The organism is Glaciecola sp. KUL10 (genome assembly GCF_003203515.1).
Lineage (GTDB): Bacteria > Pseudomonadota > Gammaproteobacteria > Enterobacterales > Alteromonadaceae > Glaciecola.
Genome location: NZ_BGNG01000003.1, coordinates 57672 through 288357, shown reverse-complemented (window position 1 = coordinate 288357; position 230686 = coordinate 57672). Strand labels below are relative to the sequence as shown.

208 protein-coding genes, 4 tRNA genes and 1 pseudogene (1 of these 213 running past the window's edge) are annotated in these 230686 nt (G+C 41.2%); 159 read left to right on the top strand and 54 right to left on the bottom strand.

Features of this window, described 5'->3' with window-relative positions; all coding sequences use genetic code 11:
- Positions 1 to 153: the end of a recombinase RecA gene (gene recA / locus KUL10_RS07515; protein ID WP_110428293.1), read on the top strand. 879 nt of this gene lie to the left of the window's left edge; 153 of the gene's 1032 nt are visible here — the last part of the coding sequence; the start codon falls outside the window, past its left edge; the stop codon is at positions 151 to 153.
- A 300-nt stretch (positions 154 to 453) separates the two neighbouring features.
- Here the strand turns inward: recA and KUL10_RS07510 are convergent, their stop codons facing one another.
- From KUL10_RS07510 to KUL10_RS07495, 4 genes are all read right to left on the bottom strand, one after another.
- The gene (locus tag KUL10_RS07510; protein WP_110428292.1) at positions 454 to 2565 is read right to left on the bottom strand and encodes a S9 family peptidase; all 2112 of its coding nucleotides are present in this window, start codon (positions 2563 to 2565) and stop codon (positions 454 to 456) included.
- Between the two features lie 111 nt (positions 2566 to 2676).
- Positions 2677 to 3768, bottom strand: a complete 1092-nt coding sequence (locus KUL10_RS07505; RefSeq protein WP_110428291.1) for a glycosyltransferase family 2 protein — start codon at positions 3766 to 3768, stop codon at positions 2677 to 2679.
- A gap of 76 nt (positions 3769 to 3844) precedes the next feature.
- On the bottom strand, positions 3845 to 4180 hold the full coding sequence (locus KUL10_RS07500; RefSeq protein WP_110428290.1) for an EscU/YscU/HrcU family type III secretion system export apparatus switch protein: 336 nt from the start codon (positions 4178 to 4180) through the stop codon (positions 3845 to 3847).
- A 26-nt stretch (positions 4181 to 4206) separates the two neighbouring features.
- Complete coding sequence (locus KUL10_RS07495; protein WP_110428289.1) at positions 4207 to 6597, bottom strand: flagellar hook-length control protein FliK; 2391 nt, start codon at positions 6595 to 6597, stop codon at positions 4207 to 4209.
- A gap of 233 nt (positions 6598 to 6830) precedes the next feature.
- Between KUL10_RS07495 and ccmA the strand changes: the two genes are divergently transcribed.
- From ccmA to KUL10_RS07445, 10 genes and pseudogenes are all read left to right on the top strand, one after another.
- Positions 6831 to 7460 (top strand): cytochrome c biogenesis heme-transporting ATPase CcmA, encoded by a 630-nt coding sequence (gene ccmA / locus KUL10_RS07490; protein ID WP_110428288.1) that lies wholly within the window; start codon positions 6831 to 6833, stop codon positions 7458 to 7460.
- Complete coding sequence (gene ccmB, locus KUL10_RS07485) at positions 7454 to 8125, top strand: heme exporter protein CcmB (protein WP_110428287.1); 672 nt, start codon at positions 7454 to 7456, stop codon at positions 8123 to 8125. Before ccmA ends, ccmB begins: the two co-directional genes overlap by 7 nt.
- Entirely contained in the window at positions 8125 to 8904 is a 780-nt protein-coding gene (locus KUL10_RS07480; RefSeq protein WP_110428286.1) for a heme ABC transporter permease, read from the top strand. Before ccmB ends, KUL10_RS07480 begins: the two co-directional genes overlap by 1 nt.
- Positions 8904 to 9191: a heme exporter protein CcmD gene (gene ccmD, locus KUL10_RS07475; protein WP_110428285.1), complete on the top strand. Its 288-nt coding sequence runs from the start codon at positions 8904 to 8906 to the stop codon at positions 9189 to 9191. Before KUL10_RS07480 ends, ccmD begins: the two co-directional genes overlap by 1 nt.
- Positions 9191 to 9661, top strand: a complete 471-nt coding sequence (ccmE, locus tag KUL10_RS07470; RefSeq protein ID WP_110428284.1) for a cytochrome c maturation protein CcmE — start codon at positions 9191 to 9193, stop codon at positions 9659 to 9661. The genes ccmD and ccmE overlap by 1 nt, the downstream gene beginning before the upstream one ends.
- Positions 9662 to 9664: 3 nt before the next feature.
- Positions 9665 to 11711: pseudogene (locus KUL10_RS07465) on the top strand (heme lyase CcmF/NrfE family subunit).
- Positions 11708 to 12322, top strand: coding sequence for a DsbE family thiol:disulfide interchange protein (locus tag KUL10_RS07460; RefSeq protein ID WP_110428283.1), 615 nt, complete (start codon positions 11708 to 11710; stop codon positions 12320 to 12322). Before KUL10_RS07465 ends, KUL10_RS07460 begins: the two are co-directional and overlap by 4 nt.
- Entirely contained in the window at positions 12319 to 12810 is a 492-nt protein-coding gene (locus KUL10_RS07455; protein ID WP_110428282.1) for a cytochrome c-type biogenesis protein, read from the top strand. Before KUL10_RS07460 ends, KUL10_RS07455 begins: the two co-directional genes overlap by 4 nt.
- Positions 12807 to 14090, top strand: a complete 1284-nt coding sequence (gene ccmI / locus KUL10_RS07450; RefSeq protein WP_110428281.1) for a c-type cytochrome biogenesis protein CcmI — start codon at positions 12807 to 12809, stop codon at positions 14088 to 14090. The genes KUL10_RS07455 and ccmI overlap by 4 nt, the downstream gene beginning before the upstream one ends.
- Complete coding sequence (locus tag KUL10_RS07445) at positions 14087 to 14917, top strand: VacJ family lipoprotein (protein WP_233499743.1); 831 nt, start codon at positions 14087 to 14089, stop codon at positions 14915 to 14917. Before ccmI ends, KUL10_RS07445 begins: the two co-directional genes overlap by 4 nt.
- 40 nt (positions 14918 to 14957) lie before the next feature.
- Here the strand turns inward: KUL10_RS07445 and KUL10_RS07440 are convergent, their stop codons facing one another.
- From KUL10_RS07440 to KUL10_RS07425, 4 genes are all read right to left on the bottom strand, one after another.
- Positions 14958 to 16274, bottom strand: a complete 1317-nt coding sequence (locus tag KUL10_RS07440) for a sulfotransferase domain-containing protein (RefSeq protein WP_110428280.1) — start codon at positions 16272 to 16274, stop codon at positions 14958 to 14960.
- 56 nt (positions 16275 to 16330) lie between these two features.
- The gene (gene galE / locus KUL10_RS07435) at positions 16331 to 17350 is read right to left on the bottom strand and encodes a UDP-glucose 4-epimerase GalE (protein WP_110428279.1); all 1020 of its coding nucleotides are present in this window, start codon (positions 17348 to 17350) and stop codon (positions 16331 to 16333) included.
- Positions 17351 to 17363: 13 nt separating this feature from the next.
- Positions 17364 to 17678, bottom strand: coding sequence for a DUF6170 family protein (locus tag KUL10_RS07430; RefSeq protein ID WP_110428278.1), 315 nt, complete (start codon positions 17676 to 17678; stop codon positions 17364 to 17366).
- 104 nt (positions 17679 to 17782) lie between these two features.
- Positions 17783 to 19279, bottom strand: coding sequence for a peptide MFS transporter (locus tag KUL10_RS07425; RefSeq protein ID WP_110428277.1), 1497 nt, complete (start codon positions 19277 to 19279; stop codon positions 17783 to 17785).
- Between the two features lie 547 nt (positions 19280 to 19826).
- On the opposite strand from KUL10_RS07425, the gene wecA reads away from it, so the two are divergent.
- The 9 genes from wecA (at position 19827) to rfbB (ending at position 29145) form a co-directional block, all read left to right on the top strand.
- Entirely contained in the window at positions 19827 to 20888 is a 1062-nt protein-coding gene (gene wecA, locus KUL10_RS07420) for a UDP-N-acetylglucosamine--undecaprenyl-phosphate N-acetylglucosaminephosphotransferase (protein ID WP_110428276.1), read from the top strand.
- A gap of 140 nt (positions 20889 to 21028) precedes the next feature.
- The gene (locus KUL10_RS07415; protein WP_110428275.1) at positions 21029 to 22741 is read left to right on the top strand and encodes a polysaccharide biosynthesis/export family protein; all 1713 of its coding nucleotides are present in this window, start codon (positions 21029 to 21031) and stop codon (positions 22739 to 22741) included.
- Between the two features lie 3 nt (positions 22742 to 22744).
- Positions 22745 to 23530, top strand: coding sequence for an ABC transporter permease (locus tag KUL10_RS07410; RefSeq protein ID WP_110428274.1), 786 nt, complete (start codon positions 22745 to 22747; stop codon positions 23528 to 23530).
- A complete protein-coding gene (locus KUL10_RS07405; protein WP_110428273.1) occupies positions 23527 to 24177 on the top strand; it encodes an ABC transporter ATP-binding protein in 651 nt (216 codons plus the stop codon). Before KUL10_RS07410 ends, KUL10_RS07405 begins: the two co-directional genes overlap by 4 nt.
- Positions 24178 to 24237: 60 nt before the next feature.
- Entirely contained in the window at positions 24238 to 25725 is a 1488-nt protein-coding gene (locus KUL10_RS07400; RefSeq protein ID WP_110428272.1) for a lipopolysaccharide biosynthesis protein, read from the top strand.
- 21 nt (positions 25726 to 25746) lie between these two features.
- Entirely contained in the window at positions 25747 to 26628 is an 882-nt protein-coding gene (rfbA, locus tag KUL10_RS07395) for a glucose-1-phosphate thymidylyltransferase RfbA (protein WP_110428271.1), read from the top strand.
- A gap of 3 nt (positions 26629 to 26631) precedes the next feature.
- A complete protein-coding gene (rfbC, locus tag KUL10_RS07390) occupies positions 26632 to 27183 on the top strand; it encodes a dTDP-4-dehydrorhamnose 3,5-epimerase (protein ID WP_110428270.1) in 552 nt (183 codons plus the stop codon).
- A gap of 5 nt (positions 27184 to 27188) precedes the next feature.
- The gene (gene rfbD, locus KUL10_RS07385; protein ID WP_110428269.1) at positions 27189 to 28052 is read left to right on the top strand and encodes a dTDP-4-dehydrorhamnose reductase; all 864 of its coding nucleotides are present in this window, start codon (positions 27189 to 27191) and stop codon (positions 28050 to 28052) included.
- A gap of 16 nt (positions 28053 to 28068) precedes the next feature.
- Complete coding sequence (rfbB, locus tag KUL10_RS07380; RefSeq protein WP_110428268.1) at positions 28069 to 29145, top strand: dTDP-glucose 4,6-dehydratase; 1077 nt, start codon at positions 28069 to 28071, stop codon at positions 29143 to 29145.
- Between the two features lie 17 nt (positions 29146 to 29162).
- Here rfbB and KUL10_RS07375 read toward each other — a convergent pair whose 3' ends face one another.
- From KUL10_RS07375 to KUL10_RS07350, 6 genes are read right to left on the bottom strand one after another with little or no spacing between them, the layout of a single operon-like run.
- A complete protein-coding gene (locus KUL10_RS07375; protein ID WP_158525337.1) occupies positions 29163 to 29945 on the bottom strand; it encodes a bifunctional 2-polyprenyl-6-hydroxyphenol methylase/3-demethylubiquinol 3-O-methyltransferase UbiG in 783 nt (260 codons plus the stop codon).
- A gap of 38 nt (positions 29946 to 29983) precedes the next feature.
- Complete coding sequence (locus KUL10_RS07370) at positions 29984 to 30592, bottom strand: hypothetical protein (RefSeq protein ID WP_110428266.1); 609 nt, start codon at positions 30590 to 30592, stop codon at positions 29984 to 29986.
- The gene (locus KUL10_RS07365; protein ID WP_233499742.1) at positions 30589 to 32769 is read right to left on the bottom strand and encodes a type II and III secretion system protein; all 2181 of its coding nucleotides are present in this window, start codon (positions 32767 to 32769) and stop codon (positions 30589 to 30591) included. Before KUL10_RS07365 ends, KUL10_RS07370 begins: the two co-directional genes overlap by 4 nt.
- Before the next feature lie 18 nt (positions 32770 to 32787).
- Positions 32788 to 33246 (bottom strand): hypothetical protein, encoded by a 459-nt coding sequence (locus tag KUL10_RS07360; protein ID WP_110428265.1) that lies wholly within the window; start codon positions 33244 to 33246, stop codon positions 32788 to 32790.
- Complete coding sequence (locus tag KUL10_RS07355) at positions 33239 to 33820, bottom strand: hypothetical protein (protein ID WP_110428264.1); 582 nt, start codon at positions 33818 to 33820, stop codon at positions 33239 to 33241. Before KUL10_RS07355 ends, KUL10_RS07360 begins: the two co-directional genes overlap by 8 nt.
- The gene (locus tag KUL10_RS07350) at positions 33817 to 34722 is read right to left on the bottom strand and encodes a hypothetical protein (RefSeq protein ID WP_146216764.1); all 906 of its coding nucleotides are present in this window, start codon (positions 34720 to 34722) and stop codon (positions 33817 to 33819) included. The genes KUL10_RS07355 and KUL10_RS07350 overlap by 4 nt, the downstream gene beginning before the upstream one ends.
- 215 nt (positions 34723 to 34937) lie before the next feature.
- On the opposite strand from KUL10_RS07350, the gene KUL10_RS07345 reads away from it, so the two are divergent.
- The 11 genes from KUL10_RS07345 to KUL10_RS07290 all read left to right on the top strand — a co-directional run bounded on the left by KUL10_RS07345 (position 34938) and on the right by KUL10_RS07290 (position 47364).
- Entirely contained in the window at positions 34938 to 36557 is a 1620-nt protein-coding gene (locus tag KUL10_RS07345) for a GspE/PulE family protein (RefSeq protein ID WP_233499741.1), read from the top strand.
- Positions 36554 to 37741, top strand: coding sequence for a type II secretion system F family protein (locus KUL10_RS07340; protein WP_110428262.1), 1188 nt, complete (start codon positions 36554 to 36556; stop codon positions 37739 to 37741). The genes KUL10_RS07345 and KUL10_RS07340 overlap by 4 nt, the downstream gene beginning before the upstream one ends.
- 68 nt (positions 37742 to 37809) lie before the next feature.
- Positions 37810 to 38178 carry a type II secretion system major pseudopilin GspG gene (gene gspG, locus KUL10_RS07335; protein WP_233499740.1) on the top strand — a complete coding sequence of 123 codons (369 nt, stop codon included), beginning with the start codon at positions 37810 to 37812 and terminating at the stop codon, positions 38176 to 38178.
- Positions 38179 to 38231: 53 nt separating this feature from the next.
- Positions 38232 to 38612: a prepilin-type N-terminal cleavage/methylation domain-containing protein gene (locus KUL10_RS07330; RefSeq protein WP_110428261.1), complete on the top strand. Its 381-nt coding sequence runs from the start codon at positions 38232 to 38234 to the stop codon at positions 38610 to 38612.
- A 3-nt stretch (positions 38613 to 38615) separates the two neighbouring features.
- Positions 38616 to 39062, top strand: coding sequence for a type II secretion system protein J (locus KUL10_RS07325; protein ID WP_110428260.1), 447 nt, complete (start codon positions 38616 to 38618; stop codon positions 39060 to 39062).
- A 6-nt stretch (positions 39063 to 39068) separates the two neighbouring features.
- Positions 39069 to 39659, top strand: a complete 591-nt coding sequence (locus KUL10_RS07320; RefSeq protein ID WP_110428259.1) for a type II secretion system protein J — start codon at positions 39069 to 39071, stop codon at positions 39657 to 39659.
- Positions 39646 to 40578, top strand: coding sequence for a hypothetical protein (locus KUL10_RS07315; protein WP_110428258.1), 933 nt, complete (start codon positions 39646 to 39648; stop codon positions 40576 to 40578). Before KUL10_RS07320 ends, KUL10_RS07315 begins: the two co-directional genes overlap by 14 nt.
- Before the next feature lie 355 nt (positions 40579 to 40933).
- Positions 40934 to 42295, top strand: coding sequence for a hypothetical protein (locus KUL10_RS07310; RefSeq protein ID WP_110428257.1), 1362 nt, complete (start codon positions 40934 to 40936; stop codon positions 42293 to 42295).
- A gap of 64 nt (positions 42296 to 42359) precedes the next feature.
- Positions 42360 to 43742: a hypothetical protein gene (locus tag KUL10_RS07305; RefSeq protein ID WP_110428256.1), complete on the top strand. Its 1383-nt coding sequence runs from the start codon at positions 42360 to 42362 to the stop codon at positions 43740 to 43742.
- A gap of 307 nt (positions 43743 to 44049) precedes the next feature.
- A complete protein-coding gene (locus tag KUL10_RS07295; protein WP_146216763.1) occupies positions 44050 to 44577 on the top strand; it encodes a hypothetical protein in 528 nt (175 codons plus the stop codon).
- Between the two features lie 3 nt (positions 44578 to 44580).
- Entirely contained in the window at positions 44581 to 47364 is a 2784-nt protein-coding gene (locus KUL10_RS07290; RefSeq protein WP_110428253.1) for a hypothetical protein, read from the top strand.
- Here KUL10_RS07290 and KUL10_RS07285 read toward each other — a convergent pair.
- The gene (locus KUL10_RS07285; protein ID WP_110428252.1) at positions 47330 to 48100 is read right to left on the bottom strand and encodes a sulfotransferase; all 771 of its coding nucleotides are present in this window, start codon (positions 48098 to 48100) and stop codon (positions 47330 to 47332) included. The genes KUL10_RS07290 and KUL10_RS07285 overlap by 35 nt on opposite strands.
- A gap of 158 nt (positions 48101 to 48258) precedes the next feature.
- Here KUL10_RS07285 and KUL10_RS07280 point away from each other — a divergent pair, with 158 nt between their 5' ends.
- From KUL10_RS07280 to KUL10_RS07225, 12 genes are all read left to right on the top strand, one after another.
- Entirely contained in the window at positions 48259 to 49176 is a 918-nt protein-coding gene (locus KUL10_RS07280; RefSeq protein WP_110428251.1) for a glycosyltransferase, read from the top strand.
- Positions 49177 to 49235: 59 nt separating this feature from the next.
- The gene (locus tag KUL10_RS07275) at positions 49236 to 50294 is read left to right on the top strand and encodes an HAD family hydrolase (RefSeq protein WP_110428250.1); all 1059 of its coding nucleotides are present in this window, start codon (positions 49236 to 49238) and stop codon (positions 50292 to 50294) included.
- Between the two features lie 8 nt (positions 50295 to 50302).
- Positions 50303 to 52270 (top strand): rhamnan synthesis F family protein, encoded by a 1968-nt coding sequence (locus KUL10_RS07270; protein WP_199509202.1) that lies wholly within the window; start codon positions 50303 to 50305, stop codon positions 52268 to 52270.
- Positions 52271 to 52272: 2 nt separating this feature from the next.
- Complete coding sequence (locus KUL10_RS07265) at positions 52273 to 53253, top strand: hypothetical protein (RefSeq protein ID WP_110428249.1); 981 nt, start codon at positions 52273 to 52275, stop codon at positions 53251 to 53253.
- Positions 53243 to 54463, top strand: a complete 1221-nt coding sequence (locus tag KUL10_RS07260) for a glycosyltransferase family 2 protein (RefSeq protein WP_110428248.1) — start codon at positions 53243 to 53245, stop codon at positions 54461 to 54463. The genes KUL10_RS07265 and KUL10_RS07260 overlap by 11 nt, the downstream gene beginning before the upstream one ends.
- A 14-nt stretch (positions 54464 to 54477) precedes the next feature.
- The gene (locus KUL10_RS07255) at positions 54478 to 55377 is read left to right on the top strand and encodes a glycosyltransferase (protein ID WP_110428247.1); all 900 of its coding nucleotides are present in this window, start codon (positions 54478 to 54480) and stop codon (positions 55375 to 55377) included.
- Between the two features lie 43 nt (positions 55378 to 55420).
- Positions 55421 to 57148 carry a glycosyltransferase family 2 protein gene (locus tag KUL10_RS07250; protein ID WP_110428246.1) on the top strand — a complete coding sequence of 576 codons (1728 nt, stop codon included), beginning with the start codon at positions 55421 to 55423 and terminating at the stop codon, positions 57146 to 57148.
- A 33-nt stretch (positions 57149 to 57181) separates the two neighbouring features.
- Complete coding sequence (locus KUL10_RS07245) at positions 57182 to 58066, top strand: glycosyltransferase (protein WP_306305326.1); 885 nt, start codon at positions 57182 to 57184, stop codon at positions 58064 to 58066.
- A complete protein-coding gene (locus KUL10_RS07240; protein WP_110428245.1) occupies positions 58063 to 58923 on the top strand; it encodes a glycosyltransferase family 2 protein in 861 nt (286 codons plus the stop codon). Before KUL10_RS07245 ends, KUL10_RS07240 begins: the two co-directional genes overlap by 4 nt.
- Before the next feature lie 113 nt (positions 58924 to 59036).
- Positions 59037 to 60377: a UDP-glucose/GDP-mannose dehydrogenase family protein gene (locus KUL10_RS07235; protein ID WP_110428244.1), complete on the top strand. Its 1341-nt coding sequence runs from the start codon at positions 59037 to 59039 to the stop codon at positions 60375 to 60377.
- A 17-nt stretch (positions 60378 to 60394) separates the two neighbouring features.
- A complete protein-coding gene (gene galU, locus KUL10_RS07230) occupies positions 60395 to 61294 on the top strand; it encodes a UTP--glucose-1-phosphate uridylyltransferase GalU (RefSeq protein ID WP_110428243.1) in 900 nt (299 codons plus the stop codon).
- Positions 61295 to 61422: 128 nt separating this feature from the next.
- Entirely contained in the window at positions 61423 to 62247 is an 825-nt protein-coding gene (locus tag KUL10_RS07225; RefSeq protein WP_158525335.1) for a 2OG-Fe(II) oxygenase, read from the top strand.
- A gap of 77 nt (positions 62248 to 62324) precedes the next feature.
- On the opposite strand, the gene KUL10_RS07220 is transcribed toward KUL10_RS07225, so the two are convergent.
- From KUL10_RS07220 to queF, 5 genes are all read right to left on the bottom strand, one after another.
- Positions 62325 to 62645 carry a ComEA family DNA-binding protein gene (locus KUL10_RS07220; RefSeq protein ID WP_110428241.1) on the bottom strand — a complete coding sequence of 107 codons (321 nt, stop codon included), beginning with the start codon at positions 62643 to 62645 and terminating at the stop codon, positions 62325 to 62327.
- A 191-nt stretch (positions 62646 to 62836) separates the two neighbouring features.
- Positions 62837 to 63844, bottom strand: a complete 1008-nt coding sequence (locus KUL10_RS07215; RefSeq protein ID WP_110428240.1) for an isocitrate dehydrogenase — start codon at positions 63842 to 63844, stop codon at positions 62837 to 62839.
- Between the two features lie 141 nt (positions 63845 to 63985).
- Positions 63986 to 65350 carry a nucleotide 5'-monophosphate nucleosidase PpnN gene (gene ppnN / locus KUL10_RS07210; protein ID WP_110428239.1) on the bottom strand — a complete coding sequence of 455 codons (1365 nt, stop codon included), beginning with the start codon at positions 65348 to 65350 and terminating at the stop codon, positions 63986 to 63988.
- Between the two features lie 28 nt (positions 65351 to 65378).
- A complete protein-coding gene (locus KUL10_RS07205) occupies positions 65379 to 66884 on the bottom strand; it encodes a GGDEF domain-containing protein (protein WP_110428238.1) in 1506 nt (501 codons plus the stop codon).
- A 5-nt stretch (positions 66885 to 66889) separates the two neighbouring features.
- A complete protein-coding gene (gene queF, locus KUL10_RS07200; protein WP_373415177.1) occupies positions 66890 to 67741 on the bottom strand; it encodes an NADPH-dependent 7-cyano-7-deazaguanine reductase QueF in 852 nt (283 codons plus the stop codon).
- A gap of 128 nt (positions 67742 to 67869) precedes the next feature.
- On the opposite strand from queF, the gene syd reads away from it, so the two are divergent.
- Entirely contained in the window at positions 67870 to 68445 is a 576-nt protein-coding gene (syd, locus tag KUL10_RS07195; RefSeq protein WP_110428237.1) for a SecY-interacting protein, read from the top strand.
- Here the strand turns inward: syd and KUL10_RS07190 are convergent.
- Complete coding sequence (locus tag KUL10_RS07190; protein WP_110428236.1) at positions 68402 to 68719, bottom strand: hypothetical protein; 318 nt, start codon at positions 68717 to 68719, stop codon at positions 68402 to 68404. The two genes, syd and KUL10_RS07190, sit on opposite strands and share 44 nt — an antisense overlap.
- Positions 68720 to 68955: 236 nt before the next feature.
- On the opposite strand from KUL10_RS07190, the gene KUL10_RS07185 reads away from it, so the two are divergent.
- Positions 68956 to 69330: a DUF3192 domain-containing protein gene (locus KUL10_RS07185; protein WP_110428235.1), complete on the top strand. Its 375-nt coding sequence runs from the start codon at positions 68956 to 68958 to the stop codon at positions 69328 to 69330.
- Positions 69331 to 69549: 219 nt separating this feature from the next.
- Complete coding sequence (locus KUL10_RS07180; protein WP_110428234.1) at positions 69550 to 70185, top strand: GNAT family N-acetyltransferase; 636 nt, start codon at positions 69550 to 69552, stop codon at positions 70183 to 70185.
- A 571-nt stretch (positions 70186 to 70756) separates the two neighbouring features.
- Here the strand turns inward: KUL10_RS07180 and KUL10_RS07175 are convergent.
- Together KUL10_RS07175 and KUL10_RS07170 are read right to left on the bottom strand one after the other, a co-directional pair.
- Positions 70757 to 71062, bottom strand: coding sequence for a DUF3301 domain-containing protein (locus KUL10_RS07175; RefSeq protein ID WP_110428233.1), 306 nt, complete (start codon positions 71060 to 71062; stop codon positions 70757 to 70759).
- The gene (locus KUL10_RS07170) at positions 71016 to 72107 is read right to left on the bottom strand and encodes a DUF3549 family protein (protein WP_110428232.1); all 1092 of its coding nucleotides are present in this window, start codon (positions 72105 to 72107) and stop codon (positions 71016 to 71018) included. Before KUL10_RS07170 ends, KUL10_RS07175 begins: the two co-directional genes overlap by 47 nt.
- A 148-nt stretch (positions 72108 to 72255) precedes the next feature.
- Here KUL10_RS07170 and KUL10_RS07165 point away from each other — a divergent pair, with 148 nt between their 5' ends.
- On the top strand, positions 72256 to 73029 hold the full coding sequence (locus KUL10_RS07165; RefSeq protein ID WP_110428231.1) for a pseudouridine synthase: 774 nt from the start codon (positions 72256 to 72258) through the stop codon (positions 73027 to 73029).
- A 39-nt stretch (positions 73030 to 73068) separates the two neighbouring features.
- A complete protein-coding gene (locus tag KUL10_RS07160; RefSeq protein WP_110428230.1) occupies positions 73069 to 73521 on the top strand; it encodes a flavodoxin in 453 nt (150 codons plus the stop codon).
- An 83-nt stretch (positions 73522 to 73604) separates the two neighbouring features.
- On the opposite strand, the gene dapD is transcribed toward KUL10_RS07160, so the two are convergent.
- The 3 genes from dapD to map all read right to left on the bottom strand — a co-directional run bounded on the left by dapD (position 73605) and on the right by map (position 77945).
- Entirely contained in the window at positions 73605 to 74429 is an 825-nt protein-coding gene (gene dapD / locus KUL10_RS07155) for a 2,3,4,5-tetrahydropyridine-2,6-dicarboxylate N-succinyltransferase (protein ID WP_110428229.1), read from the bottom strand.
- Positions 74426 to 77059: a [protein-PII] uridylyltransferase gene (gene glnD / locus KUL10_RS07150; protein WP_110428414.1), complete on the bottom strand. Its 2634-nt coding sequence runs from the start codon at positions 77057 to 77059 to the stop codon at positions 74426 to 74428. The genes dapD and glnD overlap by 4 nt, the downstream gene beginning before the upstream one ends.
- Before the next feature lie 91 nt (positions 77060 to 77150).
- Positions 77151 to 77945, bottom strand: a complete 795-nt coding sequence (map, locus tag KUL10_RS07145) for a type I methionyl aminopeptidase (RefSeq protein WP_110428228.1) — start codon at positions 77943 to 77945, stop codon at positions 77151 to 77153.
- A gap of 335 nt (positions 77946 to 78280) precedes the next feature.
- Here map and rpsB point away from each other — a divergent pair, with 335 nt between their 5' ends.
- The 17 genes from rpsB to tilS all read left to right on the top strand — a co-directional run bounded on the left by rpsB (position 78281) and on the right by tilS (position 98296).
- Positions 78281 to 79015 carry a 30S ribosomal protein S2 gene (gene rpsB / locus KUL10_RS07140; RefSeq protein ID WP_110428227.1) on the top strand — a complete coding sequence of 245 codons (735 nt, stop codon included), beginning with the start codon at positions 78281 to 78283 and terminating at the stop codon, positions 79013 to 79015.
- Between the two features lie 114 nt (positions 79016 to 79129).
- Entirely contained in the window at positions 79130 to 80002 is an 873-nt protein-coding gene (gene tsf / locus KUL10_RS07135; protein WP_110428226.1) for a translation elongation factor Ts, read from the top strand.
- 518 nt (positions 80003 to 80520) lie between these two features.
- Entirely contained in the window at positions 80521 to 81267 is a 747-nt protein-coding gene (pyrH, locus tag KUL10_RS07125) for a UMP kinase (RefSeq protein WP_110428224.1), read from the top strand.
- Positions 81268 to 81279: 12 nt separating this feature from the next.
- Positions 81280 to 81837 carry a ribosome recycling factor gene (gene frr, locus KUL10_RS07120; RefSeq protein ID WP_110428223.1) on the top strand — a complete coding sequence of 186 codons (558 nt, stop codon included), beginning with the start codon at positions 81280 to 81282 and terminating at the stop codon, positions 81835 to 81837.
- Between the two features lie 45 nt (positions 81838 to 81882).
- Positions 81883 to 82617, top strand: a complete 735-nt coding sequence (uppS, locus tag KUL10_RS07115; RefSeq protein WP_110428413.1) for a polyprenyl diphosphate synthase — start codon at positions 81883 to 81885, stop codon at positions 82615 to 82617.
- Positions 82610 to 83473 carry a phosphatidate cytidylyltransferase gene (locus tag KUL10_RS07110; protein ID WP_110428222.1) on the top strand — a complete coding sequence of 288 codons (864 nt, stop codon included), beginning with the start codon at positions 82610 to 82612 and terminating at the stop codon, positions 83471 to 83473. The genes uppS and KUL10_RS07110 overlap by 8 nt, the downstream gene beginning before the upstream one ends.
- 56 nt (positions 83474 to 83529) lie before the next feature.
- Positions 83530 to 84711, top strand: coding sequence for a 1-deoxy-D-xylulose-5-phosphate reductoisomerase (gene ispC / locus KUL10_RS07105; protein WP_110428412.1), 1182 nt, complete (start codon positions 83530 to 83532; stop codon positions 84709 to 84711).
- Positions 84711 to 86063, top strand: a complete 1353-nt coding sequence (gene rseP / locus KUL10_RS07100; RefSeq protein ID WP_110428221.1) for a sigma E protease regulator RseP — start codon at positions 84711 to 84713, stop codon at positions 86061 to 86063. Before ispC ends, rseP begins: the two co-directional genes overlap by 1 nt.
- A 31-nt stretch (positions 86064 to 86094) precedes the next feature.
- Entirely contained in the window at positions 86095 to 88578 is a 2484-nt protein-coding gene (bamA, locus tag KUL10_RS07095) for an outer membrane protein assembly factor BamA (protein ID WP_110428220.1), read from the top strand.
- Positions 88579 to 88670: 92 nt separating this feature from the next.
- Positions 88671 to 89186, top strand: a complete 516-nt coding sequence (locus KUL10_RS07090) for an OmpH family outer membrane protein (protein WP_110428219.1) — start codon at positions 88671 to 88673, stop codon at positions 89184 to 89186.
- 173 nt (positions 89187 to 89359) lie between these two features.
- Complete coding sequence (gene fabZ / locus KUL10_RS07085; RefSeq protein ID WP_110428218.1) at positions 89360 to 89806, top strand: 3-hydroxyacyl-ACP dehydratase FabZ; 447 nt, start codon at positions 89360 to 89362, stop codon at positions 89804 to 89806.
- Positions 89806 to 90576, top strand: a complete 771-nt coding sequence (lpxA, locus tag KUL10_RS07080; RefSeq protein ID WP_110428217.1) for an acyl-ACP--UDP-N-acetylglucosamine O-acyltransferase — start codon at positions 89806 to 89808, stop codon at positions 90574 to 90576. The genes fabZ (KUL10_RS07085) and lpxA overlap by 1 nt, the downstream gene beginning before the upstream one ends.
- A 39-nt stretch (positions 90577 to 90615) precedes the next feature.
- On the top strand, positions 90616 to 91791 hold the full coding sequence (gene lpxB, locus KUL10_RS07075; RefSeq protein ID WP_110428216.1) for a lipid-A-disaccharide synthase: 1176 nt from the start codon (positions 90616 to 90618) through the stop codon (positions 91789 to 91791).
- The gene (gene rnhB, locus KUL10_RS07070; RefSeq protein ID WP_110428215.1) at positions 91788 to 92396 is read left to right on the top strand and encodes a ribonuclease HII; all 609 of its coding nucleotides are present in this window, start codon (positions 91788 to 91790) and stop codon (positions 92394 to 92396) included. Before lpxB ends, rnhB begins: the two co-directional genes overlap by 4 nt.
- A gap of 14 nt (positions 92397 to 92410) precedes the next feature.
- Complete coding sequence (gene dnaE / locus KUL10_RS07065; protein WP_110428214.1) at positions 92411 to 95872, top strand: DNA polymerase III subunit alpha; 3462 nt, start codon at positions 92411 to 92413, stop codon at positions 95870 to 95872.
- A gap of 41 nt (positions 95873 to 95913) precedes the next feature.
- Positions 95914 to 96870 (top strand): acetyl-CoA carboxylase carboxyl transferase subunit alpha, encoded by a 957-nt coding sequence (accA, locus tag KUL10_RS07060; RefSeq protein ID WP_110428213.1) that lies wholly within the window; start codon positions 95914 to 95916, stop codon positions 96868 to 96870.
- Positions 96871 to 96931: 61 nt separating this feature from the next.
- Positions 96932 to 98296 (top strand): tRNA lysidine(34) synthetase TilS, encoded by a 1365-nt coding sequence (gene tilS / locus KUL10_RS07055; RefSeq protein WP_110428212.1) that lies wholly within the window; start codon positions 96932 to 96934, stop codon positions 98294 to 98296.
- A 60-nt stretch (positions 98297 to 98356) separates the two neighbouring features.
- Here the strand turns inward: tilS and KUL10_RS07050 are convergent, their stop codons facing one another.
- Entirely contained in the window at positions 98357 to 99265 is a 909-nt protein-coding gene (locus KUL10_RS07050) for a GGDEF domain-containing protein (protein ID WP_233499739.1), read from the bottom strand.
- 191 nt (positions 99266 to 99456) lie between these two features.
- Here KUL10_RS07050 and KUL10_RS07045 point away from each other — a divergent pair, with 191 nt between their 5' ends.
- Both KUL10_RS07045 and ylqF read left to right on the top strand, forming a co-directional pair.
- Positions 99457 to 101430, top strand: coding sequence for a monovalent cation:proton antiporter family protein (locus KUL10_RS07045; protein ID WP_110428210.1), 1974 nt, complete (start codon positions 99457 to 99459; stop codon positions 101428 to 101430).
- A 140-nt stretch (positions 101431 to 101570) separates the two neighbouring features.
- A complete protein-coding gene (gene ylqF / locus KUL10_RS07040; protein WP_110428209.1) occupies positions 101571 to 102563 on the top strand; it encodes a ribosome biogenesis GTPase YlqF in 993 nt (330 codons plus the stop codon).
- 172 nt (positions 102564 to 102735) lie between these two features.
- Here the strand turns inward: ylqF and KUL10_RS07035 are convergent, their stop codons facing one another.
- The gene (locus KUL10_RS07035) at positions 102736 to 102963 is read right to left on the bottom strand and encodes a hypothetical protein (protein WP_110428208.1); all 228 of its coding nucleotides are present in this window, start codon (positions 102961 to 102963) and stop codon (positions 102736 to 102738) included.
- Between the two features lie 431 nt (positions 102964 to 103394).
- Here KUL10_RS07035 and tadA point away from each other — a divergent pair, with 431 nt between their 5' ends.
- Positions 103395 to 103892, top strand: a complete 498-nt coding sequence (gene tadA / locus KUL10_RS07030; RefSeq protein WP_110428207.1) for a tRNA adenosine(34) deaminase TadA — start codon at positions 103395 to 103397, stop codon at positions 103890 to 103892.
- 31 nt (positions 103893 to 103923) lie between these two features.
- Here the strand turns inward: tadA and KUL10_RS18720 are convergent, their stop codons facing one another.
- Both KUL10_RS18720 and mltF read right to left on the bottom strand, forming a co-directional pair.
- Positions 103924 to 104076: a hypothetical protein gene (locus KUL10_RS18720; protein ID WP_199509201.1), complete on the bottom strand. Its 153-nt coding sequence runs from the start codon at positions 104074 to 104076 to the stop codon at positions 103924 to 103926.
- A 384-nt stretch (positions 104077 to 104460) separates the two neighbouring features.
- Positions 104461 to 105894 carry a membrane-bound lytic murein transglycosylase MltF gene (mltF, locus tag KUL10_RS07025; RefSeq protein WP_233499738.1) on the bottom strand — a complete coding sequence of 478 codons (1434 nt, stop codon included), beginning with the start codon at positions 105892 to 105894 and terminating at the stop codon, positions 104461 to 104463.
- A gap of 262 nt (positions 105895 to 106156) precedes the next feature.
- Between mltF and purL the strand changes: the two genes are divergently transcribed.
- Positions 106157 to 110044, top strand: coding sequence for a phosphoribosylformylglycinamidine synthase (gene purL / locus KUL10_RS07020; RefSeq protein ID WP_110428206.1), 3888 nt, complete (start codon positions 106157 to 106159; stop codon positions 110042 to 110044).
- A 619-nt stretch (positions 110045 to 110663) separates the two neighbouring features.
- Positions 110664 to 111353: a crotonase/enoyl-CoA hydratase family protein gene (locus KUL10_RS07015; protein ID WP_110428205.1), complete on the top strand. Its 690-nt coding sequence runs from the start codon at positions 110664 to 110666 to the stop codon at positions 111351 to 111353.
- A gap of 69 nt (positions 111354 to 111422) precedes the next feature.
- Here the strand turns inward: KUL10_RS07015 and smrA are convergent, their stop codons facing one another.
- From smrA to KUL10_RS07000, 3 genes are all read right to left on the bottom strand, one after another.
- Positions 111423 to 112010, bottom strand: coding sequence for a DNA endonuclease SmrA (gene smrA, locus KUL10_RS07010; RefSeq protein WP_110428204.1), 588 nt, complete (start codon positions 112008 to 112010; stop codon positions 111423 to 111425).
- Between the two features lie 150 nt (positions 112011 to 112160).
- Complete coding sequence (locus tag KUL10_RS07005; protein WP_110428203.1) at positions 112161 to 113309, bottom strand: DUF418 domain-containing protein; 1149 nt, start codon at positions 113307 to 113309, stop codon at positions 112161 to 112163.
- A gap of 280 nt (positions 113310 to 113589) precedes the next feature.
- Complete coding sequence (locus KUL10_RS07000; RefSeq protein WP_110428202.1) at positions 113590 to 114267, bottom strand: type 1 glutamine amidotransferase domain-containing protein; 678 nt, start codon at positions 114265 to 114267, stop codon at positions 113590 to 113592.
- 307 nt (positions 114268 to 114574) lie between these two features.
- Between KUL10_RS07000 and KUL10_RS06995 the strand changes: the two genes are divergently transcribed.
- Positions 114575 to 115468: a LysR family transcriptional regulator gene (locus tag KUL10_RS06995; RefSeq protein ID WP_110428201.1), complete on the top strand. Its 894-nt coding sequence runs from the start codon at positions 114575 to 114577 to the stop codon at positions 115466 to 115468.
- 38 nt (positions 115469 to 115506) lie between these two features.
- On the opposite strand, the gene KUL10_RS06990 is transcribed toward KUL10_RS06995, so the two are convergent.
- A complete protein-coding gene (locus KUL10_RS06990) occupies positions 115507 to 117006 on the bottom strand; it encodes a wax ester/triacylglycerol synthase domain-containing protein (RefSeq protein WP_110428200.1) in 1500 nt (499 codons plus the stop codon).
- A gap of 135 nt (positions 117007 to 117141) precedes the next feature.
- Between KUL10_RS06990 and KUL10_RS06985 the strand changes: the two genes are divergently transcribed.
- The gene (locus KUL10_RS06985; protein ID WP_110428199.1) at positions 117142 to 117906 is read left to right on the top strand and encodes a ParA family protein; all 765 of its coding nucleotides are present in this window, start codon (positions 117142 to 117144) and stop codon (positions 117904 to 117906) included.
- Between the two features lie 18 nt (positions 117907 to 117924).
- Here KUL10_RS06985 and KUL10_RS06980 read toward each other — a convergent pair whose 3' ends face one another.
- The gene (locus KUL10_RS06980) at positions 117925 to 119139 is read right to left on the bottom strand and encodes a DUF445 domain-containing protein (RefSeq protein ID WP_110428198.1); all 1215 of its coding nucleotides are present in this window, start codon (positions 119137 to 119139) and stop codon (positions 117925 to 117927) included.
- Positions 119140 to 119389: 250 nt separating this feature from the next.
- Between KUL10_RS06980 and KUL10_RS06975 the strand changes: the two genes are divergently transcribed.
- Together KUL10_RS06975 and KUL10_RS06970 are read left to right on the top strand one after the other, a co-directional pair.
- A complete protein-coding gene (locus tag KUL10_RS06975) occupies positions 119390 to 120862 on the top strand; it encodes a DUF3336 domain-containing protein (RefSeq protein WP_110428197.1) in 1473 nt (490 codons plus the stop codon).
- A gap of 68 nt (positions 120863 to 120930) precedes the next feature.
- Positions 120931 to 122004: an ion transporter gene (locus KUL10_RS06970; RefSeq protein ID WP_373415179.1), complete on the top strand. Its 1074-nt coding sequence runs from the start codon at positions 120931 to 120933 to the stop codon at positions 122002 to 122004.
- Between the two features lie 43 nt (positions 122005 to 122047).
- Here the strand turns inward: KUL10_RS06970 and KUL10_RS06965 are convergent, their stop codons facing one another.
- A complete protein-coding gene (locus tag KUL10_RS06965; protein WP_110428195.1) occupies positions 122048 to 122761 on the bottom strand; it encodes a hypothetical protein in 714 nt (237 codons plus the stop codon).
- 144 nt (positions 122762 to 122905) lie between these two features.
- On the opposite strand from KUL10_RS06965, the gene KUL10_RS06960 reads away from it, so the two are divergent.
- From KUL10_RS06960 to fadD, 3 genes are all read left to right on the top strand, one after another.
- Positions 122906 to 124525, top strand: a complete 1620-nt coding sequence (locus tag KUL10_RS06960) for a GMC family oxidoreductase (protein ID WP_110428194.1) — start codon at positions 122906 to 122908, stop codon at positions 124523 to 124525.
- Between the two features lie 103 nt (positions 124526 to 124628).
- A complete protein-coding gene (locus tag KUL10_RS06955) occupies positions 124629 to 125021 on the top strand; it encodes a phasin family protein (protein WP_110428193.1) in 393 nt (130 codons plus the stop codon).
- A gap of 223 nt (positions 125022 to 125244) precedes the next feature.
- Entirely contained in the window at positions 125245 to 126903 is a 1659-nt protein-coding gene (fadD, locus tag KUL10_RS06950; protein ID WP_110428192.1) for a long-chain-fatty-acid--CoA ligase FadD, read from the top strand.
- An 88-nt stretch (positions 126904 to 126991) separates the two neighbouring features.
- Here the strand turns inward: fadD and KUL10_RS06945 are convergent, their stop codons facing one another.
- Positions 126992 to 127525 carry a hypothetical protein gene (locus tag KUL10_RS06945; RefSeq protein WP_110428191.1) on the bottom strand — a complete coding sequence of 178 codons (534 nt, stop codon included), beginning with the start codon at positions 127523 to 127525 and terminating at the stop codon, positions 126992 to 126994.
- 26 nt (positions 127526 to 127551) lie between these two features.
- Positions 127552 to 127899, bottom strand: a complete 348-nt coding sequence (locus KUL10_RS06940) for a phasin family protein (RefSeq protein ID WP_110428190.1) — start codon at positions 127897 to 127899, stop codon at positions 127552 to 127554.
- 302 nt (positions 127900 to 128201) lie between these two features.
- Between KUL10_RS06940 and KUL10_RS06935 the strand changes: the two genes are divergently transcribed.
- On the top strand, positions 128202 to 128819 hold the full coding sequence (locus KUL10_RS06935) for a TetR/AcrR family transcriptional regulator (protein WP_158525334.1): 618 nt from the start codon (positions 128202 to 128204) through the stop codon (positions 128817 to 128819).
- Here KUL10_RS06935 and KUL10_RS06930 read toward each other — a convergent pair.
- The 7 genes from KUL10_RS06930 to KUL10_RS06900 all read right to left on the bottom strand — a co-directional run bounded on the left by KUL10_RS06930 (position 128816) and on the right by KUL10_RS06900 (position 135427).
- A complete protein-coding gene (locus KUL10_RS06930) occupies positions 128816 to 129514 on the bottom strand; it encodes a hypothetical protein (protein WP_110428188.1) in 699 nt (232 codons plus the stop codon). The genes KUL10_RS06935 and KUL10_RS06930 overlap by 4 nt on opposite strands.
- Before the next feature lie 54 nt (positions 129515 to 129568).
- Positions 129569 to 130741: a hydroxymethylglutaryl-CoA reductase gene (locus KUL10_RS06925; RefSeq protein ID WP_110428187.1), complete on the bottom strand. Its 1173-nt coding sequence runs from the start codon at positions 130739 to 130741 to the stop codon at positions 129569 to 129571.
- 173 nt (positions 130742 to 130914) lie between these two features.
- Positions 130915 to 132141 (bottom strand): NAD(P)/FAD-dependent oxidoreductase, encoded by a 1227-nt coding sequence (locus KUL10_RS06920; protein WP_110428186.1) that lies wholly within the window; start codon positions 132139 to 132141, stop codon positions 130915 to 130917.
- 182 nt (positions 132142 to 132323) lie between these two features.
- On the bottom strand, positions 132324 to 133463 hold the full coding sequence (locus KUL10_RS06915; RefSeq protein ID WP_199509200.1) for a topoisomerase IV: 1140 nt from the start codon (positions 133461 to 133463) through the stop codon (positions 132324 to 132326).
- Positions 133464 to 133474: 11 nt separating this feature from the next.
- Complete coding sequence (locus KUL10_RS06910) at positions 133475 to 133885, bottom strand: phosphate ABC transporter substrate-binding protein (RefSeq protein ID WP_110428409.1); 411 nt, start codon at positions 133883 to 133885, stop codon at positions 133475 to 133477.
- Positions 133886 to 134332: 447 nt separating this feature from the next.
- Positions 134333 to 135142 (bottom strand): SDR family oxidoreductase, encoded by an 810-nt coding sequence (locus KUL10_RS06905; RefSeq protein WP_110428185.1) that lies wholly within the window; start codon positions 135140 to 135142, stop codon positions 134333 to 134335.
- A gap of 209 nt (positions 135143 to 135351) precedes the next feature.
- Positions 135352 to 135427 (bottom strand) — tRNA-Arg (locus tag KUL10_RS06900).
- A 490-nt stretch (positions 135428 to 135917) separates the two neighbouring features.
- Here KUL10_RS06900 and KUL10_RS06895 point away from each other — a divergent pair.
- Positions 135918 to 137702 carry a vanadium-dependent haloperoxidase gene (locus tag KUL10_RS06895; RefSeq protein WP_110428184.1) on the top strand — a complete coding sequence of 595 codons (1785 nt, stop codon included), beginning with the start codon at positions 135918 to 135920 and terminating at the stop codon, positions 137700 to 137702.
- Between the two features lie 103 nt (positions 137703 to 137805).
- Complete coding sequence (locus tag KUL10_RS06890) at positions 137806 to 138366, top strand: hypothetical protein (RefSeq protein WP_110428183.1); 561 nt, start codon at positions 137806 to 137808, stop codon at positions 138364 to 138366.
- 39 nt (positions 138367 to 138405) lie between these two features.
- Here the strand turns inward: KUL10_RS06890 and KUL10_RS06885 are convergent, their stop codons facing one another.
- The gene (locus KUL10_RS06885; protein ID WP_110428182.1) at positions 138406 to 139614 is read right to left on the bottom strand and encodes a flagella assembly protein FlgT; all 1209 of its coding nucleotides are present in this window, start codon (positions 139612 to 139614) and stop codon (positions 138406 to 138408) included.
- A gap of 316 nt (positions 139615 to 139930) precedes the next feature.
- Between KUL10_RS06885 and KUL10_RS06880 the strand changes: the two genes are divergently transcribed.
- From KUL10_RS06880 to KUL10_RS06870, 3 genes are all read left to right on the top strand, one after another.
- Complete coding sequence (locus KUL10_RS06880) at positions 139931 to 140446, top strand: LPP20 family lipoprotein (protein WP_110428181.1); 516 nt, start codon at positions 139931 to 139933, stop codon at positions 140444 to 140446.
- Between the two features lie 203 nt (positions 140447 to 140649).
- Positions 140650 to 141804, top strand: coding sequence for a methyl-accepting chemotaxis protein (locus KUL10_RS06875; RefSeq protein WP_146216761.1), 1155 nt, complete (start codon positions 140650 to 140652; stop codon positions 141802 to 141804).
- The gene (locus tag KUL10_RS06870; RefSeq protein ID WP_110428179.1) at positions 141801 to 142640 is read left to right on the top strand and encodes a nitrate- and nitrite sensing domain-containing protein; all 840 of its coding nucleotides are present in this window, start codon (positions 141801 to 141803) and stop codon (positions 142638 to 142640) included. Before KUL10_RS06875 ends, KUL10_RS06870 begins: the two co-directional genes overlap by 4 nt.
- Positions 142641 to 142718: 78 nt before the next feature.
- Here the strand turns inward: KUL10_RS06870 and flgN are convergent, their stop codons facing one another.
- The 3 genes from flgN to flgA all read right to left on the bottom strand — a co-directional run bounded on the left by flgN (position 142719) and on the right by flgA (position 144276).
- Positions 142719 to 143144 carry a flagellar export chaperone FlgN gene (flgN, locus tag KUL10_RS06865; protein ID WP_110428178.1) on the bottom strand — a complete coding sequence of 142 codons (426 nt, stop codon included), beginning with the start codon at positions 143142 to 143144 and terminating at the stop codon, positions 142719 to 142721.
- A 9-nt stretch (positions 143145 to 143153) separates the two neighbouring features.
- Positions 143154 to 143489 carry a flagellar biosynthesis anti-sigma factor FlgM gene (gene flgM / locus KUL10_RS06860; protein ID WP_110428177.1) on the bottom strand — a complete coding sequence of 112 codons (336 nt, stop codon included), beginning with the start codon at positions 143487 to 143489 and terminating at the stop codon, positions 143154 to 143156.
- A 127-nt stretch (positions 143490 to 143616) separates the two neighbouring features.
- On the bottom strand, positions 143617 to 144276 hold the full coding sequence (gene flgA, locus KUL10_RS06855; protein ID WP_233499737.1) for a flagellar basal body P-ring formation chaperone FlgA: 660 nt from the start codon (positions 144274 to 144276) through the stop codon (positions 143617 to 143619).
- Between the two features lie 192 nt (positions 144277 to 144468).
- On the opposite strand from flgA, the gene KUL10_RS06850 reads away from it, so the two are divergent.
- From KUL10_RS06850 to flgL, 13 genes are all read left to right on the top strand, one after another.
- Positions 144469 to 145404 carry a chemotaxis protein CheV gene (locus KUL10_RS06850; RefSeq protein ID WP_110428175.1) on the top strand — a complete coding sequence of 312 codons (936 nt, stop codon included), beginning with the start codon at positions 144469 to 144471 and terminating at the stop codon, positions 145402 to 145404.
- Positions 145374 to 146237, top strand: coding sequence for a protein-glutamate O-methyltransferase CheR (locus KUL10_RS06845; RefSeq protein ID WP_233499736.1), 864 nt, complete (start codon positions 145374 to 145376; stop codon positions 146235 to 146237). Before KUL10_RS06850 ends, KUL10_RS06845 begins: the two co-directional genes overlap by 31 nt.
- A 94-nt stretch (positions 146238 to 146331) precedes the next feature.
- The gene (gene flgB, locus KUL10_RS06840) at positions 146332 to 146730 is read left to right on the top strand and encodes a flagellar basal body rod protein FlgB (RefSeq protein WP_110428173.1); all 399 of its coding nucleotides are present in this window, start codon (positions 146332 to 146334) and stop codon (positions 146728 to 146730) included.
- A 2-nt stretch (positions 146731 to 146732) separates the two neighbouring features.
- Entirely contained in the window at positions 146733 to 147158 is a 426-nt protein-coding gene (gene flgC / locus KUL10_RS06835; protein ID WP_110428172.1) for a flagellar basal body rod protein FlgC, read from the top strand.
- Positions 147159 to 147188: 30 nt separating this feature from the next.
- Positions 147189 to 147875: a flagellar hook assembly protein FlgD gene (locus tag KUL10_RS06830; RefSeq protein WP_110428171.1), complete on the top strand. Its 687-nt coding sequence runs from the start codon at positions 147189 to 147191 to the stop codon at positions 147873 to 147875.
- Positions 147876 to 147892: 17 nt separating this feature from the next.
- Positions 147893 to 149275, top strand: coding sequence for a flagellar hook protein FlgE (gene flgE, locus KUL10_RS06825; protein ID WP_110428170.1), 1383 nt, complete (start codon positions 147893 to 147895; stop codon positions 149273 to 149275).
- Positions 149276 to 149499: 224 nt separating this feature from the next.
- Entirely contained in the window at positions 149500 to 150243 is a 744-nt protein-coding gene (gene flgF, locus KUL10_RS06820; RefSeq protein WP_110428169.1) for a flagellar basal-body rod protein FlgF, read from the top strand.
- A 34-nt stretch (positions 150244 to 150277) separates the two neighbouring features.
- Positions 150278 to 151066, top strand: coding sequence for a flagellar basal-body rod protein FlgG (gene flgG, locus KUL10_RS06815; protein WP_110428168.1), 789 nt, complete (start codon positions 150278 to 150280; stop codon positions 151064 to 151066).
- Positions 151067 to 151079: 13 nt separating this feature from the next.
- A complete protein-coding gene (gene flgH / locus KUL10_RS06810) occupies positions 151080 to 151790 on the top strand; it encodes a flagellar basal body L-ring protein FlgH (protein ID WP_110428408.1) in 711 nt (236 codons plus the stop codon).
- Between the two features lie 80 nt (positions 151791 to 151870).
- Positions 151871 to 152941 carry a flagellar basal body P-ring protein FlgI gene (locus KUL10_RS06805; protein WP_233499751.1) on the top strand — a complete coding sequence of 357 codons (1071 nt, stop codon included), beginning with the start codon at positions 151871 to 151873 and terminating at the stop codon, positions 152939 to 152941.
- A 1-nt stretch (position 152942) separates the two neighbouring features.
- Complete coding sequence (gene flgJ / locus KUL10_RS06800) at positions 152943 to 153887, top strand: flagellar assembly peptidoglycan hydrolase FlgJ (protein WP_110428166.1); 945 nt, start codon at positions 152943 to 152945, stop codon at positions 153885 to 153887.
- The gene (gene flgK, locus KUL10_RS06795) at positions 153884 to 156043 is read left to right on the top strand and encodes a flagellar hook-associated protein FlgK (protein WP_110428165.1); all 2160 of its coding nucleotides are present in this window, start codon (positions 153884 to 153886) and stop codon (positions 156041 to 156043) included. The genes flgJ and flgK overlap by 4 nt, the downstream gene beginning before the upstream one ends.
- 4 nt (positions 156044 to 156047) lie before the next feature.
- Complete coding sequence (gene flgL, locus KUL10_RS06790; RefSeq protein WP_110428164.1) at positions 156048 to 157277, top strand: flagellar hook-associated protein FlgL; 1230 nt, start codon at positions 156048 to 156050, stop codon at positions 157275 to 157277.
- 28 nt (positions 157278 to 157305) lie between these two features.
- Here the strand turns inward: flgL and KUL10_RS06785 are convergent, their stop codons facing one another.
- Both KUL10_RS06785 and KUL10_RS06780 read right to left on the bottom strand, forming a co-directional pair.
- Positions 157306 to 158538: a hypothetical protein gene (locus KUL10_RS06785; RefSeq protein WP_110428163.1), complete on the bottom strand. Its 1233-nt coding sequence runs from the start codon at positions 158536 to 158538 to the stop codon at positions 157306 to 157308.
- The gene (locus KUL10_RS06780; RefSeq protein ID WP_110428162.1) at positions 158528 to 159298 is read right to left on the bottom strand and encodes a methylamine utilization protein; all 771 of its coding nucleotides are present in this window, start codon (positions 159296 to 159298) and stop codon (positions 158528 to 158530) included. The genes KUL10_RS06785 and KUL10_RS06780 overlap by 11 nt, the downstream gene beginning before the upstream one ends.
- Positions 159299 to 159724: 426 nt before the next feature.
- On the opposite strand from KUL10_RS06780, the gene KUL10_RS06775 reads away from it, so the two are divergent.
- The 46 genes from KUL10_RS06775 (at position 159725) to KUL10_RS06540 (ending at position 212059) form a co-directional block, all read left to right on the top strand.
- On the top strand, positions 159725 to 160561 hold the full coding sequence (locus tag KUL10_RS06775) for a flagellin (protein WP_110428161.1): 837 nt from the start codon (positions 159725 to 159727) through the stop codon (positions 160559 to 160561).
- Between the two features lie 400 nt (positions 160562 to 160961).
- Positions 160962 to 161789: a flagellin gene (locus tag KUL10_RS06770; RefSeq protein WP_110428407.1), complete on the top strand. Its 828-nt coding sequence runs from the start codon at positions 160962 to 160964 to the stop codon at positions 161787 to 161789.
- A 368-nt stretch (positions 161790 to 162157) separates the two neighbouring features.
- Entirely contained in the window at positions 162158 to 162988 is an 831-nt protein-coding gene (locus KUL10_RS06760) for a flagellin (RefSeq protein WP_110428159.1), read from the top strand.
- A 1247-nt stretch (positions 162989 to 164235) separates the two neighbouring features.
- Complete coding sequence (locus tag KUL10_RS06750; RefSeq protein ID WP_110428157.1) at positions 164236 to 165075, top strand: flagellin; 840 nt, start codon at positions 164236 to 164238, stop codon at positions 165073 to 165075.
- Between the two features lie 83 nt (positions 165076 to 165158).
- Positions 165159 to 165602 carry a flagellar protein FlaG gene (locus tag KUL10_RS06745; protein ID WP_110428156.1) on the top strand — a complete coding sequence of 148 codons (444 nt, stop codon included), beginning with the start codon at positions 165159 to 165161 and terminating at the stop codon, positions 165600 to 165602.
- Positions 165603 to 165616: 14 nt separating this feature from the next.
- Entirely contained in the window at positions 165617 to 167077 is a 1461-nt protein-coding gene (gene fliD / locus KUL10_RS06740) for a flagellar filament capping protein FliD (RefSeq protein ID WP_110428155.1), read from the top strand.
- Positions 167078 to 167151: 74 nt separating this feature from the next.
- The gene (fliS, locus tag KUL10_RS06735) at positions 167152 to 167580 is read left to right on the top strand and encodes a flagellar export chaperone FliS (protein WP_110428154.1); all 429 of its coding nucleotides are present in this window, start codon (positions 167152 to 167154) and stop codon (positions 167578 to 167580) included.
- Complete coding sequence (locus tag KUL10_RS06730; RefSeq protein WP_110428153.1) at positions 167580 to 167900, top strand: hypothetical protein; 321 nt, start codon at positions 167580 to 167582, stop codon at positions 167898 to 167900. Before fliS ends, KUL10_RS06730 begins: the two co-directional genes overlap by 1 nt.
- A complete protein-coding gene (locus KUL10_RS06725) occupies positions 167901 to 171503 on the top strand; it encodes a 6-hydroxymethylpterin diphosphokinase MptE-like protein (RefSeq protein WP_110428152.1) in 3603 nt (1200 codons plus the stop codon).
- Positions 171504 to 171560: 57 nt separating this feature from the next.
- On the top strand, positions 171561 to 172559 hold the full coding sequence (pseB, locus tag KUL10_RS06720) for a UDP-N-acetylglucosamine 4,6-dehydratase (inverting) (protein ID WP_110428151.1): 999 nt from the start codon (positions 171561 to 171563) through the stop codon (positions 172557 to 172559).
- On the top strand, positions 172556 to 173701 hold the full coding sequence (pseC, locus tag KUL10_RS06715) for a UDP-4-amino-4,6-dideoxy-N-acetyl-beta-L-altrosamine transaminase (protein ID WP_110428150.1): 1146 nt from the start codon (positions 172556 to 172558) through the stop codon (positions 173699 to 173701). Before pseB ends, pseC begins: the two co-directional genes overlap by 4 nt.
- A 97-nt stretch (positions 173702 to 173798) precedes the next feature.
- Complete coding sequence (locus tag KUL10_RS06710) at positions 173799 to 174650, top strand: pirin family protein (RefSeq protein ID WP_110428149.1); 852 nt, start codon at positions 173799 to 173801, stop codon at positions 174648 to 174650.
- Positions 174651 to 174839: 189 nt separating this feature from the next.
- Positions 174840 to 176312 carry a sigma-54 dependent transcriptional regulator gene (locus KUL10_RS06705; RefSeq protein WP_110428148.1) on the top strand — a complete coding sequence of 491 codons (1473 nt, stop codon included), beginning with the start codon at positions 174840 to 174842 and terminating at the stop codon, positions 176310 to 176312.
- A 144-nt stretch (positions 176313 to 176456) separates the two neighbouring features.
- Positions 176457 to 177638 (top strand): PAS domain-containing sensor histidine kinase, encoded by a 1182-nt coding sequence (locus KUL10_RS06700; protein ID WP_110428147.1) that lies wholly within the window; start codon positions 176457 to 176459, stop codon positions 177636 to 177638.
- Entirely contained in the window at positions 177635 to 179014 is a 1380-nt protein-coding gene (locus KUL10_RS06695) for a sigma-54 dependent transcriptional regulator (protein WP_110428146.1), read from the top strand. The genes KUL10_RS06700 and KUL10_RS06695 overlap by 4 nt, the downstream gene beginning before the upstream one ends.
- A 206-nt stretch (positions 179015 to 179220) precedes the next feature.
- Complete coding sequence (gene fliE, locus KUL10_RS06690) at positions 179221 to 179553, top strand: flagellar hook-basal body complex protein FliE (protein ID WP_110428145.1); 333 nt, start codon at positions 179221 to 179223, stop codon at positions 179551 to 179553.
- A gap of 17 nt (positions 179554 to 179570) precedes the next feature.
- Positions 179571 to 181262, top strand: coding sequence for a flagellar basal-body MS-ring/collar protein FliF (fliF, locus tag KUL10_RS06685; RefSeq protein WP_110428144.1), 1692 nt, complete (start codon positions 179571 to 179573; stop codon positions 181260 to 181262).
- A 23-nt stretch (positions 181263 to 181285) separates the two neighbouring features.
- Positions 181286 to 182332 (top strand): flagellar motor switch protein FliG, encoded by a 1047-nt coding sequence (fliG, locus tag KUL10_RS06680; protein ID WP_110428143.1) that lies wholly within the window; start codon positions 181286 to 181288, stop codon positions 182330 to 182332.
- Positions 182332 to 183129, top strand: coding sequence for a flagellar assembly protein FliH (fliH, locus tag KUL10_RS06675; RefSeq protein WP_110428142.1), 798 nt, complete (start codon positions 182332 to 182334; stop codon positions 183127 to 183129). Before fliG ends, fliH begins: the two co-directional genes overlap by 1 nt.
- A complete protein-coding gene (gene fliI / locus KUL10_RS06670) occupies positions 183110 to 184483 on the top strand; it encodes a flagellar protein export ATPase FliI (RefSeq protein WP_110428141.1) in 1374 nt (457 codons plus the stop codon). Before fliH ends, fliI begins: the two co-directional genes overlap by 20 nt.
- Before the next feature lie 12 nt (positions 184484 to 184495).
- Positions 184496 to 184948, top strand: a complete 453-nt coding sequence (gene fliJ / locus KUL10_RS06665) for a flagellar export protein FliJ (RefSeq protein ID WP_110428140.1) — start codon at positions 184496 to 184498, stop codon at positions 184946 to 184948.
- Between the two features lie 289 nt (positions 184949 to 185237).
- Positions 185238 to 187592, top strand: coding sequence for a flagellar hook-length control protein FliK (locus tag KUL10_RS06660; RefSeq protein ID WP_110428139.1), 2355 nt, complete (start codon positions 185238 to 185240; stop codon positions 187590 to 187592).
- A gap of 72 nt (positions 187593 to 187664) precedes the next feature.
- Positions 187665 to 188174: a flagellar basal body-associated protein FliL gene (gene fliL, locus KUL10_RS06655; protein WP_110428138.1), complete on the top strand. Its 510-nt coding sequence runs from the start codon at positions 187665 to 187667 to the stop codon at positions 188172 to 188174.
- A gap of 78 nt (positions 188175 to 188252) precedes the next feature.
- Positions 188253 to 189311, top strand: coding sequence for a flagellar motor switch protein FliM (fliM, locus tag KUL10_RS06650; protein ID WP_110428137.1), 1059 nt, complete (start codon positions 188253 to 188255; stop codon positions 189309 to 189311).
- Positions 189312 to 189327: 16 nt separating this feature from the next.
- Positions 189328 to 189783 carry a flagellar motor switch protein FliN gene (gene fliN / locus KUL10_RS06645; RefSeq protein ID WP_110428136.1) on the top strand — a complete coding sequence of 152 codons (456 nt, stop codon included), beginning with the start codon at positions 189328 to 189330 and terminating at the stop codon, positions 189781 to 189783.
- 112 nt (positions 189784 to 189895) lie between these two features.
- Entirely contained in the window at positions 189896 to 190255 is a 360-nt protein-coding gene (gene fliO / locus KUL10_RS06640; RefSeq protein ID WP_233499735.1) for a flagellar biosynthetic protein FliO, read from the top strand.
- A gap of 16 nt (positions 190256 to 190271) precedes the next feature.
- The gene (gene fliP / locus KUL10_RS06635) at positions 190272 to 191018 is read left to right on the top strand and encodes a flagellar type III secretion system pore protein FliP (protein WP_110428406.1); all 747 of its coding nucleotides are present in this window, start codon (positions 190272 to 190274) and stop codon (positions 191016 to 191018) included.
- 1 nt (position 191019) lies between these two features.
- Positions 191020 to 191289: a flagellar biosynthesis protein FliQ gene (gene fliQ / locus KUL10_RS06630; protein WP_110428134.1), complete on the top strand. Its 270-nt coding sequence runs from the start codon at positions 191020 to 191022 to the stop codon at positions 191287 to 191289.
- 27 nt (positions 191290 to 191316) lie between these two features.
- Complete coding sequence (fliR, locus tag KUL10_RS06625; protein ID WP_373415178.1) at positions 191317 to 192072, top strand: flagellar biosynthetic protein FliR; 756 nt, start codon at positions 191317 to 191319, stop codon at positions 192070 to 192072.
- A 45-nt stretch (positions 192073 to 192117) separates the two neighbouring features.
- Positions 192118 to 193248 carry a flagellar biosynthesis protein FlhB gene (gene flhB / locus KUL10_RS06620; protein WP_110428132.1) on the top strand — a complete coding sequence of 377 codons (1131 nt, stop codon included), beginning with the start codon at positions 192118 to 192120 and terminating at the stop codon, positions 193246 to 193248.
- A 502-nt stretch (positions 193249 to 193750) separates the two neighbouring features.
- On the top strand, positions 193751 to 195850 hold the full coding sequence (gene flhA / locus KUL10_RS06615; protein ID WP_110428131.1) for a flagellar biosynthesis protein FlhA: 2100 nt from the start codon (positions 193751 to 193753) through the stop codon (positions 195848 to 195850).
- 32 nt (positions 195851 to 195882) lie between these two features.
- Positions 195883 to 197322 (top strand): flagellar biosynthesis protein FlhF, encoded by a 1440-nt coding sequence (flhF, locus tag KUL10_RS06610; RefSeq protein ID WP_110428130.1) that lies wholly within the window; start codon positions 195883 to 195885, stop codon positions 197320 to 197322.
- Positions 197319 to 198170, top strand: coding sequence for a MinD/ParA family protein (locus KUL10_RS06605; protein ID WP_110428129.1), 852 nt, complete (start codon positions 197319 to 197321; stop codon positions 198168 to 198170). The genes flhF and KUL10_RS06605 overlap by 4 nt, the downstream gene beginning before the upstream one ends.
- 11 nt (positions 198171 to 198181) lie before the next feature.
- Positions 198182 to 198910 carry an RNA polymerase sigma factor FliA gene (locus KUL10_RS06600; protein ID WP_110428128.1) on the top strand — a complete coding sequence of 243 codons (729 nt, stop codon included), beginning with the start codon at positions 198182 to 198184 and terminating at the stop codon, positions 198908 to 198910.
- 44 nt (positions 198911 to 198954) lie between these two features.
- The gene (cheY, locus tag KUL10_RS06595; protein WP_110428127.1) at positions 198955 to 199338 is read left to right on the top strand and encodes a chemotaxis response regulator CheY; all 384 of its coding nucleotides are present in this window, start codon (positions 198955 to 198957) and stop codon (positions 199336 to 199338) included.
- A 29-nt stretch (positions 199339 to 199367) separates the two neighbouring features.
- A complete protein-coding gene (locus KUL10_RS06590; RefSeq protein ID WP_110428126.1) occupies positions 199368 to 200114 on the top strand; it encodes a protein phosphatase CheZ in 747 nt (248 codons plus the stop codon).
- An 11-nt stretch (positions 200115 to 200125) separates the two neighbouring features.
- Positions 200126 to 202420: a chemotaxis protein CheA gene (locus tag KUL10_RS06585; protein ID WP_110428125.1), complete on the top strand. Its 2295-nt coding sequence runs from the start codon at positions 200126 to 200128 to the stop codon at positions 202418 to 202420.
- 61 nt (positions 202421 to 202481) lie between these two features.
- Positions 202482 to 203657: a chemotaxis response regulator protein-glutamate methylesterase gene (locus KUL10_RS06580; protein WP_110428124.1), complete on the top strand. Its 1176-nt coding sequence runs from the start codon at positions 202482 to 202484 to the stop codon at positions 203655 to 203657.
- Complete coding sequence (locus KUL10_RS06575; protein WP_110428123.1) at positions 203614 to 204387, top strand: ParA family protein; 774 nt, start codon at positions 203614 to 203616, stop codon at positions 204385 to 204387. The genes KUL10_RS06580 and KUL10_RS06575 overlap by 44 nt, the downstream gene beginning before the upstream one ends.
- Complete coding sequence (locus tag KUL10_RS06570; protein WP_110428122.1) at positions 204374 to 205135, top strand: chemotaxis protein CheW; 762 nt, start codon at positions 204374 to 204376, stop codon at positions 205133 to 205135. The genes KUL10_RS06575 and KUL10_RS06570 overlap by 14 nt, the downstream gene beginning before the upstream one ends.
- A gap of 45 nt (positions 205136 to 205180) precedes the next feature.
- Positions 205181 to 205672, top strand: a complete 492-nt coding sequence (locus KUL10_RS06565) for a chemotaxis protein CheW (RefSeq protein WP_110428121.1) — start codon at positions 205181 to 205183, stop codon at positions 205670 to 205672.
- 431 nt (positions 205673 to 206103) lie between these two features.
- Positions 206104 to 206544 carry a DUF2802 domain-containing protein gene (locus KUL10_RS06560; protein WP_110428120.1) on the top strand — a complete coding sequence of 147 codons (441 nt, stop codon included), beginning with the start codon at positions 206104 to 206106 and terminating at the stop codon, positions 206542 to 206544.
- Positions 206545 to 206704: 160 nt separating this feature from the next.
- The gene (gene metA, locus KUL10_RS06555; protein WP_110428119.1) at positions 206705 to 207628 is read left to right on the top strand and encodes a homoserine O-succinyltransferase; all 924 of its coding nucleotides are present in this window, start codon (positions 206705 to 206707) and stop codon (positions 207626 to 207628) included.
- 136 nt (positions 207629 to 207764) lie between these two features.
- The gene (locus KUL10_RS06550; RefSeq protein WP_233499750.1) at positions 207765 to 208805 is read left to right on the top strand and encodes a homocysteine S-methyltransferase family protein; all 1041 of its coding nucleotides are present in this window, start codon (positions 207765 to 207767) and stop codon (positions 208803 to 208805) included.
- A gap of 9 nt (positions 208806 to 208814) precedes the next feature.
- Complete coding sequence (metH, locus tag KUL10_RS06545) at positions 208815 to 211448, top strand: methionine synthase (protein WP_110428117.1); 2634 nt, start codon at positions 208815 to 208817, stop codon at positions 211446 to 211448.
- 5 nt (positions 211449 to 211453) lie between these two features.
- The gene (locus KUL10_RS06540; RefSeq protein ID WP_110428116.1) at positions 211454 to 212059 is read left to right on the top strand and encodes a DUF938 domain-containing protein; all 606 of its coding nucleotides are present in this window, start codon (positions 211454 to 211456) and stop codon (positions 212057 to 212059) included.
- 117 nt (positions 212060 to 212176) lie between these two features.
- Here KUL10_RS06540 and KUL10_RS06535 read toward each other — a convergent pair whose 3' ends face one another.
- Both KUL10_RS06535 and KUL10_RS06530 read right to left on the bottom strand, forming a co-directional pair.
- Positions 212177 to 214261 (bottom strand): M13 family metallopeptidase, encoded by a 2085-nt coding sequence (locus tag KUL10_RS06535; protein ID WP_110428405.1) that lies wholly within the window; start codon positions 214259 to 214261, stop codon positions 212177 to 212179.
- A gap of 81 nt (positions 214262 to 214342) precedes the next feature.
- Positions 214343 to 215533, bottom strand: a complete 1191-nt coding sequence (locus tag KUL10_RS06530; protein WP_110428115.1) for a GNAT family N-acetyltransferase — start codon at positions 215531 to 215533, stop codon at positions 214343 to 214345.
- Between the two features lie 47 nt (positions 215534 to 215580).
- Here KUL10_RS06530 and KUL10_RS06525 point away from each other — a divergent pair, with 47 nt between their 5' ends.
- The 17 genes from KUL10_RS06525 (at position 215581) to KUL10_RS06445 (ending at position 229468) form a co-directional block, all read left to right on the top strand.
- Positions 215581 to 216036, top strand: coding sequence for a regulatory protein RecX (locus KUL10_RS06525; protein ID WP_110428114.1), 456 nt, complete (start codon positions 215581 to 215583; stop codon positions 216034 to 216036).
- Between the two features lie 131 nt (positions 216037 to 216167).
- Positions 216168 to 218759: an alanine--tRNA ligase gene (gene alaS, locus KUL10_RS06520; protein ID WP_110428113.1), complete on the top strand. Its 2592-nt coding sequence runs from the start codon at positions 216168 to 216170 to the stop codon at positions 218757 to 218759.
- A gap of 287 nt (positions 218760 to 219046) precedes the next feature.
- Positions 219047 to 219238: a carbon storage regulator CsrA gene (csrA, locus tag KUL10_RS06515; RefSeq protein WP_110428112.1), complete on the top strand. Its 192-nt coding sequence runs from the start codon at positions 219047 to 219049 to the stop codon at positions 219236 to 219238.
- 192 nt (positions 219239 to 219430) lie between these two features.
- Positions 219431 to 219523, top strand: a tRNA-Ser gene (locus tag KUL10_RS06510).
- Between the two features lie 78 nt (positions 219524 to 219601).
- Positions 219602 to 219678: transfer RNA gene (locus tag KUL10_RS06505), tRNA-Arg, on the top strand.
- Positions 219679 to 219738: 60 nt separating this feature from the next.
- Positions 219739 to 219815 (top strand) — tRNA-Arg (locus KUL10_RS06500).
- A gap of 278 nt (positions 219816 to 220093) precedes the next feature.
- Positions 220094 to 220369 (top strand): OadG family protein, encoded by a 276-nt coding sequence (locus KUL10_RS06495; RefSeq protein WP_199509199.1) that lies wholly within the window; start codon positions 220094 to 220096, stop codon positions 220367 to 220369.
- 24 nt (positions 220370 to 220393) lie between these two features.
- Positions 220394 to 222181: a sodium-extruding oxaloacetate decarboxylase subunit alpha gene (gene oadA / locus KUL10_RS06490; RefSeq protein WP_110428110.1), complete on the top strand. Its 1788-nt coding sequence runs from the start codon at positions 220394 to 220396 to the stop codon at positions 222179 to 222181.
- Positions 222182 to 222184: 3 nt separating this feature from the next.
- Positions 222185 to 223315: a sodium ion-translocating decarboxylase subunit beta gene (locus KUL10_RS06485; protein ID WP_110428109.1), complete on the top strand. Its 1131-nt coding sequence runs from the start codon at positions 222185 to 222187 to the stop codon at positions 223313 to 223315.
- Positions 223316 to 223548: 233 nt separating this feature from the next.
- The gene (locus KUL10_RS06480; protein WP_199509198.1) at positions 223549 to 224370 is read left to right on the top strand and encodes a transketolase; all 822 of its coding nucleotides are present in this window, start codon (positions 223549 to 223551) and stop codon (positions 224368 to 224370) included.
- Complete coding sequence (locus tag KUL10_RS06475; RefSeq protein WP_199509197.1) at positions 224360 to 225328, top strand: transketolase family protein; 969 nt, start codon at positions 224360 to 224362, stop codon at positions 225326 to 225328. The genes KUL10_RS06480 and KUL10_RS06475 overlap by 11 nt, the downstream gene beginning before the upstream one ends.
- A complete protein-coding gene (locus KUL10_RS06470; protein WP_199509196.1) occupies positions 225325 to 225966 on the top strand; it encodes an acetyltransferase in 642 nt (213 codons plus the stop codon). Before KUL10_RS06475 ends, KUL10_RS06470 begins: the two co-directional genes overlap by 4 nt.
- 12 nt (positions 225967 to 225978) lie before the next feature.
- Complete coding sequence (locus tag KUL10_RS06465) at positions 225979 to 226221, top strand: acyl carrier protein (RefSeq protein ID WP_110428107.1); 243 nt, start codon at positions 225979 to 225981, stop codon at positions 226219 to 226221.
- A gap of 137 nt (positions 226222 to 226358) precedes the next feature.
- Complete coding sequence (gene fabZ / locus KUL10_RS06460; RefSeq protein WP_110428106.1) at positions 226359 to 226808, top strand: 3-hydroxyacyl-ACP dehydratase FabZ; 450 nt, start codon at positions 226359 to 226361, stop codon at positions 226806 to 226808.
- Positions 226808 to 228400, top strand: coding sequence for a GMC family oxidoreductase (locus KUL10_RS06455; RefSeq protein WP_110428105.1), 1593 nt, complete (start codon positions 226808 to 226810; stop codon positions 228398 to 228400). Before fabZ (KUL10_RS06460) ends, KUL10_RS06455 begins: the two co-directional genes overlap by 1 nt.
- Positions 228401 to 228416: 16 nt before the next feature.
- Positions 228417 to 228761, top strand: a complete 345-nt coding sequence (locus KUL10_RS06450) for a hypothetical protein (RefSeq protein ID WP_110428104.1) — start codon at positions 228417 to 228419, stop codon at positions 228759 to 228761.
- Positions 228758 to 229468: an SDR family NAD(P)-dependent oxidoreductase gene (locus KUL10_RS06445; RefSeq protein WP_110428103.1), complete on the top strand. Its 711-nt coding sequence runs from the start codon at positions 228758 to 228760 to the stop codon at positions 229466 to 229468. The genes KUL10_RS06450 and KUL10_RS06445 overlap by 4 nt, the downstream gene beginning before the upstream one ends.
- 35 nt (positions 229469 to 229503) lie before the next feature.
- Here the strand turns inward: KUL10_RS06445 and KUL10_RS06440 are convergent, their stop codons facing one another.
- Positions 229504 to 230640, bottom strand: a complete 1137-nt coding sequence (locus tag KUL10_RS06440) for a DegT/DnrJ/EryC1/StrS aminotransferase family protein (RefSeq protein WP_110428102.1) — start codon at positions 230638 to 230640, stop codon at positions 229504 to 229506.
- Between the last annotated feature and the right edge of the window lie 46 nt (positions 230641 to 230686).

Below are 230686 nucleotides of genomic sequence, written 5' to 3'. Positions count from 1 at the left end.
GGTGACCGTATTGGGCAAGGTAAAGCGAATGTGGTTAAGTACTTAAAAGAGCATACTGACTTAGCGCAAGAGATTGAAGCGAAGATCCGTGCAGAGTTATTATTGCCAAAAACTAAAAAAGAAGACGAGCCTGAAGCAAAAGCTGAAGCTTAGGATTGGTATAACTTAGTTAAATAGCCAAGTTACATAATCTAGGCATAGCAATTAGACGAATGAATTAATGCTAATTGCTAAGCCCATATTTATTAAACGGTAAAATTTTCGTTGGCTTAGCGCCGCTTTTAACCACTGCTCATTGAGCAGTGGTTTTTTTGTTTTAGCTTAAGTGGTTTCTTGAATCGAAACTGACTTTGAGTAAATTGTCTTTTGAAAAAGACCTTTTTCAATGTTTGATAAAGGCCCTTTTTATTGAATACAAGCAACTACACTTCATTAAAGGTGAGTAGCTAAAATCTACTTCTTATACTTTTCAAACCAAGCGACTATGTTCCCAATTTTTTGAATCAGATGACTCGGTCTCGCGGCAATACCATGTGATGCACCTGGGATTCTGACCATTGCTGAATCAATCTTTTGTAAGCGAAGGGCTTGATAATATTGTTCGGTTTCACTCATTGGCGTTCGATAATCAGCCTCACCGGTTAATAGCATGGTGGGTGTTTTCACATTACCGACCAATGACAATGGCGAATGTTTCCAAAGATGCTCATTAATATTCCATGGCATATCAGGCATCCAATACTGACTAAAATAGGGATAGGCATCTGCGGTTAAGGCAAAACTCATCCAGTTAATCACTGGCTTTGCGACCACTGCGGCAGCAAATCTATCTGTTTTACCTATGCTCCACGCGGTTAAAACGCCTCCGCCCGAGCCGCCAGTAATGAATAGATTATTAGTATCGATGTAACCTTTCGCAATTACTGCATCAACTACATCCATTAGATCTTGGTAGTCATTGGAAGGGTAATTGTGATGTATCTCATTGCCAAAATCTTCGCCATAAGATGAACTTCCTCTTGGGTTTGCCCATGCCACAACATAGCCTTTTGCTGCCATTAGTTGCACTTCCATACTAAAAGTATCGCCGTAGGCAGCATGAGGGCCACCGTGAATCTCTAGGATAAATGGATATTTTTTAGTTGGGTCAAAGTCAGGTGGTAAGGCAATCCACGCGGGGATGTTGAGTTTGTCGATACTGCTACTCACCTCAATTGCATGTGTTTTTGCAAGCGCTTTATGAGCAAATGCATCTTCATTAAGGCGCGTTAGTTGAGTTTGTTTTTTACCGTCTAGTAACCATATATCAGCAGGGCGCTGAGGATCATTTTTGGTAAACGCTATGTCACCCGATTTGTTGATGGTAAAATCGCCTGAGGTATAGGGTCTGCCAATTGCTTGTCCACCCAATGACAGATCGTACTCTTTTAATTTTCCTTTTATGCTGACATAAGCAAGTTTGGTTTCGCCCTCATCAATGTAGCTAAAATATAAGCCTTTTGAATTATGAGCCCATTGCACGTCTTGTATTGTTCGATCAAATGTTGGGGTCAGTGAAGTCGCTTCATTTGAATCACTGCCATTTAAAGCTTTGACCATTAATTGATTGACTTGAAATGATAACTTTCTGTCATTTACCCATAAAAACGCAATGTGTTTACCATCAGGGCTCAACATGGGGGCGCTTTCTGGGCCTTCAATACTGGTGATTTTTTCAACCGCACCTGTATCGATACTGACACTGAAGATATCGCTTTGAAGTGGTCTAAGTGCAGCATCGGGATGGCGATCGGCACTGAAGAAAATAGCGCTACCATCTTTGCTGTAGCTTAATCTACCTGAGTGATTAAAGTCGCCTTGAGTGATTTGTCGTGGTGTGCCACCTATTGCATCAATCACGTAAAGCTGTGAAAACCCTGCTTGATTAAAACCTCTGCCATCGCTTCTGTATAAGGTGGTATCGATGACTTTTGCTTGTCCGGCCCATTCGGCATTCTTTGGTTTTGCTGGCATATCTTTGAACAAAATAGTCGACGCAATTGGCGTGAACATTGAAAATGCAAGCGACTGCGAATCTGGCGACCAAGTAATGCTATTTGATGAATATTCGAGTTGCGTCACTTTTACGTCTTCGCCACTTTGCAACCAACGAATATACAACTGAGTACTGCCATCTTTATTCGATAAATAAGCGAGCTTACGACCGTCCGGTGACAATACGGGTGAATAGTGTCTATCGCTGTCAGAAATTAGTGGTTTGTTATCGCCTGTTTTTAAATCCACAAACCATATATTTGTGTTTAAACGGTCGCTTTGTATATCCATGGACCGGCGTTCGTATATAAGGCGTTTGCCATCATGCGTGAAAATAGGGTTTGCAGCGTATTCGATATTGAATACGTCTTGGTAATCAATCTTTTGTAATTTTACAACTTCATTCGATATCTCTGCTGCGATACTTACTTTTAATGGAGCCACAACGATAGCGGTGATGCTTAATATACTACAAACTGTCGCTATTAAACGTTTGCTGATTAAATTGCTACTTACCGATTTTAATGCCATATGCCGCTCTTTTATTAATGCTATTAGTAATAGGACTATAGTTTACGAGACGAATTGACATTAAGCACGCCAAGTGCTCAAAAAAACTTTATATCTAACGAAAATTCAGGCTTATTTATGTTGCATTTTGAATTCGTTGTAAGCGTCTATGACACCTTTGTCAGTAACATTCCTAAGTATTTTTTTGAGTGTGTCAGACTCTTCAATGGGGGCGTTTTGGATTTTTTGTATAGCTTCATTGTAGCGTTCTATAACAGATTGTTGAGCCTCTTCTAAAAAAGAATTCAAAGTGTATTTTTGGAAAAAGATTTCTCGTTGCCGTTGATAATTTTCAATAGCATCTTGCGGAATTGAAAGTGTCTCAGCATTTTCGTCACTGAGTATTCCGCCTCTGTTATCTTTAAATATTGAGTTTTTCTGAGATCCCGGTATCGGTCGTCCTCTTGTTAATGAAGCGATGTACTCTACCTCATGTCGTAAAATACGATGCAATACAAAGTAGTCTTTTAGAGGTTTTAAAAGCTCCTCTGCAGGAACAAGAGACATTGATAAAGGTGAAGTCACCTTAAAAGTGGTTTTATCAGCTAAGCGATAATTGGCGCGCTCACTATACACGTTATGGGGATTGAACTGCTTAATCTTTAAGTCAGTTTTAACCAAAGACTTTACTTGTCTTGCTCGTTTGTGATGTATTAGTGCGTCACAAAACGGCGCTGAAAATATTTTTTCTTCTTTGAGTTTCAATACCCACTCGAAGCAACATACATCTGCATCAATAAATGCTACCACATCGTTAATATGCGCGGATAAACACGTTGTAGTAAAATATTCATCTATATCCAAAAACATTACATGCGAGAAGCCTTGTTTTTTTGCATGTGACATTTCAATTTCATAAATAAGGTTTTGAGGGGACCGTTTTGTCTGTTGGAAATAATTATCACCATCTTCGATACGAACCTGAGTGTTTTTTGTTAACAGCTCTTTTAGTTTCCATGAATTGTCGTAACTGTTGTTCACATATATTACTAGTTCAGAAAACCCAAAAAACAAATGATGAAAAATCCAGTCGGGTAGGTATGCCGCTTCATTTTTTGCAATAGCTACAAGTTTGACGCGTAAATTAGTGTCATTAGGCTGAATGAATAATGGAGTTGAAAAGCGATTTTTAAGCTTACGGCCGATGTTCCCGAAAAAGTTCATTTGCTAATGTGGCTTCCTTTATTTGAAGACCGCGAGTGTACGAAAACCTTGCCTTAAGTGCATTAGTTTTTCTTAATTATTCTTTGATATCTACTTTTTGCGCTGCATTTTGCCAGGATTCAGGAAACTTACCTTGAAGCAAGTAAGAAAAAGCAATGAGCTCTGCAATTACATGGAATAATGCTTCTGGAACCTCTTGTCCAAGATCTAACCTAGCTAATAAATCAACTAATCCTTTGTCTTGATGAATCATTACATCGTGTTCTTGAGCTAACGCTAGAATTTCATCAGCTAGCTCACCAAAGCCCTTAGCAATAACAGTAGGTACTTGATCGCCATCTAATTCATTGTATCTGAGCCCAACAGCATGCTTTGGTTCATGAATTTGATGCGGATTAAAATTATCATTCATTAAGTGTAATCTCTGGGTTTACAATTCTATGCGTCTGTTTCAAATACTGAGAAATGGGTTGAATTCAAAGTCTTTGGAATTTTACCCAACTGGCACCCTTTGTTTATTAAATCTATTCCAAGGCTAGATAATCTTTGCTTCAGCTTGGGTAAATGCTCAAGTACTTGGTCTTTTAACGATTCACTGGATGTGTATATTTGTAAATCAATTTGGTTTTCAATGAGCAGTGTTTTGGCCAACATCTCGCCTTGCTCTCCAACTTCAAACTTCATGCTCAAAGACCATCTTTTTTGCTTTTCTTGATGGTTATTCTCTTCTTTACTATCGTCAAATTCACGCTTAATGCTCAGTTCAATATCTTTTCCATGCTTATAGAATAAGTTAGGAAATGAATAATAAAGACTATCTTGACCCTGAACGCTTGTATCGGCGCTTTTCAGTTTATTTTGCTGGTGGTTAGCCAGCATTTTGGATATTTCAGCGCTCAACATGTGCTTTGCATCAAACTGGTTAAATTCTTGGCTGAGCTTTGCTCCTTGCGCAGGGCTTAATGTTGGAATTAACTGCTTGACTAGATCGGGAATAGCCTGCTGAACTTTACTTGCGTGAAGGTTTGATAGTTTTTGAAGTCTAGAGGCAAGTGCCACCTGCAACAAAGTGACGAGGGCATTTAAAAAGCCATTTTGAGTGTTAGAGGTAATTGCATTCAAAGGTGCGACTGTTATGGGAGCAATTAATAGTTGGCGTATCGTATTGGCATTATTAATAGAAGGTTCGGAATCTAATTTTGGCAATTTATCTTTGACTGCGCTCAATAGCCGTTGTAATTCAGGAGACCACGACTCTGTATCACCAAGTGCGTTTAGAATATTATTGAATGTTACACTTTGTTCAGTTGTTTTGGGTAAGACTTGTTTTGCAATTTCACTGAACATGCTTTGAATACTTGCAGTGTTAGTTTTAGTCCCAAAACGATTTATAAGCAGCTCTCTGATTTCAGAAGATGGATGTTTAATTTCTTGCAGCAACGATTGCACTAATAGGTTACTTGTTTTGATGTCGCGATCAAAGGCTGCGTATGAAGATGATTGTTGCAATGATGGCTTTTTACTTGAGTCAGTACTTGTAAATACGTCTGCTGAAGACGGAGTTTGAAGTGCCTTTGCAGCCGCGATGATGGCACTTGGACTGTAAATAATATTACTTTTTATTGCATGACTACTATGAGTTAATGCGACTTTTTTCTCGAAGAAAGTGTTTGAATTTACTTCTGTAGGGCTTAATTTTGGCGTGCTCAAATCGACTTGTTCTTTACTGTTTGGCTTTGAATCAGGCGTTACACCCGATATCAGTAGTGAGGCTTGTTTATGGTTTAAGTGCACTAAGCTTTGCCTTTTTACTATTTGTAAAAAGACATTGTTTTGATTGCTGACCAACTGGGCACTAACGCCCTTCTCTAGTGCTTTTTCGGTTAGATGTAATTGCTCGATAACTTGAGACTTCAAAAGCTTGCTTTCAGTTGCTGGTAACTTGTCTAGTATTTGCTTTTCAAGATTAAACGCTAGCGGCTTTGAATTTACTATTTTTGATTGGCTGTCTAATACAGACGAATTCTTCTCTGGATTCCCGTAAACGATGGGTAATTGGATTTTGTTTAAAACGTTTTTTGTCAGAGAGCTCAACAATCTGTTCACTTGCTCTTGTTTTTCCTTCGAGCCTTGGTCATTGGTGGAAAGAGACAAAACCTTCACTTTGTCATTCACAATTTCAGCTCTTATATTCAAGTTTTGTCCGGGTTTGAGCTGATTGATTACGTTGCTGGGTAGCGTGATTTTAACTTCTGAAGCAGGAACGGAACCGATACGTGGTAATTGCAAAAGTACTTGATTGCCAATAATATTTTTAATAGCCGCTTGAATTGTAAAGCTTGTTTTTGAGTGCTGAGAAGTATTAGCAATACTGTGTAAAATATTAAATAAAGCTTTAGCTTGGGTGGTACTTAAAGGAATAGTAGCTTGTTGAGTCTGTGTATCGAATTGTGGTAGCAACAAAGAGCTGACGGCGCTGCTGGATTTGTTTAGTGGGCTTAGTAAAAAAGGGCTTAATTGCGAATTTAATACTTGTGAACGCCCACTATTTGATGATTCATTTGCTTGGTTTGACCCTTTGTTTTGGTATACCAAAACAAAACTTTGTCCTACTTTTAAATCATACTTATTACTAAACTGCTCTAACGGTATTGCAACGTTTTTTTTATTATTGATATTGGTTAATGTCACTAAATTTGGCGTTAGTTCGCTAACCACGACTCGTGTGGCCGCCGAGCTGGCTTGACCTCTACTAGTGATTGCAATACTGGCGTTAGTGTTACCTGGATTGCCAGTAGGATTCACTGGTTTTGGTATGAAATCAGACATTAGTCAGTTTTGAGACCAAGTTTTTTAAACTTAAACAGATAAGCTTAAATAGACTTAGTACCGTGTATTCATTAATCAACATAGCTCGATTTTTATTGATACTCATCAAATTTGCATAGAATTAATACAAAAAACAACAGCAAAAGTCGATCCAACTCTGCAGCATTCTCGTTTTTTATGATACCATTTCAAGCCATTGTTACGTTTTATTTCAAACACATGAGTGAATTTTCTTGAGTATATTAAGCGCACAAAAAATCACCTGCGAAAAAAGTGATAGGACGCTGTTTTGTGATTTAGATCTCGAACTTAATAATTTCTCTCTAGTACATTTGACGGGAGACAATGGAGCGGGTAAAACAAGTTTATTGAGAATTTTAGTAGGGCTGAGTCAAGCAAATAACGGCACTGTAAAGATTCAAGGTCAAGATGTTCATGCTGAACAACACATTGCTTGTGAATCAGTTGTGTACATTGGCCACAAGTTAGGATTTAGTTCAGTGTTATCCGCAATTGAAAATTTGCAATTTTGGGCCAGTCAACAAGCGCTCGATTTAAAACGTGAAGCAGTCTTAAATGTGCTTGATATCTTAGAGTTAACAGGTTTAGAAGACATCCCCATTAAACATTTATCTGCTGGACAACAACGTAAAGTGGCGTTAGCTAAACTTTGGTTAAAACCGCACAGCGCGCTTTGGGTTTTAGACGAACCGTTTACTGCACTTGATGTACATATGATTGCCTGCATCGAGCATAAGATATCCGAATTTGTCAATCAAGGTGGTGCAGTTGTGATGACGTCTCATCAACCGCTCAGATTATCCTGTAATACTACCGTTATGCATTTGGAATACAAATGGTAAGTGCGGTTTTATTTTCAGTTGTTAAGCAAGACTTAGCGGTTGCAGTTCGACAACGTGCAGAACTTGTACAACCAATTATGTTCTTTGTATTGGTCGTCACACTGTTTCCTATTGCGGTGGGGCCCAGTCCAGAAACACTTCAACGCATTGGTGGTGGAGTTGTTTGGGTTGCGACAATTTTAGCGCTTTTAATGGGCATGGAACGTTTGTTTAGAGATGAATTTAACGATGGCACGCTCGAGCACTATCGTTTTTCTCCTTGTCCGTTTTATTTGATCGTTAGCGCTAAAGTTATTACGCATTGGTTTATTCAAATTATGCCTTTGCTATTAGTGTCACCAATTTTAGTGCTTTTTTTAAATATGACAGCGCAGATGTACTGGGCCTTAATTTTGACGCTAGTGTTTGGTACGCCCTTAGTTTCTTTTGTCGGTGCAATTGGGGTTGCTTTGACGCTTAGTTTAAATAGAGGTGGCGTGCTATTAGCCTTGCTGCTGTTGCCTATTTTTATACCGTTACTTATTTTTGCCACTTCTGCTATCGATTCCGCTAGCATGAATCTGGCTTATCACCCGCAAATTGCTATCATTGCGTCCTTGATGCTTTGTGCAGTTGCACTTTGCCCGATAGCGATTACATACTCATTAAAGGTCAGTCAGAACTAATGTGGAAGTGGATTAATTCATTCGCAAAGCCAGAAAAAGCATATTGGCTAGCAAGTGCAATGCAGCCTTATTTTTTTGCTATTGCGTTATTAGGTTTAACAGTGGGAATTACATGGGGGCTAGTGTTTGCGCCTGCCGACTACCAACAAGGTGATAGTTATCGCATTATCTATATTCATGTACCTAGCGCAATCTTATCTCAAACGGCCTACATTGCGATGGCGACTGCTGCTTTAGTTGGAATCGTGTGGCAGTGGCGCACCGCGTTTATGTTCATCAGTGCAATTGCTCCGGTAGGCGCAGTAATATGTTTTATATCGTTATTCACTGGCGCAGCATGGGGCAAGCCGATGTGGGGTACTTGGTGGATTTGGGATGCACGCCTAACTTCGCAGTTAATCTTATTATTCCTGTACCTAGGTGTTATGTCGCTTTACCTTGCGTTTGAAGACAAACAACAAGGTGGTAAAGCGGCCGCCATCATGGCTTTGGTTGGCGTCATCAACATACCTATTATTAAATACTCGGTTGAATGGTGGAATACGCTGCATCAAGGCGCGACGATCAGTAAATTCGACCAACCCTCTATGCCTGCGGAAATGCTCTGGCCCTTGTTAATTAGCATATTGGGTTTTGTTGGTTTTATCGGCATTATCACGCTCATTCGTTTTAAGAATGAAATGATAATTCGAGATAAGCATCGCCCCTGGGTGATGCAAATGTTTGCTGAAAATAGTGAACTTCAGCGCCTGTCTGCGTCTAAGAAGGAGGTCAACTAATGCAGTCTCAGTTCGATTCTTTCAGCGCTTTTTTAAACATGGGTGGCTATGGTTTTTTTGTGTGGTTAGCTTTTGGGATAACCGCCTTATCAATGTTATTAATCACTGCGCATAGCCTGTTTGTTAAACAGCAAATCAGGAAAACAGTAGCGCAAGAGCAAGCGCGTGCGATACGAATATTAGAAGCGCGAGAAAAGCGCAAACGAGCGCGACAGGCAAAAACAGTCGAGCAGACTGAGTCGTCAAAACAAACGAATTCCAATTTAGATATAGAGCAAAAAGACTAATGAATCCAAGACGTAAACAACGATTAATTTCCGTTGGTAGTATTGCGATGTTGATTACAGCCGCGGTAGCGACCATGCTATATGCTTTGCAAGATAGTATTGATGTATTTTATACGCCTACAGAAATTTTGCAGGGCAAGCAAAAAACAGGGCAAAAGCCAATTGTGGGACAGCGCTTGCGTATTGGTGGCATGGTGGTTGAAGGCAGTGTGTCACGTGACCCTGAGAGTTTGGCAGTGTCTTTCGATTTAGTCGACACGGGTCCAATTGTGACGGTTCAATACAACGGTATTCTCCCTGATTTGTTTCGTGAGGGGCAGGGAATAATGGCGACCGGCATTTTGCAAACTGAAAATCTTATTGTCGCTCACGAAGTGTTAGCAAAGCACGACGAAGAATACATGCCTGCTGAACTGGCCGAACAGTTAAAAGGGATCAAGCACGTTAAACCCACTGATGCGGGGTACTAAATAATGATCCCAGAACTTGGTAACGTCAGCTTAATTATTGCATTAATGCTGTCTATTTTGCTTGCAATCTATCCTTTGTGGGGCGCACAAACTAATAACGAAAAACTAATGCTTACCGCAAGACCACTTGCACTTGGGCTATTTGTGTTTACTGCGATTGCATACGCTTGTTTAACGTATTCTTTCGTGACTGATGATTTTAGTGTTGCTTATGTTGCGCAAAACTCCAATTCATTACTACCGACCTACTATAAAGTCACAGCGGTATGGGGTGGTCACGAGGGCTCATTTCTACTTTGGGTGCTGATATTTGCTGTTTGGACGCTTGCTGTCGGCGCGTTTTCTAAAGGTATTCCACTGCAAATGCTAGCAAGAGTGCTAGCCGTGCTAGGCATGGTGAGTATTGGTTTCTACCTGTTTATGCTATTGACCTCCAATCCCTTTGATAGCATGTTGCCGTTTTTCCCAGTCGACGGTCGTGACCTCAATCCTTTGTTACAAGACTTCGGGATGATCATTCATCCACCAATGCTTTATATGGGCTATGTGGGTTTTTCAGTCGCCTTTGCCTTTGCAATTGCAGCGTTGATTGGCGGTCAACTTGATTCAACGTGGGCAAGATGGTCTCGTCCTTGGACGATTGCGGCCTGGTCGTTTTTGACAATTGGAATTGCGCTGGGCAGTTGGTGGGCGTACTACGAACTGGGTTGGGGTGGCTGGTGGTTCTGGGATCCCGTCGAAAATGCTTCATTTATGCCTTGGTTAGCGGGTACAGCGCTGATGCATAGCCTTGCAGTGACTGAAAAACGAAAATTATTTAAATCATGGACGGTCTTTCTAGCCATTTCTGCATTTTCCTTAAGTTTACTCGGGACCTTTCTTGTGCGTTCGGGGGTGCTCGTATCAGTGCATTCATTTGCTAGTGATCCGTCGCGTGGAATGTTTATCTTAGGGCTGTTAGTTATTGTTATTGGCGGTTCGCTTCTACTGTACGCAGTGCGCGCATCTCAACTACAAAGTTCTGGTCGCTACGAGTTGTTTTCTCGTGAAATGATGTTGATGGGGAATAATGTTTTGTTGGTCGCCGCGACAATCGTTGTGCTCTTAGGGACATTATTTCCGCTCATACACAAAGAAATTGGCTTGGGCACCATATCAATCGGCGCACCATTTTTTTAATCAGATGTTTACTCTGCTAATCGTACCTTTTGTTTTCTTTATGGCCGTTGGTCCACTTAGCCGATGGAAGAAGCAAAAACCGTCTGACTTGCGAAACCAATTATTAGCAGCCTTTGTGTTAGCGCTCAGCGCAGCGATTTTGGTTAATTTCTCATATGACGAGCCGACTTATATGGGCGTATTGGGTATGCTTATCAGTTTTTGGATTCTGATTGGCACTGTGCTTGAAGTTAAGCAGCGTGTTGATGCCGATAATAAACATACTCAAGAGCAATCTACCTTGAGCTCATTGAAAAAGCTGACGCCAAGCCATTGGGGCATGATCCTCGGTCATGTGGGCTTTGCCGTTAGTGTGATTGGCATTACTTTAGTGAGTAATTACGAGCTTGAGCGTGACGTTCGAGCTCGCGCAGGCGATACAATCGAAATTGCTGATTACCAAGTTAAGTTCAGCGGTGTGAAAGACATAAAAGGCCCTAATTATACCGCAGATAGGGGGATTTTTGATGTGTATAAAAACGCGGAATTCGTCAATCATTTAGAGCCTGAAAAACGCTTTTATCCCGTGCAAAGAACCACAATGACCGAGGCGGGTATTCATACCACGCTGACTCGCGACCTTTTTGTTGCCTTGGGTGAACGATTTGATGATAACTCATGGTCAATAAGGTTGTATTACAAACCGTTCGTTGTCTGGATTTGGGGTGGTGCCTTTATTATGTGCATCGGCGGTGTATTTTCGATGTGTGACAAACGGTATCGAATCAAAAAGGTAGCGAAGTTAAAAGGTGTATTTTCGAGCAAAGTATCTGTCGATAAATCAAAGATTGATAGTTTAGCGACGCCAGTGGTGAAAGAGGTTAATTCGTGAAGCGACTGAGTTATTTACTTTTACCTTTAGTGCTGTTTCTAGGGATAGCGGTCTTTTTATTCCAAGGATTGTTTTCTGATCCTAGAGAGCGTGAATCTACTGCGCTTGAGCGACCTTTTCCTGAGTTCAGTTTGCCAGATTTGATGGACGAAACCAGTCAATATGATAACAGTGTGTTCGACGGGCAGTTGACACTGATTAATGTGTGGGGAGTCTGGTGTGTGACTTGTGCGATTGAGCTACCTTATTTAGAGAGCCTTAGAAATCAAGGCTATCGAATTGTAGGTTTGTATTACGACCAAGATCTCGACCCCAACTACGGTACTAAGACTATTCAACGTGTAAGACAAGAAGTTAAGCAAACCCTAGGGAAATACGGCGATCCATATCAATTTAATATTTTTGATGTGTATCGAGACACTGCGTTAGATTTAGGGGTGACAGGTGCACCCGAAACTTTTTTAGTTGATCAAAATGGTGTGATTCGTGTTCATCACTTGGGTGACATAAACGAGCGTGTTTGGCAAAACAAGTTTTTGCCTATTATCAACACTATCAAAGCGGCTACTTCGCAAGATAGTGAAGAAGAACGGGAAGTAGAGTCTTTATGAATCGAATATGGATACTAGTATTTGTTCAGGTGATGTTATTCTCTTCGGCAATCGCTCAAGAGGGTGTTTCAACTGACAATGCGGCAACACAAGAAGACGATTATGCTGAAAATTATCAGTTTGATGATCCTAATCAGCGAAAAACATTTTTAGAGCTTACGGCTGTATTGCGTTGCCCAATGTGTCAAAACCAAAATATTGCTGACTCAGATGCAATGATTGCACATGACATGCGTCGAAAAGTCTATCAATTGATGCAAGAAGGGCAGAGTAAAACGCAAGTCATTGATTTTATGAAACAGCGTTATGGCGATTTTGTTTATTACCAACCTCCTGTGAATAGCGTGACTATTTGGTTATGGGTGTTGCCGATAATGTTTGCCTTTGTGATGCTGTTCGCTTTCATCTTGCGAAAGAAAAAGGCTAACCCCCAAAATTTACAAGAAAAGCTCGCACAAGCTGATCGTTTATTAAAGGAAAATGAGTGAGTATTTTTTATATCATTTCAGCCCTACTGTTTTTATTTGGGCTGGTTTTTGTGTTTTATCCTTGGCTAAAACGATCTTCAGTACAACGAGTTGAAGTTAACAACGTCAATGTTATCAGGGCCAGAATAGAAGAAATTAAAAAAGAAGCCGAAGAAGGGCTGATTAATCAAGACGAAATGCAGCAATCGATTGACGAGATGAAGCTTGCACTAGTTGATGAAACTCAAAATCAAAGCAATAAGTCCACTCATTCTGCTATTAAGCCGTTAATTATTGGTGCTATCCCTACACTTATTATCGGTATATGGGTATATGTGGATGCCAACCAATTAAGTGGCCTGTCGCAATTACAATTTGCGATAAACAACACGCAAGAGCTAAATAATCGAATCGTATTACAACCTGCTAATGACGTTTCGCCGCAAGAGTTTCAAAAATATGCGCTGGTGATACGACAACAGCTGCGCAAAAAACCAGATGATGCGATAGGGTGGACATGGTTGGGCAGAATCAATATGACCTTGGGGCAGATGGAAGAAAGTGTTAATGCCTTTAAAAAAGCGCTTACTTTAAAACCTCAAGACGATGAATTGCGTTCTCGATATGCACAAGCAGCCATGATGCGAGGTGACGAAGAAGGATTAGCAATTGCCTTTAATCAACTTGAATATTTGATTCGAAAAGCACCTCAAGAACGCCAATACCGATTATTGATGACAGTGGTGGCTGCTCAATCAAACAATGCTGAGGTTGCTTTTTCTAACTTTGCATTGATCAAAGATCAACTCGATCCCAGCAGCAGCTTGTTTCAGTCGCTTTCTACTCAGCTTAGAAGTATGGGCGCGCCAGAGAGTTTATTTGATTCACAAGCTAGTGATGCAGGCATACAGCCAGAAAATAACAATAATGTGAACAACGAGCCAAAAACAACAAAACTGGAAGTGATGGTCAGCGTTGCCGAGTCTATACAGGCTAAACTTCCCAGCGAAGGTTTTTTGATTGTGTTTGCACAAGATGCAAGTGGTCAAACACGATTACCCTTAGCGGTAAAACGCGTTACCTTACCCGAATTTCCTTTCGTTTTGTCCTTGAGCGAAGAAGATGCAATGCTTGAAAACTTTTCGCTGAAAACAGCTGAACAAGTTAAACTCACCGCGCGTATATCAATGGATGAAGACGTGATGCCGAGCAGCGGCGAGCTTCAAGGCGAACTTGAGCTATTACAAATGTCTGCTAAACCTAATATTGTAGAAATTATTATTGATAAGGAATTACCTTGATTTCCAATTTTCCAATTTTAACCAAAGCATGTATTTTGGTTGTTGTGTTATCTCTTGGCGGCTGCGCAACCAGCGAACGACAAGCGCAAATTGATGCGGCCAAGAATATTGATAATACTCGTCAAGACAATAACTCACCGCAGGTACAAAATCCGGACCCATTAGAAAGCCTCAATCGGGTTGTTTGGGATTTTAACTTTGAGATATTAGACAAATACTTGCTAAAACCGCTGACGCAAGGATATGTGGCTCTCACACCGCAATTTTTAAGAACGGGGTTGCTAAATGCTTCTGAAAATTTAGAGGAGCCTGCGAATACTATAAATAACTTATTTCAGGGCAAACCACAGGACTCCGCCGCTAGTTTAGGGCGTTTTGCTATCAACTCAACAGTTGGATTGTTAGGTTTTTTTGATGTTGCGAATAAAATGGGTTTGCCTAGAAAAGAAGAGGACTTTGGACAAGTATTGGGAGTGTGGGGTATCGGAACCGGGCCTTATTTAATGTTGCCCGCGCTTGGGCCGAGTGATGTTAGGAGTTTAACTGGTCGTATTGTCGATAATGTTTACTGGCCACTAAGTGTTTTAGAAAGCCAATATGTGATTGCTTCTAATGTCGTCGGTGTATTGGAAACTCGTGCCGTTTTATTAGAACAAGAAGCGCAACTTGAACGCGCTTTAGATCCATACTTATTCGTCAGAGATGCGTATTTTCAACGACTAGCTTTTGAGGTGACTGACGGAAAGACACCGATGCGGTCTGAAGAGGAAGTAGAAAAAGAGAGTGACGACTTTGCAGAGTTTGAAGGACTATTAAACGATCTTTAATCTAGTATCAGGTACAAGCTTATTTTTACTTGTACCTGATTTAACGCTGCTTGATAGCCTTTTCTATTTTCTGTTTAAGCTCTTTTATCACTGGTCCATTTGGGCGGATATCTTCAGCTTTCACAATAAAACCGTAGGCGCTCTTTAAATCCCCCCTTTTGTATAATAAAGAGGCAAACTCTCGATATACATCAACTTGCTTATACTCTAAGATTTTATTGAGTTCTTTTTTGTCAAAAAATGCATCTTCATAGTATTTTACTTGATGAAGCGGGACATCAAACAAACTTAACAGTTTCTGCTTATCAGCGTTTATCACCCCCCAATTTTTGCGAACAATCGCATTTTTTACTTTTTTGTATAGAGATGGTTCTCTTAGCTTTATATTTTCAATTAACTCAATCTGTGCTTTCAAGTCTTCAAAGGGCGAGCTTTGAGACGTTTTCGTCATTTGATTATCAGCGTCGAAAGAGAAGTTGTGCAAAGTTTGGATGCGTTCAATATCTTGTTTAAATTTTGCATATAGTTGCTTAACAAGCGCTACAGGAAGAGCATCTTGAACTTTTCGGCTTGGAAGTTGACTATTGTCAGACTGTTGTTGAAAAAACAGGTCAATATGGCTATTCAGTGCTTCATCTTCACTACTTAGTACATAATTCAAGAGTCTTTTAAGTTCTAGGTAGTCGGCGGTATAACTGCTATTTATGCGTTTTTTAGTCAACCTACTTTCTATCGCTTCTTCAGATATTCCAAGGAATGTTAAAAATTGATGTATAGCGGAGTTTTTTCCAGAAATACTGGAATCGTAAGGCAATATAGTAACCTGATCTTTAAATTCAGTAGACCAGTCTAGTAGTGATTTGCCAGAGAGAATTGGTTTTTTGGCGCGAACAGACTTTTCTGTGTATTCGAGTAGACTTTCTTTCAGGAAGTGACGTTTAACCATTTGATTATACGAAGAAAATAAATTATCCACTGGATGTCGATAAAAACCGACTACCCTTAAAGGTAATTCATCGCAAATTTTTTTAAACTCTTTGTGTAACAAATGAGAGCCTTCATTTGATAATAAAAGAGTTTTGTTATTTTTATCTGCTTCGTTTAAATAAAACTGCAAAAGTGTTTTTGCGTCACTGTATTTTTTCTCAATTAGTAAATGATAAAGATCTGAATGTCCTCCTGAAATACCATTAGCGTCGAGACTATGAAAGGGGTAGTAGAAGCCATGCTCAAGCAACCATGCTTCGTTCTCAAGGCAAAACTTTTGAATGGCAGAAGACCCTGTCTTAGGCATGCCGATGTGCAATATGGCTTTACATTCACTATCAACAAATTCACTTGATTGTGATGTCGCCATATAACGATGTTTTCTTAACTTGTTTATAAATTTCTTTGCTATCAAAACATCTACTTCTATTTTGGGTAGCCATCAGGATTCATCGACTGCCAACGCCAAGAGTCTTGACACATTTCGTCTAAACCTTTTTTTGCGCTCCAATTTAAGACTTCAGAGGCGTATTGGGGATCTGCGAAGCAAGATGCGACGTCTCCACTTCTTCGATCAACTACTTTGTAAGGGATCTTTTGCCCACTGGCTCTTTCAAATGCCTTTATCATATCGATAACTGAATAGCCTTGACCCGTGCCGAGGTTAACAGTTAATAAACCAGCGTCGCATGAGAGCTTTTCGAGTGCTTGTAAATGCCCTTTAGCCAGGTCATCTACGTGGATATAATCACGCACACCGGTTCCATCAGGAGTGTCGTAGTCATCTCCAAAAACACTTAGATGTTCGCGCTTTCCAGTTGCTACCTGAGTAATGAACGGCATTAAGTTATTCGGAATTCCGTTTGGATCTTCTCCGATTAAACCAGATATGTGAGCACCTACAGGGTTGAAGTAACGCAATAATGCTATATTCCAACTGGAATCGGATTTATACAAGTCTTTGAGTATCAACTCTACCATTAGTTTTGATTGCCCGTAGGGATTTGTTGGAACACCTGTCGGTAACTGTTCGTGAAGTGGTAATTCTATTGGGTCACCGTAAACAGTAGCTGAAGAACTAAATACAATGTTTTTGACGCTATGCTTTTTCATAACGTTACATAAATTAACAGAGCCGAAAACGTTGTTTTCATAGTACATCAAAGGCTTCTCTACAGATTCTCCGACCGCTTTTAAGCCAGCAAAGTGAATAACCCCATCTATTTCGTGATCCGTAAATACTTTATCTAAAAAAGCTTGGTCACGGATATCACCCTGATAAAAAGTCACTGTTTTACCAGTTATCGCTTCGACTCTTTGTAGGCTCTCCAGTGACGAGTTAGTTAAGTTGTCGATTACTACTACGTCGAAGTTTGCTTCCAATAACTGCAAAATAGTGTGGCTACCAATATAGCCGCAACCGCCGGTCACTAAAATAGATTTCATTTATATTACCTTTCTAATCTTCTGTAGATTGACTGTTTTGTTTGATGATTTCGTCTAGATAACGAACGCTTAATGAGTATTGAATAGGTTTTACAAATAAGGGGTACAAAAGCAGTATAAGCATAGCCCAAGCCAATGAAATAAAGTTTTCACTGGTCTTTAAAATTAGCGCGAACGTGGGTATTAGTACTAATAATTTCAATACATTGAGTATGGTTTTTTGAGGCACAGATAATTTTTTACTTGCCTCTTCAAGCAATGAAAGCCTCTCTGTTAACCCTTTGTTTTCTAGTCCCGGTATTTTCTTTGTTGAGGTATAGATTTTCAAGGTGTGACCTCTGTTTGGAATAAGGCTAGGGAGAAATTACGGCAAGTATAAGCCGATGCAAAAGCAGGCACAATAAAAAGTGCCTTTTATCTTATTAATAGTATTTATTTTTCGGCTTCTGCTAGCTTTTCCCACTTCCCAGTTTTATAAGAAAGTAAAAACAGCACCGCACCAATGGCAATACTGAATAAAACGATTTGCATGTAAAGCCCAGGCATTTGGTCGACGTTGTTTGGATCAAACTGACCTGCAAATAGCCCTGCAATTATGTTACCCATGGAGTAGGTAAGGACGAATACCCCCATCATTTGCCCTGCAAACCGGCGAGGTGAAAGTTTACTAACAGCACTTAGTGCAACTGGGCTGAGACATAACTCGCCAACAGTATGTAAAAAGTAGGTTGCGACAAGCCAATAAGGGGCAACTTTTAAGCCCGATGCAGCAAGTTGCGCGGCAAAAAACATTACAATGAAACCTGTGGCCATAATAATTAAGCCTAATGCACACTTGATACTATAACTGGGCTCAATCATGCGTTTTGATAAGTTTATCCACATTGCAGCAAAAAAAGGTGAGAGTAAAACAATAAAAATTGAATTGGCAGATTGAAACCACGCGGGTGGAATTTCAAAGGAACCAATAAACCTATCGGTATAGTCACGTCCAAATAAGTTTAAAGACGAACCTGCTTGCTCAAATCCAGCCCAAAAACATGTTGATGCAATACATATTAAAAATAATGCCCCCATTCTTTTTTTCTCGGCTTCATTTAGTTTGCCTAAGAAGAAAATATACGCAAAATAAAACAAAAAAATTGCTGTAATAATAACAACAACCTTTTGGGCCACTAAAATAGGGTTAAAACTTATCGTGCCAGCAAATACTAATATTGTTGTAGCGGCAATCAGTCCCAAAACCAAAGTGATCGCCGTCCAAGCTCGTTTTTCTGCTTTTGGTGAAAGTGGCTCTACTGGTGAATCAGATACTCCTGCTATGTTGGATGCTGTGAGTCGGTATTGCAATAAACCTAGCCCCATGCCAATCGCTGCGGCACCAAATGCCCAGTGATAGCCCATATTTACTTGTAACCAACCGCAAACAAAGTAACCAATTATTGAACCGAGGTTGATACCCATATAATACAAGGTGTATGCGCTATCTCGACGTTTGTCTTTGGCTGTATATAGTTCTCCAACCATAGCGCCGATATTTGGCTTTAATAGGCCGGTCCCTAACACTACGAAAATTAACCCGATAAAAAAGCTGGTTGTAGAAGGGATCGCAAGGATGATATGACCCAACATTATAATTACGCCGCCATAGAAGACTGCTTTCTGTCCACCGATTAAGCGATCGGCTATCCAACCTCCTGGTAATCCAAAAAAATAAACCGAACCTGTATAAAGCCCATAGATTGCTCCAGCCGTTGCGACGGTAAGTCCTAGACCACCCTCTTGCATTGCAGCAGTCATAAAAAGCACTAGCATCGCGCGCATTCCATAAAAACTCATTCTTTCCCACATTTCGGTGAATGCTAGTGTGGAGAGGCCTTTAGGATGTCCAAAAAAGCTAGTGTCATCTGTTCTTTCGATTGCGTTCATCAATCTTCCCTTTTTGTTATTATTTTTTGTAGCAGTAGCTTACCTGAAACAAAAGATAAGCTAAATAGAAAACCAAACTGCAATCTCAATCTATCATTGATATTTAACGGTAATAAAAAGCGTAAAATAGACTTAGAGTGATCGCATTAACAACTACTTGCTATATACGAATAAAAACGCGGGGCATCTTACTTGCTAGAAAAATCGACTACTCTTGACTTAGATAGCATCTTGGTATGTCTGTAATTTGCGTCAGTTTTATGAAGAATTAAAAATTTTGACCAAAATAGTGGAGTTTTTATAACAATGTGACACATATTAGGTTAAGATCAATACGTTTAGATTCAAGTAGCTAGCTTACAAGTCGATAAATTATCGCGTTGTAGTATAACTAGCGAAAACTTGGCGCAGGGAATGCATAAAATAACAACGTATAATAAGCAGTGATTTTTTTGCTGATAAAAATGTTGTACTTTAAAAATTTTAGTATTTTTAATAATTTGAATAAAAAAATAATTAGCACACAAAACGGAAGAATCAAATAAACATGCCATACATTGAATATCTACCAATTATAGTGACAGCGCTTGTTACTAGCTGTTTGCTTGTTGTCATGACTCCAATGGCTCACTATTTTGGTTTGGTTGACTCTCCTTCACTTCGAAAACAACACTCTGGACATGTGCCTTTGACCGGTGGCTTGGCAATGTTTATGGGGATTGTATTAGCAAGTTTTGTAACAGATTTGGTGTTTCAAAACGAACCAATGTTCTTCACCGCGGCCGCATTCATTGTATTGCTTGGGATGTTGGATGATAAATTTAATCTGAGCGCAAAAGGTCGGCTATTTTTTCAGTTCGTGGTTGCCTTTATTATGGTGTGGGTTGCAAACAACTACATTGTTAATCTTGGGGATTTATTTGGTACAGGAAATATTCAGATTCCATCTGTTGGATATCTATTCACCATGATTTGCGTTGTCGGCGTTATAAATGCCTTTAATATGATCGATGGCATTGATGGACTCGCCGGCGGTATGAGCTTGTTGGTTTTGTTCGGTGTTGTTTTTCTAATGCTTTACAGTGGAAATGGTGTCCAAATAACTGAGCCATTGACGATAATGGCAGCAATTGTGCCATTCCTAGCGTTTAATCTGAGCGTTAAAGGTTTTAAGGGAAATAAAATATTCTTGGGTGATGCCGGAAGCATGTTTATTGGCCTTGCCATTGTCTGGATGCTTGTTGAGCAAACTAGTGGTTCTGAAAGCTCTTTGCGGCCGATGACCGCAGTTTGGATTATTGGATTGCCATTAATGGATATGGCTGCGATCATGTTCCGCCGAGCGAGAAAAGGGCAATCAGTTTTAAAGCCTGACCGTCAGCATCTTCACAATATTTTCTTAAGGGCGGGGTTTTCTGAGCGGCGCTCACTCGCTACTATCTTGATGCTAGGCTCTGTGTTTGTTTTGATTGGTGTATTATCTGAAGTATATCAATTACCTGAGTCACTAATGTTTTATGGGTTTTTGGTTGTATTTGTATTATATACAGCAGTGATTATGCACGTGTGGCGTATTTTGAGAATCCTTAAGCGTTTCGGGCTCCTTTAGGAATATGCTTTAAAACTTTCGATCTGTATATGACGCAACTTATGTTATGCTCGAAAAAAGCATAATAATAAAACTGCTGGGCGCTCGAGTATTGCTTGCATAAGCTAAAATCTCCCCCAGCCATAATTGTCAAAGCGCATATGAATAAAGTAAATTTAGTATTAATACTAGTATTGTTCCCTCTCTATAGCTGGTCGCAAAGTCTTTCAGAACAGAATCAACAGGCACGAGAGATAAATCAAGCCTCAAACCTACCTTTAGAAAACTTTATATCCTCGCAAGGGACTCAACCACGACAAACTGCATCTTTGGGAGGAAATAACTTTTTAACGTCTGATGGTGTCATTCCATTTGGGGCTAACCTTTTTCTTCCAAATAATGCTTCTTTCCAACGAAGTGGGGTCAATCCTGAGTATTTAATTGCAGTAGGCGATAAAATCTCAGTTCAATTATGGGGTGCGGTAAATCTTTCTCAGATCTATACTGTTGATACTCAAGGCAATATTTTTATCTCTTCTGTTGGTCCTTTAAAAGTTCAAGGTTTGTTTGCTAAGGATTTAAATACAACTATTACTAGTAAAATTAGACAGGTGTATACCGATAATGTAGAAATATATGTGAACTTGCTTGCATCAACGCCTGTCAGCATATTCGTCACCGGAAAAGTAAATAAACCAGGGCAATATGCGGGTAACGCTTCAGATTCAATATTGTTTTTTTTGAGACAAGCTGGTGGTATTTCTTCAGACTTGGGTAGCTATAGAAATATTGAAGTGATTCGTTCGAGCGAAACCGTTGTTACTATCGATTTGTATAGTTTTCTTACTCAAGGGGAACTCATAAATCATTCGTTTCAAGACGGTGATGTTATTTTAGTAAAAGAACGCTCTGATGCCATTACTGTTGAAAAACCAGATACTTCGCAGCGCACGCTCTTTGAGCTTTCAAACGCTGATGCGACCGGGCAATCAATTACAAGCTTAGCACAACTAAGCCCCAGAATTAGTCACGTGGCGGTTACCGGTGTCCGGAATAATAAACCAATTTCAGTTTACCTCTCAATGGATGACTTTTCAGATTTTCGACTTCAAAATGGTGATTCACTAATATTTAATGACGATATAAAACCTGAAGTTATTAGTGTAAAGCTAAAGGGCCAGTTTCTCGGACCATCACTATATACTCTTCCCGACAACACCACGTTAAAAACGTTACTTGAGAAAGTTGAATTCGACGAAAAGCAAGCTGATTTGAACTCAATATATATCGTTAGAGAAAGTGTTAAAAAACAGCAAAAAGTATTGTTAGAAGAAAGCTTAGCGAGATTGGAAAGGCTGATATTTACCGCTCCGGCCTCTTCAGACGGAGAGGCACGATTGCGGGCTCAAGAAGCACAATTGGTTGCTCAGTTTATTGACAGAGCTAGAAAAGTTGAACCTAAGGGTAAGGTGGTTGTTTCAATCGATGGCAAAGTCAGTGACGTGCGTCTAGAGCAGGGTGATGAAGTCGTTATTCCTCAATTCAGCGATCTTATCAATGTATCTGGAGAAGTTATGCTCCCTCAAGCACTTGTTTTTAAGCCTGACGCCAGTATCAGTGATTACGTAAATTGGGCGGGTGGATATACTGACCGAGCAAACAAAAATGCCATAGTTCTGATACATCCGAATGGTCAAACTTCGATCGTTAATCATGATCATTATTGGTTTGGAAGTGGAGCTGAAACCAAACTCAAACCAGGAGATCAATTACTTATCACTCCTAAAGCTGATAGTAAGCTAATGCAAACCTTCAAGGATGTGACGCAGATTATCTTCCAAATTGCTGTGGCGGCCAACGTAGCAACTAATTAATAAATGGCTAAGGTAAACGTAAGAAATCATTGGCAAATATGGAAAGACGTTGTCTTTGCGCTTTTTGTTCGCGAGATTAGGACTGGCTTTAGTGACAAGTTGGGATTAAGTTGGGCGATTGTTAACCCAATAGCTTTTATTTTTATCCTGTCTTTTTTGCGAGGGCGTCTCGATGGAGGCGAAACTCATGGAATGCCGACGTTCGTGTTTATGGCCCATGGGATGTTAATGATCCAGTTGTTTCTTACTATGTTCAATTCTTTAGTCCGGGTAGTAAAAAAAGCCGCACCATTATATGCGTTTAGGCAGGTACAACCGATCAGTCCAGTACTTGCTGCGTCAATGTTTCAAGTAGTGCTTGAAGTATTTATCGTCTTGGGCGTGTGCATATTAATGTTTTTACTGAGCATAGAGTTGCGAATGGATAATTTTCTATTGTTTGCGTCTAACTTTGCGAGTCTAGTAGTTTTCACATTTGCGATTGGCCTGTTATTTGGACTTGCAACTTGTTTTGTACCTGAAATACTTAAGCTTCAACAAATCCTTACACGACCATTATTTTTTATATCTGGCGTGTTTTTTTCAATGAAAGACGTCCCACAAGAATATTGGTGGTTGTTCGATTGGAACCCAATCTTACATACGATTGAACTTAATCGATACGCGGCATATTCAAGTTATGGAAGTGAAGGTGTAGATTATAACTACTTACTGCTAGTGACCTTATTCACACTTTGCATTTCATTTTTGTTCTATCGTTCTTCTTGGAAAGCGGGAATATCAAGATGATTGAACTTAAAAATGTTGATAAATACTACCCAAGTGGATTGGGTAAACAGTTTGTATTTCGCAATCTTACTTTTGACATACCGACCAATACCAATCTTGCGTTATTGGGGAAAAATGGAGCGGGTAAATCTACATTATTCCGAATGTTAGCAAAGTCCGAATACCCTAATGCAGGCTCTATATCCACTCAAAAGAATATCTCCTGGCCCGTCGCTTTGTCTACAGGAATTCATCCGGCAATGACTGGAAGAGAAAATACTCGTTTCATTGGTAAAGTAAACGGCGTTGAAGACTTAGACCTGTATGAAGATAAAGTTTTGAAATTCTCTGAGTTAGATAAAAAATTTGATTTGCCAGTGGGGACATACTCAAGTGGGATGCGCCCCAGGTTAGCATTTGCGTGTTCCATCGCTATCGATTTCGATGTGTATCTGATTGATGAAGTAACATCAGTTGGAGACGCAGGTTTCAAGCGTCGAGCAAGAAAAGCATTATTTAACAAATCAAAAACAGCGAGTGTTATCATGGTGAGTCATTCCATGTCAGAGGTTCGATTGTTCTGTGACAGTGCAATTGTATTAGACAAGGGGAAACTTGAATTTTTTCATGATATAGAGCATGCCATTGAGGTTTATGAGCGATTGTAATTAAATTTTGGCTATATCGATGAGTCAACGGATGTACTTTGTAAAAGGCAAAACGAATAAATGACAGTGTTACAAGACGACCCAGCTATTTACATCAAATCTTTAAGTAAAGAAAATCGTGATAATCTTGATTTTTTGCTTGAGCAAATTGATGTTTATTGGCAAACGCATCCCAAAATTATTAATCATTTGTTTTCTAGGTGTAAAAAGCTTGCATCTGATAGAGGGGATACAAAAACTGTCTCTAAGATTGACGCACTTCGTCTCAGGTGGGAAGTCGAATCAGAGGACGGGACTGAAATCGAGGCAATATTAGGCCGAAAAAGTCAAAAAATAACACCAGTCAATGCGGGAAATCAGCACCAAAATAATTCATTGACTGCGAAGGGGCCGATAAAAGCGGTACGAGCTTTCGCTGCAAATTATGGATTGTTAGTATTTGTGATAATTCCTGTTCTGGTTTTTGCTTTGTACTTATTAATGATTGCGACTCCACGTTTTGAATCTCAAGCGCAACTCGTTATCAAACAAGCAGATGGTGCTATGTCAACAATTGATCCATCCTTGGCATTGCTAAGTGGGTTTGGCAATACCCAAAACAATAGCGATACCGAACTAGTTAAAGCGTATATTTTATCGAGCGATATGATAGCGTTTTTAGAGCAAGAAATTGAATATACTGAACACTTCCAAGTGCATAGCTGGGATCCATTCAGTAGACAAACGAGCGATGCAAGCAAAGAAGATAGATTCGATTATTTTCAAAAGCATGTAGTGGTAGAGATTGATCCCAATTCGTCCATTATTTCAGTGCGCGCACAAGCTTTTGAGCCTGACTTTGCAAATTTGATTACTAACACAATCGTAAAACAAGCAGAAGCTTTCATAAATCAAATTGGACATGATTTGGCTAAAGCGCAATTGTCATTTGTGCAAAATGAACATGAACTCACGCAGGAAAAGCTTCAAAATGCTCAGCGGCGATTACTAGCATTTCAGCGTAAATATAACTTACTCGATCCAGAAGCTGAGGGCGTCGCGTTACAACAAATTACGTTCGAACTAGAATCTCGGATAGCGACAAAAACAGCTGAACTCAATGCTTTACTTAGTAGTATGTCCACAAGTGCACCGCTGGTCATTCAAACAAAAGACGAACTAAGTAGCCTTGAGCAGCAATTACGTTCTGAGCGGGAGCGACTGACGCGTTCCGTTGCATTTGAGTCAAACGTAGACCTTAGTAATTCCGAACATCAAAGCGGCGAAGGTGAGCTCGGCGTTAATGCGATATTGTCAAAGTTTAGTGACTATAAAATTGATTTAGAGTTTGCTTTGCAGTCCTACTCAGCTTCAAAACTTTCACTAGAGCAGGCTAGAATTCAAGCTTATAAGCAATTAAAATACTTAGTAACAATTGAGTCTCCTACATATCCCGAGGAAGCAAAATACCCTAAAGTGTTTTATAATCTCGTGCTGTTATTGGCTGTTTTACTTGCTGTATATTTTATCGGAAAAATGCTGATTGCTACTGCTGAAGAGCTCAAATAATTGTAAAAGGAAAAAAAATTCATGACTAAAAAAGGAATTATTCTGGCAGGTGGGTCAGGTACTCGACTTCACCCTCTAACACAAGTGGTCAGTAAACAACTGATGCCTGTGTATGATAAACCAATGATTTACTATCCAATATCGACATTGATGTTAGCTGGGATAAGCGAAATCCTTATTATTTCTACACCTGCAGAGCTTCCTCGATTCAAAAAGCTATTAGGAGACGGAAGTCACTGGGGCGTAAGTTTTGAGTATGTTGAGCAAGCATCGCCGGACGGCTTGGCTCAAGCATTTATACTTGGCGAGTCGTTTATCAATAATGACCCCTGCGCCCTAGTTTTAGGGGATAACCTTTTCTATGGCCATGATCTTCCAGTGTCTTTGAAAAATGCTGCTCAGCAAACGTCTGGCGCAACTGTTTTTGGATATCATGTGCACGATCCCGAGCGCTATGGCGTCGTCGAGTTCAATGATGATTGGCGTGCTGTCTCTATTGAAGAAAAGCCCCTCAACCCGAAAAGCAATTATGCGGTTACAGGCTTGTACTTTTATGATAATCAAGTCGTTGAACTTGCTAAATCTGTTCCGTTATCAGCCAGAGGCGAATATGAAATTACAGACCTAAATAACTTGTATTTAGAGCAAGGCAACCTTCGAGTTGAACTAATGGGAAGAGGGTCTGCGTGGCTAGATACTGGTACAATAGATAGTTTACTAGATGCATCAGTATTTATTTCTGCAATTGAAAAACGTCAAGGGCTGAAAATTTGTTGCCCCGAAGAAATTGCATATCGTCAGGGCTTTATTAATGAAACTCAACTAGAGTCACTTGCTGCTCCATTGATAAAAAGCGGGTACGGTCAATACCTAATGAAAATATTAAATGAGAAAATTAAGTAATTTATGAAAGTAGTTAACACAGATATACCAGACGTTAAAATTATAGAGCCTCGCGTTTTTGGTGATGACCGTGGTTTCTTTTTAGAAACTTTTAGAGATGATTGGTTTAGAGAAAATTGTGCAGACGTGACCTTCGTGCAAGATAACCACAGTAAGTCTTCTCAAGGAATACTGCGCGGTTTGCATTATCAACTTGAACATACCCAAGGTAAATTAGTAAGAGTGACGCACGGAAGCGTTTTTGATGTAGCTGTAGATATGCGTAAAAATAGTGTCAGTTATGGACAATGGTTTGGTACTGAGTTGTCAGCCGAGAATAAGCGTCAAATGTGGGTGCCTGCTGGTTTTGCACACGGATTTTACGTGACAAGTGAGAGTGCTGAATTTTTGTACAAGTGTACCGACTATTATCATCCTGAATCTGAGGTCTCACTTGCGTATAACGACACTAAGCTATCTATCGACTGGCCACTAGTAAATGGGAAGGCGCCTTCTTTATCAGCGAAAGATGAGCAAGCTCATAGTTTTGATACTGCTCCTAAGTTTGAAGGTTAAGTTTAATGTTAGCGATAATAGGTAAATCCGGCCAGCTATCTCAGGCTCTCCAAGAGTTGTGCACGTCAATTCAGCAACCCATGATAGCCTTTGGAAGAAATGATATCGACTTGCTTGACATCGAAAGTGTTCTTGAAGCTTTTCATACGCACTCGGTTTCCGCTGTCATTAACGCATCAGCGTACACAGCAGTTGATAAGGCGGAAACAGATCAACAGGCTGCATTTGCTCTAAATGATTTAGCGGTAGGTAACCTTGCAGAAGCAAGTAAGAAGCAAGGAATACATTTAGTGCATGTATCAACAGATTATGTATTTGCAGGGGATAAAGGAAGTCCATATCAACCCGATGATGAGCTTGCACCGAATGGTATATATGGCGCCAGTAAAGCGGCAGGTGAGAATAATCTCCTTTCGAAGTATGGCGAAAACTCATGTGTATTGCGTACTAGTTGGGTGTATTCAAAATTTGGCAATAATTTCGTTAAAACCATGTTGCGTTTGATGAAGGAAAAACCTGCTTTGGGTGTCATTGATGATCAGATCGGTTCACCTACGTCAGCGACCACACTTGCTGAAGTATGCCTAAAAGCATCACAATCAAAATTAATAGGTGTTCACCATGTTAGCGATGAAGGAGTTGCTTCTTGGTACGATTTTGCGGTTGAAATTCAACGGCAAGGTTTAGACAAAGATATATTGGTAAACAAAATACCGATCAAACCAATATTAACGTCTGAGTATCCAACTCACGCAGCCAGACCACATTATAGTGTGTTGTCTAAAAGTTCTCTAAAGAAAGCGCTTAACGATATAGAACTACCTCATTGGCAACATGCGCTAGCACTAGTCATCAATGACCTAGCATAAATTTATTGGAAGAATTATGAGTAAAAAATTATTAGTTACCGGCGGCGCTGGGTTTATTGGTGCCAATTTTGTGCATTATTGGTTAGGTAAATACCCTGATGATGAAGTGACTGTGTTGGATGCATTAACTTACGCTGGCAATATTGAAAGTTTATCTGTAGTAAATGACAATCCCCATTTCTATTTTAAGCAAGGTGATATATGTGATACTGATTTGGTTGAAGCCTTAATGGTGGAGCGCAGTATTGATACGATCGTGCATTTTGCAGCTGAATCCCATGTGGATAGGTCGATTACCGGTCCTGATGCATTTATAGAAACTAATATCTTAGGAACTTATTCCCTATTAAAAGCAGCAAAGAAATTGTGGATAGATACTCCCAAGGAGCAAGGTCTACCAGAAACAAAACATCGTTTTCATCACGTTAGCACTGATGAAGTATACGGTACGCTCTCACCCACTGATCCTGCGTTTACCGAAGATACGCAATACGCACCTAACTCACCATACTCGGCAAGTAAAGCTGCCAGTGACCATCTCGTGCGTGCGTATCATCATACTTATGGGCTTCAGGTGAGCACAAGTAATTGCTCCAATAACTATGGCCCTTATCACTTCCCTGAGAAATTGATTCCATTAGTTATTACTAATATATTGCATGATAAGCCACTCCCAATTTACGGAGACGGTCAGCAAATTAGAGACTGGTTGTATGTCGAGGACCATGCTGTTGGTATCGATTTAGTTATTAACAAAGGTATTGTAGGAGAAAATTACAATATTGGCGGTCATAATGAATGGGCTAACATTGATATCGTGAAGTTGATTTGTGAACTTATGGATAAGGCCTTTGCTGCTGACCCTTCGTTGATCCACAGATTTCCACAGGCTAAGCAAGTTTCACAAAACAACTCTAAGTCTTTAATTACCTATGTGACAGATCGTTTAGGCCATGACAGGCGCTATGCGATAGATGCTAGCAAAACAACTAACGAGCTTGGTTACAAACCCTTCGAATCCTTTGAATCAGGTATTCAAAAAACATTGAAATGGTATCTTGATAATGAGAAGTGGTGGAGGCCGTTACTGTAGCTAAAAAACGCTGTTATTCAGCGTTTTTTAGCGACTACCGAGAAAAAAGTCCTATATTTGGGGAAGAGTTTGAGAAACCTATTTCCCCAAGTTCTCTTTGACTCCGAATCAGATTGCCATTCACCTCTGTAAATAATCACTTCTGTATCAAAACCGATATGTGACAAAAAGGTAATGACTTCATTTGTGCTATACAGACGAATATGACCCATATGTCCAATAAGCTCAAGCTTCCTATATTCGTTAAAAAGGTTACAAGGTAATTTGTTTTTGAAAACAAAGTTGTACCACCCCTTCCAAGACATTAAATTAGGTGTTGATAGCATTATTTTTCCACCGGGTTTTAACACTCTATGAACTTGCCTGAGTGTGAAAATCGGATTAATACGAAGATGTTCGAACACTTCGTTAAATATGGCTGCATCAAAAGTATTGTTTTCAAATGGTAATGCTTGGGTCTCAAAGTCAATGCGTTTAACATCAAGTTTATGTTTGTGGATTGAACCTGCAAACCGACCGGGTTTTAGGTCAAGTCCAGTGACCTCATACCCTTTGTTTTTTAATACGGTTGTCAACAAAAAGGGAGCTGAACCGAATTCTAATATCTTGTCACCCTGTTCACAGAATTTCTCAGTGTAGTCAATGTCGTAAGATAATCGTTTGCGTTGGCTATTTGCATACTTTTTGTACCAATCGACTATTTCAGGATCTTTGGGGTGAATTTGTTGGCTAATAGCTTTAAGTGCGTCGTAACTTGATTGAGTTACCTGCCAGTTTTCTGAGATTGTTTTTATTTTCAATATCGTTCCTTGAACTCAATTTAATTGCTAATCAGATGCTATTGATTTGGGGCGGGCGCAACTTTAATAATACCTTTGATAGGTGTTCCGTCGCTTTCCAATGTTTCAAGTACTTTAAATCGTTTTTTAACGGTAGGACGCTCAGCACTGACTAAACCTTCAACAATATAAGCAAAATCAACTCTCATCATCCAATCCTCTTCACCGTTATACACGACCATGCCTAAGGGGAAGTTAACCGTCACCGCGTCTAGGGCTTTTCCACTTTCTGCTTCATTAGTCACCGCTGCATCAACAAACTTGGCTTCCGCAGTCGGTTCATTGAGGCAGGAAATCCGCTTAACAATCGATTCGTAGTCTTGTCTTATAATTTCAGTACTGACATCCTCGGTCAGAAAGTCTGGAAAATTTGTGCCGCGACCTAATATGTGAATGCTTGGGAGTAGTTCGTTAGCACATTCAAAGCCAGTGACCTCAATCGTATTGATATCTAACTTTTCGATTGCAGCACTCACCTTCTCTGCATAGGTCATATTCGTTGAGGTAGTTTCTTCGCTTTGTTGTTCATTGGTGCAAGCACTTAACAAGGCGATTGACGCGATAGAAATAATAAATTGAGATGTTTTTATAAATGTGTTTTTTCTCATAGGGATAACTCTTCTATTCTTGAACGTTGTAATTCGTCTGTTAGATCTTGTCCTTCCTCTGGCGAGCTAATGATATATGGAATAATCATTACCATGAGTTCAGTTCGGTCCTGTGAATTTGTATCTGTTGTGAAAAGCTTGCCTAAAATAGGCAGTTTGCCTAAAACCGGTATACCTCGCGTTCCCTCTGAAGTAGAGGACGATATCAATCCACCGATGAGTACCGAGCCACCATCTTTGAGTGTTACTGTTGTCGATATTGAGCGATTTAGAATAGTCGGATTGCCGTCACCGGTCGTGTCCGATGCTTCACTAAGTGATTGATTAATTTCAATATCTACAAACCCAGAGGCGTGAACTGTTGGCTTTATATCTAAAATAACACCTGTTTTCCTATAGCTTTGGTTCGATACGATCTGAGAATCACTCGAAACAGTGCTTTGTGCTGTGACAGTTGTTACAGGAATCTCATTACCCACATCAATCGATGCTTGTCCGCCACTCTTGACCATGATTCGAGGTCTTGAGCGAATATTGGCTTTACGGTTTTGATAAAACGCATTCACCAGCGCGCGTGTCTGACCAGCGCTTTCAAGGCCAAGGTTAAACCCTGAACCACCTATACTTAAGGCGTTTAAGGTACCAAAACTGAGGTCAAAGCCGCCTAAGACACTGTTTGCAAGCCATTCAACACCAGTGGATTCATTGTCGTTTAATTGTACTTCCACCAACATGACTTCTACCATGACTGAGGGAGCTGGTTTATCCAGGTTCTTAACAATGGGTAGTATTTTTAGCCATTGTTTACCACTGCCACTAAATAAAATTGTGTTGAGTTGCTCGTCTACCGTAAATCGACCAAAAGAATCGTCGGCAGTACCACTTGTTGGTGGTTGTGTTCTATTGGTGACCGTCTGCCGTTGACCCGTTGCAGAGATAGTTTGATCACCTATCGCATTTCCAGACAACGACGACTGTGAAATTCCGACCGCGTTAGCAACGCCTAGGTTACTCAAAATGTTGACAATGTGTGAAGCAGAGGTGCTTTGGACCTGATAACTAAATAACCCTTGTTCTATTTCGCTTTGACGCTCAACTTCTAATTGTCTTACCCAATTTATCACATGGTTAAGGTTGTCTTGTGAGCGAGTGAATACGACTAATTGTCCTACTGACTCTAAGGCTAACAATCTTATTGCTCCGCCTCCTAAGCTAGCACCTTGCTTCACTGCAAAGCCTTCAGTGCTTAACACTTGTTCAAGGTTGTCAGCTAAATCTTTGACATTACCTGTGTTTGGAGTGACTACTCGAGAATACAAACCGGCCATTGATGGTTTATCAAACAATTCTGCGGCGGCGATCGCTTGCTCAAGTTTGTTTTTTGTTGCCGTTATTATTAGTGAATTCGAAAAAGGATCGTCTTTAATATCAAGTTCGTTTCGTTTGAATAGCGGTTGAATATAGCCTCTTAAGACAGACGTTGATAAGGATTTTACTTGGTAAATATAGAACAAAGGCCTGTTAGTCTGAGGTACTTCTGGTAAGGTTCTTCCGCTCACCATAAGAGGTGTATCACCCTTGCTCGCTTCTTGTGAATAACTAAAGGTTAGTATTTCGTTATCAAATGAAGTTGTGACTCCATATGATTCTAAGGTTGTTGAGGCTATGCGATATAGTGCTTGTTGATCGACAGCGTTTGATAAGCGCATAGTGACTAAGTCTTTAGCATTGTTGACTTGGGGTTGAATCACAAAACTTAAGCCTAACTGATTACCAAATACTTCATTTATAAAAGTACCAACTGGCATATTGTTGAATGCGAGCCTTTCAATTTTCTGTGTGTTATCAAGCATTGGTAGTACTGCTTCTGAAGCGATAACAGACTGCTGACTGACGCTCAATGTTGGTGTTTTCTCAATTCTCAAGGATTCATTAGTGTTGAGTGTTTCAGTCGGGCCGTTACTCTCAATCAATGTAATGCTATCACTGTCAACTAACGTTGGTTCTCTAAGGGCCGTTGAAAACACTTCGGGGTCATCCTTGGATAACTGATATGCTGGTCCTCTCATATTGGCGCAACTAGTCGTTAAGCCAACTAACATCACTAATAGTATCGGTTTACCTAACTTGCTTAGTGAACAGTTTAAATTAGGGGTTATCTTCGATTGAGTTTTCATTAAATATGTGCTTTTGTCTTATTCGAATAATTCAAGGGTATGAGTAGCTTGATTCGAAATATTTTGCCAAGTAATTTTGGCATCTGATATTTCTACTAGTTCCCACTGCTCAAATAATAAATCTTTTAATTTTACATTTCGTACTGTTTCTTGTGAGTCAATAACGATAAGTGCTTGAGGTTCATTGGTCTCCAACACGCCAATGAGCCTTACATTTTCAATACCGACAATTATGGGGGCTTTATTGTCTTGTGACGATTCCTCAGTGTCCACGCTAATGTCTTGTGACTGCTTTTTCACGTCAAACGCTTTTATCATTCTTATTTGAGCGGACCATCCACTTTGAGGCTTCATTTCATTTAGTGTGTAGTTTGCCGGCACGTTAGATGTCGATTTTGTTGACGCTGGTATTGAGTTGTATATTGCAACAAATAGGAGCCCACTCACTACTATTGTAGCTAAACCAGACCTAGTCATTGTTTGACTCCAAAAACTGAAAATCTATTACAATCTCAACTCTATCCGATGTTCTTGGAGAATATTGGAAAGTGTATAAGCGTTGATTTGCACTATTCTCTATTTTTTCGAGTAGTGTGACTAAATTAGCCGCTTCTAATTGGCCACTGGCCTGAACCCTAATCGTGATAACCTCATAGGAGGCCAGTGTAAGGCTATCATTGCCAATTAAATTCATCCTTAGTGATTTAAAAACGTCAGCAACAAGGCTTTCCATTTGTTTTAAAGCATCAGCTTCTGCAACACTCACAGAGTTCACGGTCTGCATTTGTTTCAAAATAGAATCAAACGCTGTATCTATTTCTGAGATGGTTTTTTCACTGAGCGGATGAGCTTTGACGTTTTCGAGTTTCTCCATCAACTCATAAGATCGGCTAAGTTCATTTGACTGTGAATTCACGGCAACGATGAGTCTCTCACAAAGTGAAATCGCTAAAATTAGCATGACTACTAGCAACAACCACTGTAATCGGGTTTGGTTCTTTACCTGTAAGTACAGGTCACTATTCTTGAATGAATTTACAAGTTGATTCATTTTATACCCACCTCTATCACCCATGTTTGAGCTAGGCTATGCGGGCGGATATTAACTCGTTCGAACTCGATTTGCTCTTGAAGTTGTTCAACAACTCTAGATACATCGACTTCAGCGCTGTAAAAAACTAGCTCGATCGTATTCGTTTGCCAAACAATATCCAGAATATTGATGTCTTGTGTATCTTTGAGTGCTGTAAACACAAGTCCTATACTGTGTGCAAACACAGTTTTTTGGTTGCGCCAATTTTGTATATGCTCAACAAACCTAAACTTTGTGTTTGCTTGATCTTGGGCATTTAGTATTGGACCGATTTCATCATTTAATTTGGTGTTTCTATTTTCAACAAACTGAGCTTGAATATAAACACTTGTCACCAAAAAGAAGTGATAAGCAAAGACACTTAAAAATACAATTGACATCAGGACGAAGTATGTTTTTGGTTTGTCCAGCAACTCTTTGATATCTCGATGGGTGCACCAGGATTGCTCGAGTCGCAGTGCTTTATGTTCGATATCTCCAAAATAGTTTTCACTATTGCTAAAACTTGCACAGTTAATTAACACTGATCCTTTCCACGTTTGTTTGTACAAGTATTCGGACGACTTTACAAAGTGCACGCCATCTTCTAAAGCATTACAGCATGACGTTTCTGGTAAGCCGTGTAGTGGCTCTTTACTAAACCACATGCATAGACCAGTTTCGATTAGTTGCGAGTGGCAATAAGCACTTGGAAACGGTGCTTTTGTTTCTTTTTTAAGTTCACACCACTTGTGTCGTTCAGCCTTATCAAGCCCACTAGGAAATGGTTCAAAAAAATAAAATGTAGCGGTTGTTGAATCTACACTTTCACTTTTTTGCCATATGAGATGTTCGAGTTTTTTTAAACTATTTTTAAGCAAGTTTTTCACTCAAGTAAGATTTACTGGCCACTTTGAGAACAAAGCTCTTGTTTTTTTAATTTGTGGTGTAATATACACTAAATATACTTGGTTGATAAATAGATGTTTAATATCAAAAAAAATAATGAGACTAGTGATCTGTGACTGGCTTGATTCCGAATTTTTCAGCAAAAGATAAGCAAGTTTATCTGACAAAAATAAGTTCAAAATTTAGCTTGAATGAACAGCAAGAATTTAATCTTGAACGATTGCTCAGCGAGGACGTATCGCTGCTGTTTAGTGCACCAAATCAATTGGGTATTTGTGCAGAGGATGAAGCTTACCAATTAATAGCCGAAACAATGGGCTTTGACTTAGTCGCTAATAATGCTCAAGTACCAAATGCGTCTGACATAATTTCATCAGTAAGTCAGGCTGGGCTGAGCGCAGATTGGTGCGTGATGCACGGTATTTTCCCGCTAATAAAGTCATCACAAACCTCAATTATTACAAATGATTTTCTAAAACACGACATAATCGGTGTGTTAATGAGCGCCTTAAATGTGGGTGACGATGTTGAGATAAAGCTGATTACGCCTTCAATGCTAAATAGTTTAGTTGACGAAGTTGAGCGTGAGAGAGCCGTTAGTGAACTTTTATCAAGTAAAATTTCTAGTTCAGCTGCCTTGGCAGAAGAAGCGCCGATCATCAATTTGGTGAATGGCATTATAGATCGCGCCATCATCCAAGAAGCTTCAGATATACACATTGAGGCTGGCGAACAATCCTTTAACATTCGCTTGAGAATAGATGGAAAAATGCAATCTTTGATGCATCAACCGATGTCCCGGTTTGCAGCCGTCGCTTCAAGGATTAAATTGCTATCAGATTTAGATATTGCCGAGCGTAGGTTACCACAAGACGGCAGATTCTCTGTTCAATCTGGCCCATTGGCATTTGACATTCGCGTTTCAACTGCGCCTGATGTTCATGGAGAATCAATAGTGCTAAGGCTATTGCCCAAAAAGCGAGATCAATTGTCGTTAGATAATTTGGGGTTTGAACAAAGCGATTTGAATAAAATCAAGCAATGGGGAGCACTGCCTAATGGAATAGTTTTGGTGACTGGACCGACGGGTTCAGGAAAGTCCACAACCCTATATGCATTGCTTTCAGAGATTAAAACTGGAACTGAGAAAATTGTGACGGTGGAAGACCCGGTGGAGTATCAGCTTGAGGGTATCACCCAAGTTCAGGCGAGAAGCGATATTGGTTATACCTTCGCAAAGGCATTGAGAACGTTTTTACGCCAAGATCCAGATGTTATTATGGTGGGTGAAATTAGAGATAAAGAAACAGCTGATATTTCGGTTCAATCTTCTCTTACGGGTCATCTAGTTTTGTCAACCTTACACACCAATGATGCGTGTTCAGTCTTTCCACGCTTAAGTGATATTGGTATTGAGCCATATCTCGTGGCTGCTACTGTCCAAGGTGTACAGGCTCAACGTTTGGTTCGCAAGCTATGCGAAAAATGTAGCGAACCTACTGTTCCTCCGGAGTTTCTGACAAATACTGCTTATACTGATTCTAACTGGCGAAAACCAAAAGGTTGTAGTCACTGCTCAAATAAGGGCTATAAAGGTAGAATTGGGATTTATGAACTGGTGGAAGTCAGTGCTAGTTTAAGAGAATTAATTGCTAATGGTGCAAGTCTTGAATCATTAAGAGCTCAAGCAAAAAAGGACGGTGCTAAATTTTTGTTCGATGATGGTTTGATAAAAGCCTCGAGAGGCATCACAAGTGTGGATGAAGTGTTAAGGGTTTGTTCAACTAACGAAGAGACGAGCGTGTGAAATTTCGATATCAAGGCATTCACAAGGGCACCCAACAGAAGACACAAGGCTTGATTGAGGCAAGCTCTAAAGCTGAAGTACTATCCAAACTATCACAAGAAATCGAACTATTTGATGTTCAAAGAGAGCAAATCCATCAAAAGGCTGTTAAAAAACTCAAACTCAAAGATTTGCTTGTGCCACTGCAAGAGCTTGCGACACTGAGTGAATCAGGTGTTAGCTTAATTGATTCGTTGGCTGCAATAGCTGAGAACAGCGAGTACCAAGATCTTAGCCGAGGCTTTCACGAATTAGTAGTTGCTATAGAGTCAGGAAGCCGTTTCTCTGACGCCATTGAACGCTCGAAAATGCCTTTTCCCGAGTATGCAGCGCAATTAATCAAAGCAGGGGAGTTATCTGGCCAACTGGCTGCTTCGTTGCGCAGTATAGCCGACCAAATGGCTTATGAAATAGGCGTGGCAAACGATATTCGAAGCGCACTAGCCTATCCGATTATCTTAGTTCTTTCTGGTTTAAGTGCGATGCTGATTATATTTTTCGCTGTGGTCCCCAAATTTAGTCACTTGCTTGATGCGGAGCAGGAATTACCTACCCTAGCGGTGATAGTGCTTAGCGCTGGTAAAGCTGTAAATGACTCTCCTTTTGTAATTCTGTTTGCTTTGAGTCTAATATTGATTGGCATCGTGGCTTTGATTCAAAATAAAACTCTAAGAGCAAAAGCATTAGAGATATCATTATCAATGCCTGTGGTCGGTCAATGGCTTGCCGAGCAAGATGCTGCAAAGTGGTCATCTTTGTGCGCGGCGATGCTAAAGGCAAAGGTTGGGTTGGTTCCAGCATTGCAACTTGCAGCAAACGCTTGCACGTTTCAAACGCGAAAACGTCGAGCAGAAGAAATGGTTAAACAGATTGAGTCTGGTGACGCATTTGATGAATCTTTAAAAAAAGCAAATTTAGTATCGTCCACTTCTTTGAATCTTATTTCAGTTGGTGATAAGACGGGTAATTTAGCTAAAATGTTAGAGGCAGTTGCCAATCTGCACGATGAATCATGTAAAAGAAAAATGAAACAAGTGCTCACGCTTATGGAACCGATCGCTATATTAGTTGTCGGTGTTTTGATAGGAACGATGGTGTTGGGAATAGTGCTCGCAATCACTGCATCAACAGACATTGCGATATAGCACTAATAGTTGCGTGTTAATTACGAACAAAAAGCCTAAAATTTAGCAGTAATCAAAAGGAAGCATAAATGCGATTCATCTCCAGAAAAATTTTCACAAAACGTCAACGCGGATTTACAATGATAGAGCTATTGGTAGTTTTAGTTATATTGGGCTTACTTGCGGGGCTCGTAGGGCCTCAGTTTTTTGGGAAAGTTGATTCATCGAAAGTACGCACCGCCGAAACTCAGGTCAAAATGCTCAAGATGGCCTTGCAAACATACCGATTGGATGTTGGTAGCTACCCTGACAGCCTTGCAGAACTAACCACAAAACCTGCCAATAGCAGTAGTTGGGCAGGGCCATATCTAGATGAAAATCTACCAGATGACCCCTGGAATAATAGTTACGTTTACGAGAAAAATTCCTCTGCCCCCCAAGGTTTTTTACCTATATAGTCTAGGCGCCGACGGGCAAGCGGGTGGAGAAGAATTTAATGCAGATGTAGGTTATGTTGCCAGTCAATAAGCCGGTTCCAGGTTTTTCAATGATAGAGCTCATAGTTGTGCTGTTAGTGTTGGCATTATTAAGCGCTGTTACGCTTCCGAATGTTTTTAAATGGTACGAAAGTCGACAGAAAGCACAATTAAGAAACGAACTCATAGCCAGCATCGCTAATTTGCCACTATATGCATATAGCCAGCGAAAAACGCTCATTATTGCAAATAGCAGCGAGTTTCCATTTGAGCTCCCACAAGATGTGTTTCTTACGTTTCAACCCAGCCTAATTGTAAAAGCAAATGGTTATTGTATGCCCGCCACTCTGGAGGTTAAAAAAGATCAAGAAACTATGAGTCTTACCATCGAGCCTCCATATTGTAGAGTGAAATAAGCCATGGTTAAACTTCAACACGGCTTTACGTTGATTGAAACCTTGGTCGCTATGGTTATTCTTTCAATTTCATTTGTTGCTATTTGGGACTGGCTGAGCACCGCTAATCAGACTACGAGTAAAATAGAAGAAAACATCGTCTTACCTGAAACAATTCATCAATTTCATTCTTTTTTGATGACAATTTCATTTGATAACCAAAATGAAGGTATATTCGAGATAGGTGAGCACTCCGTTCATTGGCAGGCGAAGCTCGTGCAAAAAAGTGATGAGTTTTTGTATCGCAGACAAACAAATTGGATCGTCGCAAAATATGCTGTCGATTTTGAGGTACATAGTCAGCTGGGCGTAATGTTCGATAATACTTTTATTATTATTAGACAGTGGGAGGACCCCAACGCCTTTGATACTTCGATTTTTTCAGGTCGCCGCATTGGCAGCAATGGGTAAGCATTAATGAAGTCTAAAGGATTTAGCTTGATTGAATTGTTAGTGGTCATGGTGATTATGAGTCTCGTGACCAGTTTGTTGGCCGTTGGATTAAGCGCGACTACTCGCAATTTTGAGCGGCTGAATACTCGGTCACTGATAAATAATCATTCAAATCTTTCTTTGGTATGGTTGAGAGAGAGTATATTTGATGCTGTACAATACCATCCAGAATCCCCAGTCTTTAGTGGGACATCAAACTCATTATCTTTCATATCTGCAAGTGCCCCTGATGCTGCTAATGGACAAGCGACGCACCTTATTTGGTCGTTGAAGAAGCAAGGCGATTCAACTTTCTTGAGTTATGCAAGCGCTTTTTCTACTGAGATAAACTTCACGAAGATGAATAGCAATAGTTACTTTGAGTATTACAGTAATCAAAAATGGGGGGCTGCTTTTGTTCCTACTGCGGCTGCTTTGCCTGATGCTATTAGGTTAATTGAAAATGAAAGGGTAGTAATGTTTGCCCATTTAAGAAAGCCTGGCTTGGCAGTTGTACCCGCTGAGATGGCCGCATTTGGTGCCTATGAATTTGGACAGTCTGATGACACCTTTTAGTACCTTGCGTCCTCAAAGAGGGGCAATACTTTTGATTGTACTTGTGTCGATCATGGTTTTGACTCTCATGATTGCGGCCGCTTCAAGGTTAATAGACGGCAAAATCGAAACGGCAAAGTTTGCAAGAGAAAGCGCAAACGATATCGTGTTGACCAAAAATAAAATTGCGGAGTTACAGTATGTGGTAGCTACTCATCCATTAAATTCGGCCGGTTTTCTTAGGCGAATCCCAAATAACCCGGCTGAAATTCAGTCTATGACAGAAGTCTCGGGTCGAGAAATTAAGGTAAATGGAACATTTAATGAAGATAGCAACGGGCTGAGGTATTCTATTCAAGCTTCAACAGGATTATTACCGATTAACAGTGCCGACCAATTTTGGTTGCGAAGCTTTTTGATAAATAGCGGTGCTTCACTATCAGACGTAAACCGCTTGCTTGATGGTTTGTACGATTATGCCGATGCTAACAGTAGGCCAAAACCCTTAGGTCACGACCAAAAGAAGACTCCGATTAATCAATTTGAAATCCAGACGCAACTGCACCCAAACTATTTACTACAAACATGTGGCGAACTTTTTAATATAAAGGTGTGGAGAGATTATCCGCTCACTCAATCAGTCGTTGATGTGTGCAGTGTTTCTAGAATTCCTAGTTTAAACCTCAATTCAATACCAAAGCGCCTCTTTATGCGCTTGTTTCCCAATGCTGAGCGCGGTCCTTGGGAAACCGAAAAAGGGGTGTTTAGTAACGACAAAGCTGTATTGAATTCGATAACTGAAATAATTTCAGTGCCTGATGAGTACTACTCTTTGCTGTTAAACGAATATTTTATACTAAACGTGAGTATCGGAAACTATACTCAAAGTGCAGCGATTAGAAGGGGGGTAGAAAAAATTCCACCTATACTTCCAAAATAATTCTAAGTATAGTTGGTTCTCGGCCGATACTTCACTTGTTGAAGCGGCTCAAGCGAGTAATATTTTTAATTTATTGATATAAAACAATGTTTCGCGTTGCAAAACAAAATTTTTCTGATATAAATTAATGTGAGCGGCACAACGATAAGCAAACGCATTGCACAAAAAAGCAGCTCGCGGCAAATTAGAGTTGTTCAGCAAAACATAAAAGTTTGTATTTTAAGTTAAAAAAGTTGAATAGCTCAAAACTGTGTTGTACCTTATAGGGGATGTCTGGTGCTTTGCATTCAGAATACCGTGTTGGCAAGTGCGCCACGACAAACAAAAACTACTTAACACTCTCAGGAGTATTTAAATGCTAAACAAAAAAATCTTGGCGACAGCGGTAGCCGTTGCCTTTTCTACAAGCGCTGTTGCAACTATCGATCTGGATGCAGCTTCAAGCGCTACTGGTACGCTTACATTGGCAAACGAGTCATTTTCTAGCTCAGATTTAAATGGTGACGACCGTCTGGTTATCACTAACAATACTAATGCGCTAGATATCGTCAAGGAAGTTGGCTTTACTGTTGGTCAAGGTGCAACTCGCTTTGTACGCATTGACTTGGATGGTGGCGTTTTTAACGCGGCTCCGACACTTACAACTGACGGTGATGGTTCATCTCCTGCAGATTTCAGTGCAAGCATTTCATCTGGCGGTACTGCTGGTGATTCTTTCGTTATTTTCGAAGTAAATGACCCTGACGAAGATATTTTACAAGATGACGTGTTTACGATTGCAGCTGCTACGTTTGCAGCTGATACCGGTACAGCGTTATCAGTTCGTTATCGTTTATTCGAAACGGGTGCAGGCGCAGTTAACCAGCTTGATTCAGCAGAGCTTGTTGATGACAGTGCTAACATGGTTGTGTTCGCTAATGCAGCGACTGGTGTTTACACTTCTGCAGATACGTTAACTGCTACTGTAGCATCTCAGTTTAAAGCATGGGAGCTTGAGACCAACGTGGCTACCGCTACTGTTGGTGAGTTAGGTACAATTGATCATGACTTAGGCATCGCGAGTGGTACTTACGTCGAGGCAGATGGTACTTCATTTGGTGCGGACGACTTGTTCAGTGGCTCAGCTCAAGACATCACTATCTCTGGTGATTTTACTTTCGGTGACTTTGACCTTGGTCAAGCAGGCGACTGTTCAAGCCTTGAAGATGGTACTCCAGCTCTTAATGATGACAAAGATGAAGCTGTATTTAGTATCTCTGACATCACATCTGATAACTTCACGTTATGTGTAACTCTAGACGGAACTACTGATGTTGCGCTTAAAGGTTCATACGAAGGTGAATTAGCGACTGATGACTTAGTAGGCGCACTTGGTACAATCGTATATGATACGACTACTATCGAAGTTCCTTACGTTTCAACTTTCGACGGCGTTAACCAAAGAATTTACATCGTAAACGATGGTTCTTCATCAGCGCTTTACACAATTACTTTCATCACAGAAGACGGTGTTGAAGCTACAGCAACTGCTGCAGCTACTGGCACAGCAGCTGGTGACGAAGTAACGATGCTTAAAGTTTCTGATTTAGTAACGCTAACTGGTGGCACACGTGCTGCAGCTACTATCGAAATCGAAGCAACTGATGCTGACGTAAGTGCATCAACTCAAATCGTTAACCGTTCAACTGGTGGCACAGACACTGTTGTTCTTAACTAAGAGTTTTTCTTAAGTTGACCAAAAGCCTTCGCTATGCGAGGGCTTTTTTTTTGAAAGAGAGATTATGATACAAAAACTATTGCGATTAATAACTTGTTTTGTTTGCTTAGCATTGTTTAATGTAAGTCTGCAATCTTCCCCTGTGCTCCTAGACAATGGTGAAACTAGAGTTTATGCATTTGAGTCTTTAGCATCGGTTGATGAAGCAGTTGTGATTGCAGATACCAGTGATGAACTTGAACTGTCAATGACGGTGGATTTCTCTATTTCGATAGACCCTAAATATGCTCGAATAGATTTAATTAATACTAGCTTTGAGGCTGCGCTCGACTCTTCTGGTTTTAATTCAGACCCTAATTATGAATCCCTTCTTCTTTCAGGTGGACAGGTAGGCGATACCTTTGCAATCATCAGTTTGACTGCTTCCACCTCTCAAGGACCCAATACTGAATTAGTTTTATCCTCCTCAAGCTTTTTGATTGACGCCCCTCAAAGCCCAGCGCAAATAAGGTATCGCTTGTATGACAGTGCCGGTGCAGCCGTAAATTTAGGTGATGAAATAGTTTCAAAAACGTTTACTTTCGCAGAATTTAAAACGGGTATTAGTGAGTTTTACGTGACTTCGAGCACCCAATATGTGGATATTAATGAAGACTTTCTTCGATTTAAACCGAGTTTTCGCTCTCCCTTTAGCTTTGAGTTTGGAGATGCAACTGAAACATTAGCTTCGGTAGCATTCTTTGACCAGTCTAGATTGATTTCAAGTGACTTGTTAGATTATCAGACAAGTCTAGCAATTACTGATATAAGAGGTCTTTTGATTAACTATGATTCAAGTGCAGATACTCTTCAAATTAGCGGCACATTTTCATCGCTGAACACATTTTTAGCTCAAAATGAAGATTGCACAGGTTCTCAAGTTGCCTTATCTCCAAACAATGGGGTTGCTCTGTTTAGTTTAGATGACTTGGTTACTCAACCCTATTTCTGTTTACAGGCTACTTCAAATACTGATGTTATCTCAAGAAGCGAGTTTACTTTAGACTTAGGCTTTGGACCCGAACCTCGTCTGCTTGCAAAAGTGTTATATAACGCTGTATCTATTGATTTTCCATATATCACTGACTTTGAGAATTTGAGGCAACGTATTTACATGACTAATTTTGCAGATAGAGAAGTTAAATACTATTTCGAATTTATAAGCGAGACGGGCAGTGAAAACCAATTTACCCTAACTGACACCGTGGCGGGAATGGTGCCTGCAAAATCTACTTTAAAATTGAACTCAACGGATTTGGTGGATATTTTTTCTGGGGTTGCTCCTAGGATCAGTGCTCGTTTGTATATCGACACTACTCCTTCTGAAATCGCGGTTGCCACTCAATTGATTTCCTTGTTAAGTGATGCACCACCAGTAACAAGTGAATTGGAAATTAGGTCTAATTAATTGTGCCTGGCATTAAGTTAATTACGGGAATTCCTAGGTCAGGGACGACCTTGTGCTGTAACATAATTAATCAGCAAGCCAATACAATTGCTCTTCATGAACCAATTGATCCTTCAAGTGTTACTGTTAAAGAAAATGTGATCGAAACCCTAGACAAAAAATTAAAGCTCTTAAAACAGCCATTTTTCGAGGTGAAGCCTTTGAACACGGTGATGTAGAAGGTACAACCATATCGAACCCCGTTTCGACTGAAAGGAGTAAGTTAACAGGTAAAAGAATTACTTCTGCATCGAGAGGGTTGATTAACTTGACTGAATATAAGGGTACAGCGTTTAATCTATTTGTTAAACAAAACGCTTTGTTTACTGCCAATTTGACATCCTTAAATGAACATTATGCAGTTACCTGTATTGTTCGCAATCCTGTCGATGTTTTCATGTCATGGTGGAGTATTAACCTTCCTGTTTCAAAAGGTAGATTACCCGCGGCTGAAAAGTTTGATTCTGATCTTGCAAAGACTCTTGAAAAAAATGGTGTGTTCTGGCGTCAAATGCGGATATACGAATGGTTTTGTCATCAGTTTAAACACTCTAAATCACCAGTTATCAAGTACGAGGATATAATAAGCAGTGGAGGTAAGTGCCTTTTTGATGCTTGTGAACTAAATGAAGCTAAACTAGAATCTTTAAATACCCCTGAACGTCAATTTAAGCCAGAGGAATTAAAGATTTTGAAGAATCAATCTAAGGCTATTCTTAACTTAAATACCCAAGGTTTTTATAGCTTAAATGATATAAGCGGGCGCTTAAATCAATTACTCAGTAATATTGATTAAGAAATGAAATCATTTTATCTCGTTACTGGGTTTCATCGCTCTGGAACTTCATTGTTGGCTCAAACACTCACCGCTAATGGTTTTAATATGGGCGATGAATTAATGGGCGCTACCTTCAGTAACCCCCTCGGTCATGTCGAAGATATGCCTGTGGTTAGGTTGCATGATAAAGTCTATTCACTAAACGGGGTGGATTGGCGGTATCATGATTCTTCTCCTTTAATTAAGCCCATTTGGTTGCCAAACTACATAGCAAGCTATCTCGAGCAAAGAAATCGTTCAACTAAACAGTTAATTGGTGTAAAAGATCCAAGAGCCACTCACTTTTTAAAAGATTGGCAAGTCGCAGCTAGCGCTAAACAGCATTCACGCATCAAGTTTGTGTTCGTTTTTCGTCATTGGCGTACTGCTTGTTTTTCTTTGCTCAATCGACACGCTAGGCATTTACTTAACAATGCGCATCCTATTGCAAGAAATACCTTAAACTTTAGTTTTTGGCAGCAACCGAGTTTGGCTTATAAAATGTGGCTTAGTGCTAACCAACGCATTTTAGAGTTCATAAAAGAGCATCCGCAAGACTGCTTTCTTATTTCTCAAGAAGCTTTTGCAGCAGGCGCATTTGCTCAATTAAATGCGAGTTCAAAGTCTCTCGATACGCTCGATAAACTTAACGCTTTTGGTTTAACACCAAATCATTTTAGTTTAAGTACTTATAGACCAGACCTACTTACTAGCGTGCCGACAGATATACATCTAGCCCATCTTGATTGTCGAGAAATTCAAGCCTTAGATGACTTATACAGTGAGTTAAATAAAGTTGCTGACGTTACTCATTCAAATCAGCAACACCAGTTCTCAAGTTCGCGCACGGCATTCAACCCCAAACTAGTTGCCAGTTCAAATGAAAACCGTTCAAAACCTAAAGTGATGAGTGTTGAAAATGTTTTTGCTGAAACGCGTTTCCATTTCGAAAAATTAACGTGGTCTGAGTTTGCAGGTGCGTTGTTGCGAATACCTATTAGAAGAGTTCAACCATCATGGTTTTATGCGGTATTAGAACGTGATCTTGGTGATGATTTTAAACAGCATGCAGACGATTACTTTTCTATCGCCAAGGTAGCGCATCGCCAAGGTCTATGGCTGGTAACAAAAGTATTAAAGATGAGAGCAATGCTTTGCTGGGCTATTGATGAGAGCCTTGGTTGGCAAATTAACAAATGGACTCTATTTTGTGAACAGCAACCAGATTGGCTAGACTTGGACGATGAACAACTGGTTAATGCCAATCCGTTTTCAACTAGACAGCTAAATGACCTCCCAAAGTATTACTCTGAAGCGTATCAAAAAGAATTGGAACTCAACTCAGACAATCACATTGCACTTACCATTGAATTACTGACTGAAAGTAGGGCCCATCCAAACGAATACATAGCACAAGCAAATAGCTTTGCAGTTAGCCCTATAGAAGCCCATTTACGAGAATTTTGTTTGTTTAAAGCGGCGAGGTTACTTTTTAGCACTTATCGAAAAGTAGACGGTGAATACTGGGATTATAGTAAGTGTTTAATCTTGTTGCATCAGCATTATGTGCAGCTCGGTGTTTTTAAGTTAGCAACTCATTTACTCAATGCAATTGCCAAATTTAAGTCAATTCCACATGAATCCATACAGAGCTACACCTTGCTAATCGATGGTTTAATTGCCGAAGCCCGTTTAATTGATGCTAAGAAACTGTTTGCTGAATTACAGATAAACTTGCCGATGCATGATTGGCAAAAGGTAGCAGACACTCTTGATGACTTTGAACGAAAATCCAAACCTCACTTAGGCCTTAAACATAGGTTCGCTTTGCAGCCGCACTCCTTAGACTACAGTAACATCTTATCTATCGGCTACGAAAACGAGCAACTTGGCGCGGTGCTAGATTTACTCAATCTGAGAGTTAACTTTTTGGCCAAAGATAATGCAAAATGGTTACGTGATGCAACAAGCCTGATAGCTGAACAGCCAGCTGATACGCTCTCTATGATTATTTATAAACATTGGGGCAAGGTATTTCCACTCAATATCGTTAATTATGTATTAGAAAATGGCTTTGAAGGCCGATCACGTAATGTCGTTTTGAACCAAACTCCGTGCGTTTCGTTTAGACGTAACGACTGTGTGTTCGCGATAAACATCGAATCGATTGAATCTTTTGAGTGTTTTGCCTGCTTATTTGCCGAGCTATACCAAGATGCACTATTAAACAATACTAGTGCCAAGCTAATGCCAAAGTTTGCATTGTACTCTCATCAGGAGAAACAGGCGGACATCGAAAAAATACTCGAGGCATATAATTTAAAAGGATTAGTTGAATTTCACCACAAACTTAAAAGGCCCCAGAGTTTAAGTTGCAGTGTCCTGTTGAATAACCTCGTTTCACGCACAACTGCCAAAGTCATTGGGCTTATCCAATGTAATGATACTAGAGCCTCAAAAGATAGAAATCGAGAAGTGCTTACATGGTATAGCCTTTTAGGCTATGAATTTGGCGGAGTTGAGCACTTTGAACAAAGCGAGTTAGAAGCGGTTTTACCGAGTTACCACCCTGACACATTACTTGATATACAGTCTTATCCAATTTATTACCCGACCCAAAAAAGTTTTATGGTGAAGAGCAGTTTTTTGAGGGCTGTATTGAAAAACGAGTACTCGGATGAGCACTCGTTTTTGATTAATTTAGTTTCTAAAGCCAAAGGTCGTATTCAGTTTATGCATCACCTAATGTCTGAGCATTTTGTATAATCGTATCCCAGCTTCGGCGATTCTCTTTTTTTATTTTGAAATATGCTTTCGCATATTGCTTAGCTAGTCGATTAATGAAAGTGTTCGGCAATGATTCTCCTTTAAATATCTCTCTGGCTTTTGTCTTATGCTTTGTTAGCTCTAAAAAAGAAAATATTTTTTTCATTGTTTCTTCGTGTCGTTCACGCAAGTCTTGATTATATAGCACTAATACTTGATTCGCGGGAATAGTCTGAAATAACGAGTTTAACTGAGTAGAATAAAGACCTCTGCTGAGGTATGACTGGGTACGCAAGGGAGAAGTAAATCGCCAATCGCTAGTGTGCTTTTGCAATCTTAGTTGCTCGAACAAAAAACTCAACAACATGTTTTTGGCTTCTTGTTTACGAACGAAGGACATTTGATAGTGAGAAATCGCGCGCTCTACTGGATCACGTAGCACGACTATAAATTTTGCATTGGGATTATAACGATAACAATGTGCTAAAAAAACGGGATTGAAAAGAGTAATAGGCGTAGCGTCTAGGGTGTATTTCTGACCTTGATAGTCGGTACTCAAGGTTTTATATTTGTTTTTTGCAAATTGCATCTTATGTGTGGCACGCAAAAAAGCGGGGTCATCAAAGACATGTGCTTCTTTATTTTTCAGTAAAAAAATATCAGGATGCTCATCCAAAAAACTTGAAAGCGCCGTTGTCCCTCCTTTTTGTACGCCAATGATGTGTAAATTAACCACGGTTCCTCATTTTTAAATTTACATGTTTAAAGAATACTGATTTGATTGTCTCGCAATTAATTACTAAGTTAGCATATTCTTGATATGAACTATGTCGGATTTGAAATTTAATTAACTGAATTGCTAAAATTGTAATATTAAAATAAAGGCGTTAATACTTGAAAATCGTTAGTTTTTACCGTGATTATATGGGGTACACGGGAGGGCACCAAAAAGTGTTCGATTATTTACAGCATTGCAGTGCGCATCCGCACTTTGATTCTGAATTATATATCCAAAGCCGAGATGAGCTACAAAGCCCTTTTGATGTCATCAAGCAACGTTGGCAGCAGCAATATCAACCGGACAAAGCTGATGTTATATTTCTTGCTGGGCTAGATTGGCGTGCCTACCAACCCTTTTTTAATGAGCATCAGCCAAAAATAAACCTGATTCAACATTTGAGACATGCCGATCCAAGTCAGGCACACTTTGCTTTTTTGAAACATAAAGCAATTAGAATATGTGTTTCAAAAGCTGTCGAGGAAGCCATAAAACCATTTGCTAATGGCCCCGTCATAACAATCAAGATGGGGCATGAAATACCTGAATTGCTTGTGTCTGACAAAGACATTGATTTATATATACTGGCAAACAAGAAGCCCGGTTGGGGAGAACACTTAGCAAAGTACGCTAATTCACTTGGTTTTAGAGTTAAATTAACAAAACAGACTGTTCCGAAAGAAAACGTGTTTGCTGATATGGCGCGTGCAAATATTTCCTTAGTGTTACCCAATAAAACCGAGGGTTTTTATTTGCCGGGTATTGAAGCAATGAGTCTTTCTAATGTTGCGATAGTGCCTAATTGTGTTGCAAACCTCGAATACATGAAAAAAGGTAGCAACGCTATACTTTGCGCGAACACACTTGATGGTTGTAAAAAAGCGATACACTTAGGATGGAACATGTCTAAGAGCGAAGACATTAAAATTCGGGCAGAGAAAGGTAAACGTATCAGCTGCTCTTACAATCTCAATAATGAAGCCTTACGTTTTCACAATGTACTGAATGAACTTGATAATCTTTGGCGAAGCTAGCGCGTTTTATGCTAACATTTGCCGAATAATATCAACCACTCATCTAAAGTTAATAATAAATGATAAATAAACAAAAGGTGCTGGGCGATTTCGGCTTTGAGTTCCTTGGCCCAATCTGTAGTGAGTATTTCCACCAGTTAAATGAAGTCTTAAAAGTAAACCCAGATGCACACATTTTATTTCTCGCCCGAGAAGGCTATTTTTTTAATGATGTATATTCCAAACTGATCTCACACAACCTCATTGCTCAAAACACGTATGATTATTTTCTGGCATCAAGAACCTTTCTTTTCAGAATATGCATAGCAGATCCGAGTACTTGGGAGTTTAGTTTAAAGCACAATTTTGAAGGGACGCTTGATCGCTTGCTAGTTGCTCGTTTTGGTTTTACTCATCATGTAGCACTTGAGATTTTTACTGAAGATGAGCTAGCAAAAGAATATTCACTACCCAATGATTTTGAAGAAATTACCACGCTATTTTCAATGAAACTGGCGGCCTTGTCTAAAGCGGTAGCAAAGAGCAGAAGTAGCTATTTTGATTATATTCGAAGTCTTTCATTGCCAAGAGATAAAAAGCTTATTTTGGTAGATGTTGGTTACTCTGGCACTATTCAAAAATTGCTCACGCATCTACTGGGGCAAAGTACACATGGTTTGTATTTTATTACCACCAAAGCGGGTGACTACAATTACCACGGTAAAACGGCGACAATGGAATGCGTTTTTAAAGACCGAGTTAAAATGGGCGATGGCTACCATATGTTAGACAAGTCTCTTTTTTTAGAAGCATTGCTCACCTCACCTAATGGCCAGTTTGTCGATATTGAGAAATCAAGCATTCCCGGTGCTGCTCAGTTTATCAAATTTTATGGCAGGCACTCGTACACGCAAGCTAATTTCGCCGAACTTGAGATGATCTTTAATGGAGCAACGGACGCAGTCGTTAGCTACTTAAAAAATGGCGTCAGATTTACCTTGGATGAAATAGAGCACTTGTATAAGCACTATACAACTAAGAGCCAGTTCATTCCGGCAGCGGTAAGACCCTTATTTGACGTAGACGACGCTATTTCAGGCAACGGAAACGTAAATCCTCTTAATTTGTTTAAAGTGTAGTACCGATAATGACAATCAATGACGATAAAAAGATAGAAGATACTATCGATTCCAATCCAGCGCTAGACACGTCACCAAGCAAGGAAGAGCAAGAAAAAGAGCACTTGGCAGCGATAAGAGCTCACGAATTAAATTATTGTAGACAAAGAGGCCTATTCAATAGGGTATATTACGAAGCCCATTGTGGTGCATTTCCGACAGAAATGGCAGCGTTTGAGGACTACTTACATAAGTCAACGTTTTCAAACGTGAACCCATCAGCGCTTTTTGATACTGAAGGTTACCAACGCGCTAACATCGATGTGTATCACGCTGGTACTAGTCCTCTTTTGCACTATATTTACCATGGTGAGAAAGATAAACGTAGGCGCTTCAACGCGATTCAACGTTGGGTGCCCAACACTTTCATGGTGCCAAAGGAAACGAAAAACTGGTCGCAACAAAGTATCGCGATCTGCTTGCATGTTTTTTATCCTGACTTTATTGAAAAGTTTGCAAATTCCCTCTCTCAATTACCCTGCTCAGTGGATGTGTTTGTCACTTGTGCGAGCAAAGAGATAGAAGCTGAGGTCAAGTCTACTTTTTCAACACTAAATACGGTTAATAAAGTCACTACCGCAATTGCGCCAAATCAGGGGCGTAATTTTGGGCCATTTTTAGTGGAGTTTTCAAAACAACTTTTAGAATACGATTTGATGTGTCACCTTCACTCCAAAAAGTCATTGTACTCAGGAAGAGAACAGACACAGTGGTTTGATTATCTGCATCAATACTTGCTCGCTGATAGGCATGTTTTATCTTGTATCTTGAGACTCTTCGATGAACATAAAGACCTAGGGATGTACTATCCCACATCTTTTTGGATGATGCCTAGCTGGGTGAACCATTGGACTTGCAATAAGTCTCATGCGCGTCCTTTTATTGATGAATGGGGTATTGAAATTGACTCCAACTTTTTAAGCTACCCAGTGGGTGGTATGTTCTGGGCCCGTCCTAAAGCCCTAAAACCTCTTTTCGAAAAAGAGTACGAGTATCAAGATTTTCCAGTTGAGCCCTTGCCAAATGATGGTTCGTACTTACACGCGTTAGAGCGGGCTATTGGTCTTTTGGTTGAAAAGCAAGGCTACCAACAGTTCTTTTATCACCCACCTTCAGCCAAATTCACGGTGGATAAAACCTACGCCTTTACCAATTATGCTAAACCGCCACATCAACTGCTTTCAGAATTAAGAAATTTCGAAATAATTTCATTTGATGTGTTTGATACCATTTTGCGAAGAGAATACATCTTCGCAGATTATGCTAAATTTCAAGTAGGTAAGCATCTGGTTGATTTGGACTTAGTATCATCTCCAGAGGCCTTTGTTGAGCTGCGAAACGAATCAGAGTTGCAGTGTAGAAAAAATAAGAATTTTGTTGGCGATGTGGATATTGTGGAAGTATACACTGAAGTCGCACAAAGACTTCATTGTGAAACTGCGCAAGCACAAGAGTGGATGCAAATGGAGTTTGAATATGATTTGCAGTCCATCTCTGGCAAAGACGAAATGGTTAACTTGGTCAATCAGTTGAGTGACGTTGGCAGAGAAATCTGGTTTGTTAGTGATACTTACTATACTGAGCATCAAATCAGTTTGATGCTTCGGCATATCGGAATTTCCGTTCACTATAAACTGTTTGTTTCTAGTGAACTGGGTTTGAGGAAGGACAATGGCAGTATGTGGAAAATGCTTCGCGAGACAATTGACCAGTTAGGAAAAAGCATTGTGCATGTTGGCGATAATGTAATTTCCGATGCTCAAGTCTGCGGTGACTATGGATTCACAAATATGCATATTTTGCACCCTGAAGATAAATGGCTCGCTGCGGGTATGAAGCCAAACGCAGTGACCAAACACAAGCTTGATGAGCCAGATATAATTAAATGGGGAAGCTTAATGAGTAAATACGGCCGCTATCCTCTTTTTGGAAATTAATAATGAATACAATTTTTTTGCACGTCGGTCCGCATAAAACAGGTACGACGGCACTTCAAAAATTCATGCTTGATAATCAAGCGAACTTGTTCAAACAAAATTTGGTCTATCCAAAGCGTTACGTTCAGATTTTTGGGCATCACAAATTTCGTGACAATATTGTCAACCGCGAGATTACAAAAGATGATGTGGCATTTTTTAAAGAAACCGACAACAATTTCTTACTTTCAAGCGAAGACTACATATCGTTATCAAAAGAAGATTTTGAATACTTTAAGCAATGCTTCGAAGGGTTTGAAATTAAAGTAATCTACACGTGGAGAAGAGCGAGTTTAAAGCTATTTTCAATTTGGCAAGAAGTGATAAAACATGGTGGAACAATTGATTTTTTCCAATATTACCATGAACATTTGGCTCGTCCTGGCACCAGTCAAATGTTGTCGCCGGATTTGAAGGTAGGGATGTTTTCACAAGTGTTTGGTATCAATAACGTCTCGGTATTGGATTATGAAAGTAGTGTGGGCAGAGATACGCTCATAAACGACTTTTTAAGCCTATTGGATATAAAGTGGGATGATTCTTTTGCGATATCTGAACAAAGCGCTGAGTCTACAAACAAGTCAATGACATTGGCTGATGTGGAAATCGTTCGTGCATTAAATATACTCGCAAAACAAGCCGGTATCCTTGATGGTGGAAATATCAGATTAGCTTATTTGAAACACAAAGATACACTCGTTCTTGATTCGTTGGTTGAGTTGATTAGGGAACACACTGTTCAAATCAACGTTGGGAATTATTTTATAGACGTTCGCTCAGAAAAAGTAATGTCAGATAAATACGGCGCCCATGTTTACAATTATCAGAATGCGGTTAAACGAAAAGAAATTCAAATTGCCAGTTCGGAATGGTTTCTCAGCAGCAATGTACAAAGTCTTCTAAATGATATATTGCAAAACTTAGCGATATCAGATGCTCAGTAGTAGTGAATCGACGAACTGCAAAGTAAAGCTTGTCGCAATTGCAAAAGATGAATCAGCATATTTCGCTGAATGGTTAATTCATCATCTTAATTGTGGTTTTGATGCGATCGATATTTATATTAATCGAACAACCGATAATAGTCTTGAGTTGCTAAAAAAGGTGTCAGAAGCTTATCCTCAAGTTAGTTTTGTAAAAGCTGATTGGGTGGATGGGGCAGGTCCCAAAGCAGCCGAAAGACTTCAGTTTATTATTTATGCGATGGTGTTAGAAGAGCTTAAAAACAAGGGTGAATACACCCATGTTTGTTTTTTAGATATCGATGAATTTTGGGTTCATCAAGGTGACCAAAGCAATGTGAAAAGCTTCATAGACAGTTTTAATCCTAATGATGTGGTTTACTTAGAGTGGTTGGTTGATTTTGGCCGCGATATTCCATTTAGTTTACTCTCTGACAAAATGGAAGGGTATTTGTCCCCTTTAGGTAAGTGCATTTATCCTGTAGGTGTCAGTATTGACCAGGTTCGTCTGCATATTTCGAGTTTTAAAAATAATCAGAAGGTGGTACTCGCGGATAACAGCGAATATCAAGAGCATAGTGAGAAACAACAAGCATTGTGCGATACAGGAAGCTCATTAAAACAAAGCTTTGTGTTTCACCGGGCTAATAGAAGCCAAATGGAATATATATCATTAACTTTAAGGGGGCGTCCAAGCAGTACTTTTCCTTTCAAAGAAAATCGCAATGGTCTTCCAGATGATCAAAAACAACGTTTAACGGTTACCTTAAAGGGCGCGCTGTATCAGAATAGAACCGAGTTGTTCGACCAATTCTTGTCAGTCTGCAATATTCACGATGATTATCACACAGCTAAAGCGTTTGTCGAGGCTAGATACAACAAAACGCTTGAGCAGGTGAAGTGCTTTGTGAACGACCACTATGAAGTAATGCTGAGTATCTTCGCGGGTGTAAAAGACAAACACCTTACTCAGTTCTTCACTGAGTATCGACGTCAACAAGTACTTGCTCGCCCAAACGACGCCGATTTACTTCGAGATTTAGCTGTACAAGCTTATCATCAAGATATCGATGAATGTGTTGACCTTATTAATCAAGCTAAAAGTTTGAGACCTAATGGACCGATGATTAATAAACTTAGAGAGCGATATTTGTTGGCGCAACTTGCTCAAAAGCAAGATCAGTCCATGTAGCGCAAGGAAACCGTATGGCAAAGTTTTGTATCGCTTCACCTCACAAAGATGAGACTTGGTATGACTATCGTTTATACGTCAATCTCAAAGAAATGCTCGAGAGTATGGGACATGTTCATCAAGCGGGAGCCAAAAATAGAGTTTATTTTCTAGGTGGTCCTCTCAAGCAACATTATCCCAAGGTCGGGCAGTTCGACCCTTCCGCAAATAATATTGCATTGATTTATTGTCATTTCCAAAAATTGAATTCCTTAAATCAATTTTCGCGCGTCTTTGTTCCAAGTGAAGGTGTACTAGATTACTATGCTGCAAAAGCTAACACTTCAAACGAGTCATTAGCTTTTGAAACAAAGCATCCTATTGAAATATTGAGACCTTTTTCTTCGCTTAAACCGAGCGAAAAACACAAACCTAAATATACTTGTGATATTGCGTTCATGGGAACTCCCCGTGTACGTCCAATTGTTGAAGCAATTATTGATATTGTAGAAAAATATCAGTTAAGGCTGAAAATCATCGGCCCTAATTGGTCTCTTTACCCAGGCAATCCAGCAGCAAAAAAATATTGGGTGGCTAAAAGTGTGCCTTATGAAGAAATTCCCTTACTTGCTAAAGAAGCCAAAATTAATCTCAACGATCATCACCACAATATGAACGATACTGGTGCAGTCAGTCATAAATATGTGGATTTGATTAGTGCTGGTGGTTTTGTGCTTTGCGATAATAACTCAGATGCAAAAAGTTGGTATCGAGGTGAGACTTTTACAGACCACGCTTCGTTAGAAGCTTTGGTATTGCACTACCTCAAAAATGAGGATGCAAGAGCACAACAACAAGCTCGACAGTATGAAGTCGTTAAGCAACAAACTACACGTAATGCTGCTCATTGCATTGCACGCTACTTTTTAGAGTAGTCGAGCGTTTGTCGTTTCATAGATCTTAAAGAGAAAAAGTGCAATGCATTATCTAGTAAAAGTAATATGGCTGTTAGTCCAATTCTTTCCAGAATGGGCTAGGGAACCTTTTAGAAAAAGTGTTTTATTAAGCAGCTGGTATACCGCTTTGCTATGCAAAGTTGGTATGCACCCCTCGGTCAACGCTACGTTAGCTGAAGCGAGGCAGGTAACCATTAGTGACGAACCTCTCGACGAAGATTATTCAAGAAATATGCGATATCAACAACGCTTGATTGATGATCGACTTAGTGAAGTTTCTATCGTTACGCCTGTTCATACTGTGCTGCTTCTTGTTGATGATTGGGACGGTGATATGTGCCACTGCTCTCTAAAGTCAATAAATCAGCAAACTGTTTTGCCAGAAATGATCGTGTTACTTTGTCAGCCAAAACAACGAGCGGTGGTTGAGTCCTATATTACTTCGCTAAATTGGTTGCTGACGGATATCGAAGTTGTGTGTGATTTGGCTAAAGTTGATATGAGATTAAAAAAGACATCTGGCTTTGTCTTATATCAAGGCGAACGCCTGCACTCTGATTGTTTTGCATATATCGCTACTTGTAAAATTCAAACGGATTTTATATACGTGGATACTGATACTCAGGCTGTCCAAAATCGTTACGCTCCCAGGTTCTTACCTGATTGGAACCCAGACCTTCAATTATCTACAGGCTATATTCGCACTGGGTTTTACTTTGCAAGGTTAACTCATATTGACTCGCTAATTGCTTCGAGAGATTCAGTTGCAAACTTTTTTAAGCAAGCGTATTTGCAAGATATGGCAATAAAAGTTGGGCATATTCCTTTAGTGCTGCTACATCATCATAAGCTTACTGAACCAGATGAGCAAATCGTGGACGATACGTCCAAACTATTTCCGTTGAGTGAGCAACCAATGGTTAGCATGATAATACCAACATACAATGCTAAAGACTTAGTCGAAGCTTGTTTGACCTCTATATTGGATAAAACCGATTACCGAAATTTCGAAATATTACTAATTGATAATCGATCAGATGACCCCGAAGCGATTACATACTTTGAAAGTGTGAACGAGCTTCCGAATGTAAGAGTATTAAAGTATCCTCATCCCTTTAACTATTCAGCTATCAATAATTTTGCAGTTGCGCACGCAAAAGGTGAAGTCATTGCTTTAGTGAACAATGACATTGAAGTGATAAACGGTAATTGGCTTGAAAAAATGCTTGTCCATACTTTACGTCCAGATATCGGATGCGTCGGCGCAAAACTACTTTTTGCTAATGGATTGGTGCAACATGCTGGTGTTGTTATGGGATATGGAGGTGGCGCAGGGCACGCACATAAATATTTTCAACGCGATGCGCCTGGATATATGAACCGAGCAATTGCTACTCAAAATTTCAGTGCGGTGACTGCCGCTTGCCTATTGGTGGAAAAGAAGGACTATGAAAACGTGGGCGGGTTGAACGAAAAAGAATTAACGGTTGCATTTAATGATGTAGATTTCTGTTTGCGCATAAATCAGTCTGGTAAACGCAATTTACTTTGTGCAGAAGCAGTGTTGTTTCATCATGAGTCTATTTCACGGGGGCATGACGACACTTATGAGAAAAAGAAACGCTTTTTTGCTGAAGTAGAGTATTTACAGACAACTTGGAAAGCTTACATAGAACACGATCCCGCATATAATCCAAATTTAACGCTTAAGTATGAAAATTTTACTATCAATAATGAATTAACCCATTAAAATGTGACGTTGATTTTTTAATAGTAATTCGCTTTGCCACAAACATACAAAATACAAAAAGAACATCAAGTAGATATTCAGCCACAAGCTATAGTAGCGATGGCAGTTTATAGAGCTGATAAAGAGTTATGGCTTGAGCAGGCCATACAAAGTATCTTAGATCAAAGCTATACAGGCTTTGTTTTTGCTATTGTGATCGACGGTCCAGTGTCCAACGACCTTCGTGAAATTGTCACTCGCTTTGCTAAACTTGATAAGCGTATCATGGTCGTGGAATGTGTTGAAAACCAAGGTCTTAGCAGAGCTATGAATTTTGTTATTGACTGGAGTCTAGCAAGTTCACCTGTCTATTTCTTTAGAATGGATGCAGACGATATTAGCGAGCCAGAGCGTTTTCAAACTCAAATAGAATTTTTAGAAGCGCATCCGCACATTGATGTTTTAGGCAGTGCACTGTGTGAGATTAATGAGGCAGGTAGGATTGTTGGCGCCAGAACGTTGCCAGTGAGTGATAAAGCTATCAAACGAATGCTTCCAAAAAGATGTTCTCTAAATCATCCAACCGTTGTTTTACGTTTCAATGTTTTCAAACATGGCTTCAGGTATAGCGAACATCTGCTTAATACACAAGATTACTTTTTATGGTCAGAACTAGCTAGTGCGGGTTTTAAATTTACAAACTTAACAAGTGCGCTTTTGAAGTTCCGTCGCGTCGATGATTTTTATAAAAGAAGAGGATTTAGTAAATCTGTAAATGAATTCAAAGCAAGGATTTATGCAATGCGCTTGTTAAAACGAACTCGTGTACGTTATTTAATTTATGCAGTTTCTGTACTTTGTCTTCGTCTAATGCCGTCATTTGTTGTAAAGTTTGCATATAAGATCGACCGTTTCTTTTTGAATAGAGGAAATAAATGAGAGTTGGTGCTGTGATAGTACTTTACAACCCTTCGCTTAAAGAGGCGAATGAGCTTATTAATACCGTGTCAAAAATGGTTGATACGTTGAGCATTGTGGATAATAGTTTAGTCGCTTCAAAAGTAACCCTTCCTCCTGAAAATACACATTACCACCATTTTAAATCGAATAAAGGGGTGGCTGCGGCTCAAAACGTTGGTTTGTCAGATTTACTCGCAGATGAGTGCGCATACGCTTTGCTACTTGACCAAGACAGCGAAGTTCCCTCAAGTATGGTCCCCCAACTGGTCAACAAATTAAGGGCATACCCTGACAGTTTAGTTGCGGTTGGTCCAAGGATAGTTTGTTCATTTACCAATGATGAACAGCATCCCAAGGTTCAAAAAGCCTTGTTAACAGAGAATGAACTGTCATTTGTACCACAAATAATAAGTTCCGGTATGATGATATCGCTTGCCAAGCTTAGCGCTGTAGGTTTAAAAGAAGAAAGCCTATTTATTGATGGCGTCGATCATGAATGGTGTTGGCGTGCAAGGTTGAACTCCTACCAGATAGCGATAGCTAATGATGTTAAAATGCGTCACACAATGGGTGAGCATCGCAGCAATTTTTTGGGCGTGACATATAAAGTCGGTAAACCAATAAGACTTTACTATCAGTTTAGAAATATTTTCATTTTATCGAGGAGAGAATATGTCCCTCGATATTGGAAGCTCAGGAATTTGGGTATTTTGCCCTTGCGAGTCCTCGTGAATTTGTTGAATGAAAAAGACAAAATACTTCGCGCTAAATATATGTGGCAAGGAATTTGCGACGGAATTATGAAAAGAGCGGGTGCTTACAAGGTATGGCACTAAACAAATAGCTTTTTACATCAATATTAACAAGACTGATTTCACCGTTTTGTAATGTTCAAGTTTTATAGTCCGCGGTATTAAGCATTGATACTGTGATTAAAAAAGGAAGGAAAATGAAAGTAACAGTTTTCGGTATTGGTTATGTTGGGTTAGTACAAGCCGCAGTTTTAGCTGAGGTAGGTCACGACGTCGTATGTATTGACGTTGACCAACAGAAAGTAGATAACTTGGAAAAAGGAATCATTCCTATCTACGAACCTGGACTAACACCCCTTGTACAATCTAATTTTGAACAGGGCAGAGTTAAGTTCACCACTGATGCAGCGATGGGCGTAGAGCACGGCGACGTAGTTTTTATTGCAGTTGGAACGCCTCCAGATGAAGATGGTTCAGCGGATTTAAAATATGTCTTAGCGGTTGCAGAGACCATCGCAACTAGTATGCAATGTCATAAAATCATCATTAACAAATCAACTGTGCCAGTTGGAACCGCTGACCGTGTTACTGCAAAGGTTACTGAAACACTTAACAAACTAAATAAAGATGTTAGTTTTGATGTCGTATCAAACCCTGAATTTTTAAAGGAAGGCGCTGCAGTCAATGATTGTATGCGTCCAGATAGAATCATTTTAGGAACAGACTCAGAGCAAGCCGAAAAGAAGCTCAGAGAACTATATGCGCCATTTAATAGAAATCACGACAAGATTATCGTAATGGACGTTCGCAGTGCAGAGCTGACCAAATATGCCGCAAATTGTATGCTTGCTACTAAAATTAGCTTCATGAATGAAATGGCTAATCTAGCAGAACTCATGGGAGCGGATATTGAAAACGTTCGCAAGGGTATTGGTAGTGATCCGAGAATAGGTTATCAATTTATCTATCCTGGCTGCGGATATGGCGGTTCTTGCTTCCCCAAAGATGTGCAAGCGCTCGTTCGTAGTGCAAATGGGGTGGGTTATAAAGCTCAAGTTTTAGAAGCAGTTGAGTCTGTGAACTATGCCCAAAAAGAAAAGTTATTCGATTACATCATGACTCACTTTAATGGTGATGTTAAAGGTAAGACCATTGCGCTATGGGGACTATCATTTAAGCCTAATACTGATGATATGCGTGAAGCTTCGAGTCGTGTACTGATGGAAAATCTCTGGGCTAAAGGTGCCTCAGTACAAGCCTATGACCCAGAAGCTATGGAGGAAACACAACGAATCTATGGCAATCGCAGTGACTTGAGTTTGATGGGGACAAAAGAATCGGCATTGTCTGGTGCAGATTGCTTGGTGATTTGTACTGAGTGGCAAGCATTTAAGGCTCCTGATTTTGAGTTAATTAAAAGCACGATTAAAGAGCCTGTTATATTTGATGGCCGCAATTTATTTGAGCCATCAACAGTTTCGGAATACGGATTGCATTACTACGCGATAGGCCGTGGTCTATCGGTTAAAGGATTTTAAGGAAAAGGTAGTAGAAAATGAGTCAAGTTAAAAAAGCGGTTATACCTGTAGCAGGTCTTGGAACAAGAATGTTGCCAGCAACCAAAGCAATTCCCAAGGAAATGCTTCCCGTGGTTGACAAACCATTAATTCAATATGTGGTTAATGAATGTGTGCAAGCGGGTATTAAACAAATCGTATTGGTAACTCATGCAAGTAAAAATAGTATCGAAAACCACTTTGATACATCGTTTGAGTTAGAGGCAACGCTAGAAAAACGTGTTAAGCGTCAATTGCTAGAAGCCGTCCAAGCAATCTGCCCTAAAGATGTGACCATAATGCATGTGCGCCAAGGCGTAGCAAATGGACTTGGTCATGCAATCGCATGCGCACAACCTATGATAGGTGACGCGCCATTTGCCGTAGTATTACCAGATGTGATCATTGATGATGTGGCGAGTAATCCTAAGAAAGACAACCTTGCAGATATGGTATCAAAATTTAATACCTCTAGAGTTAGTCAAGTAATGGTTGAACAAGTTGCACAGGAAGATGTCTCTAAATTCGGTATTGTGGACTTAGAAGGTAAAGATTTAGCGCCTGGTGAATCAGGCAAAATGCACCGTATGGTAGAGAAGCCGGACTTGGAAGATGCCCCATCTGATTTAGCAGTAGTGGGTCGCTATGTGTTATCTGAAAAAATCTGGGATTTGCTTGCGACCACTATGCCAGGCGCAGGTGGTGAGATCCAACTAACTGATGCGATTGACTCATTAATGGAGCATGAGCAAGTTGATGCTTACTACATGAAAGGCAAGAGCCATGACTGTGGTAGTAAGCTTGGATATATGAAAGCTAATTTGGAATATGCGATGCGCCACCCCGAACTTGGTGATGAATTTGTTAGTTTTGTAAAAGAGCTCGCAGATAAAGCATAGTTAGAAAAAGCGTCCATTTAATAGAAAGCTGATATCAATTCGATTCAGCTTTTTTTCTTTTATGATTTGACTCGTTGCTTTTTGAGCTGATAGCCTAATGAAAAAGATTTTACCAGATAAGTATGTATATGAGAGAAGTTCCATCTTTGTTCAAAAGGCACGCTAAAACAGAGTTAAAGAAAGGGCGTCAGCCTGAAGATGTTTTAAAAGAACTGGTTTTATCTGGCATTCCGTATGACCTAAGCCTCGCGCTTTTGGGTAATAAAGTAAAGTTAAATACTAATTTTGTCTATAATACAGCTTTTTATCAAGCGTTATCAAAACCTCATTTTTTAACAACTGGCTCCCCACATAATGTTGAAAAGTTAGAAGATAAAAAAGCTCAAGTATATTGCATTGATAACTATTTTCCAGATGAGGACTGTGAAAGGGTCATAAACCTATCTAAACAGCGCCTTTTTGCGTCAGATGTAATAGGGGTCAAGGAAAAGCAAAAGCTTGAAAGGCAATCTAAAACTTGTTTACTCGCGCAGTGTGATCCTCTGAATACCGTTGTAATCGATAAAAAACTCACAGACACTATGGCATTCGGTCATTTAAATGCGGAGCAGATTCAAGTGCAGCAATACCAAAATGGTGACTTTTTTAATATTCACTCTGACTACTTTGCCCCTGGAAGCCCGTCGTTTAATAGAGCTAATTGCCCTTCACTTGGTCAGCGATCTTGGACGTTTATGGTGTACCTTAATGATGTGGAATCTGGGGGGGAAACAGAGTTTCCATTGTTAAATCTTTCGGTGACACCTAAGCGTGGTCGAGCACTGATTTGGAACAATTTACTGCCTAATGGTTATCCGAACAAAAAAACAAAGCATCTTGCTCATCCTGTTATTTCAGGAGAAAAAAGTATTATCACAAAGTGGTTCCGAGATAAATTGAAACCTAATAGTTAACATTCTCGTGTCTAGTCGGCTTTGTTTTGACCACTTGTATATGCAACTACAAGTGGTGCTTGTTGATTAATGGTAATCTAAACACTCAACTTAGAACTGATCTTAGCAAGCATTTTGGGGCCAATCCCTTTTACATTTTGTAACTCATCAACAGATTCAAAATCACCATTTAGTTCGCGATACTCTATAATTTGGGTTGCTTTCTTAGCACCGATTCCCGGTAATGAACTAAGTTGTTCAGCATTCGCTGTATTGAGGTTGATTGGTGCGCTCGTTTCTATTTGCATGTGAGTTTCGCTTAAAGGTTCGGCGTTTGCTAATGCCGTGTTTGCACCACAGGCTAGAGTTAATCCTGCAAGAAGCGTAATAAGCGATTTATTTAAAGTGATTCCTTTCATAGTATTTCCTTTATTTTTTGTGCGTAATTGCAGGTTTAAAGTAATACGTTTTGAATGTTCTGGATAGTTGTCTTACGGGATAGTTTTGACTGAGGGAGTCGATCTGATTATATAAGGTTCAGATCGACTCGTTTGTAGATGCTAGTGTCGGACTCAAGGGTATGATGAACACTGGCAATACCATTAGTTTCTTATAACCGTTCTAGCAGGGCCTCAGTAAAGTCTGTCGTACCATGTTCTCCGCCCAGGTCGCGTGTTGTGCGGTCGCCTGACTCGATAACATCTTTTAGTGCAGCTCTGATTTGTTCAGCCTTATCACTCATGTTTAGATATTCTAGCATTTGAATTGAAGCCAAAATGACCGATGTTGGATTGGCTAAATTTTTACCTGCGATATCGGGTGCGGAGCCATGAACTGCTTCAAAAATCGCGCAATCTTCGCCTATATTGGCTCCTGGTGCCATACCAAGTCCACCCACTAAACCTGCACATAAATCCGATAAAATATCGCCAAACAAATTAGTCGTGACGATGACATCAAATTGATGAGGATTCATAACCAATTGCATGCATGTATTGTCGACGATCATTTCGTCAGATTGGATATCTGGGTACCTTTCACCTACTTCTCTCGCAACTTTTAGAAAAAGTCCTGAAGTCGATTTAAGGATGTTAGCTTTATGCACTGCTGTGACTTTTTTTCTACCTTCTCGCCTGGCTAATTCATAGGCGAACACGACAATTTTTTCAGCGCCTTCACGCGTTATTTTACTCATTGCTTCAGCTTCTGTGCCGTCGTCGGATACAACTTGACCTAAGCCTGAGTACATCCCCTGTGTGTTTTCGCGCACGGTTATAATATCGATATCTTCATAGCGCGCTTTAGTCCCCTTAAATGACAAGACCGGTCGCAAATTAGCATACAACTTAAATTGCTTCCTTAGACTGACGTTGATCGATGTAAAGCCTTCACCTACAGGCGTCGTTAACGGACCTTTTAAGGCCACTTTATTTTTGGCAATTAACTCAAGGGTTTCGGGTGGAAGCAGTTCACCATGGTTCTCTAATGCTATTAAACCAGCATCAGCATAGTCATACTTAAAGTTACAACCGACTTTGTCTAAGATTTGAGTGGCTGCATCGATAATGTCTGGGCCGATGCCGTCTCCTCGGATTACTGTAATTCTCTGTTCTGTCATCTTGGAATTCCTCGCGTTTTTTTATGGCGCGCATTTTACAATAGCCGAATAGACTAGGGTAGGGGATCTGGTTGATATTCATTATATTGATATTTGCATGTCTCTTAACTAGCTCGCTTTTTTAATCATTCATCGAGAGACCTAACTATGCACTTGGTAGCACGGTTTGTAATCGCTGCCCGGGAGCTTCATGCGACCCTGTTCAACAAAAGAATTTAATAGGATATCCATTTTGTTCATGAGTGCTTGGTCTCCGCTAAGTTGGAAAGGGCCATAATGTTTTATTAACTCAACGCCTTCGGCCTTTACATTTCCTGCGACAATGCCAGAAAAGCATTTTCTCAAGTTTGCAGCCAAATCAGCCTTGCTTTGATTAAGATGTAAATTGAGCGACGCCATTCTTTGGTGAGTAGGCTCAAATGGTTGTTGAAAATCAGGTGGGATATGCAAAGTCCAATTAAAATTGTAAGAGTCACTTGCGGCTTTTCTATTTAATTTAATTTCTTCTTGCGCCAAACTCAAAATGGCCGCTACCTTTTGAGGGGCTCCCGTAATTATTTGATACTTAGATTGAGCATCAGGGCCTAGCGTACTGCCAATGAATTCATCTATGGCTTCAAAGTAAGCTTCACTCTCAGACGGTCCAGTTAAAATCAAAGGGATATATTGCGTTTGATTTTTTTCAGCCATTAGCAACCCTAAAAGATATAACAATTCTTCTGCTGTACCCGCACCTCCAGGGAATATTACGATGCCATGCGCAATCCTTACAAAAGCTTCTAAACGTTTTTCAATATCGGGCATGATGATAAGTTCGTTAACGATTGCATTAGGGGGCTCTGCAGCAATGATAGAAGGTTCAGAAATACCTAAGTAACGGCCGGTTTTATTACGTTGTTTGGCATGACCAATTGTTGCTCCCTTCATAGGCCCTTTCATTGCGCCGGGACCACAACCCGTGCAAATATTGAAGCCTCTCAAGCCCAGTTGATAGCCGACTTCTTTTGTATAATGGTATTCGTGAGATTTAATAGAGTGGCCACCCCAACAAACAACCATATTGAGACCTTCGTTAGAGGCTATTGCGTCTGCATGTCTTAACATATCAAAAACAATATGGGTGGTTAAATTACTCTGGTGATGATGGGCTAATAGATGACTTTGGTCATGTTTCGTGCTCATGTAAAGCATGTCTCGCAACACGGCAAAGAGATGTTCATGAACACCCTGAATTAATTTCCCATCTACGAATGCAACTTCTGGTGGGTTGACTAATTCGATTTTTACCCCTCTTTCTCTTCTCACCAAGCGCACTTCAAAGTCTTTGTAGGGCGCGAATAAATCTTCGTAGTTGTCCTCTTCAACGCCACTGTTAAGAACGGCTAGGCAACAGTTTCTGAATACTTGATACAGTTCACTAGAGGTGGATTGTTGCAGGAGACTTACTTCTAGTTGTGATAACTGGCTCATCCAACCAACTGGATTGAGCTGAACAGTATGAGTCATCATTTATCCTTTTAGTTACTTTGATAAACTATTCGATGATAGTTTTATTGCGGCCATTTGATTTGGCGTTATATAGGCGTTTATCTGCGAGCTCAAAGGTTTGCGCTACATTTTTAGTATCTTCGTATTGAGCTATTCCAATTGATACCGTGACCTGAACGCGCTCACCTTTGAATTTAAATGGCAGTGATGCAATTTTCTCTCTGACTCTTTCTAAAACATCAAACGATGATTCCAAATTGTGTTCAGGGAGTAAACAGACAAACTCTTCGCCTCCCCAACGCGCGACAAAACAGTTTTTATCTATGTGTTTTCTAATGTTACTGGCTATCACTTGCAAAGTTTTATCTCCTACAGAATGTCCATATTGGTCATTGATTTTTTTGAAGTGATCGACGTCTATAATTGCGATAGTGAGGGCAGATGAATTTGTTTCCATCAGTTTTAACTCTCTTGCCAATTTTTCTTCATACGCCATTCTATTAGGAAGTTTAGTGAGTTGATCAGCAAGCGCATTTGCTCTTTGTTTAAAAAGCTTCTGTTGATATTGATATGCTTGCGCCTCTAATTCTGCGATACGCTCATGCATTTTAGTAAGTAGCGTATGCAGCTTATCTTGTTCCGCGACCTCTTCTTTTTGATTTTTTGAGATAGATGCTTGCATAGTTTCTAGGTAACGCTGCGCTTCTGATTTTAAACTATCTAATTCTGCACTATCAGAAACCACACTTTCCATTGCGCTGATTTGTGCCTGCATGGACTTGTTTTGCGCTTGGCGTTTTTGAGAGCGAGACTGCGACGTTTCAATTGTCTTTTTTATGCCCTGTCCGATTTTTGTTAGAGAACGGTGTAGGCTATCAACAAGCTTACTGGTGCTATTTGCTTCTTGAATTAAATCTCGAATGACATAACGAATCAGTACTAAACAACATTCTAATAAGGCTTGGTGATCGATACCCACAGTGAGCTTTTGATACACTTCGCGAATGTTAGCATCGGTTTTGTGTGAATTGTAAAATGGGGCGATTAACTCTTTGAGCTCTTGAGTAATTTGTTCATGGAGTACTTTGAGTTCTGCATCGTCAATTTTGGATGTTTTATTTGATACATTTTCTAATGCGGATTTGTATAAGCCTAGTGCTTTGCTAAAGGCGTCAACAGGCGCAGTAAGGCTATCAGTGCTCGTCTTTAAACTTTTTAAGGATCTGTCGATTTCATCTTTTGTGTCTGTTGGCACGTTATCAGTATTTTGTAGCGTTCTCAACGCTGATTCTATGCTATTAACCGCGTCTAAATTACGCTGTTTTAGATGTTTTGAGTCTTGTTTTAACTGAGTATTGATTTCAGCAGTAAGCTCTGAGGCAGCGTCATATTCTGGTTTGCCAGACAAAAGTGCTTTTAGTTTACTTAATTCAATGTCGAGTTCTGGGTGCACACCTTGGTAAAAATTAATACTATTGATGATGTACACCGACAACTTATCAAGTTGTTGTTTGGCGACTAGCAGTTGCTTTTTAGGTGAGACTGTTGTCATAGACCTTATTGCCTAGCTAGGCGAGCATCTTTATAAGGTGCTTCAAAGTTTGAACGGAAGGGGTTTATGTCTAAACCACCTCGGCGAGTATAGCGGGCATAAACGGTAAGTTGTTTTGGTTTACATTGAGTCATAATATCGTGGAATATGCGCTCAACGCACTGTTCGTGAAATTCATTATGTTGTCTAAATGATATAAGGTATTTCAATAGGCCTTCATGATTGATTTTGTTGCCTGAGTATTTAATCATAATGCTGCCCCAATCTGGTTGATTGGTGATCAAGCAATTTGACTTTAATAGGTGACTGACTAGTGTTTCTAGTGTTTTTTCTTCACATACTGTGAGTAACTCAGGGTTAATTTCAAAGTCATTGATCTCTATATCTAGGTCATCAATTAGCGTGCCTTTGAACTTGCCAAATTGAAGGCTATCAAACTGTTCACTGGGTATAATATGTACCGCTACTTTAGCATTCGCACATTCACTCAAATCATTGCTGATATGTTCTTGGACTTGAGCCAATGAATGAAACTTTGTTTGATTGAAGCTATTCAAATAAAGTTTAAAGGATTTTGATTCGATTAGATTTGTCGAGCTAACAGGTACTTCGCATCGCAAAATAGCGACCACAGGTTTACCTTTCGCATTCAGCCAAGACAGTTCATAGCCGTTCCAAATGTCTAAACCGTCAAATGGAAGTACTTTAGGGAGGTTTATCGCATCTCTGCTTAAAGAGCGTGGTACCGCCTGCAATAGTGACGGATCATATTTATCTGAGTATTTAACCTCTTTACCTAGTGTTAAGTTTTGCAATGTAACCTCTGCTATATAATTTTTATTAACATCAAATGGCAAATAAATTCGCTGATTTCTACCTGCCGTTGCTTTAGTTCTCTAGTGAGTTATATATCGACGTAAATTCTGTTATCAAGCGTTCACATTACGCGATACACTATTGTTAATAGTTTTATGAAGGTTAATACATGATTACTCAAGCATTAGACGTATTTATCAATAAATATATCGACCTTATGCGTGAAAACAACAGTCAATTGTTAGTGGATTTCGACGAAGAGTGGACTTCTCCATGCTTAGACATTTGTCGAGAAAACGTAAGTAATTCTGTCGTTACAGGTGAAACGCTAGAATGGCGACCTGTGCGTCAAGATGTTGCAAACTCAATGGATAATATTGCAAGCGCACTTGAGTTAGAGATACCAGAAGAACTCTCAATATTTTTTACGAGATACTATAGCTTAGATCTTCCAGCAAAGACCGAAAGAGGTGAGCTAAGTTTAATTCAAGTTTGGAATCAACACGATTTTGAGCGTTTACAAGGTAACTTAATTGCACATGTTTTGATGAAGCGTCGTTTGAAACAACCAGAAACCTTATTTTTTGCCGCGACTGACGATGATGATTTCATTGTCAGTATCGATTGCGCAAGCAGTAAGGTTATGCTTGAGCAAATAGGTTTGACTCCAAAGGAGACGCTTGCTGAGAGCTTAACTGAATTTATCGATGGCTTGACGCCTTTAGCAAAGTCCTCATCTCTTTGAGTTCTGACTTTATCTCAACTATTTCACGTTCAAGTTCTACGATTCGCTCATTTTCTGATTTGCTTTCTGTAATCAAATTTTGAGCTTGTTGGGTGTTTGGTGTTCTTAATTCATCGATTTCAGCTGGCGACATTTCTTTAAAGCGTTTTAATCCAGAAACGATTAAAGGTATAGGCAATACCTGCGATGATTTTGCTTTTATTAAACCCATTGACGGCGTTTTTCCACTTTCTTTGATTTGCTTACACAGAAGCAATACGGATGTTAAGTCCATTGCAAGTATCACTGTCCACTTGGTTGTATTTGCTAAATAATAGCCTAAATGACTATCTTAGCTGTAATTTAAATTGCTCAAATATAAGCAAACTATTGAAATTTAAGTGTTTTAAAGTTTGGCGTGGTATTTGAATACTCACTCGTAATTACAACGATTATTGGTTGACCAAGTAAATTTCGAGTCAACCTCTTTGTAGGTTTGGCAGTAATATTTTATATCAAGGGAAAATTAAAATGAAAAAGGTTCTAGTACTGACGATTCTTGCGGCTTCAATTGGTTTAAGTGGTTGCGTGATAAAAATTGATGACGATGGTTATGATTCATCTTACTCATCTTACAGTGATTGGGAAAAACGCGAGAAAAGAAACCGTCAGTACATTGCCGATTTGGATCTAGAGACATCGAAAGACGTTATTCGCAACGACTTAGGGGCACCAGACTTCAATGAAGTTTTTGCAGTTAAGGATGACAAAGTTCAAATCCTATATTATCGCACCCAAAGGACTGACGATGATGGTCTCACTACTAAAGACGAGTGCACCCCACTGGTCTTTGTTAATAATGAGCTCAAAGGTTGGGGCGACTCCGCCGTTAAACGATACTTATAACTTGAATTCTTAGCCTCATTTAACAGGGGACTATTCGCAAGTAATGGCCGCAAAGTAACTAGGTGATCTTGAAGTTGCTTTGCGTTTTTTTGTTATAAGAGCAGCCAAGATCAGAGACAAACTACGCAAATCGATTTAAATTATATAAAAAGTGTTAAAATAATGTTACAAAAGTTCGGTTAAATATTCTACAGTTATAAAAAAACAAAGGAATTTTTCATGAATGCTACCGAATACCACCCTTCATTATCCGATATTAGCGCTCAATACATCAGTGTTGATGATTTAAATGTCGCTGCCTCTATTTTATATAATGCATATTTTGATGACCCTTTGTTTAACGAAATTTTTGACTTCGAGAAAGAGGGTTACGAAAGCCGCTTGCGCTCAGCTATCCGTGAAGAGTTAAATGCATTTTGGGATGCACAACAACCGATTATTGGCTTATATGAACAGGGTCGTTTAATCGCTGTTACATGTTTGATTGGGCCTGATGCCGCCTTTGGTGCTGGGCGTTACTGGCACTGGAAGCTGAAGATGCTGCTTACCGCAGGTTTTTTTGGTACCAAGCAGATGATAGCAAAGGAAGAGTTGGTTAGAGACGCTGTGCCTGCAGAAAATTATCATATGCTCTCCTTTATTGGTGTACATACCGACCATCAAGATATGGGGCTCGGGCATATACTAATGAATGCTATCGCAAGTCTCCTTCAAGAAAGTATAAAAACAGAGGGAATTGCTGTGTTTGTAACCCTCCCTAAATGTCTGTCATTTTTTCAGGATGGAAAATTTGAGCCCGTCAAAGATATTGTCGTTGGAAAAGTCACTGGTAAATTAATGTTCAGAAAGAAATGAATCGATAATTTTCGATTGGCTGTGTAAGAGATTGCCTACAGGAATGTGAGATTTTCAATTAAATATTAACTTTATTTAATTTTTATTTTTTATTTAATCCCTAAATTTCAGTTACTTATGATTTTTGGAGGTGTTCTTAGCTGTAGTCACAAACAAAAAAATTCAAAAAGTCTCTTTAGAAAAATTTTGTTAGGCGTATTCTTTACTCATCCCAAGGGAGTTGGTTAGGACGACTAACAGGGTATTAGGGAAACCTTAGGAAAAGGTTATCAAGGATTAAAGGATTGTAACTGGACAACTTCAGGATGAAGAATAGGCATAGGACTGGAATGATGCCTTTAAACGGAGAATGGAATAAGGGACCTTCACATGGATGGGTGATGCCTGCTTACGGATTAGCGGGATAAAAACGGAAAGGGGTGTAAAGGATTTGATCGGGATGATGTTCTTAGCAACGGACCGCCGAGATGGACGCTCAAATTTCTAGAAAGGCAGACATTAAGTCTGCCTTTCGCTTTTGTGGGAATGAAAATTTAATCTTTTGATGCATAGCAATTCAGGCACTCAATACCTAGTTTATTTTGTAAACGGGCAGTTCTACTGACGCTATGTGTTTACCAATTGACACCAGCTTACCCTCATAAGCATCTTCACCATTACTTGAAAACTCGAGTGTATAGCTTATTTTCCAGTCAAGCTTGCCTTTGTATATCGTAAATTTAGTTGATTGGCGCGCAAGCGAAATAAACTGTAGATTGTTGTTATCACAATATTGCTTTGCAAAGGCAATACAGTGTTCAGCAATGCCCCGCAAGCGCCAAAATTGAAAGCTAATTAGTCCGATACTCAAAAGAATTATTAGTGAACTCAGTGTCATATAAACTAGGCCTATTTTTTTTGTAATCAGCAAGTAAGTCGGCAAAAGCCTCCGCCATTGACTCATTTTGCTGAGGATCTCGGATTAAGTTTAAGAGAAGCGGTCTCAGTATACGCACTTGCACTAAGTCTGCATAAAGTCCTTTAAATAAATCAAACGATGCATCTTTATTGACCGCGGCTTGTAGGAAGTTGTTTAATAAATTTGGATCCGTTAAGTACAGCCAAAAACGTCCTGCTATAACAATTAGCTCCGAAACGCTGGTTGAATCACTCTTAATTGCAGACTCTAAGAGTGATGGTATTTCTGAGTGAGACTGTTTCGAAAGTGCGCGCAGTAGCATTGACTTTAGTTGTGCGTCTTCAGTTTGTTTATATAAATTTAAAATCGATTCGACGATATTGTGCGTTAATCTGACATTCTCAAAGCTCGTGCATATACTTACCAAAAAGGCGGGTGACATAAGATGAAGGTTTTTAGCTAGAAATGTTTGCTGCACTTCTGAGGTTTGCATTTGGACTGCAAAATCACTGATCGATTGCAAGGAAAGCGCTCGCCAATCTTGAACAGAGGGAGCTTTAATATAATTCAGTACAGCTAGGTGTTTGTCATCAAAATTTAGCCCAAGTGAAGCTTTACTAATGGCGTTAAAGTCAGCCATTTGCTGTTGGGATGGTTTAAAAACAAAAGGGTTTTCGGGAAGTTCTGCTTGCCTTTCTTTAGCATGCTCTAACTCTTTTCCTAATGCACTAACCACGATTTCTAGAAATTGGTTGCGTGCTGCTGTAACTAATAAGCTGTTTTCATCAATTGGAAGTTTTAGAAACCAAATATAATGCTCTTGGTTAAGCTGTTTATTCCAGAATAAAATACCAAACCATGCGTGCCCATTTCTAGGAGAAGCGATTACCTGAGTGTTGGTCTCGTAGTCCATAAACAGTTGACTATCGATCGCTTGAATCCCTCTGCTAAAATCGAATACTCGATACTCGGTGCCAGCTTGCAGTAAGAACTCACTTATAGTGTCGATTGTATTTTGACTCATTTTTCTCTTTCTTTTCTTTTCTGAGGGGCAATAGTATCAAGCGAGTAAGATCTTTGGAACTGACGAATACTAATAATAAAAACCACCTCAACTCAAAAAAACAACGTAAACTAGCCGAGTTTACTCTAGATATTCAACTGCAACTCGAATGACCAATAACACTCAAGAAATAAAGATACTTTACCAAGACGAACATCTAGTCGCCGTGCACAAACCAGCGAATATGCTTGTGCATAAAAGCATGATTGATAGACATGAAACGGTTTACTTGATGCAGGTTTTACGCGACCAAATTGGTCAATACGTTTACCCTTTGCATAGATTAGACAAGCCAACAAGCGGGATCATTTTATTCGCGCTGTCCAGCCAGAGCGCAAAAGACTTTTCTGCGGTAATTGAACAAGGGTTAACCCATAAAACGTACCTCGCAGTGTTGCGTGGCTATGCGCCAGCAAAAATTGATATTGATTATGCTTTAAAAGAAAAGTTAGATAAAAAGACGGATGCAAAGGCAAAACAAAATAAAGAAGCACAATCGGCAGTCACTTGTGGTCGCCGGTTAGCCAAAATTGAGGTGCCAGAACCTGTCGGACGTTATCAGCAGGCAAGGTTCTCATTGGTTCAGTTGTGTCCAGTAACGGGGAGAAAACACCAGTTGAGACGACATATGGCGCATATTAGGCACCCTATAATAGGTGATACCACTCATGGTGATGGCACGCAAAATAGATTTGCTCGCCAAGTCCTTGATTTTCGCCAGTTAGCATTGGGCGCAGTTCAATTTCAATGCTTTCATCCCTATAAACAGTGTGTGTTAAATGTAAAGTCTGCGCCAAGCCTGGATTTGCAAAAACTTGTGGATTTATTTGATGTTGAAACTGAGTCCATTTATAGTCCTGAAAAATCATTTATTCAGGTCTGATGAGTCATCAAGACTAGAAGCATTATTAAAGGAAGTAACATGGCTAAAATTAGTATTTTTGCAGGCTCAGTGTATGGGAATGCTCAACATGTCGCTGAAGAAACAAGCGGGATGTTCGAAAAACATGGTATCGAAAGTGAAGTGTTTACTGACCCCGAAATATCAGATTTTGTTGATGCTTATGCGGTTGTAGTCATTACATCCACAACCGGTCAGGGCGATGTCCCACCTAATCTTGAATTGTTTTTTTCAGATTTAAGGGATGAGTTTCCAATGATGAACAGCAAACCTTTTGCTGTCGCCGCGTTAGGTGATAGCAGTTACGGTGAAAGTTACTGTGGAGCAGGGAAGCAATTTCAAGAATTATTGACTGAATTACAAGGTAAACCTGTTGCTGAGATGCTAGAGGTGGATGCAATCGAGACACTTGCGGCCGAAGAGGAAGTGGTTCCTTGGCTAGAAAATCTAGTTCCGCAATTAATTGAGTCTTAATCGGCCCATTCGTTGAATAGAAAACCTGAAGTACTTAAAGAGTACTTCAGGCTCATAAAAAATGGGTTTATTGGCTGGAAATACTACTCAGCACCGCGAAGTATTTCATTGATACCGACTTTCGCCTTGGTCTTCTCATCAACACGTTTGACGATGATTGCTGCATAAAGACTATGAGTACCACATTCGCTTGGTAGACTTCCCGACACGACTACTGCGCCCGCAGGCACGCGACCATATGTAATTTCACCAGTTTCGCGGTCGTATATACGTGTAGATTGGCTGATATAAACACCCATTGAAATCACCGCACCTTCCTCAACAATAACGCCTTCTACAATTTCTGAGCGCGCACCGATAAAACAGTTATCTTCGATAATGGTGGGGTTTGCTTGCAGTGGTTCTAATACACCACCAATTCCTACACCGCCAGAAAGATGTACGTTTTTGCCTATTTGCGCACACGAGCCTACGGTTACCCATGTATCAACCATCGTACCTTCGTCTACATAGGCACCGATGTTGACATAAGATGGCATTAGTACAACGTTCTTGCCTTGGAAAGTACCTGTTCTAACTGCTGCTGGTGGCACAACACGCACGCCCTCTGCTGCAAATCTAGCTTCATCATAATTTTCGAATTTCAGTGGTACTTTATCGTAGTAATTTGACTCTGCACCTTCAACAATCTTGTTATCGTGTAATTTAAAATAAAGTAATACGGCTTTTTTTAGCCAATCATTAACTTGCCACTTACCATCAATTTTTTCTGCAACACGGCCTTTTCCTGTATTGAGTAACTCAATACACTCGCTAACGGCATTTTTAATTTCGTCAGAGGCAGTTGCCGCGGTAAAACTATCGCGTGTTTCAAATGCATGTTCAATAATTGATTGTAACTGGTTCATATTGCGTGATTCACTTCTGGTTGGTCTAGTTTAAGGATAAGTTGTTTTTTCAAGGTTACTTCTTGATCTTGGGTCAATGCTCTTCCGTCTTCATTCGATACGATAAAGACATCTTCTGCTCGCTCGCCAATAGTTTGAATTTTGGCAAGCTTCAATGTGATATTTAAGTCGACAAAAAGGTGACCAATTTTAGCTAACAAGCCTGGCGCATCTAGCGCTTCTAGCTCGACTAGGGTTGCATCGTCTTGGCTAGAGTAAAACCGAACTTTAGTCGGTACATCAAGTTGTTTCATTTGCCTTGACATCTTGCGCTTGTTAGCGTGAGAACGCCCGGGCTTCAACAATTGTGAACGAACAGCATCACATAGATTGTTGATTTGGCTTTCTGAGCTAAGTCTCTCGCCGTCTTGATCTAAGATTATCATGCTATCAAATACGTTGCCTTCAGAAGTGACGGTGATTTGTGCGTCATGGATAGAACAATTCCGACTATCTAATACTGAAGCTATTTGAGCAAAAAGAGCAGGGCGGTCTTTGCAGTAAATCAAGAGCTCTGTGCCTGCTTTTGATGTCGTGTCACTGGCTGCAACCAAGAAATCTTCTGCATCGACAGCGCCGTGTCCCACAATTGTTTGGGTATGCCATGCGATTTGGATGGGCTTAAACCTTGCAAAATAGTCTTTCGACATTTGTCGCCAATAGGTATCAGCTTGTTGCACACTGACACCAGCATCTCTTAATAATGCATTAGCTTTTTCTTTGTGCTCATTGATTCGTTGATCTAATGTGACTTCACACTCTAAGCCATTCTCTAAGGCTTGTTGGGTTAACAAAAATAGCTCTCTTAATAACGATGATTTCCAATCGTTCCACAAGTTATCGTTGGTAGCTCGAATATCTGCAAGTGTTAGGGCGTAAAGCATTTTTAAGTGACTTTGACTTTTCATCGATGTGGCAAATTGCTCGATCACGTCTGGATCATATATATCCCGACGTTGAGCAACTACTGACATTAGTAGATGGTGCTCAACTAACCAAGCGATAATTTGGCTATCTGATTCAGAGAGATCGTGAGCTTTACAAAAGACTGCGACATCTTCAGCACCAAGTGTCGAATGATCGCCTCCACGGCCTTTTGCAATATCATGAAAAATCGCCGCAATAAAAAGAAGCTCAGGCTTATCAAGATCTTTAACTATTCGATGACAACGAGGAAAGGTAGCTGGCTCTACAAAATAACGATAGACGTGTTTTACCAGTCGGTGGGTATGCTCATCAACCGTGTATGCGTGAAACAAATCAAATTGCATCATGCCTACGATTTTATCCCACTCAGGCAAATACGACTGAAGTATGCCGTACTGATACATTACATCCCAAGCGAACCTGAAAAAATATGGTTTTTTCATTAATTTGATAAATCTAACTCGGCAATCGGCACATTCGTGATAGTACTGATCTTGAAACTTGCGTCGAGCGTTTCGTAATTGACGAATACAGTCAGCGTCTAAGCCTTTAATTTCTTCGTGTTCACTGATTAAGTCGAGGAAATCGAGAATATCAGACGGCTTTTTGAAAACATCTGAGTGCGAGGGTGAAATCAATGTGTCACATATTGAAAAAGACTCGTTTAAGCGCTTTGTTTTCTTAATCTTTAGCCCTAAGACATCCATGTGAAAACGTTGAACCAACATATTGTTCAGTTCAGTAATACGACGAACTATTCTGAAAAACATTTTCATCATTTTTTCGACAGCAGCTTTGCCGTCTCCATAACCCAGAAATGCTGCCACGTCCGTTTGATAATCAAATAGCAGCCTGTTTTCACTTCGTTTGGCTACTAAATGAAGGGCAAACCTAATTCGCCAGAGATTCGAACGGCACTCAATTAATTCAGCATGCTCGACTTCGGTAAAGTAACCGTGACCGATGAGTGTCATGCCGTCATATTCGCGAAAATGCTTTTTAGCTATCCAGCCTATATTTTGGATATCACGTAGACATCCTGGATTCTCTTTCACATTCGGTTCTAAGTTATATGAGGTATCGTTAAATTTTCGGTGACGTTCTATTTGTTCATGGCGTTTGGCTAAAAAGAAATCTTTACTAGACCAAATTCGTGGGTGACTTACTTTGTCCATCAATTTTTCAAAGGTAGACTCGCACCCAATAAGCACTCTAGCTTCAACAAGGTTTGTGGCAATCGTGATGTCGTCTTTGGCTAAAGAGCAACATTCACTAATCGTCCTTACCGACTGACCTACATCGAGTTTGATATCCCATAAAAAGGTGATAAATACACCCACTTTTTCTTCAATTTCTTTATTGATTCTCTTTTCAGAAAGTATCAATAAGTCGATATCTGAGTAGGGTTGAAGTTGACCTCTACCATATCCACCGACAGCACATAAGGTTAGCTTGTTTTCCAAGTCAAGAGAGAGTAATGACCAAGCCTTACATAACAATGCATCGACCAAGTCTGATCTCGCGGTGACTAATTCGTCGACGTGAACTTGATCAAATTGTTCGTTTAAATATTCATAATGATGTGCAACGCTAGCTTTAAAAGCCGCGATATTATCGATGGAGTCAATCTGGTTGATTTCTTCCATTAGTGCATTAATCGTCACTTTTACTCCTTGCGCTTTATGCGCGACCGCCATTGTGCTGACAGTTCAATAAAATTGAATGTTGCTGATGATTGATTTGGATAACGCTGAATTAGCTGTGGTTTATTATTCTATCTATTGTTTCTTCATCTCTTAGCGTTAGAATCTCAACCCCCGTTTCAGTGACGAGTAAAGTATGTTCCCATTGAGCGCTTAAACTTCTATCTTTAGTCACAACGGTCCAATTATCAGGCAGAATTTTTGAATAACGCTTGCCTGCATTTATCATCGGTTCAATCGTAAAGCACATACCTGCTTTTATTACTTCTCCAGTATTCGGTTTTCCATAATGGACAATCTGAGGATCCTCATGGAACGTTGCACCAATACCATGTCCACAATACTCGCGAACAATCGAGTATTTATGAGATTCGGCATAAGTCTGGATGATATGACCAATATCCCCTAGTCTTACGCCTGGTTTTACAATTCGAATTGCCTTGTAAAGGCTTTCTTGAGTGACCTTAATAAGACGCTCTGCAAGAATACTTGGCTTTCCAACGACAAACATTTTGGAGGTATCGCCGTGATAGCCATCTTTTATTACCGTCACGTCGATGTTCACGATATCTCCGTCTTTGAGTTTCTTGTCGCCGGGAATACCGTGGCAAATAACGTGGTTTACCGAAGTGCAAATCGATTTTGGAAACGGAGGGTTTCCATAGTTTAAGGGCGCGGGGATCGCATGTTGTTCGTTTACTATATAATCGTGACAAATCTTATCTAACTCACCTGTCGTCACGCCTTTTTTCACGTGCTCGCCAATCATCATTAATACTTCAGACGCCAGCTTTCCAGCTACCCGCATTTTTTCGATTTCTTCAGGTGTTTTAATCGTTATTGCCAAAATTAACCTCGTTGGAGTCAAGAGACTCTGGTGTAGAATTCTATGTTTTCGGGCATAAGTTTAACTTTTAGTGAGTTTTGTGTACAGCGACATTACAAACTTCAGTAAAGCTTTTTGTTGAATAAGTGGGTTCAAAATGATATAAAGCGCGCGCTGTTCGAATGATGACTGGATATATGCGGTTTATGTTCGAGTTTATACAGTACATTTTTACTTAAAACACACATATACCGACACTGAACTCGGGGTGTCTGATTTTTTAAAGCATTGCGATAAAAATGAAGATCGAGCGAAGGGGTATATGGAGGCCTAACCCCAATTACAGGAAAATTATCATGGCAAATGTTTCAATGCGCGACATGCTTCAAGCAGGCGTTCACTTCGGTCACCAAACTCGTTACTGGAACCCAAAAATGGCTCAATACATTTTTGGCGCACGTAACCGTGTTCACATTATCAACCTAGAAAAAACAGTTCCTTTGTTCAACGAAGCGTTGAACTACCTTTCAAGTGTTTCTAACAAGAAAGGCAAAGTATTGTTTGTTGGTACTAAGCGTGCAGCAAGTGAAGCAGTAAAAGAAGCAGCAATCAAATCTGGTCAATACTACGTGAACAAGCGTTGGTTAGGTGGAATGTTGACTAACTGGAAAACAGTTCGTCAGTCGATTAAGCGTCTTAAAGACCTTGAAGCGCAAAGCGCAGACGGTACGTTTGATAAGCTTACCAAAAAAGAAGTACTGATGCTTCAACGCGAAATGACTAAGCTAGAAAGCAGCTTAGGTGGTATCAAAAACATGGGCGGTCTTCCAGACGTGATCTTTGTTATCGATGCTGATCATGAGCACATTGCAGTAAACGAAGCGCGCAACTTGGGCATTCCAGTTGTGGGTGTAGTAGATACAAACTCAAACCCAGACGGTGTTGACTACGTTATCCCTGGTAACGACGATGCGATCCGTGCGGTTCAGTTGTACACTAACGCTGCAGCAGACGCTGTTCTTGAAGGTCGTAATGCTGATGTTGCAATTGCAGCAGCGGGTAAAGACGACTTCGTAGAAGCGGCTGAATAAGCGCGTTTTAAGTTTTTGTCGAGACTTACCATCGTAGGTTTTGATTAAGCAAGTTTAAAAGGGGAGCATCCGCTCCCTTTTTCTAAATTCTAGACAGATTTTGAGGATAAGAAAATGGCAGTGACTGCAGCACTGGTTAAAGAACTTCGCGAGCGCACTGGCGCTGGCATGTTAGATTGTAAAAAAGCGCTTGTTGAGACTGATGGTGACATCGAATTAGCAATTGAAAACATGCGTAAGTCTGGTCAAGCTAAAGCGGCTAAAAAAGCAGGTCGTATCGCAGCTGAAGGTGTGATCCTTACTAAAGTAGCTGACGGTAGAGCAACAATGATCGAAGTAAACTGTGAAACAGACTTCGTTGCTCGTGACGAAGGTTTCTTAGCTTTCGGTAACAAACTTGTTGACGTAGCAGCTGCTGGCAACATCAATGACATGGACGCATTAAATGCAGCTGAGCTTGAAGGTTCAACTGTAACTGTTGTTCGTGACGCATTGGTAGCTAAAATCGGTGAAAACATCTCACCTCGTCGTGTAATCAACGTTGAAGGTGATAACCTTGGTGCATACGTTCACGGCGGTCGTATCGGCGTAATTGCTATCCTAAACGGTGGTGATGAAGAGCTAGCAAAAGATATCGCTATGCACGTTGCTGCTGCAAGTCCTCAGTTCGTTAAGCCTGCTGATGTGCCTGCTGAAGTTGTTGAAAAAGAGAAAGAAATCCAAATCGACATCGCTGTTCAGTCTGGCAAGCCAGCTGATATCGCTGAGAAGATGGTTGCTGGTCGCATGAAGAAATTCACTGGCGAAATCAGTCTAACTGGCCAAGCGTTCATTAAAGATCCTTCTCAATCAGTTGAGCAATTGCTTAAGAGCAAAGGCGCTGATGTTGTTAACTTTATCCGTTTTGAAGTGGGTGAAGGTATCGAGAAGAAATCTGAAGATTTTGCTGCTGAAGTGGCGGCACAAATGGAAGCTGCTAAAAAGTAAGCTTTGTTTGAATCTTTTTAAAAGCACCCAATGGGTGCTTTTTTTTCATCAAAAAATGAAACATCAAGAAACGCCATTAACCAATGCAGCATCGAAGAATCGTCATTCCCTTGAAAAAGGGAATCTCCTTGGAACTTAGCAAACCTCACATCAACCACCGCACTCCGTAAGCAATATTCAGCTTTTGCCAGATAAACCCTAAGCATTCATAAAACCGCTGTGCGCCATCCATGGCCGCTGCTGCCAACACGTCCTGTGTTGGAAGCTTTTATGAATGCTTAGGGTTCATCTGACGCGCTGAATGTTCTTTGGTAGTGCATGCTCTATAGTTTAATTGAATCACCGTTAATTTTTGCATTGCAAAATCGTTTATCAAAAACCCAAAAAACAAACAAAAACCACTCAAACTCAAAACCATTCCCGCAAAAAATAAAAAAATCTAAATAAGTACATGCGATTCGATAAACAAAATTATACAATAACGCGGATAAATCGAACTTACATAGGATCACGCTAACATGAGTATTACGCCCAAATCAGCCTATCGACGAATTTTGCTTAAGCTTAGCGGCGAAGCATTGATGGGAGATGAAGAGTTTGGTATCGACGCTAAGGTATTAGATCGCATGGCGCTCGAAATTAAAGAATTAGTAGAATTGGGCATTGAAGTTGGTTTGGTTATTGGTGGTGGCAACCTGTTTAGAGGCGAAGGCCTTGCCAAAGCGGGTATGAATCGCGTAGTTGGCGATCACATGGGCATGCTAGCCACTGTGATGAATGGCCTTGCTATGCGTGATGCTTTGCATAGAGCCTTTGTAAATGCTCGCCTCATGTCTGCTTTCCCTCTTAACGGTGTATGTGATTCATACAACTGGACTGACGCAATTAGTCTATTGAAAGCAGGACGAGTAGTTATTTTCTCAGCCGGTACTGGCAACCCTTTCTTCACCACTGATTCAGCAGCATGTTTACGCGGTATTGAAATCGAAGCTGACGCTGTACTTAAGGCGACAAAAGTTGATGGTGTTTACAACGAAGATCCGGTTAAAAACCCTGATGCGGTTTTATTAAAGCAAATCAGCTATCAAGAAGTGCTAGAAAAAGAATTGAAAGTGATGGATCTTTCAGCTTTTACTCTTGCTCGAGACCATAATTTACCAATACGTGTATTTAATATGAATAAGCCAGGTTGCCTTAAGAGTGTTGTTTTAGGCGGCGACGAAGGCACCACTATTTGTCATCCAGAAAAAGTAGAAAATAAATAAGGATTACACAACGTGATTGATGAAATTGAAATGGATGCGCAGGAGCGCATGGAAAAAAGTATTGTAGCGCTTCGCAGCCAGCTAAGTAAGATTCGCACAGGTCGCGCTCACCCAAGTTTGCTAGACAGCATTATGGTGCCTTATTACGGCACCAATACGCCGTTAAAACAACTCGCTAATATTGTTGCAGAAGATAACCGGACATTAGCGCTTTCTGTTTTCGACAAGAGCGCAATTCAAGCTGTTGAAAAAGCAATTATGCAATCTGATTTAGGCCTAAACCCTATGAGTGCAGGTGGTGCAATTCGCATCCCAATGCCAGCATTGACTGAAGAGCGCAGGAAAGACTTGATAAAAGTTGTGCGCGCTGAAGCTGAATCAGGCAGAGTCGCCATCCGAAACATTCGACGTGATGCAAACAGCGATATCAAAGAATTACTTAAAGAAAAAGAAGTCAGTGAAGATCAAAGTCGGGCTGGAGAAGAAAACATTCAATCTCTTACCAACGACTTTATCAAGCAGGTTGACAAGATACTTGCTGATAAAGAAAAAGAGCTGATGGAAGTATAGCTCTTGTCTTTGACAAGTATAGAAACGCTCTCAACGCAAGGGCAAATGCCACAACATGTCGCTATCATAATGGATGGCAACGGTCGCTGGGCACAACAAAAAGGAAAGCATCGAACATTTGGCCACAAGGCCGGCGTTGATGCAGTGCGTGATTCCGTTACCTTTGCTCGAAAGCACGGAATCAAGGCACTCACACTGTTTGCTTTTAGTAGCGAGAACTGGAAGCGGCCGGAAGATGAAGTGTCGATCTTGATGGGTCTTTTTGATTTAGTACTTTCCAGAGAGGTTAGTAAGCTCAACAAGAACAATATAAAGCTGAAGGTAATTGGGGACGTGGACGCTTTCAGTGATAAATTGAAAGAAAAAATAAAGAAAGCAGAAGTCCTTACACAAAACAATAACGCATTGACGCTTAATATCGCCGCAAATTATGGTGGGCGATGGGATGTTGTCAACGCGGCTAAGAAAATTTGCAATGAAGTTACTTCTGGCAATATGAGTATCGAAGAAATTGATGAGGCAAGTTTTTCTGACTATACCTCGACGCCTGATATACCTGAGCTAGACTTACTTATTCGCACTGGTGGCGACCATCGTGTGAGTAACTTTCTTCTATGGCAATGTGCATATGCAGAATTTTATTTTTGTGAGACGCTTTGGCCCGATTTCAATGAGACGGTATTTGCTGAAGCCGTTATTGATTACGCTCAACGCCAGCGGCGCTTTGGCCTAACAGGCGATCAGATTACTGCAGATAGTCTTGGAGAGCATAATGCTTAAACAGCGAATTCTCACTGCGATTGTGCTCGCTCCGCTCGCTCTAGCGGCAATACTATATCTCCCCATTGAAGGCTTCAAGTTCGTCATTGCTGGTGTTGTTGCGCTTGGTGCTTATGAGTGGGCCAACATGTCAGGCATTTCTTCTCGCCCTTTTAAAGCTGGCTTCACTGTTATTGTCTCAGCAATTTGTGGCTTACTTATTTTGGCAGTGGATGGTGATAAAATTTGGATTCAAGGTGAGTTAAATTCACTGTATTTTTATATCCTCGCCATTGCGGCTGTGTGGTGGGCAGTTTCGCTGTGTATGATTTTGACTTACCCCAAGTATAGCTCTGGCTGGACAGATAATATAACGATTCGCGCATTTTTTGGTATTCTAACGTTGGTACCCACTTGGGTAGCGATTGTTAGCTTGCGAACAAGTTTGTACGAAGTAGATGACTTGTATGGCGCATCTTTAATCTTTTATGTTCTTGGTATTGTGTGGGCTGCCGATATCGGTGCATTTTTTGTCGGAGTTAAGTTTGGGAAACATAAATTGCGGCCAAATGTATCACCAGGAAAGAGTACCGAGGGTCTGTTCGGTGGTGTGATGGCTTCACTAGCGATCATTGCATTTGCTGCCCTTCATTATCAGGTTGACCCTTCGCGTATTTGGTTGCACTTCATCGTAGGTGTTGTCACGGTGGGTGTATCTGCATTAGGCGACTTAAATGAAAGTATGTTTAAGCGTTGTGCGGGCATAAAGGATAGTGGGAAACTTTTACCCGGTCATGGTGGTGTTATGGATAGAATCGATAGCTTAACCGCGGCGTTTCCAGTTTTTGCCTTTTGTTACGTGTTGTGGATGGCCTAGATTAGCCTTATCAAATGAATTTAAATAAAAGCGATGGTCACAACACTTCATCTAACATGCAAACAGTAACGATACTGGGCGCGACCGGTTCTATTGGGGTTAACACTATTGATGTGATTAATCGTCATCCTGATAAATTTAGAGTGTTCGCTTTAACTGGTCATCGTCAGATTGATAAGTTGATAGCCTTGGCTGAGGTGACTAATCCGCGATATGTCGTAGTTTCTGATGAAGACGCGTTTGCTAAGGCAAAGCAAGTATTATCCAAAAGTAATTGTAAAGCAGAATTACTTGTTGGGAATGAAGCTCTTAATGATGTTTGTCGTGCTGCCGAAGTTGATACAGTCATGTCGGCAATCGTAGGTGCTGCTGGACTGTTGCCGACCATGGCAGCGGTGAAAGCTGGTAAAACTGTATTGCTAGCGAATAAAGAGTCATTGGTGATGTCGGGTGAAATTTTCATCGATGCGGTAAATGAATTCGGTGCAAGTCTTCTGCCAATTGATAGCGAACATAATGCTATTTTTCAATGTTTACCAAGAGATTATCAATATGGGAAAGTTGCTGAGCATGGTATTTCTAAAATATTGCTCACAGGTTCAGGTGGCCCATTTATCGGTTTGAACGCTGAAGAGCTTTCCGAAGTGACACCAGAACAAGCTTGTGCCCACCCCAATTGGGATATGGGACAAAAAATATCAGTGGATTCGGCCTCTATGATGAACAAAGGCTTAGAATTTATTGAAGCAAAATGGCTTTTTGGTCTTAAAGAAAAAGATATTGAAGTTGTATTGCACCCTCAAAGTACCATCCATTCGATGGTTCAATATCTTGACGGTTCAGTAATTGCGCAGATGGGTAATCCAGATATGCGCACTCCTATCGCATACGGTCTGAGTTACCCAAAAAGAATCAGCTCAGGTGTTGAACCTTTAGACTTTTCGACTCTCAAAGACTTTACGTTCAGTCAACCAACCAAAGAAAAGTACCCAAATTTGTATCTGTGTATAGAAGCATGTAAACAAGGTCAGTCAGCGACAACGCGGCTCAATGCGGCAAATGAGGTGGCTGTTGACGCATTTTTACGCAAAGAAATTACATTTACTGATATAGCAAAAGTTAATCAGACTGTATTGGAGACTATCCCTTGTTCAAAAATGACGTCTATACAACAAATACTCGAACATGATGCGTTGGCAAGGGCTAGCGCGAATACTGTGATAAGGGCATTGAGCTAATGAGTGCTTTTATTTGGAACCTATTATCATTTATTGTAGCGCTCGGGATACTGGTAGCTGTGCATGAATGGGGGCATTATTATGTCGCTCGTAAGTGTGGTGTGAAGGTACTGCGTTTTTCCATTGGGTTCGGTAAACCGATTTATCAAAAAATTACGTCGACAGGCATGGAATTTGTGATCGCGGCTATTCCGTTAGGCGGTTACGTAAGAATGTTAGATGGAAGAGTAGATGAAGTAAAAGCTGAAGAAAAACACCTGTCTTTTGATCAACAAAAAGTATGGAAGCGCTTTGCGATTGTAGCAGCAGGACCGGGAGTGAACTTCATTTTTGCCGCGTTCGTGCTCATGATAATGTTAATGATAGGTACACAATATGCCAAACCAATTGTTGGGCAAATAGCTGATAACTCGTATTTTTCGCAGATTAACATTGAGAAAGGTGACAAAATCATCAGGATCGGGAAAAACGAAACGATGGATTGGCAAGCAGTGAACCTAGAATTAATGTCATTTATAGGAAAGTCTGCTATACCACTTGCGGTGCAAACTCCATCGGGGCGTGTTGAAGAATATGTTTTAAGCACATCTGATTGGCGCTTTGATCCTGATCAGCAAAGTATTTTTGAATCTCTTGGGCTTACGCCGTACTCTCCTGAGCCGATCACTACCATCTTCGCAATTGCGCCAGATTCAGCTGCAAGTAGAGCGGGCATCCAAGCAGGAGATAAAATTGTAAAGTTAGATGGAACCTTCGCAGATGAATGGAGCCAAATAGTCGACTATATAGAAAGCCGTCCTTATCAAACTGTTGCAATTGAGGTGCTTAGGGATAGTAATCGTGTCACATTGTCGGCTACAATCGACGCCCGAGAAATTCAAGGACAAGAAAAAGGCTTTTTAGGTGTCGTGCCGCAAACGCAAGCATGGCCCGAAGACTACATCGACAATAACCGAGTAGGGCCTATCGATGCGTTTGTCCAAGGTTGGCAACGCACATGGCGTTTAATGACTGTAAGTGTGGAAATGCTTGGAAAGTTTATTACAGGTGATGTTTCGGTTAAAAATTTGAGTGGGCCGATATCAATCGCTCAAGGCGCTGGGTTGAGTGCTAGTTATGGAATTGTGGCATTTTTGGGCTTTTTAGCGCTTATAAGTGTGAACCTAGGAATAGTTAATTTATTGCCGTTACCGATGCTAGACGGTGGTCATCTTATGTATTTTTGCATCGAGTGGATAACGGGAAAACCGGTCTCAGAGGCGGTTCAGGAAGTTGGGTTTAGAATTGGTGGTGTATTGCTATTTATGTTGATGGCAACCGCGATTTTTAACGATATTTTGCGTATCACCTAACCTAAATAATGTAGTGGAAGAAAATTTTTTAATGAAGTTAAAACAAATATTAGCAGTCTTATTATTAGGTTATTCGAGTGTAGCGCTCTCGCAAGGTAATGCCGAATTCGTAGTTGAAGACATCAAAGTTGAGGGTTTGCAGCGAGTAGCCCTTGGTGCGGCCTTAACTTATTTGCCTGTTCAAGTCGGCGATCAACTTAACCCATTTCGCGTTAGCCAATTGATTCGTTCTTTATATTCTTCAACGCACTTTGAAAAAGTTGAAATACTAAGAGATGGAAATACGTTAATAGTTAGAGTTTCAGAGCGCCCTACAATTAGTAACATCGTGTTTGATGGCAACGATGATATAAAAGATGAGCAGTTACAAGAAAGCCTAGACGGTTCAAACATTCGTATTGGTGAACCGCTTGACCGTACGGTGTTGACGTCGATTGAAAATGGCCTCAAAGACTTCTTTTATAGTATCGGTAAGTATAATGCCGATGTTAGCGCCATTGTTACGCCTCTTCCTCGAAACCGAGTTGACTTGAAATTGTTGTTTGAGGAAGGTGACTCGGCAGAATTGCAGCAAATTAATATTGTTGGAAACGAAGTGTATGATGACCAAGAATTGCTGTCCCAGATGGAATTACAATTTGGTACTCCTTGGTGGGATTTCATGTCCGAAACGCGTTATCAACAGCAAACGCTGTCGGGAGACATGGAGACGATCACCAGTTATTACAAAGATCGCGGCTACCTAAGGTTTGAAATCGAATCTACTCAAGTATCAATGACACCCGAAAAAGACGGAATATATGTGACCCTTAATGTAAATGAGGGGGAGCAATATAATGTGTCGGAAGTTGAGTTGATAGGTGATTTACTAGGTTTTGAAGACTTTATTAGCTCTGTACTGCCAATAAAGTCTGGCGATATGTATAACCAAGCGGAAGTAACATATACAGAAGAGTTTATAAGCAAGTATTTAGGGCGATTTGGTTATGCTTATCCGACCGTCACGACAATCCCAGACATTAATGAAGAAGATAAAACCGTCAAGTTGTCATTGTCAGTTGATCCGGGTAAGCGAATTTATGTTCGCCGAATCAACTTTAAAGGCAATACCATTACTGCTGACGAAGTATTACGTCAAAATGTAAGTCAGTTGGAAGGAACTTGGCTGTCAGAACCTTTATTAGAGAGTTCAAAATCAGCGTTATCTCGCCTGACATATATGGAATCAGTGGAATTTGAAACGCTGCGCATACCGGGTGTCGATGATAAAGTTGACGTCGATTTTACCGTTAAAGAGCAGCCTTCAGGCTCATTTAATGCGGGAATCGGATATGGTGATAATACGAAATTGAGCCTTAATGCTGGTATCCAACAAGATAACTTCTTGGGCACGGGTAAGCGAATTGGCGTAAACCTTTCAACCGTTTCTTATCAAAAATCGGCTCAAATCAGTTACACAGACCCCTATTTTACAATCGATGGCATTAGTTTGGGTGGCTCGATCGGTTACAGTGAATTCGATGGCGGTGATTTTGGTATCATACAATACGACAGTAAGCGCTATTCGGTCGGCGCAAATATTGGCTACCCCATCAACGAAGTTAACCGCATTAACTTTGGTTTGACATACGCAAATGTTGAGTTGTTTGCACAAAGCAATGCGTATGAGCAAACAACGCGCTTCTATGACCAATTTAGAGATCCAAATGACCCAGACGCTTCAATTAAGTATCAAAGTTTCCTTGCTTCTGTTTCATGGCGTCGTTCAACACTAAATAGAGGTCTATTCCCGACTGACGGGTCATCTCAAAATGCCTCGTTTAGCATCACAACACCGAACTCTGACGTTAACTATTTTAAATTCATTGCGGATACCAAGTTTTATTTTCCATTATCTCGTAATCAACGTTGGTCATTTTTAGCGCGCATGCGTTTAGGGTATGGTAACGGTTATGGAACTAATGAAGGTATCGATCAAATATTACCGTTTACCGAAAACTTCACTGCTGGTGGTGCTGATACATTACGTGGATTTGAAAACAACACGGTTGGTCCTAGAGGGGTCCAGCGCTCTGCTTCTTCAGTGATAACAGGTCCAAATGGTCTTCCTATAATAGGTAGCCCTGACACTGACCGAATTGCACTTTCAAGCAGAAGCCTAGGGGGCAACGCAATGGCGTTAGGAGGTTTAGAGTTAATTGTTCCTACACCATTCATGGACGTTGAATTAGACAATTCAGTTCGTACTAGTATATTTTTTGATATCGGTAATGTTTGGGACACCGAATTTGATTACGACTCAATTAAAGATCTAGAATATGTAAGAACTCTCAACTCTCAGCCAGAAGCATTGGGTGATTATAGCGATTGGAAACAATTTAGAAGTTCTGCTGGTATTTCGGTACAATGGATATCACCGATGGGTCCTATGGTGTTTAGCTTCTCAAGAGCGATAAATGAAAGAGACGGAGATAATCCAAAGTTCTTCACATTTAATATAGGCTCAACATTTTAAACCGTATATTGAGCAATCACTTACACAAACATTATAGCGCTCAAAGAAGAGCAAATAATAAAAATAACAGAATTTAAAGATAGGAGTTTCCTTTGAAAACATTTACTAAAACACTATTAGCTGGCGCATTTTTGAGTGCTTCTTTGGTTAGCGCGCCTGTGATGGCAGAACAAAAGATTGCAGTTGTTGATGTGCAAGCAGTCATTCAATCTTTGCCGCAACTAGCTGATATCCAAGTTCGCATTCAAGAAGAGTTTAAAGACCAAATTCAAGCAGTGAATAGTAAGCAAGAAGAGTTTAATTTCCTAGTACAAAAGCTTCAACGTGAATCTGCGACAATGTCTGAAGATGAGCAAAAAGCCCTCCAAGAGCAGATCATCGCACTTCGTGACGAGTTGCAGCAAACTGGACAACCTCTGCAGCAAAGCATTGAGCGTCGCCAAGGTGAAGAACGCAACAAGCTATTGGGACTTATCAAACAAGCTATCGACGGTATTGCGGCAAAAGAAGATTATGACATGGTGTTAAACGCAACGGCGGTTCCATTCGCTAAAACAGAACACGACATTTCTCAGAAAGTACAAGAACAAGTCAGTAAAGCTAAGTAACGCTAATATCTACGCTAGTAAATGTAGCGAGACGAACGTTAAAGAAAATAATCAGGCCAACATTGCGTTGGTCTGATTTGTTTTTACGACAATAGCGCGTATCTTACGCGTCCGTTTTACACGCTTACTGGTACATGCATGTACCATTGCCATTGCGGCTTTAAGGAGAAATTTTGGCAAACTCATTGAATTCTATCGAAATATGCGAAATCATGGATCTACTTCCGCATCGCTATCCATTTTTACTGGTAGATCGCGTCACTGACTATGAAGTTGAAAAATCGATTAGTGCATATAAAAACATTACAATTAATGAGCCTTGCTTCACAGGCCATTTCCCAGGGCAACCGATTTTTCCGGGGGTTTTGATATTAGAGGCGCTGGCGCAAGCGGCCGGGGTTCTTGGATTTAAGAGTATGGGTGCAAGTGATAAGCTTTATTTATTTGCTGGTGTTGACAAAGCAAGATTCAAAAGGCCTGTTGTACCTGGAGATAGACTTCAACTTGATGTTGAAATCATCAAAGAACGTCGTGGAATATGGAAGTTCTCAGGCATTGCTTCTGTTGATGGTGACGAGGTGTGTGTCGCCGAGTTCATGTGTGCTATGAGAGATATGTGATGATACATCCTTCTGCTATCGTTTCTGAGAATGCGAAAATTGGTGACAATGTTACCATTGGCCCGTTTTGTCTTGTTGGTGATCACGTCGAAATTGGTGACAACTGCGAACTGAAGTCGCATGTCGTGATTAAAGGTCACACAAAAATCGGCAGAAACAATGTGTTCTTTCAGTTTTGCTCTATCGGTGAAGACTGTCAGGATAAGAAATATGCAGGCGAAACAACTTACCTTGAAATAGGCGATGATAATGTTTTTCGTGAGTCTTGCTCAATTCATAGAGGCACTACCCAAGATCAAAGTTTAACAAAAATTGGTAGCCGTAATTTGATGATGGTGAATACGCACCTTGCGCATGATTGTATGGTCGGTGATGATAATATTTTTGCGAATAATGCAACTGTTGCTGGGCATGTACACATAGGTGATTTTGTTATATTGGGCGGTATGACGGCGGTTCATCAGTTCTGTCATATTGGCTCTCACGCTTTTACCGGAGGTGGTGCGGTTATTCTCCGAGATGTCCCTCCCTATGTAATGGTAAGTGGACTGAAACACATTCCGCAAGGCATAAATTCGGAAGGGTTAAAGCGTAGAGGATTTTCGTCAGATGCCGTAATGGCAATAAAACGGGCTTATAAAACGATTTATCGCAAAGGCTATACAACTGATGAGGCTTTAGAAGAGCTATCACAAATGACTGAAGCGCATCCAGAAGTCGAAATACTTCATATTTTTCTTCAAAGCGCTAAGCGCGGTATTATCCGTTAATTTTATATCTTTAACACCTTATAAAAGCCAGAGGCCTTGATGACAGTAAAACGTATCGCAATCATAGCGGGCGAGCCATCAGGGGATGTGTTAGCCGCCGGTGTAATCAGAGAGCTTAAGTTGCTTTACCCTGACGCTGTATTTGAAGGTATTGGTGGCAAGCATATGCAAGCCGAAGGTTTTGTTTCGTTATATGATATGGATTCGCTTTCAGTCATGGGTTTGGTAGAAGTTTTAAAGCATTTACCTACCCTGTTATCAATTAGAAAGAGTATCAAACAGCACTTTGTCAATAATCCTCCAGACGTATTTGTAGGCGTTGATGCTCCAGACTTTAACCTTTCGATAGAAACCTATTTAAAGAAACAAGGCATCAAAACTGTCCATTATGTTTCTCCAACGGTGTGGGCGTGGCGAGAAAAGCGAATTTATAAAATCATAAATGCATGTGACTTAGTCTTAGGAATATTTCCTTTCGAAAAAGCGATATATGACAAATATAAACACTGCTACCAATATGTAGGTCATACCATGGCCGATGCAATCGATATTTCCCCGGACTTTAATTCTTTTAGAGAAATGTTTTCGTTAAAAATGGAGCAGAAGTGTTTAGCTCTTTTGCCGGGTAGTCGAGCTAAAGAGGTGGCTAGCTTGTTACCTGTTTTTTTACAAACAGCCACTCTGCTAATCAAAAAACTCGGACTTGACAAGAGTGAGCACTTAAAGGTAATCATTCCTGCCGCTAATAAGGCGCGTGCATCACAAATCCATTCAATTATTGAAGCAAGCGATACACCTTTTGATTTACAGGTGACAGAAAAGAGTGCTCGGGAAGTTATGCTTGCAAGTGATGCAGTGCTTCTTGCGTCCGGGACCGCGTCACTAGAGGCTATGCTATGCAAAAAGCCGATGGTGGTTACTTATAAAATGTCTACTTTGACTTATAAAATCATGAAGCGGCTTTACAAACCTAACTATTTTGCATTGCCCAATATTTTAGCTGATAAACTACTGGTACCTGAGTTGCTGCAAGAAGATGTCAACCCAGAATTAATGTGTAAACAACTTGCTTTGTATTTGAATGATGAATACAAGCTCACCCAATTACCAAAACTTATTGATGAGTTTAATAATATTCATAGCCGACTTAGATTGGGTGCAGATAAGAAGTCTGCAGAGGCAATTCAGCGTTTATTAGAGAATACAGCTAAATGAACACAACAAATATAGCTGGTGTAGATGAGGTCGGCAGAGGCCCGCTAGTGGGTGATGTAGTTACGTGTGCCGTTATTTTAGATCCCAATAAACCGATTCTGGGTTTGCGAGATTCAAAAAAATTAACTGAAAAGAAACGTAATTTTCTGTTTAACGAAATTAAGCAAAACGCGTTATCATGGAATATAGGCATTGCCACTCCTAAAGAAATAGACCAGCTCAATATATTGCATGCGACAATGTTGGCGATGACACGCGCGGTCGATGGATTGAATGTAAGGCCCGATCATGTCTTAGTGGATGGCAATCGCGTGCCAGACTGGTCATATTCAAGCGAAGCAGTCGTCAAGGGAGACGATAAGTTCGAGCAAATTTCTGCTGCATCCATCGTTGCGAAAGTGTTTCGCGATGAACAGATGAATGAACTTCATTTAATGTATCCAGAGTATGGATTTAATAAACACAAAGGTTACCCGACTAAAGCGCATTTTGAAGCGATAAATGAGTTTGGTCCATTGTGGTGTCATCGTACAAGTTTCAAGCCCGTCAAAGAGGCGCTTGAAAAGTTTGAGGGGCTGATAAGAGCTCCCAAAAAATTAAAATAATAAGAGGTTATCGCGTGTCATCAGCTTTTGTTCATTTGCGTGTCCACAGTGATTTTTCAATGATGGATGGCCTAAATAAGGTCAAGCCAATATTGAGCAAAACCGCCGAGTTAAATATGCCGGCAATTGCAATCACCGACCAAATGAATATGTGTGGTCTCGTTAAATATTACTCAAATGCGTTTTCAATGGGTATAAAACCCATTATTGGTTGCGATATTTGGTTACTCTCTGATATCTGCCAAGGCGAAATCACCAGGCTGACCTTATTAGCTCAAAATATTGAGGGCTATAAAAACATCACTTTATTGATATCAAAAGCATATCAGCAGGGGCATGTTGATCATAAGGTAGTAGTTTGCCAAAAATGGTTAGAAGAGCATAACGAAGGCGTAATTGTATTATCTGGGGCTACAAAAGGTGATTTAGGCATTTCTTTGACCAAAAACAATCAAGAGGATGCGCTCAAAGCCGCAAACTTCTTTAAGCGTTATTTTCCAGACCGTTATTATATTGAATTGGTCAGAACAGGCCGCGATGGTGAAGAAGACTACGTGCATCGTGCCGTTGAATTTGCACTAGCCAATGATCTTCCGGTAGTTGCAACTAACGAAGTCTGCTTTAATGAACCAGAGGGTTTTGACCCACATGAAGTCAGAGTCTGTATCAGTGAGGGCTATACGCTAGCCGATCCTAGACGACCAAAAAATTACAGCGAACAGCAATATATGCGAAGCGCTGAAGAGATGTGCGAACTGTTCAGTGATGTTCCTGAAGCATGCGAAAACACAATCGAAATAGCCCGCCGATGCAATGTTGAAATAAGACTGGGAGAGTATTTTTTACCTCAATTTCCAACAGGTGAAATGACAACCGAGGACTTCTTGGTCAAAGTTTCCGAAGAAGGCTTAGAAAGGCGACTGGCTAAACTATTCCCAGATGAAGAAGCGCGCAAAGAAAAACGTCCCGAATACGACGAACGCTTAGCGATCGAACTGGAAGTTATTAACCAAATGGGCTTCCCTGGTTACTTCCTGATCGTGATGGAATTTATTCAATGGAGTAAAGACAATGGTATTCCTGTTGGCCCCGGTCGCGGATCTGGCGCGGGTTCATTAGTTGCTTATGCCTTGGATATTACCGACCTTGATCCCCTAGAATTTGACTTGCTGTTTGAGCGTTTTCTCAACCCAGAACGTGTTTCTATGCCTGATTTTGACATCGATTTTTGCATGGACAGACGTGATGAGGTGATCGATCACGTTGCAGATATCTATGGACGTGACGCGGTATCGCAAATCATCACCTTCGGAACAATGGCCGCCAAAGCCGTCATTCGAGACGTTGGCCGAGTCCTTGGTCATCCCTATGGGTTTGTCGATAGAATATCTAAACTTGTCCCACCTGATCCGGGCATGACATTATCAAAAGCATTCGAAGTTGAGCCTAGACTGCCAGAGCTTTATGACGAAGACGAAGAAGTAAAAGACCTAATTGATACCGCGCGTTTCCTTGAGGGAGTCACACGAAATGCAGGAAAACACGCGGGTGGAGTTGTTATATCACCAACCACGATTACCGATTTTTCACCGCTTTATTGTGACGATGAAGGTAAAAATCCTGTCACCCAGTTTGATAAAAATGATGTCGAAACAGCCGGCCTCGTGAAGTTTGACTTTTTAGGTCTACGTACATTGACGATTATCCAATGGGCATTGGATATGGTTAAAGAGGTACAGGGTAAAGAGATTGATATCTCGCAAATTCCACTAGAAGACCCACGTTCTTTTACTGTTTTACAAAACGCAGAAACCACCGCAGTATTCCAGCTGGAATCTCGCGGTATGAAAGACCTTATTAAGCGGCTCAAGCCTGACTGTTTTGAAGACATTATTGCACTTGTAGCGTTGTTTAGACCGGGGCCATTGCAATCAGGCATGGTTGATAACTTCATTGACCGTAAACACGGCAGAGAAGAAATCTCGTTCCCAGATGCTGAATACCAACACGAGTGTCTTAGGGAAATACTAGAGCCTACCTACGGCATTATTTTATACCAAGAGCAAGTCATGCAAATCGCGCAAGTGATGTCTGGTTATTCTCTTGGCGGCGCTGATTTGTTACGCCGAGCAATGGGTAAGAAAAAGCCCGAAGAAATGGCTAAACAACGCGCTTCATTTCAAGACGGTGCGGCTAATAACAACATTGAGCCAGACCTTGCTGCCAAAATCTTTGACTTAGTTGAAAAGTTTGCGGGCTACGGCTTTAATAAATCTCACTCCGCTGCCTATGCACTGGTGTCATATCAAACACTCTGGTTAAAAGCTCATTATCCTGCTGAATTCATGGCCGCGGTAATGTCAGCGGATATGGATAACACGGATAAAATCGTGACCCTAGTGGACGAGTGTAGCAATATGGGCTTAACTATTTTGCCACCTGACTTAAATGCGGGGCAATATAAATTCACGGTTAATGAACACGGCGAAATTGTCTATGGTATTGGCGCAATAAAAGGCGTGGGTGAAGGCCCAGTCGAAGCCATTATTCAAGCGCGTGAGCAACAAGGTAAATTTGACGATTTATTTGATTTTTGCGCAAAGGTCGACGTTAAAAAAGTCAATAAACGCGTGTTAGAAAAACTCGTATTAGCGGGAGCAATGGATACCTTTGGCACGCACAGAGCATCACTGCTTGCTTCAATTAAAAATGCCTTAGATGCCGCCAGTCAACAAGCCAAAAATAATCTTTCTGGGCAGACTGACCTATTTGGTCTAGCGGTCGAAAGCGATGAAGTTGAAGCGGCATATGCTCAAGTAGCACAATGGTCTGAAAAAGTTCGCTTAGACGGTGAAAAAGAGACATTAGGCTTGTATCTAACCGGCCACCCAATCAATCAATATTTACGCGAAGTTAAGCATTATGCTGATTTGCGCATTAATGACTTAAAACCCACTAACAAAGACAATGCCGTGTCGACTTGTGGTTTGGTGCTCAGTGTCAGAGTGATGGTGAATAAAAAAGGTCGTCGTTGGGGGATCGTAACACTAGACGATAAGTCGGGTCGCATGGATGTGCGCTTTTACCCAGACGTGTTTGAACAATATGAATCAATCTTGAGTTCAGACCAATTATTATGGGTCAGCGGACAGGTCAGCTTTGATGAATTCTCTGGGCAAAATACAATAAACGCCAGAGATGTAATGACATTGATGCAAGCGCGTGAAAAATACGCCAAATATTTGAGTTTAAAACTGCCACAAGAGTTGTGCAGTGTCTCGGGTATCGCTAAGCTACAAGGTATTTTACAAGACTACAGCAATGGAACTTGTCCACTAAGAATTCAACTTAAGCACACTGATGCTCAAGTTGATATTAACGCCGGTGCAAAATGGTATGTACAACCAGAAGACCAATTACTGAGCGATTTATCGCATATGCTAGGCGCTGAACAAGTCGAATTAATATTTAATTAAAGTGGAAATAAGATAACCACTTAACACAATCAGGATTACTCATGAGTTTACAATTTTTGGATTTTGAACAGCCAATTGCTGAATACGAAGCCAAAATAGAAGAGCTGCGCATCATCAACCAAGGTGGTGAGTTTGATGTGAGCATTGAAGAAGAGATTTCTCGCTTACGTGAAAAAACAGCTGAGTTAACTAAAAAGATCTTCAATGGTTTAGGTGTTTGGCAAATTAGCCAGATTGCACGTCATCCTATGCGTCCATACACCCAAGACTATATTGACAGATTAGTCACCGAGTTTGATGAATTAGCTGGTGACCGTGCCTATGCGGATGACAAAGCTATTATTGGTGGCATTGCTAAATTAGACGACATTCCAGTGATGATCATCGGCCATCAAAAAGGTCGAGACACGCAAGAAAAAATAAAACGTAACTTTGGTATGCCTAAACCTGAAGGGTACCGCAAAGCTTTACGGTTGATGAAAATGGCTGAGCGATTCAACCTACCTATCATTACTTTCATTGATACCCCTGGCGCTTATCCTGGCGTGGGCGCCGAAGAGCGTGGTCAAAGTGAAGCGATCGCGATGAACCTAAAGGTAATGGCAGAGTTAACTGTGCCCATTATCTGCACAGTGATTGGCGAAGGTGGTTCTGGCGGTGCATTAGCCATTGGTGTGGGCGATAGAGTCAACATGTTGCAGTATTCTACCTACTCGGTTATTTCCCCAGAAGGCTGTGCTTCTATCCTATGGAAGAGCGCTGAAAAAGCATCTGTCGCCGCGGAAGCTATGGGCGTCAGTGCACCTCAAATAAAAGAGCTTGGCTTGATAAACAGTATCGTTGAAGAACCTCTTGGCGGGGCTCACCGAAATTATGATGGCATGGCCGCTAACCTAAAAGCGTGTATCAAACAACAGTTAGCTCAGCTTTCAAGTTTACCGACTGAAACGCTATTAGAAGAACGCTACGAAAGACTGATGTCTTTTGGGTATTGCTAAGCGTGTTCTGTGTAAGTTAGCGTTCTACACTGCACTTAATTTATAAGAAAAAAGCTAAAATATGTCTAAACACGATGCTCTACTAAAAATCTTAGCTCAGAGCATAGACGATAATGTCAGACATATTTGTGTGGCATACAGTGGCGGCATTGATTCGAGCGTATTACTTGATCTTTGCCATCGCTACATTTCGGACACCTCATCAAGTGAAGCGATCAAACTAAGCGCACTGCATATAAATCATGGCATTAGCAAGCATGCCGATGCTTGGCAAACTCATTGTCAGCAAGTGTGTAACACACTAAATATCGACTTTTATAGTGTGTCTGTGCAGGTTAAAGCTAAAGCAAGAAATAGCCTTGAAGCGCTTGCAAGAGACGCTCGTTATCAGGCGATTAACGATTGGGCTGATAAACATTTTGCGAGCCTCAAGGAAAAAGGCATCGTGTTACTTGGGCAGCACCAAGACGACCAAGCAGAAACCTTCTTACTTCAGTTAAAACGGGGAAGCGGTGTAAAAGGCTTGGCAAGTATGCCCGCACAATTTACGAGTCCTCAAGGGCATTGGTTTGCTCGCCCTTTGCTTTCAGTCTCTCAAGCACTCATAAATGACTATGCGCAAAGTTATGAGCTTGCGTACATCGAAGATGATTCTAATAAAGATGTGCGTTTTGACCGCAATTTTTTGAGAAAAGACGTACTTCCAATCATTAATAAAAGGTGGCCCTCGTTTTCAAAAACAGTCTCTAGAACGGCTTTACTTTGTCAGCAACAAAGCCAACTAGTTGAGGTATTTGCTCGACAAACACTATATGGATTTAGTCAGGAAGCACAATCAGCAGCGATACTCAGTCGATACGAACATGCACTACTTGAAATAGATAAATTACTTTCGATTGATGTGCTATTACAGTCTGAAGTATTAAGAGTATGGCTTGGTGACAATCAGGTGTTTCCGAGTTTTGCTCAATTAAATGAAGCGCTCTCTTTGTGCCATGCAGCAGAGGATGCACAACCAGAAGTCATAGTGTCTAACAGACGTCTAAAACGCTTTGATGGTTATCTGGTTATCGTGACCAAAACTGAGAAACCATTATTAGGGCAAACGATCGAACACCTTCCTTTTGAATATAGGCACTCGCTATTTGGGTTTAGCGTAAAACTTGGTAAGTTAGATAGTGATCAACTTGAACAGGCAAATAAAAGTAGCTATCAACTCGAGTATGCAAGCTTAAGCGCAAAGATAAAAGTGCAGGCCAATCGACCATCAAAATCGATAAAACAGTGGTGTAAGGAATACAAAGTCCCCCCTTGGTATCGAGCTACATTGCCAATGGTCATTCGTGAAAGCGAAATAAAAGCAATCGTATTGGCTGATCGCGTATTGAATGTTGTTGGCAGTGAGCTATGCGTCGAGAAGACTTAAAAAGCCGCTGTGTATTTAATGCATACACAGCGGAAGTTGGGAATTTTGTAAAACTATAGACTAGGCTGCGCGGTAAACGTTTTTACCTGCTTCTTTAGCCTCGTAGAGTGCTTTATCTGCTCGGTCAAAAAGGGTTTTCGCACAATCGCTTGGCTCAAAGGACGTTGCACCGACACTACAAGACACGCCAAACTGCTTAAACATGATATGGTTTTCAACTGAACGCTTGATTCGCGCTGCCACTAACTCATTAGCTGAACGATTAACATCGGTTAACACACAGCAAAACTCATCACCGCCAAATCTAAAGGCATGGTCAGTGTCACGAAGACAGTCTTTTAGAATATTCGCAAATCCAATTAGCACCTCATCGCCTTGTTGGTGGCCATGAATATCATTCACTGATTTAAAATTATCAAGATCGAGTACAAGCAACCCAAAGCTTGAATTTTGTCGCTTACACTGACTAATCTGCTTTTCAATCGTTTCATTAAAAAACGAACGATTACCCAGACCGGTTAAAACATCCTTGGTCGCGAGTTGACTTAGGCGATAAAATTCAAGCGCATGACGTAAACTCATTGCAAACAAACCATGCATTTCAGACAACATTTTTCGTTGTACGGGGCTTAGTACTTTTGAAAAAGCATATGCTAATTGAGCGTGCTGTGGCGTGCCGTAAGGGTGTCCATAAGTGATCGAAATTTTCATAATTCGACCTTGTCCCTTGTTTTTACCCATTTTCAGTACTTGGTCCGCAAATGTGAGTTTGAGGGATGCGCATGGCAATTTTGCGGTAAGCATTTCCATATAGCTATCAATCAGCTCTTCTAAGTCTATTGATGCCATCAACATGCGCATGACATGTGCGGATTCACTTGTGGTTAACACAGGTTGCTCAGCTGCTTCGCTAATGAACAATTGCGATTGATTGATTTCTTGCTCTGCGAACGTCATTGAATCCATCATACACTCCAAATAGATTTTGATTAATTATATTAGTAGTCTGTAGGTGTCAAAAACTCGTCATATTGCGCTAGGACAATTGAACACTTACATACTGGCTTGTGTCGTTTTATCATTTTGTAAACAGATAGCAGTATGTGTGCCAAACTTTAATGCTATGCTTTTGTTTCTCTCGACATAATTGGGAAAATTTTTTGAATCAAGAATTTGTCAATATTCTAGGTTTGATGACCTTATCCGTCTTTGTGGTGTGGTTTTTCAAACGCATCAATCTCCCAGCGATTCTTGCCTATCTTGTCGCGGGCCTGTTGGCGGGCCCAGAAATACTCAGTTTGTTTGATGACCCAGACCAAATGCACATCATTGCAGAGGTCGGTATTGTTTTTTTGTTGTTTTCATTAGGGCTTGAATTCTCCTTGCCTAAAATGATTGCCATGCGCCACTTAGTGTTTGGGATCGGCGCTGGGCAAATGATCGTCTGCACAATAGTGTTTGCGGTAGTGATGATTTCCTTTGGTTTTAACTTGAGTACTGCGCTTGTGATCGGCGGAATGATTGGGCTGTCGTCTACGGCAATTGTAATCAAGCAAATAGATGAGCTAGGTCGCTTAAATACACCACGTTCGCAAATGGCAGTCAGTATTCTTTTATTTCAAGATATTGCCGTGGTTCCAATTCTTATTGTGATTCCTTTACTAGCTATGGAAAGTGAACAAAGTATTGGCACGGCCATGCTGTTTGCTTTATTTAAAGGTGTAGTCGTTGTTGCCGTTTTACTTAGTGTTGGCCGGTGGTTACTACCAAGGCTGTTTAATGAGGTCGCGAGGGCACGTACCGATGAACTCTTTGTGCTCACTACTATTTTAATTGCGCTGTTGGCTGCGGGTGTGACTTACGCCTTTGGTTTGTCAATGGCACTTGGTGCTTTTTTAGCCGGAATGATGCTAAGTGAATCACAATATAGGCATCAACTAGAGGCCGATATTCGCCCGTTTAGGGATATGTTGATGGGCTTATTCTTTGTAACGGTAGGAATGAAACTTCAGCTGTCGGTGTTTCTATCTGAGTTTCACTTCATCATTTTTGGCTGCTTACTGATGATGGGTGTAAAGACGGTCATCGTCAGATTGGTCGCACTGGGATTTAAGTCCTCAGCCAAAGATGCTTGGGCAGCTGGCCTTAAACTTTCTCAAATGGGTGAGTTTAGTTTTGTTATTGCCGCGCTTGCCGCACAAAATAGCATCATCACACAGACCCAATCTTCGGTGATCATTAGTATTGGCGTATTAAGCATGGGGCTTACGCCGTGGCTGATTAATAACAGCGATAGATTCGCTAATTGGGTAGTAAAAGACGAAAACAAAGATACCTTGGTTGAGACTGTGTTAACTGAAGCGCAAGCCAACATCAGTGAACACGTCGTGATTGCCGGTTTTGGCAGGGTGGGGCAATCAGTTGCCCGTATGCTTAAACTAGAGGGAATAAAGTATATTGCCATAGATGTTGATGCGATACGGGTACAAGAAAGTCGTCAGGCAGGAGAGCCGGTGATCTACGGCGATGCTAGCCAACGTGATTTACTAAAATCTGCACGATTACTAAACGCCCAATTACTGCTGATTACCTTTGATAATCACGATAAAGCCCTCAAAGTCACTAACGCAGTAAAAGACTTAAAGTCAGATATGAAAATCGTAGTACGAACGCGCAAAGACTATCAGGTTGATGATTTTTACAAGGCGGGCGTGGCTCAAGTTGTCCCTGAGATTCAAGAGGGGAGTTTGATGCTAGTTTCTCAAGTTCTTCACTATTCTGGCGTGCCGATGTCTAGGATTTTGAAGCGGGTGAGAAATGAGCGCAAAAAGGGCTATCAACATATGCATGGCTTTTTTCCAGGCGAAACAACTGAAATTAGCTACGGTACTAAAGACAAGTTAGAGTTTATGCATGCTGTCGTGATTACAGCGGATGCCTTTGCGGTAGGTAAGACACTTGAAGAACTTTGTTTTACGAAAAAACGTATCAGCGTTGCTGGTATAAGACGAAATGGTCAAGAAACAGAAACGCCTGATGAGCAAACAACGGTCTTGGCAAATGATGTATTAGTTATTTCGGGTAAACCAAGGCGCGTCGAACGCATGGAAAAATTCTTGTTGTATGGCGCTTAGATAGATAGGCGATAGAAACGCTTAACGTAAGTGCTGATGCTTCATAAAGTGGTAACTTGTCCGTGATTTCTATAGTATGCGCGCTATTCGTAAATTTACGTTAAACGTGATTTGCACATTCAGATTGACTAGGGGATAACATGGCAGTTCATTGGTTTCCAGGCCACATGCATAAAGCATTGAAAGAGATAAAAGAAAAGATCTCGCAGGTAGATTTAATTATCGAAGTCATCGATGCGCGTATTCCCTATTCAAGCGAAAATCCCGAAATTGCTAAAATCAGAGGTGATAAACCTTGTCTCAAGATATTTAATAAATCTGATCTAGCTGATCCCGAAAAAACCGCTCAATGGCAAACCTACCTAGAGACTGAAAAAGGCGTCAAAACTATCACCACGCGCTTAGATGAAGCGGCTCAAAGTAAACAAATATTACCTTTGATTAGAGAAATGTTTGCTGACAAAGACAAAAGCGTTAAAAGTATCAATGCGATGATCATGGGTATTCCTAATGTTGGCAAATCAACACTGATCAATATATTGGCTGAGCGTACGATTGCAAAAACCGGCAATGAGCCAGCGGTCACTAAAGCACAACAACGAATCAATCTAGGCAGTGGGATCGTGCTTTTTGATACGCCAGGGGTGCTTTGGCCAAAGCTGATGAACCCGAACACTGGTTATAGACTCGCAGCATCGGGCGCAGTTAAAGATACTGCCATGGAATACGACGATGTTGGTTTTTTTGCCGCAGATTATTTAATTAAACACTACCCTGGGGCATTAAGACAACGCTTTGATATGGATGAAATTCCGGATACGGAGCTTGAATTCTTAGAAGCCGCTGCTATAAAACGCGGTGCTCGTATGGCCGGTGGACGCATTAATCTCCATAAAATATGCGAACTCTTAATCAATGATTTGAGAACGGGCAAGCTGGGCGGGATCACCTTAGAAACACCAGACATGGTTGAAGCTGAGATGGCGCTTGTTGAAGAAGAAGAAAAGCTTAAAGAAGAGAAAAAAGCAGCGCGTAAGGCGAAATTTAAAACAGGCTCGATGACCCCAGATAAAAAAGACCGCAAGGAAATTCGCACTGAAAAGCGTGAAAACAATAAACGCCGCAGACGGTAACCTTTAATATCAACCACCGCACTCCGTAAGCCATATTCAGCTTTTGCCAAATAAACCCACTCCCCTTCATAAAAACGCACGAGGGCATCCATGCCGCTTTGGTGCAGCGTCCTTGCGGCACAAATTTTATGAAGGGGAGTGGGTTCATTTGGCGCGCTGAATGTCCTCAAACTCAAAGCGCCTCAAATTCCTTCTTCAACGCATACTTCTCATCAGTCACTATCTTCTCAAGCGTTTCTATTCGCTCACTCAATTGATTAAGACGCATTTCATACTCATGCTGCATCGCTAGCATGTCTTTATCAGTCTTCGGTTTGTTTTTTTGCTTAGGATTGCCGTTGACGATGCGAACAATCGCCCAGCAAATGATGGCAACAATGGCTATGGATGTAAGGTTCATAAAACACTCCTTTTAATGACACTTCAATATCTAAAGCATAGCATTCGTATTACTGGTAAACAGTGACAAAAGTCATCAGCTAATGGCCTTTTTATGTTTTGCTAAAGGTATTTCTATAGTCATTTCTTAATTTTAGTGACTGTTGAGTTTGATATTGCAAATAAGTTGCCATGATTTATTTATAATAAAAACAAAGAGTTAATTGGTTTTGGTGGTTTCGGTCTATGTATAATTTGGTTAAAATTACGTATTTATAGTCAATTTAGCCAATCACAATTTTGGTTTTTTCTTTCGCTTGCTCTTTTGTCGATATTACAAATGATTACCTATAGTACTTCAAAAGTACGATGAGTTAATTCTGCCTTTTACCCTCAATGTCGTATAATCGTTAATTAGATTTGATAATTCAATGACAACTGGAAAGTCTCGATATGTCTTTAGAAACACAACAATCACTTGATGAATCTTTTATGCGAGAAGCTCTTGCTCAGGCTGACCTTGCTGAGGAAAAAGGAGAGGTCCCGGTAGGTGCAGTTGTGGTTATCGACAGCGAGATTGTTGCTACTGGTTATAATTTGTCGATTTGTAACCATGACCCTACTGCACATGCGGAACTCATTGCTGTTAGAGATGCCGCTGCGCGTATTGAGAATTATCGATTAATAGATGCAACTGTATACGTTACCTTAGAGCCCTGTCCGATGTGCGCTGGTATGTTGGTTCATGCAAGAGTTAAACGATTAGTATATGGCGCAGCTGATTATAAAACGGGGGCGTGTGGATCTGTATACGATATTGCGTGCAGCGATAAACTCAATCATGTGATCGATATTACCCCAAATGTATTGGCTGACGAGTGCGCGGATAAGATATCAAGCTTTTTTAAAAAGCGTCGTGAGCAAAAGAAACACGCAAAAAAAAGCGCCTAGATTAGGCGCTTTGGTTTTTTATAAGATTGAACTAACACGCTTCTGAAAACGGCTCGTCTATTTCACTCGCCTGAAAAAGTTTTCTTCTTTGCATCACTTTTTGATGTAACTTTTTAAGCATTGTTTTTCGTTGTTGGTTACTTCTAAGCCTTCTTGTGCTTAATCTGCTTGTTTGTCTTTTCATGATTACTCCTTACGATACGACCTGAAAAAAGCCATATCGCGAATATTGATTGAGCATTGGGAGGCGAGTCTTTTCTCTTTTTGGACGGCCCTTATTTGCTCATTTCTGTCTGAAGCAATTCATTGCTTCTCATTCTTTTTATTTGTGTTTATTTATTCAGTTATTTGTTTATAACGAAATAATCGTTAGTTTTGCCGCTTGTATTCAATCTAAAGCCAAGCTAAAGCAAAAATCAGTCCTTTTTATTACAAAAGTATTATATTTTTATTACGCACGTCTTTATTGGTAAGCGCATAAACATATAACGTAAAGACAGGTAAAAGGATGCAAAAGTTTCAAAGCAATTGTAATAAAACGATTTAAAACAGTTTTTGAAAGTTTACATCAGGGAGAATTTTGCGGTTCGGCAGTGGATATTTCGCCTTTTTCATTATCATCGGATGGTGAATGACTTGTCGCCTCATCACCCTCAATAACGGGAACTTCTTCTAGCTGTGTGGCATCTTTTTGGCCTTCTAACCACACAAGGGTATCATAGTATCTTCGAATATTCGCGACATAATTGACCGCTTCATTCCCACGCGCATAACCATAGCGAGTTGTTTTGTAATATTTCTTTTGTCTTAATAGCGGCAAGTGTTTTTTGACATCAACCCATAGGTCGGGGTTACCGCCTAGTCTTTGTGTGAGTCGTCGAGCATCTTCTAGGTGTCCTAAACCAACATTGTATGCAGCCAGTGCCATCCATATGCGATCGGGTTCTTGGATTCTTGCGGGGATGCGCCTTAACAGACTACTAAAGTACCTAGCACCGCCGCTAATGCTTTGCTCTGCGTCGTGTCTAGAGGTTACTTTCATATCTTTGGCAGTTGCGCGGGTTAGCATCATCAGACCTCGAACTCCAGTGGGTGAAACTGCCATTGGATCCCAGTGACTTTCTTGATAACTCATTGCGGCGAGTAAACGCCAGTCGTTGTCACCCGCATAAGCTTTAAATAAATCTCTATAATCGGGCAGTGTTTTTTCGACTGCACGCATAAAAGCGCGGGTATCGACAAAATCAAAGCTTTGAATATGGCCAAAATACTTGTCTTCCAAAGCGCTTAATTTTCCACTGGTTTGCAGGTAACCGAAATACTCTATTAATGCGGCGCGCAATGAATCATCAGTATCTTTATTTAAAAGCCATGCTATTTGAAGCGTATCGGTCACTGAAAATCCAATCCCTAAGTTGGGGTAACGGCGCCTTGCGACCGCCAAGATATTGCTATCTGAAATGGTATAGTCGAGCTCGTCGTTACTCACCATTTCCAGCAACTCTTCGATATCTTTTTCTGCGGTTTCTTGCCAAAACGCAGGTTGTTCTTCTTCCACTAACGTGCTCAGTGGTTCTCTGTATAGATCATTGGCAACGATGGTTAAGTCACCGTCAATATCTTCAATTGAACGAGGACGGTTTTTGCCTTTGCGATATACCAGTTCGAAGTTCACGTTTTGATAGGCAGGCCCAAAGCGATACCTATCCTTACGGGCTTCGGTCATCGTGATATTGGCAGCAATTAAATCGACTCTTTTGTTGTCGAGTTGGGGGATCAATTCACCGTAGGAATAATAGGGGTAAACTTCTAGGCGTACACCTAAGTATTCGGCAAAGCCTTGAGCAAGTTCATATTCAAACCCCTCTGCCTGTGTAGGACCGTTGTAGTAGGTTGTTCTGCCATATATCGATCCGACTTTTAATACGCCCGATTCCAGAATGCTTGAAAGTGATAGGTTGGGAGCCTGTTGTGCGCAACTAAACAACAATAAAGAAGACATCACGGCTAGGCCGAGTGTCCTGTGTGTTATTGATTGGATAAATCGCAACAAATTAAAATACTTAGGCTTTTTTCTTATCATTAATCCCATTGTGAACAAATTTTTGCTCAGCATCCAGTTTAAATGTGCAAAAACTTCAAAAACATCTCCCACCTTGGGTTTATCAACGCTTTGCTTTTCTCTATAATCCGCACCACGCTATTTCCATTCCAGCTAAACGGTCTATGTACTGTTGGCTAACCCAACATTTGGTATACAAAGTATGTTAATTCTTCGCGGTTCGTCTGCACTATCTCAGTTTCAACAAGAAAAGCTGACCTCTCAGTTAAGCAATAATGGTATCGGCAAAGCCAGCGCCAGTGCTTATTTTGTACATTTTGTGGATGTTAACGAAGCGCTCACACCCCAAGAGTTAGACACGCTTAAACAACTGCTTGTCTATGGTGAATCTGTTGAGGGTTCAACTGACGAATGTGCGATTGAACATACTTTGTATTTGGTAACGCCTAGACCCGGCACAATATCACCGTGGTCATCAAAGGCGACCGATATTGCGCACAACTGCGGCTTATCTAAAGTCAATAGGATTGAACGAGGGATTGCATACGATATCCAGACCGGACAAGAGAGTTCGGTTGTTTTCTCACTTATCCACGACCGAATGACGCAATCTGTGTTAAAAAGTTTTGAAGATGCAGCTTCGTTATTTAAAGTGGCAGAGCCTGTGACCTTTTCAAGCGTCGATATTATTGGGCAAGGCAAACAGGCGCTTGTAGATGCCAACCAAAAGCTGGGCTTAGCTTTAGCTGACGATGAAGTCGATTACTTGTTTGATAACTTTACTGCATTGGGACGAAATCCAAATGACGTAGAATTGTACATGTTCGCCCAAGCAAATTCAGAGCATTGCCGCCACAAAATTTTTAACGCTGATTGGACGATTGACGGCGTTGCTCAGCCCAAGTCTCTATTCAAAATGATTAAAAACACTCACGAAGTCCTGCAAGATTTCGTGTTTTCTGCGTACAAAGATAACGCCGCGGTAATGCAAGGCTGGGACGCTGGACGTTTTTATCCAGACGCAAGTGACAACACCTATCAATATCATCATCAAGCAATTGATATATTGATGAAAGTCGAAACGCACAATCACCCAACCGCAATCTCTCCCTATCCGGGCGCTGCAACTGGAAGTGGTGGCGAAATAAGAGATGAAGGTGCAACAGGTCGCGGTTCAAAACCAAAGGCTGGTTTGGTTGGCTTTACGGTATCAAACCTTAACTTGCCTGATGCTCAGCAACCTTGGGAAACTGTTTACGGTAAGCCAGAACGCATCGTGAGTGCACTCGATATAATGCTCGAAGGGCCTTTGGGCGGTGCTGCATTTAATAACGAATTTGGGCGTCCTAATCTGTTGGGTTATTTCAGAACATTCGAGCAGCGTGTAAATAGCTTTAATGGTGAAGAAGTGCGCGGTTATCACAAGCCAATCATGCTAGCCGGTGGCTTGGGCAACATAAAACGCGAGCATATTCAAAAAGGTGAAATCACTGAAGGGGCGCATCTAATCGCGCTTGGTGGCCCTGCTATGAATATCGGCTTAGGCGGTGGTGCGGCCTCTTCAGTTGCTTCTGGTCAGTCTTCTGCTGATTTAGATTTTGCTTCAGTTCAACGTGAAAACCCAGAAATGGAAAGACGTTGCCAAGAAGTCATCGACAAGTGCTGGCAATTGGGTGATCAGAATCCGATACAGTTTATACACGATGTAGGTGCAGGCGGTTTGTCTAACGCCTTTCCAGAATTGGTTTCTGATGGTGGTCGAGGGGGCGTGTTCGAACTTAGAAATGTGCCAAATGATGAGCCAGGTATGTCACCATTAGAGATCTGGTGTAATGAATCTCAAGAGCGCTATGTGTTATCAGTCGCACCAGAAAACCTTGAATTGTTTGAAAGTATTTGTAAGCGGGAGCGCGCGCAATATGCGGTAGTGGGTAAGGCCACTCGCGAGCAACACCTTACTTTGAGCGATGCAAAATTTGGTAACAAACCAATTGATATGCCGCTAGAAGTGTTGTTAGGTAAAGCACCCAAAATGAGTAAAGACGTTAAGTCTGCAAGTGCTCAAGGTGATGTGTTTGATACTGCAAGCATCAAGGTAAGTGAAGCGGCTGACCGAATTTTACAACTACCAACCGTTGCTGAAAAAACCTTTTTAATTACTATTGGTGACCGCTCGGTAACCGGTATGGTTGCGCGTGATCAGATGGTTGGCCCTTGGCAAGTGCCAGTGGCTGATGTGGCCGTCACGACTTCTGCGTTTGATACCTATCAAGGTGAGGCGATGGCAATGGGTGAACGCACCCCAGTAGCCTTGCTAGATCACGCTGCTTCTGCGCGATTAGCGGTGGCAGAATCACTGACTAATATTGCTGCTTCCGATATTGGAGATTTAAAGCGGATTAAACTGTCTGCGAACTGGATGTCAGCATCTGGACACCCTGGTGAAGATGCGGGGCTTTATGCCGCAGTTAAAGCGATTGGTGAAGAGTTGTGCCCAGAGTTGGGCATAACCATTCCTGTTGGTAAAGATTCTATGTCGATGAAAACCGCATGGAATGAAGGTGACGGCGATAAAGCGGTCACGGCACCAATGTCACTTATCATTACTGCTTTTGGGGCAGTGAGAGATGCAAGAAATACATTAACTCCCGAGCTTAAATCACAAAACGATGCATCATTACTTCTGATAGATTTAGGGGCGGGGAAACAGCGTTTAGGCGCATCATGTTTAGCGCAGGTGTATAGTAAACTCGGGCAAACAGTGCCTGATGTGGATGACCCTCAATTACTAAAGTCTTTCTTTAACACAATTCAATCTTTACTTGCTGATAAAAAGCTATTGGCTTATCACGACCGCAGTGATGGTGGCTTATTTACCACTGTTGTTGAAATGGCGTTTGCAGGTAAAACAGGCATTGACATCGAGCTTGCTTCTTTGGGTGATGACGTTGTTTCAGCCTTGTTTAACGAGGAGCTTGGAGCCGTTGTTCAGGTTGCAAGTGAAGATTATGATTCAGTGATGCAAGCCTTCGAACAAGCAGGTTTAAGTGCATGTGTTCATAACTTAGGTAATACCAATTCGAGTGACACGATTGTCTTTAAACATCAGCAAAATACAGTGCTTGAAAACTCTCGTGTTTATTTCCGAACGCTGTGGGCAAGTACAACGCATAAGATGCAAGCGCTACGCGATAATCCAGCATGCGCAAATCAAGAACATCAAGCGAAAAGCGATACGAATGATCCAGGTTTACACGCAAACTTAAGTTACGATATTAATGAAGACGTTGCCGCAGATCTGATTGCAAGCGGTAACTTACCAAAAGTAGCGATTTTAAGAGAACAAGGCGTCAACTCGCATGTTGAAATGGCAGCCGCCTTCCATCGAGCTGGTTTCACGCCTGTCGATGTTCACATGAGTGATTTATTTGCAGGGCGTCAACATCTTAGTGACTTTGTTGGTTTGGTCGCTTGTGGCGGTTTCTCGTATGGTGATGTCCTCGGTGCGGGAGAGGGTTGGGCTAAATCAATCTTGTTCAATGAAGACTTAAAAGCTCAGTTTAAAGCATTTTTTGAGCGTGAAAACACATTCTCACTCGGCGTTTGTAACGGTTGTCAGATGCTATCTAATTTGAAATCGCTGATTCCTGGCGCACAAGATTGGCCGCATTTTGTAACTAACGAATCTGCTCGCTTTGAAGCGCGCGTTGCCATGTTAGAAGTGCAAGCATCACCATCGATTTTCTTTAAAGGCATGCAAGGTTCTCGCATGCCGATTGCTGTATCTCACGGTGAAGGTCGTGTTGAATTCAAACATGATGAGCAACTATCAGCACTTGAAAATGCTAATCAAGTATCTCTTCAATACGTTGACAACTATGGCAATGTTACTGAATCTTACCCAGCCAACCCAAATGGATCGGTCAACGGTATCACAGGCCTTACATCTACAGATGGTCGCGCTACGATTATGATGCCGCATCCTGAACGTGTGTTTAGAGCGGTCAATAACTCTTGGTGTGATGAAGCTTGGGGGGAAGATGGTCCTTGGATGCGCATGTTCCGTAATGCACGCGTTTTTGTGGGCTAGGCTTTAAGCAGAAGTTAAAAAGCTCAATAATCGTCATCTACAAAGAAACGTCGTTCCCGCGAAGGCGGGAACCTCGTTGGAACACAGCGATATCAGCATCGAAGAATCGTCATTCCCTTGAAAAAGGGAACCTCCTTGGAACCTAGCAAACCCTAACATCAACCACCGCACTCCGTAAGTAATATTCAGCTTTTGCCAGATAAGCCCTATGCATTCATAAAACCGCTGTGCGCCATCCATGGCCGCTGCTGCCAACACGTCCTGTGTTGGAAGCTTTTATGAATGCATAGGGCTCATCTGGCGCGCTGAATGTTCTTTGTTAGTGTTAGCTCGTTAGTTTGATTGAACGGTTGTTAATTTTGGAGATTCCTTCATTCGAAGGAATGACGATGTAATTTGTCACACCGAAGAATCGTCATCCTCGCGAATGCGAGGACCTCCTTGGAACCTAGCAAACCTAACATCAACCACCGCTCTCTGTAAGCTATATTCAGCTTTTCCGAAATAAACCCACATCAACTATAAAAATTCCACAACACCATCATCACAAATTTCAATTTGTAATTAATCACTCAACCCTTCTAAACTAACGAAAAGTACAGAACATCAGGATGTAACCTTGAATACGCCAGTAGATCTCAAAATAGACGCAAATATTGCTACGATTACGATTAATAACGGTAAAGTGAATGCCATTTCACATGAGGTGATAGATCATATTAATGACGCGCTCGATAAAGCTGAAGCGGCGGAATGTGTGGTTGTGTTAACAGGGCAAGCGGGAATGTTTTCGGGGGGCTATGACCTCAAAGTGATGAAACAAAGCATGGCTTCGGCGATGAAGCTTGTAGAAAAGGGCTCTACTTTATCGAGGCGATTACTTGCGTTTCCTTATCCAGTAATTGCGGCTTGCTCGGGACATGCAGTGGCTAAAGGTGCGTTTTTATTATTAAGCGCGGACTATCGTTTAGGGGTTCAAGGTGATTTTAAACTTGGTTTGAATGAAGTGGCGATTGGTATGAGTATGCATCATGCTGGGTTGGAGATTGCGAAGGGGCGATTGGCGCCTGTATTCTTCAATCGCTCTGTTATGCTGGCTGAGATGGTCTCGCCTGAAGACGCAGTAACGGCAGGCTTTCTTGATAAAATTGTGCCTGCTGACGCATTTGAACAAACACTATCGTACATTGCCAATGCAGCAACACAATTAGACATGAGGGCGCATTATTCGACAAAACTAAAAGCACGCCGTGATCTTCTTGATGCTTTGGATGCTGCGATTGAGTTGGATAAAACAGGTTCTTTGTAGGCTATTCGTTGTATATCAAACGAATTATACTGTTCTTACTTCGATTCCAAAACAGCAAGGGTGAATCACTCACCCTTTGCGGTTGCGCTCCCGATTAATTAGCTTTTGGTTGGGATGTTTTTTCAATAACACATAGACCGAGCCTAAACCACCGTGTTGTTTCAGCGCAGAGTGATAGGCAATCACAATATCAATTTGCTTCAACCATTGATTAACGTAGCTTTTTAAAAACGCAGGAAAGGGTTTGCTGTTAAGGCCAATACCGTGCTGAATTAACACTGTACGAATCCCGCGTTCATGGCAATCATTTAAGGTTTGATAAAGCGTTTGTCGCGCTTCGTCAAACTTTAAGTGGTTAAGCATTAGGTGGGTATCGATTTGATACTTGCCTAATCTCAAGTTTTTAAACACCCCTTCTTGTACGCCATCCTGTTTGTATGACAAAAAATCATGGGGATCAACGGGGTCAACTTTATCGACACTTAGACCATTGTCATCCTGTTGTATTTCTTTTTCTAAAGCTCTGCGTTTAAGCTTTTGTGCAAGCGTTTCTTTATTTTTATTGTTCAGCGCAACTGTGTTGGTCGTTTCAATTGGCTTCACGTCTGCCATTTCAGCTAAAAACGAATCCAGATCATTCGAGGCGTTTGTTGTCATATTTAGACCTCCTGATTAAGCTTACCTATTGCCGCTATTTTATATTATTTTTATTAAATACGCTTTTGTTGGTCGTTTTTGCGTCAAGTCTCGTCAAACAACTATATATACGTAATCGTGACTAATTGGTCTCAAAAAATCTTTACGCTCCTAGTCTTCTGCTTTGGTTTGTATATTGCGTTGGTAGCATCTGCGCCAAAGTGCTTCTAAAGGGCCTGTTTTGAAATGGCGTAGATAAAAATGCGCAATTAGGATTTGGATAATCGAAAAGACTACAACAAGTCCGAAATAGTCCAGTTGCGTTGCGCTGCTGTAAAAGCTTGGAAACAGCCAAGTAAATCCAATACTCATTGCCAAGGATTGCAATATATAAAGACTGAAAGCAAGTTTACCCACAGGCGCAAATACACGTACAAAACCATTATAGCGATTGCAAATTTTAACAATGACATGGGCGTAAATCAGCGCAACTAACACGGAAGAAGTTGCTGAAAAGAAAAAATTAACCTCTGCAATTACCGAACCTATATAAACGTGAGGTAGCAAGCAAATAAGCGTTGTGACAAGGGCAAGAAGTGATATTTTGACAAGTGCTTTTGGCGAAAAACCAGTAGCAAAAAAACCTGATTGATAAAGGTACATGCCTAGATACATTGCGCCCATTGTTTGCCATAAAATATGCAAGGGCGAAGTAGTCACGAGCACGAGCGCAAAACCAAGCTCACTTATTACCCTTAATATTGGGTCGCCATTCCATTCGTTAAGTTGCTCTGTAAATGTTTCTGAATTGCGCGTGATTAATTCACTTGGTTCATAAGTCAATAGTGTTACTGCACCCCATACGAATAATACGAGGCTTCCTATGGTGAGTAATCGGATAGCTTTCGACAGTAATATACTATCAAACTCAGCATCACTAGTGGGTAGCTTTTTAATAGCGTACATTGCTACGCATGCATAAAGCATCAATATATCCCCGCCAAACAAGACAAGCGCGTGGATAAAACCGAATAATAAAAGCCATTTAAATCTGGTATTAAGATAAGTGTTTGCATCAATTCGGTGGCGGTCGCAATACTCATATTGAATAGCTAAACCCACGCCAAAAAGAATGCAGAACAGCATCCTGAAGCGTCCATCAACGAAAATTGCATAGATGTATGAAAATATTTGATCGCTAACTAGACTAGGCTCAAACGGCACATAACCCATCATTAAATTAGCGTGATAGGGAATGTTCATCAGTAATATCCCTAAAATTGCAATTCCTCGAATGGCGTCAATCGATGCTATTCTCAATGCTTTACCCTCATGCGAAATCCCTTGTCTGTGGGTTATTGGCTAAGATTAGCATCAAGAACATAAAATGAAACGGAGCTTTTTGGGGGAAATTGAAAGAATTTGTTACTGATGAAATTAATGGGTAAGTGCTAGTGGGTAAATGCTAATGGGTAAGTAATATCGGCTGAAAAGTATAGAAAGTGCTTAAAAAGCGTGTCAGGCTAAGAATTTAAAGATAGATGTGTCATAGGCATACACATCCATCTTGTTTACGATAATTAAGTCAAAGCTTTAGCTTTTACAACCTCTCAAGTACTAGCTTAGCTAACGCTTTTGAAGATGCAGGGTTTTGACCTGTTAATAATAGGCCATCTTCGACTACAAATTCAGACCAGTCATCTGCCTTTTGATACTCTGCACCAAAGGCTTTAAACGCATCTTCGATAAGTACAGGCACTATATCTGTCAACTCTACAGCAGCCTCTTCTGAATTTGAAAAACCAGTCACCTTTTTACCTGCTACGAGTGCGTTGCCGCTATTGTCTTTTGCGTTTAATAACACCGCTGGCGCATGACAAACGGCTGCAACGGGTTTATTTGCGGCGTAAAAGCTTTCAATTAAGGAGATTGAATCGCCATCTTCCTTAAGATCCCATAAAGGACCATGGCCACCAGGATAGAAAATAGCGTCAAAGTCCTCTTGATTGACAGTAGATAGTGCGACGGTATTGGCAAGCGCATGTTGCGCGGTTTCATCGGTTTCAAAGCGTCTTGTGTCGTCTGTTTTGAAATCTTCTAAATTACTTTTGGGATCAAGTGGCGGTAAACCGCCTTTAGGTGAAGCAAGCGTAAGTGAATAACCTGCATCGATAAATTCATAATACGGTGCGGCTAACTCTTCTAGCCAGAAGCCTGTTTTCTCGCCTGTGTTACCTAAAGCGTCATGTGAGGTCAATACGACTAATATGTTTTTCATTGTCTAATTCCTAAGAAATTACTCGATTAAAAGGGTTTCAATCGTTAATCATCGATGAACATTAACAACTGTCTTAAAACGCATCACCTGCGCGATTGGTAGAAGAATATATTAATACAATGATGTTGATAATGGTTCGGATTAGCAAAAGATTATTGCTGTATAGAAATAATGGGTGCAGTATAATGGCAAAGTTCCTTGTAACCATAGATAAATTGAATGTCGTTTAGGAAATGATGAAAGTGATTTATTTATCTAGGGGGGCTGAACACTGTTTCTAAAAATATGATTTAGGTTAAAAAACAAAATGTTTTTCGCAATTGAAGAATTTATTGCTTTGGGACAAACCAACAGTTTTACGGCTGCGGCGGCACGCATGGGCGTGTCTGCCTCGCATATCAGTAGAAAAGTAAATGCACTAGAGCAAAAGTTAGGGGTTCGACTCGTTCATCGCACCACAAGAGTCGTGAAACTCAGTGATGCTGGGTTTGAATATTTTCAAAAATGTTTAGCTATTTCTGATGAAATGGAGGAGGCAAATGCTCAGCTAATATCAGAATCCACCGAGTTAGAGGGGCGAATAAGGGTATCCGCTGCAGGTGATTTTGCTGAAAGAGTGGTGGCGCCTTACCTTGCCAAGTTTGGACGGCAACACCCAAAACTGAGAATCGAAATGGATTTTAATCCTAACAACATCAACCTTGTTGACGACGGCTTTGATTTTGCAATTCGCTATGGTGAATTGTCAGACTCAAGCTTAGTTGCTCGAAAACTAACTGAACGAAAACTAATGGCGGCCGCAAGCGCCGAATACCTAAAAACCTTTGGTGAGCCCGAACATCCGCGATCACTTGTTGAACACCGCTGTATCGTGTCAATTAACGATACGTGGCGGTTTATCGATCCGTACGACAATAATACGACCTTCACACTTAAAGTACCGGTTGCTTGGCAATCAAATAGTGCAGTGAGTTTGGTTGAGAGCGCTAAGGTTGGCGCGGGTATTTGTTATTTGCCTGAAACGACTTTAAAGCCAAGCATAGAAAATCAGCAGCTTATTCCAATTTTAAGAGACTATTGCCTTGGTTCAATCCCGACGTGGATTGTATATCCAAGTCGTCGTTATTTGCCGCTTCGAATACGTTCTGCAATTGACTATTTGGTTGCCGAAGTTGCTAACGCTGCCCCTACTAATACCTAAATTGAGGACGGCCTGCATAGATAAAATTTGCGCAAGCTCTAAGCTTGGTGAAGTTTACCAATCCCCACTTCACCTTCATCAACTATTTCATCTTCAGGTAAGATCTCTTCCTCAACAATAGTTTTAGGTGGTTCTTCGTCTTGTTCGCCAATGCAATCAGTGTCTAATGAGGGATCGTCGATGCAGTCTTCAAGCAGCTCGAATGCTTCTAAAAAATATCGGGATACAGGTTCAAGATCCTTTATTTTGGTATTGCAACACACTAAGCCTATTTGAGCGACGCCATTGTATGTGACCATCGTGATGTTAAGTCCACCGCCTGGCGTCATTGTTGATACAGGACAGGTTGATAATAAGCGTGCATCTTTAAAATAAAGCTCATTTTTTGGCCCTGGCATATTAGAAATCAAAATATTGCCTATTGGTCTTACCCAATCTGACACTCGCAACAGCTCAAACAACAACGAGAAAGACTGAATCAACAATGTGTAATAGCTAAACGCTGCTGGATGAGAAACACTGGCGGCGTGTTTAACGATACGGTGATTCTCTATAATCTGACGAAGTCGCAGGTAGGGGTCTTTTTGCCCAAATGCCAGTTTAACCGGGACGATTGCGATTTTATTGCCGCCCGTCAACTCACCCGGTTTGCGAAGGTTAATTGGCATATTGGTATAAAGTGCTTTATCAAAGGTGTGTCCGTAGTCTTTTAAAAATCGGTGAACAGCAATATCAAAAGCACATAGCATAATTTCGTTAGCTGAGGCGCGCAGTCGCTTGCTTAAGCGAGTCACTCGATTAAAGTCTAACTCAACAGTAGACACTGCTCGTCCTTTTTTGACCTGTCCAGTTAACACCGTCTTTGTACCTGAAAACGGTACTGGCATGTAGTGAGTATTGAGCCTTAAAATTTTGACGAGCAGTCTAAATAGGATCCATAAAATATCAAAAATAGTGACTACAAAGCCCCATATACCGCCAAGAATGCGCTTAAAAATATTGGCTTTTTTCCTTGGGCGTCGTTCAGCTTTAGTTGCCCAAACGGGTACAAAGTTCTCGTCATTTTTGGTTTCGGCATATCCGCGTTGGAATATGCGAATTAGGGTCGCGCCATCACCGCACATGTGATGGACTTTTACGTAAATAGCAAAGCGTGTATTGCTGCGATCCTTTATTAAGTGATATTGCCAAAGGGGCTTATCGCGGTCTAACCACGTTTCATGCAGCTGTGCGACAAACTGGTGTATCTCTACTTTGTCGTTGAGATCAGCAATTTCATGAAGCTGCACATGGTAATCCATATCCAACTTATCGATAGGCTTAAGCCTAATTGGATAACCTAAAAAGCTGCTCACTCGGCAATTAAATGGAGAAGCTGCATCTGTGAAAGTTTGAAGCTCTGCGTGTAACTTTTCGACATAGTCTTGCGCAGCACCTTCAGGCATCTCAAGTATTTGGATACCTGCGACGTGTTTCGGGTTGGCTTTAGATTCAGTTACCCAAAACATTTTATCTAAAAACGATATCTTTCGGCTCATGCTACTTTTCTCACTGTGTGTTCCCTCAACTAGCCTTTGTTTGTATTCGTAGGATTTTTATCAAATTCATCACACTTTTTGCGTATAATCTCATCTTAACAGTAATTTATAAATTAGCGAATGGTGAGTACCCGCATGATCAGAGTGTTATTCAATAAAAAAGGGGGCGTGGGTAAATCAAGCTTGGCGGTTAATTTTGCCGCAATATCGGCAAACAAAGGATATCGAACCTTAATCATTGATTTAGATACCCAATGCAACAGCACGGCATATCTGAACGCTGAATCAATTGAACCCGCCGACAACATTGCTGATATGTTCGAACAAACCATCACTTTTCATATTCGTCGCAAACCTGCGATTGAGTATTGCCAAGCGACTCAAATCGAAAATCTGTCAATTATTGCCGGTTCTCAACGCCTAGCAGAATTAGAGAGTGAGTTGCATAGCCGACATAAGATTTACAAATTAAAAGAAGCACTAGCAAGCTTAAGTGATGATTATGACCACGTATATATTGACACTGCGCCTGCTTTGAATTTTTTCAGTTTATCTGCATTGATTGCAGCAGATCGCTGTTTGATACCGATTGATTGTGATGACTTTGCTAGACAAGGCTTATATAGCTTGCAACAAAAAATTGATGAAATCAGAGAAGACCATAATGCAGATCTAGCAATCGAAGGAATCATAGCAAATCAATTTATGGCGAATGCCAAACTTCCTCAACAAATCATTAATGAACTAATTGATGAAGGTTACCCTGTGCTTGCTCAATACATCAGTCAGTCTGTGAAGATGCGAGAATCTCATCAAGCCAAAAGGCCATTAATAGATTTTGCACCTAAGCACAAATTAACTTTGTCTCTGGTTAAGCTATTTGAACAGCTTGCGCATTAAAGTGATGAAACGTTTAGCTTAAGAGAACACCAAGTAAAGCTGCATGAATCCCGCGCCCATACCCAACAAGGCTCCGGTGACTATTAATTTCCATTCATCGGCTTCGTAAGCGGGGCGCAGTACTCCCTCGAACTCTTCCGGAGTAAGTGCACGCATTCTTTCGCATAAGTCATCGCCTATATTAAGCGCATCGTTAGTGTAAGCGAAGGCGTAAGGCAAATACTTTTCTGAGTCTTCAAAGATGCGCCTACTGGCGACTTCTTTCATTTTGTAATAAGAGTCTGAACCTACACCAATCGCAAAGTAGGGTTGAGCAACCGCTATATAACGCTCGATCGCATCGTTTACGTGAAGTTCAATGAGTTCTAAAAGATGCTCTGAACCTGAGCCGTGAAGGGCAATGTCCATGATGTTTTTAGACGTCATCAATTTTGATTCAATAATATCAGCATAAACGCGAGAAACTTCATGTTGGCGCTTTAAAAACATGCCTTGGATGGAAAAACCTAAAAACTTGATCGGTTGTTTAGGTTCAAAAATGATTTTTAGTGCTAGCCAATTCGTAAGGTAACCAACGAGTAAGCCGCCTAGCGGTAAAATCCACCATTGAGGGTAATAAGACCACAACAACATGGTAGGAATACCAAATAGCAAACCGAACCAGAAGCCAGAGCGCTCGATAAAGGGATACTCTTTCGCGCCTGCAGTTAAAAATATTTCATTGATTAGTTCAGGGGATTCTACGAGTTTACCAACCACCAATTCTTTTATATCAACAATTTCTTCAACGTTGTGCCGAAAATCACTGACCATCTTTTCGACCATGTTGGGGATATCAGCTTCGATTCTGGCGTAAACCAAGTTTTTGGCTTGCACGGGAAGTGCAGCCCATAATTGCGGTGCACATTCGCGCATCACTTCGTTCACTACTTTTCTGATCACTTGCTTTAAACGTCGTTCCATCGCTTGAGTAAGACTCTTAGCATCTATTCGTGAAGCAAGTTCTTGAACACTCAATAGTTTCCCTAAGACTAATTCGACTTCAATTTCTGCCATTTCTTTTCGTTTGGCGGGGATTAAGCCTTGCCAACCAAAAATAGGTTTTATGCCGATAAACTCAATGGGATAAAACATCATTTTTAAGGCAAGAAAATTTGTTGACCAACCAACAATAGCGCTGATTATCGGAATGGATAATAAGCTGAGTGTTGCTGGGTCTAGAGTGAAGTCCATAAAATTAGGAAGCGCCGTTTATTATTTATTTGTTGTTTATTGTTTACTGTTCGATTTGTCAGCAGCAATACTATCGCTGTTTGCACTATGAGTACAATACGCTACATCCTAGGCTACCATCGCAATTGTTTTGGTCAATATAAAAAAACATGAATGCATTTTAGGTAGCGTTTTCTAAAAAAATAATATTAACTGCGTGGTATGACGAAAATAGTATTAGTAAGAAGTACGTTAACTAGAGACATGCAACATGGCAAATAAACAATTACTCGAATTAGAGAATGTCATGGAGACTGCCGAATCTTACGAAGAGTTTAAGGACGCTGCGATCGCTCACGACGAATTGTCGGGCGCTGAAGAATGGAAGGCAAAAGACGCTTGTAAGGATTATGACTACCGCGCTATTCGTAAGCGCGCTCAGCGTTTAAAAGAAGCTAAGGCGAGGGGCGATGCTGCTGACTTGATGTATATATTGCAAGAAGGTTTGCACGGCAACTTAGGAAATATCTCGGCGTCTTCAATAAAATCACAAACGAAAATTGGTACTAAGCACCTCATTGAAGACTTCATCAAAGAGGTGTGTGAGTCCTTAGACTTTATCTACCAAGCCAATGAAAACGAAGTTGATTTTTATGAAAAGCTTTCGTTTTTTGATGAAACAACACATGCCTTCGGCCGATCTTGTTTAATGCTCAGTGGCGGTGCGGGCCTCGGGTTTTTCCACGGTGGCGTGGTTAAATCACTGGTAGAGCACGACTTATTACCAGACGTGATCTCTGGCGCTAGTGCAGGTTCTATTATTGCTGCGCTAGTGGGTACTCGAACCAACGAAGAGTTAAAAGGCTTCCTAACACCTGAAGCGATATTCGAACGATTTAGCGAGTGGCGAATTTGGAAAGGCTTTAGCAACAATGGACTATTGGACAGCACCAATCTAGAAAATGCCCTTATCGAACTGTTTGATATCATGACCTTTGAAGAGGCTTATGAACGCACTGGTAAACACATTACCGTGACGGTTTCACCTGCTGATTTGCATCAACATTCTCGTTTGTTAAACGCCAAAACTTCTCCTCATGCAGTTATTTCACAAGCGGTAAGAGCTTCGTGTGCTATCCCGATTTTGTTTTCGGCAGTTCAGTTAAAGGCAAAAAATCAAGCCGGTGAGATTATTCCCTATATTCCCAGTCGCCGATTTGCAGATGGTTCGATTATGGCTGATTTGCCGTTCAAACGCCTTGCGCGCTTATATGGTGTGAATCATAGTATTGTCAGTCAAACCAATCCTATTTCTACCTTGTTTCAAGCAAGAGATAAGCGCGATACAACAGGTATTCTTGGATTAAGCATTCGGCACATCGCTAACTTAGCTAAAATAAACAGTATTTATGCCTTCGATATTCTAGAAAGTACCATTAGCCACCGTGCAACTAAACTGGGTATCCATAAAGTCCGCTCTGTTATCGATCAGCAATACATGGGTGATATCAATATTCTTCCAGATGCTACGGTTGATAACTTTATGCAAATTATCTCAAACCCAAGTAAGCAAAGCCTGACTGAATTATTTAAGCAGGGCGAACGGGCAACATGGCCACAAATTGATCAAATCAAGCGCAATACTTTGATCAGCAAGACCTTGCAGCATTACTTGAAGTCGCTTAAGCAAAGAGAGGCGTATATTTTGGGTAATAACAACGGTTTGCGATTGGTCAGCAACTAAGGATTTGACTTGGAAGCTTATGTCATTCAACAATGGATAAGCATTTTCCTAAACGAGTCAGTCCGCTAGTGCTAAATTTTAGCTACTCAAAACTTAAATCCAGCCATGAAGCGCCGTGGCTTGCGCTTGATTTGTTCATGCTTGGCTTATTGGTGGTCAATTTAGTTTGGCTGCTGTTTGATAGTCTTTATGCCACGTCGGCGTTTCAATCTATTTTAAACGCGATTTCAAGCGGTATTGTCCTAGCTTATGCGCCCGTTCACGATAATTTTGTGCTCTATGATTTAGCGTTTATCTCTGTTTTTTTATTTGAGTTTTGCGTTCGCTGGGTAGCCGCGGTGGTGCGAAAAACCTACGTCAGGTGGTACTTTTTCCCCTTTATCCATTGGTATGACCTTGTTGGCTGTATTCCTTTAGGTGGTGCAAGAATCTTTAGGTTCTTGCGAATATTCTCGATTTTATATCGATTACAAAAGTACGAGATAATCGACCTGCGCGACACAGCAGTGTATCGCTTTATCGCTTTTTACTACGATGTGCTGGTTGAAGAACTAAGCGACCGAATAGTGGTTAAAGTGTTGAGTGACGCGCAAAAAGACATCGCAGCAGGTTCACCTTTAATAGATGATATTAGCAAGCAAGTCATTGCTTCACGCCTGCCTATCCTGACGCAGTGGTTATCGTCTGTCATGGTGCATGTTGGCGAATCTGTTGAGCATCAAGAACATGGTGTGTCTGTAAGAGAGCATGTTCAACAAAGTGTGGGTAAAGCTGTTCGCAGCAATTCTCAAGTCTCTGCACTTAAATTAGTGCCCGTGCTTGGCAGCACAATTGAAAATACCTTAGAGCAATCTATCACCGATATCGTGACACAATCAGTTATCAATCTACTTAAAGATATGACACCTGAAAAAATTGATGATTTTGTTGAACATGGAATAGGGCGCTTTTCCAGTGAAGATCAAATGTTGGATCAAGAAGTCTTAAAAGTGGTGAACGAATGTATTGAGCTCATTAAACATCATGTGTCACAACAGCGTTGGAAGGCCAGTTTGCAAGCATCGAGCGAAACGGCTGTTCCTGAGGTAGAATCACCGTTTGATACTGCAAAACCTATGAACCAGAAGAGCACTAAAATATAGACGGAAATATAGGCGGAATCGACGTTAGTAAGCAACGAACTTATTAGAACTTAAAGCGAAGAAAACCATCTTCAACAAGCACTTCTTTGCCATATCGATTAAATAAGTGCTCTTCAAAATCTTCTAGACCCATTTGGTACTGCAGTTCTTCGCTTTGCGCAAACGCTTGCACTAACGCTTCTATTTGTGGGCGATGATAGTCCAATATTTTCTGCTTACTGCCGGTTAAGTATAGTTGCATGTAATCACCTGCAATATCTGACACACCGCCAGTGAGCATACCCACTGCGGATTTTACTGTGCCAGTAAACAGGTTTTGGATTGTTTTTGGCAGTAGTAAGCTAAGTAGATCTTTGCTGGTTTCTAGAATGGAGTATTTATCGTTTACCAGTTGCACATCTTCAATTAGCATCTTTTTTAGTTTCACTGTTTTGCTGGCTTCAACATACATTGGAAACAAAGCGAGTTTGAACAACAGATGTGCACGATAAATGGGTTTACCGATTGGTCCAATGACGATACTGCCTAGCAGCTCTATGTTCATTGCGTTTGCGTCCTTAGGGATCGCAATCTTGCCTTCAAGCAAAGTCAATTCGCCCTGACTAATGGGCACATCAACCGCGAAGCTGACCGGCAGATGGTCGTCGATTATTTCTTGTAGTTCTTCAACGGTATAGTCAGAGTGAGTTAGCTTACCAAACTTAATCATGTATTTAGCGGTAAAAACTCGTAGACGAAATTTCCAATCGGCTTTCATCGCTCATGCGTCCTAGTTCTATTGTGTAAAGCTTGTGCCTACTTCTATTTTTAACATACAAGTAACATTAATTAATCTTTTTTGATACACTCACTGGTATGACATCAGATGAGTTGTATCGATCCACACGCAAGCAGACAGTATATGTACACCTTACCCAAAAACCAATTTGATTTTATTATTATCGGCGCAGGCTCAGCCGGTGCGACCTTGGCTGCGCGATTGACCGAAAACGCTGATGTGTCAGTCTGTTTAATTGAAGCAGGTAAAAAAGACAAAAACCCACTTATTCACATTCCCTTTGGCTTATCACTGCTAGCCAGAATAAAAGGTATCGGTTGGCAATACTCTACCGCGCCTCAGGCTGGACTAGACAATCGTGAATTGCATTGGCCAAGAGGTAAAACACTGGGTGGTTCGAGTTCTATCAATGCGATGTGTTATATCCGTGGCGTTAAAGAAGACTACGACAACTGGCAGGCGCAAGGCGCAGACGGTTGGGGATGGGACTCGGTTTTACCTTATTTTAAAAAATCTGAACACCAAGAACGTGGTGAAGATGACTATCATGGCGTGGGCGGTCCCTTGTCCGTGAGTGACTTACGACATAAAGACGTATTGTCTGAAGCATTTGTCAGCGCTGCATCTGAAATAGGCGAAAAAACAGTTACTGACTTTAACAGTGACCAACACGAGGGCTTGGGTTTTTATCAAGTGACTCAAAAAGATGGGCAGCGCTGCTCTTCGGCCAAGGGGTATTTGAGCCAAGCCTTAGCCAGACCAAACTTAACGGTGATTACCGAAGCGCTGGTAGAGAAAATAGAAATAACGAACAAAGTCGCGACCGGGGTTCGCTTTAAAAAAGACAATGCGGTTTTCAGTATTTCAGCTACCAAAGAAGTAATCTTATCAAGTGGTGCGGTCAACAGTCCGCAAGTGCTGATGCTGTCAGGTATTGGTCCGAAGCCAGAGCTTGATAAACATGGTATCGAGTGCATTCAAGATTTGCCAGGTGTTGGAAAGAATTTACAAGACCACCTAGACGCAATTATACAGCACCGCTGCAAAGCATGGCAGGGCTACGCAGTTGCCTTAACTGCCTTGCCCAAATATATAAAGGCCACCTTTAAATACTTGTTTAATCGCAACGGGATTTTCTCTTCAAATATAGCCGAGGCCGGTGGCTTTGTGAAAACAAAGTATGCCGACAAACTTGCCGATATTCAGTATCACTTTTTGCCTGCCATATTACTTGATCATGGCCGCAAAACAGCCTTTGGTTATGGTTATGGTGTTCACGTTTGCTGTTTATATCCCAAAAGTACAGGCGAGATTAGGCTGAACTCATCCAACGCTAGTGATCCTGCTGTTATCGACCCCAACTATTTGGCTCACGAAGATGATCAAAAGGTGATGATTGAAGGGGTGAAGATGGCGAGAAAAATTTTAAGCACCAAAGTATTTGAGCAATATCATTCACGTGAAATCGGTCCCGGTCCTGATGTGCAGACTGATGAAGAAATACTTGGGTTTGTCAGAAAGCGTGCTGAAACCATTTATCACCCAATTGGCACATGTAAGATGGGCAAGGCTGATGACCCGATGACAGTGGTTGATTCAAACCTAAACGTGAAAGGGATTGAGAACTTGCGCGTCATAGACGCTTCTGTGATGCCCTCATTGGTGGGAGGCAATACAAACGCGCCTACTATTATGATTGCCGAGCGGGCTGCGGACTTGATTAAGCAAAAATATTTAAAATAAACAATAATACTTGATTAATTAGTATGCGATTTCTAATTTATATCTCTAATATTCATAACATCAGCAAAAGCGATGAAATTAAACACACCTTGGAGTGAATATTATGAGTAATATCGATAAAATCAAAGAAACAGCTTCTTCAGCAGAAGAAATGGCACGTAAAGTATGGTTAGCAGGCCTTGGTGCTTACGGTAAAGGTTACGAAGAGTTAGCAGGTCGTTTTGATTCACTATCTGCAGAATCAAACAAGTTGTTTGATGAGCTAGTGTCTAAAGGCGAAAAGCTAGAAGCTGAAGGCAAAGAAAAAGTTGAGTCAGTGAAAAACGAAGTAGCTGCTAAAACCGAACTTGAATCTCGCATCGAAACTGTGCGTTCAAAGCTTGGTTTAAACGCTTCTGATAGCGACCAGAAAATCGAAGAGTTAAGCGCAAAAATCGACGCATTAACTGCCGCTGTCGCGCTTTTAAGTGCTAAGCAAGAAGAGAAAAAAGCTTAATCTGTAGTTACCGCTTTTAAGCACATTGAAAAGCCGCCTTTACAAGCGGTTTTTTGTTTTTATCTATATGAGTTTTAAGGGGTTTTCTCTCGGCTGTTCAGGGTTTGAAATCGAGCAAAACAAGTTGGTATGTTAATGAATTGTTGATATATCTTTGCAGGCTTTTTAGGTAAACTATATATTAAAAATAACTACTATAATTTAGCGGCAGCTTGGAGGCACAATGGAAAAAACATGGCTTAAGAATTATCACCCCTCAGTTCCAGCAGAAATAGATGCTGATAAGCATTCCTCCCTAGTTGATGTCTTTGAACAAGCTATCGGTCAATATTCACAAAATATAAGCTATATCAACATGGGTAAAAGTATTACTTTTGCGGAACTTGATACCTTATCTAAAAACTTTGCAGCATACCTGCAAAATTCAGGTTTCAAAAAGGGTGATGCTATCGCCATTATGATGCCAAATCTCATTCAGTACCCAGTTGCATTATTCGGTATCTTGCGTGCTGGCATGACGGTGGTTAATGTCAATCCACTTTATACTCCCAGAGAACTACAGCATCAATTGGTTGATTCAAATACCAAAGCGATAGTGATTATTGAAAACTTCGCGTGTACCTTGAGTGAGGTTATTAAGCATACCAATGTCGAAAAAGTGCTTTTGACAAGCGCAGGGGACATGTTGTCACCAGTTAAAAAGCTAGTCACAAATTTTGTGGTGAAACATGTTAAAAAGTTAGTGCCGCCTTTCGATTTGCCTAATGCTGAACGCTTTTTGGATGCAATAAATCATGGCGCATCTTGCACTTATCAAAGACCTGAAGTGAATTCGAGTGACTTAGCATTCTTACAGTACACGGGTGGCACAACAGGTGTGTCAAAAGGTGCGATGCTGACCCATCGTAATATCCTCGCAAATTTAGAACAAAACTCGAGCATCCTTGAAGACGTGATCGAGCCTGGCAAAGAGTTAGTGGTCACTGCACTCCCGCTTTATCACATATTTGCCTTGCAGGGTAATTGTCTAACCTATGTCAAATACGGTTGCCCAAATCTATTAATCACCAACCCGCGTGATATGCCAGGCTTTGTTAAAGAGCTAGCAAAATATCCATTTACCGTAATTACAGGCGTGAATACACTATTTAATGGTTTATTAAATACCCCGGGCTTTGCCGACTTGGATTTTAGTAAACTTAAATTTGCGTTGGGTGGCGGTGCAGCGGTGCAAAGACCCGTCGCTGAACAGTGGGAAAAGACCACTGGCTTGGTATTACTAGAAGGCTATGGATTAACTGAATGTTGCCCCACTGTGACGGTTAACCCGCCGCAGTTAGAAAAATATAAAGGCTCAATTGGTATGCCCGTTCCCTCAACCGATATTAAATTGGTGGATGATGACGGTAATGAAGTGGCAGCAGGCGAAGCTGGCGAAATGCTAGTAAAAGGTCCCCAAGTCATGAAAGGTTATTTAAATCGACCTGAGGCAACTGCAGAAATGATCGTCGACGGATGGCTAGCCACGGGCGATATCGCTACTTGCGATGAAGACGGCTACTTTTACATCGTGGATCGCAAAAAAGACATGATATTAGTCTCTGGCTTTAATGTGTTCCCCAATGAAATCGAAGAAGTGGCTGTGATCCACGAAGACGTCATCGAGGCTGCGGCGATCGGTGTGCCCAGCAAGTCATCGGGTGAGATTGTTAAACTTGTTGTGGTGCGCAAAAACGACGCTTTGACTGACAAAGATGTGATTGAACACTGCCGCAAGCATCTAACGGGGTACAAGATCCCAAAAGTTGTCGAGTTTATGGAAGAATTGCCCAAGAGTAACGTGGGGAAAATCTTAAGACGCGAATTGCGTGACAAGTCATAAACGTAAAGAAATAAAAAATCAGTGCGACAAAAAAAACGGGTAGCTAATTAGCTACCCGTTTTCGTGATAGAAATAAGTAACACTACGACTATTTCTTATCTTCAGTTTTTGAAGCTGTTTTACTTGTCGCTTGGCTAGCTGCCGCTTTCTTCGGAGCTGCTTTTGTCGCGACTTTCGCAGGTGCTTTTTTCGCAGCGCTTGTCGCAGGCACTTTCTTTTCAGCTGCCTTTGCTGTTGCTGCTTTAGTCGCTGCCGTTTTAGCGCGTGTTGCGGCAGCTTTCGCTGCTACCTCTTCGGCTTTCTTCTTTTCGACAAGCTTTGTCACCACAGCAGTTAACTCTTCTACGCGTGCATTCAAGGCAGCAATCTTTGCTTCTCTTGATTTCTCTTCATTGCCTAAGCCAAGAAATGCTTTGCCTTTAGCTTCTAATTCATCTCTCGTTTCGTTTAGCTTACCTTGAACTTCTTCGCCGCGTGACACCAGTTCGTTGTATAGACTATTAGACTTCTCTTGAGCCGCGTCAATTGATTTAGCGAGCGCTTCTTTACTGCTTTCAATAGAGCCTAAACCTGCTAACCATGTGTTGCGCGCCAAGCTTTCAAACGTATCTTTTGCTGACATATGTATGCCTCCAATTCTTTGTGAATTTAAACTAATTTGCTAACCGCTTCAGTTAAGGCGTCAACTTTTTTAGATAACTCGTCGATTTTTGCGTCTGTGTCAGAAGCGTCGAGACCAAGCTTTTTGCGTACTTCTTCAACGCGCTGCTCAACGGCTGTTTTTTCTTTAAATTTATCTTTAGTATCTGATTCAAGCTTTTCACCTTTTGTGACTAGCTCTTCAAACATTTTAGCTGACTCACCGCTAAGCTTTTCATATTGGCTTTGAAATTCTTCAAAGCTCTTACCGTATGCGCCAAGACCTGCTAACCAGATTTTACGTGCCATTTCTTCTGCGCCGCCGATTGTGCTGCTTACTCTTTCTAGATTAGTCATGTGTCTCTCCAAATATTTAAATATCTATAAAATGAAAACGATATGTTCGTTTGATGGTGACAATATATCGATTAGATTTAGAAAGCGCATACTAAAAACGAATAAAATTTATACTTTGTGCGTTTTTTTAAGCATACTGATATGAATAGTTGTGCAATGACAGTTTCAACAGGTCCTAGCTAATACTAGGCGTGCTTAAAGTATGGTAATTGCACAACGCATAAGCTAGTATCAAATGCTGAATATTAGCCTTAACGACTTATCACACAATGAGTTATAAAAGGCCAAGGAGCCGTTTTATAGTGAAAACTGCAGATAAGATATTGTTGATCAGTTTGGACTTATTCAATACACAAGGTGAACGCAATATAACAAGCGTTGATATTGCAAATGAGTTAGATATTAGCCCTGGTAATCTGTATTACCACTTTAAAGGCAAAGACCAAATCATCAATGCCTTGGTAGAAAGTTACATTGCCAAGATGAACGCAATTCCCCAGTCGACAGATAACAACAAAGCATTTTATGAGTATCTATTTCATGCCTTAGAAACAATGCATTTGTTTCGATTTTTGTTTCAAAATATCGCTGAATTGTCACAACAATACCCTGCAATCACCAAGAAGATGCAAAGGCTTTCAAATAGCCAGCGGCAGTATTTAAGAGAAGCTTTATTGGCTCAAAAAAGCAGAGGCACACTAAAGGGGGATGACGCTGATATTGATCTGTTGTTAGATATTATCAGTTTAACGCTGTTTCAAAACTTAAATTATTATCAAATGCAGGGTGACTCATTGGTTGATCCCAATATCGTTTACAGGACCTTAATGACTATCTACTTCAGCCTTCAACCTTATTATGTTGAAAGCGAAGAAACGCGTGCTATAAAACAGTCTATTTTAGATAAAACCTTGGTTTAAAGCCTCGGCAGAGGGTTATCGTCAATGTCATTGTGAAAGAGTTGTACCATCATCAAACGCTCTTTAGATACGATAGGGTTAATAAAGTCTTCTACCTTTCCTAATTTTTTAAATGCTTTAAAACCATTTTCTAAAAACTCATGCAAACTACTCACACCGGCTACTTGGGCGGGTTTACGAGATAGCATCAAAATAGTAGATATCCCCGTTATTTTAACAACTTGCGCTAGATCTAGACCTAAATCCTCTAAGAGCTGAATTTGTTCACCGCGCTGTGACTGATTATCACACGCACGGTACGCCCTAAAATAAGTATCGCTGTTTAGCGCATCGTCCTTTAGTTGAGCAATCAAAGCCAAATCAAGTTGCAGTGATAAGCTGTTTAGCCTTAAGGCTGCTTCTAACGAAACCAGTCCTTTTTCTGGAAGCACTTTGGCCATTTTGGGCACTATTTTGGCAAGTTCGGCATCGCGTTGACTAAAGTCTTTGGGGCCGTAAAGCTCATCAATAAAAAACTGCATTGCAGGCTTAAAGCGTTTGGTTTGCCATAAGTCATCATGAGAGGCGAGTAAACGCTGAGTTTGCCAAGACTGCAGATTATGCACAACTGGGGTTAAACCGTTGTCGGCAATGTGGTTATTTAGTGACTGGGTATTTTCAAGATGGGACACGATTTTGTCGAGCAGTAAAGACATATGACTCTCTAAAAAAAGCCCGGTCAAAGCCGGGCGTTTGCTTATTTTTTTGGGTTATCTATTTCTTCCCATTTTATCATGGCTAGATACCCAATGCCCTGCAATTACTGCACAACCTAGCGAGATATCACCTGCTAGCACCGTGGCAGCAACGATTTCAGCAAATTTATTTGCTTTGCCTTTGCCCACACAACCTAGCATTTCAAGGCATTCTTTTTGTGTAGGAAGACCCGTACCACCCCCAAAGGTTGCGACAATTAATGATGGCAGTGTAACCGACATATAGAGGTCGCCGTTATCCAAAAGTTGATGTGATAGCACACCTGCGTGAGACTCAACCACGTTTGCTTCGTCTTGTCCCGTTGCAATATATACAGATGCGATACCGTTTGCAGAGTGCGGACCATTATAGGCTGCACCTGCCATTAGGGCACCAGTATTGGCGAGCGTCGTTGCACCAGCAAGCATTTTAGTGTCGACTTTCATGACGTTCGCTAGTACTTCTTTTTTCAGTACGATTTCTGCAATCACGCGCTTGCCTCGTGAGTGCAACATATTTAGATGTGAATGCTTTTTATCCGTGTCCATGTTACCCGATAACATATAAAAGCATGGGATAGGAGAATTTGCTTTTATCCACTCACACGCTATCAGGGTGGCTTTACCTACCATGTTTTGTCCGGCTGCATCACCAGTCGTGTAGTTAAAGCGTAAGTATTTGGTTTTTGACATTGACCATTGTTGAATATGCTCAAGTTTACCTACGCTAGTCGTAGTTTCTGCCGCCGCTTTGATTTTATCGAAGTTTTCTTCAACCCAAAATCCAAAGTCACGTGCTTGGCGAGCGTTGTCAAAAATAAATGCTGGCGCTCGTTGCATCCATCCTTCAACAACGGTAGTCGTCACCCCGCCACATTCGTTAATCACTCGCATCCCGCGACTGTAACTCGCGACAAGTGTGCCCTCTGTTGTTGCCATCGGCACATAAAAATGGCCATCTGCATGCTCACCTTTAATATGAACTGGACCCGCCACACCGACAGGCATTTGAACAATCCCGATAAAGTTTTCGACGTTACCTGGAAGCACACCTGCATCGATACTGTATTGACCCGTGTGGGTAAGTTCAGCCCCCGTTTTTTCCTTGATGAACTCTCTTCGAATTCGTGCCATTTCATCTGTGTGATCGTTTTCTGCATCTCTAGGAATGCGCATGTTTTCGCTCATTATATGTTCCTATTGTCTGGCTAGGCCTTCATGGTTGGAATTGGGTGTAAACAAAATGTTTGAAATACAATATACACTCTCACAAAAAATTAACAAAAACAAATTGGGTGAATTTTGCTCATTCAAGTGAGGTGCTTAACACTTTAGCCTTAGTGAACAGCTAAGTTATTGAGTTAAATCAACTTACTTCGCGTCAATATTTCTCGCGGTCTACACTTGAGTATTTCGGCTAATATCAGCTTTTCAGTAGAGATTAAGCGTGAAAACAATCCACTTACTTTTTGCTCTAGGGGGAGCATCGCTGTTAGCTTAGCCATATACAATTGATAAACAGCCTCTTTTGCTGCTGATAGAGCAGGGCTGGCAAGCACAAGGTCTTGATAAACAAAATACGTATTGATGTCGCCTAAAGTGAATAGTACGGGTTTAGGACCAATACGAACTTCCGTTAAGCTCAAACCTGTGCATAGTGCATTAATGTTTATGGCTGCATGTTCGCCCATATCCATTGCAATGCTAGCTTGTTTCGCCATTGGCTGGTCGAGAGATGCTGCATCACCAGCAACAAAAATATTCTCGTATTTAGGCGTTTGCAGAGTTGATTTCACAATAATACCGTTGTGAGTACTACTCAATGATGTATTCTTCAAATACTCCGGAAGTGAAGTCCCTGCTGTCCAAATAGTAATATCAGATGGCAAGAGTGTTTTGTCCGCAAAGTAAATAGATTCTTGGGCAATTTGCTGGATGTCATGTTCAAGTAGCAGATTGACTTTGTGCGCGTTCAATTCCATTTGAATATCGCTTGCGAGTTTTTCTGGTAGCAATGGAAGGAGACGTTGAGAGCGGTCAATGACATTGATCTTTAACTGCTCGTTGTTTGGATATTTACGCAAAATTTCACCCGCTACCTCAATACCCGTATATCCTGCACCTACAATATTCAAGTGTACAGGCTTATCGGATTCGGAAAGTAAAGCAAGCAAGCGAGTTTTAATTGTTTCTACTTCTTCACTGCTTCTAAATCCAAATGCATATTCAGTCGCACCCAACACACCATAATTTTCACGCGTATGCCCTGATGCAATTAACAAGATGTCGTATTGCAATTTACAACCGTCGTTTAATGTAATTGTTTGTGATGAAGGTGAGAGTTTGGATACTTCTCCGTTGATAAAGGTATGTCCTAGTTTATCAAAAACTGTGTGTAAACAGATCCGCACCCCGTCTGCTTTTTTGACATCAGATAGGATTTCATGAATATTTGGTGTCCATTGAAAATGCGTTTTACTGTCGATGACAATTACATTTAGATTGTTAGCAAGTTTGCTGGCGGCACTTAGGCCGGCGAAGTTGGCGCCGATGATAACTATGCGGGGCGAATGGTTATTGGAAGTCAAATTTTTAATTTCCTTGGTGCTATCTGGAGATCACAATATTACGCTATTTCTAGTAAAGCAATATGCATATTAAAAAGTAGCTCGCAAGGCTTATGTTTATAAAAAAGGGCCACCTTAATGAAAGGTAGCCCTTAGTTAAACATTGAACTTACTTTAGTAAATGTTCATTTTTCTAGTGTTAACTAGAATACGTAATTTACAGCAAGGCGAAGTAAGGTGTCCTCGTCATCATTCAGCTCATTTGTTCTTTTCGAAAGATCTGCCTTTAATGCAACACCTGTGTTTAAGTCATAGCGTACGCCGACTGATGTTGTGTAGTCTTCGGCGATTACACTTTGTTGGACACCAACGATCAATTGCGTAAGTGGCACTTGAAACATGGCTGGGAATCCCGCAATCTGTTCAACAAATTTGGGGTCACGGTTCAAATTACTGCTTTCGTATGTAACAAAAGGTGTCCATTTGCCACTCCGAAAACCAGCGGTAACGTAATAGGCTGACTCTTTTGGATAAAAGGATTCTTCAATATTTATGACTGTGTACTCAGCAGCGACAAACCAGTTAAAATTGTCATATGAAACACTTGCTCCTTTGAACGTCCCGGTATCATCTGTTGCGGCTAATTGATTACTCAAATCAGGTGAAATTTGACCTAGTTGAGCAATTGCGCCATTAATTGCTGGCACGTCAAAAGTCGTTTTACCGGTGCCGTAGACACCGCGCATTTTCCAATTTTCATAGGTGAATTCACCACTTAGAACAGCCACATTGTCAATGTTTAGGTTTCCTGATTCACCGGCTAGTGAGAAGTCGTTGTTTACCTGACCTAGGGTCAATTGGAAAGTGTATTCCAAATCACCTGCGTAACTAGAGTAATCGATGCGAACACCATCAATGTTGTTAAATGGAACATCGTATACAGCTGCAGGAGCAACCAGCCAGTGATAGGAATATGCTACATCCAATGATGCAGAGTACTGAAACAGAGGCATTCTTATGCGTCCTGCAGAAACACTGGTGTTTTCTGTTGCTGCATAGGTGATGTAAGCCCATTCAAAACCGGCTTCGAAATCTTGCTCGCCACGCGCGACAATCTGACCCGTAGCAGACATCTTGTCATTTATATCTCCACTGACCTGAATGGCAAACAAACTTTGTTCCGAAAAGGAAACGGTATCATCAAACCCGTATAGTGAATCATCACTGGCGGCCATGCCTGCAGTAAAGTTAGCAAAACCGTTTACACGCACTTCAGCGTTTGCATAGCCAATCATCATCAAAGATGTGGCTAGGATAGATAGATTTTTAATCAATTTTTTCATCGATATTCTCCTTATAATTCCACAACTTTGACGGCATCGGTAACAGATGCCTTGTCTATATAGCCAATCACACTTGGGTTTTGTGATACCAATTCGATGACTTCAGCATCGCTATTCACTTCTTTCGGTGGAACGCCTTTACCTGTAAATACCAGTTTTGACCAATATGCTGAGACTTGGCTCGAGCTGCGTCCCAATATATCTTGGTCGAATGATTGGCGCTGATTTGAGTCAACTGATTGATTAATTGCGACCGTTTCACTGCCACTTGGGAATTTCTTTTCTTTACCTAAAAAGATCCGTTGTACTTGTTTGGCACTCAACGCGTCGCCGTTGGAAGGATGCACCACTACGACTAATTCGGCCATTGAAAAGCTCGCGAATAGCAGAGAAAGCAACATCACCGATGTTTTTCTAAACATTGTATTTATTCCTGTAACTAATTTTGTGTTTGTACTTAGACGCGTAAATATATGTATACGCCAAAAAGTGACTTCCATTGATTCTTCTTTAATCCTTATACATTTGTTATCGGCGTAGGAAAGGAGAAATTTAGTTTAAATACATGCAATTATGTAATTAGAACCGTTATTGAGTAGGCTATGTCACTATTATTCCATAAAAGTAGCGAGTGACTGTCTTGCTCTAAAGGTGTGATATTGAGGAGGGGAGGGATGTTGGCACTACAAACATGGTTGAGTTTGTCGGCGTCTTCTTTAATAATGTTGCAGAGTTAAATCTTTTCATTGGCCTGAATTTGTAATTCATCAAAGCAAATAATCTACTGCTATCAATAGCCAGAAATAAAAATAATTTAGACACACTAAATTATCTAGGTTGGCTTCAATCATGAAGCATGTTTTAACCTCTTACATTTTATTTTTGCTAAGCAGCCTCTTGAACTCTTTATTAGCGAGTCTTTCATACATCCAAGGCAAGAAGCGTTTAAGCCGCCATATACTTTTTTCTTTTGGGTGGGTGAGTAACATAAACTTATCGTCACCGACTTGCTTGGCTATCATTTGAGCCACGTCTTCAGCTTTTATGGTTGCCCGATCCATTTCTTTGTTAACAAATGCCTTTGCACCTTGGGCACCCGATAATGAATCAGTAAGGTTTGTTCTAAAAAACGCAGGGCATACCACATGGCAATTTACATTGTATGGGACAAGTTCAAATCGTATTGTTTCGGTAGCTGCAATCACCGCTGCTTTTGATGCGTTGTAAGCACCGGCGTTTGGAGGGTTAAGCAGTCCAGCGACTGATGCGATATTGACGATGGCTCCGCTTTTCTGTGCTTTTAACATGGGTGAGAAAACCCTACAACCTCTCACCACGCCCAACAAGTTAATATCTATCACGCGTTGCCAATCTTCGAGGCTGACACTTGAAATATCCCCATAGGTACCCGCAATACCCGCATTATTTACCAATATATCGATACCCCCCCATTCTTTAAGTAAACGCTCTTTCACCGTTATTAAATCATTTTCAATGCGCGTGTTACACTCCATTGCAATGGCGCACTGAGTAATCTGTTTAAGTGCTGAGAGTGTTTCATGCAAGGCCTCAGTGTTGATATCGCCAATCGCGACGTTCCAACCCTGATTTGCATAGTGAAATGCAATTGCTTTTCCCAAACCGCTGGCGCCGCCGGTTATAAATATGCGTTTTGTCATTATTTACTCCACAACTGGTTGTTGTTAACACTGTTATTGATGAATTATACGTAAAAATTGTCGGTTTGATTAATTTGACTATAAAACTGATTTGACGCTGATTAGTTTATTTTTGATTAGCTTAGGATATTCAAAGCTACTTGTCTTTGATAGAGAAGTATTGTGAGTTAAACGCATAAAAGGTTTAACTATATGGCCACCCCTACAGATGGCCACCCCTACAGGACTTGAACCTGTATCAAAGACTTAGGAGGTCCTCGTTTTATCCAGTTAAACTAAGGGGTGACTTTCATTTAATATTCTGCTGCAAATTAGAACAGAACTCAACGTCCAAATTACTCAAAATCTCTCAATTATCCTTGAAAGTAATCTTCTTTTATAAAGGTCTATTTGTGTGTTCTTGGTATAAGTATTTTTAATCCTTTTTTGATTTTAGTTTGCCAAAAATCACCTGTTTATAAAAAAACAAATCTTCAGGGCATCCCGCCTAAACTACACTGGATAACGGATAAAATAGATTGATTCAATCGCAAAAAATCATGAAACTAAATAAGTTTGTTTTTCACACTTAAAATTGATTTAAGTAAATGAAAAATAAATAAAAAATATATTTTCATTTAAGTTTGAACTTTGCTGTTGAATAGTGCCTCTGACTAGTAAGTGCTGCCAGTATCAAGGATTGAAAAAACTTCCTGTAGTTATGCTTTCGCAGTATTTAACGTCTATTTTTTGAAAATGGATTCATTATTTTTACTAATTGAAAGGTGAAAGAGATATGTTGGCTATTAATATCCGAAAATGTGTCATAGTTGGGCTATATTCATTACCCTTGGTGACCAACACTGCGTTTGCACAAGACCAAAACAATCGAGACAATGCTCAACAAGCGTCTCGCAACCAAGAAGTGTCTCATTTATCTCGCGCGCAGCGAAGTGGTTATCTTGGCAAAGTCAGCGAAAGTATAATCTTGTCCGGTAACTTAGACGTGCTTCAATCTACTGCCGAACTTGATGATTTCTTTGAGGACATTACCTCATTAAAAGAGCGAGTGAAGTATTGGCACAGAGTAGCGATTGATTCGGTTGCCCTTGATCATACTCCAGCTCCAAATATCGATGATTATTCGCCTTCACAAGGCGGTCCAACGCGGACTAGTCGTGCATTAGCAATGACGCAGATCGCGGTATTTGATGCACTTAACAGCACTGATCCCAATTACCAAGGGTACACCGCTAACTATGAAGGTTTTGAAGGTGCATCTGCACACGCAGCCGTTGCTTATGCAGCGTATTCCACCTTAGTTGTTTTGTTTCCTCAACAAAATAACCGCTTGGGTGACTTATTAAACGAAGAGATCATTCGCATTGAATCGTTCACCAATCAAGATATTCTTGAAGCAGGTTTAGCCCTAGGAGAACTAGCCTCAACGGGGATATTCAATAATCGTGTTGAGGACGGCTCTTTTCACGAGGAGCCTAATTTTGGTGGCGGTGGATTGGTTGCCGATGGGGCGATGAACCACTATGGTAACCCGATCAATGGAGGCACGTCAGATGTTGGCGAGTGGGTGCCTGATCCTAATACCCCAGATTTTGCAGGTGATTTTAATTTGTCACTAGGCGCCTATTGGGGCAATGTAAAGCCATTTTTCTTGCGAACTGGTGACCAGTTTCGTGTGCCTGCACCTCCACAATTCAACTCCGCAGAGTACGCCAAAGCATACGCAAACGTTGCTAGTGTCGGAGGCTCTATTGAAAATACTCAAACGTTAAGTACCAGTAACGATGAAACGCGTTTTGTCGCTAATTACTGGGGATATGATGGTGTTCCGCTCATCGGTGTTCCCCCTCGTGTTTACAATCAAATTGTTGAGCAAATAGCGGATGATCAAATTGATAATGCATTAGAGTATGCTCGTGTCTTGGCGCTAGTCAATACCGGTATGGCAGATGCCGCTATTGCGGCATGGGACAGTAAGTACTATTACAACTTGTGGCGTCCTGTTACGGGGATTCGTAGCGATGATGGCGCTGACGCCACAATAACAGATGTATTATGGAATCCAGTTGGAGTTTCAGTGGTCAATACTGAAGAAGCTATTAGAGCAACGCCTCCTTTTCCTGCCTATCCATCTGGCCACTCTACCTTTGGTGCGGTGACCTTTGAGATTTTGCGCAGTTTGTTTGGTGACAATACATCTTTCACGTTTGTGTCTGACGAGTACAACGGTGAAGGTGTTGATCCTTTCTTCCCAAACATACCACGTCCCTTTGTACCTGTGCGCTTCTCAAGTTTTACCGAAGCTCAAGAGCAAAATGGAACAAGTCGTATATACAATGGCGTGCACTGGGACTTTGATGATAGCGCTGGCCAGGCTCTAGGGGAGCAGATTGGTCAATTTTTAATGAGGGACACAAATGCTTTTAGTGTCCAAAATGCCGGTGGTCGCCGTGATAATGACAATGGCGGTCGCGATGGCGGTCGAGGCGATAATGACGATGGCAGTCGCGATGGCGGTCGTGACGGTGGTCGTGGAGATAACACTGCACAAGGTGCTTGATACTACTTATCCTCAAGCCAAATCGCATTTCCTATCGGGCTCAATGCAACAAACTGGCGCATTGCACCGATGATTTACATGATTATTGAAAGTGAGAATGAATATGAAAACGAATCAAAGAGTTAGTAAAACAGTCAACATCTTTTTTTGCATTATCGGAGTTTTTGGCTGCTTTACTTTTAATCTGCATGCAAAGGAATCGGCTCAGCAACTGAATACGCAAGACAGAAAGTCTTTTGCAAGCCAAGTGGTAGAATACTCTCCCGACTTTGTACATATCAAAACACTCTTGCCTGTGGACTTTAAACCAGCTTTCACACGCAGTACCGTTATTAAATTGAACAAAATCGTAAAACGGTCTTATTCAGTTATCAATGAATATGATGACTTGATAAAAACACAACAAATTAGACACACGGATGAGCCATTAATCACTGTTTCTTCAAACGTTATGCAGCAAAAAAAACTTGATGAAACTAAAATCAAGGCCCTTCAAAATCGTGCTTACACCGCGAATCAAGACATGCAACGGGCCGTTACCCAGCTTAGAAGCAGTGATGAGTATTACAACAAAGCGGTCTTAGCTGGCATGCGGAACTTTGTCAAAGACGTGAATATTGAAGTAAATCAATATCAAGGTATGTTAGTAAGCACTTTACCTTGAGTGTATACCACCGCAGTGAAGCTATGACTGTGGTGGTCTTTATTGCCTAGCAACGTAATCATTTGCTTGTACGTTTGCAAGTAAGCTACCGTCGATGCTTGTTAATGTGGCAGTCTCAGCAAAAACCTGTTCTACTACTAAAACGGTAGGGTGTAACACAAACTGTTTATATGTTTGTCCAAATGTATCTTGTACTTCCTTAACGCTGAACAATGTCAGTTGGTCACCTGTTTGCACTTTTTGATTACGCCCTAGGTTAATCTGAAGCTGATTATTTGCAATCGCAAGAATTCTACCTTTAGTTGCTTCACACATCGTTTCTTGCTCTAAATCAACTACGGCCTCTTGCACTAATTTATCAACAGCTTTGCCATAATTACTGCGCCAAAACTTATCGGAGTTAACGTCAACACTCTGTGTATATGAAAAGTCCCATGGGGCAGTCGTTTCATAATGTTTGCTCATCAATGGTTCGCCTGATGCGCCATCAAATAAAGTTAACTCGAATGCAAATGCTCGAGATGTTTCTGGCGATGACCAGAATTTAAGGCCACTTGTTCGCGCGCGATTGATCGAAAGATCTTTGATGACTGCACCGATTACGTATTGAGTATTTGTTTTACTGGCAAGGGCCTGAGACTGCATTTTGCTATTAGTTCTCATCCAGTCAAGTGCATATGGCTCAATATTCGAAACGGCTAAGTTAGTAGTAACTTGATTAAATAATCGAGGAAATCGTTTACCTAAGGCATTACCAAAGCTATGAATCTGTCCATCAGAGGCTTGTGCAGGAAAGGCAATAGGAAAATAAGTTGTTGCGATTCTTTTTGTGTAGTCAGCGGCAGAGCACTTTGTATCATGAGCAAATATATCAGCTCTGATTGACACAGTAAGCACGCCGTCTTCATAAATTTCGTCTATCAGTTCAATTGTATTCACTTCACCGCTAGCGCGGATTTCTAAATGATCATTAGTTAGTAAGCCATTTGCTAAATGTTGAACGCTTCTGACTGAAGCTCCCGAAAACAATAATGCCTGTTTAATTGCTTCTTCTATCGCTTCAGATTTAGCCCTTTCTCTGTCACCATTTACAATGACAGCTTGCCCCGTGGATGAAAACCAAGCAGCATTTGCAATCGTGCATATACTCAATAAAAAGAGCAAGATACTTGCGTTTAAGCACCTTTTAACCAGTATGCTGAGATGCTTAATCCACACGATTTTACGAAGCGTCTTGGTATTGTTCATTGATATGTATTCCTTGTTCATATTAGTTGCATCGTCGAGCGTATAGCTTTAGTTAGATCACAAACACTATGATTGATATGCGTACAAAAAGTATTTTTGTCTTGATGTACTTTATGCTTCAAGTTTTGTGCCATTTAGGCTCAAGCAGTTTAGTGGGAATATTGAGTCGCATTTTTAATCGCTTTTATCAAAAATGAGTTGTGTAGGCTTAATACTTGCTAAGTAAAACTAACACAAATAGTTGTGTGTACTTTTAAGTTAAATAAGCAACTACAAAGTCATCGTTTAAACATGAGAACGACCAGTAGGATTAATTATGTTAGAGCAAGCAAAATTAAGTAAAAAAGCATCCGCTAAGCACCCAAGAATCAAGCTATTGGCAACTTCGTTATTTGTCTTTAGCACAATGCTGATAAGTGGCTGTAGTTCTCTGTACAGCAAGCATGTTGAGTGGGAAACCATTGAGCCTGAACGTTACCCTATTTTGTCAGCAGTCGGGTATGCCCCTATAAACGCTCAATTAGGCGTTGACGAGAGTAGCAAAGAAATTCAGGCTATCAAAGCGTCAAAACTAGACGCCTACCGTGAATTAGCTGAACAGGTCTATGGACAAAAAGTTGACGGTGATCAATCGTTGTCTAATATGGTGCTGGTTAATAATGAATTGAAGTCATCAGTTGAAGGGGTCATTAGGGGAGCGAGAGTGGTTAGGTCTTATCCAGTTGGCCAAGATACTTATGCAACTGAATTGGAACTAGACATGGCAAAAGTTTACGATATCTACCTATCGACAGCGAAGCCCAAAAAAATCAGAAAAGTAACGTATTATTAAATACGTTACTTAATCATAACCGTCCTTTATTAATAATATCTTCACCAAACGCATACATAACTTTGTAACATGTTATTCGCGTAAAATTCTTATTTTAAATTAATTACAAGATTTCAATTAAACACTCAACATAGTCTAGTTTTAGGCGATAAAGTAATTACCAGTGTTTGTTTTTTACTCAATACACAATTGGGATCTTTATTGTGAATATTCTTTACTATCCATTTTCTATTATTTTTAATGTTTTTAATTTCAAAAATGCAGCATCGCTTCTTTCCATTATCGTGTTTTCTTTGTTGCTTGCCTTAAGCTACAACACAATGATTGAAAATCAGGCTCTTCGCTATACAGCATCATTATTAATTGCTTATTGTTTTCTCGGCTTTGTAGTATTTGTTCGCCATGAAATTAAGGTCTTGATCGGTGTTATTGAAGATTTGACCGAACAAAAAAGTGATTATCGAGATATGGTGTCAACTTGTCATATATTTCATGAGTTAGTTGAATCTCTTAGAGGGTTGTTAAAAGCATCATCCAGAAAGACGGTGTCATTGGGTGAAAAAATTGCTGAAATAAGTTATTCCACTGCTCAGGTAACATCTTCAGCTTTAAGTGTGTCTGACAATGTAGCTAAGCAAACCGACGCTACTAGTCAAAGCGCTGAGGCTGTCGCACAAATTAGTCGTTCTCTACAGAGTGTTGTAGGGGAAATCACCCAGGTAAGTGACTCTGCTCAAACCACAAGTGAGCTAACTAATCAGGGGAAATCACAACTGAATGCCTTAGAGCAAGAAATTGATAAAGTTAAAAAAGAAGCGTTAGCAACATTGGCGTCGATCAAAGACCTTAATGCCAACACCGAAGACGTTCGTTCATTAACTGGCGCAATTGAGCAAATAGCCGAACAAACTAATTTACTAGCACTCAATGCCTCTATAGAAGCCGCCAGAGCTGGAGATATGGGGCGCGGTTTTGCGGTGGTTGCAGATGAGGTGAGATCCCTAGCAAATGTGAGTAAAAAGACGGCAAGCGATATTATTTCCAGTGTGAATGAAGTACAAGAAAAAAGTGCAGCTGTAGATAGCAGTATGTCGGCAGTCTATGACTTGTCTGAAAATTGTTTTGAAACTGCAACAAAAGCAACTAAGGCGCTTGAAAGCATATTCCAGGAATCAGAAAACGTTCAAAATCAGATCAAAATTATCTCTCATAGTACAGAAGAGCAAAACGTTGCGACAAGAGAAATCTCTGAACACCTAGAACGAGTTGTGGCGATAGCAACCGACAATTCAAAGGTGGCAGAACAAACAACACAATTAACTGAGCATTTAGAAAAAGTCACTGAGGGGGCATTATGAGCAATCTTGCTACATTGGCTATATTTATTCTTATTTGCAGCTTGACCATCTTGTTCGTTGTGCTTAATGCCTACAAGAACGAGCGACAAATTAAAAAGCGGGCAATATTAATATTGACCGAGCTTGGCGTTATGATCAATTGTTGTCAAAGGCACAGAGGCTTATGCGCTGCCTATTTAAAAGGAAATACTAGTTCAATTGATGAGATTAAAGCGTTGTCGAAAGCTATTAAACATCAAATTAGCTTGATAAATACACATAAGCTGCTTGCGAATAATGGTCGTTGGTTGAGCATCTCTGACCACTGGAGTCGTTTGTCAACTAATGCAACGACTTTATCTTCACAACATAGTTTTGAACAACACACGGGGCTGATCGAAAACCAGTTGTTCTTAATGGAAGACATTGCTCAAGAATATAACTTTTCTCGCGCGTATTACGCTGAATTCCCCAACATCAACTATGTTTGGAGCGAGTTGCCAAAGGTAATTGAAAGAATAGGTCAATCTAGAGCGATTGGCGTTGGCATTGTGAGCTCTAAGCAGTGTACAAAGGTTGATAAAGTGAAATTAGGCTACCTGCATCAACGAATAAGTGAAACGACCAAGGCTGTTTTACAAACATTTCAAGTCGCAGACTCGCATCAAAAAAGCGTAAGTAAAGCGTTTAACGATTGCACTAACTTGTTGAATATAATTGATAAAGAAATTTTAAACGCAGATGAAATGTCTCTCGAACCTGAATACTATTTCGATTCAGCAAGCCAAGCAATGGAAGCGATAAATGAGGTGTTGAACTTTGAAATTAAGGCCTTTTTATCGGCGCACATGAAATAGAAGGGAATGCTGTCAATCAAAGCTAATGGCCTTTGTTCGACTGATTAAAAACACGTTTAGCTAACGTGTTTTTTGTCGTTATGCGCTGAATCCACCGCCAGAAAAATCACCACGGGTCTTACCGCTTTTGTCGTAGGTCATTGACTCTCTAGCTCTTAACTCCATCATTAAGTTGCGCAAGTGAGATAATCTCAACTGGCCTTGCTCGACTGATTTGGCGCTGATTTGAGTTAAATATTTACATTCTTCAACGATTTTGTTGCAACGTTCGATTACATCAGTTGCGTCGTCATTTACTTCGTTGTTAGCTTTAGCTGATTCGTATAAGGGGGCGATGACACGTTCTTGCGCATCAATAGCAGAAAGCGCCTCTTCCTTTTCTTGAAGAAGCGCCATTAATGTCTCGGGCTCACGAGAACTGATGAGATGAAGTTCGCTTTCGAGTATTGCTTTAAGCGCAACCAATTGTTCTTCTTGTTTCTTTATTGCATCCAGCAATTTCATACTAGTCCTCTAGATACCGCGGCCTAGTATTTGTTGCTCGAGGCGAGAAATTTTCTCGGCAAGTACTTCAGGATTTACTTTGTACTCTCCGTTATTGACCGCCTTTTTAAGTCTCTCAACTTTTTCTTGGTTAACAGGTGCTTCAGTGCCTTTCTTTTGCACCTGAGCTAACTGTTGCGCAGATTGAGTCAATGATACGGAGTCTTGACGCGCTGCTTGATTCGCAGTTTGACTTTGGCTAGCACCCGCAGCGTTTGACTGCGATTGCGCTTGTGATTGCTGTTGAGCAATCTTTTGACCGTCAATCTGCGGTTTATTCGTATTGTTTATGTTATTAATAGTCATAATTCTCTTCCACTGCCTCTAACACCTCAATCATGTTATCGGCCTTAATGTTTATAACTTTAGCAAATAAGTCGATTAAATCATACTTGTAAAGTTGCAATTCAACTAATCCTTTAAATTGAATAGGTTAAAACGCTACCTGCACCTCACTTGTGCTGGCGACCACTGCTGATAATAGCTTCTTAGAGCCAATATTTTTAACGCGAATCGTATCGCCTACATTGCCGTCTTGCTGTGCAATTCCCGACGTTTTTAATGCCAGGCCAGCAGTGTTAGCTGATATAGTTATTCGATCACCCTTACAGACAAAGCAGAGCATATTTCTGCTAATAATTTGACCAGGCCGGATACGACGTTTTAACCTTGCCCCTTCTAAGTCTTCGATGTACGAAAACGCGGAAGATCGCAACTTGTTCACCTCTGTATCGACCAATTCTGTATTTTCTTTAGTCAAAAGTGTACCTGGGCTCATCATATCCGCAGCAACTAGCACAGGTTTTGTTTGTTTGACTTGTACGTTTGTAAACAAATACCAGGTGCTGCTTGGACACGTAATCTTTACTGAGACGTTTGACTGCCTCAAGCTAGCGGGTGACGCTTCAAATTGAAACAAATCATCGCATTGGGGAATCTCAATACGTGGATCAATCCCACTAGCTATAATACTTGTATCGGCATCATCAATACGCAAGATATTCTGTTCTACATATGCCTGCGCTTGCTGTCCGAGCATATCTTGAATGTTCTCATATGCAAGACTTGAAAAACTAATGCAAAATAATGTCAAAGCCTTTACTTTTGTGGCCGATAGTAATCTCATAGTGTTATGTTGCATGTCTTGTTAATCCAATCGACGTGTTGTTCGCCAACTGCTATTACGTGTCAATACTTTGTCACTTAAAGCCGTTTAATTGGCGAATTAACTACTGAATAACCGGACATCGCAACTTCTGTGCCTAAAATTATATCGAGGTGATAAATGTCAAGTATTATGGATTCGGTCAACCAACGTACACAACTGGTTGGACAAAATAGGCTTGAGCTTTTGCTTTTTCGTTTAAACGGACAACAACGTTTTGGTATCAACGTATTTAAAGTCCGAGAAGTTTTGCAATGCCCACCGCTAACACAGATTCCCAAACTAAACCATTTGGTGAGAGGTGTTGCACATATCCGTGGTCAAACGATTTCGATAATTGATTTGAGCATGGCGACAGGCGGTAGCATGATAGAGGACATAGAGAATTCTTTTATCATCATCGCTGAATATAACCGTTCGGTTCAGGGGTTTTTAGTTGGTTCAGTAGAAAGAATCATCAACACCAATTGGGATTCAATCATGCCGCCTCCTCAAGGAACGGGGAAAGCAAGCTATTTAACGGCCGTTACTGAAGTAGAAAACGAACTGATTGAGATCTTAGATGTTGAGAAAATTCTGAACGAAATTTCGCCGTTAAATACTGACATAAGCCAAGATGTAGCAGATACATTTGATACCTCTTCTAGCGTGGGTAAAATTATTTTTATCGCCGATGATTCATCTGTTGCAAGAAATCAGGTGAAAAAAGCGCTAACCGCCTTAGGGCTTGAAATCGAAATGGCCAAGAACGGTTTAGAGGCCCTTAATATGCTCAAGGCGTTGGCAGAAGAAACTGGCGATGTTACCGACAAAGTAGGTGTCCTAGTATCGGATATAGAAATGCCAGAAATGGACGGTTATACGCTTACCGCAGAAATTAAAAATGACCCTTCTTTAGCAAGGCTACATGTAGTGTTGCACACATCATTGAGCGGTGTCTTCAATCAATCAATGGTTCAAAAAGTGGGGGCTGATGATTTTATTGCGAAGTTCCATCCAGATGAACTTGCTTCTGCGGTAGAAAAGTGGCTTGGAACCGAATTGAAAGCGAAGTAATCAAGGTGAATAAAGAGGTTTCTGACAAAAGCTATCAGAGTTTCTCGACGTTCCTTTATAAGGAATGCGGTATTGTTTTAGGTGGCGCTAAACAATATTTGGTGCGCAGTCGTTTGCTGCCGTTAGTGCATGAATTTGGTTTTGAATCAGTAGATTCAGCAATTGCGACTATTACTGCTAGAACAAACTTAAAGCTTTGCAAAGCGGCAATTGAAGTGATGACGACTAATGAAACGCTTTGGTTCAGAGATAAATATCCGTATGAAATATTGAAAAACACGGTATTGCCTAACTTCTCAAAACTAAATAAGCGTTTAACTGTGTGGAGCGCGGCCTGCTCGACCGGCCAAGAGCCATATTCTATTGCGATGACGGTACTAGAGTACCAGCGACAAAATCCAAGTGCCTTTTCCGCCGGTGTTTCAATTATAGGAACCGATCTTTCGCTCAAAGTGCTAGAACAGTCGCAAAGTGGAATATATGAAGAAATAGCATTAAAGCGCGGACTCCCAGATGATATGCGCCAGCGTTACTTTCATCAACACGAGAATGGTACTTATATCGTCAACGATCAATTAAAGCGGTTAGTGAGTTTTAAACAGCTAAATTTGGTCACTCAAAAATCAAGTTATCAGAAGGCCGGCATCGTATTTTGTCGAAATGTGCTTATTTATTTCGACAATGAAGAAAAAACAAACATACTGCAAAACATTTCCGCTTGCCTTCAAAAAGGCGGCACACTTTTCTTGGGTGCATCAGAGTCGCTAGCGGGTGCCCAAGATCAATTCGATATGATTAAATCCTCTTCAGGCCTTTATTATTCAAAGCGTTAGTGCTTTTTTCTAGTACTTCATTACAAGTTTTTTAAAACTTCAAACCTTCCTTGGCACATGTATTGCTGAATACTCTTCAAACGAGGAGTATTTTATGGCAATTAACTTAGACCGTTTAGCAGGCTTCCACCATAAAGCAGTGCAAATCCGTCAGGATAAGATGGAAGTGATTGCAGGTAATTTAGCGAACGCTAACACACCTGGCTACAAAGCAAAGGACATCGATTTTCAAAAAGCGATGAAAGCTGCTAATTATGGTCAAAGTGGCATGATACGAACTCACGATAAACATTTTGAAGGTAAATCAGTGGCACAGACAGAATTAGAATATCGAATTCCAACGCAACCAGACACGGGTGACGGCAACACGGTTGATTCACAAGCGGAAAGAAATGCTTTTTTGGACACTGGCATGCGATATCAAGCGAGTCTGATGTTATTAGATGGAAAGTTTAAAGGTATGAAAAAAGCACTTAGCAGTGGAGGGCAATAATAATGAGTCTATTTAATGTGATGGGCATCGCTTCAACTGGTATGAGTGCTGAAAGCGTGAGGTTAAATACAACTGCTAGTAATATTGCAAATGCTAACAGCGTAAGCAGTAGTTACGAAGAAACGTACAAAGCAAGAAAGCCCGTTTTCGCCGCTGAACTTGAGCGTGCACAAGGCAACAATATGCAAAAAGGTGTAGGTGTCAAAGTATTGGGTGTAGTTGAGAGCGACAGCCCATTGCAAGTGGAATATTCACCCAACAACCCAATGGCTGATGAAAACGGTTATATCTATAAACCCAATGTCAATATCGTTGAGGAAATGGCAGATATGATGTCAGCCTCTAAAGCATACGAAACAAACGTTCAAATTGCTGATACAACGAAACGAATTTTTAGAAGAGTGTTACAACTGGGTCAGAGTCGTTAATAAACGGCTGAGCATACCGAGGATAATAAAGTGGATACATTAAAACCTACTGGCTTAAATCCTAGTCTTTATTGGGAAAAAGAAGAGCCAATTCAAGTAAGTGACGGAACAGAGCAAACGCTCAAGCAAGAGGACTTCTTTGCTTTGTTGACCGAACAATTGGCTAACCAAGACCCGACAAAACCAGTGGATAATGATCAATTGGTTGCTCAGATGACCTCATTTACAACGGCTGATGGAATACAGCAACTGAACGATAACTTTAATAGTTTTGCGACTTCGATGACTTCAAATCAAGCACTTCAGGCTTCTAGTTTGATCGGCCAAGATGTATTGGTTCAAGGTAATATCGGTCACAAAAGTGACGAGTCATCTGGTTTAACAGGCGTAATTATTAACGAACAATCCACGACAAACACTGAAATTTCAATAATTAATAGTAGTGGCGAAGTTGTGCGTACGATGGATATTGGCACCCTGCCAGCAGGTAATGTTGAATTTAACTGGGATGGAACGGATAACAGCGGCAACCCTTTGCCTCCAGGCGACTATGCAGTGCAGGTACAAGGCAACATTTTTGGTGAAGCAACAGCCCTACCTACCGCGATCAATCGTCACGTAGATAGTGTCAGCCTTGCTGGTTCTTCACAAGGCGTAGTTTTGAATTTAGAAGGTGACGTGAGTATACAACTCGATGACGTCATTCAAATCGGTTAGTTTTAGGAGTAAGTAGAATGTCTTTTAATATTGCATTAAGTGGTGTGTCAGCATCACAGAAGGACTTAGATACCACCGCAAACAATATTGCCAACGTAAATACAGTTGGGTTTAAGGAATCACGCGCGGAGTTTGGCGACGTTTATGCTGCTTCATTACTTGCTGCTGGAAAAACGAAAGTAGGTGACGGTGCTTTAACTCAAGAAGTTTCTCAGCAATTTTCTCAAGGTAGTTTAAGCTTTACTAGTAATGCTTTGGATTTAGCAATCACCGGTAATGGGTTCTTTGCGACCGTACCCGAGATAACCTCGCGAGACTTCTCCTTCACTCGGGCCGGTCAGTTTAAATTAGACTCTGATAATTTCGTCGTAAACTCAAACGGTGACAATTTGTTAGGGTTTCCAGTGAATAGCGATGGTACCTCTGCGTCTGTGGCATTAAGTACTACAGAGCCAGTCAGAATTCCTGATTCTTCTGGTTCGCCAACCAAGACAACAGAAGTGGATATGCGATTTAACTTACCAGCGGGTGCACAGGGCAAAGTGGCCGCTGATTTTGACCCGACCGATCCTTTAACTTATAACGCTGCTACCTCTGTAACTGTGTATGATTCACTCGGTGACAGTCACGTTATGACGTATTTTTTTGTGAAAGATGTAGACCAGAACAATGAGTGGTATGTGGCCGCGGCGATAGACGAACAGCTCATTGATATCGCTAACTCAGATGGATCCGAAGTTTTAGATCCAACCCTCGCTGCGAATAGCCTTGGAACAGATAGTGGTAACCCCGTCTCTGCAGCTCGTATGCAATTTAGTGAAGGTGGTGACTTTATTGGCATCTTCGCCGCTGACGGCCTCGCCCCTCAAAATGGAAAATTTGTTACAGAGCAATTAGGGGCTACTATTTTGAGTAATGGTTCAGACCCGGAACAAACGATTGAAGTCGATTTCAATCTAGATTTAGCGGGTGCAGATCCAAATGAACCCACTCAGTTTGCATCAGCGTTTGAAGTGACTTCGCTTGAACAGAACGGGCTTGCGGTTGGCCGATTAACGGGTATCGATATTTCACCGGATGGCTTAGTAAGAGCGACATTTTCAAATGGTACATCAGAACCAATTGTCAGAGTGGCACTTGTACGATTCGCTAATGAACAAGGCTTAACTCAACAAAGTGGAACGAATTGGAAGGAAAGTATAGAGTCAGGTGAAGCGCTTGCTGGTGAAGCAACGACAGGTACTTTTGGTGACATTAATTCATCAGCATTAGAACAAGCTAACGTGAATTTAACCACTGAGTTAATCGACATGATTATTGCTCAACGAAACTTCCAAGCAAACTCCAGAGCGCTTGAAGTTAACAACCAGCTTAATCAGACAATATTGAATATCCGATAAGCTTAATTTTGATTATTGACGCCACTGAATTGTCAGTGGCGTTTTTATCTGAGCAGCCAAAACCAATCAACCCGAATAGTTATTTATAGAGTTAAAAAATATAGAAATAAACCACTGTTTTCACACCAATATGTGCCCTAAACCAAACAAAATATAAGTTTGGCATCGTCTTTGCAAAAGCCTTAGGTAAGACCAATAAACGTCAATATTTAAGGGTACGCCAAATGGACAAATTGCTGTATATCGCCGCCAGTGGAGCCAAGCAGGACTTGCTTGCTACCAGTGTCCGTGCGAACAATTTAGCCAACGCACAAACCAACGGTTTTAAAGCCCAACTCGAACAGGCAAGAGCCATGCCGGCATACGGCGAAGGTTTGCCGACACGTGTCTTTAGCATGACCGAAAGCCCATCAAATGATTATGAAGGTGGCCCGATGATCACTACCGGCCGTCCACTTGACCTCGCCATCCAAGGCAACGGTTGGTTCAGTGTGATGACCGCGCAAGGTGAAGAAGCCATGACCAGAAACGGCAGCTTTACCATGACAGCAGATGGCGCACTTCAAGATCCTAAAGGCAATCTCGTGATGGGTGAAAACGGCCCCATGTTTTTACCCGTTCCAGTCTCAAATATCACCATTGCAAATGACGGCACTGTGACCGCTCGCTTGCAAGGTGCACCTGAAAACCAAATTGACGAAGTCGGCAGACTCAAGCTTGTTAACCCAGAGCTTACGAATGTCAAACGTCGCGAAGATGGCCTATTTGATTTAAAGGACGGCCAAATTGCACAACAAGACATTGGTGTCACGGTTAGCGCAGGGATGTTAGAAGGCTCAAACGTCAATGCGGTTGACGAGATGGTAAACATGATCAGTCTTCAACGTCATTACGAGCTTCAAGTCAAATTAATGAAGCAAGCTGACACTATGGTTACACGCTCAAATGCGTTGTTAAGAATTATCTAAGCAGTTTATATGCGACTTTGTCGCGGAGGTGAGTATGCATCCAGCTCTATGGATCAGTAAAACAGGATTAGACGCGGCACAAACTGATGTGTCAGTGGTGTCTAACAACTTAGCCAACGCCAGTACAATTGGCTTTAAAAAAGACCGTGCAGTGTTTGAAGATTTACTCTATCAAAACATCAATCAACCCGGTGGTCGCTCCTCTGCAGATACCGAGTTGCCGTCTGGTTTGATGGTCGGTGCAGGTTCAAAAGTAGTGGCGACTCAGAAAGCGCACACTCAAGGCAACTTACTCACCACGGACAACGCTTTGGATATGTCAATTCAAGGGCAGGGCTTCTTTGAAATCCTGCAGCCAGACGGTTCGTTAGCTTACACTCGAAATGGTCAATTCACTTTAAATGACGAAGGTAATATTGTGACGCCGGGCGCAGGTTTTGTGCTGCAACCAGTTATCACAGTGCCACAAGATGCTGCACAAATTACCATTTCGCAAGACGGCGAAGTATCGGCATCGATCAGAGGCCAAGCTGAGCCTCAAGTGCTTGGACAAATTAACTTGTCTGACTTTATTAATCCAGCAGGTTTACAGCCAATTGGTCAAAACCTTTATGTTGAAACCGCTGTTTCTGGCGCACCGCAACAAGGTGTACCGGGTTTAGAAGGGATAGGTACTTTGATTCAAGGCGCACTTGAAACGTCTAACGTGAATGTTACCGAAGAACTGGTAAATCTCATTGAAAGCCAACGCTTATATGAGATGAACTCCAAGGTTATCTCTTCTGTTGACCAAATGCTTGGTCAGGTTATTCAGCAACTTTAAGGCTAGACTCATGATGATTAAGGGTAAGTTTTATCAAGTAATAATAGCAGTGGGTGTCTTGAGTAGTTGCACGCTTTTATCTGCTTGTAACAGCACACAAAGCGCAATGCCAGTGACCGCTAACGACCCTTTTTACGCACCGGCTGTACCACAAATGACACGTGAACAGATTGAAGAAAATGGTAGTTTATTCTCTTCTGCACTTGCCAATAGTTTGTATTCAGACGTAAAAGCTAGGCGAGTAGGCGATATTATTACGGTGCGTTTAAGTGAAAATACAAATGCCAGTAAATCAGCAGGAACCACATCAAGCAAAGCGACTAATGTCGATCTTCAACCGATTATTGGATTAGGCGCTAATCCTATCAATATAGGTAAAGAAGCTATTCAACTTGGGGTGACAGGTTCAAACGATTTCAGTGGAGATGCGCAAGCTAATCAGAGTAATAGCTTGTCGGGCAATATATCGGTCACCGTGGTAGAAGTGCTGCCAAATCAGAACTTGATTATCCGTGGCGAAAAATGGCTAACGCTTAATAACGGTGATGAATATATTCGCTTAACCGGTGTCATCAGGCCCGCCGATATTGCTCCAACTAATGAAATTGAGTCGACTAAAGTTGCCAATGCCCGCATTCAATATAGTGGCACGGGCTCATTTGCCAGAGCTCAGGAAAAAGGCTGGTTATCAAGTTTCTTCTCTTCTCAATGGTGGCCGCTATGAGTCTTATACTGACGCGTCGTCAACATCGCAACTTATTTTCCGTATGTGTATGGGCTTGCTTTATTACCTTACTTTCCTTTATGAGCCTATCAGTTGAAGCTCAACGGATAAAAGACTTAGCAAGCATACAAGGGGTTCGTTCAAACCAATTGGTGGGTTATGGATTAGTAGTAGGTTTGCCCGGGACAGGTGAAACCAGTCCTTTTACTGAGCAAAGCTTTAGAACCATGTTAAAAAACTTTGGCATCAGCTTAGATGACAATGTAAAGCCCAAGATTAAAAACGTAGCCGCGGTTGCGGTTCACGCTCAGTTACCAGCGTTTTCAAAACCAGGGCAAACTATCGACGTGACAGTTTCTTCGGTGGGTGAAGCAGCGAGCTTAAATGGCGGCACGTTATTACAGACCTTTTTAAGAGGCTTGGACGGCGAAGTATATGCGGTTGCTCAAGGCAGTTTGGTCGTCAGTGGCTTTGGAGCAGAAGGCAATGACGGGTCTCGCATTGTATCGAATACGCCAACCGTTGGGCGAATCGCAAATGGTGCAGTTGTTGAACGTTCAGTGCCCACAGGCTTGATGCAACACGACCATCTCACACTTAATCTACACTCTCCCGATTTTTCAACCGCTCAAGCCTTGGCGGATGTGATCAATCAACGCTTAGGTGCTGATCCTGCCAATGGAACAGCAATCGCTACACCACTGGATGCTGCCTCTGTAAAAGTGACCGCACCTAGAGATGTAGGACAGCGAGTTGGCTTTTTAGCGACCATCGAAAACTTTGAATTTACGCCTGCTTCTGCTCCGGCACGAGTGGTGATTAATAGTCGCACGGGCACGATTGTGATTGGGCAAGACGTACGCTTGCTTCCGGCAGCCATTACACATGGCGGCTTGACAGTCACCATTTCAGAAAATGCGCAAGTTGACCAGCCCAACCCCTTGGCAAATGGTCAAACCGTGGTTAATGCACAATCGATCATTGATGTGGCGTTGGACGACAGTCGGATGTTTGCGTTTGACCCTGGTGTCACGCTTGATCAGTTAGTCAGAGCCGTAAACGAAATTGGTGCAGCACCCGGAGACTTGATGGCGATTTTAGAAGCGCTACAACAAGCAGGCGCCCTGCAAGGCGAACTGGTGGTGATCTAGTATGGACTTATCGCAAGCAAACAAATCTCAGCTCGAAATGTCGCGCAACTATCACGATATTTCGAGTGTTAATAAGTTAAGAGAAGCCGCCATTTCGGGTGACAAAGGTGCACTTGAAGAGGCCGCAAAACAGTTTGAAGCGATATTTGTACAAATGATGCTGACATCGATGCGCAAAGCGCAAGATGCATTAGCCGATGAAGACAGTCCGTTTTCGTCAGAACAAGTTAAGTTTTATCGTGACATGCATGACAAGCAGCTCGCTACAGACCTTTCTGCACAAGGCAGCATGGGTTTAGCTGAGATCATTGTTAAGCAAATGAGTCCTGATGCTGGTTTTATGCCCGGTGCGGCCTTGCGAAATGACGGTGATTTGTCATCTATTAACCGAGCGCGAGTTCACGCGATGCAACGTGCACAAGACTATGTCATGGGTCCTGTTTCCTCTACTGGTGCTTTCAAACAGCAGGGGTTTGATACACCTGCTGACTTTGTGGAAACCCTATACCCAGAGGCTGTATCGGCTGCAAAAGAACTCAATATCGACCCTAAAGCCCTCATTGCTCAAGCAGCGGTAGAGACAGGCTGGGGTAAGCACCTTATTCATCAAGGAAACGGAGAAAACAGCCATAACTTATTTGGTATCAAAGCAGATAAGCGCTGGCAGGGCGAAAAAGCAGTGGTAGGCACACTGGAATACGTCAATAACGTACCTGAAAAACAACAAGCCGCTTTTCGTTCTTACCAATCGTTTTCTGATTCACTCAATGACTATGTGGACTTTATTAAGTCGAATCCACGTTATCACCAAGCAATACAAAACACACAAAAACCAGAACAATATTTTAATGCGCTACAAGAAGCCGGGTATGCAACCGATCCACAATATGCAAATAAAGTGATGTCGGTGTACAACGGACAACTACTAGGTGATTTACTACCATGATAAAAACGGCTGACCTTTTTTCAATTGCAAAAACAGGGGTTAATGCCAGCAATAGACTACTTAATACTACCAGTAACAATATTGCTAACATTAATACCGAGGGGTACGTTAGAGAAAGAACTGAATTTAAATCCAGATTAACCGGCGGTGTCGATGTCGGCTTTACTGATCGGGTATTAAATCAGTTTGCACAGAACCAACTTAGACGAGATATTACCTCTGTTGGCGAAGCTCAAGCTTATTACGACCGTATTGAAGGCTTGGATAATGTGTTGGCCAGTGAAGCAAATTCAATTTCTGCTTCAATGACACGATTTTTTTCTGCAATCTCAACTGCTGCCGATGACCCAACTAATATGCCTTCGCGAGACTCAGTGCTAGGTGAAGCTCAAGGAATGGTTAATAGGATTCGAACCCTCGGTGATTTTATGGAAATCAAAGAGGAAGAGCTGGATAAACAAATAGAAGATAGTGTGACCAGTGCTAATGCTTTGATTCGTCAGATTGGTGAACTGAATGAAGCCATCGCTGTTGTTTCAGGGAGCAGTGCGGTAGATACGCCCTCAACCTTGCTAAATGAGCGTGATTTGGCTATCCGGAAATTAGCTGAATACGTGTCGATCGAAGTGAGAAATAGCCCCAATAATGACACTGGTCTAGTGGTTAATCTAACTACTGGAGAATCGCTAGTTCTTGCTGATGGTGCGTTTAATGTAATTGCCAGAGATGGAGACCCTGATTTTACTAACAGGCAACTGGTATTATCAACGACCTTTACCGGTCAAACTGCAAATACATCTTTAAATATTGAAGAACAAAATATGGGTGGGGTTTTAGGGGGGTTGTATCGCTATCGCGAACAAGTACTCGAGCCGGCTCAACGCGATTTGGGGAAACTTGCTGTTGCATTAGCTGATACCGTCAATACTGCTAATCGCCGCGGCTTGGACTTGGATCAGCAACTCGGCAGTAATATCTTTGAAATTCCTGACTTTAGCGGAATAAATTATCCAGGTAACTCAGATTTAAGTTTGAGTATCCAAGGTCGATTTACACCTGGGTTAGGTGGGGATGTAAGTAACACCGATTACCAAGTAAGCGTGTTAGATGTCTTTCCAGGAGCGCCGGATCAATTGTCTATCCGTGTCTCGGCACTTAATAATGATGGCACAGCCCAGCTTGATGCTGATAATAATCCTATATCACAGGTGTACACTGTCGATGCTCAAAGCGGCACATTTAACGAGGTAATGGGCGGGATCGAACTTGAGTTCGCGTCTGGTTCCTCGTATCAAGCAGGTGATCAATTCTTATTTCAACCATTGCGTCGCGTTGCCTCTAATTTGAGCATGGAAACTACTCGAGCAGAAGATTTAGCTTTCGCCAAGCCACTGCGTGTTAACGTGAGTCAAGACAACTTAGGTGATGCGGTCATTCGCAATACCTTCATTACTAATTCTCAAGTAGATATGAGTTTAGCATCGCCTTACACATCGGGTTTTAATGATTCAAAGAGTTTACAGGCACCAGGCGAAAGCCCTGCGCCTGGTTTAGGTGCTCCAGCAGTCATTCGAATTACCAGCGACGAAAATGATTTGTATGATTACGAAGTCTTAGACAACGCTGGTAATGTGATCACAACGGTGACCGATGCGCCTAATCTAGAAAATATGTTAGCCAGAGCTGCAAATGAAGGCGCTAGCCCCGCTTGGCCTGCTGAGTTTACGGCCTACAATGATTACCCTGGGTACGATCTTACGTTGGAAGGAAGACCCAAAGGTGGGGATCAATTTGAGTTTAGCTTCAATACTGACGGTTTAGCTGACAATAGAAACGCCGTTGAAATGGCGGAGTTACAACAACGCGATTTTGTCCGTCAAAGTACAGGCGAAAATACTAATAAATCTACATTCAATGAAGCATACGCAAGTATCGTGGGGCAATTAGGAGCACAGACTGCAAATGCAAATGTCGATTTGGAGGCTGCAAGAGTCATGCAGATACAATCGTCCGATTGGTATGAATCAACAGCAGGAGTGAGTTTGGATGAAGAAGCAGCAAACTTGATTCAATTTCAACAGTCTTATGCCGCTGCTGCAAGGATCCTTAGCACCGCACAAGAGCTTTTTGATACGATTTTAGCCGCAGCAAGGTAGTACAATGAGAATCACGACTAACTTAATTTATAATCAAAATTTTAGAGCAATCAATACCAATCAAGGTAATTTGTCTGAGATTCAGCAGCAGCTCTCTACGGGTAAGCAATTACTAAAACCAAGTGATGATCCTGTAGGTGCTTCGCAAATAATTAGAATTACGGAAGAGCTCGATAAAATCCAACAATTTCAGCGCAATAATGATTTGGTGACTAATTCCTTGGAACTCCAAGAGACTTCTCTTAGAAGTATAAATGATGTGGTCAATCGTGCTCGTGTATTAGTAGTCCAATCGGGTAATGGGATTTTAGGTCCTGAAGATAGACAAGCGATTGGCGCTGAAATTGAACAAATCAGAAATCAAGTGCTTGATTTAATGAACTCTCAAAACTCCAGCGGTGAGTATATATTCGCGGGTTATCAAAGTTCGAAGCAAGCATTTGAATTCAGTCCCTCTCAACCCGGTAAAAAAGTTACCTTTGAAGGTGATGACGGGACTAATGAAATCCAAATATCTGATAGTGTAAAAGTCCGTAGTTCAAGCTCTGGAAAAACCATTTTCGAAGAAGTATTTGCTCGCTTGAACTTTGATACGGACGATAGTTTGACAGCAGCCAGTATTCAATCTAGTGCGATCACTCGCCAACAAACCTTTGATGAGTTTCATCGCGCAAATTACGACACAGTGAATGATGCAAACAACCGATATCGTTTTGAAGTAATTGCTGGGGATCAAGTCGAGATTAGTAACGTAGGTACGGGTGAGGTACTAGAAACAAAAGCTTACTTGAATGACTCCCCTGTTGTTTTTCAAGGTATGGAAATTAATATGCAGGCTGCATTGGGGGAAAGTGTTGACATCACCTTGCAAAAACCAGTTAAAAGTAACTTAGCAGAAACACTCAACAATATATTCTTAGCGTTAACAAACGAAGATATCGCTGACGACGACTTCACCAAGGTCATCGATGATACCTTAGTTGGGCTTGATAATGGGCTTGAAAAGTTAGCCCTTGAAAGTTCCTCTATTGGCGCAAGGCTTAACATCGCACAATCTGTTAGAAGTTCGAACTTAGACAGTGAAATTGCGAATGAAAAAGCCCGCTCAAGCATAGAAGATGTCGATTATGCAAAAGCATCAACGGAGTTCTCAAAGCAAGAAACAGCTCTACAAGCTGCTTTCCAGTCTTTTCCACGCGTCGCTAATTTATCGCTCTTTAATTATATCAATTAGTTTTGTGTGTTTTCGCCAATGGCTCACTTTAAAACCTTAGTTCTAAAGTGAGTTGCCACTGACGCACAACTGCTTTTGGAGAAAGTGATAAGCTGGGTCGGTTGTACGCGTAGTTTTTCACAAATGAATATTCAAGCCCAACTGATTTGTGCTCATCAATCTCATACTGACTGTTAACCGTCATACTCACCCCATTTGAATGATTGTTATCTAGGGGCATATTGTCGTTTTCGAAGACATCAAATGTTTCAGCGCGAGCAGTCAGCTTGATACGGTTGGATATTTGAGTTTTGACTTGAATGTGAGCAGCACTAAAATCAGCGTAAACAACTCGGTAACCCATTAGGGTACTGCCGTCCATGAGCTGCATTTTCAGATTAGTAGACTCGGTAAGTTGATAGTTCAATGACAGGCTATGGAATATTGTATGCCATGCATAGTAGCGCTCTGGTGTGAGTTTATCTGGATCGGCTCTATTGTCATAAAAATAGTACCTTAGCTCGGCGCGTCTCAAGTAAGCTAGGTGGGCACCTATATAAACGCCCCAGCGACCATCAATTTCCCTGAAGGGTTGAACGTCGTTTGGGCTCCAAATTGTTTGTCTGTTTAACACTTCTGGATAGGGGGCAAAACGAACGGTTTCATTAAATAAGGTTTGCCTGTCATGCACTGCAAAGCCTCGCCACGTAAGATATGAACCAAAGGTATCATTCCCTTTAAAAAGTCCTCCACGAATATCCCAACTATATGGACTCCTGATGCTTCTACCATTTTGACTATAGCTCAGTTCTACGCCGTTAATGCGCATTTCTTCTGCGACCCAAGCGTTAATAGCAGAAAACTGATAAGTATCAGATGATAACCAAGCAGTATGGTTATTCTCAAAAGATAGTTCGGGATAAAAGCTACCTAGCCTTAGTTGCCACTTCTTTTTGGCGCGTTGGAGTGGTTTATACTTAATAAATACTTCACTTAAGCCTAAAGATAAATCCCCATCGTCATGAAAAAAAGTGGTTATCTCACTACTTATCCCATTGCCCCAATCAGACTCTATTGCTAATGCTGCTTGAGTTAATGAGAATCCGTTGCGATCATGTCGGACTATATCGGTTCCTTCATTTAAAAAGCTCTTGTCTGCATTCGTGTTGATCAGACTAAACCTAGAAATACCGGAAAATTCGTGGTTTTGAGCATCTAGTTGTGCTGTGAAAATTGATAGACTGCTCAGCACTAGGCACAAACGTAGATATCTAATAAACATCTATATTCAACCTTTCATAGTCAGATAAGCTTTTAATCATTGGTTTGCTTAACACAATTTTGTACGTATCCCCAACCTTACTTAATGCTGAAATGTTAGCACTGAGTCTTTTCGTTTCCTCTTGCATAAGTGGATGCCATACATGAATACGAGTTAGCTCACCATCGATATTGATATTAGCAACTCCGTCTTCATTTGTTATCGCGTATTGCCCTCCCTTAGCGACATAAATGAACCCTTGCATCCAGTCGTGTATATTACAGCCAAGTTCAACAATACCGGGTTGTTCAAACAAAATAGGATCTGCGCTTTTCCCCTTATACAACTGTTGTTCAAACGTTTTAGTAGGCGAAAAAGAATATACATGGTGTTTTATATCATCAGAATTTGGAAAGCTAACAGCTTGGCCTTTTTCCACCACCAAAATATGTGGAAAAAACTGTTGGTCTATTTGATCCATAACTGCAACAGACTTGCGCGCGGCGCTTTGTTTATTTGTTTGAGTGGTTTCTACTTCTACTATCATTGAAGCCAGCGGAAGATTCTCACTAGAAGTAACCAATACCTTTATTTGCATTTGCTCATTTGCTAGTGCGGATGACGAGAAGAAAGAAAGTACAAATAGATACAAACAAATTAGTACCGCACACAATAAAGAAATAAGCTCACTTACATCAACTCTTTTTGTCTTTGCAATATAAAGGTGTTTCTTGCCTTTTTGTAATGCCGCGGAATTAACTGAGGTAAGTGAAGAAGACATATTTGGCCTTAAAAAAACCGATATATATAAGGTGTATCTTTATTTACTGAGTATTCTTTAATTTATCGCTTCTTTAACTACCTCAATAATCACTTTTATCTTGATAGATATACATTGTTCTTAACTTAATGCCTGAAGACCGGAAAATAATTAAATTTATTTGTATTAGTTTTTGTGTCTCTTACCCCTTGTTTTTCAATGTGAAATTAACAGCCAATAACTAAAAGGCGGCAATTTTTTGCCGCCATGAATAAAAAAAAGCAAATTTTAGTTAAAGGGAATTTCCCCATCGTCGATAACCAAATACGAGAGAGCCAGTTCAATAACTTATCCGAAGCGATGGTTTTTGTACTACAAGTGTTTTTAATCCACCGGAGTCACGTCCGGCCGCCAGCAAGTGCTGGACTGAGAGTGTAGGAGAGACTTATGTCCTTGTTCGTAAATACCAATGTTTCGGCGCTAAACGCCCAACGCCAACTAACCAATACCGGTAACTCGTTGAGCACTTCATTCGAGCGCTTATCGTCTGGTTTCAGAATCAATCGTGCATCGGACGACGCTGCAGGTCTTCAAATTTCAGAGCGTATGACTACTGAAGTTAAGGGACTTGACCAAGCCGTTCGTAACGCAAATGACGCAATTTCGTTGACCCAAACTGCTGAAGGCGCACTTAACGAGACGACTGTTGCATTGCAACGTATCCGTCAGTTAGCTGTTCAATCACAAAACGGCATCAACTCAGAAGCTGACCGCAATGCACTTCAGAAAGAGGTTTCTGCACTAAAAACAGAAATCACAAGAATAGCAACTGATACTCAATTCAACAAAGTCGACTTATTACAAGATTTTTCTGCTTCGTTTTTGGTCGGTGCAAACAGTGGTCAAACCATTTCAGTTAACTTATCTGGCCCTAATTTGGCTGGCATCGATGGTTTCAGTTCGGCTGGCCTTAGAATAAACGATTTAACGGTAGCAACATTCGGTGATGCTTCAGCAGCGCTCGTTGCGTTAGATAACGCTATTTCTGCAGTCGGCGGTGTACGTGCAGACTTAGGTGCATTAACTAACCGATTCCAATCAACCATCAGGAATTTGAGTAACGTATCAGAAAATATTTCTGCGGCACGTTCACGTATCAGAGATACTGACTTTGCAACAGAAACAGCAAATCTGACGCGTAATCAGATAATACAGCAGGCAAGTACAACCATACTATCACAGGCTAATCAGCGTCCACAGTCGGCACTGCAGCTTCTTGGTTAAGCCCTACTGACCCTCGTGTTTGGGGAATGAAGCCAGGAGGTAGTAACTAGCGTCATGTACCATACACGGAGAGTCCGCTCACTCTCGACACACTGAGCGAATGGCCAGGCGTTGCCTGGCCGCTTATTCCATTCTTTTTTTCAAATAATTTAGAAATCTTTCTAAAGGTTTTTCTGCGTCTGTCCGATACAGTTTTCAAGCAGGGAAACAATAATAAAAACTCCCAGCAAACTAAAAGTATATTCGCCATTGGCACGTCCATTAAGAGACATCTAAATCGCAAAAAAGCGATACATAGCCAGCGAACAGTATTTTATCTGAAAAGTAGTCTTAAAAATTAGAGTGCAAATAAGCACCAAAGATGAAAGATAAAATGCAAAAAATCGTTAGGAGAAAAATCGTGAGTTTATTTGTTAATACAAATGTGTCTGCGTTAGAAGCGCAACGCCAGATCTACTCGGCTAACAGTCGATTGGATACAGCATTCGAACGATTATCTTCAGGTTTTAGAATAAACAGTGCAAAAGACGATGCGGCAGGTCAACAGATCTCTGACCGAATGACGGTTCAAGTAAATGGGCTGAATCAAGCAATCCGAAATGCAAACGATGGGATTTCTCTTGCTCAAACTGCAGAGGGATCTATGGAAGAAATAACCAATGCCTTGCAGCGTATTCGTGTCTTGGCAATCCAAGCACAAAACGGTATCAACAGTGATGACGATAGGTTAGCACTGGCAAAAGAAGTTTCGGCTTTAAAAGATGAAATTGATCGAATTGCAGAAACGACTCAATTTGCAGGTGTAGATATATTAAATGGCACTTTTTCTTCTACTTTTTTAGTCGGAGCCAATACCGGACAATACTTGCCAGTCAATTTATCTAGGGCAGGTGGATATGGCATAGCCGGATTATTTGGTGATGCTGAAGTCAGTATTCTGTCTCAGGCGCAAGCATCATCAACGATAGATTTAATAGACTTAGCAGTATCGATCGTCGATACCAAGCGAGCGGAACTAGGTGCATTACAAAGTCGATTTCAATCGACAATAAGAAATTTAAGTAATGTGGTGGAAAATGCTTCTGCGGCACGTTCACGAATAGTGGATACAGATTTTGCTGATGAAACAAGTGAATTGACCAGGTGGCAAATTACGCAGCAAGCGAGTATTACGGTACTAGGACAGGCAAATCAACGTCCACAACAGGCATTGCAGTTACTGCAATAAAAGGCTTAGTGTAAGCGCGTTTTCAGCAACGTAACTGAAACAAAGAATTAAAAAACGGGTTGGTATATGAGCATTAATAGTAATTAAGCTCAGGGGGAAGATCTGTCCAAAATATACTGAACTGCCGACTGACAGGAATGATGCCAGGAGGTAGTGAGAGGTATAGAGGTCTGGACCACCATACCTGCCTGTCAGCAAGAGCTCACGCTCTGTTACAGCATATGCTTCATCATCGTTATTGCGTTTGATGATGAACATGAGTCAGTCCATGACTCAAATAGGTAAAGCACAATGCGTGCCAATTAAATAACACAATGCGGCAAATATAATAAAAATAGCTGCTTTTTTAAATCGTTAGGAGAAAGACTATGTCTTTATTTGTAAATACTAATGTCTCGTCAATCAATGCGAGGCGACAACTTATCAATACAACCACAGACTTGGGAACCACTTTTGAGCGGCTTTCATCTGGGTTTAGAATTAACAGTGCTAAAGATGATGCAGCTGGTTTGCAGATTTCCAATCGAATGACGACGCAGGTAATGGGCTTGAATCAAGCTGTTAGAAACGCAAATGATGGAATTTCATTAGCGCAGACAGCTGAAGGCGCACTACAAGAAACGACTAATGCTTTACAACGAATTAGGGTATTGGCGATTCAATCTCAAAACGGTATTAACTCTGAAGCTGATCGGCTTGCACTTCAAAAAGAAGTGTCGGCGTTGAAGTTTGAAATCAGTCGAATAGCGCAGACCACTCAGTTTGCAGGTATCAATTTGCTGCAGGGTGACTATTCGACACAATTTTTGGTCGGTGCGAATTCAGGCCAAAAAATTGGCATTAGTCTCGCGAAGGATGGAGGCTTTGGTAATTCGGGGCTTTTCTCAGGGTTTGATATCGATATTAGAACAAATTCTGGGGCTTCAACGGCGCTTGATCGAATCGATGCGGCTATTGAAGCGGTTGATGGAACTCGTGCTGATCTGGGGGCTATTCAAAATAGGTTTCAGTCGACGATTCGAAACTTAAGTAATGTTGCTGAAAACGTATCATCGGCAAGGTCACGCATAAAAGATACAGATTTTGCCGCTGAAACGGCAGAACTGACCCGTTTGCAGATTATTCAGCAAGCAAGTACCACAATTTTATCTCAGGCTAATCAAAGACCTCAAGCAGCATTGAGTCTACTACAAGGTTAGTTAGGCAATAACAATGAAATTTAGAATTGGCACTGAGAGGCCCTCTCTTGCCAAGGATGGTGACCCTTTGGGGTGAGATACAGTTTTGCACGTTTGTGCTTAGGTATCAGGTTTATCGTGTTGATTTATATGGGAAATTCGAAGCTACAAGGATATCGTGCGTAGTAAAATGTCGACTAGCAGGACCAAGAGTATAGAAGATTGTTTTGGTTGAGAGGCCAGTAATCTAAAGTGTTCTTATATCCCGCCAGCCGACGAAAACCGTCTTTGCTCCACCTCCTAACGTGAGCAAGTTGCCGGACCGCCCTTTGGTCCGGCTTTTTTACGTCTGTTGAACGTAAAAAACGTATATCGCGTCTAACACTTTTCTCTTAGCATTCTGTATGCCAGTTTTTTATTTCTTTGTTTTTACATCGCAGTGTCGATTTAACATCGCATCAAAAGCTTTTGCCCCAGAACGGTGTCCCCTTCAGACAGGATCGCCTAAGCGCACATCCATGTGCAGGCTCGAAGCACTTCATCCATGAAGTACACGCCTGTCTGAAGGGGACACCGTTCTGGGGCAGCGCTTTTGAAGGTTTGACATTATTTCTTCGAAGTCGTGTTTTGATACGCAAGATCAAAATCCACAACCCAAAAATAGTGTTTTGAGCTTCAAATTTTTACACTAGAAACAAATTTTTTAACGTGTTATCGGTTCGTATTTCTCTTACCAAGTTATGCCTCTTCGCCAAAGAGTACAGGCTTTATGGAAGAGGCAATGCTGAACTCTCAAAAGCGTTGGCCTAAGCGGGGACTTGTTTTAACAGGCGTGTACTTCAAGGATGAAGTGCTTCGAGCCTGCACATGGATGTGCGCTTAGGCGATCCTGTTAAAACGAGTCCCCGCTTAGGCCAAAAGCTTTTGATGCGATGTACAATCAACACTGCGATGCAAAAACAACCAACCAAGGTAAATCACAAAAAAAAGCCTCAAAAAACAACATGTGTAAAGTATTTTGACGATTTATTGTCATTTAAAAACAGTAGGTTAAAAAGAAAATCAAAAAAATTTAAAAAAACGCTAAAGTTCCTCGCCTTAGCGTCGATAACCTTAGCTGAGAGGTAATGCGCCTGAATATATGCAGTGTCGAGCCTATATTCAACGTGACGGCGTAGCTCAAGAGGTTGTTTGTGCGGAGTAGTGACCAAACAAACATAAAACGAATCCAATGAACCCATGCTACCGGTTTATTGTTGGAGGTATATATGTCTATTTTTGTAAACACAAATGTTGCGGCTCTCAACGCACAACGCAATTTGTTCGAATCAAGTTCGTCTTTAAACAAGTCATACGAGCGTTTAGCTTCAGGTATTCGCATTAACAGTGCTGCTGATGATGCCGCAGGTCTTCAGATTTCTGAAAGAATTACCACACAGGTGCAAGGTCTAGAGCAAGCGACAAGAAATGCGAATGATGCGATTTCGTTAACTCAGGTTGCAGAAGGTGCATTGACTGAAACGACTGGTGCATTGCAACGTATTCGCCAGTTAGCTGTACAAGCTCAAAACGGTATTAATTCAGATTCTGATCGTGCGGCGCTTCAAAAAGAAGTGTCTGCCTTGAAACTTGAAATATCTAGAATTGCTACTGATACAACATTCAACGGTGTTGAAGTACTCAACGGTGCGTTTTCAGCCGCGTTTTTGGTAGGTTCAAACTCGGGTCAGACAGTTAGCGTGAATCTTTCTGCAGGAAATATTCCGGGTAATGATGGTTTTAGTGCGACAGGTTTAGGTATCAATGCATTAACGGTAAATACAGCCGCAGGCGCATCTGCTGCAATAGATACGATTGACGCTGCATTATCATCGGTGCTTGCTGTTCGAGGCGATCTAGGTGCACTTGAAAATCGCTTCCAGTCAACGATCAGAAACTTAGCTAACGTGGGTGAAAATCTTCAAGGAGCACGTTCTCGTGTTCAAGATACTGATTTTGCGACAGAGACCTCAAATTTGACGCGTAATCAGATAATCCAGCAAGCTAGCTTATCAATATTATCGCAAGCTAATTCGGCACCGCAGTCTGCGTTGGCATTACTTGGGTAATAGATAGACCACTCTTTATTGGTAGCAGCGCAGCCTAGTAATGTTACTTAGGCTGCTTTGTTCGTTTGTAGTAGGAGAACATTATGGACTCAATATCAAACAATGGCTCAGCATTTGCTAATGCAATAAAAGTAGACGGTTTGGTTGCTAATAATTCAACCGAAAAACCAAGTAAATTAGAGCAAGAACAAATAGCTAAACCAGATGAAACTTCTGAGGTTCGCGCAGGTGAAAATACACTTAAAGGTAATGCTTCGCAAGCCGATACAAATACGAGAGAGGTTTCACCAGAGCTTAACCAAGCAGTAGCCGAGCTCAGCGATTTTGCGAGGCAAACGAATCTAAAGTTAGCCTTTAGTATCGATGAGCAGACGGACAAATCTGTTGTAACGGTTAAAGATCAGGAATCTGGTGATGTTATACGGCAAATTCCGTCCCAAGAGCTGCTAGATATTGCCGCTCAAATGAAACAAATCACAAGCGAAAATGGTAATGCGGTTGGTTTGTTAGTGAACGGGAAATACTGATTATGAGGTAATACATGAGTATTCAATCGTTAGGTGTTGGTTCAGGAATCGACTTAGAGTCATTAGTGACTCAGTTGATAGAGGCTGAACGTGCTCCAAAAGCACGAACGTTGGATACTCGTGAAGAACTCATAAGCACTGAAATTTCTAGTATTGGCCAAGTAAAGTCAAAACTTAGCGAGTTTGAAGACGTTGTCGAAGAGCTCGGCCAAGATAGCTTCTTAAACGAACGTGAACCAACGGTTCGAAATCCTTCTGAAGATGTTTCGCCATTCACCGCTGAGGCAGCGACTAACGCACTTCAAGGCTCATACAAAATTTCTGTCACCCAGTTGGCTAGTGGAAGCCGTATAGAGACCGCTGATGCAGTTGATGGTGGGTTTGCTGCTCGTGATGAAGCGTTGCTTTCCAGTGGCACTGGCTCGCTTACGTTTAAAGCACCTGATCCTGAAAATGAAGGTGAATTTCAGTCGTTTACCGTTGACATTACTGATGGAATGACCCTCGCTGAGTTTCGTGAAGCAGTTAATGAAGCTGACGAAAACTTTGGCGTAACAGCTAACATCATTAACACAGGTAATACTGACGGCGGTTTTAAACTTGTCTTTAATTCTAGCGTGTCTGGTGATGGCAATGATTTAAGCATTATCAACGATACTGACAATGCTGAATTACAACGGATCTCAACGACTGATTCATCTGAAACAGCCACATACCTCATGCCAATAACATCAGCTCAAAACGCGAAAGCAGTCGTCGACGGGATTGCGGTTGAGAGCCAGTCAAATAATTTTGACAATACTATTCAAAATGTTGAATTTGACGTGTCAGAACTTTCAGAACTGGACTCAGACGGCAATCCAATTGCATCGACATTAGTCATCGGTTTTGACAAAGAAAGCCTAGAAGAAAAAATTAGAGAGTTTGTTGATAAGTACAATGATATGGTCGGCACATTGCAAAGCTTAACTCGTTTTGGTGCGACTGAACTTGAAGATGACGGCCCACTATCAGGTGATTCAACTATTCGTGGTTTAATGAATGGACTCAATAACATTGTTACAAGTGCTGTAGAGGGTTCTGAGTTGGGGAACTTGTTTCAACTCGGCATTGAACTCAACGATCAAGGTCAACTCGAAATTGGTGCGACAAATTTTGGTGTGGGTTCGGGAAGCACGCGCTTAAATGACGCGCTTGACGACAACTTTGATGACATTGAAAAGCTTTTCAATTCAGATGACGGCGTTGCAACCAAGCTGAGTACGTTCTTAGAAAGTTACACTGAACGAAGCGGTATCCTAGCGAACCGTGAAGACACAGCTCAAGACCAGCAAGATATTTTAAATACTGAGCGGCAGCAATTTGAACTTCGTATGATAAGTTTTGAAGATACGATAAGAGGCCGCTATATCAATCTTGATCAAACAGTCGCAAGGCTAAACCAAACGAGCTTAGCATTGTTATCTGCGCTTTAGTTTGTAAGCGAGATTTTTGGTTTTTTACGATACTAACGAAGTAAATTAACGATAAACTTTTAAAGAGTAATAACATGGCACTTAAAGGCATTAATGCATATAAAAAGGGCACCCTGAAGCAAGATATTGCCAATGCGGATCCGCATCGTTTAACGCTAATGCTGATGCAAGGCGCACTTGATAAGATGGCAACGGCGAAAGGCTGTATCGAAAGAAAAGACTACGAGCATAAAGCTGAGCATATTACCAAAGCGACGGCAATCATTGTCAATCTTAGAGACACGTTGGATATGGAAGCTGGCGGTGATTTTTCAGAAAAACTTTATGCACTTTATGACTATATGGTTGAACGCTTACTTGATGCAAATGTAAAAAACGATGCTAGTATTATTACTGAGGTGATGGAGTTGTTTTCACCGATTAAAGATGCTTGGTTGCAGATACCTGAATCAGCCAAACAAGAAGCATATGAAATAAAAAGAGCACAACAACAGGCCGTTTAATGAACGAAATTAAATGTCTAAATCATGCGCTTACACCGCAATGTTTATTGCAAATAAATGCGGAGATAAAAGCAATCTTAGGCAGCAACGAAACGGATACTGCACGCTTAGCTGATCTTATTGATCAAAGGCACATACAGATCACTGAGCAATTATCAATGATGCCAGCGTCAAAAAAACGCGCATTTGCTCAGTTAGAAAACCCAATCAACGAATATCTTAATACTTTTATTAGCGCAATGTTGAAGGAATCAAGCGATGTTTTACACAATATTCGCGTAGGTCGCAACGCCGTAAAAAAATATAATCAAGCTTATTAAATGATAAATGACATCCGTATGCATGTTGCTGCTAGTGAAGATGAGCAACAAGCCCTAGAAGCAAAGTGCTCTAAGCTAATTGATCAACACTACCAAAGAAACATAGCGGCTTTTAAGCAATATGTGCCAAACATGGTGCAACAACTGAGTGAGGTCGTTCCCTCTTCATATGCACTGTTTGTGAACAAGTATGCTCACCTAAACATTGTCAATTATGCGACAGGCGACACTTTTTATGGTCTTCAACCAGACATCGAAATAGCTGAACAAGTTCGGAACAAGTGGCAGTACCTCAGGCATTTTGATTGTGAAAGTAGCCACACTAATCAGCTAAACAGCGATAATCATTCAGCTATAGAGGCGCTAAACCATTGCGCGAGCAACGCAAAGCGAGCCCTATCGCAACATAGCGCAGATGTTTTAGTTGTTTTGGGAATTGGATTGGGAAAGCATATTTTACCGTTAATTCAAGAAACCAAAGCGAAACACGTTATTTTATATGAGGCCGACACTGCTGTATTGCGTGCTTCGATTTTGTCAGAAGATTGGGACGTAATTTTAACTTATGCTGCAGATAATAATGTTTCGATCTATTTTCAACTTGGGGATAAAGCAAAAGATATTTTTAGTGATTTAGCAGAGTTAAAACAACATGTTGAGTGTCGTCATGTTTTTGTGTTCAAACATCTTCATACTTATCTGCACAATCAAATTTTCACACTGATTCAAGAGAATACTTGGGAGCAGCTGAAAAACAACGTGTCTCTCAATCCATCAGCTCCTAGCATATTAGCGTCTGTGCCTGCTTGGCATTCCCGTTTTTCTTCGACAAAATGGAAGGGGATAACAAAACAACATTCTCTTTTTCAAAAGAACCTTGCAGCATTAGAAAAAACCTACCCGGAATTACATCTGCGATTTAAAAACTATCATCCGACTCATTGGCAGATTATCAGCACTGAAAATAGCATCAATGCGATTAATAATCATAGCCTCGTGCCATTTTATGGAGACGAAAGCCGGCAGCATAGTCAAGGGATGTATCAACGTTTTAACAAAAAACCTAATTGTGATGGACTCATCATTGGTTATCGAGGAAACAAAGCGCGGCATTTTTTACACAATCGATTTTTAATCAAAACTGAATCTGTAATGAATCAGCTAGAGAAACGCCAGAGTGAGCATCCGCAAAAAAGCAAAGCGCTGATTATGTTCGGATTAGCGATGGGGTATGGTTTTGAAAATTTAGTTGAAGAAAAAAGTATCGAACAGTTATTTGTATTCGAACCTAACCCTGACTTTTTTTATGCGAGTTTATACGCGATTGATTGGCAAAAAATATTCGATAAAGTCCAAGCTGATGAGAGCTATCTGTATTTGAATATTGGTGATGACGGCAGTCATTTTTCGAGCGATTTGATGTCACATTTTTATCGAATCGGCCCCTACGTATTGAACGAAACCTATCTATATAAAGCCTATGAAAACCCAGCTTTAAATGCTGCTGTTGAAAAACTAAGAGAGCAATTAAAGTTGATGATGTCAATGAGTGAAAACTTTGATCATTCAGTTGCTGGCATAAATCATTCTGTTGAATCTATCAAACGAAACACTCCCTTTCTTGCTAGCCACTCACCTGCTATTTTAAAGAAAAAGAGAAGCCAGGAATTGCCCATATTTATTGTCGGTAACGGCCCCTCGCTTGACTACAGTATTGATGTTATCAAAGAACATGCAGAGCAAGTGATTATCGTGAGTTGTGGTACTGCTTTACAAGCATTATACAAGCACAATATCAGACCTGATTTTCATGCTGAAATTGAACAGTATCGCTCCACTCACGACTGGGCAAATTTATTAGGTGATAGAGCCTTTTTAAAGGAAATAACCCTTATCAGTTGTAACGGCATTCACCCTGATACTTGCGAGTTGTACAAAGACGTTAAGCTGGCTTTTAAACAAGGTGAAGCTTCATCTAGGGCTATTCATGACCTTATCGGTAATGTTGCTTTTGGCATGTTGGATACGGCATATCCAACTGTTTCAAATTTTGCTTTGACTTTCTTTTTACGTGCAGGTTTTGAGAATATTTACTTGTTTGGTACAGACTTGGGATTTGTTGATCCCAATCATCACCACTCTAAAACATCTGCATATTATGATGCACAGGGCAAACCAACTTACGATTATGCTGAAAGTCTCAATATTGGTATCCCTGTAGCAGGGAATTTTCGCCATGCAGTTAGCACAAAAACTGAGTTTGATATTGCACGAATGTCGATGGAGCAGGCGTTTGAGTCCTTCCCAAATTGCAATGCCTATAATACAAGCGATGGTGCTTTGATAAGAGGAGCAAATCCTCTTGATATAGATGCTGTTTTGGTCTTGAGTACTGAGGAAAATAAAAAGGCGGTACTGAGTCACTTTGATGAGTGCTTTGTAACGATCGATACCGAAAAATTCTTACCTCTTTTCAGCAAAAAATATGATAATTCAAAACTATTGAGCACAATTAAAGACTTTAAAAGGCTCTTTAATACCCGACTGAGCTCAAAAGAAGATATTCGGCAGTTGGTTGATGACGTCAGGCAATTTTTAATTGAGCAGTATCAGTCAGGAAACGAGGCTAAAAGTTCGCTTTTTTTCTTTTATTTTCATTCAATGACCAATGGATTAAATGCATTATTTACCAAAACCCTCTTGCAAGAAAACCAAAAAGTAGCGATTGATACTGCAAATAGTGTGTTGCTTAGCTACACCGAAATTCTTGAGGACTGCTTTCAACTTTGTGCTAGAGAGGAGCAAGTATTCGATACCTCGTGTTCTTTTATCTGGCGCCGCGAGGAAATATTTTTGTCTCAGTTACTTCAAGATAAAAAGTATCTCAAGTTCAACATTGTCACTAACAACAAACATATCATTGCTGAACTAGCAGCATTTTTATCTGAACACGCGACTTATTCAATCAGTCGAACTGAAAATTTAGATAAGCAAAAAATCAATATTGTGTTTGCTGAAACATCATTATGCGCTAGTCAAGCAATAACAGAACATAAAGCGCTGCACTCTTCTGAAATTCAAACGCTGATAGTGCTTATAGGTCAATATGACAAATGGCAGAAGGAAATCTACAACACGCAAAGTGTGGCTAACTTGAGTATCATGTGGACACCGCCTGAACACGGAATGTTTACCTCTGAACAAATATACAAAGGCGAAGTGCCATTTTTTACGTTTAAATGGTTGTTAAAAGAGTCTTTGAAGCGCAGTTTTGATATAAGAACCTTTAATCGCTTTGTTTATAAACCAGTTTTTTGTAAATCTGGCTTGAAATCTGCTTACTTGGAGAAGCGAGACGAATTTAGTACAGACGCTTGTGGTTTTATTGACACAAATCTGCTGCCATTATTGGCAACAGACCACTTTATTAATTTTAATACCTACACAGCTCAACTAGCCAACAAGTATGAAAATTCGCTCAACGTCGCGACTTTCAAAGATAATTTGGGATCGCGAGGGCAGTATTTTGAACGTCAGTATCGCGCATATGATTTGTTAGGTCCTTGGTTCTTGCAAAGCACTATCGAGGCAAATCTCTCTTAGAGCGAATAGTTTGAACGTGTGAAGTACTGACCCTATAAACTCAAAATAGGAAAATACATGTTCGACAACAAGAGTATTCTTATCACCGGTGGCACTGGGTCATTTGGTAAGCGTTTTATTACTTATCTATTAGCTAACTTTAAGCCAACCCGAGTCGTTGTTTTTTCGAGAGACGAATTAAAACAGTTCGAAATGCAACAGAGCTTCAAACATCCATCATTGCGTTTTTTTATTGGTGACGTCCGCGACGCTCCACGCTTAAAAACCGCCCTTAGAGATATTGATTTTGTCATCCATGCCGCGGCGCTTAAGCAAGTGCCAGCTGCAGAATACAATCCAAATGAGTGTATTAAAACCAATATCAATGGCGCTCAAAATGTTATTGATGCATGCATTGAAGAAGGGGTACATCGCGTTATTGCCCTATCAACTGATAAGGCAGCGAACCCAGTCAATCTATACGGGGCAACAAAATTAGCATCAGATAAACTGTTCATCGCAGCAAATAATATTGCTGGCGCTAGTGGGCCTCGTTTTGCGGTAGTTAGGTATGGTAATGTAGTGGGCAGTCGAGGCTCTGTCGTGCCGTTTTATCATCAGTTGCTTGAGCAAGGCGTTGAAAAGTTGCCAGTAACACATGAGGGTATGACTCGCTTTTGGATTACACTCGATGAGGGTGTTCAATTTGTGCTGAATAGTTTTAAACGTATGCAGGGTGGAGAGATATTTGTTCCTAAAATACCCTCTATTCGGATTCTCGATTTAGTTGAAAGTATTAGCGGTAAACGAGAATATGAATTGGTTGGCATAAGGCCGGGTGAAAAACTTCACGAAGTAATGGTGCCTCAAGAAATGTCTCATCATTCTTTTGAATTTGACGACCACTTTGTCATTACGCCGGCAATCAAGTTCTTTGATAAAAATGTTGAATACGACAAGAATAAATTGGGAGAAGTGGGCAAAAAAGTGGAAGAAAACTTTGAATATCATTCAGGCACCAATCATCACTTCTTAACAGTAGATGAATTAAAAGAGCTAGATAAAAGTTCATTATGATCCCATATGGCAAGCATTTTATTGACCAAGATGATATTGATGCTGTGGTTGATGTTTTACAGAATCACAATTTGACGCAAGGTCCAAAAGTACCTGAGTTTGAAACTGCACTTTGCCACTATACGGGGGCTCAATTTTGCACTACTGTCAATAGTGCCACCTCTGGCTTACACATCGCGTGTTTGTCACTAGGGATAGGAACGGGTGATATTGTATGGACTGTTCCAAACTCTTTTGCAGCGTCTGCAAATTGTGCTTTGTACTGCGGTGCATCAGTGGACTTCGTGGATATTTCACCGGTTACTTTTAATATCTGCGTTGACTCTCTGAAAGCTAAAGTCGAGCAGGCTAAGGAACTGAACTGCTTGCCTCATACACTTATTGTTGTGCATTTTGCGGGTACAACATGTGATATGCAAAGTATCCATGACATTTGCAGAAAATATGGCATCAACATCGTAGAAGATGCAGCTCACAGTATCGGAGCATCCTATCGAGAGAAAAAAGTAGGATGCTGCGAATTTTCAGATATGACAGTACTGAGCTTTCACCCGGTTAAGTCAATGACTACTGCGGAAGGTGGTGCAGTGCTTACAAACTCCGCTGAACTTAATCAAAAGCTAATTTTATTTAGCAAGCACGGTATCACTCGCGACCCAGCTTTAATGACAAGCCCGCAAGACGGCCCATGGCACTATCAACAGATAGCCTTAGGCTTCAATTATCGATTGAACGATATACAAGCAGCATTGGGAATTAGCCAATTAAAGAAACTTGACGGTTTTATGGAAAAACGCCGTAAAATCGCACAGCGATATTTTGATGAATTAGCACATTTACCATTAACCTTACCGAGTGCAGAAAAGCTACTAGAGCATTCGTGGCATCTGTTTATGGTTGTTTTGAATATTCATGACCGAAGTGACGTATATCGACAATTACACAACAGAGGCATTGGCGTAAACGTTCACTATATACCTATTCATACTCATCCATTTTATCAACAATTAGGATTCAAAACGGGCGATTTCCCGCATTCTGAACATTTCTACAATAATGCATTAACACTTCCAATTTACCCTTCTTTGACAGCGTCGGAACAAGGCAAGGTAATAGAGTCTTTAAATTCTATATTGTCTTAACTTCGCGACTTAATGGCCTGCAAACTTGCATTTGGCCTAACCATATGCTTTAAATTCAACGAAGCGATTACGTACGAAATTTAAAAAAGGTGTTGGTATGGCCATCAAGCTACTTGCGACTGAACACGATTTGGGTGGTTTACGCGTAAAAAGAGTGTTGCCCCATGAAAAAAAGAAAATGGTGGGGCCTTTCATATTTTTTGATCATATGGGGCCTACATCATTTGAGGCAGGGCAGGGTATTAATGTCCGACCACATCCGCACATTGGTCTATCTACACTCACCTATTTATTTGAAGGTAGTATCCTACACAGAGACTCTTTAGGTAATCACTTAGAGATTATGCCTGGTGATGTTAATTGGATGACAGCGGGCAAGGGGATTGTGCATTCTGAACGGGAAACATTTGAGGTGCGAGCAAATCAGCATCGCATCAATGGTTTGCAGTGTTGGATTGCCCTTCCTCAAACCATGGCCGAATTGGAGCCAAGTTTTAATCATGTCAAAAAAGCTCAATTACCACATATTATTCACGAAGATATTATGATGCGTTTAGTGGTAGGTGAAGCGTTCGGCATGAGCTCACCTGTTAAAACCTACTCTCCAATGTTTTATTTAGATATTGCTGCGGCAGTAGGTAGTCATATAGAAAAACCACATTCTTCGCATGAGACTGCGGTTTATGTGATTGACGGTGCTGTAGCGATAGATGGAGAGTCTTATGGCGCTGGCGAGTTTATTTTACTTGAAAACGAATCAGGATTTGAATTTTTAAATTCAGGTCGAGTCGTGATGCTAGGGGGTAAAAAGTGGTTGAGTACACCTTATTTAAATTGGAATTTTGTATCATTTTCTAAAGAACGTATTTCACAAGCAAGAGACGACTGGCAACATGGTCGTTTTCCTTCAATTCCAGACGACAATAAAGAGCACATTCCATTACCTTAACGATATATATGATAAGAAAGCTCAATTGGCAAAAATCTAATTCCTAGACTTTTGATTAATAAACGTTCGATAATGCGGTTTTAGCGTAAAAATACCCGCTATTCACAACGATATGTTTGCCAATTGCAGGGTTTTGGGTAGTATATCGACAGCTTTCAATACAATAAAAACAAATACGTTGGAGTCAAAATGAAGGAAATTCTGATTATTAGCGATAATCAAGATCGTAAACATAATCTGAATATCATTCTCAGTTTTATGGGAGAGGCAGTATCTAATACTGACTATAAACATGCGCTTCAAACAATCAAAACTAAACCAGACCTGTTTTGTATTTTCCTAGATGGCGAGATCCCAGAAGAAGCTGAAGAAATCATCCAAAAATGTTCTGTTTTGCCTTTTATTAATATTGGCTTTCAGTTGTCAAATGATGTCACTTTCCCTAATTTGATCGGAAGTTTGTTCGAACCTATTTTATTGCCAAACATGCAAGAACTACTTAGTAAAAGTGAAGAGTTCAACGCAAAAAATGCGCCCTCCAATACTAAAAACTCGGGTAAAACAAGACTGTTCCGTTCACTAGTTGGGCATAGCGGTGGTATACAAGATGTGCGCAAATTGATTGAGCAGGTCGCCCCCACAGACGCCAACGTATTGGTATTGGGCGAGTCTGGTACAGGTAAAGAAGTGGTTGCAAGAAACATTCATTACATGTCAAAACGTCAAAAGGGACCTTTTATTCCGGTTAACTGTGGCGCTATCCCTGGGGAGCTACTAGAAAGTGAACTGTTTGGGCATGAAAAGGGAGCGTTTACTGGTGCAGTAGGGGCGCGAAAAGGACGCTTTGAACTGGCTGAAGGTGGCACACTCTTTTTGGATGAAATTGGTGACATGCCTCTTCAGATGCAGGTTAAGCTACTTCGAGTTTTACAAGAACGGATTTTTGAAAGAGTAGGTGGCACCAAGACAATCTCCTGTGACGTTCGAATCATTGCTGCAACCCATCGAAATTTAGAAACAATGATCACAGATGGTAAATTTAGAGAAGATTTATTTTACCGATTAAACGTCTTTCCGATAGAAACGCCAGCACTTCGCGAAAGAGCGCAAGACATTCCTTTATTGCTTCTAGAATTAGTTTCGCGCATGAAAGCTAATAATGAAATTGGTGTAACGTTTAATGAAGAAGCATTGCGCTCACTGACTACTCACAGTTGGCCGGGCAATGTACGAGAACTTTCTAATTTAGTTGAACGGCTCGCTATTTTGTATCCTAATGGCCTTATTGACTTGAAGAAATTACCGAGCAAGTATCAATATGGAAATACAGAAATAAGCGACTCTGGTTTAAGCGAAGAACAATCAGAAAGAGAAGCTTTAAATGAATTGTTCGGCTCAAATACTATGCTAAGCCCCGACAACCACGATGCTATGAATCAACATGAACAAGGACAAGCTCCTATATCTCCCACGGTGAGTGCTTCTCTTCCAAGCGATGGTGTAAACCTAAAAGAGTATTTGTCAGACTTAGAAATAAACCTGATTACGCAGGCTTTAGATCAACAAGAATGGGTAGTTGCCAGAGCTGCCGATCAACTTGGTATGCGTCGAACTACGCTTGTTGAAAAAATGCGTAAATACGAAATTAGTCGTCAAAATTAGTCGCGTTCTGTTTTCTAATGTCAGTAAATTGACAGCAGTTGCTTTGGTTTTTTAGCTTAAGCTATTGAAATTAAAGCTGATTAATTTTGGCATGTCTTGTGCAAATCTCCTCTGTACATTTGTCTTTTTAGACGAGAGAGGATTATGCAACATTCAAGTGAACACCCTTCAAGTCTGCTTAGCGCAGTTCCACCGATTCAGGTTGTGGATATCGCTTCACATACGTCTAATAAAGCTGACGAATTAGAAGAGTTGAGAAAAAAATCTGACCGCTTGACTCATTTATTACAAGTTATGCCCGCCGGCGTGATTGTTTTAGATAATAAAGGCATGATCAGACAGGCTAATGAGCAGGCTGTTACGTTACTAGGAGAGCCATTAGAAGCAACCTTGTGGCGAGATATTATTGTCCGTTCTTTTAAGCCACAAGCTGATGACGGGCACGAAGTGTCTCTGCGAGACGGTCGAAAAGTCAAATTGACAATTACACCGCTTGAAGAAGAAAAAGGTCAATTAATTGTCATTACAGATCTAACTGAAACACGTGATTTACAGAGTCGCCTCAGCCATCTACAAAAGCTGTCATCACTAGGTAAAATGGTCGCAACACTTGCGCATCAAGTAAGAACACCACTGTCCTCTGCAATGCTGTACGCAGCTAACCTTAAATCTCTCAATCTTAACAATCCTATTGCAGAAAAATTTACAAACAAACTGTTGACGCGTCTAAAGGACCTTGAAAGTCAGGTCAATGACATGCTTCTGTTTGCAAAAAGTGGTGATCAACAGATAGTGAAACCTGTTAATGCTGCTGGAGTGGTTAATGCTGCGATTGCTGCAGTTGATGCGTCAGCATTTCATAAGAAAATAGACATACAAACCAATGCCTTTAATCCCAAAATAACAATTTTAGGGAATGAAACAGCGATATCTGGAGCGGTTTCTAATCTGCTGCACAATGCAATTCAGGCCTCAAATGAACATTCGTCAATTAAAGTAGTAATGGCGTCTGTGACCCATGATTCCAAACCATTTGTGAGCATTTCAGTTGTTGATCAAGGTAAAGGGATTGATGAGGCAGAAGTATCCAAAATATTTGAGCCTTTTTACACCTCTAAATCACAAGGGACGGGGTTAGGACTAGCGGTCGTTAAATCCGTGGCACAATCTCACAAGGGCCTAATTAGTGCTCGTAACAATAGTAACGGTGTAGGTGCTAGCTTTGAGCTTTGCTTACCTTCATTCCAAGAAAATCAAAATTTTGCGAGTGCTCAATCTCACGGTCACTCTTCAGTAGTTGCAATATCTAACGGAGTATCATCATGAGTAAAACAAAAATCTTAATTGTAGAAGACGACCACGGTTTGCGTGAAGCGTTAGTCGACACTTTGTTATTGGGTGGTTATCAAGTGACGCCAGTAGATTGCGCCGAAAATGCGATGATTAAACTTTCAGAAGGTAAATTTGACTTGGTGGTCAGCGATATTCAAATGGGAGCGATGACTGGTCTATCACTCCTAAAAAGCATTAAAGCCAAATACCCCAATTTACCCGTTTTATTGATGACGGCATACGCCAACATAAACGATGCGATCCAAGCAATGCGAGATGGAGCAACTGATTATTTATCAAAGCCATTCGCTCCAGAGGTCTTATTAAACTGCGTGGGTCGCTACGCGCCGGCACAAAAAGTCGAGTCTAAAACCCCCATTGTAGGTGACGAATCAAGCGTCAATATGTTGGCTTTAGCAAGAAAAGTGGCTCGTTCAGACGCTACTGTGATGGTACTGGGTCCAAGCGGGTCTGGTAAAGAAGTCTTGTCGCGTTACATACATGATCAATCGAAACGCAACGAAGCTCCTTTTGTCGCAATCAACTGTGCTGCTATCCCAGAAAATATGCTTGAGGCGACCTTATTTGGTTATGAAAAAGGTGCTTTTACGGGGGCTATCCAAGCCTGTCCCGGTAAGTTCGAACAAGCCCAAGAGGGTACGTTGTTGCTTGATGAAATAACAGAAATGGATTTAGCGCTGCAATCAAAACTACTCAGAGTATTACAAGAGCGTGAAGTAGAGCGTTTGGGCGGTAGAAAAACTATTTCATTAAATGTAAGGGTAATTGCTACTAGTAACCGTGATTTAAAATTGGCGGTTGAGGAAGGGAAATTTAGAGAAGATTTATACTATCGACTCAACGTATTCCCAATAACATGGTTACCCTTGGCGCAACGCACTGGCGATATCATTCCACTAGCCACTCATTTATTGAATCGGCACGCACTGCAGCAAAATATTGGGATTCCAGATCTGAGTATGAGTGCTCAACAAAAACTGTTAAATCATAGTTGGCCGGGCAATGTTCGCGAGCTAGAAAACGTGATACAGCGTGCCTTGATTCTAGCTGAAGGAAACCTGATAACTGCGGATGATCTGCTCATTGAAGCAAGCAGCGCGATTCCTCTAACGAGAACTCAAGTGATGCCTCAAAGCATGTATCAAGAAGTGTCAAATCCACCCCCTGAAGAAAACGCTAAACTATTGGGTTCAGAATTACGCCAGCAAGAGCACCAAATCATCTTAGATGCACTTCAAGCTTTTAACGGTAAACGCAAAGATGTTGCTGAAAAGTTAGGCATCAGTCCGAGAACACTTCGTTACAAGCTAGCTAAAATGCGTGACTCTGGTATTCAGGTACCCAATTAACCATATTCATTTGTGAGCAATCGACAGGATGTCGCTTTGATGCCGCTTTTTAGCGGCATTTTTTTGTCTCAAAATCCTATGATGTTTAAGTTGTATCTTGTTGAAAAGTAAGGATTTAAAATTGGCATGTCTCATGCATTGTTGAGGTTAATATGCAAAGGGAAAGCATTTTTTCAAAAAAATGACACTTATTGAGGTAATCAATCATGGATATTAAAGGTAACGCGCTTTATCAACAAATGCAGGCGATGTCGTCAGAAATATCTGGCGTCGGGATGGGTATTCAGGCTCCTCAGGTTGGCATTAACCAATCTGCGACTCAATTTGCAGATATGCTCAGCGATGCTGTTAACAAGGTCAATGAGATGCAAGGTGGCTCAAGAGAAATGCAGAAGCGTTTTGATATGGGTGATCCAGATATGAGCTTGGCTGATGTGATGGTCGCTAAGGAAAAAGCAGGTATCGCTTTTGAAGCTACGGTTCAGGTCAGAAATAAGTTACTTGAAGCGTATAAAACCATTATGAATATGCCAGTTTAGTATAAGGAATTAGATAAGTGGCTGAAGCAGTAAGTACGGAACTCGCGCTCTCTGATAGTTTGGATACCGAACTACCGGCAGAACCAAAATCAAGTGTAATGGATACACTTGGTAGTACAGAAATGGTGAGACAAATTACACTGGTCGTTACCCTTGTGATTTGCATTGCAATTGCTGTGTTTATTTTTTTATGGTCTAAAGAACCGACTTATCGTCCACTTGCGCAGATGCCTACACAAGAGCTAATCGAAACATTAGATTACCTAGATCAAAACGAAATAAAATATAAATTGGAAGGTAACACGGTTTACGTTGTTGAGTCGCAATTTAAAGATGTAAAAATTGGAATGGCCAGAAGCGGAATTTCTAATGAAGCTTCTCAAGGCACAGATATTATCATGCAAGATATGGGCTTTGGAGTAAGCCAACGCGTTGAAATGGAGCGCTTAAAGCATGCTAGAGAGCAGCAACTTGCGCGCACAATTGAAGAAATGAATTCAATTGGTCGGGCAAAGGTGTTGCTCGCATTACCCAAAGAAAATGTTTTTGCTAGACGAGAGAAGAAAGCAAGTGCAACGGTTGTTGTAACCGCTCGTCGCGGCAATATAGTGGCTGGTGAAGAAGTTGATTCGATTGTTGATATTGTTGCTTCAGCTGTTCAAGGTCTTGAGCCAAGTAGAGTTACCGTTACCGATAATAATGGCAGGCTGCTTAATTCTGGGTCGCAAGATTCAATGAGCTCCATGGCACGAAAAGAGTTTGAGTTGGAGAAAAAGCGCGAACTAGAATACATGGAAAAGATAGACTCCATCTTGATTCCTGTACTAGGTCTTGGCAACTACACTGCACAAGCCGATGTCACGATGGATTTCACTGCTGTTGAACAAACTCAACGTCGTTTTAATCCCGATCTACCTGCGGTCAGAAGTGAAATGATTTCCGAGCAAAATAACGTGGGTAATATCATCGCAGGCATTCCTGGAGCGCTAACCAATCAACCACCACTTGAGTCAGACATACCTGAAGAAGCAACAGGTGGAAATGGGGACCGTCCTGTTCCTGGCAGCAGCAGCAAAGAGTCAACACGCAATTATGAGCTTGATACTACGATCAGTCATACCAAACAGCAGTCAGGGGTAATTAGAAGGTTAAGCGTATCTGTTGCAGTAGACCATATAGCTACAACTGCGGCAGACGGCACTGTAACTACCGAACCAAGAAGCCAAGAATCATTGCTAAATATTCGTCGCTTACTACAGGGGGGAATAGGCTTCGATGTCACGCGCGGTGATTCGCTCGAAGTGGTGAGTATTCCTTTCAACCGAACAGATCTAGGCGAAATTGCACAAACTCCATTTTGGGAGCAAGAGCGATTTATGCCAATCCTAAAACTAGTATTAGGTGCGATTGTTATTATTGTATTGATACTTGCTGTTGTGCGCCCAATGCTCAAGAAGTTGATTTTCCCTGATACAGAAATAGACAGCGCCTTTGACAATGAAGAAGGTCTTGATTTGGGTGATGACGCAGATAATTTATTGACTGAAGAATTTGACCCTACAGCCGTGGGCTTTGCAGCTGACGGTACCTTAATGTTGCCGAACTTACACAAAGATGAGGATGTTTTAAAAACAGTCAGAGCTTTGGTAGCAAATGAGCCTGAACTTTCTGCCCAGGTAGTTCGTGGTTGGTTGATGCAAGATGAATAATTTCAAAATTAGGAAGCAGTAGGATGGCGGACGAAGATAATAACGAACAATTAGAAGCGCCCGCATATGATGTCGATAAACTCGAAGGTATAGAGAAGGCTTCCATCTTGTTACTCAGTCTCTCTGAAGAAGATGCTGCGCAAATACTTAAATTTTTAGAACCAAAACAAGTACAGGTTTTAGGCAGTGCGATGGCCGTCATGGAAGATATGACGCAAGACAAAATTACTGCCGTACACAAACATTTTATTGATGAGATCCAAAATTATTCAACGATAGGATTCAAGAGCCAAGATTTCGTTAGGCGTGCACTAATAGCTGCGTTAGGTGAAGATAAAGCCGCTCATTTGCTTGATCAAATAATGACTGGTAATGGCGCTAAAGGGCTCGAATCTCTTAAATGGATGGATTCTAAGCAAGTCGCAACCATTATTCGGAATGAGCACCCGCAAATTCAAACTATTGTGATGTCTTATTTGGAGCCAGAGCAATCTGCCGAAATACTGTCACAGTTCCCTGAAAAAGTCCGACTGGACTTACTGATGCGCGTTGCAAATCTAGAAGAGGTACAACCTGCTGCATTGCAAGAGTTGAATGAGATAATGGAAAAACAATTTGCCGGTCAGGCAGGTGCACAAGCAGCTAAAATGGGCGGCTTAAAATCTGCAGCTAATATTATGAACTACCTTGATACAAATATTGAAGGTCAGTTGATGGATGCGATTCGTGAACAAGACGAAGAAATGAGTCAGCAAATTCAAGATCTAATGTTCGTGTTTGACAACTTGATTGATGTCGATGATAGAGGTATTCAAGCAATCTTGCGTGAAGTGCAACAAGAAGCCTTGATGAAAGCCATCAAAGGTGCTGATGAAGAGTTGCGCAATAAGATTACGGGCAACATGTCTAAACGAGCAGCTGAGATGCTACTTGACGATCTAGAAGCAATGGGCCCAGTAAGATTGAGTGAAGTTGAAACAGCACAGAAAGAAATTTTGTCAGTTGCAAGAAGACTAGCTGATGCAGGTGAAGTGATGCTCGGCGGTGGCGGTGGCGAAGAATTTGTATAATGGGACGTATTAACAAACCTTTGAACTCTGAGCTATTTAATCACGCAAAAACTTGGGATTTGCCGAGTGTCGATGAGGCACTGGGTGAAGAAAACAACAAGACTAATGCATTAAACAAACCCAAGACATGGAAATACGAAGCACCTGAGGAAGAGATTGAAGAAATCAAACCCTTGACCGCGGAAGAAATAGATGAGATTCGACAATCAGCTTATGAAGAAGGGTTTAAATTAGGTCAACGCGAAGGCCATGAAAAAGGGTATGAAGATGGCCTAGAAAGTGGCCGAAATCAGGGAGTTGAAGAAGGCTCTAAACAAGGGATGGAGTCTGCTCAGGCACAAATAGAGGAACATATCCAAGCTTTGACTAAGCAATGGCAGTCGTTGATAAACGCTTATGCCACACCTTTAACCAATATTAATCAAGATGTCGAAAAAGAGCTTATGATATTGGCGGTCAAATTAGCAGAATCCGTGATAGGCGTTGAAACAAGTCAAAATTCCGAAATATTGCTTTCTGCAATCAGTGAAGGTATCAAAGTACTCCCCGTGCAGGATAAAAGTTATCAATTTCAGATGCACCCCGACGATGTTGCATTAGTAGGAGAACACTTTGGGCAAGAGTGCCTAAATGAAAATAATTGGCAATTAATTGAAAACCCCAATATGTCTCGCGGCGGTTGTGAAATAATTACAGAAAACAATGCAGTAGATGTATCGATAGAAAGGCGTTGCAAAGAAGTTTTTGAAAAGTTTTTAAATGAACAAGGTATTAGCAATGACCCAAGAACTGCTTGAGCGAATAAAGTCAGCCCAACAAAATCTCGCTAAACCCAGGGCAGTAGCATCTGGGAAGTTGATAAGAGGGGTTGGGTTAACGCTTGAGGCCGTTGGTTGTCAAATCCCCATTGGTGGTCGTTGTTTGGTACAAACTAGCGATGGCGAAATAGAAGCTGAGGTAGTCGGTTTTGCCGGTGATATCACTTACTTGATGCCAACAGAGTCTGTGAAAGGAATTGTCCCTGGCTCACGTGTTCAACCTTTAACTGCCAGTAACGGAATATTAGTTGGAGATAACTTATTGGGCCGAGTGATTGATGCGAATGGGCGGCCTTTAGATGGCAAAGGACCATTGGGCTGTCATACAAACGCAAGCCTTTCGCCTGCACCGATTAACCCCTTGTTGAGACAACCTGTTTCAACACCCTTGGACGTAGGTGTAAGGGCGATAAACACCATGATTACCGTCGGGCAGGGACAACGAATGGGCTTATTTGCTGGCTCAGGCGTTGGTAAAAGTGTATTGATGGGGATGATGACCAGAGGTACCACAGCTGATATTGTAGTGGTCGGGTTAATTGGAGAACGTGGTAGAGAAGTTAAAGAATTCATTCAAGACATTCTTACTGAAGAAGAGCGCGAAAAAGCCGTAGTAGTTGCTGCCCCTGCAGATACTTCACCTTTGATGCGTTTAAAAGGTTGTGAAGCGGCTGTCACTATCGCAGAGTATTTTAGAGATCAAGGTAAAAACGTTTTACTGTTGATTGATTCATTAACGCGCTATGCAATGGCTCAACGTGAAATAGCCCTTGCAGTAGGTGAGCCTCCTGCTACAAAAGGTTATCCGCCCAGTGTGTTTGCAAAATTGCCTGCATTAGTAGAAAGAGCGGGTAATGGGACGAGCCAACAAGGTTCAATCACTGCTTTTTACACTGTTTTGACTGAAGGTGATGACTTACAAGATCCAATAGCAGATTCTGCGCGTGCAATTTTAGACGGTCATATCGTGTTATCGCGAAGAATAGCCGAATCAGGCCATTATCCCGCAATTGACATCGAGGCATCAATTAGTCGAGTCATGCCCGCTGTAGTGAGTGACGAGCATGTTCAAAATGCGCGCATGATTAAACAGGTTTACTCTACTTACCATCGCAACAGTGACTTAATTAATATTGGCGCCTACACACGCGGAACAGACCCCAAAATTGACTTATCTATTGCGGCGGAACCAGCTATAAATGCATTTTTGCAGCAGACAACCAAGCAAATTCTCCCATTTAAAGAAAGCCTTGAATCAATGAGCACCTTGTGTGGGGGATTAAATGCCGCGTCAGCTCATGGTCAAAAAGCTAACCAGCGACAAGCGCAATAAAGGTTGTAATTGATGAGCAGTCTTAAACAGCTAGCGCTCGTAGCAGAAGTCGAAACAAGTCGAGAGCAAAAATGCGCACAGCAGTATCAATTGGCTCAAAAAAATGTCGTCGATAATCGAAATAAGTTGCAGGGGCTTGAAGAATACAGACTAAATTACCTTAAAATGCTACAACAAAAAGGCCAATTAGGATTAGAAGCTAAAAACATGCATCAACATCATTCTTTTGTAGGTAAATTAGATAAAGCATGTGAACAGCAAACCCAATTCTTAAATCAAGCCTCCCTCGCTGCTGAAGAACGAAAGCGCCAATGGATGACACAGCAACAAAAACGCAAAGCAATTGAACATCTAATTCAGAGCAAAAAAGACCTAGCAAAACAAAAAGAAGATAAGCAAGAACAAGCGATGTTTGACGAAGTGGCCTTACAGAAATTTGTAAGAAGTCAATTTCATCCATATTAGGCTTTCAGCTTTTTACACTGGCTGATTGGTTTCAATTATCCTTAGCTTTTCCCCTATTCAATTATATATCCAAACCCACTTGCTATTCCAAGTCAGAAGCGGCAGTAATACTATTCTTGTGGCAATACTTCGCGCTTTATATACGGTGATTTTTGTTTAAGCTATTGATAATAAAGGGGTATAATTGTGGCATGTGCTTTGCTAATCCTGTTCTAGCTAAACCTTTTATGTTTGTAAAAACCGTAAAACTTTGAGGTTTTAACTAAATAAATGCTTAGGATGATTGATTATGATGCAACATATTGCCGCACTTAAACCTGAATTGAATGCACAGCTTCCGATTGATGACTTTAAGATTAGTACAGGGCTTACTAACGACGATCCTTCACTCCGCCAAACCTTTGAACAACGAAGTGCTTTTGAAGATGCAATGGAGCAAGCTAGGCAACGTCAAGAATCTAAAGCGAATGAGCAAACTGAAATTGAACGCAATAGACAGCATCATGAGACCAAACAGCGTGAGCAAGCCGAGCTCGAGGAAAATAGAGCTCTGGAGCAAAGGCGTGATGTACATGATAAGCAGTCAAAACAAGAGAGCCTAAGGGCTGAAGAACGTAAAAAAGCTTATGAAGAAAGTCAAGCTAGAATTGCTGAACAAAAAGAACGCGCTGAGCAAAGTGTCAAAGATAACGACAACGACAATCGCAATGAGAAAGTAAGCGATGTCAACGAAGACGCTAATGCGAAACCGAAAGATCATGATGATGCTAGTTCTGATAGGAAGCTTGAGTCAGCTGATACCAGAAATGAGACCCGTGATAGTGAAGACAAAAACGACTTTGATTGGGTTGAATACGTTAATCAGGTCAGATTGTTGGACTCAAAAGATGAAGCGATAGTCGACATTGATGGATTAGAAAGCAAGCTATCTAGTTACGATTTGTTTACTCAATTTATTGAAGATCAAAAGCTAACTGAGGAAGGTACACAAAGCGCTAAGATTGAAGGAATCGATGAAATTGTCGAAAAATTGCCAGTAGACATGCAAGAAGAGTTTGTAACTGTGCATCTAAATCGAGATGAGTTAGTTGCAATATTCGAACTAGAAGGGTTATCAATCGACTCTAACATCACAATTGATGCAGAAAAGCTTGAAGCCTTAGATAACGCCGTAGCCAAAATTTTAGAGCGTTTTATTAGTTCAGAGCAAGAAAGTAATGAAGCTACGAACGAAACTGAAAACTCAGTTAATAAAGATACCGAATTAGCGCTCGATTCAGATTTGTTAAAAACACTTATTGCAAACAAAAAGTCTGACGAGCTTGATGGCAAAAGCGCAATTTCGCTTGATGACAAAGCTACTGGCGTAGAAAAAGAACCGGTGATTAAAGTTGGACCTACAGATGCTGAAAATGTAGCTGTAAAACAGGATGCCACTCAAACCGTTAACGACAAAAAGAAGCCTTTAGTGGACGGGGAGCAATCGATTAACGCATCGCAAAACCAAGAGCTAAAGTTGGGTGAAGGCAAGCAAGCAAAAGAATCAGAAAAGGAGGTGCTCGTCAATAATGATGAACTTTCTCCTGTTCAAACACTTGGTGGAACCAACGGACTTAGCAATCGAGATAATGATGTTTTGGCGAGAGAGGAAATAAGATTGGCCGGCCGAGCGCAAGCTGTTGAATCTATTTCACCAGATCTAAAAGCAGATAAGGTCGTTGAGCTTCCCAAAAAAACCAATGGTAGCAAAGCGCTGGCGCTTTTAGGTAACTTACCAGAAGACAAGTTAAAAAGCGCATTGGAAAATATAAACAAACGAGTCAGCGAAGTCGTGACCGAACTTAAAGCAGAAGGCAAAGGTACTGAGTTTATTGCTGCCTTGCAGGCAGGTGTTAAAGAAGTAAAAGAACAACTAAAGCAAGGGCGTGAACCAGGTATTGATCTTAAAGCGTTAGTCAGCGATGCGCTAGCTAAAACCGAAGTCAGTGCTGTTCAACCACAAGCCGAAGTTAAGCTTGAAAGACAAGTCACGCAGGTTGCGAATATCTTAGGGGTGGCCTCTAGCCTAAGCCAAGCAACAACCCAAGCTGTGAGCGCGACGATTGGCTTGAATGAAGTGAATCTGCAAAAAGAAGTTAACCAAGCTCAAGTAGAAAACGCCAAACAACTGAACCAACAAGCCAATAATGACAAAGCCTTCAATATTCTAAAACCAGATGGACAAACTCAGTTAGCTGAAAAAGTGCGTTGGATGGTCAATAACCGCAGCTTAACGGCAGAAATTCGCCTTGACCCACCTGATTTGGGTGGTATGCAAATTAAAGTCGCGATGTCTGGCGATGCTGCCTCAGTTAATTTTGTTGTTCAATCACAGCACGCAAGAGATGTGTTAGATCAAGCAGCACCGCAACTTAGAGACATGCTTGAAGAGCAGGGGATATCGCTAGGTGAATCAAGTGTCCAGCAAGACTCTGGTAATAATCAACAAGAATTAGCCGAAAACGAAAACCTTGGCACGGGCGGTGCAAACATCATTAATAGTGATGACAACGAAAGTCAAAACAATGACTTAGCTGAACAAAATGTACTCAGCGAACAACGAATTGTTAATGGACGTATTGGTGGTATCGACCACTATGCTTGATTTTAAGCATGGTTAAAGATGCAAGCACAAAGTTTTGACTAATTTAAAAATAAATAAATCCGAGACAAAAAAATGGCAGACGAAGATTTAGAAATTGAAGAAGGCGGCAAGAAAAAAGGCAAGATGATGATCATCATCATTGCAGTTGTCGTGTTACTTGCTGGTGGTGGTGCAGGCGCGTTTTTCTTCTTGGGTGGCGAAGAGCCTGAAGAAGTTGATGCTGCCGCCGAGGAAGTGATGGAAGAAGAGCCTGTTAATACTGGGTTGGCAATGTATGTTGCTATGCCTCGACCTTTTCAATTTAACGCGCCAGGCGTTGCCCGTGAAAGGCTCGTTCAGATCGAAGTTCAGCTGATGGTGCGTGGCATCGAAAACGAAGAGCGCGCGAAGCGACACATCCCGATGATTGAAGGCACTATTTTAAGTGTATTTAGCGCTGCCAATGCTGATGAACTGGTTACTGATGTTGGCAAGGTTGACTTGAAAGAAAAAGCAACCGCACAGGTTCGTCAAGTCATGAATGAATTAGAGAAAGACCCAGTCGTAGAGCAAGTATTATTTACTGGATTTGTAATTCAGTAAGCCGAACTAAATTGGTTTGTCTAACTAAACCATGAACACCGGTTTAACTAACAGGCAAACTTAACAAGAGAGAAAATTGTGAGCGATTTATTATCACAAGACGAGATTGATGCGCTACTTCACGGAGTAGACGATGTCGAAGAAGAAGAGGTCGAAGAGGTCGAGCATGACGGCTCAGCTCTAGAGTACGACTTTTCTTCTCAAGACCGTATCGTCCGTGGTCGCATGCCGACCTTAGAAATCGTTAATGAACGATTTGCACGCCATATGCGCGTATCGCTTTTCAATATGATGAGACGAGCGGCTGAAGTATCAATCAACGGTATTCAAATGATTAAGTTTGGTGAGTACATTCATACTTTGTTTGTACCGACTAGTTTGAACATGGTGCGCTTTAGACCTTTGAAAGGCACTGGCTTGATTACTATGGAAGCGCGTTTAGTCTTTATCATGGTTGATAACTTCTTTGGCGGTGATGGTCGTTACCACGCCAAAATCGAGGGCAGAGAGTTTACACCAACAGAGCGACGCATCATACAGATGCTACTTAAGCTTATCTTTGAAGACTACAAAGAAGCTTGGGCGCCGGTTATGGATGTATCGTTCGAATACTTGGACTCAGAAGTCAACCCAGCGATGGCGAATATCGTCAGTCCGACAGAAGTAGTCGTGATCAGTTCGTTTCATATCGAATTAGACGGTGGTGGTGGCGATTTCCACGTTTCCTTGCCTTATTCAATGCTAGAACCCATCCGCGAATTACTCGATGCAGGTGTTCAAAACGATAAAGAAGATACCGACTTCAGGTGGAGTAAAGCACTTCGTGATGAAATTATGGATGTCAAAGTGGGGCTTAACACGCACCTACTAGAGATGGACATCAGTTTAGAACGATTAATGAATATCCAAGCGGGTGACATTATCCCAATTGATATGCCAGAAACAGTCACGGTCTTGATAGAAGAGTTGCCGACGTTTAGAGCCAAGCTTGGTAAATCAAGAGACAACGTCGCACTGAAAATAACTGAAAAGATACCGCGTCCAACGTCAGTGAAGTCAGAGCTTCAATTGCTGACAAAAGGCGGAAAAGTGATAGATAACGATGCAGAGCTTTCTGTATTAGAAGAAGATTTGTAAGTAATAGGAAAAGACAATGAGTGAAGAAGGCGAAGGTTTAGACGATTGGGAAGCCGCGATGCAAGAGCAAGCTGAAGCCGAGGCTGAAGGTGGTGGTGAAGGTGACGCTCAAGACGACATTGATGCGATAATGAATGCCGAAGCCCAGTCTGGCGCTCAGCCAGCTGATCTTGAAGAGCTTTCTGAAGACGCACCGATAACGGGTGCTGAAAAGAAAAAGCTAGATACGATTTTAGATATCCCTGTCACCATTTCGATGGAAGTGGGAAGAAGCGAGATTTCAATTCGAAATTTATTGCAATTGAACCAAGGTTCAGTTGTTGAATTAGACCGCGTTGCGGGCGAGCCATTAGATGTTTTGGTAAATGGCACGTTGATTGCTCATGGAGAGGTAGTAGTGATTAACGATAAGTTCGGTATACGGTTAACAGATGTTATTTCTCAGGTCGAAAGAATTAAAAAACTCAAATAAAAACATATATAGAACAGTGTTTTATGCACTGTTCGCCTCTTTCTTTTTTACATTTAATAGTTACGCTCAAAGTTCACCCCAAACTAATTCTTTATCAAATCCATCCTCGGTTTTGTCAATATTTCTCTCTTTATTACTGGTCGTCGCCATTATTTTTGCGCTTGCGTGGTTGATGCGTCGATTTAATGTCACTCAGGCTGGCAATGGTCAAATGAAGATGGTGGCCTCGATGATGGCAGGCACAAAAGAAAAGGTCATTGTGATTGAAGTCGGAGAGGAACAATACCTATTGGGGGTGACTGCTAATCAAATAAATCACCTTGCAACTTTAGATAAGCCTTTAAAAACCAATCACAAGCAAGGTGAAACTGTCGTTTCATCATTGGGACAAGGTGGGTTCCAACAAAAGCTCGCGACTGCGATGGCTCAAGCTATCAATCCTAATGTTAAAGGTAAGCCAAATAATGATTAATGGACGAGTCTTTATGATGTTTAAAAACTTCTTACTTTTGGGCCTTTTCTTATTAACGCCCTTAGAAGCAATAGCACAAGGCATAGAAGCGGTTACTGTCAGCACAAACGCAGATGGTGACCAAGAATATTCAATGACGCTTCAAGCCTTGTTTATTATGTCGGCGCTAAGCCTTATACCTGCGTTTATCATGATGATGACTTCGTTTACGCGGATCATTGTTGTGCTGTCTATTTTGCGTCAGGCGATTGGTCTTCAACAATCCCCGTCAAACCAAATTTTAATTGGTATCAGTTTGTTTTTATCCATGTTCATCATGGCGCCCGTCTTTGAAGAAGTTAACGAAACGGCATTACAACCCTATTTAGAAGAAACGATGACTTCTAAACAAGCGTTTGAAGCAGCTAAATTACCGATGCGAGAATTTATGCTCTCTCAGACACGCGTCAAGGATTTAGAAACTTTTGTCAGAATTGGCGGTTATGAGGATTTATATGACGATCCTGCTGATGTACCACTGACCGTGTTAATTCCTGCTTTTGTCACCAGTGAATTAAAAACTGCGTTTCAAATAGGCTTTATGTTATTCATTCCTTTTTTGATATTGGATTTGGTCGTAGCGTCAATTTTGATGGCAATGGGTATGATGATGTTATCGCCTATGATTGTTTCACTGCCATTCAAACTCATGCTCTTTGTATTAGTCGATGGCTGGAATTTGATATTCGGTACTATTGCGACCAGCTTTGGGATGGGAGTCTGACATGTCACCTGAATTGTTTGTCGAAATCCTACAAGAATCGATGTTTATTGTAATTGTGATTGTTTCATTTGTCATTCTGCCTGGCCTAGTGGTGGGTTTAGTCGTAGCGGTTTTTCAGGCAGCGACGTCGATCAATGAGCAAACCATGAGTTTTTTACCGCGTCTACTTATTACCTTACTCGTATTGAGTTGGGGCGGTAATTGGATCGTACAAAAGATGATGGATTTTACCTTTTTCATGGTCGATAGCATTCCGCAGGTCGTAGGCTAATCCGTGGATATTTTGTCCAGCACCATCATGAATTTTTTGTCAGACTATATGCTGCCCTTCATGCGTATATCTGGTTTATTTGCTGCTATGGTGGGCTTGAGTGCAAGAACCATTTCGGTTCCGGTAAGAACGCTATTAACCGTTATGTTAACTCTGATGATTGTGCCTGTTGTGCCGCCGGTGCCAATTGATGATTTGGTAAATCTAGGCGCATTTTTACTGGTAATAAAAGAGCTACTGATTGGCGTTGCGATTGGTTTTATCTCAATGATGGTACTCGAGACTTTTGTGCTTGCTGGTCAAATTATCGCAATGCAGACAGGTTTGGGTTTTGCGTCAATCGTTGATCCGATGAATGGTGTTAATGTGCCAGCTGTCGGTCAATTCTATTTGATATTAGCAACACTTATTTTCTGGACGGTCGACGGGCATTTAGCCATGATTCAAATGATCGTCATGAGTTTTGAAGCATTCCCAGTCGCTGAATCTTGGTTTAGCCCAACGCAACTTAAAGATATTGCGCACTGGGGAGGCTGGATGTTTATTATGGCACTGACCATCGCTTTAGCGCCGATTGTATCGCTACTAATCGTCAACCTAGCTTTTGGCGTCATGACTAAAGCGGCACCCCAGTTAAATATATTCAGTTTAGGCTTCTCAATCGCCCAAATCATGGGTTTGGTGATCATCTATATTACGTTGACCAACCAAACATTCCACTTTCAACAACATTGGCAACGTGGACAGCAGTTCATGTGTGAGTTACTGACAATATGCTCATAAAGAGTGTGTTCATAACACGCCTACGCAGTAAAGGGGGAGTTATTCATGGCTGATAATGATTCGTTTGAAAAAACGGAAGAACCCACGGCGAAAAAACTCGAAGACGCCCGAAAAAAAGGCCAGATCGCCCGTTCCAAAGAACTATCTACGACACTCGTGTTGATTTCTAGCGCAGTTGCCCTTTTATCCATTGGCTCAATGCTCGCCAGCGCGATGTATACGGTTTTCAGGCGTTCATTCATCCTTTCGCGGGATGAGACTTACGACAAAGACCACATGTTTCAAATCTTGGACATGTCGGTATCAGAATCATCAACGCCTGTTTTGATTTTTATGGTTATCGCTCTTGTCGGTGGCTTTTATGGCAATATCGCGATGGGGGGATTTAACTTTACTTGGCAGTCTGCGGCCCCCAAAGCCAATCGTTTAAGCCCAGTACAAGGGTTTAAACGCATGTTTGGCGTCGAAGCCTTAGTTGAATTACTCAAAGGCATCGCCAAAGTCGGTGTCATTATGTTGATGGCTTATATTTCCTTAATAGTCTTTAAAGACGAAGCTTTGCATCTTGATATGGAACTCTATCCTTTAAGCATATTCCACGCCCTAGAGATGATTGAATGGGCTTTTCTGTTGTTGTGTTTGGGAATGATACCAATCGCAATCATTGATGTACCGTTTCAAAGTCATAAGCACCACAAAGAAATGAAAATGACCCTTCAGGAAGTGAAAGATGAGCGTAAAAATTCAGAAGGTGACCCACAAACCAAAGGGCGTATTCGCCGTCTACAATATCAAGCCTCTGCGAATCGCATGATGCAAGACGTGCCAAGTGCAGATGTCATTGTAACCAACCCAACTCACTATTCTGTAGCCTTAAAATATGAAGATAATGGTGAGCGAGCGCCAGTATTAGTTGCTAAGGGAATTGATGAGTTAGCGATGCACATTCGTAAGATTGGTGGCGCACATGGCATCCCAATCATTGAGTCACCCATGCTTGCACGTGCTATTTATTATTCAACTGAAGCTAATCAGGAGATTCCGCATAAGTTGTTTATGGCGGTTGCTCAAGTACTGGCTTATGTCTATCAGCTTAAGGCTTATAAGAAAGGCAAGGGCAAGCGTCCTAAACCGCTCAAGAAAGAGTTTGATATCCCACCAGAGTTACGCCGATAAACGCCACTCATCACCATCGTTCCCGCACATGCGGGAACCTCCTTGGAACATAGCAATCTCTAAACATCAACCACCACTCTCCGTAAGCCATATTCAGCTTTTGCCAGATGAGCATTTTCCCTTTATAAAACCACTTTACGGCATCCATGCCCGTTTCTAGCGCCACGTCCTTGTGGCACAAGATTTTATAAAGGGGAAACGCTCATCTGACGCGCTGAATGTTCTTTGGTAATGATTGCTCGATAGTTTGATTGGATTGGCTGTTGATTTGCGAGATTCCTTCCTACGAAGGAATGAGGATTAAACTTGCAACAACAAAGAATCGTCACAAACAAATATAACACCGAAGAAACGTCATTCCCTTGAAAAATGGAACCTCGTTGGAACATAGTAAACCTAACATCCGCCACCGCACTCCACCTTTTAATAACAAGCTCAACCATTTGGCACGTTAGTTGAAATACCTCTATCAGAATAAAACCACACGTCAAAAAATTGGTATATGCAGTTATCCACCGCTTTTCAGAAAATAGATCGAAATCAGCTTAAAACGTTTACCGCAGGCTTAGGGGCACCGATAGTGGTCTTGGCCTTGATGGGTATGGTTATCTTGCCGATGCCACCGATTCTTTTGGATGTGCTTTTTAGCTTTAATATTGCACTTTCTCTTGTGATTATTTTGGTTTGTGTCTTTACAAAACGTCCAATTGATTTCGGTATTTTCCCGCTTGTGTTGTTAGTCGCGACAGTTTTACGTCTTGCGTTGAATGTTGCTTCTACTCGAATCGTATTGCTCTATGGCCATGAAGGCGGTGATTCTGCGGGTAAAGTGATTCAGGCGTTTGGTGAAGTTGTTATTGGTGGTAACTATGCGGTTGGTGTGGTGGTGTTTGCAATCTTACTTATCATCAACTTTAAAGTAGTGACTGAGGGCGCTGGGCGTATCTCGGAGGTTAACGCTCGCTTTACCTTGGATGCGATGCCCGGTAAGCAAATGGCAATTGATGCTGATCTAAATGCAGGTTATATCGACCAAGATCAAGCAAGGCAGCGACGTGAAGAAATTACCACTGAGGCAGATTTTTATGGCTCGATGGACGGTGCATCAAAATTTGTGAAAGGCGACGCAATAGCCGGCCTATTTATTATGTTGATCAACATTGTCGGCGGATTATTTATCGGTATGTACCAACACTCATTGTCATTTGGCAATGCAATGGAGGTTTACACTATTTTGACGATCGGTGATGGACTTGTTGCTCAAATTCCTTCGTTATTATTATCAGTAGCCACTGCCATCATTGTCACACGCGAAAATGAAACGCAAGAAATGGGCGCTGAGATAAGCGAACAACTATCTAATCGGAAAGCACTTTACATCACTTCAGCGATTTTATTTGTCATGGGGATTGTGCCAGGCATGCCTCATTTCGCATTTTTAACATTTTCTTTCGCAGTTGGTGGATATGCATATTATCGCGACTACGCTGCCAAGAAACTGGCAGAGGAAGCGGCATTGGTTGAGACTATGCCAAAAGAAATTGGTGGGCCAGCTGAAATAAAAGAATTGAATTGGGATGATGTTCATCAAGTCGACACCATTGGGTTGGAAGTCGGATACCGCCTAATTCCGTTGGTTGATAAGTCGCAAGGTGGCGAATTATTGACAAGAATTAAAGGAGTACGGAAAAAACTGTCACAAGAGCTCGGCTTTTTGGTACCGCCCGTTCACATTAGAGATAATCTAGACTTTGCACCAAACGCTTATACTATTTCAATGATGGGGGTCACTATTGGTGATGCAGAAATTAGCCATGATGCCGAGTTGGCTATAAACCCTGGCCAGGTCTTCGGGAAGTTGGAAGGCACTGCAACCAAAGATCCAGCGTTTGGTTTAGATGCTGTCTGGATTAAACCGAATCAACGCGACCATGCGCAAACACTTGGTTATACCGTTGTTGATGCAGCGACAGTTGTAGCCACACATCTTTCTCAACTTCTCACTACCAACGCGTATCAATTACTTGGACACGAAGAAGTACAGCAATTGTTGGATATGTTAGAAAAATCAAACCCTAAATTAGTTGAAGGCCTAGTGCCCGACATTTTGTCGCTAAGTACAATGGTTAAAGTCCTCCAAACACTGCTCTACGAAGGTGTACCTATTCGTGATATGCGTACAATTTGTCAAACACTTGCTGAGTATGGGCCGAAGAGCCAAGATCCCGATGTGTTAGTTTCGGCATTGCGTATCGCGCTTAAACGTTTGATCGTTCAAGAAATAACCAATGGTAACAATGAGATACCCGTTATTGCTTTGGCGCCTGAATTGGAACAGATGTTGCATCAGTCTCTTCAGGCAGGTGGGGAAGACGGCTCTGGTATTGAACCTGGACTGGCTGAAAAACTTCAAGAGTCGTTGAGTGAAGCTAGTCAGCAGCAAGAGCTAGCAGGTGAGCCTTCTGTTTTACTAACGTCAGGCATGTTGAGACCCGTTTTATCAAGATTTTTGAAAAATGCAGTCAGCGGCTTACATGTACTTTCGTATCAAGAAATTCCTGATGATAAACAAATCAAAATTGTGTCATCAGTTGGTCAATAAACTGACATCAAAGAGATGTTGACGAGGACATTATGAAAATTAGACGTTTTTTTGGCAAAGATATGCGAGAAGCGCTCAAACAAGTCAAAGACGAGTTGGGTGGCGACGCTGTCATTATGTCTAACAAAAAAGTGAATGGCGGCGTTGAGCTTGTTGTTGCGGTTGATAAAGAAACCGAAATTCAAACTCAAGCATCCCCCGTTCACCGGGTTTCATTGGCCGATGAAAACAAAAAGTCAGGAAAGACTTCAACACCCAGTCTTCGTGATATTATTGGCGATGATGGACCTGATAGTTTAAAAGCCTTGCTTGAAAAACAAAACAAAGCGAGCCTCACTGATGTACCTGAACGGGTTGAACGTTCTTCAGGCCTAGCGCGATCATATAATCTAGATGAGCCGATGGAGAAACGTCAGAGTGAGTCTCGTTTAACTAATGACTATGTAAGAACGCCGGTGAGTAAAAGTACTGATGAATTTTACAGTGAAGCCGTTAGTAATAGTCAAGCCTCGGATCTTCTGGATGCTACAGAGAGTGAAAGCAGTCAAACGGAGTTAACTTCGATCAAAGAAGAGTTAGCTTCAATACGTAATGTTCTGCAGTTCCAGGTATCTGGTTTATCAGATGAGAAAAAACGACGCAGCAACCCTATGCATTCCTATTTATCAAATAAGCTAAGCGGTATGGGGATTAGTGATGAATTAGCGCAGCAGCTAGTCGGTTTTGTTCCTAAACGGATTGAAGAAAATAAAGCTTGGCATTACACGCTGAATCTCTTAGCCAATCGTCTACAAATTGGTGGAAATGAAATTTTGCAGCAGTCCGGCGTTGTCGCATTAGTCGGACCAACAGGTACGGGTAAAACAACAACTGTCGCGAAATTAGCCGCTAAATATGCGCAAAAATATGGTGCAGACCAAGTGGCCATGATCACTATTGATACTTATCGTATAGCTGCGTACGAACAATTGGCGACTTACGGGAAAATCATAGGCTGCGCGGTAAAAAAGGCGCAAAACTCTGAAGAATTAAACCATTATTTATATCAATTGAGACACAAGAAATTGGTGCTCATTGATACTGCAGGCTTTAGTCAACGAGATGAGAGGCTCATCTCTCAACTAGACGATTACGAAAAAGACTTGTCTTTACAGGTTAAAAAGTATTTAGTATTACCTGCAGGTGCTCAATATCAGGTTTTAAATCAAACAATTAGCGCTTACGATAATGTGCAATTAAACGGCTGCATCTTGAGTAAATTGGATGAATGCTATAGTTTAGGTGAAGCCTTAAGTGTTGTAATTGAAAATGACCTGCCTTTGAACTATGTTACTGATGGACAAAGAGTTCCTGAAGATATTAAGTTAGCAGATGCAAAAAACTTAACCATGGTGGCTGCAAAGCTTTATAAAAAGTATGGATTAGCGCATACTACGCCATCAAAACTAACCGAAGCAGTCCGTGCAATATGATTGTCGACCAAGCGAGTAGTTTACGAAAAATGAATCAAACTAAGCTTATCAAAGTTGTTGCAGTCACAGGTGGTAAGGGTGGTGTTGGCAAAACTAATATCACTTTAAACACTGCAATTTCACTGGCCAAACAAGGTCGAAGAGTCATGGTGCTAGACGCTGACTTAGGGTTAGCCAATGTCGATGTGCTATTAGGATTACGTGTTGATAAAAACTTATCTCACGTGCTCAAAGGTGAATGCACACTGGATGAAATTTTAGTGACTGGGCCACATGGCGTTAAAATTGCGCCGGCCACTTCCGGAACGCAATCTATGGCAGAGCTCAGTCCGACTGAACATGCCGGTCTAATTCGAGCATTTAGTGAATTGCGAACGGATATTGATACACTTATTGTCGATACCGCTGCTGGTATTTCAGATATGGTCATGAGCTTTTCAAGAGCCGCACAAGACGTCGTCGTGGTCGTTTGTGATGAACCAACGTCGTTGACCGATGCTTATGCACTCATCAAAATTCTCAACCGTGAACATGGTGTATTTAAGTTTAAAGTCGTTGCCAATATGGTTAGAAGCAGCAAAGAAGGCAAAGAGTTATTTAGCAAGCTTTCAAAGGTCACCGGAAGGTTCTTAGATGTTGCGTTAGAACTAGTCGGCGTCATTCCGTTTGATGAAAATGTCAGAAAGTCCGTCCGCAAACAGGCAGCGATTGTTGATGCTTATCCATCATCTCCTGCAGCCGAAGCGATAACTGAGTTCTCCAAAAAACTAATGTCTTGGCCTGTTCCCTCGGCCCCAGGTGGTCATTTAGAGTTTTTTGTCGAGCAGTTAGTATCTAGAAACGAATAGGTAATTTATCAGTGAGTAACAAAGCCGCAGTATATCAACAACAAATTGATAAAAATCAGTTAGTAGAGCGTCACGCGCCTCTCGTTAAGAGAATTGCTCATCACTTAATGGCAAGATTGCCGGCAAGTGTCCTTGTGGATGATCTAATTCAAGCAGGTATGATTGGATTATTGGAGGCCGCAAAGAATTTCGATGGTTCTAAGGGCGCTAGTTTCGAAACCTTCGCAGGTATTCGTATTCGTGGTGCCATGCTTGATGAAATTAGAAAAGGCGATTGGACACCGAGGTCTGTGCATAAAAATAGCCGCGCAATCACTGAGGCCATCTCACGAGTCGAAAAAGAAACGGGTAGAGATGCGAGAGACGTCGACGTCGCGGAAAAGTTAGAAGTTAGCTTAAAAGATTATCACCAGATGTTAAACGAAGTGAATGCTGGAAAGTTAATCGGAATAGAAGACCTAGGCGTGAGTGAAGACGTGCTCAGCAGCGAAGAAAATAAAGGATCTAACACTCCATATGAAGAAATGGTGCAAGGATCATTTCAGAAAGCGCTGGCTCGGGCGATAACAACATTACCAGAGCGTGAAGCGATTGTGCTATCTCTGTACTATGATGAAGAATTAAATTTACGTGAAATTGGTGAAGTGCTTGAGGTCAGTGAATCTCGGGTGAGTCAAATTCACAGTCAAGCCATGTTGAAATTGAAGTCAAAAATGCAGTCATGGCGAGTAGCTGACTAATTTTTTTGAATTGTTTTGGATTATAAACCTCACTGGAGGCGGTTTTGGATAAAAATATGAAAATTCTTGTTGTTGACGACTTTTCGACAATGAGACGGATCATCAAAAATTTACTTAAAGATTTGGGCTTCACCAATATTCAAGAAGCAGACGATGGCAGCACTGCATTGCCAATGCTTCAAAATGGTGATTTTGACTTTGTGGTAACTGACTGGAATATGCCGGGCATGCAAGGAATTGATTTGCTTCGCGCGATTCGTTCAGACGATAGCCTTAAACACCTGCCAGTGTTGATGGTGACCGCTGAAGCTAAAAAAGAACAAATCGTGGCAGCAGCGCAAGCTGGTGTAAATGGCTACGTAGTAAAACCATTTACTGCTGCAACACTCAAAGAGAAACTAGACAAAATTTTTGAACGTCTGGGTTAACAACGTCTATCCAAGCGAGGTAACGTTGAATGACAACGACAGAAAAAGATCTCATTTCCCTTGATGAGGCTCGTCAGCTTGTTGAGTACTTAGAAGCTAACGACAAAGCATCTGCCAACTCTTTGGTAGAAGCTATCACTATGAGAGAATCCACGGAACTTTTCTCAGAAGTTGGAAAGCTCACCCGACAGCTGCATGATTCATTAAGAACGTTTCAAGTTGATGATCGCATTATGGGGTTAACGCAAGACGAAATTCCTGATGCTCGCACGCGATTAAACTACGTCATTGAAGAAACCGAAAAGGCCGCTAATACAACAATGGACGCTGTTGAACGAAGCATGCCAATAGCAGAAACCATAAATGATCGTTTAAGCGCAATTATGCCTGAATGGGAAAAGCTGATGGGCAGGCAAATAGAACTTGGTGAGTTTAAATCGCTTTGTCTAGAGCTAGATGAAATTCTTAAGTCGACAAATAAAGACTCTGCTATTTTAAATGGGCTATTAACTGAGGTTTTGATGGCTCAGGGTTATCAAGACCTTACTGGGCAAGTTATTCGCCGAGTAATTGAGTTGGTAAAAGAGGTGGAAGAGAGTTTGGTTTCTATGCTGACGGCATTTGGGGACCAAGAACTTAAAGATAAACCTCAAAGATCCGAAAAAGAATCCGATACAGTAAAAGCCGAAGGGCCAATTATCGATGCAGCAGAACGCGAAGACGTCGTATCTGGACAAGATGACGTTGACGATCTGCTGTCAAGTTTAGGGTTTTAAGGAGCCAACGAATGTCGTTTGAAGTTGACGAGGACATATTACAAGACTTTCTAGTTGAAGCTGGAGAGATACTTGAACAACTCCAAGAACAATTAGTTGATTTGGAAAATAATCCCGAAGATGGTGATTTGTTAAACGCTATCTTCCGTGGTTATCATACCGTTAAAGGGGGCGCTGGATTTTTGGCGCTAACCGAATTGGTAGAGATTTGCCACGGCGCGGAAAATGTTTTCGACATCATGCGAAATGGCCAACGAACGCTGACGCCTGAGCTAATGGACGTGATATTGCAAGCGACAGATGTTGTCGTGGAAATGTTTGAACGCGTCCAAGCTAGAGAGCCGCTTGAAGCTGCAACACCGGAACTTATTGAGCTGCTACACAAACTAAGTAAGCCAGAAACAGCAGATGAGGTTATCGAAATAGCAGAACCGGAAGCTGGTTCTGAAGAGCAAACCGACGTACCCGCTGTTGAAGAAATAGAAGAAACGACAGCAGAAGCAAACCAAGAAGAACCTGAACTTGTAATCGAAAACGCTGCCTCATCAGGGTCAGATTCGGCGATTGATGAAATTACTGAGGACGAATTTGAAGCGCTATTAGACGAGCTTCATGGAGACGGCGCGCCAAATGCGGCAGCACCTCCGTCCACAGAAGCCAGTACACCTGAAGATAAATCAAGTGGTGATTCAGTGGGTGACCAAGATATCACTGATGATGAATTTGAAGCACTCTTAGATGATTTACATGGAAAGGGAACATTTAAGGCAGAAGCCAAAGCGTCAGATAGTGAATCCGCGCAAAAAACCACAGATTGCGATGAAGAGATAACAGACGACGAATTTGAAGCCTTGTTAGACCAACTTCATGGAGAAGGCAAAGGCCCAGCAATAGAACAGCCTAGCTCAAAAGCAGTTGCCGAGGAAAAACCGTCAACTCAAGATACACAACCCAATGATTCGGGAAGTAAGGCCGACAAAGCCGATGCAAAAACCAAACCCGCAGCAAAAACAGTTGAAGAGAACAAGCCAAAAACACCAGCGGTTGAAAGTAAGTCTAGTGCGGTTTCCAAACCTGCACCTGCAAAGGCTGCACCTAAGCCACCCGCTAAAAAAGACGACAAAAAGCCAGCAGCAGCCGCGCCTCAAGCTGAAACGACAGTTAGGGTAGATACGCGGAGACTAGATCAGATAATGAATATGGTCGGAGAATTAGTACTTGTCCGAAATCGGCTACTTAGCTTAGGTATAAACAATGCCGATGAAAGTATGTCGAAGGCGATTGCAAACCTCGATGTTGTAACCGGCGATTTACAAGGTGCGGTAATGAAAACCCGTATGCAGCCAATCAAGAAAGTATTTGGCCGTTTCCCCAGGGTCGTTAGAGATTTAGCACGTACACTTAAGAAAGAAATCACTTTAGAACTTGAAGGTGAAGAGACTGATTTAGATAAAAACCTCGTTGAGGCGCTGGCTGATCCATTGGTTCACTTAGTCAGAAATTCTGTCGACCACGGTATCGAAATGCCCGATGACCGTGAGGCCGCAGGTAAGCCTAGAATGGGAATCGTCAAGCTTTCAGCTTCACAAGAAGGTGACCATATACTGTTGACCATCAAAGATGATGGTAAAGGTATGGACCCAGAAAAATTAAAAGAAATTGCCATCAGCAGAGGCGTGCTTGACGCTGATTCTGCGGCAAGAATGTCAGATGTTGAAGCGTTCAATTTGATTTTCGCGCCCGGGTTTTCGACCAAGGTTGAAATCAGCGACATTTCGGGTCGCGGTGTCGGAATGGACGTTGTAAAAACAAAAATAAACCAGTTAAATGGTTCAGTTAACATCGATTCAGAATTAGGCAAGGGGACAACTCTAGAGATAAAAGTCCCTCTAACCTTGGCAATTTTACCCACGTTGATGATCGTTGTCGGTGAACAAACGTTTGCTCTGCCATTGGGTTCAGTTAATGAAATCATCAATATGGACATCAGTAAAACGAATACTGTTGACGGTCAATTAACTAAAATTGTTCGGTCAAAAGCGATTCCTTTGTTCTACTTAGGTGAGTGGTTAAATCGAAATGGTGGTTCAACTGATCGTACCAAGGGACATGTTGTTGTTGTTCAAATTGGTACGCAGCAGGTTGGTTTTGTCGTTGATTCTTTGATCGGCCAAGAAGAAGTGGTTATTAAACCTTTAGATGCATTACTACAAGGTACTGCAGGGATGGCAGGTGCGACAATCACCTCTGATGGTGGTATTGCGCTTATTTTGGATATTCCAAGTTTACTTAAGCGCTACGCATAGTCTAAATTGTAACAATCATGGGCAACGATCCGTTGCTCACTGAGCATTCACGGGTGGTTAAATGCGTTACAAGGTGTTGGTTGTCGATGATTCAACCTTTTATCGCCGGCGCTTGTCTGCATATTTTGATGAAGACCCTTTTTTAGAGGTCATAGCCCAGGCAAAGAACGGTCTAGAAGCAATCGAACTCGCCAAGGAGCATCGCCCCGACATCATAACTATGGACGTTGAAATGCCGGCAATGGATGGTATTGAAGCAGTCAAAAAGATTATGAAAGAAGCACCAACGGCGATCATGATGATCTCCTCGTTGACAAAAAAAAACGCACCGTCAACCCTAGAGGCTCTTGCTGCAGGGGCGTTAGATTTTATGCCAAAGAACTTCGATGACATGTCAGATAAAAACACAGCTGCAATTGCTGCCTTGAGAAGACGTTTAAAAGTACTTGCCAGACAGCAAAAACAAACTAAAGAGCGCGTAAGAAAACAAGCTCGTCTTGTTACCGCAAAAAAAGAACCGAATACAAATTCTAGCAGTTTGACTACGTCAGATTCGATGTCTGTGTTCACCCAACTACAAAAAGCCAGCGGTAAGCAATATAAGTTAGTCACATTTGCAGCTAGTACCGGAGGTCCTCAAGCTCTTCAAAAGACACTTGATAAATTACCTCCAAATTTTCCGTTACCAATTGTCTTGATTCAACATATGCCAGGTACCTTCACTGAAACGTTTGCACAGCGACTAGATAAAACAGCCAAAATTTCAGTTAAGCTTGCGCAAGAGGGAGAAACTTTGAGTGCAGGAGTCGCATATTTAGCGCCAGGAGGCATGCAAACCCACATTGTTGGGCGTGGTAGGCAAGCTAAGTTTTCTATAAGAGAGACTCCAAATAAGAAAGGGTTGGTTTTCTCACCAAGCGCAGATATAACGTTCGAGTCAATTGCTGATAGCTTTGGGCACGAAGTGCTAGCAGTCGTATTAACTGGCATGGGAGATGATGGAACGAAAGGGGCTAGAGCACTCAAACGACTCGGCGCAACGGTTTGGTCTCAAGACCAAGCTAGTTGCGTGGTGTATGGTATGCCAAAATCCATCAATAAAGCGGGTTTAGCCGATCGCGTCATACCACTTGACTTTATGGCTCATGATTTGCTTACGGAATTAAATAATTCAACTTTAATTTCGCACCTAAATGCAAACTTGGACAATAGCCAACCAAAAAGGCGGAGTTGGTAAAACAACCACTACTGTGACCCTAGCCGGTAAGCTTGCACAAAATGGTAAAAAGGTCTTGTTAGTTGACCTCGACCCCCATGCTTCATTGTCTACTTATCTTGGTTTAGACTCTGAGCGATTAGAGCACTCGGTTTATGAACTTTTTGAAGCTGATCGGTCGGTTAACAAGCAAGTCCTAGAAAGTATTATTTATGATACGAAAATCGATAATATAGCTTTAATGCCAGCGAGTATGACGCTAGCGACCTTAGACAGAACGACGGGCTCTCAAAGTGGTAAAGGGTTGACCTTGCGAAACGCTTTGTCACTTGTAAATAATGATTTTGACTATGTTTTGATAGACTGCCCACCGATTTTGGGTATTTTAATGGTTAATGCAATTGTGGCGTGTGACCGCATAATTATCCCAGTACAAACTGAGTTTTTAGCGCTAAAAGGTCTAGAAAGAATGATGCGCACACTTTCAATTATGTCAAAGCAGCGAGGCAATACTTTGCCTATTTGCATTGTGGCAACAATGTTTGATAGGCGGGTAAATGCATGTATCAACGCTTATAAAATATTAACTGATTCTTATGCAAATCAATTATGGAGAGGCTTTATACCTGTCGATACTAGATTTAGAGACGCTAGTGAACAATACAAGCCAATTGGACATTTTGCATCTAAGTCTAGAGGAAGCTTTGCCTATTCAAAACTATTAGAGGAATTAACTCGTGAGTCAAGATGATTCCTTTTTTAAAGAAGACGTTGTTGAAGCTTATTTGAACCATTTATTGCAAGAACCGAAGGGTGCTTTTGAATCTTCGCCTTTGACCGAAACTGATAACGAAAATGCGAAGAAAATATTACAAGCAACGAAGTTGTTGGAAAAAGCCTCGTCGGCTCAAGAAAGTAAATACTTGTTAAACACGGAACAAGGCTTTTCGGGTGAAACAAAATCTCAAGAAGACCATAAAGAAATTTCTGTTCAGGTCGAAAACAAGGAAGAAGAGTTCAGCAATGTACCAAACTCGGCAGGTTTAAAAGCGCGAATTGAAGACCGTTTCCAAGCTCTGTTTTTTGATGTGGCCGGTCTAACATTAGCGGTTCCATTAACTGAGTTAGGTGGCATACATCAGATTTCGTCAATCACGCATATAGTCGGGAAGCCTAAGTGGTTCAAAGGTGTAATGGTGAAGGGCGAAAATAAAATAAATTGTGTGGATTCTGCACAATGGGTGATGCCAGAAAAGTACAGTGCAAAAATTAAAGACTGTATTGATTATAAGTACTTAGTAATGTTAGACAAATCTCCTTGGGGCATGATGTCTGAATCTTTAATCAATACTGTAGAGTTACAGAAGTCTGATGTTAAGTGGCGAGAAGATACAAGTAAACGCCCTTGGTTAGCGGGAATGGTAAAAGAGAAAATGTGTGCATTAGTTGATGTGCCTAGCTTTATTCACATGCTAGAATCAGATGCCACTAAGAAATAATTTAACTAGTAATGCCTTTGTGAAAGGTGTAGCGGAGTAGATTACATGAGTGAAGATAGAGCAACAATGACTGCCGGCGATCCAAATGATGAAGTCTTGCAGTGGGTAACCTATCGACTAGACGAAGAAACGTATGGTATCAACGTAATGCAAGTTCAAGAAGTATTACGCTATACCGAAATTGCACCTGTTCCAGGTGCGCCTGACTACGTTTTGGGGATTATTAATCTACGCGGCAACGTGGTTACGGTTATTGATACGAGAGCACGTTTTGGCCTACCGCCGACAGAAACAACGGACAACACCCGTATTGTTATCATAGAGTCTGACGAGCAGGTCGTTGGTATTTTGGTAGATAGCGTCGCAGAAGTTGTGTATTTGCGCTCATCTGAAATTGACAGTGCGCCGAACGTGGGCACTGAAGAAAGTGCTAAGTTCATCCAAGGTGTGAGCAACAGAGGAGACCAGTTATTGATCTTGGTCGACTTAAATAAGTTGTTAAGCGATGATGAATGGGATGATTTAGGCATGATGTAATATGCCGTTTCAATACTAAGAAACCAGCTACACGCTGGTTTTTTTGTATTCAAAAAACACCAACCACCGCACTCCGTAAGCCATATTCAGCTTTTACCAGATAAACCCACTCCCCTTCATAAAAACGCACAAGGGCATCCATGCCGCTTTGGTGCCGCGTCCTTGCGGCACAAATTTTATGAAGGGGAGTGGGTTCATCTGGCGCGCTGAATGTTCTTTGGTAATGTGTGCTCAGTGGTTTTATTTTTTGGTTGTCGCACCGTAACCGCTCTTTTGTCCGAAACTTTCATCACGTAGTACCTACGAAGAAACGTCATTCCCTTGAAAAAGGGAACCTCCTTGGAACCTATACCTCTCTCAAAACTCCCAAAATTTGGATAAAATCCAATTTAAGAATATACTCACATAATCACAAAAAAATAATAAAAACAATGCAATCCATCAGCCCAACCATCTTAGTTTTGCTCGTGATCAGTTGCCTAGCAATCGGTCTAGCAATTATTGCGCTATTAGCAATCAAAACACTCAACAGAAAATTCGTGCAGTCTCTAGAAATCATCAACGGCTTGCACAAGCACGTGCAACAAAAAGATGAGCAGTTGCTCCAGCTTGATGAAAGGTTAAGTGGGCTTGAACTTCAAAATCGAGCGCAAGCGAGTAAATTGTCAAACTATGAACAACAGTTAAATATTAGTCTTGAACGCTTAGAACAAAAAGTACATGACGTACAAATGGAAGATCCAACGACTAAACGATACCACAAAGCAAGTGAGCTATTAGAAAACGGTGCTTCTATCGAAGAAGTGATGGAAATTTGTGAAATTCCACGTGCCGAAGTCGATATTTTACTAGGTTTGCTAAGAAAGAAATAATGCTTCTTAATTTCAAGTTATTGAAAAGACTTTAAATTAGTTTAAATAGTACAAAACAACTTAACAAAAATTAAAAGCATCTAGACGTCTAGACGTAAAGATGTTGACTTTTTTTCCTTTATCCTCAAAATGGCAGCATGTTTATGTTTGAGGTGTTGTGATGCCAATAAAAATACCTGCTGATTTACCAGCGCTTGATATTCTTCAGTCTGAGAATATTTTCTGTATGGACAGTAATCGAGCGGCGAGCCAAAATATTCGTCCTCTAGAGGTCGGTATTTTAAATTTGATGCCAAACAAAATTGAAACTGAAGTTCAGATTTTAAGGCAGCTATCCAACACGCCCATTCAGATTAATGTCGATTTAATTCGCATCGATGAAACTGTTCCTAAAAATACGCCCAAGTCACATATGGATGCGTTTTATCATGAGTTCACCAGTATTCAGGATAAAAACTACGATGGGCTTATTATTACGGGCGCTCCCTTGGGGGCAATGGATTATCGTGAAGTTAAGTATTGGTCGAAAATGACGGCGATTCTTGATTGGGCGCGAGACAATGTGCAATCGACAATGTTTTTGTGTTGGGCCGCACACGCTGCCTTGTACCATTTTTATGGCTTACAAAGACAGCTCAGAGATGACAAGCTATCTGGGGTGTTTGAGCACAGCGTAGATGCGCCTCAGGATGAATTATTGCGTGGTTTTGACCCTTTGTTTTGGGCGCCACACTCTAGAGTAGGTGAGGTTAAGCTCGAAGACTATAAGCGCGTTACTGAACTACAATTACTTGCCACTTCAAGTAAAGCGGGTGCATATCTTAGTGCAACAAACGATAAACGATTGGTGTTTGTGACGGGACATCCAGAGTATGATCCCAACACTTTAGATCAAGAGTATCATCGTGATTTGGAAGCTGGGCTGTCACCGCAAATCCCAGAAAATTACTATCCAAATAATGATTGCTCGCAAAGTCCATTGGTCAGATGGAAGTCTCATGGTAGCTTGTTGCTGACCAACTGGTTGAATTATTATGTTTATCAAAATACACCATTCGATTTGAGTACTTTGGGTAAACAATAGCAGTACTACTTGCTTATTGAACGAAGCTGTCTTGAAGCAAACAGGCTGAATATAACGTCAATTGAGCGAGTAACGAAGATTAATAAAAGGCAACGAAGTGCATAATAATTTAGATAAAAACAAGTCTCAAAAAACGGTGCAACAGCTTAATGAAGCTATCGAAAACCGCATTTTAGTGCTTGACGGTGCGATGGGCACGATGATCCAAGAGCACAAGTTAGAAGAGGCTGATTATCGCGGTGAACAATACAAAGATTGGCACTGTGATATCAAAGGTAATAATGACTTGCTGGCCATTACTCAAGCTAATATTATCAAAGATATTCACCTAGCTTATTTAAAAGCGGGTGCAGATATTATCGAGACCAATACCTTTAACGCGACGACGATTTCGATGGCTGATTACGATATGCAAGACATATCAAAAGACATCAATATAGCCGCTGCGAAATTAGCAAGAGAAGCTGCTGATGAAATGACTTTGCAAACGCCGGATAAGCCGCGCTTTGTTGCGGGTGTGCTGGGTCCTACGTCGCGCACAGCTTCAATTTCGCCTGATGTGAATGACCCAGGCAAGCGCAATGTGCACTTTGATGAACTAGTAGAAGCATATACCGAGTCAACCTTGGCCTTAATAGAAGGCGGAGTTGACCTGATATTAGTAGAGACTATTTTTGATACGCTCAATGCCAAAGCTGCACTTTATGCCGTAGATGTAGTGTTCGAGCAAATTGGCTACTCGCTGCCGCTAATGATCTCTGGCACGATTACCGACGCCTCAGGTCGGACTCTATCCGGTCAAACAACCGAAGCCTTTTATTACTCCATGCGACACGCAAAGCCATTTTCAATCGGGCTTAACTGTGCCCTAGGGCCAGATCTGCTTAGACAATATGTAGCAGAATTATCCAGAGTATCAGAATGCGCCGTGTCTGCTCATCCCAATGCGGGTTTGCCAAATGAGTTTGGTGAATATGACATGCGAGCAGATGAAATGGCTACGCATATAGAAGAGTGGGCAAGTGCAGGCCTGTTAAACGTAGTGGGCGGATGTTGCGGAAGTACGCCGTCTCACATTAAAGCACTTGTTGAAGTCACAACAAACGTGGCTCCCAGAAAATTACCAGATATCGAAATTAAAATGCGCTTGTCTGGCCTAGAACCATTTGTACATTAAGGAAAAATTGTGAGCGCAGAATTTTCAAGTTTTATTAATGTCGGTGAACGCACAAACGTCACGGGTTCAGCCGCGTTCAAACGCCTCATTATGGGCGAGGACTACGAGGCCGCGTTAGATGTTGCCCGTCAACAAGTAGAAAACGGCGCACAGATCATCGATATCAACATGGATGAGGCCATGCTTGATTCAGAAGCGGCAATGGTTCGCTTTCTAAATCTTATTGCCTCTGAGCCTGACATTTCACGCGTGCCTATTATGATTGACTCATCAAAGTGGTCAGTGATTGAAGCTGGTCTTAAGTGCGTGCAAGGCAAGGCAATTGTTAATTCAATTAGCCTGAAAGAAGGTATCGAGCCATTTGTTGAACAAGCCAAAAAGATAAAACGCTATGGCGCAGCCACTGTAGTTATGGCCTTTGATGAAACCGGACAGGCAGACACGCAAGCGCGAAAATTTGAAATCTGCAAACGCAGTTACGATATCTTAGTCAATGATGTGGGATTTCCACCCGAAGATATTATTTTCGATCCTAATATATTTGCAGTGGCAACAGGGATTGAAGAGCACAATAATTACGCGGTTGATTTTATTGAAGCGACGCGTCAAATTCGTCAAGAATTGCCTCATTGTCACGTGTCAGGCGGTTTATCCAATATTTCGTTTTCCTTCAGAGGAAACAACCCTGTTCGCGAAGCGATGCATTCGGTCTTTTTGTATTATGCGATCCGTGCAGGCATGGACATGGGGATTGTTAATGCAGGGCAACTTGAGGTCTATGACGAAATTCCGCTTGAGCTGCGCAATGCCGTTGAAGACGTAATTCTTAATCGAAGTGAAGATGCAACCGACAAATTATTAGAATTAGCACCCAAGTACCAAGGTGATGGCAAGGCCGCGGCAGCCGAAGATTTAACGTGGCGCGAACAAGGCGTCAATAAGCGACTTGAACATGCATTGGTAAAAGGCATTACCGAATACATCATCGAAGACACAGAAGAAGCGAGGCTAGCTGCTGAACGACCACTGCACGTGATTGAAGGGCCGTTGATGGACGGCATGAACGTGGTGGGTGACTTATTCGGTGAAGGTAAGATGTTTTTACCACAAGTCGTAAAGTCTGCTCGCGTGATGAAAAAAGCCGTTGCACATCTACAACCTTTTATCGAAGCTGAGAAAAGCGGCGTTAGGCAATCTAACGGCAAAATAATTATGGCAACGGTCAAAGGTGATGTGCATGACATTGGTAAAAACATCGTCGGTGTAGTGCTTCAATGTAATAACTTTGAAGTGGTCGATTTAGGTGTCATGGTGCCAGCAGCTAAGATTATTCAAACTGCGATAGATGAAAAGGCCGACATGATTGGTTTATCAGGTTTAATCACACCGTCACTTGATGAAATGGTACAAGTTGCAAAAGAAATGCAACGTTTAAACCTTGATTTACCCTTATTGATTGGCGGTGCAACGACATCAAAAGCGCACACGGCGGTAAAAATAGAACAAAACTACGACCACCCAGTTGTTTATGTACCTAATGCAAGTCGAGCAGTAGGCGTGTGTCAAAAACTCATCAGTGATGAACTTCGTCCAGAATACGCAGCTCAAATCTCAGCAGAATACGAAAAAGTACGCGACCAGCACGCCAGAAAAACACCGCGAACAAAAGCAATTGATTTTCAAGATGCTAGAACCAATAAATTTACCTGCGATTGGGACAACTTTCAGCCGTTTAAACCAAGCTTCCTTGGTGTGAAAACGATTGATGTCGAGTTGGAGACCTTGAGGGAATACATCGATTGGACGCCTTTCTTTTTAACATGGTCACTTGCAGGCAAGTATCCTCGTATCTTAAATGACGAAGTTGTTGGTGAAGAAGCCAAGTCTTTATTTGCAGATGCAAATCAAATGCTCGATGATCTTATTGCTAACAAAAAGCTAAGTGCTAAAGGCAGAGTAGGGATCTTCCCAGCGAACAGTCAAGATGAAGATATATTGGTCTATGACCCGCAAAGCACAGACACTCAAAAAGTCATCGGCGTTGCTCATCATTTACGTCAACAAACACATAAACCCAAAGGGCCTAACTACTGTTTGAGCGACTTTGTGATGCCCCTTACGCAAAATCGCCAAGACTATATGGGCGCGTTTGCAGTAACTGCCGGCATCGGTGAAGATGAAATCGCCAAAGCTTTTGAAGATGATGGTGATGACTATAATTCGATCATGAGCAAAGCCATTGCTGATCGTTTAGCCGAGGCTTTTGCTGAATATTTACATCAACAAGTACGCAAAGACTTATGGGGATATGCAGCCGATGAACAACTTGATAACGAGCAATTAATCGCCGAGAAATACCAAGGAATTAGACCAGCTCCAGGCTATGCAGCGTGTCCTGAACACACCGAAAAACAGCTTATATGGGATTTACTCGACGTCGAAGATAGCATCGGTATGAAACTCACATCAAGCTATGCGATGTGGCCGGGCGCAGCTGTCTCTGGTTGGTATTTTGCCCATCCTGATACGCGCTATTTTGCCGTTGCTAAGATTCAGCAAGATCAACTTAAAAACTATGCTCAACGCAAAAATTGGTCGATTGAAGAAGCCGAAAAGTGGTTAATGCCTAATTTGCAGGATTAATAAAAATGACGACAAACGAAAAGCCTTTTAGCCAGCCATGTGAAAACAATAAGGGGTTTATACTGGCTGAGTTAAAAAAGGCTTTTGCGGCCTGTAATCACGTACTTGAAGTGGGTTCTGGTACAGGGCAACACGCGGTGCACTTCGCCCCAAATTTACCCTATTTGCACTGGCACACCTCTGATGTCGAGGACTATCATTGCGGTATCAATCAGTGGATTGATGAATTTCCAAGTGAAAATTTATCTCGGCCGTTTACCTTAAAACTGGCACGAGATGAGTGGGCTAGTCATTGCAAAAATGGCAATCAATTTGACGCAATTTATACCGCTAATACCGCTCACATTATGTTAGCTCATGAAGTTGAGTTATTAATGCGTTCAATTGATCAAACATTGCCTAAAAAAGGTGTGTTTTGTCAGTATGGCCCGTTTATGGTCGATGGAAAGTTTACCAGTGCTAGTAATGCTGAGTTTCATGAAAAGCTAATCAATAGTGGGCGCGGTGGTTATAGAGATATCGACGAATTGCGAGCGTGGGCACCTAATCTAAGTCTGAATAGAGTTGTTGAAATGCCAGCTAATAACTTGATGTTGATTTGGGAACGTTAGCTTAACCTGACTTCCCGCCACGGTTCAGTCTCGCACGTAGCCATTTACTTAAAACAATCCCTCCAAAAAAAGCACCCTAAACAGAGTGCTTTTCAAAAGTTTTAGACAGCAATCAAACTACCAAATACGAACACGATCTTCTGGAGCCAAATACAAAGCATCACCCGGCTGAACATTAAATGCTTCATACCAAGCATCGTGATTTCGCGGTGCCTGCGCTCTGTATCTGCCCGGCGCATGAGTACCTGCGCGAAGTTGATTGAGCATGCTTTGCTCGGTGCGCTTCTCACGCCATACTTGTGCCCACGCTAAGAAGAAACGCTGATCGCCTGTAAGACCGTCAATGATAGGCGCTTCTTCGCCGTTTAGGCTCAATTTATAAGCATGATAAGCCATGGCTAAGCCACCAACATCGCCAATGTTCTCTCCTAGGCTGTTGCGACCATTTACGAAGTTACCTTCTATAGGCTCGTACTCGCTATACTGCGCGGCAAGTTTATCTGCTTTTTCTTCAAAGGCAGCGCGATCTTCATCTGTCCACCAATTGCGTTGTATGCCTTTTGCATCTGATTTAGAACCCTGGTCATCAAAACCGTGCCCCATTTCGTGTCCAATGACTGCTCCGATTGCGCCGTAGTTCACGGCATCATCTGCGTTTGGATCGAAGAAGGGAGGTTGAAGAATGGCAGCAGGGAACACAATTTCATTAAATGAACTGTTGTAGTATGCATTTACGCGTTGTGGTGTCATGCCCCAACGTTCTCTATCTGTTTTCTGTAACTCGCGCTCAACGCTTTGAGCTTGGAAAAAGCGACGTAAATTTTGAACATTAGCAGTTAGGTCATCCGAACTGATTTCTAAACCATCAAAACTTTGCGGTACATCTGGGTAGCCAATTTTAGGCACAAACGCCATTAGCTTTTCTTTTGCATTTTTTTTGGTTTCTTCACCCATCCAATCAAGGTTGTCGATGCGCTCACCAAGCGCGGTACGAAGGTTTTCAACCAACTCGCTCATTTGTTCTTTTGAGCTTTCAGGGAAATACTTATCGACATATACTTGACCAATCGCAAATCCGAGCGACTCTGTGCCAGACATTTGGCTAACAGCGCGCTTCCAGCGTGGGCGAGGCTCTTGTTGACCACTTAATACAGTTCCGAAAAAAGCAAAGTTTGCGTTGTAGATATCTTCAGACAGCAAGCCCGCGTTATTGCGGATAGTGTGGTAGGTTAGATAGTCTTTCCACACATCGAGTGATTCACTATTGATTAGCTCAATCATGCCTTTGACTGGCTCTGGTTGAGTAATATTGATTTCAGGCAATACATAACCAGAAGATTCAAACAAAGTGTCCCAATCAAAATTAGGGTATTCATTGCTTAAGTCTTCACGTGAAATCTGGTTTAAGGTTAAATCACGATTTCGGCGCTTTTCACGTGGCCACTGAACTTCAGCCACCTTTGTTTCTAGGGCAATGATCGCGTCTGCTTTTTGAGCTGCTTCATTCTCGTCAATACCGGCAAATCCTAGCATCGTGATAATTGACTTTTTATATTCAGCCAAGATATTTTGAAAGCGCTCAGTGTCTGTTAAGTAATAAGAGCGATCTGGAAGTCCCAAACCACCCACACCGACAGAAAGTTGATATTCGTTAGGGTTTAATCGGTTAAACCACATCCCGCCACCAATGGGTGTCGCTGCGCCAGTTAACCATGCGTCACCAAACACTGCCGTTAAGTTGGTCACGTTTTCGATATTTGCAATCGTGTCTAAGACAGGCTTAATAGGCGTAATACCTTTTGCATTAATAGTGTCGGTATCCATATAAGCGTTGTAGAAGTCTGCGATTAGCTTTTCTTCACCGCTTAGCTCACTCTGGCTTGAAATCGTTTCGATGATGTCTTTGACGCGTTCTTCACTGCGCTCTGCCAGTGCGGTAAATGCGCCATAACGCGTTTTATCAGCTGGCATTTCAAAGTTGTCATACCATGTACCACTGGCGTACATAAAGAAGTCGTCACCCGGTTTGACGGCTAAGTTACGTGCGTCTAAATCGACGCCAAAGCTACCTAATTCAGCTTTACCTGCAGGTTGCTCTGCTGTTTGTTCAACACTGGGTGCTTGGGCTTGTTCGGCTGGTTTTGAACAAGCGCTTAATGCCAACACACTGGCGATGGATACTGCTAATAAAGAATGTTTCATTATTCCCTCTGTCGTTATTGTTTTATTGTTTTTTCTATTTAATTTTAATGCTAGCTTCTTTGGGTGCAACGCTAGCGTCATCTATAAGTCAGTTTTTTCTAATTTTAGTTCCTGCTTATCCTGCTTATAAGGTAACACAGTCGATGCTCGTTCTTTATAAGCAGTTATCCCTTGGGCTTCCTCATCCAAAAAGTGCTTAATTGCTTTATTGAATTCAGGATGCGCAATATAGTGATTTGAATAGCAAAGCGTAGGCGAAAAACCTCTTAAAATTTTGTGTTCACCCTGCGTACCCGGATTAAAGGTTTGAATGTTTTGTTCAATCGCAAACTCAATACCTTGATAATAACAGCATTCAAAGTGTAATCCAGATACGTCGGTTAATGCTCCCCAATAACGCCCAAAAAGTTGTTGGTCGTTATAGAAAAATAATGATGAAGCAATGATTTGTTCGTCTTCATAGGCAGCAACGATCATTATATTATTATTCATAGTCAAAAATATCTGCTCAAAAAAAGCTTCCGTCAAATAGCCCGTATGCCCACTGCGTTTCAAATAAGTTTCTTGGTAGCACTCATAAAAGGCTGCTTGCACCTCAGGTGTTAGTTCATAACCAGTTAATCGTTTCACCGTTACGTTTTGCTTTTCAATGTTGGCTCTTTCTTTTCTAATCGAGCGACGCCGCCGAGAGGTCAATGAATCGATGAAGCCTGAATAGTCACTGTAATTGTTGTTTTGCCAGATAAATTGAACGCTTAATCGTTGTAATATTTGTTGTTCTTTAAGGTTTTCAGATGCATCACGGTTTGGAAAGAGCACATGACAAGTACTACTTTCGGCGGCTTGGGTAATAAGCGCGATATTTTGCGACAAGAAGTGTTGAACTTTATCCGCTAAGTCTTTTGATGCGACCAAAAAGCGATTACCCGTTACAGGGGTAAAAGGGATGCCAATCACAAGCTTTGGATAATAGGGATAGCCATGTTGGTGATATGCATTTGCCCAACTGTGGTCGAAGATATATTCACCATACGAATGCGACTTTTTATATGCAGGTATGAAAGCAATCAGTTGTTCGTCGTCGTAAATTGCAATGTGATTTGGAAACCAACCTGTATGTTCTGGGCCAACAGAATTAGATACTTCTAATGCGTGTAAGAACTCAAAACTAAGAAAAGGCGTTTGGAAGTTCGGATCGGGGCTGATTAAGGCATCAAAATCAGTCCTTTTGATTTCATCAATTCGTTTGTGTTGCCGCCAAGTAAAATCCATAATACCCAAAGCATTATATCCAGTGAAAATAATAACCAATCAATACTATGCAACAAGACACGACAAAGATCATCCGTCATACTATTACACGATTACTTGCTAAACGAGAACACAGTCAGCGTGAACTGCTTGCAAAGTTAAAACAAAGAGACCTGCCTGAAGCTGAATCCCTTTCACTGATCGAAGAATTTAAAAAAGCGAATATTCAATCTGATGAGCGATATGCAGAGGCCGTTGTGCGAGGTGCGCAAAATAAAGGAAAAGGGCCTTTATTTGTAAAAAGAACACTTGAACAACAAGATATTTTTTACGCTAGCGCACAACAGTACATGCAAGAAGAGCGCTTTGATTGGTTTGAACTGGCTTTGTCAGTTAGAAAGAAACGTTTTGGAAATGAGATTCCTATTGAATTCAACGACATTCAAAAACAAAAGCGATTTTTAATGTACCGAGGTTTTGAAGATGAACACATTAAATATGCTTTAAAGCCAGATTCTTATTAGTCATAAGTTTTTAGCCACTTGCAAGGCTTAACAATACCCTGTGTAGCATGGTATCTTTGCGCACTTTACAAAATTATATAATTAAACAAGGGTTGGCTTAAGTCGACCCGTAATAACCATTAGGAATAATGATGACACGCTCTACCGCTGAAATCCGCCGCGCGTTCTTAGATTTTTTTGCCAAACAACAACATCAAGAAGTATCCAGTTCTTCGTTGGTGCCACATGACGATCCCACTTTGTTGTTTACAAATGCCGGTATGAATCAGTTTAAAGACGTGTTTTTAGGCGCGGAAAAACGTGATTGCGTGCGCGCAGTGACATCTCAAAAATGTGTTCGCGCTGGTGGTAAGCACAATGATTTAGAAAACGTTGGTTATACAGCGCGACACCATACCTTTTTTGAAATGCTGGGTAATTTTAGCTTTGGTGATTATTTCAAAACGGATGCGATTAAATTTGCATGGACATTTTTAACCGAAGAGTTAGGTCTGCCAAAAGAAAAACTGCTCGTCACGGTTTATTCAGAAGATGATGAAGCATTTGCTATTTGGGAAAATGAAATTGGCGTTCCTAAAGACAAAATCATAAAGATTTCAACTTCTGATAACTTCTGGTCAATGGGTGATACTGGGCCATGTGGTCCGTGTTCTGAGATATTCTATGATCACGGTGAACACATTTGGGGTGGAGTGCCGGGTTCTCCAGAAGAAGACGGCGATCGCTTTATTGAAATTTGGAACTTGGTTTTCATGCAGTTCAATCGTCAAAAAGACGGAACGATGGAGCCTCTGCCCAAGCCGTCTATCGATACTGGAATGGGCTTAGAGCGCATTTCAGCCATTTTGCAAAATGTGCATAGCAATTACGAAATCGATTTGTTTCAACATCTAATCGCAGCGGCTGCCAAAATCGTTGGTACGAGTGACTTGAGCAACAAATCGCTTCGCGTAATAGCTGATCATATTCGCTCATGTGGCTTCTTAGTGTGCGATGGTGTGATTCCCTCAAACGAAGGGCGCGGGTACGTGTTACGTCGCATTATCAGAAGAGCAGTGCGTCATGGCTACAAACTCGGTGCTAAAGATATCTTTTTCTATCAATTGGTTGCGCAACTCGTCACCGAGATGGGCGAAGCTTATCCAGATTTGAAACAAAACCAAGCCATGATCGAAAAAGTACTTAAAGCAGAAGAAGAGCAATTTTCGACGACCTTAGCACGGGGTATGAATATCCTTAATGATGAAATTGAAAAGTTAGACGGTTCGGTGATCCCAGGTGAAGTCGTGTTTAAACTGTATGACACCTACGGCTTTCCTGCCGATTTAACAGCTGATGTAGCGCGCGAACAAGATTTGAGTATTGATCAAGCTGGTTTTGAAGCAGCGATGCACGCGCAAAAGACCCGTGCTCAATCAGCGAGTAAGTTTGGGGCTGATTATGCAAACGTAGTTAAAATTGATCATCAAACAGAGTTTACGGGATACGCTGAAGTTGTAGGCACGGCAAGCGTAGTTGAGCTAATAAAAGACAACACCAGTGTCGATTCGGTGACGGACGGTGAAGTCACGATCGTCTTAGCTTCAACCCCGTTTTATGCAGAATCAGGTGGTCAGGTGGGTGATACAGGTCACATGCAATCAGACTCAGCAAGCATTACAGTGTCCGATACAATCAAAGTGGGTGTCGCTTTTGCTCACCAGTCGACCGTAAAAGGCAGTGTGAAAGTAGGTGATGAACTCACCCTTAGCGTCAATCGCGCGCGTCGTGATGCGATTAAAAACAATCACAGTGCAACCCACTTACTACATGCAGCTTTACGACAGTGCCTTGGCGAGCATGTGACGCAAAAAGGGTCTTTGGTCGATGCTGATAAATTGCGATTCGATTTCTCTCACTTTGAGTCTATTACCGCTGAACAATTGACTGAGATTGAAAATATAGTGAACGCACAGATTCGTCAAAATCATCCATTAACGACTAAGTTAATGGACTTGGAAGAAGCGAAAGCATCAGGTGCAATGGCGTTATTTGGCGAGAAATACGACGAGAAAGTCCGTGTTGTTCAAATGGGGGCATTTTCAACTGAGCTCTGTGGGGGAACTCACGTCGAGCGCACTGGTGACATCGGTTTATTTAAAATCATATCAGAAGGGGGCATTGCCTCGGGCGTGCGAAGAATCGAAGCTATTACAGCGCAAGATGCCTTAGATTTTGTGGCAAGTGAGTCATCGCAATTGTTTGAAGTGGCCTCAATGCTTAAATCAGACAAAGCATCTGTGCTTGAAAAACTAGGGCAAGCACTTGCTTCATTAAAAACAAAGGAAAAAGAGCTGTCGCAACTCAAACAGTCGATGGCTGGCGCAAAAAGCAAAGACTTATTGAGTAATATTGTTGAAATTGAAGGCGTAAAAGTCTTAGTGGCCAAGCTAGAAGGCGTCGAGTCAAAGGCCCTTCGAGGCATGATGGATGACTTAAAGAACCAACTGGGCAGCGGCGTGATTGCGCTTGGACTTGCCTCTGATAATAAAGTGAATTTGATTACTGGGGTCACTAAGGATTTAGTAAGTAAGTTTAAAGCTGGTGCGTTGGTTAATCATTTGGCTGCTCAAGTGGGCGGTAAAGGTGGTGGTCGTCCTGATATGGCACAGGCTGGTGGTTCGCAACCTGAAAACTTAGATAACGCCCTTAAGAGTGTAGGCGATTGGATAAAAACACAATAAAGGATGATTTGGTGCCTGAGTGGCTTTGTACTTAGAATAATGAAAAAGTACCATTGATTGTAAGCGAGTTTGTTGAAGCCCCGATTTATCGGGGTTTTTTTATATTTTTTCTTAATATTTCTTGTTTATTTCCGAATAATAATAAAGACTTGTAGTTAATTAACAAAAATCATACTTTTTACTGGTAATTAAACTTTTATTCGACTTTAATAGTTTAAACAACGTAGGCGATCTCTTACAATGCGGTATCAGATCGGAAATAGCATAGAACATAAAGGAGAAACATCATGCTAATCTTAACTCGTAGAGTGGGTGAGACGCTCATGGTAGGCGATAATGTCACGGTCACTGTGTTAGGTGTTAAAGGAAATCAAGTGCGTATAGGCGTTAACGCTCCGAAAGAAGTGTCCGTTCATCGCGAAGAAATCTATATGCGCATACAAGCTGAAAAAGGTAACAACGTCGCCGTTGGCGAATAGCTCACTTTTGGCATGAATCAAGAACTCAGCAATTGTCTGAGTTTTTGTGTTTTAAGACCTTGGTTTTTCATTTAACGTTTAAAAATAAGTTGCTTTTTTAATCAACTGCTTAAAAAACTATCGCTTACCAAAACTTTACCAAAAAACCGTTGACTTATACGACTGAATCAGTAAACTTCGCATCCACATTTAGGAGAGGTGGCCGAGTGGCTGAAGGCGCTCCCCTGCTAAGGGAGTATAGGGTTTGTAGCCCTATCGAGGGTTCGAATCCCTCTCTCTCCGCCATTGAATTTTAGTGGTGCTAAATGCTGATAGTATCAGCGGTTGAAGGTCCGTATCCTTCATCAGTAAGAAGTTGACAGCGCGTGCGTAGCTCAGCTGGATAGAGTACCTGGCTACGAACCAGGCGGTCGGAGGTTCGAATCCTTCCGCACGCGCCAATCTTCTTACACTAAAGCTTGCGCTTTAGGAGTTCGTCAATAGTTTTAAAAGTTTAATGCGCGTGCGTAGCTCAGCTGGATAGAGTACCTGGCTACGAACCAGGCGGTCGGAGGTTCGAATCCTTCCGCACGCGCCACTTACAAAGCAGCCGCTTTCCTCTCTAGGTTAGCGGCTTTTTTGTGTCTGGAATTTTTCGCTTTTCGATTGTTTTTTCTTTTTTGCTTTAGCTCTGCATTTTCATAAATATGTAGAAATTACTGAAAATTTGAATAAATTTGCGGCTATACTCTTTTTTCTTGCATAATTATTATTCTAAATCAATTCAAAAGCCTATTTTTGATTGTGTTTTACATAGGCGCATGGTAAAAACTCAGTCAGAATTTTGACGCAGTAAATAATCGAGGAAATCTGATAATGGCAGAACAGTTAACAGAAGCAGGTATGTTGCTTGCGGTAGGCATGTCAGTCGTATTTGCTTTTCTCACCCTTTTAATTGGTGGAATAAAAGGTATCGCTTGGTACTGTAAAATGTTTCCATCACCCGAAGACACAACCAGTAGTGCAAACAACAGTAACACCCACAAGAATAACAATATTGCACCTACTCCTGCTCAAGCGACAGTAAGCCCTCAAATTAAGGCGGCGATACAGACCGCAGTTAATTTGCATAGACACAAATTGCACAGTTAAGACTTTTACCTTAGGGAATTACTTATGGCTAACCCATTAAAGCTCACGGAGCTAGTATTACGTGACGCTCATCAATCATTGCTTGCGACGCGTTTGCGTATCGAAGACATGTTACCCATTGCAGAAAAGCTAGACAAAATTGGCTATTGGTCAGTTGAATCTTGGGGCGGAGCAACCTTTGATGCATGTATTCGCTATCTCGGCGAAGATCCGTGGGAGCGCATCAGGCTTTTAAAAGCGGCAATGCCTAACACCAAGCAACAAATGCTTTTGCGAGGTCAAAACCTTTTAGGTTATCGCCATTACGCAGATGACGTAGTTGAAAAGTTCGTTGAACGTGCGCATACAAACGGTGTGGATGTGTTCCGTATCTTTGATGCAATGAATGACGTACGTAATTTAGAAACGGCAGTAAAAGCAGCTATAAAAGTCGGTGCTCACGCACAAGGCACTATTTCATATACAGTAAGTCCCGTGCATTCATTGCCACTTTGGCTAGATATGGCTAAAAAGCTAGAAGACATGGGTGTTCATTCAATTTGTATCAAAGACATGGCAGGTTTGTTGAAGCCATATGACTGTGAAGCGTTAATTAAGGGACTAAAAGAAACAGTAAGTGTACCTATCGCTATGCAGTGTCACGCGACAACAGGTCTAAGCACAGCGACTTATCAAAAAGCGATTGATGCAGGCATTGATATGCTCGATACAGCGATTTCGCCAATGAGCATGACTTACGGCCATTCGGCAACAGAAACCCTTGTATCAATTGTAGAGGATACTGAAAGAGACACTGGCATTTCGCAAGAGGCACTTACACCAATTGCTACGTACTTTAGAGACGTGCGCCTTAAATATGCTCAGTATGAAGGTAGCCTCAAGGGCGTCGATGCTAGAATACTAAATGCACAAGTCCCTGGCGGAATGCTCACCAACATGGAAAGCCAACTAAAAGAGCAGGGCGCCGAAGACAAGTTTGATGAGGTATTACAAGAAATTCCAAGAGTACGCGAAGACCTTGGCTTTATTCCATTGGTTACGCCAACCTCTCAAATTGTGGGTACTCAAGCCGTATTGAATGTGCTGACTGGCGAACGCTACAAAAGCATCAGTAAAGAAACCGCAGGTGTGTTAAAAGGCGAATATGGCGCGACAGCAGCACCTGTCAATAAAGAGCTGCAAGATCGTGTGCTTGATGGTGCAGAAGCCATTACTTGTCGTCCTGCAGATGTTATTGATGCGGAGTTAGAAAAGCTTGAAGCAGAACTTGATCAACTAACAAGTGATAAAGGCTTGCGTATCGCAGATGCAAAAGTCGACGATGTTTTGACATATGCACTGTTCCCGCAAATCGGTCTTAAATTCATTGAAAATCGCGATAATCCTTCAGCATTTGAGGCTGCACCTAAAGATCCAAACGATATCGTCAACACAACTGATTCAAGCGCTATTGCGGGTGATGCTGCTGCTTATCAGGTAAAAGTAGAAGGCGTGATTTATGATGTTGAAGTGGCTGAAAATGGTGAGGTTAAACACATTTCTGAGGCCGGTTCTTCTAATCCTGCGCCACAACAGGCCGCGCAAGCTAGCAGTGGACCGAGTCAAGATATCAACGCTCCGTTGTCAGGCAACATTTTCAAGATTTTGGTACGCCAAGGTCAAATGGTCAACGAAGGTGATGTTATTGTCATCTTAGAGGCTATGAAAATGGAAACTGAAGTGCGAGCAGCTGTTTCTGGCAGTGTTCAGCAAATTCTTGTCAATGAAGGCGATTCAGTCACCTCAGGTCAAGCTATTATGGTAGTAGGCTAATACATGGATAAGTTTTTGACGCTTTGGAATAGCACGTCTATTCCGCACTTTGAATCCGGTCAGATCATCATGATGATCGTTGGCTGTATATTACTTTACCTTGCGATCGTCCGGAAGTTTGAGCCTCTATTGCTTATTCCAATTGGCTTTGGTGCATTACTGACAAATATTCCATTAGCTGGCTTTAGTGAAGTTGGCGGTTTACTTCATTATATCTACTATATCGGGATCGACACTGGTGTCTTCCCATTGCTAATATTTATGGGCGTAGGCGCAATGACAGACTTCGGCGCACTAATCGCAAACCCAAGAATGTTGCTACTGGGTGCAGCTGCTCAGTTTGGTATCTTTGCTACGCTTTTTGGCGCAATTTTGTTAAATGGCATTCCAGGTTTCGAGTTTACCCTGCAAGATGCTTCTGCCATCGCCATCATCGGTGGCGCAGATGGCCCAACGGCAATTTTCTTAGCCTCAAAGTTAGCACCAGAGTTACTGGGTGCGATTGCTGTCGCTGCTTATTCGTACATGGCACTTGTGCCTATCATTCAGCCTCCTATTATGAACGCTTTGACGTCACCAGAAGAGCGTAAAATTCAGATGGGACAGTTGCGTGAAGTATCTAAAAAAGAAAAGATATTATTTCCACTGGCAGTATTAGGCGCAACGCTTATATTCTTGCCGTCTGCATCACCGCTTGTAGGTATGTTTTGTTTCGGCAATCTATTAAAAGAGTGCGGTGTGGTTGATCGCTTGAGTAATACAGCTCAAAACGAGTTAATCAACATTGTGACTATCTTCCTAGGCTTAGGTGTCGGTTCAAAACTCAGTGCCGAGTCATTTCTGAATGTTGAAACGCTGGGCATCCTTGCCTTGGGTGCAGTTGCATTCAGTATTGGTACTGCCGCCGGTGTTTTAATGGCTAAATTAATGAACAAGCTAAGTAAAGAAAACATCAACCCACTAGTTGGCGCTGCTGGTGTCTCTGCTGTTCCGATGGCTGCACGAGTTGTTAATAAGGTTGGCTTAGAAAATAACCCTCATAACTTCTTGCTGATGCATGCGATGGGGCCGAATGTTGCTGGGGTGCTGGGTAGTGCTGTGGCGGCTGGGATATTGTTGGCGTTGGTAGGTTAATGAACTGATTACCCATATTCTCAATCTCTTAAAATAAAAACCTGAATTAAACCTCGAATTTTAAAGATAATTTTCGAGGTTTTTTATGTTCACATCCATTCACCGCTTATTCTTATTCATTAAGAGCAGCATCAAAAACGACATTAAAAACGGCATAAAAAGTGCTTATCCGCTTATAAGTCTCCAAAAAGATTAGGTATTTACACCTTAATAAGTTCTGAAAGGGCAACATAATGTCGGTCAATTACACTGAGTTGAGCTCAAAAATTCGAAAACAGATGATTCAATCTGCATTTGATTGTGGCCATCCCGCGCATATTGGGGGCGCGTTGAGTATCGTCGATATTTTGACTGTACTTTATGAGAGTGTACTGAAGCATGATTATACCAATCCAATGTGGCCTGAAAGAGATATATTTATCTTGAGCAAAGGGCATACTGTGCTTGCACATTTGGCAGTTTTGCATATGTATAGATTCATTGATGATGAAACACTCGCAACCTTCCAAACCAACGGAAGCAAACTGATAGCTCACCCAATTAAAAATTTAGATATCGGTATTGAATCCTCTAATGGAAGTCTTGGCCAAGGCATCTCCTATGCTTCTGGGATGGCCTTGGGTTTTAAAATGCGAAATCGAGCCAACAGAGTATTTACTGTTTTGGGCGATGGTGAATGTAACGAAGGCTCCGTGTGGGAGGCTGCGCAATTCGCTGCTGAAAATAAACTGAATAATCTAACCGCTATTATCGATGTTAATGGAATGAGAAATGATGGCGAGACTGCCTACCATGGAACAAAACAGCTAGCAGATATGTGGCGATCTTTTGGATGGAAAGTCATTGCAATCGATGGTCACGACTACGATCAGATCCTGGGCGCACTAAAGGATTCAAGTGAAACTTCAAGTTGTCCAGTCGCAGTTGTTGCAAAGACGACCAAGGGTAAAGGGTTTACGTTTATGGAAGGCAATAATGATTGGCACCATAACAGAATCACCGAACTGACTTATCAAAAATGTATTGCTGAATTGGAGGTTACTAGTGAAGTTTGATGCTAAAACCGCCAAGCGATGGTCTAAAATGGGAATCCGAGCGGTTTATGGAAAGATCGTGTCAACCCTTGCTAAGGAGAATGAAAACGTTCTGCTCATGTCAGCTGACTTGGGGCGTTCTTCTGGTTTAGCTAGCTTTTACTCTAATTACCCCGAAAGATTCGTCAATGTAGGCATTGCAGAACAAAATATGATTGGCGTTGCTGCAGGCTTATCACGTTGTGAATACAATGTATTTGCATCAACGTTTGCTCCATTTGCGACTATGCGAGCGGCTGAACAAGTTAGAATGAACATGGGGTATATGAAAGAGCCGGTCAAACTAATTGGTTTGGGCAGTGGTCTATCTATGGCATTTTTGGGCAATTCTCATTTTGGGCTTGAGGATGTTTCAGTGATGCGAGCAATTCCCGGACTGACAATTTTATCGCCCGCAGATGGCTTTGAGTTAGCATTGATGATTGAAAAGCTCTCTGATTATGACCAGCCTTGTTACGTCAGATTAACCGGTGCGCCAAATTACCCAGTTGTTTTCGAAGAAAGATTTGACTTTCAAATAGGAAAATCAACTTGGGTGCGTCCTAAAGCTAAGGTAAATATTCTTTCAACCGGCACCACTAGCGGGCATGCTCTTTCTGCTATTGATCTTTTAGCTAATGAGGGAACAACACTTGGTTTGCTACACCTAAGTACCCTTAAGCCTATCGATGAGGCAGCTTTGATTGAGCTTGTTAAGGACTCCGAAATACTGTTTGTGTGTGAAGAACATACGAAGATTGGGGGCTTGTACTCAATAATTGCCGAGCTAATCGTTAAATATTCACTATTTACCACGAAAATAATTAATCGATCGTTACCGGATGAATATTTGGAAACAGGTGATTATGAATATTTGCTTAATTTATATGGCCTTGACGCACATGGTATTAAATCCCTAGTAATGGAGCATCTGTCGTGATTGATTCTTGGTATCTTTTTGGCGCCGGTGGATTTGGACATGAGTGCATGGATATTTTGCACTCACATTTAGGTAGCGACACAGATTTTAAAACATCATTTCTGGTTGATGAAGCATACTTTAACCCTAAACTCGATAGTTCAATCACCTGCTTTAGTTCTGAACTTATTGCCTATCTTACAGTTGCTGTTGGTGAGCCATCGTTAAGGTCTCAAATGTTAGCACGCGTAGAAAAATCAAAGCTGAAATTACGAAGCATTATTTCAAAGCATGCATTTGTCTCCCAAAAGGCAATTATCAAAGATGGAGGGATTATTGCTCCTTTTTGTTCTGTTCAAGCAACTGCGCAACTTGAACGCAATGTTGCGTTGAATACCGCTTCTATTGTTGGTCATGACGTTCATGTTGGTGAGTCTAGTGTAATTTCATCGCAAGCAAATATTGGCGGTGGTACTAAGATTGGAAAGTCTGCTTATATTGGAATGGGAGCATCGGTCAAAGAGGGACTTACTATCGGTGACAATACAATAATAGGTATGGGGTCGGTTGTGCATAGAGACATCCCAGATAACGTTATCGCGATGGGAAATCCGGCGCGAGTATTAAAACAAAATACAAACAAACAAGTATTTAAGTAGTTGGAGAAAAAAATGAGTGAAAATCGAAAAAAATATGATGATGCTTTCATTGAAGTGTTGGAAATCGAACCTGAAGATCTGAATGAAAAATTAGAGTATTCAAGCATTGAAACGTGGGATTCTGTTGGTCACATGGCACTAATTGCAGAGTTAGAAGATGTATTTGAAGTGTCATTAGAAATGGATGACGTTATTGACTTTGGTTCTTATCATACCGGTTTAAAAACGATGGAAAAATATGGCGTTGCCTTTTAACGGCCACAGACAGGCAATGAGTATTGGTAGATAAAGAATAGTTACAGCTAATAGAAAACAGAGCTTAAAGCGCTGAAATCTTATTTTAGGTGTTTTGATATTCTACTAAACAACGATGAATTAAAGGCAAAACTAATATGAAGCTTGATGCACAAGAATTGCAAAAGTATCAACCAAACCGATATCCTTTTTTGATGATCGATTATGTGACAGAAGTCGTGCCAGGCAAGTTTGCAAAGGGCTACAAAAACTTATCAAACAATGAGTGGTATTTTCCAGTTCATTTCCCCAACGGGGCGAACATGCCGGGAGCTCTTCAATTAGAAGCGATGGCACAAATGCTGACGGTTGCAATCACAACCCAAGAGGGGCTGGCAGGAAAAGTCACTCATGCGCTTCAGCACAATGTTAGGTTTAAAAAGGAAGTTTTGCCAGGAGAACAGCTTATTATCGAAGCTGAGGTATTATCTTGGAAACGCGGAATTTGCAAGGGGAAAGCGAAGGGGTTCACCCATGGTGAAGTTGCATGTGAGGCTGACATGATGATAACTATTCCAGAAATTTTAGAGGAATTTTTGCCGAAATAATGAAAAAGCAGGAATACGATTACATCGTGGTAGGGGCGGGAGCTGCAGGAGCAGCAACGGCTTGGCGTCTAGTTGATAAAGGGTTTAGTGTTGCTTTACTTGATAGAGGAAAAGAGATGGACCCTCAACATTATCCTAGTACTGGCAGCAATTGGGAATTGCGAAAGCAAACCGACTTTAATCCTGTGAGTGCAGTAAGAAACCTTCCTTCAGACTATCCAATCGACGATAGTAATTCACCAATAGCTGTGTGTAATTTTAATGCGATCGGCGGTTCAACAATCCTTTTTTCAGGTCATTTCCCGCGTTTCTTAAAACGAGATTTCAACTTAAAAACAATGGATGGTTTACATGAGGACTGGCCAATAGAGTATGACAATCTTATCCCATATTTTGAGTTAAATGAGAAGGAAATGTCGGTTTCTGGCTTAGTCGGTGATCCAATGTACCCTGAGATCGAGTCCCTCCTTCCTCCCGTTCCAATTGGACATGCTGGAACAAAGATCGCCGAGGCATTTAATCAGCATAATTGGCATTGGTGGCCGAGCTATAGTGCTATTTCTACCAGAGAGAGAAATGGAAGAGCTGCTTGTATTAACCTTGGCCCTTGCAATACAGGCTGTCCGCAAGGCGCAAAATCAAGTGTTGATGTTACCTATATTGCCAAGGCCAAGAAAAAAGGTTTAACTGTTTTTCCTGAATGCGCTGTTTCATCGGTTATCGTAGAAAACAAACAAGCGAAAGGCGTAAAGTATTTTGATTCAGAAGGAAAACTCCAAGCGCTTTACTCCCGAAGGACAATCTTAGCTGCAAGTGCAATTGGTACGCCTCAGATTCTTTTGAATTCAGAGGCTGAGAATGGTTCAAAGGGAATTGCCAATAGCAGTGGTCTAGTGGGTAGAAACTTAATGATTCATCCTTTAGGCTACACTGAGGGCTTGTTTGAAAACGAAATAGACGTCGATATAGGACCTCAAGGTTGTCTAATATACTCCTTAGAACACTACCGTAACCCTAATGAGCAATTTCAACTGGGGTACATGATGCATGTGCTCAGAGGAACGGGACCTGTCGAGGCATCTAAATCGGCTTTTAGTCGTCGCAAACTAAGGTTTGGAGCAAATCTAACTGAGGACTTCCAACGCTTCTACAAAAAGCAGTTATCTATATCAATCATTTGTGATGACTTACCCAACCCTGATAACAGGGTCCAGCTTTCTGATAAAAAGGACAGATTTGGTATACCAGGCGTCATGATTAAATATAGAGTGTCGGATAATACACAAAAGATGATGAATCATGGAATGACACAAGCAAAAAAAATATTAAAGAGCGCTGGAGCATCAAAAACATATGCTTTTGGACCAGTTAGAAACTCTGGCTGGCATTTAATGGGTACTTGTAAAATGGGTACAAATTCAAAAAACTCTGTTGTAAATGAAATGGGAGAGTGCCATGACGTTTCTGGGTTATTTATTACTGATTCAAGCTGCTTTGTGTCAGGATCTTGCGTGAACCCAGCTAATACAATTCAGACTTTAGCCCTATATTTAACCGATAAAATAGTCGAGTTCGATGAACATGCTGCTTAACAAGGTTTACTCATTAATGTTTGCTACTAATTCATCAATATTGCCAAATTTTCAGACCTTAGATCACGCTAACCTAATCCTCGATACTGAGATTGAAAATAAATTATCTCAGTTTTTTTCAACTATGAATATCGATATAAATACAATCGAAATAAATGATTGTTTAAAACAATTTCGTTTAACGTTTCCAGACGAAGCCAACACGCTGATTAATTACGCGCTTGAGTATTACTTTTCTCATCCTCAAGTGCTTGCATCGATTCAAAATGGGAGAGAAGCCCTTTTTCCTAATCATCGACCGTTGCATGATATAGATTATGATCTTCTCATACCTGTCATAGAAAAGGAGAGTGGTTCATGAAGAAAACGGTTGTGGTTACAGGGGCTAGTGGTTGCGTTGGGCAACGAGCCGTTTCAGCTTTGTTAGAAGGCGGCTATATCGTGGTTGCTTGCGCTCGCGATCTAACAAATTTAAATGAGGAATCTGTTGATCTCTTTTGCTACGAAGGAGATTTGACTAACGCAAACGAGAGAGAAAGAGTCGCCAAGGAAATAAAATCTGAGCATAAGTCTATTTTTTCTGTTGTCAATTGTATGGGAATTGCTCAGGGAGGAAGCTTCTTAATGTCTTCTTTTGAAGACTTACAACGCGTCTTTGATGTAAATTATTTTTCTGTGCTCGCTTTTACACAGAGTATAGTAAGAAAAATGATTAAAAATAAACAGGGAGTAGTTGTGAATATTGCGTCAACCGCTGGAGTGTTAAGTCAAGCTGGAACTTTCGCATACGGTGGCTCTAAAGCAGCGCTGATTCATGCCTCAAAAGTCATGTCTGCAGAGCTTGGCGTTTTCAATATTAGAGTAAATGCAATTGCGCCAGCCGTGCTTGAGTCGCCAATGAAACAGAAGATGGACGCAAAGAGCCTTTCTGAACTTGATGAGCGGTCACGTCTTAAAGGCGAAATTCATCCTGACGAAGTTGTGAGTATGATCCTGTATTTGTTAGGCGATGATGCCAAAAACATAACGGGACAAGTAATCGCTCTTGATAGAGGAGCGAGTGTTTAGTCTAGCTGTCGGGCTATTCTGTGTGAGCTTTGGTGTTAAGACTTAACGGTATTAGCAACAGTTTTGACGATATCACAAATGTATTTCACATCTACTTTTTCTAATGCATAGTATAATGGTAGACATAACACTCGTTTACTTGTTCTCTCCGATACTGGACACAGAACCCGCTTGGAAGCGCTGAACGCTGGTATTGTATTAAGCGAAGGTGAGAAATAACGCCGAGCTTGTACGCCATGCATATTAAGTGATTTAAGGAGTTTCTCAGTCTTGCTTTTTGACTTTAATAAAATCGGAAAGTACGCTGCGTTGTTCGATGCATCTTTACTCCATTCAGGGTAATCGATTAAGTGACCGAGTTGTCTTTTATATTCGCTATAAAGCATCTGTCGACGCTCTATCACTGAGTCTATTTCATCCAGCATTGCAATTCCCATCGCGGCATGTGCTTCGCTCATTTTTCCGTTGAATCCGGACGATACTATTGAGCCATTTGAAGAGTCGATGCCAAAATTAATCATTTGCATGGCACGCTCATAGTCTTGTTTATTGGACAGTATCAAGGCTCCACCTTCAATAGAGTGGAATAATTTGGTGGCGTGAAAGCTGATGGCTGAAGCATCACCTTCAAGCAAAATACTTCTATTGTCTTTTGTTATGCCAAATGCATGAGCGGCATCGTAAATGACTTTTAAATTATGTTGCTTAGCGATAGCCGCTATTTTTTGAGTTTCACAAGGGTTGCCATAGACATGAACGGGCACTATTGCGGATGTTTTATTATCAATTGCTTTTTCAATCATTTCCGGTGAGATATTTAAAGATTTCGAATCGATATCTGCAAAATTGACATCTAAGTTCACCCAGTTGATGCTGCTAGAGGTGGCAACAAAACTATAGGGTGTCGATACCACGTTACCTTTCAAATCAAAAAGCTTGTATGCAAGTTGTAAGGCAGCAGTACAACTGCTTGTGGGCACAATATAAGGTACGCCCAAATAGGCGCTCAAACGTTCACAAAACTCTTGTAGTAAAGGGCCATGGTTCGTAAGCCAAACGTTATCGTACATTTTTTCAATCTGGCGAAAATACTTTTGCTTGTTTGGCAAATAGGGCTTGTTAAGTGGAATACTTCTGTATTCGGGTAATACTCGTTGTTTGCTTAAAGCCATAATTTAATTCCCACTTGTTTTACACGAACCAATTTCAATTGATTGC

Bases quoted from the DNA above. Each gene is read 5' to 3' on its own strand.
- KUL10_RS07360 (WP_110428265.1), bottom strand. From the start codon at position 33,246: ATGACTAGGTCTGGTTTAGCTACAATAGTAGTGAGTGGGCTCCTATTT.
- KUL10_RS07255 (WP_110428247.1), top strand. From the start codon at position 54,478: ATGGCAAAGTTTTGTATCGCTTCACCTCACAAAGATGAGACTTGGTAT.
- galE (WP_110428279.1), bottom strand. From the start codon at position 17,350: ATGAAATCTATTTTAGTGACCGGCGGTTGCGGCTATATTGGTAGCCAC.
- pyrH (WP_110428224.1), top strand. From the start codon at position 80,521: ATGAGTATTACGCCCAAATCAGCCTATCGACGAATTTTGCTTAAGCTT.
- KUL10_RS07175 (WP_110428233.1), bottom strand. From the start codon at position 71,062: ATGACACTGAGTTCACTAATAATTCTTTTGAGTATCGGACTAATTAGC.
- lpxB (WP_110428216.1), top strand. From the start codon at position 90,616: ATGACAGTAAAACGTATCGCAATCATAGCGGGCGAGCCATCAGGGGAT.
- KUL10_RS06530 (WP_110428115.1), bottom strand. From the start codon at position 215,533: ATGGATTTTACTTGGCGGCAACACAAACGAATTGATGAAATCAAAAGG.
- KUL10_RS06605 (WP_110428129.1), top strand. From the start codon at position 197,319: ATGATTGTCGACCAAGCGAGTAGTTTACGAAAAATGAATCAAACTAAG.
- KUL10_RS06695 (WP_110428146.1), top strand. From the start codon at position 177,635: ATGAGTAAAACAAAAATCTTAATTGTAGAAGACGACCACGGTTTGCGT.
- fliL (WP_110428138.1), top strand. From the start codon at position 187,665: ATGGCAGACGAAGATTTAGAAATTGAAGAAGGCGGCAAGAAAAAAGGC.
- KUL10_RS06995 (WP_110428201.1), top strand. From the start codon at position 114,575: ATGTTTTTCGCAATTGAAGAATTTATTGCTTTGGGACAAACCAACAGT.
- KUL10_RS06940 (WP_110428190.1), bottom strand. From the start codon at position 127,899: ATGACTAATCTAGAAAGAGTAAGCAGCACAATCGGCGGCGCAGAAGAA.
- fliH (WP_110428142.1), top strand. From the start codon at position 182,332: ATGGGACGTATTAACAAACCTTTGAACTCTGAGCTATTTAATCACGCA.
- flgJ (WP_110428166.1), top strand. From the start codon at position 152,943: ATGGACTTATCGCAAGCAAACAAATCTCAGCTCGAAATGTCGCGCAAC.
- rpsB (WP_110428227.1), top strand. From the start codon at position 78,281: ATGGCAAATGTTTCAATGCGCGACATGCTTCAAGCAGGCGTTCACTTC.
- wecA (WP_110428276.1), top strand. From the start codon at position 19,827: ATGCCATACATTGAATATCTACCAATTATAGTGACAGCGCTTGTTACT.
- KUL10_RS07455 (WP_110428282.1), top strand. From the start codon at position 12,319: ATGAATCGAATATGGATACTAGTATTTGTTCAGGTGATGTTATTCTCT.
- KUL10_RS06775 (WP_110428161.1), top strand. From the start codon at position 159,725: ATGTCCTTGTTCGTAAATACCAATGTTTCGGCGCTAAACGCCCAACGC.
- fliS (WP_110428154.1), top strand. From the start codon at position 167,152: ATGGCACTTAAAGGCATTAATGCATATAAAAAGGGCACCCTGAAGCAA.
- rseP (WP_110428221.1), top strand. From the start codon at position 84,711: ATGAGTGCTTTTATTTGGAACCTATTATCATTTATTGTAGCGCTCGGG.
- KUL10_RS07410 (WP_110428274.1), top strand. From the start codon at position 22,745: ATGGCTAAGGTAAACGTAAGAAATCATTGGCAAATATGGAAAGACGTT.
- KUL10_RS07480 (WP_110428286.1), top strand. From the start codon at position 8,125: ATGTGGAAGTGGATTAATTCATTCGCAAAGCCAGAAAAAGCATATTGG.
- ppnN (WP_110428239.1), bottom strand. From the start codon at position 65,350: ATGACTCATACTGTTCAGCTCAATCCAGTTGGTTGGATGAGCCAGTTA.
- bamA (WP_110428220.1), top strand. From the start codon at position 86,095: ATGAAGTTAAAACAAATATTAGCAGTCTTATTATTAGGTTATTCGAGT.
- fliG (WP_110428143.1), top strand. From the start codon at position 181,286: ATGGCGGACGAAGATAATAACGAACAATTAGAAGCGCCCGCATATGAT.
- KUL10_RS07170 (WP_110428232.1), bottom strand. From the start codon at position 72,107: ATGAGTCAAAATACAATCGACACTATAAGTGAGTTCTTACTGCAAGCT.
- fliR (WP_373415178.1), top strand. From the start codon at position 191,317: ATGAATTTTTTGTCAGACTATATGCTGCCCTTCATGCGTATATCTGGT.
- KUL10_RS07355 (WP_110428264.1), bottom strand. From the start codon at position 33,820: ATGAATCAACTTGTAAATTCATTCAAGAATAGTGACCTGTACTTACAG.
- KUL10_RS07510 (WP_110428292.1), bottom strand. From the start codon at position 2,565: ATGGCATTAAAATCGGTAAGTAGCAATTTAATCAGCAAACGTTTAATA.
- KUL10_RS07110 (WP_110428222.1), top strand. From the start codon at position 82,610: ATGCTTAAACAGCGAATTCTCACTGCGATTGTGCTCGCTCCGCTCGCT.
- fliP (WP_110428406.1), top strand. From the start codon at position 190,272: ATGTTTAAAAACTTCTTACTTTTGGGCCTTTTCTTATTAACGCCCTTA.
- flgH (WP_110428408.1), top strand. From the start codon at position 151,080: ATGATTAAGGGTAAGTTTTATCAAGTAATAATAGCAGTGGGTGTCTTG.
- KUL10_RS07225 (WP_158525335.1), top strand. From the start codon at position 61,423: ATGAGAGAAGTTCCATCTTTGTTCAAAAGGCACGCTAAAACAGAGTTA.
- oadA (WP_110428110.1), top strand. From the start codon at position 220,394: ATGGCTAACCCATTAAAGCTCACGGAGCTAGTATTACGTGACGCTCAT.
- flhB (WP_110428132.1), top strand. From the start codon at position 192,118: ATGGCTGATAATGATTCGTTTGAAAAAACGGAAGAACCCACGGCGAAA.
- rfbC (WP_110428270.1), top strand. From the start codon at position 26,632: ATGAAAGTAGTTAACACAGATATACCAGACGTTAAAATTATAGAGCCT.
- KUL10_RS06880 (WP_110428181.1), top strand. From the start codon at position 139,931: ATGTTAGAGCAAGCAAAATTAAGTAAAAAAGCATCCGCTAAGCACCCA.
- KUL10_RS06700 (WP_110428147.1), top strand. From the start codon at position 176,457: ATGCAACATTCAAGTGAACACCCTTCAAGTCTGCTTAGCGCAGTTCCA.
- KUL10_RS06980 (WP_110428198.1), bottom strand. From the start codon at position 119,139: ATGGACTTCACTCTAGACCCAGCAACACTCAGCTTATTATCCATTCCG.
- KUL10_RS07160 (WP_110428230.1), top strand. From the start codon at position 73,069: ATGGCTAAAATTAGTATTTTTGCAGGCTCAGTGTATGGGAATGCTCAA.
- KUL10_RS06730 (WP_110428153.1), top strand. From the start codon at position 167,580: ATGAACGAAATTAAATGTCTAAATCATGCGCTTACACCGCAATGTTTA.
- KUL10_RS07000 (WP_110428202.1), bottom strand. From the start codon at position 114,267: ATGAAAAACATATTAGTCGTATTGACCTCACATGACGCTTTAGGTAAC.
- lpxA (WP_110428217.1), top strand. From the start codon at position 89,806: ATGATACATCCTTCTGCTATCGTTTCTGAGAATGCGAAAATTGGTGAC.
- KUL10_RS06890 (WP_110428183.1), top strand. From the start codon at position 137,806: ATGAAAACGAATCAAAGAGTTAGTAAAACAGTCAACATCTTTTTTTGC.
- KUL10_RS07495 (WP_110428289.1), bottom strand. From the start codon at position 6,597: ATGTCTGATTTCATACCAAAACCAGTGAATCCTACTGGCAATCCAGGT.
- KUL10_RS06705 (WP_110428148.1), top strand. From the start codon at position 174,840: ATGAAGGAAATTCTGATTATTAGCGATAATCAAGATCGTAAACATAAT.
- tadA (WP_110428207.1), top strand. From the start codon at position 103,395: ATGTCTTTAGAAACACAACAATCACTTGATGAATCTTTTATGCGAGAA.
- syd (WP_110428237.1), top strand. From the start codon at position 67,870: ATGATTACTCAAGCATTAGACGTATTTATCAATAAATATATCGACCTT.
- KUL10_RS06760 (WP_110428159.1), top strand. From the start codon at position 162,158: ATGTCTTTATTTGTAAATACTAATGTCTCGTCAATCAATGCGAGGCGA.
- rfbA (WP_110428271.1), top strand. From the start codon at position 25,747: ATGACTAAAAAAGGAATTATTCTGGCAGGTGGGTCAGGTACTCGACTT.
- KUL10_RS06495 (WP_199509199.1), top strand. From the start codon at position 220,094: ATGGCAGAACAGTTAACAGAAGCAGGTATGTTGCTTGCGGTAGGCATG.
- KUL10_RS06785 (WP_110428163.1), bottom strand. From the start codon at position 158,538: ATGTTTATTAGATATCTACGTTTGTGCCTAGTGCTGAGCAGTCTATCA.
- KUL10_RS06915 (WP_199509200.1), bottom strand. From the start codon at position 133,463: ATGAAAAAATTGATTAAAAATCTATCTATCCTAGCCACATCTTTGATG.
- KUL10_RS07505 (WP_110428291.1), bottom strand. From the start codon at position 3,768: ATGAACTTTTTCGGGAACATCGGCCGTAAGCTTAAAAATCGCTTTTCA.
- KUL10_RS06445 (WP_110428103.1), top strand. From the start codon at position 228,758: ATGAAGAAAACGGTTGTGGTTACAGGGGCTAGTGGTTGCGTTGGGCAA.
- rfbD (WP_110428269.1), top strand. From the start codon at position 27,189: ATGTTAGCGATAATAGGTAAATCCGGCCAGCTATCTCAGGCTCTCCAA.
- KUL10_RS07320 (WP_110428259.1), top strand. From the start codon at position 39,069: ATGAAGTCTAAAGGATTTAGCTTGATTGAATTGTTAGTGGTCATGGTG.
- KUL10_RS06535 (WP_110428405.1), bottom strand. From the start codon at position 214,261: ATGAAACATTCTTTATTAGCAGTATCCATCGCCAGTGTGTTGGCATTA.
- KUL10_RS06910 (WP_110428409.1), bottom strand. From the start codon at position 133,885: ATGTTTAGAAAAACATCGGTGATGTTGCTTTCTCTGCTATTCGCGAGC.
- flgC (WP_110428172.1), top strand. From the start codon at position 146,733: ATGAGTCTATTTAATGTGATGGGCATCGCTTCAACTGGTATGAGTGCT.
- KUL10_RS06455 (WP_110428105.1), top strand. From the start codon at position 226,808: ATGAAAAAGCAGGAATACGATTACATCGTGGTAGGGGCGGGAGCTGCA.
- purL (WP_110428206.1), top strand. From the start codon at position 106,157: ATGTTAATTCTTCGCGGTTCGTCTGCACTATCTCAGTTTCAACAAGAA.
- KUL10_RS07220 (WP_110428241.1), bottom strand. From the start codon at position 62,645: ATGAAAGGAATCACTTTAAATAAATCGCTTATTACGCTTCTTGCAGGA.
- fabZ (WP_110428106.1), top strand. From the start codon at position 226,359: ATGAAGCTTGATGCACAAGAATTGCAAAAGTATCAACCAAACCGATAT.
- flgM (WP_110428177.1), bottom strand. From the start codon at position 143,489: ATGACTATTAATAACATAAACAATACGAATAAACCGCAGATTGACGGT.
- KUL10_RS07325 (WP_110428260.1), top strand. From the start codon at position 38,616: ATGGTTAAACTTCAACACGGCTTTACGTTGATTGAAACCTTGGTCGCT.
- metA (WP_110428119.1), top strand. From the start codon at position 206,705: ATGCCAATAAAAATACCTGCTGATTTACCAGCGCTTGATATTCTTCAG.
- fliI (WP_110428141.1), top strand. From the start codon at position 183,110: ATGACCCAAGAACTGCTTGAGCGAATAAAGTCAGCCCAACAAAATCTC.
- fliQ (WP_110428134.1), top strand. From the start codon at position 191,020: ATGTCACCTGAATTGTTTGTCGAAATCCTACAAGAATCGATGTTTATT.
- alaS (WP_110428113.1), top strand. From the start codon at position 216,168: ATGACACGCTCTACCGCTGAAATCCGCCGCGCGTTCTTAGATTTTTTT.
- KUL10_RS06885 (WP_110428182.1), bottom strand. From the start codon at position 139,614: ATGAACAATACCAAGACGCTTCGTAAAATCGTGTGGATTAAGCATCTC.
- tilS (WP_110428212.1), top strand. From the start codon at position 96,932: ATGTCTAAACACGATGCTCTACTAAAAATCTTAGCTCAGAGCATAGAC.
- KUL10_RS06990 (WP_110428200.1), bottom strand. From the start codon at position 117,006: ATGAGCCGAAAGATATCGTTTTTAGATAAAATGTTTTGGGTAACTGAA.
- KUL10_RS06450 (WP_110428104.1), top strand. From the start codon at position 228,417: ATGTTTGCTACTAATTCATCAATATTGCCAAATTTTCAGACCTTAGAT.
- fadD (WP_110428192.1), top strand. From the start codon at position 125,245: ATGGAAAAAACATGGCTTAAGAATTATCACCCCTCAGTTCCAGCAGAA.
- dapD (WP_110428229.1), bottom strand. From the start codon at position 74,429: ATGAACCAGTTACAATCAATTATTGAACATGCATTTGAAACACGCGAT.
- KUL10_RS06565 (WP_110428121.1), top strand. From the start codon at position 205,181: ATGAGTGAAGATAGAGCAACAATGACTGCCGGCGATCCAAATGATGAA.
- fliJ (WP_110428140.1), top strand. From the start codon at position 184,496: ATGAGCAGTCTTAAACAGCTAGCGCTCGTAGCAGAAGTCGAAACAAGT.
- KUL10_RS06805 (WP_233499751.1), top strand. From the start codon at position 151,871: ATGAGCCTATCAGTTGAAGCTCAACGGATAAAAGACTTAGCAAGCATA.
- csrA (WP_110428112.1), top strand. From the start codon at position 219,047: ATGCTAATCTTAACTCGTAGAGTGGGTGAGACGCTCATGGTAGGCGAT.
- KUL10_RS07265 (WP_110428249.1), top strand. From the start codon at position 52,273: ATGAATACAATTTTTTTGCACGTCGGTCCGCATAAAACAGGTACGACG.
- ccmE (WP_110428284.1), top strand. From the start codon at position 9,191: ATGAATCCAAGACGTAAACAACGATTAATTTCCGTTGGTAGTATTGCG.
- KUL10_RS06930 (WP_110428188.1), bottom strand. From the start codon at position 129,514: ATGTCTTTACTGCTCGACAAAATCGTGTCCCATCTTGAAAATACCCAG.
- flgL (WP_110428164.1), top strand. From the start codon at position 156,048: ATGAGAATCACGACTAACTTAATTTATAATCAAAATTTTAGAGCAATC.
- KUL10_RS06485 (WP_110428109.1), top strand. From the start codon at position 222,185: ATGGATAAGTTTTTGACGCTTTGGAATAGCACGTCTATTCCGCACTTT.
- KUL10_RS06870 (WP_110428179.1), top strand. From the start codon at position 141,801: ATGAGCAATCTTGCTACATTGGCTATATTTATTCTTATTTGCAGCTTG.
- KUL10_RS06985 (WP_110428199.1), top strand. From the start codon at position 117,142: ATGATCAGAGTGTTATTCAATAAAAAAGGGGGCGTGGGTAAATCAAGC.
- KUL10_RS06745 (WP_110428156.1), top strand. From the start codon at position 165,159: ATGGACTCAATATCAAACAATGGCTCAGCATTTGCTAATGCAATAAAA.
- accA (WP_110428213.1), top strand. From the start codon at position 95,914: ATGAGTTTACAATTTTTGGATTTTGAACAGCCAATTGCTGAATACGAA.
- KUL10_RS07240 (WP_110428245.1), top strand. From the start codon at position 58,063: ATGAGAGTTGGTGCTGTGATAGTACTTTACAACCCTTCGCTTAAAGAG.
- KUL10_RS07415 (WP_110428275.1), top strand. From the start codon at position 21,029: ATGAATAAAGTAAATTTAGTATTAATACTAGTATTGTTCCCTCTCTAT.
- KUL10_RS06975 (WP_110428197.1), top strand. From the start codon at position 119,390: ATGGCAAATAAACAATTACTCGAATTAGAGAATGTCATGGAGACTGCC.
- KUL10_RS06945 (WP_110428191.1), bottom strand. From the start codon at position 127,525: ATGTCAGCAAAAGATACGTTTGAAAGCTTGGCGCGCAACACATGGTTA.
- KUL10_RS07290 (WP_110428253.1), top strand. From the start codon at position 44,581: ATGAAATCATTTTATCTCGTTACTGGGTTTCATCGCTCTGGAACTTCA.
- KUL10_RS06585 (WP_110428125.1), top strand. From the start codon at position 200,126: ATGTCGTTTGAAGTTGACGAGGACATATTACAAGACTTTCTAGTTGAA.
- KUL10_RS07260 (WP_110428248.1), top strand. From the start codon at position 53,243: ATGCTCAGTAGTAGTGAATCGACGAACTGCAAAGTAAAGCTTGTCGCA.
- pseB (WP_110428151.1), top strand. From the start codon at position 171,561: ATGTTCGACAACAAGAGTATTCTTATCACCGGTGGCACTGGGTCATTT.
- KUL10_RS07180 (WP_110428234.1), top strand. From the start codon at position 69,550: ATGAATGCTACCGAATACCACCCTTCATTATCCGATATTAGCGCTCAA.
- flgK (WP_110428165.1), top strand. From the start codon at position 153,884: ATGATAAAAACGGCTGACCTTTTTTCAATTGCAAAAACAGGGGTTAAT.
- ispC (WP_110428412.1), top strand. From the start codon at position 83,530: ATGCAAACAGTAACGATACTGGGCGCGACCGGTTCTATTGGGGTTAAC.
- KUL10_RS07215 (WP_110428240.1), bottom strand. From the start codon at position 63,844: ATGACAGAACAGAGAATTACAGTAATCCGAGGAGACGGCATCGGCCCA.
- KUL10_RS06725 (WP_110428152.1), top strand. From the start codon at position 167,901: ATGATAAATGACATCCGTATGCATGTTGCTGCTAGTGAAGATGAGCAA.
- KUL10_RS07315 (WP_110428258.1), top strand. From the start codon at position 39,646: ATGACACCTTTTAGTACCTTGCGTCCTCAAAGAGGGGCAATACTTTTG.
- KUL10_RS06925 (WP_110428187.1), bottom strand. From the start codon at position 130,741: ATGAGCGAAAACATGCGCATTCCTAGAGATGCAGAAAACGATCACACA.
- KUL10_RS07405 (WP_110428273.1), top strand. From the start codon at position 23,527: ATGATTGAACTTAAAAATGTTGATAAATACTACCCAAGTGGATTGGGT.
- flgF (WP_110428169.1), top strand. From the start codon at position 149,500: ATGGACAAATTGCTGTATATCGCCGCCAGTGGAGCCAAGCAGGACTTG.
- rnhB (WP_110428215.1), top strand. From the start codon at position 91,788: ATGAACACAACAAATATAGCTGGTGTAGATGAGGTCGGCAGAGGCCCG.
- KUL10_RS06850 (WP_110428175.1), top strand. From the start codon at position 144,469: ATGTCAAGTATTATGGATTCGGTCAACCAACGTACACAACTGGTTGGA.
- KUL10_RS07035 (WP_110428208.1), bottom strand. From the start codon at position 102,963: ATGAACCTTACATCCATAGCCATTGTTGCCATCATTTGCTGGGCGATT.
- KUL10_RS07365 (WP_233499742.1), bottom strand. From the start codon at position 32,769: ATGAAAACTCAATCGAAGATAACCCCTAATTTAAACTGTTCACTAAGC.
- KUL10_RS06750 (WP_110428157.1), top strand. From the start codon at position 164,236: ATGTCTATTTTTGTAAACACAAATGTTGCGGCTCTCAACGCACAACGC.
- KUL10_RS06590 (WP_110428126.1), top strand. From the start codon at position 199,368: ATGACAACGACAGAAAAAGATCTCATTTCCCTTGATGAGGCTCGTCAG.
- KUL10_RS07185 (WP_110428235.1), top strand. From the start codon at position 68,956: ATGAAAAAGGTTCTAGTACTGACGATTCTTGCGGCTTCAATTGGTTTA.
- KUL10_RS06440 (WP_110428102.1), bottom strand. From the start codon at position 230,640: ATGGCTTTAAGCAAACAACGAGTATTACCCGAATACAGAAGTATTCCA.
- KUL10_RS07330 (WP_110428261.1), top strand. From the start codon at position 38,232: ATGTTGCCAGTCAATAAGCCGGTTCCAGGTTTTTCAATGATAGAGCTC.
- ylqF (WP_110428209.1), top strand. From the start codon at position 101,571: ATGGCAGTTCATTGGTTTCCAGGCCACATGCATAAAGCATTGAAAGAG.
- flgE (WP_110428170.1), top strand. From the start codon at position 147,893: ATGTCTTTTAATATTGCATTAAGTGGTGTGTCAGCATCACAGAAGGAC.
- gspG (WP_233499740.1), top strand. From the start codon at position 37,810: ATGCGATTCATCTCCAGAAAAATTTTCACAAAACGTCAACGCGGATTT.
- KUL10_RS07270 (WP_199509202.1), top strand. From the start codon at position 50,303: ATGACAATCAATGACGATAAAAAGATAGAAGATACTATCGATTCCAAT.
- KUL10_RS06525 (WP_110428114.1), top strand. From the start codon at position 215,581: ATGCAACAAGACACGACAAAGATCATCCGTCATACTATTACACGATTA.
- KUL10_RS06580 (WP_110428124.1), top strand. From the start codon at position 202,482: ATGCGTTACAAGGTGTTGGTTGTCGATGATTCAACCTTTTATCGCCGG.
- KUL10_RS06480 (WP_199509198.1), top strand. From the start codon at position 223,549: ATGTCGGTCAATTACACTGAGTTGAGCTCAAAAATTCGAAAACAGATG.
- flgB (WP_110428173.1), top strand. From the start codon at position 146,332: ATGGCAATTAACTTAGACCGTTTAGCAGGCTTCCACCATAAAGCAGTG.
- KUL10_RS06960 (WP_110428194.1), top strand. From the start codon at position 122,906: ATGTACACCTTACCCAAAAACCAATTTGATTTTATTATTATCGGCGCA.
- KUL10_RS06540 (WP_110428116.1), top strand. From the start codon at position 211,454: ATGACGACAAACGAAAAGCCTTTTAGCCAGCCATGTGAAAACAATAAG.
- KUL10_RS07275 (WP_110428250.1), top strand. From the start codon at position 49,236: ATGATAAATAAACAAAAGGTGCTGGGCGATTTCGGCTTTGAGTTCCTT.
- KUL10_RS07440 (WP_110428280.1), bottom strand. From the start codon at position 16,274: ATGGCGACATCACAATCAAGTGAATTTGTTGATAGTGAATGTAAAGCC.
- uppS (WP_110428413.1), top strand. From the start codon at position 81,883: ATGCCACAACATGTCGCTATCATAATGGATGGCAACGGTCGCTGGGCA.
- KUL10_RS06465 (WP_110428107.1), top strand. From the start codon at position 225,979: ATGAGTGAAAATCGAAAAAAATATGATGATGCTTTCATTGAAGTGTTG.
- KUL10_RS06895 (WP_110428184.1), top strand. From the start codon at position 135,918: ATGTTGGCTATTAATATCCGAAAATGTGTCATAGTTGGGCTATATTCA.
- KUL10_RS07305 (WP_110428256.1), top strand. From the start codon at position 42,360: ATGATACAAAAACTATTGCGATTAATAACTTGTTTTGTTTGCTTAGCA.
- KUL10_RS06660 (WP_110428139.1), top strand. From the start codon at position 185,238: ATGATGCAACATATTGCCGCACTTAAACCTGAATTGAATGCACAGCTT.
- fliN (WP_110428136.1), top strand. From the start codon at position 189,328: ATGAGTGAAGAAGGCGAAGGTTTAGACGATTGGGAAGCCGCGATGCAA.
- flhF (WP_110428130.1), top strand. From the start codon at position 195,883: ATGAAAATTAGACGTTTTTTTGGCAAAGATATGCGAGAAGCGCTCAAA.
- KUL10_RS06710 (WP_110428149.1), top strand. From the start codon at position 173,799: ATGGCCATCAAGCTACTTGCGACTGAACACGATTTGGGTGGTTTACGC.
- KUL10_RS07400 (WP_110428272.1), top strand. From the start codon at position 24,238: ATGACAGTGTTACAAGACGACCCAGCTATTTACATCAAATCTTTAAGT.
- KUL10_RS18720 (WP_199509201.1), bottom strand. From the start codon at position 104,076: ATGAAAAGACAAACAAGCAGATTAAGCACAAGAAGGCTTAGAAGTAAC.
- KUL10_RS07310 (WP_110428257.1), top strand. From the start codon at position 40,934: ATGCTAAACAAAAAAATCTTGGCGACAGCGGTAGCCGTTGCCTTTTCT.
- galU (WP_110428243.1), top strand. From the start codon at position 60,395: ATGAGTCAAGTTAAAAAAGCGGTTATACCTGTAGCAGGTCTTGGAACA.
- ccmB (WP_110428287.1), top strand. From the start codon at position 7,454: ATGGTAAGTGCGGTTTTATTTTCAGTTGTTAAGCAAGACTTAGCGGTT.
- KUL10_RS07425 (WP_110428277.1), bottom strand. From the start codon at position 19,279: ATGAACGCAATCGAAAGAACAGATGACACTAGCTTTTTTGGACATCCT.
- tsf (WP_110428226.1), top strand. From the start codon at position 79,130: ATGGCAGTGACTGCAGCACTGGTTAAAGAACTTCGCGAGCGCACTGGC.
- KUL10_RS07500 (WP_110428290.1), bottom strand. From the start codon at position 4,180: ATGAATGATAATTTTAATCCGCATCAAATTCATGAACCAAAGCATGCT.
- KUL10_RS07235 (WP_110428244.1), top strand. From the start codon at position 59,037: ATGAAAGTAACAGTTTTCGGTATTGGTTATGTTGGGTTAGTACAAGCC.
- KUL10_RS07370 (WP_110428266.1), bottom strand. From the start codon at position 30,592: ATGAGAAAAAACACATTTATAAAAACATCTCAATTTATTATTTCTATC.
- rfbB (WP_110428268.1), top strand. From the start codon at position 28,069: ATGAGTAAAAAATTATTAGTTACCGGCGGCGCTGGGTTTATTGGTGCC.
- KUL10_RS07205 (WP_110428238.1), bottom strand. From the start codon at position 66,884: ATGACAACAGTCTCACCTAAAAAGCAACTGCTAGTCGCCAAACAACAA.
- fliD (WP_110428155.1), top strand. From the start codon at position 165,617: ATGAGTATTCAATCGTTAGGTGTTGGTTCAGGAATCGACTTAGAGTCA.
- mltF (WP_233499738.1), bottom strand. From the start codon at position 105,894: ATGTCTTCTTTATTGTTGTTTAGTTGCGCACAACAGGCTCCCAACCTA.
- KUL10_RS06575 (WP_110428123.1), top strand. From the start codon at position 203,614: ATGCAAACTTGGACAATAGCCAACCAAAAAGGCGGAGTTGGTAAAACA.
- KUL10_RS07165 (WP_110428231.1), top strand. From the start codon at position 72,256: ATGACCAATAACACTCAAGAAATAAAGATACTTTACCAAGACGAACAT.
- KUL10_RS07250 (WP_110428246.1), top strand. From the start codon at position 55,421: ATGCATTATCTAGTAAAAGTAATATGGCTGTTAGTCCAATTCTTTCCA.
- ccmD (WP_110428285.1), top strand. From the start codon at position 8,904: ATGCAGTCTCAGTTCGATTCTTTCAGCGCTTTTTTAAACATGGGTGGC.
- pseC (WP_110428150.1), top strand. From the start codon at position 172,556: ATGATCCCATATGGCAAGCATTTTATTGACCAAGATGATATTGATGCT.
- KUL10_RS06780 (WP_110428162.1), bottom strand. From the start codon at position 159,298: ATGTCTTCTTCACTTACCTCAGTTAATTCCGCGGCATTACAAAAAGGC.
- KUL10_RS06965 (WP_110428195.1), bottom strand. From the start codon at position 122,761: ATGAAAGCCGATTGGAAATTTCGTCTACGAGTTTTTACCGCTAAATAC.
- KUL10_RS06560 (WP_110428120.1), top strand. From the start codon at position 206,104: ATGCAATCCATCAGCCCAACCATCTTAGTTTTGCTCGTGATCAGTTGC.
- smrA (WP_110428204.1), bottom strand. From the start codon at position 112,010: ATGACAACAAACGCCTCGAATGATCTGGATTCGTTTTTAGCTGAAATG.
- fliE (WP_110428145.1), top strand. From the start codon at position 179,221: ATGGATATTAAAGGTAACGCGCTTTATCAACAAATGCAGGCGATGTCG.
- flgN (WP_110428178.1), bottom strand. From the start codon at position 143,144: ATGAAATTGCTGGATGCAATAAAGAAACAAGAAGAACAATTGGTTGCG.
- flgG (WP_110428168.1), top strand. From the start codon at position 150,278: ATGCATCCAGCTCTATGGATCAGTAAAACAGGATTAGACGCGGCACAA.
- flhA (WP_110428131.1), top strand. From the start codon at position 193,751: ATGCAGTTATCCACCGCTTTTCAGAAAATAGATCGAAATCAGCTTAAA.
- KUL10_RS06955 (WP_110428193.1), top strand. From the start codon at position 124,629: ATGAGTAATATCGATAAAATCAAAGAAACAGCTTCTTCAGCAGAAGAA.
- KUL10_RS07050 (WP_233499739.1), bottom strand. From the start codon at position 99,265: ATGATGGATTCAATGACGTTCGCAGAGCAAGAAATCAATCAATCGCAA.
- KUL10_RS06905 (WP_110428185.1), bottom strand. From the start codon at position 135,142: ATGACAAAACGCATATTTATAACCGGCGGCGCCAGCGGTTTGGGAAAA.
- KUL10_RS07190 (WP_110428236.1), bottom strand. From the start codon at position 68,719: ATGGACTTAACATCCGTATTGCTTCTGTGTAAGCAAATCAAAGAAAGT.